General features: G+C 36.2%; 196 protein-coding genes, 1 other RNA gene and 7 pseudogenes. 129 read left to right on the top strand and 75 right to left on the bottom strand.

Annotated elements, in window-relative coordinates:
• Nucleotides 1-117 precede the first annotated feature (117 nt).
• A complete protein-coding gene (locus IPH52_27865) occupies nucleotides 118-666 on the top strand; it encodes an ankyrin repeat domain-containing protein (GenBank protein ID MBK7058798.1) in 549 nt (182 codons plus the stop codon).
• A 227-nt stretch (nucleotides 667-893) separates the two neighbouring features.
• Here the strand turns inward: IPH52_27865 and IPH52_27860 are convergent, their stop codons facing one another.
• From IPH52_27860 to IPH52_27835, 6 genes are all read right to left on the bottom strand, one after another.
• On the bottom strand, nucleotides 894-1,232 hold the full coding sequence (locus tag IPH52_27860) for a glucose-6-phosphate dehydrogenase (GenBank protein MBK7058797.1): 339 nt from the start codon (nucleotides 1,230-1,232) through the stop codon (nucleotides 894-896).
• 13 nt (nucleotides 1,233-1,245) lie between these two features.
• Nucleotides 1,246-1,458 (bottom strand): hypothetical protein, encoded by a 213-nt coding sequence (locus IPH52_27855; GenBank protein ID MBK7058796.1) that lies wholly within the window; start codon nucleotides 1,456-1,458, stop codon nucleotides 1,246-1,248.
• 22 nt (nucleotides 1,459-1,480) lie between these two features.
• Nucleotides 1,481-1,843, bottom strand: coding sequence for a hypothetical protein (locus IPH52_27850; GenBank protein ID MBK7058795.1), 363 nt, complete (start codon nucleotides 1,841-1,843; stop codon nucleotides 1,481-1,483).
• Nucleotides 1,844-1,856: 13 nt separating this feature from the next.
• Entirely contained in the window at nucleotides 1,857-2,207 is a 351-nt protein-coding gene (locus IPH52_27845) for a DUF86 domain-containing protein (protein ID MBK7058794.1), read from the bottom strand.
• The gene (locus IPH52_27840) at nucleotides 2,191-2,616 is read right to left on the bottom strand and encodes a nucleotidyltransferase domain-containing protein (protein ID MBK7058793.1); all 426 of its coding nucleotides are present in this window, start codon (nucleotides 2,614-2,616) and stop codon (nucleotides 2,191-2,193) included. The genes IPH52_27845 and IPH52_27840 overlap by 17 nt, the downstream gene beginning before the upstream one ends.
• Before the next feature lie 595 nt (nucleotides 2,617-3,211).
• Nucleotides 3,212-11,281 (bottom strand): PD40 domain-containing protein, encoded by an 8,070-nt coding sequence (locus tag IPH52_27835; GenBank protein ID MBK7058792.1) that lies wholly within the window; start codon nucleotides 11,279-11,281, stop codon nucleotides 3,212-3,214.
• A gap of 106 nt (nucleotides 11,282-11,387) precedes the next feature.
• On the opposite strand from IPH52_27835, the gene IPH52_27830 reads away from it, so the two are divergent.
• Nucleotides 11,388-12,794: a hypothetical protein gene (locus IPH52_27830; protein MBK7058791.1), complete on the top strand. Its 1,407-nt coding sequence runs from the start codon at nucleotides 11,388-11,390 to the stop codon at nucleotides 12,792-12,794.
• A gap of 384 nt (nucleotides 12,795-13,178) precedes the next feature.
• Nucleotides 13,179-13,523 (top strand): hypothetical protein, encoded by a 345-nt coding sequence (locus tag IPH52_27825; protein MBK7058790.1) that lies wholly within the window; start codon nucleotides 13,179-13,181, stop codon nucleotides 13,521-13,523.
• Between the two features lie 47 nt (nucleotides 13,524-13,570).
• On the opposite strand, the gene IPH52_27820 is transcribed toward IPH52_27825, so the two are convergent.
• Entirely contained in the window at nucleotides 13,571-14,431 is an 861-nt protein-coding gene (locus IPH52_27820) for a metallophosphoesterase (GenBank protein ID MBK7058789.1), read from the bottom strand.
• A gap of 120 nt (nucleotides 14,432-14,551) precedes the next feature.
• Here IPH52_27820 and lpxD point away from each other — a divergent pair, with 120 nt between their 5' ends.
• The gene (lpxD, locus tag IPH52_27815; GenBank protein MBK7058788.1) at nucleotides 14,552-15,610 is read left to right on the top strand and encodes a UDP-3-O-(3-hydroxymyristoyl)glucosamine N-acyltransferase; all 1,059 of its coding nucleotides are present in this window, start codon (nucleotides 14,552-14,554) and stop codon (nucleotides 15,608-15,610) included.
• An 8-nt stretch (nucleotides 15,611-15,618) separates the two neighbouring features.
• Here the strand turns inward: lpxD and IPH52_27810 are convergent, their stop codons facing one another.
• Nucleotides 15,619-16,698, bottom strand: coding sequence for an alpha/beta fold hydrolase (locus IPH52_27810; protein ID MBK7058787.1), 1,080 nt, complete (start codon nucleotides 16,696-16,698; stop codon nucleotides 15,619-15,621).
• 939 nt (nucleotides 16,699-17,637) lie between these two features.
• Between IPH52_27810 and IPH52_27805 the strand changes: the two genes are divergently transcribed.
• Nucleotides 17,638-23,094 (top strand): AAA family ATPase, encoded by a 5,457-nt coding sequence (locus IPH52_27805; GenBank protein MBK7058786.1) that lies wholly within the window; start codon nucleotides 17,638-17,640, stop codon nucleotides 23,092-23,094.
• Between the two features lie 18 nt (nucleotides 23,095-23,112).
• Here the strand turns inward: IPH52_27805 and IPH52_27800 are convergent, their stop codons facing one another.
• Both IPH52_27800 and IPH52_27795 read right to left on the bottom strand, forming a co-directional pair.
• Nucleotides 23,113-25,239: a guanylate cyclase gene (locus IPH52_27800; GenBank protein MBK7058785.1), complete on the bottom strand. Its 2,127-nt coding sequence runs from the start codon at nucleotides 25,237-25,239 to the stop codon at nucleotides 23,113-23,115.
• A pseudogene (locus IPH52_27795) lies at nucleotides 25,236-26,085 on the bottom strand (SDR family oxidoreductase). Before IPH52_27795 ends, IPH52_27800 begins: the two are co-directional and overlap by 4 nt.
• Before the next feature lie 163 nt (nucleotides 26,086-26,248).
• On the opposite strand from IPH52_27795, the gene IPH52_27790 reads away from it, so the two are divergent.
• Complete coding sequence (locus IPH52_27790) at nucleotides 26,249-26,980, top strand: hypothetical protein (protein ID MBK7058784.1); 732 nt, start codon at nucleotides 26,249-26,251, stop codon at nucleotides 26,978-26,980.
• Nucleotides 26,981-27,017: 37 nt separating this feature from the next.
• Here IPH52_27790 and IPH52_27785 read toward each other — a convergent pair whose 3' ends face one another.
• The 6 genes from IPH52_27785 to IPH52_27760 all read right to left on the bottom strand — a co-directional run bounded on the left by IPH52_27785 (nucleotide 27,018) and on the right by IPH52_27760 (nucleotide 34,149).
• Nucleotides 27,018-29,084 (bottom strand): guanylate cyclase, encoded by a 2,067-nt coding sequence (locus IPH52_27785; GenBank protein ID MBK7058783.1) that lies wholly within the window; start codon nucleotides 29,082-29,084, stop codon nucleotides 27,018-27,020.
• A gap of 29 nt (nucleotides 29,085-29,113) precedes the next feature.
• Nucleotides 29,114-29,743 (bottom strand): hypothetical protein, encoded by a 630-nt coding sequence (locus IPH52_27780; GenBank protein MBK7058782.1) that lies wholly within the window; start codon nucleotides 29,741-29,743, stop codon nucleotides 29,114-29,116.
• A gap of 21 nt (nucleotides 29,744-29,764) precedes the next feature.
• On the bottom strand, nucleotides 29,765-30,232 hold the full coding sequence (locus IPH52_27775; GenBank protein MBK7058781.1) for an SDR family NAD(P)-dependent oxidoreductase: 468 nt from the start codon (nucleotides 30,230-30,232) through the stop codon (nucleotides 29,765-29,767).
• On the bottom strand, nucleotides 30,220-30,579 hold the full coding sequence (locus IPH52_27770) for an SDR family oxidoreductase (protein ID MBK7058780.1): 360 nt from the start codon (nucleotides 30,577-30,579) through the stop codon (nucleotides 30,220-30,222). The genes IPH52_27775 and IPH52_27770 overlap by 13 nt, the downstream gene beginning before the upstream one ends.
• A gap of 86 nt (nucleotides 30,580-30,665) precedes the next feature.
• Nucleotides 30,666-32,387, bottom strand: coding sequence for a GMC family oxidoreductase (locus tag IPH52_27765; GenBank protein MBK7058779.1), 1,722 nt, complete (start codon nucleotides 32,385-32,387; stop codon nucleotides 30,666-30,668).
• 292 nt (nucleotides 32,388-32,679) lie between these two features.
• Complete coding sequence (locus IPH52_27760) at nucleotides 32,680-34,149, bottom strand: metallophosphoesterase (protein MBK7058778.1); 1,470 nt, start codon at nucleotides 34,147-34,149, stop codon at nucleotides 32,680-32,682.
• A 181-nt stretch (nucleotides 34,150-34,330) separates the two neighbouring features.
• Between IPH52_27760 and IPH52_27755 the strand changes: the two genes are divergently transcribed.
• Together IPH52_27755 and IPH52_27750 are read left to right on the top strand one after the other, a co-directional pair.
• Nucleotides 34,331-35,785: an FAD-dependent oxidoreductase gene (locus IPH52_27755; protein MBK7058777.1), complete on the top strand. Its 1,455-nt coding sequence runs from the start codon at nucleotides 34,331-34,333 to the stop codon at nucleotides 35,783-35,785.
• A gap of 55 nt (nucleotides 35,786-35,840) precedes the next feature.
• Nucleotides 35,841-37,484 carry an FAD-dependent oxidoreductase gene (locus tag IPH52_27750; GenBank protein MBK7058776.1) on the top strand — a complete coding sequence of 548 codons (1,644 nt, stop codon included), beginning with the start codon at nucleotides 35,841-35,843 and terminating at the stop codon, nucleotides 37,482-37,484.
• A gap of 187 nt (nucleotides 37,485-37,671) precedes the next feature.
• Here IPH52_27750 and IPH52_27745 read toward each other — a convergent pair whose 3' ends face one another.
• The 11 genes from IPH52_27745 to IPH52_27695 all read right to left on the bottom strand — a co-directional run bounded on the left by IPH52_27745 (nucleotide 37,672) and on the right by IPH52_27695 (nucleotide 49,379).
• A complete protein-coding gene (locus tag IPH52_27745) occupies nucleotides 37,672-37,953 on the bottom strand; it encodes a hypothetical protein (GenBank protein MBK7058775.1) in 282 nt (93 codons plus the stop codon).
• Between the two features lie 74 nt (nucleotides 37,954-38,027).
• Complete coding sequence (locus tag IPH52_27740) at nucleotides 38,028-38,633, bottom strand: hypothetical protein (protein MBK7058774.1); 606 nt, start codon at nucleotides 38,631-38,633, stop codon at nucleotides 38,028-38,030.
• Nucleotides 38,630-39,574, bottom strand: coding sequence for an MCE family protein (locus IPH52_27735; GenBank protein MBK7058773.1), 945 nt, complete (start codon nucleotides 39,572-39,574; stop codon nucleotides 38,630-38,632). Before IPH52_27735 ends, IPH52_27740 begins: the two co-directional genes overlap by 4 nt.
• A 13-nt stretch (nucleotides 39,575-39,587) precedes the next feature.
• A complete protein-coding gene (locus IPH52_27730) occupies nucleotides 39,588-40,355 on the bottom strand; it encodes an ATP-binding cassette domain-containing protein (GenBank protein MBK7058772.1) in 768 nt (255 codons plus the stop codon).
• A 47-nt stretch (nucleotides 40,356-40,402) separates the two neighbouring features.
• Nucleotides 40,403-41,533, bottom strand: a complete 1,131-nt coding sequence (locus tag IPH52_27725; GenBank protein ID MBK7058771.1) for an MlaE family lipid ABC transporter permease subunit — start codon at nucleotides 41,531-41,533, stop codon at nucleotides 40,403-40,405.
• Between the two features lies 1 nt (nucleotide 41,534).
• A complete protein-coding gene (locus IPH52_27720) occupies nucleotides 41,535-44,795 on the bottom strand; it encodes an efflux RND transporter permease subunit (GenBank protein MBK7058770.1) in 3,261 nt (1,086 codons plus the stop codon).
• Nucleotides 44,792-45,271, bottom strand: a complete 480-nt coding sequence (locus IPH52_27715; GenBank protein ID MBK7058769.1) for an efflux RND transporter periplasmic adaptor subunit — start codon at nucleotides 45,269-45,271, stop codon at nucleotides 44,792-44,794. The genes IPH52_27720 and IPH52_27715 overlap by 4 nt, the downstream gene beginning before the upstream one ends.
• 22 nt (nucleotides 45,272-45,293) lie before the next feature.
• Nucleotides 45,294-45,986 (bottom strand): efflux RND transporter periplasmic adaptor subunit, encoded by a 693-nt coding sequence (locus IPH52_27710; GenBank protein ID MBK7058768.1) that lies wholly within the window; start codon nucleotides 45,984-45,986, stop codon nucleotides 45,294-45,296.
• Complete coding sequence (locus IPH52_27705; protein ID MBK7058767.1) at nucleotides 45,979-47,430, bottom strand: TolC family protein; 1,452 nt, start codon at nucleotides 47,428-47,430, stop codon at nucleotides 45,979-45,981. Before IPH52_27705 ends, IPH52_27710 begins: the two co-directional genes overlap by 8 nt.
• 1 nt (nucleotide 47,431) lies before the next feature.
• Nucleotides 47,432-48,049, bottom strand: a complete 618-nt coding sequence (locus IPH52_27700) for an inorganic pyrophosphatase (protein ID MBK7058766.1) — start codon at nucleotides 48,047-48,049, stop codon at nucleotides 47,432-47,434.
• Between the two features lie 205 nt (nucleotides 48,050-48,254).
• Entirely contained in the window at nucleotides 48,255-49,379 is a 1,125-nt protein-coding gene (locus tag IPH52_27695; protein ID MBK7058765.1) for an ATP-binding protein, read from the bottom strand.
• Nucleotides 49,380-49,549: 170 nt separating this feature from the next.
• Here IPH52_27695 and IPH52_27690 point away from each other — a divergent pair, with 170 nt between their 5' ends.
• The 10 genes from IPH52_27690 to IPH52_27645 all read left to right on the top strand — a co-directional run bounded on the left by IPH52_27690 (nucleotide 49,550) and on the right by IPH52_27645 (nucleotide 64,886).
• A complete protein-coding gene (locus IPH52_27690) occupies nucleotides 49,550-51,568 on the top strand; it encodes a sulfatase-like hydrolase/transferase (protein MBK7058764.1) in 2,019 nt (672 codons plus the stop codon).
• Nucleotides 51,569-51,760: 192 nt separating this feature from the next.
• Nucleotides 51,761-52,819: a hypothetical protein gene (locus IPH52_27685; GenBank protein ID MBK7058763.1), complete on the top strand. Its 1,059-nt coding sequence runs from the start codon at nucleotides 51,761-51,763 to the stop codon at nucleotides 52,817-52,819.
• An 89-nt stretch (nucleotides 52,820-52,908) separates the two neighbouring features.
• Nucleotides 52,909-53,142, top strand: a complete 234-nt coding sequence (locus tag IPH52_27680; GenBank protein ID MBK7058762.1) for a hypothetical protein — start codon at nucleotides 52,909-52,911, stop codon at nucleotides 53,140-53,142.
• Nucleotides 53,106-53,798 (top strand): hypothetical protein, encoded by a 693-nt coding sequence (locus tag IPH52_27675; GenBank protein MBK7058761.1) that lies wholly within the window; start codon nucleotides 53,106-53,108, stop codon nucleotides 53,796-53,798. The genes IPH52_27680 and IPH52_27675 overlap by 37 nt, the downstream gene beginning before the upstream one ends.
• 110 nt (nucleotides 53,799-53,908) lie before the next feature.
• A complete protein-coding gene (locus tag IPH52_27670; protein MBK7058760.1) occupies nucleotides 53,909-54,862 on the top strand; it encodes a hypothetical protein in 954 nt (317 codons plus the stop codon).
• 361 nt (nucleotides 54,863-55,223) lie between these two features.
• Nucleotides 55,224-57,647: an EAL domain-containing protein gene (locus tag IPH52_27665; protein MBK7058759.1), complete on the top strand. Its 2,424-nt coding sequence runs from the start codon at nucleotides 55,224-55,226 to the stop codon at nucleotides 57,645-57,647.
• 3 nt (nucleotides 57,648-57,650) lie between these two features.
• Complete coding sequence (locus IPH52_27660; GenBank protein MBK7058758.1) at nucleotides 57,651-58,775, top strand: hypothetical protein; 1,125 nt, start codon at nucleotides 57,651-57,653, stop codon at nucleotides 58,773-58,775.
• 69 nt (nucleotides 58,776-58,844) lie between these two features.
• Nucleotides 58,845-59,579: a TIGR00730 family Rossman fold protein gene (locus tag IPH52_27655; GenBank protein ID MBK7058757.1), complete on the top strand. Its 735-nt coding sequence runs from the start codon at nucleotides 58,845-58,847 to the stop codon at nucleotides 59,577-59,579.
• Between the two features lie 31 nt (nucleotides 59,580-59,610).
• Entirely contained in the window at nucleotides 59,611-62,817 is a 3,207-nt protein-coding gene (locus IPH52_27650; GenBank protein ID MBK7058756.1) for a SpoIIE family protein phosphatase, read from the top strand.
• Between the two features lie 197 nt (nucleotides 62,818-63,014).
• Complete coding sequence (locus IPH52_27645; protein ID MBK7058755.1) at nucleotides 63,015-64,886, top strand: CZB domain-containing protein; 1,872 nt, start codon at nucleotides 63,015-63,017, stop codon at nucleotides 64,884-64,886.
• Between the two features lie 21 nt (nucleotides 64,887-64,907).
• Here IPH52_27645 and IPH52_27640 read toward each other — a convergent pair whose 3' ends face one another.
• Complete coding sequence (locus IPH52_27640) at nucleotides 64,908-65,987, bottom strand: NAD(P)-binding protein (GenBank protein MBK7058754.1); 1,080 nt, start codon at nucleotides 65,985-65,987, stop codon at nucleotides 64,908-64,910.
• A gap of 219 nt (nucleotides 65,988-66,206) precedes the next feature.
• Here IPH52_27640 and IPH52_27635 point away from each other — a divergent pair, with 219 nt between their 5' ends.
• The 13 genes and pseudogenes from IPH52_27635 (at nucleotide 66,207) to IPH52_27575 (ending at nucleotide 79,950) form a co-directional block, all read left to right on the top strand.
• On the top strand, nucleotides 66,207-67,463 hold the full coding sequence (locus IPH52_27635; protein MBK7058753.1) for a hypothetical protein: 1,257 nt from the start codon (nucleotides 66,207-66,209) through the stop codon (nucleotides 67,461-67,463).
• A gap of 9 nt (nucleotides 67,464-67,472) precedes the next feature.
• Nucleotides 67,473-68,420 (top strand): ABC transporter ATP-binding protein, encoded by a 948-nt coding sequence (locus tag IPH52_27630; GenBank protein MBK7058752.1) that lies wholly within the window; start codon nucleotides 67,473-67,475, stop codon nucleotides 68,418-68,420.
• The gene (locus IPH52_27625; GenBank protein ID MBK7058751.1) at nucleotides 68,417-69,562 is read left to right on the top strand and encodes an ABC transporter permease; all 1,146 of its coding nucleotides are present in this window, start codon (nucleotides 68,417-68,419) and stop codon (nucleotides 69,560-69,562) included. Before IPH52_27630 ends, IPH52_27625 begins: the two co-directional genes overlap by 4 nt.
• Before the next feature lie 128 nt (nucleotides 69,563-69,690).
• A complete protein-coding gene (locus IPH52_27620) occupies nucleotides 69,691-71,811 on the top strand; it encodes a V-type H(+)-translocating pyrophosphatase (GenBank protein ID MBK7058750.1) in 2,121 nt (706 codons plus the stop codon).
• 1,085 nt (nucleotides 71,812-72,896) lie between these two features.
• A pseudogene (locus IPH52_27615) lies at nucleotides 72,897-73,458 on the top strand (cytochrome c oxidase subunit 3).
• 327 nt (nucleotides 73,459-73,785) lie between these two features.
• Nucleotides 73,786-74,489: pseudogene (ric, locus tag IPH52_27610) on the top strand (iron-sulfur cluster repair di-iron protein).
• A 98-nt stretch (nucleotides 74,490-74,587) separates the two neighbouring features.
• Nucleotides 74,588-74,906 (top strand): annotated as a pseudogene (locus IPH52_27605) (hypothetical protein).
• A gap of 244 nt (nucleotides 74,907-75,150) precedes the next feature.
• Nucleotides 75,151-76,464: pseudogene (gene nirK, locus IPH52_27600) on the top strand (nitrite reductase, copper-containing).
• Nucleotides 76,461-77,264, top strand: coding sequence for a formylglycine-generating enzyme family protein (locus IPH52_27595; protein ID MBK7058749.1), 804 nt, complete (start codon nucleotides 76,461-76,463; stop codon nucleotides 77,262-77,264). The pseudogene nirK and the gene IPH52_27595 overlap by 4 nt, the downstream one beginning before the upstream one ends.
• Before the next feature lie 90 nt (nucleotides 77,265-77,354).
• A complete protein-coding gene (locus IPH52_27590) occupies nucleotides 77,355-77,723 on the top strand; it encodes an SCO family protein (protein ID MBK7058748.1) in 369 nt (122 codons plus the stop codon).
• Nucleotides 77,714-77,923, top strand: coding sequence for a hypothetical protein (locus tag IPH52_27585; GenBank protein ID MBK7058747.1), 210 nt, complete (start codon nucleotides 77,714-77,716; stop codon nucleotides 77,921-77,923). The genes IPH52_27590 and IPH52_27585 overlap by 10 nt, the downstream gene beginning before the upstream one ends.
• A gap of 99 nt (nucleotides 77,924-78,022) precedes the next feature.
• Entirely contained in the window at nucleotides 78,023-78,598 is a 576-nt protein-coding gene (locus IPH52_27580; GenBank protein ID MBK7058746.1) for a hypothetical protein, read from the top strand.
• Between the two features lie 185 nt (nucleotides 78,599-78,783).
• Complete coding sequence (locus IPH52_27575) at nucleotides 78,784-79,950, top strand: hypothetical protein (protein ID MBK7058745.1); 1,167 nt, start codon at nucleotides 78,784-78,786, stop codon at nucleotides 79,948-79,950.
• Between the two features lies 1 nt (nucleotide 79,951).
• Here the strand turns inward: IPH52_27575 and IPH52_27570 are convergent, their stop codons facing one another.
• Nucleotides 79,952-80,122: a hypothetical protein gene (locus tag IPH52_27570; protein ID MBK7058744.1), complete on the bottom strand. Its 171-nt coding sequence runs from the start codon at nucleotides 80,120-80,122 to the stop codon at nucleotides 79,952-79,954.
• Between the two features lie 334 nt (nucleotides 80,123-80,456).
• Here IPH52_27570 and IPH52_27565 point away from each other — a divergent pair, with 334 nt between their 5' ends.
• The 9 genes from IPH52_27565 (at nucleotide 80,457) to IPH52_27525 (ending at nucleotide 86,060) form a co-directional block, all read left to right on the top strand.
• The gene (locus tag IPH52_27565; GenBank protein ID MBK7058743.1) at nucleotides 80,457-80,645 is read left to right on the top strand and encodes a hypothetical protein; all 189 of its coding nucleotides are present in this window, start codon (nucleotides 80,457-80,459) and stop codon (nucleotides 80,643-80,645) included.
• Nucleotides 80,642-80,800, top strand: a complete 159-nt coding sequence (locus IPH52_27560; protein MBK7058742.1) for a type II toxin-antitoxin system VapC family toxin — start codon at nucleotides 80,642-80,644, stop codon at nucleotides 80,798-80,800. Before IPH52_27565 ends, IPH52_27560 begins: the two co-directional genes overlap by 4 nt.
• A gap of 5 nt (nucleotides 80,801-80,805) precedes the next feature.
• Nucleotides 80,806-81,057, top strand: a complete 252-nt coding sequence (locus IPH52_27555) for a type II toxin-antitoxin system VapC family toxin (GenBank protein MBK7058741.1) — start codon at nucleotides 80,806-80,808, stop codon at nucleotides 81,055-81,057.
• A gap of 550 nt (nucleotides 81,058-81,607) precedes the next feature.
• The gene (locus IPH52_27550) at nucleotides 81,608-81,778 is read left to right on the top strand and encodes a hypothetical protein (GenBank protein ID MBK7058740.1); all 171 of its coding nucleotides are present in this window, start codon (nucleotides 81,608-81,610) and stop codon (nucleotides 81,776-81,778) included.
• 102 nt (nucleotides 81,779-81,880) lie between these two features.
• Complete coding sequence (locus tag IPH52_27545; GenBank protein MBK7058739.1) at nucleotides 81,881-82,234, top strand: hypothetical protein; 354 nt, start codon at nucleotides 81,881-81,883, stop codon at nucleotides 82,232-82,234.
• Between the two features lie 49 nt (nucleotides 82,235-82,283).
• Entirely contained in the window at nucleotides 82,284-82,715 is a 432-nt protein-coding gene (locus IPH52_27540) for a hypothetical protein (GenBank protein ID MBK7058738.1), read from the top strand.
• Nucleotides 82,716-83,041: 326 nt separating this feature from the next.
• A complete protein-coding gene (locus tag IPH52_27535; protein ID MBK7058737.1) occupies nucleotides 83,042-83,617 on the top strand; it encodes a hypothetical protein in 576 nt (191 codons plus the stop codon).
• A 63-nt stretch (nucleotides 83,618-83,680) separates the two neighbouring features.
• The gene (locus IPH52_27530) at nucleotides 83,681-84,718 is read left to right on the top strand and encodes a hypothetical protein (protein MBK7058736.1); all 1,038 of its coding nucleotides are present in this window, start codon (nucleotides 83,681-83,683) and stop codon (nucleotides 84,716-84,718) included.
• A 148-nt stretch (nucleotides 84,719-84,866) separates the two neighbouring features.
• The gene (locus IPH52_27525; protein ID MBK7058735.1) at nucleotides 84,867-86,060 is read left to right on the top strand and encodes a cell adhesion protein; all 1,194 of its coding nucleotides are present in this window, start codon (nucleotides 84,867-84,869) and stop codon (nucleotides 86,058-86,060) included.
• Between the two features lie 569 nt (nucleotides 86,061-86,629).
• On the opposite strand, the gene IPH52_27520 is transcribed toward IPH52_27525, so the two are convergent.
• A complete protein-coding gene (locus tag IPH52_27520) occupies nucleotides 86,630-86,821 on the bottom strand; it encodes a hypothetical protein (GenBank protein ID MBK7058734.1) in 192 nt (63 codons plus the stop codon).
• A gap of 15 nt (nucleotides 86,822-86,836) precedes the next feature.
• Nucleotides 86,837-87,127 (bottom strand): BrnT family toxin, encoded by a 291-nt coding sequence (locus tag IPH52_27515; protein MBK7058733.1) that lies wholly within the window; start codon nucleotides 87,125-87,127, stop codon nucleotides 86,837-86,839.
• A gap of 591 nt (nucleotides 87,128-87,718) precedes the next feature.
• Between IPH52_27515 and IPH52_27510 the strand changes: the two genes are divergently transcribed.
• The 3 genes from IPH52_27510 to IPH52_27500 all read left to right on the top strand — a co-directional run bounded on the left by IPH52_27510 (nucleotide 87,719) and on the right by IPH52_27500 (nucleotide 90,105).
• Entirely contained in the window at nucleotides 87,719-89,389 is a 1,671-nt protein-coding gene (locus IPH52_27510) for an acyl-CoA/acyl-ACP dehydrogenase (GenBank protein ID MBK7058732.1), read from the top strand.
• A gap of 158 nt (nucleotides 89,390-89,547) precedes the next feature.
• Nucleotides 89,548-89,877 carry an STAS domain-containing protein gene (locus tag IPH52_27505; GenBank protein ID MBK7058731.1) on the top strand — a complete coding sequence of 110 codons (330 nt, stop codon included), beginning with the start codon at nucleotides 89,548-89,550 and terminating at the stop codon, nucleotides 89,875-89,877.
• A complete protein-coding gene (locus IPH52_27500; protein MBK7058730.1) occupies nucleotides 89,878-90,105 on the top strand; it encodes a hypothetical protein in 228 nt (75 codons plus the stop codon).
• A gap of 210 nt (nucleotides 90,106-90,315) precedes the next feature.
• Here IPH52_27500 and IPH52_27495 read toward each other — a convergent pair whose 3' ends face one another.
• Together IPH52_27495 and IPH52_27490 are read right to left on the bottom strand one after the other, a co-directional pair.
• On the bottom strand, nucleotides 90,316-93,414 hold the full coding sequence (locus IPH52_27495; GenBank protein ID MBK7058729.1) for an efflux RND transporter permease subunit: 3,099 nt from the start codon (nucleotides 93,412-93,414) through the stop codon (nucleotides 90,316-90,318).
• A 9-nt stretch (nucleotides 93,415-93,423) separates the two neighbouring features.
• A complete protein-coding gene (locus IPH52_27490; protein ID MBK7058728.1) occupies nucleotides 93,424-94,929 on the bottom strand; it encodes a TolC family protein in 1,506 nt (501 codons plus the stop codon).
• Between the two features lie 148 nt (nucleotides 94,930-95,077).
• Here IPH52_27490 and IPH52_27485 point away from each other — a divergent pair, with 148 nt between their 5' ends.
• The 5 genes from IPH52_27485 to IPH52_27465 all read left to right on the top strand — a co-directional run bounded on the left by IPH52_27485 (nucleotide 95,078) and on the right by IPH52_27465 (nucleotide 99,382).
• Complete coding sequence (locus IPH52_27485) at nucleotides 95,078-96,166, top strand: 7TM-DISM domain-containing protein (GenBank protein ID MBK7058727.1); 1,089 nt, start codon at nucleotides 95,078-95,080, stop codon at nucleotides 96,164-96,166.
• Entirely contained in the window at nucleotides 96,163-97,203 is a 1,041-nt protein-coding gene (locus IPH52_27480) for an adenylate/guanylate cyclase domain-containing protein (protein ID MBK7058726.1), read from the top strand. Before IPH52_27485 ends, IPH52_27480 begins: the two co-directional genes overlap by 4 nt.
• A gap of 113 nt (nucleotides 97,204-97,316) precedes the next feature.
• Nucleotides 97,317-97,625, top strand: a complete 309-nt coding sequence (locus IPH52_27475) for a hypothetical protein (protein ID MBK7058725.1) — start codon at nucleotides 97,317-97,319, stop codon at nucleotides 97,623-97,625.
• 165 nt (nucleotides 97,626-97,790) lie between these two features.
• Entirely contained in the window at nucleotides 97,791-98,846 is a 1,056-nt protein-coding gene (locus tag IPH52_27470) for a beta-lactamase family protein (GenBank protein ID MBK7058724.1), read from the top strand.
• A gap of 8 nt (nucleotides 98,847-98,854) precedes the next feature.
• Nucleotides 98,855-99,382 carry a nucleoside 2-deoxyribosyltransferase gene (locus IPH52_27465; GenBank protein ID MBK7058723.1) on the top strand — a complete coding sequence of 176 codons (528 nt, stop codon included), beginning with the start codon at nucleotides 98,855-98,857 and terminating at the stop codon, nucleotides 99,380-99,382.
• On the opposite strand, the gene IPH52_27460 is transcribed toward IPH52_27465, so the two are convergent.
• Complete coding sequence (locus IPH52_27460) at nucleotides 99,364-99,522, bottom strand: hypothetical protein (GenBank protein ID MBK7058722.1); 159 nt, start codon at nucleotides 99,520-99,522, stop codon at nucleotides 99,364-99,366. The genes IPH52_27465 and IPH52_27460 overlap by 19 nt on opposite strands.
• Before the next feature lie 65 nt (nucleotides 99,523-99,587).
• On the opposite strand from IPH52_27460, the gene rnpB reads away from it, so the two are divergent.
• Nucleotides 99,588-100,011: RNase P RNA component class A (gene rnpB / locus IPH52_27455), an RNA gene on the top strand.
• On the opposite strand, the gene IPH52_27450 is transcribed toward rnpB, so the two are convergent.
• The 5 genes from IPH52_27450 to IPH52_27430 form a co-directional block, all read right to left on the bottom strand.
• Entirely contained in the window at nucleotides 100,006-101,748 is a 1,743-nt protein-coding gene (locus IPH52_27450; GenBank protein MBK7058721.1) for a tetratricopeptide repeat protein, read from the bottom strand. The two genes, rnpB and IPH52_27450, sit on opposite strands and share 6 nt — an antisense overlap.
• Nucleotides 101,735-102,811, bottom strand: a complete 1,077-nt coding sequence (locus tag IPH52_27445; GenBank protein ID MBK7058720.1) for a hypothetical protein — start codon at nucleotides 102,809-102,811, stop codon at nucleotides 101,735-101,737. Before IPH52_27445 ends, IPH52_27450 begins: the two co-directional genes overlap by 14 nt.
• Before the next feature lie 574 nt (nucleotides 102,812-103,385).
• On the bottom strand, nucleotides 103,386-104,309 hold the full coding sequence (locus IPH52_27440) for a lipase (GenBank protein ID MBK7058719.1): 924 nt from the start codon (nucleotides 104,307-104,309) through the stop codon (nucleotides 103,386-103,388).
• Nucleotides 104,310-104,641: 332 nt separating this feature from the next.
• On the bottom strand, nucleotides 104,642-105,556 hold the full coding sequence (locus IPH52_27435; protein ID MBK7058718.1) for a lipase: 915 nt from the start codon (nucleotides 105,554-105,556) through the stop codon (nucleotides 104,642-104,644).
• 391 nt (nucleotides 105,557-105,947) lie between these two features.
• A complete protein-coding gene (locus IPH52_27430; protein ID MBK7058717.1) occupies nucleotides 105,948-106,859 on the bottom strand; it encodes a lipase in 912 nt (303 codons plus the stop codon).
• Nucleotides 106,860-107,321: 462 nt separating this feature from the next.
• Here IPH52_27430 and IPH52_27425 point away from each other — a divergent pair, with 462 nt between their 5' ends.
• From IPH52_27425 to IPH52_27415, 3 genes are all read left to right on the top strand, one after another.
• Nucleotides 107,322-107,774 carry a hypothetical protein gene (locus IPH52_27425; GenBank protein MBK7058716.1) on the top strand — a complete coding sequence of 151 codons (453 nt, stop codon included), beginning with the start codon at nucleotides 107,322-107,324 and terminating at the stop codon, nucleotides 107,772-107,774.
• A 74-nt stretch (nucleotides 107,775-107,848) separates the two neighbouring features.
• Nucleotides 107,849-108,244: a hypothetical protein gene (locus IPH52_27420; protein ID MBK7058715.1), complete on the top strand. Its 396-nt coding sequence runs from the start codon at nucleotides 107,849-107,851 to the stop codon at nucleotides 108,242-108,244.
• Nucleotides 108,245-108,277: 33 nt separating this feature from the next.
• Nucleotides 108,278-109,186, top strand: coding sequence for a lauroyl acyltransferase (locus tag IPH52_27415; protein MBK7058714.1), 909 nt, complete (start codon nucleotides 108,278-108,280; stop codon nucleotides 109,184-109,186).
• A gap of 92 nt (nucleotides 109,187-109,278) precedes the next feature.
• Here the strand turns inward: IPH52_27415 and IPH52_27410 are convergent, their stop codons facing one another.
• Nucleotides 109,279-109,488, bottom strand: a complete 210-nt coding sequence (locus tag IPH52_27410) for a hypothetical protein (protein MBK7058713.1) — start codon at nucleotides 109,486-109,488, stop codon at nucleotides 109,279-109,281.
• 179 nt (nucleotides 109,489-109,667) lie between these two features.
• Here IPH52_27410 and IPH52_27405 point away from each other — a divergent pair, with 179 nt between their 5' ends.
• Nucleotides 109,668-111,530 (top strand): carbon starvation protein A, encoded by a 1,863-nt coding sequence (locus tag IPH52_27405; protein MBK7058712.1) that lies wholly within the window; start codon nucleotides 109,668-109,670, stop codon nucleotides 111,528-111,530.
• Here IPH52_27405 and IPH52_27400 read toward each other — a convergent pair.
• Nucleotides 111,527-111,931 (bottom strand): STAS domain-containing protein, encoded by a 405-nt coding sequence (locus IPH52_27400; protein MBK7058711.1) that lies wholly within the window; start codon nucleotides 111,929-111,931, stop codon nucleotides 111,527-111,529. The two genes, IPH52_27405 and IPH52_27400, sit on opposite strands and share 4 nt — an antisense overlap.
• A gap of 212 nt (nucleotides 111,932-112,143) precedes the next feature.
• Between IPH52_27400 and IPH52_27395 the strand changes: the two genes are divergently transcribed.
• Nucleotides 112,144-112,287, top strand: coding sequence for a hypothetical protein (locus IPH52_27395; GenBank protein MBK7058710.1), 144 nt, complete (start codon nucleotides 112,144-112,146; stop codon nucleotides 112,285-112,287).
• 230 nt (nucleotides 112,288-112,517) lie between these two features.
• Here IPH52_27395 and IPH52_27390 read toward each other — a convergent pair whose 3' ends face one another.
• From IPH52_27390 to IPH52_27370, 5 genes are all read right to left on the bottom strand, one after another.
• A complete protein-coding gene (locus tag IPH52_27390) occupies nucleotides 112,518-118,181 on the bottom strand; it encodes an AAA family ATPase (GenBank protein MBK7058709.1) in 5,664 nt (1,887 codons plus the stop codon).
• Nucleotides 118,182-118,504: 323 nt separating this feature from the next.
• On the bottom strand, nucleotides 118,505-118,723 hold the full coding sequence (locus tag IPH52_27385) for a PD-(D/E)XK nuclease family transposase (GenBank protein ID MBK7058708.1): 219 nt from the start codon (nucleotides 118,721-118,723) through the stop codon (nucleotides 118,505-118,507).
• A 185-nt stretch (nucleotides 118,724-118,908) separates the two neighbouring features.
• Nucleotides 118,909-119,796, bottom strand: coding sequence for an FkbM family methyltransferase (locus IPH52_27380; GenBank protein MBK7058707.1), 888 nt, complete (start codon nucleotides 119,794-119,796; stop codon nucleotides 118,909-118,911).
• 395 nt (nucleotides 119,797-120,191) lie between these two features.
• Entirely contained in the window at nucleotides 120,192-121,274 is a 1,083-nt protein-coding gene (locus IPH52_27375) for a hybrid sensor histidine kinase/response regulator (protein MBK7058706.1), read from the bottom strand.
• A complete protein-coding gene (locus IPH52_27370) occupies nucleotides 121,271-124,864 on the bottom strand; it encodes a PAS domain S-box protein (protein MBK7058705.1) in 3,594 nt (1,197 codons plus the stop codon). The genes IPH52_27375 and IPH52_27370 overlap by 4 nt, the downstream gene beginning before the upstream one ends.
• Before the next feature lie 328 nt (nucleotides 124,865-125,192).
• On the opposite strand from IPH52_27370, the gene IPH52_27365 reads away from it, so the two are divergent.
• From IPH52_27365 to IPH52_27195, 35 genes are all read left to right on the top strand, one after another.
• Nucleotides 125,193-126,014: a hypothetical protein gene (locus tag IPH52_27365; GenBank protein ID MBK7058704.1), complete on the top strand. Its 822-nt coding sequence runs from the start codon at nucleotides 125,193-125,195 to the stop codon at nucleotides 126,012-126,014.
• 237 nt (nucleotides 126,015-126,251) lie between these two features.
• Nucleotides 126,252-128,780, top strand: a complete 2,529-nt coding sequence (locus IPH52_27360) for a SpoIIE family protein phosphatase (protein MBK7058703.1) — start codon at nucleotides 126,252-126,254, stop codon at nucleotides 128,778-128,780.
• 373 nt (nucleotides 128,781-129,153) lie between these two features.
• Complete coding sequence (locus tag IPH52_27355) at nucleotides 129,154-131,028, top strand: GTP-binding protein (protein ID MBK7058702.1); 1,875 nt, start codon at nucleotides 129,154-129,156, stop codon at nucleotides 131,026-131,028.
• Nucleotides 131,029-131,071: 43 nt separating this feature from the next.
• Complete coding sequence (gene tuf, locus IPH52_27350) at nucleotides 131,072-132,286, top strand: elongation factor Tu (GenBank protein MBK7058701.1); 1,215 nt, start codon at nucleotides 131,072-131,074, stop codon at nucleotides 132,284-132,286.
• Nucleotides 132,287-132,290: 4 nt separating this feature from the next.
• Nucleotides 132,291-132,599 carry a 30S ribosomal protein S10 gene (gene rpsJ, locus IPH52_27345; GenBank protein MBK7058700.1) on the top strand — a complete coding sequence of 103 codons (309 nt, stop codon included), beginning with the start codon at nucleotides 132,291-132,293 and terminating at the stop codon, nucleotides 132,597-132,599.
• Nucleotides 132,600-132,608: 9 nt separating this feature from the next.
• Nucleotides 132,609-133,229: a 50S ribosomal protein L3 gene (rplC, locus tag IPH52_27340; protein ID MBK7058699.1), complete on the top strand. Its 621-nt coding sequence runs from the start codon at nucleotides 132,609-132,611 to the stop codon at nucleotides 133,227-133,229.
• Between the two features lie 17 nt (nucleotides 133,230-133,246).
• Nucleotides 133,247-133,882: a 50S ribosomal protein L4 gene (gene rplD / locus IPH52_27335; GenBank protein MBK7058698.1), complete on the top strand. Its 636-nt coding sequence runs from the start codon at nucleotides 133,247-133,249 to the stop codon at nucleotides 133,880-133,882.
• Nucleotides 133,879-134,187 carry a 50S ribosomal protein L23 gene (gene rplW / locus IPH52_27330; GenBank protein ID MBK7058697.1) on the top strand — a complete coding sequence of 103 codons (309 nt, stop codon included), beginning with the start codon at nucleotides 133,879-133,881 and terminating at the stop codon, nucleotides 134,185-134,187. The genes rplD and rplW overlap by 4 nt, the downstream gene beginning before the upstream one ends.
• Nucleotides 134,188-134,189: 2 nt before the next feature.
• A complete protein-coding gene (gene rplB / locus IPH52_27325; GenBank protein MBK7058696.1) occupies nucleotides 134,190-135,035 on the top strand; it encodes a 50S ribosomal protein L2 in 846 nt (281 codons plus the stop codon).
• Nucleotides 135,036-135,038: 3 nt separating this feature from the next.
• Complete coding sequence (gene rpsS / locus IPH52_27320) at nucleotides 135,039-135,317, top strand: 30S ribosomal protein S19 (protein MBK7058695.1); 279 nt, start codon at nucleotides 135,039-135,041, stop codon at nucleotides 135,315-135,317.
• Between the two features lie 9 nt (nucleotides 135,318-135,326).
• Complete coding sequence (rplV, locus tag IPH52_27315; protein MBK7058694.1) at nucleotides 135,327-135,659, top strand: 50S ribosomal protein L22; 333 nt, start codon at nucleotides 135,327-135,329, stop codon at nucleotides 135,657-135,659.
• 14 nt (nucleotides 135,660-135,673) lie between these two features.
• A complete protein-coding gene (gene rpsC / locus IPH52_27310) occupies nucleotides 135,674-136,351 on the top strand; it encodes a 30S ribosomal protein S3 (protein MBK7058693.1) in 678 nt (225 codons plus the stop codon).
• A 16-nt stretch (nucleotides 136,352-136,367) separates the two neighbouring features.
• Nucleotides 136,368-136,781, top strand: coding sequence for a 50S ribosomal protein L16 (rplP, locus tag IPH52_27305; protein ID MBK7058692.1), 414 nt, complete (start codon nucleotides 136,368-136,370; stop codon nucleotides 136,779-136,781).
• Nucleotides 136,778-136,990: a 50S ribosomal protein L29 gene (gene rpmC / locus IPH52_27300; protein ID MBK7058691.1), complete on the top strand. Its 213-nt coding sequence runs from the start codon at nucleotides 136,778-136,780 to the stop codon at nucleotides 136,988-136,990. The genes rplP and rpmC overlap by 4 nt, the downstream gene beginning before the upstream one ends.
• A gap of 11 nt (nucleotides 136,991-137,001) precedes the next feature.
• Complete coding sequence (gene rpsQ / locus IPH52_27295) at nucleotides 137,002-137,268, top strand: 30S ribosomal protein S17 (protein ID MBK7058690.1); 267 nt, start codon at nucleotides 137,002-137,004, stop codon at nucleotides 137,266-137,268.
• 1 nt (nucleotide 137,269) lies between these two features.
• The gene (gene rplN / locus IPH52_27290) at nucleotides 137,270-137,662 is read left to right on the top strand and encodes a 50S ribosomal protein L14 (GenBank protein MBK7058689.1); all 393 of its coding nucleotides are present in this window, start codon (nucleotides 137,270-137,272) and stop codon (nucleotides 137,660-137,662) included.
• Between the two features lies 1 nt (nucleotide 137,663).
• A complete protein-coding gene (rplX, locus tag IPH52_27285; protein MBK7058688.1) occupies nucleotides 137,664-138,011 on the top strand; it encodes a 50S ribosomal protein L24 in 348 nt (115 codons plus the stop codon).
• A 2-nt stretch (nucleotides 138,012-138,013) separates the two neighbouring features.
• Complete coding sequence (rplE, locus tag IPH52_27280) at nucleotides 138,014-138,562, top strand: 50S ribosomal protein L5 (GenBank protein ID MBK7058687.1); 549 nt, start codon at nucleotides 138,014-138,016, stop codon at nucleotides 138,560-138,562.
• A 15-nt stretch (nucleotides 138,563-138,577) separates the two neighbouring features.
• Nucleotides 138,578-138,763 carry a type Z 30S ribosomal protein S14 gene (locus IPH52_27275; protein ID MBK7058686.1) on the top strand — a complete coding sequence of 62 codons (186 nt, stop codon included), beginning with the start codon at nucleotides 138,578-138,580 and terminating at the stop codon, nucleotides 138,761-138,763.
• A gap of 17 nt (nucleotides 138,764-138,780) precedes the next feature.
• Nucleotides 138,781-139,179, top strand: coding sequence for a 30S ribosomal protein S8 (rpsH, locus tag IPH52_27270; protein MBK7058685.1), 399 nt, complete (start codon nucleotides 138,781-138,783; stop codon nucleotides 139,177-139,179).
• Nucleotides 139,180-139,206: 27 nt separating this feature from the next.
• Nucleotides 139,207-139,746, top strand: coding sequence for a 50S ribosomal protein L6 (gene rplF / locus IPH52_27265; protein MBK7058684.1), 540 nt, complete (start codon nucleotides 139,207-139,209; stop codon nucleotides 139,744-139,746).
• Nucleotides 139,746-140,114: a 50S ribosomal protein L18 gene (locus IPH52_27260; GenBank protein MBK7058683.1), complete on the top strand. Its 369-nt coding sequence runs from the start codon at nucleotides 139,746-139,748 to the stop codon at nucleotides 140,112-140,114. The genes rplF and IPH52_27260 overlap by 1 nt, the downstream gene beginning before the upstream one ends.
• The gene (rpsE, locus tag IPH52_27255; protein MBK7058682.1) at nucleotides 140,115-140,627 is read left to right on the top strand and encodes a 30S ribosomal protein S5; all 513 of its coding nucleotides are present in this window, start codon (nucleotides 140,115-140,117) and stop codon (nucleotides 140,625-140,627) included.
• 1 nt (nucleotide 140,628) lies between these two features.
• Entirely contained in the window at nucleotides 140,629-140,808 is a 180-nt protein-coding gene (gene rpmD, locus IPH52_27250; protein ID MBK7058681.1) for a 50S ribosomal protein L30, read from the top strand.
• Nucleotides 140,809-140,811: 3 nt separating this feature from the next.
• On the top strand, nucleotides 140,812-141,363 hold the full coding sequence (gene rplO / locus IPH52_27245; GenBank protein MBK7058680.1) for a 50S ribosomal protein L15: 552 nt from the start codon (nucleotides 140,812-140,814) through the stop codon (nucleotides 141,361-141,363).
• Between the two features lie 3 nt (nucleotides 141,364-141,366).
• Nucleotides 141,367-142,743 (top strand): preprotein translocase subunit SecY, encoded by a 1,377-nt coding sequence (secY, locus tag IPH52_27240; protein MBK7058679.1) that lies wholly within the window; start codon nucleotides 141,367-141,369, stop codon nucleotides 142,741-142,743.
• Between the two features lie 4 nt (nucleotides 142,744-142,747).
• On the top strand, nucleotides 142,748-143,311 hold the full coding sequence (locus IPH52_27235) for an adenylate kinase (GenBank protein ID MBK7058678.1): 564 nt from the start codon (nucleotides 142,748-142,750) through the stop codon (nucleotides 143,309-143,311).
• A gap of 1 nt (nucleotide 143,312) precedes the next feature.
• Entirely contained in the window at nucleotides 143,313-143,531 is a 219-nt protein-coding gene (infA, locus tag IPH52_27230) for a translation initiation factor IF-1 (protein ID MBK7058677.1), read from the top strand.
• A gap of 7 nt (nucleotides 143,532-143,538) precedes the next feature.
• The gene (gene rpmJ / locus IPH52_27225) at nucleotides 143,539-143,652 is read left to right on the top strand and encodes a 50S ribosomal protein L36 (GenBank protein ID MBK7058676.1); all 114 of its coding nucleotides are present in this window, start codon (nucleotides 143,539-143,541) and stop codon (nucleotides 143,650-143,652) included.
• Nucleotides 143,653-143,655: 3 nt separating this feature from the next.
• Nucleotides 143,656-144,036, top strand: a complete 381-nt coding sequence (gene rpsM, locus IPH52_27220) for a 30S ribosomal protein S13 (protein ID MBK7058675.1) — start codon at nucleotides 143,656-143,658, stop codon at nucleotides 144,034-144,036.
• A 24-nt stretch (nucleotides 144,037-144,060) separates the two neighbouring features.
• Nucleotides 144,061-144,495: a 30S ribosomal protein S11 gene (gene rpsK, locus IPH52_27215; protein ID MBK7058674.1), complete on the top strand. Its 435-nt coding sequence runs from the start codon at nucleotides 144,061-144,063 to the stop codon at nucleotides 144,493-144,495.
• Nucleotides 144,496-144,510: 15 nt separating this feature from the next.
• Nucleotides 144,511-145,143 carry a 30S ribosomal protein S4 gene (rpsD, locus tag IPH52_27210; GenBank protein MBK7058673.1) on the top strand — a complete coding sequence of 211 codons (633 nt, stop codon included), beginning with the start codon at nucleotides 144,511-144,513 and terminating at the stop codon, nucleotides 145,141-145,143.
• 18 nt (nucleotides 145,144-145,161) lie between these two features.
• The gene (locus IPH52_27205; protein ID MBK7058672.1) at nucleotides 145,162-146,139 is read left to right on the top strand and encodes a DNA-directed RNA polymerase subunit alpha; all 978 of its coding nucleotides are present in this window, start codon (nucleotides 145,162-145,164) and stop codon (nucleotides 146,137-146,139) included.
• Nucleotides 146,140-146,676, top strand: a complete 537-nt coding sequence (rplQ, locus tag IPH52_27200) for a 50S ribosomal protein L17 (protein MBK7058671.1) — start codon at nucleotides 146,140-146,142, stop codon at nucleotides 146,674-146,676. It begins immediately after the preceding gene.
• Between the two features lie 94 nt (nucleotides 146,677-146,770).
• Nucleotides 146,771-147,568: a hypothetical protein gene (locus tag IPH52_27195; protein MBK7058670.1), complete on the top strand. Its 798-nt coding sequence runs from the start codon at nucleotides 146,771-146,773 to the stop codon at nucleotides 147,566-147,568.
• 17 nt (nucleotides 147,569-147,585) lie between these two features.
• Here IPH52_27195 and IPH52_27190 read toward each other — a convergent pair whose 3' ends face one another.
• Complete coding sequence (locus tag IPH52_27190; protein ID MBK7058669.1) at nucleotides 147,586-149,445, bottom strand: hypothetical protein; 1,860 nt, start codon at nucleotides 149,443-149,445, stop codon at nucleotides 147,586-147,588.
• A gap of 370 nt (nucleotides 149,446-149,815) precedes the next feature.
• Nucleotides 149,816-151,642: an ATP-binding protein gene (locus IPH52_27185; protein ID MBK7058668.1), complete on the bottom strand. Its 1,827-nt coding sequence runs from the start codon at nucleotides 151,640-151,642 to the stop codon at nucleotides 149,816-149,818.
• 221 nt (nucleotides 151,643-151,863) lie between these two features.
• Here IPH52_27185 and IPH52_27180 point away from each other — a divergent pair, with 221 nt between their 5' ends.
• Nucleotides 151,864-153,276, top strand: a complete 1,413-nt coding sequence (locus IPH52_27180; GenBank protein ID MBK7058667.1) for a FecR domain-containing protein — start codon at nucleotides 151,864-151,866, stop codon at nucleotides 153,274-153,276.
• A gap of 48 nt (nucleotides 153,277-153,324) precedes the next feature.
• Here the strand turns inward: IPH52_27180 and surE are convergent, their stop codons facing one another.
• Entirely contained in the window at nucleotides 153,325-154,002 is a 678-nt protein-coding gene (gene surE, locus IPH52_27175; GenBank protein ID MBK7058666.1) for a 5'/3'-nucleotidase SurE, read from the bottom strand.
• A complete protein-coding gene (gene hflX, locus IPH52_27170) occupies nucleotides 153,993-155,612 on the bottom strand; it encodes a GTPase HflX (GenBank protein MBK7058665.1) in 1,620 nt (539 codons plus the stop codon). Before hflX ends, surE begins: the two co-directional genes overlap by 10 nt.
• Before the next feature lie 103 nt (nucleotides 155,613-155,715).
• Here hflX and IPH52_27165 point away from each other — a divergent pair, with 103 nt between their 5' ends.
• Together IPH52_27165 and IPH52_27160 are read left to right on the top strand one after the other, a co-directional pair.
• Nucleotides 155,716-157,200, top strand: coding sequence for a HEAT repeat domain-containing protein (locus tag IPH52_27165; GenBank protein ID MBK7058664.1), 1,485 nt, complete (start codon nucleotides 155,716-155,718; stop codon nucleotides 157,198-157,200).
• 128 nt (nucleotides 157,201-157,328) lie between these two features.
• Nucleotides 157,329-158,159, top strand: a complete 831-nt coding sequence (locus tag IPH52_27160; protein MBK7058663.1) for an SH3 domain-containing protein — start codon at nucleotides 157,329-157,331, stop codon at nucleotides 158,157-158,159.
• A gap of 18 nt (nucleotides 158,160-158,177) precedes the next feature.
• On the opposite strand, the gene IPH52_27155 is transcribed toward IPH52_27160, so the two are convergent.
• The 4 genes from IPH52_27155 to IPH52_27140 all read right to left on the bottom strand — a co-directional run bounded on the left by IPH52_27155 (nucleotide 158,178) and on the right by IPH52_27140 (nucleotide 162,908).
• Nucleotides 158,178-158,684, bottom strand: a complete 507-nt coding sequence (locus IPH52_27155) for a hypothetical protein (protein ID MBK7058662.1) — start codon at nucleotides 158,682-158,684, stop codon at nucleotides 158,178-158,180.
• A gap of 19 nt (nucleotides 158,685-158,703) precedes the next feature.
• Complete coding sequence (locus IPH52_27150) at nucleotides 158,704-160,116, bottom strand: hypothetical protein (GenBank protein MBK7058661.1); 1,413 nt, start codon at nucleotides 160,114-160,116, stop codon at nucleotides 158,704-158,706.
• 267 nt (nucleotides 160,117-160,383) lie between these two features.
• Nucleotides 160,384-162,138 carry a hypothetical protein gene (locus IPH52_27145; GenBank protein ID MBK7058660.1) on the bottom strand — a complete coding sequence of 585 codons (1,755 nt, stop codon included), beginning with the start codon at nucleotides 162,136-162,138 and terminating at the stop codon, nucleotides 160,384-160,386.
• Between the two features lie 371 nt (nucleotides 162,139-162,509).
• Complete coding sequence (locus IPH52_27140) at nucleotides 162,510-162,908, bottom strand: hypothetical protein (GenBank protein ID MBK7058659.1); 399 nt, start codon at nucleotides 162,906-162,908, stop codon at nucleotides 162,510-162,512.
• Between the two features lie 705 nt (nucleotides 162,909-163,613).
• On the opposite strand from IPH52_27140, the gene recQ reads away from it, so the two are divergent.
• From recQ to IPH52_27115, 5 genes are all read left to right on the top strand, one after another.
• A complete protein-coding gene (recQ, locus tag IPH52_27135; GenBank protein ID MBK7058658.1) occupies nucleotides 163,614-165,788 on the top strand; it encodes a DNA helicase RecQ in 2,175 nt (724 codons plus the stop codon).
• An 89-nt stretch (nucleotides 165,789-165,877) separates the two neighbouring features.
• Nucleotides 165,878-167,551 (top strand): DUF1566 domain-containing protein, encoded by a 1,674-nt coding sequence (locus IPH52_27130; protein MBK7058657.1) that lies wholly within the window; start codon nucleotides 165,878-165,880, stop codon nucleotides 167,549-167,551.
• A gap of 83 nt (nucleotides 167,552-167,634) precedes the next feature.
• The gene (locus tag IPH52_27125) at nucleotides 167,635-168,591 is read left to right on the top strand and encodes a hypothetical protein (protein ID MBK7058656.1); all 957 of its coding nucleotides are present in this window, start codon (nucleotides 167,635-167,637) and stop codon (nucleotides 168,589-168,591) included.
• Nucleotides 168,588-169,496, top strand: a complete 909-nt coding sequence (locus IPH52_27120) for a hypothetical protein (GenBank protein ID MBK7058655.1) — start codon at nucleotides 168,588-168,590, stop codon at nucleotides 169,494-169,496. The genes IPH52_27125 and IPH52_27120 overlap by 4 nt, the downstream gene beginning before the upstream one ends.
• Nucleotides 169,477-170,913, top strand: a complete 1,437-nt coding sequence (locus tag IPH52_27115) for an adenylosuccinate synthetase (protein ID MBK7058654.1) — start codon at nucleotides 169,477-169,479, stop codon at nucleotides 170,911-170,913. Before IPH52_27120 ends, IPH52_27115 begins: the two co-directional genes overlap by 20 nt.
• A 182-nt stretch (nucleotides 170,914-171,095) precedes the next feature.
• On the opposite strand, the gene IPH52_27110 is transcribed toward IPH52_27115, so the two are convergent.
• The 3 genes from IPH52_27110 to IPH52_27100 all read right to left on the bottom strand — a co-directional run bounded on the left by IPH52_27110 (nucleotide 171,096) and on the right by IPH52_27100 (nucleotide 173,149).
• Nucleotides 171,096-171,503, bottom strand: a complete 408-nt coding sequence (locus tag IPH52_27110) for a type II toxin-antitoxin system VapC family toxin (protein ID MBK7058653.1) — start codon at nucleotides 171,501-171,503, stop codon at nucleotides 171,096-171,098.
• A 3-nt stretch (nucleotides 171,504-171,506) separates the two neighbouring features.
• Nucleotides 171,507-171,788 carry a type II toxin-antitoxin system Phd/YefM family antitoxin gene (locus IPH52_27105; GenBank protein ID MBK7058652.1) on the bottom strand — a complete coding sequence of 94 codons (282 nt, stop codon included), beginning with the start codon at nucleotides 171,786-171,788 and terminating at the stop codon, nucleotides 171,507-171,509.
• A gap of 74 nt (nucleotides 171,789-171,862) precedes the next feature.
• Nucleotides 171,863-173,149, bottom strand: coding sequence for a citrate synthase (locus tag IPH52_27100; GenBank protein ID MBK7058651.1), 1,287 nt, complete (start codon nucleotides 173,147-173,149; stop codon nucleotides 171,863-171,865).
• 86 nt (nucleotides 173,150-173,235) lie between these two features.
• Here IPH52_27100 and IPH52_27095 point away from each other — a divergent pair, with 86 nt between their 5' ends.
• Genes IPH52_27095 through IPH52_27080 form a run of 4 tightly spaced genes read left to right on the top strand, consistent with a single transcriptional unit; the run spans nucleotide 173,236 to nucleotide 176,247 of the window.
• Nucleotides 173,236-173,793, top strand: coding sequence for a histidine phosphatase family protein (locus IPH52_27095; GenBank protein MBK7058650.1), 558 nt, complete (start codon nucleotides 173,236-173,238; stop codon nucleotides 173,791-173,793).
• A gap of 54 nt (nucleotides 173,794-173,847) precedes the next feature.
• Nucleotides 173,848-174,303, top strand: coding sequence for a hypoxanthine phosphoribosyltransferase (gene hpt / locus IPH52_27090; GenBank protein ID MBK7058649.1), 456 nt, complete (start codon nucleotides 173,848-173,850; stop codon nucleotides 174,301-174,303).
• A complete protein-coding gene (locus IPH52_27085; protein ID MBK7058648.1) occupies nucleotides 174,303-175,478 on the top strand; it encodes an acyl-CoA dehydrogenase family protein in 1,176 nt (391 codons plus the stop codon). The genes hpt and IPH52_27085 overlap by 1 nt, the downstream gene beginning before the upstream one ends.
• Nucleotides 175,462-176,247, top strand: coding sequence for a glycosyltransferase family 2 protein (locus IPH52_27080; GenBank protein ID MBK7058647.1), 786 nt, complete (start codon nucleotides 175,462-175,464; stop codon nucleotides 176,245-176,247). Before IPH52_27085 ends, IPH52_27080 begins: the two co-directional genes overlap by 17 nt.
• Nucleotide 176,248: 1 nt before the next feature.
• On the opposite strand, the gene IPH52_27075 is transcribed toward IPH52_27080, so the two are convergent.
• Nucleotides 176,249-177,085 (bottom strand): J domain-containing protein, encoded by an 837-nt coding sequence (locus IPH52_27075; protein MBK7058646.1) that lies wholly within the window; start codon nucleotides 177,083-177,085, stop codon nucleotides 176,249-176,251.
• Nucleotides 177,082-177,417 (bottom strand): STAS domain-containing protein, encoded by a 336-nt coding sequence (locus IPH52_27070; protein ID MBK7058645.1) that lies wholly within the window; start codon nucleotides 177,415-177,417, stop codon nucleotides 177,082-177,084. The genes IPH52_27075 and IPH52_27070 overlap by 4 nt, the downstream gene beginning before the upstream one ends.
• Nucleotides 177,418-177,761: 344 nt before the next feature.
• Between IPH52_27070 and IPH52_27065 the strand changes: the two genes are divergently transcribed.
• Nucleotides 177,762-178,430, top strand: a complete 669-nt coding sequence (locus tag IPH52_27065) for a hypothetical protein (protein MBK7058644.1) — start codon at nucleotides 177,762-177,764, stop codon at nucleotides 178,428-178,430.
• On the opposite strand, the gene IPH52_27060 is transcribed toward IPH52_27065, so the two are convergent.
• Nucleotides 178,422-179,285 (bottom strand): hypothetical protein, encoded by an 864-nt coding sequence (locus IPH52_27060; protein MBK7058643.1) that lies wholly within the window; start codon nucleotides 179,283-179,285, stop codon nucleotides 178,422-178,424. The genes IPH52_27065 and IPH52_27060 overlap by 9 nt on opposite strands.
• A gap of 855 nt (nucleotides 179,286-180,140) precedes the next feature.
• Here IPH52_27060 and IPH52_27055 point away from each other — a divergent pair.
• Nucleotides 180,141-181,493: an adenylate/guanylate cyclase domain-containing protein gene (locus tag IPH52_27055; protein MBK7058642.1), complete on the top strand. Its 1,353-nt coding sequence runs from the start codon at nucleotides 180,141-180,143 to the stop codon at nucleotides 181,491-181,493.
• Nucleotides 181,494-181,826: 333 nt separating this feature from the next.
• Here IPH52_27055 and IPH52_27050 read toward each other — a convergent pair whose 3' ends face one another.
• Nucleotides 181,827-183,134: an adenylate/guanylate cyclase domain-containing protein gene (locus tag IPH52_27050; GenBank protein MBK7058641.1), complete on the bottom strand. Its 1,308-nt coding sequence runs from the start codon at nucleotides 183,132-183,134 to the stop codon at nucleotides 181,827-181,829.
• A 363-nt stretch (nucleotides 183,135-183,497) separates the two neighbouring features.
• Between IPH52_27050 and IPH52_27045 the strand changes: the two genes are divergently transcribed.
• The 3 genes from IPH52_27045 (at nucleotide 183,498) to IPH52_27035 (ending at nucleotide 185,288) form a co-directional block, all read left to right on the top strand.
• Nucleotides 183,498-183,983, top strand: coding sequence for a hypothetical protein (locus tag IPH52_27045; protein ID MBK7058640.1), 486 nt, complete (start codon nucleotides 183,498-183,500; stop codon nucleotides 183,981-183,983).
• A 354-nt stretch (nucleotides 183,984-184,337) separates the two neighbouring features.
• Nucleotides 184,338-184,745 (top strand): ester cyclase, encoded by a 408-nt coding sequence (locus IPH52_27040; GenBank protein ID MBK7058639.1) that lies wholly within the window; start codon nucleotides 184,338-184,340, stop codon nucleotides 184,743-184,745.
• Nucleotides 184,746-184,808: 63 nt separating this feature from the next.
• A complete protein-coding gene (locus IPH52_27035; protein MBK7058638.1) occupies nucleotides 184,809-185,288 on the top strand; it encodes a hypothetical protein in 480 nt (159 codons plus the stop codon).
• A gap of 6 nt (nucleotides 185,289-185,294) precedes the next feature.
• Here IPH52_27035 and IPH52_27030 read toward each other — a convergent pair whose 3' ends face one another.
• The 4 genes from IPH52_27030 to IPH52_27015 all read right to left on the bottom strand — a co-directional run bounded on the left by IPH52_27030 (nucleotide 185,295) and on the right by IPH52_27015 (nucleotide 189,080).
• Nucleotides 185,295-186,431: a DUF3137 domain-containing protein gene (locus IPH52_27030; protein ID MBK7058637.1), complete on the bottom strand. Its 1,137-nt coding sequence runs from the start codon at nucleotides 186,429-186,431 to the stop codon at nucleotides 185,295-185,297.
• A 111-nt stretch (nucleotides 186,432-186,542) separates the two neighbouring features.
• Nucleotides 186,543-186,800, bottom strand: a complete 258-nt coding sequence (locus IPH52_27025; protein ID MBK7058636.1) for a hypothetical protein — start codon at nucleotides 186,798-186,800, stop codon at nucleotides 186,543-186,545.
• A 134-nt stretch (nucleotides 186,801-186,934) separates the two neighbouring features.
• The gene (locus IPH52_27020) at nucleotides 186,935-187,585 is read right to left on the bottom strand and encodes a hypothetical protein (GenBank protein ID MBK7058635.1); all 651 of its coding nucleotides are present in this window, start codon (nucleotides 187,583-187,585) and stop codon (nucleotides 186,935-186,937) included.
• 709 nt (nucleotides 187,586-188,294) lie between these two features.
• Nucleotides 188,295-189,080 (bottom strand): hypothetical protein, encoded by a 786-nt coding sequence (locus tag IPH52_27015; GenBank protein ID MBK7058634.1) that lies wholly within the window; start codon nucleotides 189,078-189,080, stop codon nucleotides 188,295-188,297.
• A gap of 184 nt (nucleotides 189,081-189,264) precedes the next feature.
• Here IPH52_27015 and IPH52_27010 point away from each other — a divergent pair, with 184 nt between their 5' ends.
• Nucleotides 189,265-190,290, top strand: coding sequence for a pirin family protein (locus IPH52_27010; GenBank protein MBK7058633.1), 1,026 nt, complete (start codon nucleotides 189,265-189,267; stop codon nucleotides 190,288-190,290).
• Between the two features lie 35 nt (nucleotides 190,291-190,325).
• Here IPH52_27010 and IPH52_27005 read toward each other — a convergent pair whose 3' ends face one another.
• Together IPH52_27005 and IPH52_27000 are read right to left on the bottom strand one after the other, a co-directional pair.
• Nucleotides 190,326-192,392 (bottom strand): thioredoxin domain-containing protein, encoded by a 2,067-nt coding sequence (locus IPH52_27005; protein ID MBK7058632.1) that lies wholly within the window; start codon nucleotides 192,390-192,392, stop codon nucleotides 190,326-190,328.
• 7 nt (nucleotides 192,393-192,399) lie between these two features.
• Nucleotides 192,400-194,418, bottom strand: a complete 2,019-nt coding sequence (locus IPH52_27000) for a 1-acyl-sn-glycerol-3-phosphate acyltransferase (protein ID MBK7058631.1) — start codon at nucleotides 194,416-194,418, stop codon at nucleotides 192,400-192,402.
• Between the two features lie 370 nt (nucleotides 194,419-194,788).
• Between IPH52_27000 and IPH52_26995 the strand changes: the two genes are divergently transcribed.
• The 9 genes from IPH52_26995 (at nucleotide 194,789) to IPH52_26955 (ending at nucleotide 205,724) form a co-directional block, all read left to right on the top strand.
• Entirely contained in the window at nucleotides 194,789-197,548 is a 2,760-nt protein-coding gene (locus IPH52_26995; protein ID MBK7058630.1) for a diguanylate cyclase, read from the top strand.
• A 287-nt stretch (nucleotides 197,549-197,835) separates the two neighbouring features.
• The gene (locus tag IPH52_26990; GenBank protein MBK7058629.1) at nucleotides 197,836-198,015 is read left to right on the top strand and encodes a hypothetical protein; all 180 of its coding nucleotides are present in this window, start codon (nucleotides 197,836-197,838) and stop codon (nucleotides 198,013-198,015) included.
• A gap of 344 nt (nucleotides 198,016-198,359) precedes the next feature.
• Nucleotides 198,360-198,812 (top strand): hypothetical protein, encoded by a 453-nt coding sequence (locus IPH52_26985; protein ID MBK7058628.1) that lies wholly within the window; start codon nucleotides 198,360-198,362, stop codon nucleotides 198,810-198,812.
• A gap of 317 nt (nucleotides 198,813-199,129) precedes the next feature.
• A complete protein-coding gene (locus tag IPH52_26980; GenBank protein ID MBK7058627.1) occupies nucleotides 199,130-201,211 on the top strand; it encodes an RHS repeat-associated core domain-containing protein in 2,082 nt (693 codons plus the stop codon).
• A gap of 1 nt (nucleotide 201,212) precedes the next feature.
• Nucleotides 201,213-201,473: a hypothetical protein gene (locus IPH52_26975; protein MBK7058626.1), complete on the top strand. Its 261-nt coding sequence runs from the start codon at nucleotides 201,213-201,215 to the stop codon at nucleotides 201,471-201,473.
• Nucleotides 201,474-201,498: 25 nt separating this feature from the next.
• Complete coding sequence (locus tag IPH52_26970) at nucleotides 201,499-202,098, top strand: hypothetical protein (GenBank protein ID MBK7058625.1); 600 nt, start codon at nucleotides 201,499-201,501, stop codon at nucleotides 202,096-202,098.
• A 357-nt stretch (nucleotides 202,099-202,455) separates the two neighbouring features.
• A complete protein-coding gene (locus tag IPH52_26965; protein MBK7058624.1) occupies nucleotides 202,456-203,460 on the top strand; it encodes an ATP phosphoribosyltransferase regulatory subunit in 1,005 nt (334 codons plus the stop codon).
• 12 nt (nucleotides 203,461-203,472) lie between these two features.
• Nucleotides 203,473-204,744 (top strand): adenylosuccinate synthase, encoded by a 1,272-nt coding sequence (locus IPH52_26960; GenBank protein ID MBK7058623.1) that lies wholly within the window; start codon nucleotides 203,473-203,475, stop codon nucleotides 204,742-204,744.
• A gap of 296 nt (nucleotides 204,745-205,040) precedes the next feature.
• Nucleotides 205,041-205,724 carry a hypothetical protein gene (locus IPH52_26955; GenBank protein MBK7058622.1) on the top strand — a complete coding sequence of 228 codons (684 nt, stop codon included), beginning with the start codon at nucleotides 205,041-205,043 and terminating at the stop codon, nucleotides 205,722-205,724.
• 170 nt (nucleotides 205,725-205,894) lie between these two features.
• Here the strand turns inward: IPH52_26955 and IPH52_26950 are convergent, their stop codons facing one another.
• Complete coding sequence (locus IPH52_26950; GenBank protein ID MBK7058621.1) at nucleotides 205,895-206,434, bottom strand: TIGR00730 family Rossman fold protein; 540 nt, start codon at nucleotides 206,432-206,434, stop codon at nucleotides 205,895-205,897.
• 113 nt (nucleotides 206,435-206,547) lie between these two features.
• Here IPH52_26950 and IPH52_26945 point away from each other — a divergent pair, with 113 nt between their 5' ends.
• Complete coding sequence (locus IPH52_26945) at nucleotides 206,548-207,312, top strand: alpha/beta fold hydrolase (protein ID MBK7058620.1); 765 nt, start codon at nucleotides 206,548-206,550, stop codon at nucleotides 207,310-207,312.
• On the opposite strand, the gene IPH52_26940 is transcribed toward IPH52_26945, so the two are convergent.
• Entirely contained in the window at nucleotides 207,296-209,026 is a 1,731-nt protein-coding gene (locus tag IPH52_26940; protein ID MBK7058619.1) for a methyl-accepting chemotaxis protein, read from the bottom strand. The two genes, IPH52_26945 and IPH52_26940, sit on opposite strands and share 17 nt — an antisense overlap.
• 155 nt (nucleotides 209,027-209,181) lie before the next feature.
• Between IPH52_26940 and IPH52_26935 the strand changes: the two genes are divergently transcribed.
• Together IPH52_26935 and IPH52_26930 are read left to right on the top strand one after the other, a co-directional pair.
• Nucleotides 209,182-209,502, top strand: coding sequence for a nucleotidyltransferase domain-containing protein (locus IPH52_26935; GenBank protein MBK7058618.1), 321 nt, complete (start codon nucleotides 209,182-209,184; stop codon nucleotides 209,500-209,502).
• Nucleotides 209,492-209,887 carry a HEPN domain-containing protein gene (locus IPH52_26930; protein MBK7058617.1) on the top strand — a complete coding sequence of 132 codons (396 nt, stop codon included), beginning with the start codon at nucleotides 209,492-209,494 and terminating at the stop codon, nucleotides 209,885-209,887. Before IPH52_26935 ends, IPH52_26930 begins: the two co-directional genes overlap by 11 nt.
• A gap of 24 nt (nucleotides 209,888-209,911) precedes the next feature.
• Here IPH52_26930 and IPH52_26925 read toward each other — a convergent pair whose 3' ends face one another.
• From IPH52_26925 to IPH52_26900, 6 genes are all read right to left on the bottom strand, one after another.
• Entirely contained in the window at nucleotides 209,912-212,488 is a 2,577-nt protein-coding gene (locus IPH52_26925; protein ID MBK7058616.1) for a SpoIIE family protein phosphatase, read from the bottom strand.
• 85 nt (nucleotides 212,489-212,573) lie between these two features.
• The gene (locus IPH52_26920) at nucleotides 212,574-212,927 is read right to left on the bottom strand and encodes a CZB domain-containing protein (GenBank protein MBK7058615.1); all 354 of its coding nucleotides are present in this window, start codon (nucleotides 212,925-212,927) and stop codon (nucleotides 212,574-212,576) included.
• 8 nt (nucleotides 212,928-212,935) lie between these two features.
• A complete protein-coding gene (locus IPH52_26915) occupies nucleotides 212,936-214,489 on the bottom strand; it encodes a HEAT repeat domain-containing protein (protein ID MBK7058614.1) in 1,554 nt (517 codons plus the stop codon).
• A 331-nt stretch (nucleotides 214,490-214,820) separates the two neighbouring features.
• On the bottom strand, nucleotides 214,821-215,504 hold the full coding sequence (locus IPH52_26910; GenBank protein MBK7058613.1) for a hypothetical protein: 684 nt from the start codon (nucleotides 215,502-215,504) through the stop codon (nucleotides 214,821-214,823).
• Between the two features lie 199 nt (nucleotides 215,505-215,703).
• The gene (locus IPH52_26905) at nucleotides 215,704-216,975 is read right to left on the bottom strand and encodes a hypothetical protein (GenBank protein ID MBK7058612.1); all 1,272 of its coding nucleotides are present in this window, start codon (nucleotides 216,973-216,975) and stop codon (nucleotides 215,704-215,706) included.
• A 752-nt stretch (nucleotides 216,976-217,727) separates the two neighbouring features.
• Complete coding sequence (locus tag IPH52_26900) at nucleotides 217,728-218,819, bottom strand: tyrosine-type recombinase/integrase (GenBank protein MBK7058611.1); 1,092 nt, start codon at nucleotides 218,817-218,819, stop codon at nucleotides 217,728-217,730.
• Nucleotides 218,820-219,169: 350 nt separating this feature from the next.
• On the opposite strand from IPH52_26900, the gene IPH52_26895 reads away from it, so the two are divergent.
• From IPH52_26895 to IPH52_26850, 10 genes and pseudogenes are all read left to right on the top strand, one after another.
• Nucleotides 219,170-219,481, top strand: a complete 312-nt coding sequence (locus tag IPH52_26895; protein MBK7058610.1) for a PD-(D/E)XK nuclease family protein — start codon at nucleotides 219,170-219,172, stop codon at nucleotides 219,479-219,481.
• 68 nt (nucleotides 219,482-219,549) lie between these two features.
• Nucleotides 219,550-220,149: a hypothetical protein gene (locus tag IPH52_26890; protein ID MBK7058609.1), complete on the top strand. Its 600-nt coding sequence runs from the start codon at nucleotides 219,550-219,552 to the stop codon at nucleotides 220,147-220,149.
• A gap of 361 nt (nucleotides 220,150-220,510) precedes the next feature.
• Nucleotides 220,511-221,278: a tetratricopeptide repeat protein gene (locus IPH52_26885; protein ID MBK7058608.1), complete on the top strand. Its 768-nt coding sequence runs from the start codon at nucleotides 220,511-220,513 to the stop codon at nucleotides 221,276-221,278.
• An 18-nt stretch (nucleotides 221,279-221,296) separates the two neighbouring features.
• Entirely contained in the window at nucleotides 221,297-221,863 is a 567-nt protein-coding gene (locus IPH52_26880; GenBank protein MBK7058607.1) for a TerB family tellurite resistance protein, read from the top strand.
• A 405-nt stretch (nucleotides 221,864-222,268) separates the two neighbouring features.
• Nucleotides 222,269-222,673, top strand: coding sequence for a hypothetical protein (locus tag IPH52_26875; protein MBK7058606.1), 405 nt, complete (start codon nucleotides 222,269-222,271; stop codon nucleotides 222,671-222,673).
• The gene (locus IPH52_26870; protein MBK7058605.1) at nucleotides 222,673-222,963 is read left to right on the top strand and encodes a hypothetical protein; all 291 of its coding nucleotides are present in this window, start codon (nucleotides 222,673-222,675) and stop codon (nucleotides 222,961-222,963) included. Before IPH52_26875 ends, IPH52_26870 begins: the two co-directional genes overlap by 1 nt.
• A 237-nt stretch (nucleotides 222,964-223,200) precedes the next feature.
• Nucleotides 223,201-224,650, top strand: a pseudogene (locus tag IPH52_26865) (site-specific DNA-methyltransferase).
• Nucleotides 224,647-225,600: a restriction endonuclease gene (locus IPH52_26860; protein MBK7058604.1), complete on the top strand. Its 954-nt coding sequence runs from the start codon at nucleotides 224,647-224,649 to the stop codon at nucleotides 225,598-225,600. The pseudogene IPH52_26865 and the gene IPH52_26860 overlap by 4 nt, the downstream one beginning before the upstream one ends.
• Before the next feature lie 1,727 nt (nucleotides 225,601-227,327).
• Nucleotides 227,328-227,468 (top strand): annotated as a pseudogene (locus tag IPH52_26855) (tetratricopeptide repeat protein).
• A complete protein-coding gene (locus IPH52_26850; protein ID MBK7058603.1) occupies nucleotides 227,454-228,404 on the top strand; it encodes a tetratricopeptide repeat protein in 951 nt (316 codons plus the stop codon). The pseudogene IPH52_26855 and the gene IPH52_26850 overlap by 15 nt, the downstream one beginning before the upstream one ends.
• The last annotated feature ends 2,282 nt before the right edge of the window (nucleotides 228,405-230,686 follow it).

Genomic DNA, 230,686 nt, shown 5'->3' with positions numbered 1-230,686 from the left:
TCATTAAAGCCCTGTGATTATCAATTGAACTGGTGCGAGTCAAGAAAACTATAACCCTGCGAAAATTGATCTATGATAAGAACAAGTTTCGGAATTGACACAAAGAGGAATATCCTTATGAAATTTTCAATTATTTTAATCCAAATTCTTATTCTTACTACATCCTTATTCTCTGAGCCGAATGAAGACTTTGTGTTTTCTGCTAGTCAAAATAATTTAGAGGGAATGAAACAAGCACTTGCCGCCGGGGCGGATATCAATGCGACAGATGAGTTGGAGTGCAATGCCTTAATGTTTGCATCTATGTTTGGATACAAAGACATTGTTGACTACCTATTGGCTAATGGTGTTAAGCCGACGACTGTGGATTATTCGAGTAACTCCGCACTTCTGTATGCAGCGCAAAATGGTCATACTGCGATAGTCGAAGCTTTGATTTTAGCCGGAGCCGAAGTCAATAAAAAAGACGATTACGATCGCACCGCTCTTCACTATGCGGCTAGTTATGGTTATCTTGACATGATTAAACTATTAATCAAACACAAAGCAGAATTAGAAGTTAAGAATAAGAACGATAATACTCCACTGGATTTGGCTACTATAAACGGCGAACTAGAAGCAATTCGAATTTTAAAAGAAGAGATTGATAGTAGAAAGTTTCAGTGAAGTTTAGATTAACCCCACTTCTTCTGCAATGTCGCGCGTGAGTTTGGAGGATTAAGCTGCTTTCTCATAGAATTCATCACCATACCAATTTCTTGGATTGTTTGCAATATAATTTCGCACATTGTATAACTCTATTTCGTCTCGAAGGATGTGATCATGGAATCGGGGTTGCCATTGGAAATTACGGGATAAATAATTTGTTTTTAATATGTTTTGCTCTTCTGTTTTTAAGACGCGATGAATCGCGTCTTGTTTGATCGTGATATTTCTGATTCTGTCTTCTTTGATTTTTCATATCCAGATAAATACAGCAATCCATGTATATGATTTGGCATTACAGTGAATTCATCCAATTCAGCGTGAGGAAAATGTTCTGGAATTTCAGACCACATATTCTTTGCAATCAATCCCATTTCCGATAAAATCATTTCCCCATTCTCAATCTCCCCAAAAAAATGCTCCCTATCCTTCGTGCATATGGTCACGAAATAATAACCATTATCCGCATAATCCCAACCGTCTCTTCGTACTGATTCGATTCTGTATTTTTTGTTGAATAATGTCATTTTGCCTCTGTTGTTAGATTAATCCCAACTCTTCTGCAATGTCGCGTGTGATTTTGGAGAGGGGGCGTTTGGATAAATCTAATTCTTTTTGTCCGTCAGCTTTTTCGAATAAATATTCTCCAAATAAATCTTTCTTTACTTGCATAGGAGTTTGACCGGTGAGTTGGGCTAATTCTTGTATTCTGCTGTCGGGGTAACGCTTTCGTTTGTCGATCATTTCTATCACTCGGTAACGGTGGAATGCATACCTATCGTAAATTACTCTTACCTGCACCATTCCTGCCAACGATGGCTGTAACATTGATAATCATGCCGAAATGGTTTGGTTTTCCTGATTTATCTTTTAGATTTTTCCAAGCATTTTTTACTTCTTGTGAAGGGGTAAAGAAATTTTCATAGATCGAATTGTTTTGGTTTGATGTAGAGCTTTCTTTCAAAATCCTATTTCCGTTCCGATCTAATTGAAATAAATCCCCTTCTGTTATATTTTTTTTGTTTGCTTCATCTTGGTATTTTGTTGGAGTAAACTCAAACCTATACTTCGGGCTAAAGTTAAATCCCCGGTGATGTATGTTTTTGTAATCTTCAATCCAAAGGTAGAGTAGTTCCATCGCTTCCTTTTCGTTACAGCAGCAACTTATCGTTAATCACACTTAGTTCTGCATAGAGACCAGATAGCTCTTCTGAAATAACGTTCCAGATAATTTTATAATCAATTCCAAAATAAACATGCACAACTTTGATTCTTAAACCAATATAGCCTTTCCAATCGACGGTGTTAAATTCGTTTTTAGTTGTGGGAGATAAATTAGCAAAGGCATCACCGATTATACTGAATTGGTGCATACAGGCACTTTTTAACATTGAGTCATCTTGGAATTCTTGATATGTCTTTCCGATAGTATAAGAAAATATTTCTTGGATCGCTTGCATTGCATGTTCAATTCTTAACTTATCACTAATTTTTTCTTTCATACACTAACACTCTTTCTTTAAACACAGATTCTTTAATGGCTTCGGTGATTGCCTCGGAGGAAAGTAAATCTACCTTTTTAGCGAATAATACCTCTAAGTCGCTAGTCATACGAAAAAATAAAGTTCCGATTTTGGAAGTGTAGTCTAGTTCGACTAACAAGTCTATATCGCTCTCTACTTTTGCTTCCCCTCTAGCATACGATCCAAAAAGATATGCCTTGTTAACCGGTTTGTCATTGAAATACGTTTGCAGAACCTCTTTGATTTTTGTAATTCCTAAAACATTTGATTTTGTAGCAGGAACAACTTGCAGTTCTTTATTTGCGATTCCTCTTAGCAAGGTTAAAATTTCTTCTGAGGAAGTGTAAATTTTTTCAATCTCTGGGTCATTGATTTTTATTTCTATCATTTCTTTTCCCGATTGTTTTATTACTAATCTTAATTGACTAGTTCTTTCTTTTTCTAGCAACAACTTTATTAAGTATATTCAAATATTTGAAATGCGAGATGCAAAGTTAGCCCATCCGATGCATCAAAGATACTTACAAACGTTTTTGAGTATATTTGATAGTATCTTTGATAGCATTCTTCCTACTAAGATTGATAAATGGACATGCGCTTTTTGGTTTTAGTAAATTGTTATCTTGTTCTTAACAAAGTCAAAGGAAAGGATACATTTTCTTTACTGTATGGATTAGACAGGCTACGAACGTTAGCCTGTCATTCCCGAATTTCCACCCTTTCGCTTCGCTCACAAAACCGCCAAGCGATATCTGGAATCTCAACTTATTGAGACCCCCGATAAAAAAACTCGGGGGTGACAACTTAGTTCGTCATCTTAACAAACGGGTGCTTTGCTATTGTTTTGTTCTCACCATGGCATTTCTTTATTTATGCAACAACTCTAATCTAAGTAATCGTATCTTTTATCGGTGTTCATCGGCGGTAATCTTTAAACATTCTACCTTATCCTCTAAATGCAAAGACTCTTCGGCAAATGCGTATTATTCTTCTAAGAATGTGTTGGTATATAGCCTGTAGCCGTTCCAGTTTACTTCTTGCGGGTAACGGGCTTTAACCGTTTTTAGGGCTTCGATGAATCTTGTTTTGATGCCGGTTTGCAATTCTGTTTTTTGGAAAAGGGATTTCATGAATAGAATATTGGCGGGGCTTCTTTGTTCGCCCAGGGAGAATACGCCGGGACCGTTGTGGATTTTGTCCAAGTAGTTGAGTGAGATATTGATATCATCTTTATAAAAGGATGTTTTGTAAAGGTCTGAATTAGATAAGAACCATACCCCTTTTCGATATTCCGAGCGTAGATTATAGAGTGGATTTTTCCCGAATTGTAGCTCTGTGTTACTCGAAAGATTTAGTTTTTCGCCGGAAATATAAACCGGACTTGTATTTCCTTTTTGCTCTTTGATTTCTAAGTCTTCTAGCTTTGACAACTCTTTGTTATCCACTGAAATGTCTTTGAATTTTTTAAGGGAGTAGTTTTCTTTGAAATACTCAGAGGATTTTTGAATATCTCTTTTTACAAGTAGACTTGGATTTTGCACAATATAGAAATTATCCTCTTCTTTTAATTCAAGTGGAGCCTTTATATAAAAAGAACTGAGATAAAGATACGAGAGTTTATTTTTACTTAGCAGGATTTTATTTCTAAACTTTGGCTCTAGGTAATCTTTTAGCAAAAGTCCCGTTCCTTTTTTTCTGACCTGTTTATGATAGGTATAGATATCATTTTTGACTGCTCTATAATCTTTAAATGCTTCTTCCCCATTTGATTTTCCATTTTCTATCTTGATGGAAAAGGTTTGAAGACCAAAGTTGACTACCGCGATAAATTCCTGTCCCTTTGGAACTTTCTTTAGCAGCAAATCAGCAATAGCCTCCGCTTGTGGTAATTCTGCAAAGGTAGTCATTTCTCCTCGGAGTCGATTTGCATCTTCTACTTTGTCTCGGTAAAATGCCAAATCCAGGAATACTTCCGAGCTATTAGAGCGAAAGGCAAGTAGCTCTAAATAAGTAATTAAATCTAAAAATTCTCTTCGGTTGAGTCCGTCATACGGCTTATCATTCTTAGCCACTAGGATTTGATTGAGCATCGGAACAAACTTTTTAATATCAGTAGCAGCCGCCTCTTTGTAATACGGATACCAGTCTGTATCCGAATCCAGCACTGTCGTATTTGGAGCCTGTAGTTTCTTAGATGATTCTGTATTTAAGGAAATGATTTTAAATTTTGCCAGATGAAATCTTTTTTGTAAATCTCTATCGTAATAGAAATTGGCAAGATCTGGCTCCAAGCGGATAAGATATTTTTCTGCATTTGCATAATCGCCTCGATTAAATAATTCTTCCGCCCATGACATTTGCATATAGTAGTTTTGTAATTTGCGGGATTCTTCTTTTTGTAAATCCAAGAATGCGTCAAACACAGTATTAACCTCTGTTCCTGACTGGTATTGGATAGAGTTGAGTAGTAAATGAAAAAGCAATGATCTATCTGTGTGACTTAGAATGGAGTATAGTGATTTGCCGGTAGATGTAGTTTCTGAAATCAATTGGAGAGGATTAATTTCTGATCCAGAATGAATGTTTTTCCAGATAGAAAAAAGTCTCTGTCTATATTTGATGAGCACATCGTCATAGGATTTTCTATCAAGTAGTTTGATTTTTTTATCTACCGCCACCCAGTCTTTTTGGATCCCATCTTTGTAAATGGCTTCAGATACTTCGGAGAGGTTAATCTCTTTTGTCCGCATTGTGAAGAACGATTGAAGCTCTATTTCATTTTCTAAATCACTTGCAACAAATTTTTCTTCTCTGTCTGTAGCCTGTCTGGATAACTGCTTTGAGTGAAATTCTGCTTTTTCTAAAATAAAGTTTTTTAGAAAGAAACGACTCATGTCTTCATGGAATAAAAATAGATCATCAAACGAAACTGTCTTTAAAAAGTTTTGGTAATTCTTTTCTAAATTTTGAATTGCACCGTTGTTGATTTGAATATAAAAATTTACCAAAATCTTACTGCGCTCAATTGTTTCCGCATCCAACTCGGTCGCGGACTTCAAAACACGATAGAAATTTTTGAAATGGTCTCTGCAATACGCGTTCGAGTAATTGATATAACACTGATGTAGTAAGGCTTCATAGATCATGATCTTTTCTGGTTTCGCATTTTCATATTTTTTAATAAGCCTTTCATAAAAAACAAAACGCTTCGTCTTTGGAATCGCCTTTGATTTAATTCTAGCCAGGTTTAAGTCTGATTCTAATTTTTCTTCTTTGCTTAAACGGCTAACTAGAGTATCCGCTTCTAGAAAATACTGCAAAGCTTCTCTGTATTTCTTTTTTCTTTCCCATTTGAATGCTTCTGCTTTGACAAGGTTGTATTCTTTTGGAATTGATTTTGTAAATAAATCAGAGTGAAAACCTACATGCTTTGCAGTCTGATTCTTGATTGCGTTATAGGAATTTAACTCTTGCGGATTAAGCTTGTTTTCTCCTCCGAGTAGGACTAAGGGAACTCCTGTAGATTGGATTACATCTAGAGCGGCTATCGTTCTAAAAAAGGATTTATCATCAAACTTAGATTGATTCAAGATCACGAGAGAAAGGCTCGCTTCTTTTTCGGCAAATTCTTTTAGGTTGAGAAAGCCTTTTCTGCTCGGGCTAAATATATTTCCATTCGCATAATTGATTTTTGTATTTAAAATATCAGAGTCGTTTAAAAGCGGACCTAGTTTCTTGGTGTTTTTGGTTTCTAACAATCTCCCGTTTTCTAATTTGTCGGCTGTCTCTTTTTCTTCGGTTGTGTTTATGATATGAGTCAATTGTATATTCTTATGAGTTGCCGGATTTACCTGACGCATCGTGAACGCATAATTGAGAGTAACCAGATTGGCTAGTTTTTCGTTGTCTATGTTTAAAGAGCCAAAGTCAAACTCTGCCAGTTGTTTGTCTGGAATGATTGTAATTTCTTTTGTCTGGTTTTTGGAAATTTCTTTTGCGAAATAGGACGTCAAACTGTCTTTTAAATTCGTTGTGATTGGAATGGAGAGAAAGTTTTCTTTTCCATTCTTAATTTCGTTTATCACAAGTGTGTTTTGAATAAGTTTCAGTCGAACGACTACTTGAGCTTGTGTTAGATTTTCTGGTTTAGTAGAATCCTTTATTTCGAAGAATTTCTTTTTCTCAGGAAAGAATTTCTGGATAACGCCCATTACTCTTTCTATTTCTGCATTGATTTCAATTCTAGAGCCTAAGAAGCTAGATACAGGCTTACGAGTATTAACCAGTGTTTTGTATTTGGTATTGTTTTCTAAATCCTTGCGAATCGACTCTCGAAAGGATTGATTGAGACCTTCTAGCTTTGCTTCTTCAAAGATGACTCGCGTATTTTGAAAATGCTTAAAGAGTAGAACGCTATATAGTTTTTCTTCTTTGGCGTGGATTTCTTTTAGGTTTCCTAGTTTTAAATAGACTTCCTGAAAGAGTCCGTATAATTCCTGATAGAATTCATCTTCTAGTTCAATTAAACTCGAATAGCTTTTAAATATGTTTCTTTCTGCTGATTCCAATTCCTGTAGAACTTGTGGATAATCCTGCTTTGCCTTTGCTTTGCTATATAAGAACTTTGCTTTGAGAAGCTTTGCTTTTGCGTAATCTTCCACTGCTTGAAATTCAAAGGCTAGCTCTTCTGTTTCGCCTATCGTTGCTCTAAATTGTTTTTCATCTCCCATTCGCCTGTAGATAGAAGCTAAATTTATTTTTAACCTTAGCCTCTCTGTTTTCAAAAATAAATCTCCCGGCAACCCAACTGTCTCGACAGGAATTCCTGCCGGATCTTTTAGAAGTGGAATGGCAAGCCCGTAATAGTAAAAGGCAGAATCGTATTCTCCTCTTGCATTCAATACTTCTCCGAGATAAAAATAACTTAGCCCTAGGAGTGGATCAAATACATACCATTCTTTGTGAAATCTATCCTCGCATACTTTGACTAAGTCGCTTTCCTGCTTTGTTTGTTTGAGAGATTTGAGGCAGACATTTGTAGCAGCATTTTTCTCCTGATTCAAGTCATTTAAATTATCGCGAAGCACAGGTAGCAGAGTATCATAATTAACCTCACCGGACTCAACTAATTTAAAAAGAACAAAGCTTTTTCTCTTTAAGATTTTTCTCTTTTCTTTTGTGAAGTTGGCTGAATTAATCTTTTTAGACTTTACTAATTCTAAAAACTCATCGTAATGCCTGAGAGCTTTTTCATATTTTCCCTGCACAAAATTATCATAGCCAATTTTATACTTAGAGGATAATATGATTTCTTCGCCGATAATGAGTTTATCAAGTCCTGTTTCCTTTAAAAATTTCTCGCGTGCAATAATTTGTTTTTCTGCTTCGTCAAATTCTCCTTCTTCTGTTAAGTTTTGAATCTTAATGCCTTGGGCTAATAGATAATGCTCTTCCGGGGCAAATTCTCCCGGGAATCTTCCCGATCCAATGACTCGCACTCGATCAGGCAAGATAAGATTCCAAAACCAATTATGAAAAGAAGGAATCTTAAATCTCTCTTTTGCTTTGAATTTTTTGTATTCTACTTCTACTTTCGAAATATAATAATCAGATAGATGATACTTTTCTACCTTTTGATAGCAGAGAGCAAGTGAGCTATAGATATTGATATTATCTACATAGCCAGAATTGTAATTGAGTGCGAGTGCTTTTTTATAGGCATTGATCGCATTCACATAATTACCCGCTTCTCTCTCGGCAAGCCCAATTAGGGAGTAGATTAGCACCAACTTGTTGTTTACCGCGTAGATTACTTTTTCTTTTTTCTTTTTGTTTTGGTTAAGCCCTGTTGGATTCTTTCCTACTTCCTCATAGTATTCATTATCATAGTAAATATCTGCGGTTTTGTTTAAGTATTGGATTGCCTTCTGGTATTCTCCCATTGAGATGAGAGAGCGCGCATAATTGTAATTAAACAAAGCTGTCTGTTTGTAATTTTCAAACTGAATCTGCTCTAATATATTTTGTCCGTATTTCTCTACTTTCGCATAATGCTCTTTAGCCCTAGGAAAATTCTGTAGAAGTAAATAGTTATTAGCCAGATTTAAGTTTAGATCGGATAATACTTTCTTGTTTGGAATATTTCCAAGCATATCTAAGACTTGTTTGTATAGATTGATATTTTCCTCAAAATGCTTTTCGGAGAAATACTTAGCGTATATGTCCGCATAAATTTCTCCATCACTCGGAAGGTCAGGGGCAGGCTTGGTCGATTTAAAAATGTCAATGTATTGATAAAGCCAACCGAGTAGCTGATGAGCGTCTGCATATTGTGGGTCTGCAAATATAATCCATTTTAATTCGTTCTCTGCATTTCTTAAATCGCGTAGGATTGATTCCTTGCGAGCGGCTGTCATTGTGTTAGTCTCTCGGAAATGCGTTTCGTAAATCAAAGATTTGTTGATTAAATAATACGAGTATCCATACAGCGACGCAAGGTATAAGACTGGTCTTGAGCGCGGTCTACCGAGTGTGAAATGTGCATCTAGGATTTTGAGTGCATCGTCTGGCTCTCCCGGCTTACCGAGAATATTCTCTTGTTTCAAATCTCTAAAATCACCTAGAAATTTAAAATTATTCGTGACCCGATTGTCGAGTGCACTCGAAAGAAAAAGAGTCGCGCGACCGAATACGTTTAATTTGCCTTCTCCCAATACATTTAATTTTTCGAGGAGATTATCTTTGTTATCCTGTGCTTGCTTTTGCGCATAATTGAAGATTGAGTCTACCATTTTTCTCTGGTAGTAAACTGCATAGTCTTTGTATAAATCCTCTACGAATAGATTTTTCTCTTTGAGCAAATACATATTTTCCACATTGAAGAAGTAGTGGAAAGCGGCGTCTCTTAGATGAATTCTATTTTCTTTACTGCTATTTCCGCGCGCTTCGTGGTCTCGGGCTTTGTTTTCATAGTAGCGAAATGTTTTTTCAATTTCTGATTTGTTTAATTCTACTCCTAAATCGGGATCGTAGTTTTCGAGAAATACTCTGAGTTCATCAAAAGAACTCGCAACTGTTCCGAGTCCTTCAAAGTTTTTCGATTTTAAGAGATGACTCTTTAGGCAAATTGGATTTTTTGCGCATAATACAAATTTTTGACAGAAAGGATTTACATCACAGTCCGGATTTTTTCGTACTGGTTCGAGATAACTGTCAATAGCCGCATTGCTTTCTTTGAATTTCTTTCCTTCACTCAATGCTTTTGATTGGATATAGGTGACAAGTTCAAATAAGAGTTTGGATTTTTCTTTGAGTTTGTTTTTTTCTAAAAGCTGTGTTGTGTATTCAATTCTTTGGATATAATTTTTGTCTCCCGAAATTTTTGCTTCTAAATCAGATAGAATTAATCTTAAATCTTCTACGCTAGTAGATGGATCGTTTAATAGTTCAAAGTATCTTTCTGGAATGATTTGAGAATTAGCGGCAAATTCCAATTTGGCGAGCTTACGTTTTACTTCTCTTCTTTCAAAATAATCCGGGTAGATTTTAAGGATTGTTTCGTAGTGGTTCTTTGCCTCTGAAAAATCCTTTGCTTTTTCTTTTTCGCCTCCAACTAGTTTTAGGATAGAAGCTAATACTTGTTTGTCTGTATTCTTAGGTAAAAGGGAATTGTAATAATCAAAAAGAATTTTATCTGAAAGTTTGCCTGTCACGCGATTTTGTCTTCTTACTGCCAACGCATAAGAAAGGGCGTTCTTTGGATCATTCTCATGCGAAAGCATTTCGTCTAGAATGACCTTTGCTTCTTTGGTTCTTCCTTTGTCCAAGTGAAATTCGGCTTTTACGTCTTTTACTTTTGCATTATAAATTGGAAAGAGTGGATCTGATTCAAAGAATAGTTTTAAAGAATCGAGCGCCAAAGTATAATTATCCTGTGTCTTTTTAATTCGAAGGGCAAAGTTAAATTGCTCGTCTATATTTGACTTTCTAGGAATCGGACCGGATTCGGGGATAAAGTAGATATTGATTGTATTGTATAAAGCCGCAGAGTATAAAATGCTTCCTTTATTGAAGAAAGAAAACTTTGTATCAAAAATGGAAACAGAATCTGTTGTTAGAATCTTTTCTTCTTTAGTCGTTAAGTCTAGCTTGATGATGAGGCTATTGTCGCTTAGCTCTAAAGAGCCATTTTGATTGGTATCGCGTCTTATGGATGTAAAGTATAGAAATTTACCGTCAGGCGAAAGAGAAGGGGAGAAATTCATAAAGCTATCATTGGTTAGCCGCTCTTCCTTGCCACTATCCAAATGAAGCTGGTAAATTTCTCCTTCTCTGGTATCCTGAAAAGAGAGATAAACAATCGTTTTCCCGTCGAGAGAGAACTGTGGAGAAGCCGCTCCGTTCTTTGTAAGTTGAGTCATCTTAGTTGGATTGGCAATATCTAGTAAAACTAAGTTTTGTAGACCAGGGGAGAATCGATCACTTGCGAATACGACTCGTTTACCGTCGGGTGCCCAGGCGGGATCTGTATCGACTGAGCTGTCTCGTTTCTTTGGATCTGCAAAGTTTGGATTAGTAAGAAATGTTTTTTCTTCGATGATGCTTTTTTCGCCTGCTAAATAATTGTCTATGAAACTTGAAGGATTGATACTGACTAAAACGATGTCGCCTGCGGAATCGTTTTCTTCTGACACGAAGAGAAGTTTTTTTCCGTCAGGGCTAATGGCGGGTTTGTATTCTGCGGCGGGATGAGCGGTTACGGGCACAATAATCGCCGAGCGCAAATCTCTAAACCAGATATCATAATTTCCGGAATGGTCTGTCGTATAAAAAAGATATCTTCCGTCTAGCGTTGTCGAATTATATAGATTATTCCCTTTTTGCACAGTCAGGGGAAAGGGTTTTTCGTCTCCTCTCGCAAAATAATTTTCCGCAATCGATTGGTATTCGAATGCTGCGGGTGTAATCTTTACAGTTTTCTGAAATGCCGCACACTGTAAAAAAAACAAAATGCAAACTAGATTGAGAAACCATCTTCCTATCACAAAGGACATTCTTTTTAAAAATCCCTGCCAATTCAAGAAAGTTTTTCTTTTACCTTTTTTTGTTGTTTGTTGACACCTGATAGATGATTACGACTAAGTTAGTCTAGGCACAAAGATGAATGAAATTAAAGAAGTTATTTGCAACGAAAAAGATTTTCCTAAGCTGACAGAGAGTATCTTAAAACACAAAGAATTGGTCTTCATACCAAAGGGATTTGAAGCGGATGAATTTAAAAAACTAAAAGAAGAAACTAGAAATTTTTTATCAGAAAAATTTCAGATAGATTTCAGTAAGAAACCGATTATCGCCAATGGACATCAACCTGAGTTTCAACATCCCGGAATCCTATTTAAAGACTTACTCATTCATAAAATTGCAGAGTTAACGAAAGGTTTGCCGCTTCATATAGTAGTAGATACCGACCAGTTCGAAATGTCTTATGCCTACCCCGAAAGACTGGAAACTGGTTTTGCTCATTTAAAAACTTTGCACTTGAAAGACAAGGATAATAGAGTGTATTCGCAGACAACTCTCAGTGAAGAAGACAGAAAAGAGTTAACAAGTATTATCCAGAGTCAAATAGAAGAAGCGAAATATTTTATAAGTCCTACTATACAAAAAGAATTCGTAAGTATTTTAAATCGTAAGTTAGAACTTTTAAAAACGCACCAATATCTATTTGAAGTAAATGAAATCATACGAGAAGAATTTTACCAATCTAGAAAGATTCATATCTATAGAATCAATGTAAGTGAGTTGGTCAAATTACATTCTTTTAAAGTTTTGGTTGAAAAAATCAGGAAGCATCTAGATGAGTTTATGCAAGTTTACAATCAATCCCTGATTGATTATCGTAAAGAGCATAAAATTAAAAATCATGCACAGCCGATTCCCAATCTTGTATCGGGAGAAATGCCTTTCTGGATACTAGACCCGATCACAAAAAAAAGAAACGTGATGCGAGTGGAAGATTCAGTGGATAATGCCTGTATACTGCCCAAAGCGGTTACTCTTACTATGTTCATGAGACTTTTTATGACTGACTTTTTTATTCATGGAAAAGGAGGAGGGAGATACGAGGAAGTATCCGAGCATATTATAAAAGAATTTTTTAAGATTGAAGCAGCCCCTTACGAAGTAGCCAGTGCTACGATGCATCTGAATAAGACAGAATGGTTTCCAGTTCCTGATATTGATGAGAAGGAATTAGAATTAAAACTTAGAGATACTGTCTATTCGCCTGAAAAGTTTTTAGATCACACGAATCCCCTTGCCATTCAAAAAAAAGAATTGCAAAGTAAGTTTAAAAATCCTGACTCTGATAAAAAGGAATTACACAAAGAGATTTCTTCTTTGAATGATCAAATGGCAAAATTAATTCTTCCTGAAAAAGAAAAATTAGAACAGACCAAGAGTCAACTCCCGATTATCCAACACACAAATATGATTTTTCAATCCAGAACTCTTCCATTTTATTATTATAATATGAATGAATTGATTGAATATGTTGAGAAATATTAATCTAGAGGCGAGCAGGTCAATGTCATTAAGTGAAGAAAGATAGAAGAAAGATTAATCACGAAGGGCATACTTCGATAAACTCAGTATAAACGTCGAACACGAAGAAAAGAAAAGGAATTTGATTCCATACCTTCGTGAACTTCGTGCTCGGAGTTTATGCTGAGCCTTGCCGAAGTATGGTAAAAAAATTCTTATCTTAATGACATTGAGTATACGCAAAGGACACAAAGGAAGAAAAGTGCCGGCGTTTATAGTGAGCAATAACTTCCTAATTAGCTTGTTGAACCATGGCAAAACACACTGAATAGTTACAAAAAACTCCAACTTAGAGAACAAGTTTTTATTTTAATTGGCAAAATTTCCCTTTGATTTATCAGTATTTTTATGCAGCAAATATTTTTAGCAACAACGTCTGAACCATTAACCATACTAGTAGATATTATTTTTATCGTTGGCATCTCTACTGTAGTTGCCTGGTATTTTTATTTTTATCTCAAAAAAGAAATCATTGGAGGATTTGTAGGAGCGATTGTGATTTCTGGTCTCGGTGCCATTTTAATTCTCGCCTCTTTACAAACTTTCGTGCGTGATATCATCATGTGGCTCATGTCGCCTAAGCTAGGCACGATTCAACTTTCCAATGTGAATCTAATCGTTATTTTCCTCGGCGCTTACTTATCGTTATTTCTTCTAATTAAAATTAATTACAATCGTGGACGAAAAGACTAGTTTGATTGCACATAGGAATTTTTCTTACCTTTGCACCATCTCTGATCCTATTCTACTAAGATTTCTCTTACAGTTGTTTTTAAATCTTCGTTTATGATTAATTCTATATGATGATGCAAAGTCTTATCGTCTCTTTTAAATATCCTTGGAACTTTGGCTGCATTTATATAATTAGTATTTTCGATTTGGGTAAGCCAATTACGTTCCAAGTTTTTGTGTTTAACTCGATGGTGCATATGTCCGGCAATAGCGGCTAATACTTTATTGCCTTTGCTCTTTGCATAGTCGATAGCAAATCGATAGTCGCTATCCCCCCAGTCAAGTGGCTCTTTTGTAAAATCAGAACTCCATAAACTATTAGGTTCACTTCCTAAACCAAAAGGACCATTATGACCGAGAAAGATGATTGCCTCTTCTTTGCCTTCGTCTATGATTTGTATGTATCTGTCCTTTGAGTCTTGCAGGCTTTCTATTCCAAATCTTTTCTTTAGAATTGGTGCATAACTTAAATTTACCCCCATCGCAAAGGGACGCAGAACAATTAGGTTTAATTTGCAATTTTCAGTAGAGAGTGTATGAGTCTCGTAAGCGGATAATTGGATTTTACCCAGGGAATGTTTCATTCGTTCTAGTTTTTTATTTTGATTTAGTTGAAAGCCTTTGATTAGAAAATTATTTTGAAATATCTCTCCTGCTGATTGGAATAGATTGCTTGTGTCCGTATTTCCCGGTATCAGAAAGGATTTTTTCGTGATACTAGAAATCCGCTTCGCAACACTCGATTCACTTTCCGTATAACTTCTAAAATCCCCTGTGAATAAAATATAATCGTAATCGGAGCCATTAAAATACTCTGTATCTCGTTCATTCCAAAATCCATGAACGTCTCCAATGATTGCAATCTTCATCGAATTATCCTTCATTCCACTTTTTATCGTTTGTTATGACAATGTTTTTTGAGATAGGAATTTTTTCTAATGATAAAGATTTTTCTTGTCTGTATAGATTCTATTTAAGAAAAAGTATACATGAAATTAAAAGCCAGTGAAATTATATCTCTATTCCAACCAGCAGGAATTCTGGAATCATTAGATGGAGATACAACGATAACCGTCATATCTCCTGTCGAAGTCGGCAAGACAGGTGCTCTTGTTTTTGTGGACAATAAAAGTTTTCTTCCTTTTCTAAGGGAAAACAAACCCTCAGCCGTTGTAACCAATAAAGAATTTATCGAAGAAATTCGCACCTATGGACTAGAGGCGGTATTCTTAACTAAAAACGTAGCTGTTGCTCATGCTGCATTAAAACAAAAATACGCTGACAGAGATTTATTTACCTCTGAATGGGGCAAACGTCATGTAAGCGCTGTCATTCATGAATCTGCGACCATTCCTGATTCTTGTATGATTGGACCCAATGTAGTAGTTGGGGCAAATGTAGTGTTAGGTGAGAGAACTGTTCTTCTTGCTGGAGCAATTGTCGAATCCGGAGCAAAGCTAGGAGAGGATTGTGTTATTTATCCAAACGCTGTGATTGGTTATGACTGTATCTTGGGCAAACGTGTGTATGTCAAAAGTGGAACTGTCATTGGAAGTGAAGGATTTGGATTTGCATTTGGAAATGATAGACGCTATTACCGTATTCCGCAAACTGGAATTGTAGTATTGGAAGACGATGTGCATGTAGGAGCAAACTGTTGCATCGACAGAGCCGCTTATACAGAGACGCGAATCAAACGTGGAACCAAGTTCGACAATCTCTGTCATGTAGCGCATAACGTTGAAATTGGCGAAGACTGCGCATTAACCGCTGGATTCATTGTAGCAGGATCTACTAAGATTGGAAATAGAGTCATGACAAGTGGACAGTGCGGAATCTTAGATCATCTTACAATCGTTGATGATGTAATCATGGGGATGCGTCCTGGCGTTTCGAATGATGTAAAAAAATCGGGAGTATATGCCGGAACTCCACTGCAACCATTTGGTGAATACACAAAGAGTCTCGCGATTTATCGTAAACTTCCAGACCTCCGTGCCAGAGTAAATGAATTAGAAAAAGCACTGAAAGCGATGAAGGAAAAATAGAATCTCTTCTATTTCTGCTTCTTTAAAAATTCTAGAAATCGGGGAAAAATGTCCTTATCCACATTCTTTCCCATGAGAGTATCCTGATGACCGTATCCTTTGGCGATAAATAATTCATTTTTATTTTCTGGTTTAATTTTCTTTAAGGTGTCGTATGTCACAATATTGGAATCGCTAAAGACTCTGTTTTTATCACCAGTCATAAAAAGTATCGGAGTATCAATAGTAGCCGCATTGTCTAGGTAGTCATTCGGCAAATCGCTGTAACGCGCATTTTCGATTTGGTATTTTACAGCGACTCCTTTACGAACCATTCTACGAATATGCCTATGGTAGTTCATGGAAGTAGCGCCAAATAAATCTCCGACTCTATCGTGGGTAATAGGAGATAGCTGTGAATGCTCATAACAAGCGGGAAATCCAGTTCCCCACATCATACTGAGCATATGACAGGCTTGGTTATTGCATTCTCCATGAAATAGACTGACTGCTTTAGAAAGAACTTTTCCAAGAGCAGGACCGGGATTGTAATAAGACCTTGGATTCACATTCGGAAACCGCAGGATATATTCTATTGCAAAAGGAGCAACGGCTAATTTTATTTTTGACCAAGTAGCAACGCGCGGAGTAAGGGAAACACTGTTTGAAATTACACTTGTGATACCGTCAATTTTCTTTGCGAAAAGGCTCATCATAAAAGTAATCGATCCAACACAGTGCACAATGGCGTGAATTCTTTTCTTAGGACCGATATGCTTTCTGATTTCTGCAATCGCAGCGGGTAAGTCGTATAAGGCGACATCGTCTAGATTAAACCTATGAGGAAAAAGATTATAGCTATGGCGCATACTTCCTCTCCAGTCAAGCGACCATATATCTCCATATCCATTTGCATGTAGAAAATTTACAAGATTATTGTGCTCCGGCATGATATACATATCTGTCGAAGTAGTAAGACCATGTGAGAGTAAGATTACATCGTCTGATTCTTTTTTTAAAAAGCGAGTGAGGCTAATACCTAGTTTGTCTCCCGTTGTTATTGGATGAGTGCTGATAGTTCCTTCTTTTACACCTTCGAGAGTAAACATTGAAATTTCCCTTGCATTCCAAATCTCAGGCTCTGCGTTTTTAATATTTGGCTTGTAAACATCCCAGAGATTTCCTAAAAATAATTTTCCGAATTGGGTAACAGCCCTTTCGCGCTCAGCAAAAGTTTTACCATTTGATTTGATTGTAGTCATTTGCTTGGCAAAATCTTTGATGTAGATTTCTAAAATTCCAGTTGCTACAAGCTTTGCAGTCTTCTCTGCTTTCTCTTCGATATGACCTTCATAGATTCGAGTGTATAAGGTTGTAGTGTCTTTCCAGATATCAATGCCACTATCATTTTTCACAATCTTATGACCAGACATTGTAAGGAGTTTTCCATTATTATCCTTAAAGAAGAGTCGATAGAACATATTCTTTGTATTCTGAATGGGAGCATCCACATCTACAAAACAATTGAAGACACCTTTCTCCACATTGAATTTCCCGCCCCATTTGGGACATTCTACATATCCTTCCGCCATTCCTGTTTCTTTTGGATCGTTTACAAAAAAATCGACGTCGGGAATAATAATAGTTAGGTGAAACATAAAGTAATTGTCTTCTTTTTTTCCTGCATCAAAGCACTCCTTATAATCTAATGCTTTGTCCGAAAAACTAAGATAGCCTTTCATTTCTTCAGTAAATTGTATGTTGACGGGTTCTTTTGTTGCTGGCATAAATAATTTCCTTAAATGTTTTTGTATTATCGAGAAAGGAATACGCGGATATTTCACTTGTAGTCAATTCGTTGTCAAGTGAAAAAGAATTATTGTTCACAAAGTAAAAAATTGAGAAAAAACTCTTAGATGGCTATATATTTCTTGACTGATATTAAAACTATATGCTAATGATAGAGCTATAGAAATCTCATTGATTTAAAAATGGTCAATGGGTAAATACGGATTTTTCTCGAAAATTTTTTTTAAAAAGGGAATTCTATGATTCAAATTGGTGGATTTAAGATTGAAGAACAGATTTATGAAAGTGTAAACTCCAGAATTTTTAGGGGCAAACGGATAACAGACCAAGCCCCTGTCATCATAAAGAAAATTTCACAGGAATATCCTAGTCCAGACGAAATAAAGCAATTCAAACAAGAATACGAAGTTCTATCTAAACTCACAACCGATGGAGTGGTCAAAGCTTATGCATTAGAAAGAGATGGAAACTCAGTTGTGCTAGTCTTAGAAGATAGAGGAGCCGAATCTCTTCGGAAAATGTATTCGGGAACCAATCTCGAATTGATTGAATTTCTAGAAATTGCAATTCAATGCGCACGTATCTTAGGACAAATTCACGCAGCAAGAATTATTCACAAAGATATAAATCCTTCCAATATAACGTTTAACGTTTCTGACAAAAAAATACAAATCATTGACTTTGGTATCGCTACATATCTAAACAAAGAAAATCCTGTTATCAAAAATCCTAGCTCTCTAGAAGGGACTTTGCCGTATATATCTCCCGAACAGACAGGAAGAATGAATCGCTCTTTAGACTATCGCACCGACTACTACTCGTTAGGCGTTAGTTTCTTTGAACTACTTACCAATGAAATGCCTTTCTACTCAGAAGATCCTCTTGAGTTCATTCACTCGATTATTACCCAAGAGCCAAGATTAGTATCTAGTATCAACAAAAAGATTCCAGAACAAGTTGCGGCTATTATAAGTAAGCTGCTTGCGAAGAATGCAGAAGATCGTTATCAGAGTTCTGTTGGTTTAATCAAAGACTTAGAAGAATGTCTAGATCAAATGAAGAAAAAATCGAAGATTGATTTTTTCCCATTGGGTAAATTTGATGTTAGCCAAGAATTTAATATTCCACAAAAACTCTACGGTAGGGAAAAAGAAGTAGAGTGGTTATTAGGTCATTTTGATCAATACATAGATAATTTCCGTCGTAGGTCAATAGCTGTTACCCGTCAAATTCCAATTATGCTAGTAAGTGGCTATTCCGGTATAGGCAAATCGGTATTAGTCCAAGAACTATTTAAGTCGATTACCAAAAGACGTGGCTATTATATCTCCGGAAAATTCGATCAATTACAAAAGAATATTCCTTATTTTGCAATTCTAAAAGCATTTCAAGAACTTGTCCGTCAACTGCTAAGTGAGCCGGAAGAGGAACTCAAGTCGTGGAAGAATAAGATTTTGCGCGAGCTAGGAAACAATGGTGCTGTTATCACAGATGTAATCAAAGAGCTTGAATTGGTCATCGGAGAACAACCAGCATTACCCGAACTCGGTCCGAGTGAAACACAGAATCGTTTCTTTGAGGGTTTTCAGAGATTCATCAGTGTATTTGCTAAACCAGAGCACCCTCTAGCGCTATTTCTCGATGATTTACAGTGGGCTGATTCTGCTTCTTTGAAATTGATAGAAACATTGAGTCAGGGAGATCAATCCTGTATTTTTATCATAGGCGCTTACAGGGACAATGAGGTGAATGACGCTCATCCGCTCAAACTTTCCATGAAAGAAGTCCGAGAAAGTTTTAAGAGTGAAGATTCTGATATTATTCCCGAAATTCCTGAAATAAAATTAAATCCACTTTCTAAAGAAAACACAGAGGAGCTAATAGCAGATACCCTCCGAATGGAAAAAGCAAATGTGCGAGAGTTGGCGGCTCTGATCCAAGATAAGACTGGTGGAAATCCATTTTTTACAAATGAGTTTTTGAAGTCACTTTATAACGAGGAGTATTTAGTTTTCGATCCAGAATTTAATTCTAAAGAAGGCTATAAACCCTGGAAATGGGATTTAGAGAAAATAAAAGATCTTAACATTTCGGATAACGTTGTTGAGTTAATGACTTCAAAAATTCAAAAATTATCCGAGCAAGTGCAATATTATTTAAGAATCGCATCTTGTATTGGAAATCGCTTTTCATTAGAGGGTGTAGCTCTTATTGCTCACGAAGAGAAGGAGAACATTCTAAAGAAAATTCATGAAGCCATTCAGTCAGGACTTGTTCAGCCAACCAATGAGAATTATAAATTCTTAGAGTTAGATATTAAGTATGAAGGAGTAACCGAATTCAAATTTTTACATGACCGAATTCAACAAGCGGCTTATACACTTATACCGTTAGAAGAGAAATCTAAGGTCCATTTCGAGATTGGAAGTTTTCTTTTAGAGAATGCAACAGAGGAAGGATTGGAAGACAATCTATTTGATATAGTAAATCATATCAACCAGGGAATCGTTCATTCAAAGAAAGAGGATCAGATCAAGTTGGCGAATCTAAACTTGAGAGCTTGTAGCAAAGCCAAAGCCTCCGCGGCTTATGAAACCGCTATAGGCTATGCAAGATTAGCCTTAGAACTCTTAGACCAGCCTATCAAGAAAGAAGATGTTCTAGACGCAAATAACGAACAGTGGAAAGAAAATTATGATTTATTGTTCCAACTTTATTTTGAAATGGCAGAAGCATCCTATATTGACACACGATACGAAGATTGTGAAGCGTTAGTTGAAATATCATTGCCTCATTGTAAGGATGTCTTAGATAAAACAAGAATTTATACAGTCAAGATAAGATCCCTCATTGCTCAAAACAAATTAAGAGAAGCAATCCAATCTTCCTTTCCTATGCTCGATGAACTAGGTCTTAAGTTTCCGCGTAATCCAAATAAGCTGCTAGTTGGACTCGGTCTTGTTAAATCCATTCTAAAATATTCAGATAAGAAAATCATGAATATGGATAAGCTTCCTACAATGACGGATAAGGCATATTATGCGGGATTTGAATTGATGCTAATTATCGGTGGATCTGCGTATTTAACTATGCCCGATCTAAATCCTATGTTGCTTTTTAAGGGACTTGATATTACTTTTAAAAAAGGAATTTCCGATCTTACTTCGCCACTTCTCGGTGCATATATTATCATTCTATGTGGAATTTTAAATAAAATTGATGTAGGCTATCGTATGTGCCAAGCTTGCCTTGAGATATATGAGAAGTATCCGAACCCTAAGCAGTATGGTAGCATTCTTACTATAATGAATATATTTGGAATTCATTGGAAAGAAAGTTTGCACGTTAATACAAAAAACTTTCTAGAGGCTTACAAGGTTTGTCTTCAAAATGGAGATTTGACTTATGGCGGTTTCTCCATTAACAATTACTTGCGCAATTCGTTTTATAGTGGTAAAGAGCTTTCTCAGTTAAACAAAGAGTTTGCGGTCTATTTAAAAAAAGTAAAAAGTATGCGCCAAGAGTCCGCCTACTATTTAATAGCTTCCCTGTATCAGATGAATGAAAATCTACTCGGAAAAGTAGATGATCCTTCGATTTTAAGCGGAGAAGTCTTTGATCCGAAAAGAGATTTACCAAAGTTAGAAGCACAACACGACAACGCATCGATTGGATATTTTTATTTAATGGAAGTGATGCTCTCTTTTCTTTTTGGTAAATACCAATATGGATTAGAGCAAGCGGCAAAATTTAGAAAATTCATTGATAACGATTTATCAACGATAAATGTTCCTTTGTTCTATTTTTACGAAGCACTTCTCATTTCTAGTTTCATTAAAAAATCGTCCGGAAGTTTATATCGAAAATTCAAATCTAATCTCAAGAAAATGAAATTCTATTGTGACAATGCGCCCGTCAACCATGAGCATCGATACTACTTACTTTTAGCCGAACAAGGAAGATTGGAAAATGATTCCGATAAGGCAGAGGTTAATTACGATAAGGCGGTAGAGCTTTCGAAAGCAAAAGGATTTCCAAACGATGAAGCGATTTGCTCTGAGCTAGCAGGAAAGTTTTATCTTGGGAAAGGAAGAAAGATGTTGGCTGCCCCTTATTTTATGAATTCCTACAATGCTTACAATATATGGGGAGCGGTAGCAAAGATGCGGCAAATGGAAGTTACCTACATAGGAGTTCAACTAAAACGACCTGAAACTAAAGTAGGTGGTGCGACTACATTTGCTCATACAACGATTAGCAGTTCTCCAACTACGAACATAGCATCAACCTCAGTAACAAAGAATTCGAATGAGGCATTTGATTTAGCTTCTGTGATGAAGGCTTCTCAATCTATTTCGGGAGAAATCGTATTAGATAAATTGCTTCGAAGTCTAATGAGCACACTTTTACAAAACGCTGGAGCAGATAGAGGAATTCTGATTTTAGAATCTAAAAAGAAATTCTATGCAGAGGCGATTGCTGAATCAGGTCGTGATTCTCAAATATTGCAATCCATTTCCATTGATGGAACAACACTGATTTGCCCCACAAGCATGATCTTTTTTGTGATTCGTTCGAAGGAGAATGTGGTTCTAGATGATGCGATTTCTGATTCTAAGTATGGAGGAGATGCATACATCCAAACAGCAAAGCCAAGGTCGGTCATATGCACACCACTCATGACACAGGGTAAAGTAGTCGGAGTATTGTATTTAGAAAATAAAGTTTCTACAGGTGCTTTTACAAAAGAGCGGCTAAGAATACTTAACCTACTGTCCTCGCAAGCAGCCATTTCGATTGAAAATGCTAGGCTCTACTCCAATATGTCCGAACTCAATGCGGCTTATCAGCGTTTTGTGCCAGAGGAATTTTTACGCTTCTTAAACAGAGAAAGCATTGTAGATGTAAAACTTGGCGATCAGATTCGAAAAGAGATGTCTGTTTTGTTTAGCGACATACGCTCATTTACCGAGCTATCTGAGAAGATGACACCCGAAGAGAATTTTAATTTTATTAATTCTTATTTGAAAAGAATGGGACCGAATATTCGAGAGAATAATGGCTTCATCGACAAATACATTGGAGATGCTATCATGGCACTGTTCCCTCGCAATGCAGATGACGCGATAAAAGCTTCGATTCAAATGATGGAAGGAATTAAGAAATACAACGGGCACAGAGCTAATCAAGGTTATCCACCAATTTCTATTGGGATTGGGATTCACACGGGCGAGTTGATGCTAGGAACTGTGGGAGAAGACAAGAGAATGGATACCACTGTGATTTCGGATGCGGTAAATCTTTCTTCTAGACTCGAAAGTATGACCAAGCAATATGGAGTTGGAATTATTATCAGTGAGGATACTCTGAATAAGACGCATGAAAAGAACAAATACAAGTATCGACTACTTGATAATGTAATTGTAAAGGGTAAGACTACTCCTGTTGTTGTGTATGAGATTTTAGATTATTATCCAGAAGAGATTTTAAAAGATAAGCTTGCTACTAGAGGCGATTACGAGAAAGGGGTTACTCTATTTTATGCGGGAAACTTTTCTGAGGCAAAGACTTTATTTGAAAAAGTCCTCACAATCACTAAGGAAGACAAAGCAGCCAAGTTATTTTTAGAACGAGTAGAGAATCTTTTGAAAAATCTAGACGATTGGAAAGGTGTTTCTACTCTGAGTGAAAAATAACTTAGCTGTCTGTTGGATTTACTTTTCGGTTAATACTGATATGCCATCCCAGTTATCTTCAATATCATGGACAAGATAATAATCTGCACGCTGCAGATAAATATTTGAAACCTTATCGCTTGGATTCGTTTTGAGTACTTCCAGAAAACATTCTTTGGCTTCTTTGAATTGTTTTCTGTAATAAAACTCGATTCCTATTTCATAGGTTGACATAGTTTTAAATTTTAATTCGAAGCTAGTTTCTGTGTCACCGTCAAATGCTTCGTATATGGAGATTGCTTGTTTCTTGCCTTTTACTTGCACCCGATCTAGAAAGCGAAAGTGAAAATTATTCGGATTATTCAGGTTTAAAAATGTTTTTTCACTTATTGCTATTTTGATTCCATAGATTTTTGTGAGACCCTCAATTCTTGATCCAAGATTTACTGAATCAGAAATTACAGTTCCTTCCATTCTTTCTATTCCACCGATTGCGCCTAACATGAGTCTGCCGGTGTGCATTCCTATACCAATTTTAATTTGTTCATACCCCTGTTTGTTTCTATGAAGATTGTAAACTAGAATATGCTTTTGCATTTGTATTGCCGCATTCAATGCATTGTCTGGGGTTCCATCGAATAACGCCATTATGCCGTCACCCATGAATTTATCAATGTAACCATGATTATTCTGAATGATCGGACTCATCCTTCCTAAGTAGGAATTGATAAAATTAAAATTTTGCTCAGGAGTCATTTTTTCGGATAAGTCTGTGAAGGAACGAATGTCCGCAAACATCACAGTCATTTCTTTTGAAATTTGATCTCCTAGTTTTACATCTAGAATGGAATCTTTTCCAAGATTCGATAAAAATTGCTTTGGAACAAAGCGAGCGTAGGAATTTGCAAGCAGGGTTTGCATTTCAATTGCATACTTCTGTGCATCTTCTTTTTCTTTCTTCATCATGTTGATTCTTGCTGCGAGTGCAATTGAGAGGAGGATAACTTCCATTGCCCCACCGATTTGTATTCCGTATGTCGTTATAAAAATATTTGGAAGTATACCGAGGGATTTAAAACTATAGAGAAGACCACCAATAAAAAAAGCAGACCAAGAAATTAAGTAATAGGCGGCAGGTTTATATCCTTTTCTCCAGACGTAGATTGCAGTTCCAATCATGAATGGAAGTCCGAAAAGAATGTAGGCAACTATTATCCACAATATAGAGGATATGCTTACTACCATTGCATTCACCGTCAAAATCATCCCTAACCAAACCCAGACGTTGAAAAATTTATCCATGCGCGGTGAGTTCTTGGCGGATAATATAAAGTATCTTGTGAACTGAATGATGAAGGAAACAGAAAACGGGATTAAAAAAGTGGGGGCGTAACTTGCAAGCCAAGTAGAATTTGGCCAGACATATTGAAATGCTAATCCATTTAAACTCATTTGCAAAAGTCCAAACGAAACAATATACATGACGTAAAAGAAATAACTTAAATCTTTCACATAGATGAATAAGAATAAGTTATACAAAGCCATTGCTAGAATTAATCCATAGTAAAGGCCAAATAGAATTTGCTCATCGGATTTGTGCTCGGTCATTGCTTTTTCATTCCAAATTTTCATAGGAATGGAAATAGTGCTTTCCGAGCTTACTCTTAAATAAAAAGTTTTAGGGTCATTTGTTTTTAAGGGGAGTTCGAATAAAAAAGTTCTATGTTTAAAATGACGATCGTAAAAGGGTAGAGTATCTCCGTAAAATGTTGTTGTATAGGTTCCATCAACTTGTGGTGTGAATAAATCTACATGATCTAGAACAGGGTGGGCAACTTCGAGTAACCAATCTTGGTCTACACTTAGGGATTGAATTTGCATTTTTATCCAATAAGTTTTCTTAGACAATCCAAAATTAAAATTCTTATGTGGTTGAAAACTTGATTCAGGAAGAGATTTAATTTGTTCAAAGGAATACGAACCCTTATCATCTACAAAGACTCGCGCTTGCTTTGCTATATCATATGATTGATTTTCTTCTTTTAGAGAAATAACTTCTAACTCATCGGAGGCAAACATGGGTAATGCGCAGATTAAAAATAAATTCACGTAAATGAATCGGAGAAAAGTAGTCTTTGTAAAAAGCATTGTGTTAATCATTCTCATTTTAGTATTCCTAATTTTTTTGCTATAATTCTATCAAATAATCTTGTAGGAAGTAAGGCGGGAAAAAGAAAATCCAATAAAAAAGCTAGTTCTGAGAAAGTATTTTGTTTTTGGATTTGGATTTTCAATGGCGTTGATGATTGTATTGACTACTTTTGAAATGGGAACACCCTCTTTGACCTTAGCCTCATTTAATTCTTTAAACCTTTTAAGCATTGGCGCATAATCAGAATTTTTAGAAGCCTCGTCAATTCCTGATTCCAATTTCGCAATCAGAGATGTATTGACTGAACCAGGAAGAATTCCAATTACATCAATTCCGTATAACATCAATTCTCTCCTAAGACCGTCTGTAAATGCTTCCATTCCATGTTTGGATATTGAGTAGGCGGCAAGAAAGGGCACTGTTCGTATACCGCTTAAAGAGCTAATATTGATTATCCGCCCAGGCTTGAATGATGTATTTTTATCTGCACCGAGTAGCGGCAGAAATGCCTTTGTCACTGCAAACGTTCCAACTAGATTTACATCTAACTGTTTTTTGAATTCAGATATGGATAAATCTTTGAGTGCTCCTGAGACTACGATGCCCGCGTTATTTACTAAAGCAGCTAATCCATCACTGCCAAGCTTAGATTTTACAACAAAGACAGCTTTTTCAATACCAGCTTCATCTGTAATATCAAATAGGAGTGGAGTAAAATTTGTGCCTAATTTTTCTTTGAGTGAATCTGCGTTTTTTTTATCGCGAACTGATCCGAATACATGATAGCCTTTTTGAAGCAAGGCTTCGCAGGTTGCTTCTCCGATTCCTGAATTGATTCCAGTGATTAGAATATATTTCATAATATCCTTTAAGCTATATGGATTTTTTTAAAACAAGATTAAAATTCCTGTTTCTAAAAAAACATATCTATTTATTAATTGTTTGAAAAAACAGATAAATAATATTATACCTTGTATACTAGTAAAGTATAAATTTTTTTTAGTTTTCACTGAGGAATTTTTTATGACAGCAGCCGGGCATCTATCAAGTGCATTTATAATCAAATCGAAGTTTAAAGAAATTCCTTTTTGGATATTACTCTTAGCTAGTGAAGCCGTTGAAATAGTATGGGTGATTTTGAATTTGAATCTAATCTCACTATCAGAGCCAATTGAGGCTATGAAGATAAATTCTCCGTTTCAATACATTGGCGATATGATTTTATTTCAGCAGATTGTCTCTCATTCTTTTTTGGGCGCACTCCTAATCGCACTTATTTTCGCTTTGTTTTTTAAGGTATGGAAGCGAATCAATGGAATTTTCCTAGCTGTTTTTTTAGGAGTTTTTGGTCATTGGTGTTTGGATTTAATTGTTCATGATGCTGACCTTCCTGTTTTCATTTCTTTGGCTTCTCTGAAGTTAGGACCGCTTTTAAATTTTGATTCTTCTCATCCAGAACAAGGCTTTTATTCGACGGCTCCTATTTTTGGATTTTTCTTTCAGACTCTATTTTCTTTTTTTTCAGCATTCACTTACTTGAAATCTTTTCCCTTAGTAGATACTAAAAAGAAAAAAAAATTTTGGATTTTGATTTCCCTTGTAAATCTTTCTATTCTAGGAATTTTTTTGAAAGGCGCAATGACCTGGCTTATTACTAGTTCGAAGATGATGGTCATCATGGTTTTTGTTGATATTCTTATTAGCGGCATAATGCTATATGCCGCTGTAAAAATTGTTGAGCCAGAGAATACTTAACGATTCCCTGGGGACTGCAATGACTTTTTAAACTTTCTTATTTTTCCAGCATTCTCTCGGATCCATCCCAATCCGAGCTGCGATTACTATAATGAGATCTTTGAATATACATCTCAGCTACTTTATCGTTTGAATTTGTCTGCAAAACATTTTGAAAATAGGGACGACATTCTTCAAATTTTTTATCGTAATAAAGTTTGATTCCCTGATTATAATCCTGCATGGTTTTTGCTTTCAAGTCAATGCTCTCAGGGGTGTCTCCATCAAATATTTCATAGATAATGACGGGCTCATTTTTACCTTTTACTTTCACTCTATCTAGGAATCTATGTAAGTATTGATCTTTATTTGCAAGAGAATTAAATGTCCACTCACTAGTTGCAATTTTGACACCATAGGTTTTTGTTAGACTCTCAATACGAGAAGCAAGATTTACAGTATCAGATATGACAGTTCCTTCCATTCTATTTTCTCCGCCGATTGCACCGAGCATAAGCATACCAGTATTAACCCCAATACCTACGTCTATTGCTTTATAACCTCTATATTCTCTATCTATATTGTAATGGATTAAATATTTTTGCATATCCACTGCCGCCTTAATGGCGTTATCCGCAGATCCACTGAATAACGCCATTATGCCGTCACCCATGAATTTATCAATATAACCACCGTTATCCTTAATGATCGGACTCATGCGTTTCAGGTAGGAGTTTATAAAATTAAAATTTTCCTTGGGCGCCATTTTCTCGGAGAGAGTTGTAAAGGAGCGGATATCGGCAAACATGATAGACATATTCTTTAATACTTGGTCTCCTAGTTTAACATCTAGAATCGAATCTTTACTGAGTATCACTAAAAACTCTTTTGGCACAAAACGCGCGTAAGACTCTGTTAATTGAGTTTGTAATATTAAAGCCTCTTTTTGTGCTGCTTCTTTTTCCCTCTTCAAAATGTTAATTCTATCGGCTAACGCAAAAGAAAGTAGAACGACTTCAATTGCTGATCCAATATACATTCCATATTCCGTAATGAAATTAGTAGGTAAAAGATTGATTGATCTAAATAAAATAATTAGCACTGCAGCAATTAAAACCGAGAATGCAACCAAGAAATATCTAGCAGGCGAAAAGCCTTGTCTTAAAGCACTGATAGCGATTACAAAGCTTCCAATAATAGGAAGCAATACCAAGGACACAGCAAGTTGAATGCTTAAATAGGTTGGCAGTGTAACAGTCGATAGCATTAACACAATTCCAATTCCAATAGAAATGTTTAAGAATATATTGCTCTTTCGAAATTTTTCTTTTGTCTTTAAAAAGTATTTATTAAACAAGCTTACGCCTGCAATGGAAACACCTGTGAATAGCGGATAATAGTGCAAAGTCATCCAAGAAAAATTAGGCCATACATACTCAGCCCCGAGTCCACTTAAACCCAATTGAATAAAGATAAAACTTAGAATATAGGTAACATAATACAAATAGCTTAAATCCTTCACTGCAAGAAAAAGGAAAAAGTTATAAACAGCAATGACGCACATCATACCGAAATAAAATCCGAAGAGAAACTTTTGATTTGTATCTTCTTTTATAAAAGCATCTTTCTTAATAATGGATGAGGGTAATTGTAAATTTCCGCTTGTCTTTGCGTAGATAAATATTTCTTTGGATTCCCCTTTCTCTAAATGAAGGTTAAACACATAGTTTCGATTATCCACATCACGCTCTGAAAAAGGAACATAGGCGCCTGATTTTTTTTCTATATAATTCCCTGAAGAGTCGGGACTGAAAAAAGAGAAGTAATCCATTACAGGAAATCTCATTTGATAAAACCAATCTGTTTCATTGGAATGATTCGTTACTTTGAATTTGAACCAATACGCAGAGAGTGTATGTCCAAAGTTAGGAGTTTCAATTTCTGATTTTTTAAAACGTGTGAGATTCTCTGGGAGTCTCACCGCTTCAAAATTTAGATTATCTTCTTTGACTTCTAGATATTCTATCTCTTTGCCAATAGAGATTTCATTTTGCGCATCATTCAGATTAGCCTCTGGATACAACTGCGTAAAGGCAAGAACTAGGAGAAGTAGAATTCGATTCATTTTTTTACCTCGGAGAAATATTTCAATTTTTATTCTGTAACTGATAATTTTGGAGAATACACATCATACAGTGTTCCCAGAAACATTTTGTTGAAATCTACAAATGCTTCCAAGTTTGTGACAGGATCAGCACCTTTTACTCTAAACGTTGTTAGCTGCTTTAAAAAATCTAGCATATAAATTTTAACAATTCCTTTTGCTATTACGTCTATATCATCCTCTCTATCGGTAATACCTTTATAAATTCTTGTAAATAGAGTTGTTGTGTCTTCCCAAATATCAAATATAGGATCATCTTTTATGTCTTTGAACCCAAAGAGTGTAAGATCTTCACCGGAGATTATATTTTTAAAGTAGATTCTGTATTTCATAAATTTATGTTTCGGATTATCAGTATTGACATACAAATTAAAATTTGCATTTTCATACGGAACTTTTCCACCGAATAAGTCAGACTCTATCCATCCCTTCATCGGAGATGCGAGTGATGGAGTTTTATCAAATTTAAAAACATCGTTAATTGTAATTTCCGAATGAAACATAAAAAAGCGATTTGCTTCTTTGCCATCTTTAAATCCAGTTTCAAAATTCTCTGCGCCTAACGTAAGGAAACCTTTCATTTCTTCTGTGAATGTTAATTCTACTACTGGTTTATTCATTTTCAATTTCTCCTATTTTGATTAATCTAGAATTCCTAATTTTTTTAATTTCTCTTTATTTTCTAATCCTTTTTTCTCGAAGGTAGGCCAGATAATTGGTATTAGACCCACAAAAAATTGTGCGAGTCTTGCTAATATACCTTGCGAATAAGGGACGTATATCTCAATTTTTCCTGTTTGTATACCTTTCCATACTGCATTTGCTACATCCTCTGGAGGTAACGGATAATTCGCATATGCCATTGGCGATGCGTCTTGTGTTGCCGTATATTTTAGCATCGGTGTGAGGATTGCATCTGGCATAACGTTTGTTACCTGTATGTTGAATTTTTTTAATTCTAAAAATAGCGTTTGTAGTAAACCTCTTAGTGCAAATTTGGATGCGACATACATATTGTGCTTGGGTGCAGGGACAATGCCCGCGAGTGAAGAGACTACTACAATTTTGCCGCTACCATTCTTTTTGAAATGGGGAATTAAATTGTGAATGAAATAGACTGCACCGAAGAAATTACTTCCATTTGCAGTCTAATATTCTGCATTGGGACTTCTTCAAATAAACCAGGGCGAATCACGCCGGCTAAACAAACCAGGACATCAATTTTCTCGAATTTTGAAATAGCTTGTTTGATCGCGTCTTGCACCTTTTCTTCCTTGCTCACATCACAAACTATTAGTAAGCTTTCCACTTTCAAAATCTCTACAAGAGATTTTAGTTTTTCTTCGTCGTTGTCTATGATTGCTAATTTATATCCGTTTTTAAGAAGGAGCTTGCAGGTTTCGATTCCGATTCCACCTGCTGCTCCTGTTACTATCGCAGTCTTTTGTATTTGCATCCTTTTCCTTCCTAGATTGGAATACAATATTTAGGCATTCCAATTTTGCAAACACTATTACTCTATTTATACTAAGATAAACCTCTTTACTTCAAACTAGAGTCAGGTTTAATGCCTGTTATCCCCTCGGCGACCATTTCGGATAGGGCACTGATAGTGGCGATTGGATTTGCACCTACTGCTGTGGGAACAATGCTTCCATCTGCAACGAAAAGATTTTCATATCCAAACACTTGTCCGAAAGTTTTGCGGTTGGCACTAGTAACACCTTTATCGGGAGTATCGGCTAACACGCATCCACCTAAGGCGTGGACTGTGACATTGTCTTTTGTGATTGCATTCCAATTAAACAGTGGAAACCAAAATTTTGCCTTTGTGATTTCATAAAATCTTTTTGATACTTCTAGAATTTTTTCATATAGAGGCATGCTTTCTTCTTGGGTCCAATCTATTTCTAATTCTCCGTCTTTTAAAAACATTTTTCCATTGGAATTATCCACTCCCATAAAAAGAAGAACGCTTGAGTTTTGGGACATATCGTTTGCTAATAAGTCATTAAAAATATATCCAGATCGACCATAGGCACTTCCTTCTTTTGTAATCTTTAACCAAATGTCTTTTACTACTGACTTGATAGATTTCCAAAGTGATGGAGTAGGAATGGAATTAGCCGCCCAAGAGGCAAATGCCGGGTAGCTCGCATCTTCTAAAACAAAGGCTCGCTTTTTATCTGGATCCTTAAATAGATTAAAATCAGTGGCTTGCGTAATGACAGGTCCATAGTTTGGATTGGATTCTTCTTTGCCTTTGATTACAAAAGACAGGAAATCTCCGTTTCCAGAAAAATGCTCACCGAGTTTAGAAGAAATGTTAGGAAGAGTTTTAAATTCGTTTTTGCATTTTAAAAGTAACTCTGTTGAGCCTAATGCTCCAGCGGATAATACGATTCTTCTCGTATCAACAAACCCGTCCCTGCTAGAATTTACCTGTTTTGTTAAATCTGAAAAGTAAATTCTATATCCATTTTTTCCATCAGCAGTTATATCTTCTTTGCCGCTTGCATCCAGAGGAATAATTTTCTTTACTAAATGCTCGGTGCGAATCTCCGCCTTATGAACATTTTCCGCAACATAGAGGTAGTTTAAGTCGAGTGTATTTTTAGAATGAGTATTGCAGCCTACATCGCATTCTCCGCAGTAGGTGCAAGAAGTCTGTAAAGCTCCATAACGATTTTTTTCTTGCACTCCAATATCGGTAGGTTTTTGAAAATCATTTCCAAAGAAGACATTCAAGTCGAGCAACTGAGAATTGTGCCCCATTTCTTTTGCGACTTGTTGAAATCTTTCTGTGCGTTTTATTTTTCTTCTAGGATCATCGTTAGTCGGAATGGGTCTTGCGCCTAATACCTCTTTTGCAACTTTGTAATAAGGTTGTAGCTTTTCTTTTTTACAAGTCTCAGGCCAGCGTTCATTGAAAACCCAATCCGGAGGCTCTAAGAAAACGTTTGCGTAAATCAGAGAACCTCCGCCAAGTCCAGCGGAAATCACAGCATCCATCCGTTTGAAATTGCGAATATCGAATAATCCTTTTGTTTCTTCATCCTGCGGATTACCGCCCTTAGTCTCGGATGGAATATTCCAAAAGTTCTTAGACATTTCATGCGGAGTTCTTGCAAAAGAATACATCGGGTAACGCTTCCCTCGCTCGAATACTAACACTTTGCCGCCAGGCCATTTTTTACTCAAACGACAGGCATTAATCCCGCCTCCAAAGCCACTACCAATAATCACCGCTTCATACATAAACACTCTCTCCATTTTTACTTTGTCATCCCCGAAATTCCACCCGATGCGATACTTCTGCATCCACTATCGCCAAGCGATATCGGGCAATGTCATTAAGTTAAGGAAAACTAAGAAAAATTTCACCACGAAGGGCACGAAGAACACGAAGAAAAGACAGGATTTCTTCATAAACCCCTTCGTGAACTTCGTGCTCTTCGTGGTGAAAAACTCTTATCTTAATGACATTGAGCGATATCGGGGATCTCAATACCTTGAGATTCCCGATAAAAAATTTCGGGAATGACAGCCGTTATCCTTACTTCTCTATTTTCGCTTTTAAATTTATAATGCGTAAATCTATTTCTTTATCTACAGTTTCAGAAAATGATTGAAGCGATTTTTGATTTTCTGAAATCAATTTAGAGATTCGAATCGAGAATTCGTTTTCAACTGTATTAGGAAGTATACAGACCTTAGCCGCCCTTAGTTGATAGCATTCTCTATACATTTGAACAGGAGCAATATTTAGATTCTCATCAATTAAAATAACTGCTCCACCGTAGGTTTCTTTTCGATCAACGGTATCAACAACCCAACCGCCTGTATTTACTACTTGAACCGGCTTTGCATAATGGGGATTAGCCATAGGTTCTACGAAAGGCTTATGAGTATGCCCGAACACAAATTGGATTTCCTTCGGAGCTTTGTCCTTTCGTTCTCTACTGATTTGTCTAAATAAAACTTTGTCCAGATAGTGGTTAAGTTTGTCTCTCATTTCTTGCGAAAGACTTCCACTATTATCTGTGCGCTCATGCTTTGCAATTGTTCCCAGTGTAACTCGTAAAAAGGCATAAACAATTTTTTCTATTTTACGTCCGGGAATGAATCGAATAAAGAAACGGGAGAGTTTGCGGAATAATGTAGTTGCCGCTTCGTTCTCACTCTTTTTTATGTTTTGAGTAATCTTCACTGCGATGTTGTGCAACAATTCCGAAAATTTGTCTTCGTCTGTCATTTTATCATAGATTAATTCTACTCCCTTACCTACTTGCCCTGATCTGCCCATAGTTGACCAAAAAAAATCAATCCATGCAAAGTTTTCTTTTTCGATATCCCAAATATCTTCGGGAATGGATTGATTGGGAAATATATAAGTTTTGACAGTGCTCATTAGAGTATAGATGTCTTCTAAGAAATGTCCATGGTGGAATAAGACTGATTTGCCGCTAGATTCATTTAGCAATCCAAAATTAGGATAGGCTACTTGCACATGAAAATTTTTTAAATGTTCGTTATTTTGTATGATCCCATTCATGAAGTCGCATCGAGTGGGATGTTGTGTGTTCTCGATGAATATATTCGTTGTATGCCACATTGGTGGGAGGTTATTCTTATCATCCATTCTTTCTATATATCGCACATATTGAGACTCGCGAGCTATTTCCCATAAATGATGATCGTGATTGCCTGGTATATAGTATACATTGGCAAACAGCTCTTTGCCTTTCGGAAGAATTAAATCTACAAATCTGTCAAATACCATTCCGGCTTCGTTGGTTTCGCATAACGCTAATTCCAGAATATCCCCTAGGAGGATTAAATTTGGTTTTTGCGATTTATCTTGATTTTGCTCAATTAGAAGTCTGAGGTTTTCTACGAGCGAAATCAGGACAGGACTTGGCTCTAAAAAATTTGGCTTTAATCCATCTGAAGTGAGCTTAGTTAAAAGACTATTTTGTGCACCAAAGTGCAAATCGGAAAGACAAACATACTTGATATCTGGCATAATTTCTCCTGAGCAAATGGAATCGTATTTATCCATTTTGTAAAAGCAAGATTTTTTTTTAAGAGTCTTAGGCTGAGAGGAAAAAAGAAAATCCATACTCTTGCGAACAAAAAAAAATTGCTTGAAGTAATAGGCTTTATTCTTTAATAATCCATTCTGACAATCGTCATCGGAGTATTACATGCAAGATTATATAGTGATTGGTGCAGGATACGGTGGAATAGCCGCTGCGTCGCTTTTGCAAAAGCGTGGAATGAAGGTAACTATACTCGAAGCGCATCATCTGATTGGCGGTTGTGCGTCTTATTTTCGCAGGAAAAACTTTTTGTTTGATGTGGGGGCTACTACTTTTAGTGGAGTTAGTTCTCATCAACCTGTCGGAAAGCTATTTCACGAATTAGAAATTAAGCCTGATTTGATACGAATTGATCCCGGTATGATTGTTAAAATGGGCAATGCAGTTATTACACGCTATTCAAATTCTGAAAAATGGCTAGAAGAGGTAAATTACCATTTTCCGGAAAATAAAATGAATCAGTTCTGGGAAAAAATATTTACACTAGAGAAACTTGCGTGGGAATTCATTGATCAAAATAAAAAAATTCCGCCTCGAAGTGTTTTTGATCTTGTTTCTTTAATGAAATGGAATAATTTGAATAAGGTTCAAATGATACCCGAACTCTTTAAATCTGTATCAAAAGAAATGGGAAATTTTAGAATAAATAGTCTTCCTTTTCGTAAATTTATTGATGAGCAATTGTTAATTACTACTCAGAGTCGATCCGATATGGCGCCAATGCTTACTGCGGCAATGGGACTTGCTTATCCGGCTGAAACTTATTATCCGCTAGGTGGAATGTATAAGCCTGCTGAATTAGTTTTAAATAAATTCAAAGAGTTGAATGGAGACATTGTTTTAAAAGAAAAGGTAATATCTATTACCCGTAAGAAAAATTACTATGAAGTAATTTCAGAAAAAGGAAATGTCTATAAATCTAAAGGAATTGTTTCCAATTTAACGATTTGGAATATGGCAGAAATTACGGAAGGAGAAATACAAAAGTATTTTCTTTCGCAATCAAAAAAATACAAAGTTGCTCCAGGTGCGTTTACTATTTATTTTGCGATAGAATCTTCTATAGAATTACCTTCACTCTATTATCAGATTCACAGTCGAAATAAAATCCCTAATTGTGACGCACAGGCTTTTTTTGTATCTTTCTCTCATGCACAAGATCGAGAGAGAGCGCCGGAAGGATTTAGAACTGTGACAATTTCTACACACACAAATCCAAATGAATGGCGAGCTTTGAGTAAAGATGCTTATAAAAAAAAGAAAGAACTTACAACCAGTTTTATACTAGAAGAGTTTGACTTCGCATTTCCTGAGTTTAGAGCGGCAAATAAACTTTATCCACTAGACGGCACTCCTAATACGTTTGAATTTTATACGAAACGTAAAAATGGTTTTGTTGGAGGAATTTCACATTCGGTTCGGTCGAATTTGCTCTTTATGACACCAAATAATCCACCTTTTGCTAATTTATACCTCGTAGGAGACACAGTATTTCCGGGGCAAGGAATTCCTGCTGTCGTTTTAGGCTCACTCAACGCAGTAAATAGAATTTTCGAATAATTTTTTAGTTGCAATATACCCTGTGGGGTATGGTATGTAATAAAAGAGGGATTTTATGAACAGGAAGATTTTAATTATTGGTGGTGTTGCTGGTGGTGCTACGGCAGCAGCAAGAGCAAGACGGTCTGATGAATTGGCTGAGATTACAATCTTAGAGAGAGGTGGCTATATATCATTTGCCAATTGCGGTCTGCCTTATTATATTTCAGGAGAGATTAAATCTAGGAGTAACCTAATTTTACAAACTCCTGACAGTTTTTATTCACGCTATCGGATTTTAGTTCGTCTCGGAACAGAAGCAATTCAAATCAATCGACAAGAGAAATTTGTCCTAGTAAAATCCGCCAATGGTGAGGAAAAGGTTTTCTATGATAAGCTAATTCTTTCACAAGGGGCTAATCCTATTTTGCCGTCAATTCCTAATATATCGAATGAGAATGCTTTTACGCTTAGAGATATTGATGATATGGATCGGATTCATAATTTCATTGACGCAAATTCTCCTAAGAACGCTGTCGTCGTTGGTGCTGGTTTCATTGGTCTCGAAATGGCAGAAGCTCTCGTAGAGCGCGGACTCAAAGTTAGCCTCGTAGAAAAGTATGAGCATGTAATGCCAATTGCAGATCCTGAATTTGCTGAATCGATAAAAAGAACCTTAGTTGAAAAAGGAATCAATGTTATTACCTCAGATTCTGCGGTAGGATATGAACCTGCTACAAAAAATCTAATTTTAGAAACTGGTGCAAAAGTTCCTGCTGAGATGATTTTATTTTCTATCGGTGTTCGTCCAGAGTTAGAACTAGCTAAACAGTCCGGCTTAGAAATTGGTAAAACAGGTGGTGTCGTTGTAAATGAATTTATGGAATCCTCCGATCCTTCTATTCTTGTAGTCGGCGATATGGCTGAAATTACGAATCGAATCACAGGGGATAAGACGCGTATACCGCTTGCAGGTCCTGCGAATCGCCAAGGACGTGTTGCGGGAGCCAATGCCTGTGGAGAACGAAAAAAATACTCCGGCTCTATCGGTTCTTCCGTAGTTAAGATATTTAATAAAGTGTATGCGATGACTGGACTCACAGAAAAACAAACACAAAATATTTCAGCCTCTTCTGTAACAGTTCATCCTAATCATCATGCTGGTTATTATCCGGGATCGAAGCAGTTGAGTTTGAAATTAACTTATTCAAATGAGACTGGTAAAGTTCTAGGAGCGCAAGCCTTTGGAGAAGAAGGTGTTGAGAAAAGAGTCGATGTGATTGCAACTGCAATTCTTGGTGGTCTTCACATTGAGGACTTAGAAGAGTTAGATCTTTGTTATGCGCCTCCTTTTTCTTCTGCAAATGATCCTGTGAACATGGCAGCTTTTGTTTCTTCCAATGATCGACAAGGTTTTAGTCCTACTGTGACTGTAAAAGAATTTTTAAACTCGTATGCCAAAGACAAATCACTGTATGTCTTAGATGTGCGCAATCCAAACGAATTCTCCGCTGGCAAATTTCCAACTGCGGTTAATATTCCTTTGCCGGATTTGCGTAAAAGACTTTCTGAGGTTCCAAAGGATAAGGAAATTTTTGTCCATTGTCAAGTAGGTTTTCGTGGACATCTGGCCGCCAGAATTTTGTTGCAGTCCGGTTTCTCTAAAGTCTATAATATTTCTGGTGGATTTAAAAGCATTGAGCTACTCTTTAAGGGGTAACTTTTAATTACCGCAAAGTGCACAGAGAGTTGAAATAGGAATAAAAAAATGTGAAGCAAAAAACGGTAGGATAGGCATCGTTGTCTGTCCAAGAACACAAAGGGTGTGCGTTTTATCTCATAGCATTGAGTATTCTGAAAAACAAATGCTATGAGACATTTTAAAAGGGGTTAATTGTCATTAGTTGTTAATAGCCAGAAAGAGAATTACTTTGCTTACCGGACTCATCATAGCATTCATTGTTACTGCAAGAACTAGAAAAAGAACTAGCTGTGCTACAAGATGAACCCTTTATCTTTGAGCATGTTGCTCTTGCCTTGTCTCTGTCACTAAAGCTATCACCATTTACACAGACGATGATTCGCTTACCATCTGATTTTTTCCAATCAGAGTTGTATTGACATTTTGCCGAAATGGATTGGATTCCAAGCATTGAAATCACTACAAGAAAGAATATACTTTGTTTCATATTTTACCTCTTCTCTATTTTATTTACAAGAGTTGGATTTTTCAAAAAAAGAGTCAATAATTTTTCTACTAGTCTTACTGATAAGTAATAGCTCTTAAATCGTTTTCTAGTGTGATTAAAATTTCAGTAAGTCCTTGGTTCCAGGCGCGGATAATGGATACAGGTTCTTTGTCTGGAGAAAGTATTTTTTTTGAATAAAGTTTCTTGAATACGACCTGGTCTTTGATATTGTCAGAAAGATAAAATTCAATTTCTACTACTGAATATATTTTACCACCGGAAAAATCAGCGTAAAGCAAATTAATATTACCCTCTAGCAATAAATTGGAATCAGAGCTACTAATTCTATTTGTGATTACCTCTGATAGTTTACTTTCGTTTAGCCACGTAATTACTTGCTCGGTAATGTTGGTAGGAGGAGATGTTAAAAATTGGTTGTAGTAGTCACTTTCAAAATCAAGGTCTTTTCTATATATAAATTCCTTTCCTTCATAATTGGAATTGATTTTTAATTTATTGATACGAAGTTTTGGGAATTTGACTGTTGGGCTTTTTTTAATTTTAGAGAGGTCGGCTTCAATCGCAAAAAATCTTTTCTTTGGTGCTTCCTTTGAAATGCTTACACATCCGATGAGGCTAATGACTAATGCAAAGCAAAAAATGCTGATTATTTTTTTCATTTTTTCCCCATCTCCGAAGATTTTGGAGCTTCTCCGAAAAGTAACATGGATGGATACTTTTTTGCATTGTTGCTCACTTCTCTTAAATCTTCTGTTACGATTCTAAAATTTTCTACTGCTACTGAAATATCCTTATTATTATTGCTCAACATATTGTTTAGTTTGTTCATACTCTGGGACATGAGTGTTAGAGATTCATTTAATTTTGTTGGGAGATCTTGCATTTTAGGGTTAGCAACAATTTTTTTAAGTTCTTTATTAGTTTCTCTAATCTCTGCAAGGAGTGCATTTCCATTTGTAGACATCTCGCCTATATTTGCCGCCTTTAACGATTCATCGAGCGTGACAACTAATGTATTCAAATTTTTCGCCATATTCTCAATATCCGCTGCATCCAATTTTTTTAGAAACTCGTCCATAGAGGCACCGATCTTTGTAATCGTGCTCTTAGTGGATGGAACATACACATCATTAGGCGCCCAGCTAATTCCGAGTGGTTCATTAGATTCTTTATTCAAATAATCTATTTCTAGATAAGAAGTTCCGGTGAGACCTTGTGAGGTAAGCTTTATTCGAAGTCCATTTTCTACCATTTGCTTTACAACGGTATCTATCTCACTTCTAGAATTTAGATTAAAGAAATTCTTTACAGCCATTTTTACAAGCACATACCTTCCCTGTGAAAAGCTTGGGCTGTCAGCGTCTAATTTGTATTTGTCTTGCACAAATGTAATTTCCTTTACTGTGCCAATTTTAACACCGCGAAATTTTACGATCGAGCCTACATCTAGACCTTGAATGGATTCATCGAAGTAGGTTTCTAGAATTAAATTTTTTTGAAAAAGATTCCCTGCTCCAAGTATAATGATGAACACAGAAACGATGAATATACTCGAAATTACAAATAATCCAATTTTATAATAATTCATTCTTTGTCTCATATATTTTCCTCTTTTATATTATATTAATTTCTCTTCTGAAAAATTGACGCACCCATGGATTATCACTATTATCCCTTAGATAGGATGGTTTGCCTGTAGCTACAATTTTTTTTACTCGCTTATCTAGCATGATAACTCTGTCGGCAATTGAGTATATGCTTTCTAGCTCATGAGTCACTACAACAAAAGTAATATTAAAGTTGCGAGATAGACGTTTGATTAGATGATCTAGCTCAGCTGAGGTAATTGGGTCTAAACCGGCAGAAGGTTCGTCCAAGAAAAGAATTTTCGGATCAAGTGCCATTGCTCTTGCGATTGCAGCTCTCTTCTTCATTCCTCCACTAATTTCAGATGGCATATGTCTTGCGTATTTATCAAGTCCGACCATTTGTAATTTCATATGTGCAATGAGTTGAATTGCTTCGGGGCTAAACGTTGTAAACTCCTGTAGTGGTAAACTCACATTTTCAATTAGACTCATAGATCCAAAGAGTGCTCCTTGCTGATACATTACTCCGATTCTATTTTGAATTTTCTTTTTTATTTCTTCGGAAGCAGTAGCAATGTTTTCACCTTCAATTTCAATGTCACCGGCGGCAGGTTCAATGAGTCCAATCATATGTTTTAGAAGTGTGCTCTTCCCGCAACCTGATCCACCAAGAATTACAAAGATTTCTCCAGAGTTTACTTCAAAACTAATATTATCTATGATCATCTCACCACCCATGACTGCGGTAAAATTTTTCACTTCAATGATTGGTTTGTTTATGTCTGCCTTCATATAGTTACTTCAAACAAGAAACGACTTATGCAATTTAGTCAATAAATTTACACTCCTAGGTAGTAAAATAATACGGAAAAAACTCCATCCAATACTGCTATAGATATAATTCCATTCACGACCGCTTTAGTTGTAGACTCTCCAACGGAGCTTGCCCCAGTGCTCGTGTTTAAACCGTGAAAACAACCGATAGCCGATATAACTGCTCCAAAGACTGTTGCTTTAAATAGTCCACCGAACATATCAGGGTTTTTGACAGCGGATAACACTTGATTAACGAAAGTAATCAAAGGATACTGAAAAGACATCATCACTACGGCGCTTCCAATTAAACCAGCGAGATTAAAAAAAATTGTAAGCATTGGACTAATAATAATTCCGGCGATTAATCGTGGTATAACCAAGAATTGCAAAGGGCTAAGTCCCATCGTTGTAATTGCATCAATTTCTTCACTGACTTTCATGGTTCCTAATTCAGCGGCAAACGAGGATGCCGTTCGCCCTGCAATGATTACAGCAGTCATAAGAGGACCTAGTTCTCGAAAGAGTGACATGGAAACCAAATTGGCTACAAAAATCTCAGCGCCGAATCTTTGCATTGGTATCGCGGATTGAAAAGACATGATGAGTCCGAGCAAAAATCCAATTAACACAATAATTGGTAGAGCGTTTACTCCTGCGTATTCTGCTATTTTAATTACTTCGAACCATTTAATTTTGCTGGGATTTTTAAAAGAAGTAAAGAGTAATAAAGAACATTCACCGATAAAATTTATGATGAATTTCATTTCTTCCCAGAGCTGAACAGTTTGGTATCCAATTTTTTCCGGAGCATTCCAATTATCTTGGTAATTTATAAGTTCCTTCACTTCATGTTCATGGGTAAAAAAGTCTAATAAATCTTCAAATTTTTTTTCTAATCCAAGAATTTCAATTTCAATATTTAAATTTTTTGCTATTTTCTTATAATGAAATAAAAGAGCGATTCCAACGCCTTCACAGTCATGGATGCCAGAAGCTTGAACTATTATTTTTTTAAACTTACTACCTTGGATAAATATATTTGTTTCCTCCCAAATACTTGGTGTGGAGGTAACATCAAGTATACCGCTGATCTCCAACACCAAGTTATCACCATCTATAAAAGTCTTATAATTTGCTTGCGTTGTATTTTCCATTTTATTCAATGTCTAGCTGTGTTGGTTTTTCTTTTTTCTTTGGATGAGATTTTTTATGAGTCTCAGGGAGATCGACTGTTTTTTCTTTGAGAGTAATATTTTCTTCTTTTTCTAAGACGGCTACATTGATTCCATCTGATTCAACGCCTGGAACTGGAATTTCAATAGCAACATCTTTTAGTAAATATTCCATAGCAATTGGTAGAAGTAGTCTAGAAAGAAGTGTTGCAACTAAAACACCTCCGATTACAACTGTGGCTAATGGTCTTTGCACTTCAGCTCCTGCGTTAGACGAAATAGCCATCGGTATAAAACCAATAGCTGCAATAGTTTCGGTTGTCATAATAGGTCGGAGGGAAAGAATCGAAGCTTTGATTACTGCTTGAGAAAGCTTGATTCCTTCTTCTAACTGTTCTCTTAAAACCGATGCATACACGACACCGTTTAATACTGCTATACCGCTAACGGCAATGAATCCTACTCCAGCGGGGATACTAAATGGTAGCCCTCGTAAGACTAAACTTAAGATTCCGCCTGCTACGGCAAGTGGAACAACCATGAATACACCGATCGCATAGCGAACACTTCCGAAAGCAGCAATGAGCATCGAAAAGATAATTACCATTGCGATTGGCACAACAAGGGCTAATCTGTTTTTGGCGCGGGTGAAATTTTCGAATTGACCACCCCATTGAACGTAGTATCCTTCCGGCAAATCGTTAGTAATCTTTGCCGTTTTTTCCTTTGCTTCGTTGATATAGCTTACAAGGTCTCTTCCTCGAATATTTACTTCTACGAAAAGTCTTCTCTTAAGAGCTTCACGTGTAATGGAAGCGGGACCTTCTTCTATTTTTATATCGGCAATTTGTCCGAGTGGAACGGTTGTGCCGAAGGAAGTCATGACAGGAATATTTTCTATAAATTCAATTTCACTGAAATCCACATCAAGTCTTACAACTAAATCAAATCGCTTGAGTCCTTCGAAAACTTTTCCAGCATTGCGACCAATTCGAAGAGTCTCCACAATGTCTAACATCTCGTTAGCCGATACTCCATATCTTGACATCTTGGCTCTATTTGCTTTGATTTCTAAAAGTGGAAGACCTAATACGCGTTGGACTCGAAGATCTCCAGTTCCCTGAATTTCTTTTAAAATTTCGGCAATGTCCTCCCCAATTTTTTTTAATTGAACTAGGTCATCTCCATATACTTTTATTACTATGTCTGCTTTGGAACCGGCTAATAATGCGTTCACCCTATTTTCAATTGGTTGTGACATGCTTATATAACTAGAAGGCACGGTAGAAAGAATTTTATCTTTCATAATGGTCATGAGTTCTTCTCGGTCCTTAGCAGTTGTCCATTCCTTTTTGTCTTTGAGTTTAACCATGAGTTCGCCCTCGTCGGTTCCAACAGGTTCTGCGGCAGATTCTCCTCTTCCTGTTTTAGAAATTGCACTGGTAACTTCTGGAAAACTCATTAAGACTTTTTCGATCTCACTATTCAAGTCTCTTGAATGGTTGATGGATGTGGATGGAAGACGCTTAACGTCTATATTTAATTCCCCTTCATCAATACGTGGCAAAAATTCTGCACCTAGACTCATTCCTACAACGAGGGAAAAAACAACAACTCCAATGGAGATTAGAATTACTTCTTTTCTTTTGGAGAGTCCAAAGTTTAGAAAGATTTTATATTTCTCTTCTAATACATCCCAGTAATGACTGTGATGAAATTCTGGATTTTCAAATAGATAAGAGACTCCAGCAGGAAAAGTAGTTAAAGAAAAAAGAAGTGCAGCGGCGAGCGCCAAAGCAACAGTAATCGCCATCGGACGAAACATTCTTCCCTCAACACCTTCTAATACCATGAGTGGTAAATAAACGAGCATGATAATGGCGACTGAAAAAGCCGCTGCCCGTGCCACTCGAATGCAGCTACTCTGAATTAGCTCCACAGATCGAATTCTTTTTTCTGCATCGTCGATCGTATCAGGAAACATAGATCGTTTTGCGATAAACCCTGCCATTACTGATTCTAACATTACAATTGGACCGTCCACTAATAATCCAAAGTCAAGTGCTCCCAAACTCATTAAGTTACCTACAACACCGATTTGCCGCATGAATATGACTGCTACTAACATAGAAATCGGAATGGCTGAGGCGACTAACGCACCTCCCTTAACTGTGCCAAGGGATATGATAAGAGCGACAAACACCAAGATGGCGCCTTCGGCTAAGTTGATGAATACAGTTTTTAAAGCTCGATTGATAAATTCAGATCGGTCGTAGAATGGTTCGATTTTCATTCCTTCAGGGAGATCTTTTTTTAATTCTTCTACTCTTTTTTTAATTACCTCTACTACTTCACGGGAATTTTCTCCTATTAGCATCATCACGGTTCCACCAACTACTTCCCCTTGACCGCCTTTAGTTATAAGTCCAAATCGAATCGATGGACCAATTTTTACAGTAGCAATATTTCCGAGTAGTAGGGGAATACCGTCCTTATCCGTATTGATTGCAGTATTTGCAAGCTCTTCTATGGATTTGAATTGACCTTCTCCTCGAATGACTATTTGCTCATTGCCTTTCATTACATAGCCACCACCTGCGTTGCGATTTACTTCTTGAAGTCTGTCAAGTAAATCAGAAAAGGTAATATTATGCGCTGCAAGTCTTCGTGGATCAATTAGAATTTGGTATTGCTTTACTTCTCCACCAATTGTATTTACATCAATGACTCCGGGTAGAGACTTAATTTTTTTAGATAATTCCCAGTCCATGTAGGTTCTTAGTTCCATTGGACTATGGCGATCGGATGTTAGCACAAACTCATAAATATCCCCTAGACCTGTGGCTACTGGTGATAAGCCGGGAGTTCCATAGCCAGGAGGAATATCGTTTTCTACATCTTTTAATCTTTCGTTTACAAGCTGTCTTGCAAACCAAATGTTTACATGGTCTTTAAATACAATCGTTACACTGCTTACCCCTGTTCTCGAGATCGAACGAATTTCTTCTACATTCGGAAGACCTGTCATTGCAATCTCTACAGGATAGGTGATGAATTGCTCTACCTCGATAGGAGATAGACCGGGAGAAGGGGTAACAACGGATACCTGCACATTAGTTACATCGGGCACGGCATCAACAGAAAGATGGATTGCGTTGTAAAGTCCAACGAGAGAAATAAGGGCAGTCACAACAATAACTGCGAATCTTTTTTTTATGGAAAATGCAATCAGTGATTCAATCATTTTAAGAACTCACTTTTTAGGACAAAGGAACCCTCGCTTACTATGTTTTTATCTTGTGGGATACCGGACTTAATTTCTATATCATCGTCAATTGCTTCTCCCGTAACTATTTCTAAAGCTTCAAAAGATCCATCTGGGTTTGCAGAGAATACGATTGATTTGCCTTCTATCTTATGAACTGCTTCGGCGGGGACAACCATGATTTTGCGTGACTTGCTACCAGAGATGAGACCCTGCACTTTCGCACTGATGGTCTGTCCGGGTTTTAGCATTGATTCGGCATTATTCACTTCCAAGCGGATTTCCGCTGTATGCTTCACTTGATCGATTACTTCACTTACATGGGCAACGTATGCTTTCACTGTTTCCGGTCTATCGCCCAGTGTGGTTACTGTTGCTTCGGCGCCGATTTTTACTGAGTATAAATCTTTTTCATAGACATCGAGTAAAATCCAGAGTCTACGTAAGTCGGCAATGACAAAAGATTTTCTTCGATGTTTACAGCTTCTCCATTACAGCTTTTCTATTCGTAACTGTTCCATGGATGGGGCTACGAATTGTTAGGTTCTGTTGTTTTTGGCTGCCGGATTCGAGTCCTTGAATTTCTGATTTTGTGAGACCAAAAATTTCTAGCGTATTATAGCTAGTATCCATTTCAGTCTTTACAGTTTTATATTCCATGTTCGCAATTTCAAATTCTCTAGAGGAAATGATTTTTTTTTCGTAAAGCTCATTAGCCCGCTGTGCTTGAATCTTGAGTGCCTCTAGTCTCACTTTTGATTTTAAGTAATTGGACTGAGCATTGCTTAACTCAACAGAAGAAATAGTCGCAAGTCTGCTTCCCTGTCTTACTTGGTCCCCCTCTTTTACGAAAACTTCGGTTATGCGCCCTGTTACCCTCGAGCCTACGTTAGCAAGATTTTCTAAGTCATAAGAAACTTTTCCCGGTAGAATAATTTCTTCATAAAATCCTCGTTCTCTTAATTTTACATAAGAGAGAGGATGTGATTTTAGAATATCTTCAGAAATTACGATGCGTTTATCTTTTGGACTCGCTGCATTTTCCGATTTTGTTGGTTTTGAAATTACTTTTTGATATACAAAATATCCACCGATCAATACACACAAGATAGCAATATACCAATATTTATTTATACTTTTTGCTAATTCGATTATTCTTTCTTTAGTCATTTACATTCCCCAATTTGCCAATAGCCGCTCTAAATACTTCGATAGAATTGTAATAAAGATACAATTGTTCGAAATATCCTCGAAGGACGGTAAGATAGTTTTTCTCTGCTTCCAAAAATGTTACCAGGTTGGAAGCTCCTCTTATGTAAGCGAGTCTATATTTTTCTTGAACATCTTTATTTTTATCTAAGAGTTTGATTTCGCGGTAATTGGAGAGTAACTCCTCTCTAGCGGTTACTTCTCGTAATGCGGCACGGATTTCAGAGTAGATTTGTTTTCTTTTTGATTCTACTTCTAATTGGCTTTTTTTGTAACCTTCTTCTGCTTTAAGAATTTCACCTTGATTACGGTCGAATAATTTCAAAGGTACGCTTGCAAATATTCCAGCATACTGCTCGTTACTTTTTAATCCGACTTCTCCACCAAAATTGATATAGGAGGAATAGCCCTCTTTTTTCTTGAGATCAATGTTTAATTTGCTTTGAACCGATCTTGATTTTAGAGCTTGTAAATCAGGTCTATCTTCGATGTTAAAATCATTTAGGTTAAGTCCCAGTTCTTCGGTTGTAAAGTATTTGAGATTCCCTTTGAAATTTAAAATTTGATTGCTCGGAGCAATTCCAATTAGAAATCGAAGCTCTTTTGCAATTTGTGCTCGAAGAATATCTGCGTCTTTATAGTCTTTTTCGATGCGAATTCTTTCAAGTTGTAAGCGATCATACTCTAATACCGCAATATCACCCTTATCCGCACGAAATTTATTTAGTTCAAGTAGGTCTTTGTAGTTTTCATAGAATTCTTTTTGAAAATCAATTAGCTCTGTTATATAAAGATGAAGCCAATAGTTTTGTCTAAGTCGCAATCGAAAGAGTCTATCAAAATCAGCAAATTGAGCAATTTGTGCTTGAAAGCCTTGTGTAGCTACTTTGATTTTTTGATTGCGAATAATTCCGAAATCATATTCCCAAGAAACAGAAGGTGCAAATTCGGGATGTCCGCCTGCACCACCTGGAATATTTTGCTGAAATGCTTGGAAACCTGCTCCATTAGTTCCTAGAGTGGCACCTGAATTGTTTACAGTTTCAGTTACACTTAATGGAATAAATTGTTGTTGGTATGCGATGACTGGATTTCTATAAAGGGAAGCGGTAATTAAATCTCCACGAGCCATTCCTATATTTTGCTTCTCTGCGAGATAAAGAGGATTATTCGCTACCGCATAGCTTTCAATTTCTTCCAGACTCCAGTTTTGTATTTTCTTTTCTATATCCGTGTAATTTTCAGCAGAATAAATATTTTTGGGAACAGGAATTTCTTTCGGAGACTCTTTACTTATTTCCTTTGGACTCACAATCGGATTAGGCTTTGACGGATAATTGGTCTTAGCCGATTGTGAGAATAGTGAGATTGGTAAGAGGAGTGTAAGAATAAATAAATATTTCATTCTAATGGGGAAATTTATCCTTATAATCCGAAAGAGCTGTTTGAATAATTTGTTTGGCTTCTTGTGCACCGTAGACTCCTGTAATTTCGACTGAAGGTGGATCACTTTGATCAGGCATTACTTTGTATGTTAAAAAATAATGTTTTAATTTGTTAATTAAATCTGCTGGACAATGATGAATATCCTGCATATGACCAAAAATAGAATCTCCCTTTAGTATCGCAATGATTTTGTCGTCTGCTTCATTTTTATCTATCATCCTCATTCCACCAATTGGAACTACACTCATCAGAATATTACCGTGTGTAATCGCACTTGAGGTTAACACGCATATATCTAAGGGGTCTCCATCACCTTCAATATCTTTCTTTCCAGTTTTATCCATACAAAACTTTGCAACTTTGGGACCGCAAAGAGTTTGTGGAATAAAACCATACAGAGAAGGACAGTGGTTTGAATATTTTTGTGGTCGATCTAGGCGAATATAGCCAGATTGTTTATCCACTTCATATTTCACTGTATCAGTCGGGAGCATTTCAATGAATGCATCGACTTCATCAGGAATTTTTTTTCCGGGAGAAATCCCGTGCCATGGGTGTAGAACGTAGTCGGATTTTATATTACTCATAAACGCAAACTAAAACTTTGGACGTATTTGTAAATTGAATTTCTCTAATTTTTCGTTGGATTGCGGAAACTACCCAAAGAATTAATGCGTAATTGTCAATTTTGAATGATGAATTGGGAAGGTTATAGGTGAAAGTAACTAAGTAAAAATTGTATTTCCCATGAAGGTGAGAATCGGGGGTGAATTTACACGTTTTTTAACTCAAGTTCGCTAGAAAATCTTTTGCCGAGAGAACTTCTGTTTTATTCTTTTTATATTCGCGTTTGAGATTTGCAACTAGTTGGATGCTTCGCATTGGATTTAATTTTTCGGAATAATAGGTTAGATTTTTAGAAACCTCTTCTTCGCTCCATTTTGCTTCAATTAAAAATTCTAACTTTTTATCTTTAGTAATAGCAAAGTCAACTTCTCGTCCTTCTTTGTCTCGAATAAAATATAATTGTTGCCTATATCCTTCGCTGTCTTCCGTGAATTGAATTTTTTTCAATAGATGTGTCGCTACAAGGTTTTCAAAAATAGCACCTTCATCTCCTTCTACATCTGCGTTATCATAAAAATAAATTTTGAATGGTTTAGAAATGGCTCGGCTTAATTTGTCCGTATAAGGTCTTACTACAAAAATAAGATACATCCGTTCTAAAATCTCAATCCAGCGTTTAACTGTATTAGACGCTACTTGTAAATCGTTTGCAAGATTTGAAACAACTATTAGAGACCCGACTCTCGTTTTCAAAAGATCAACGAGTAAAGAAATATTTTGAATTTCATTGACTCTTTCTAAGTCTCGAATGTCTTCTCTAAGAATTAAATCAAATCGCTCTTTTCTCCATCTGCGTGCAGTTTGTTCTGATGCATCTAGAAATGGTTCAGGAAAACCCCCGACTTTCATCAATCTTTTAAATGCTTCCTCAACAGAAATTTTTTGAGGTAGTTCACTGAGGGTAAATGGGTGTAGTCGCCAGTAATGATAGCGACCAAACATAGAGTCTCCACCTCGTTTGTATAAATCTAATCGCGCTGATCCTGTGATAAGGAAATTATGATTTTCTCTTTGTGTATCATAAATTCCTTTCACGAAGTTTTTCCATTTGGGATATTTGTGAATTTCATCTAGAGCGATTAATCTTTCCTTTCCCCATTTTTGTGCTAGAATTATTTTCCTGTCATCAGGAGAGTCCCAGTTGAAATAATTTTTCTCAGAGTGAAATGCTTTTAATACTTCCTTGGCTAAGAATGTTTTGCCGCATTGACGTGGTCCCCCGATAAAGACCATTTTGCTTTTTAAATCTTCTAGAATTGGTTGAAATATCAGTCTATCCATGATTGGCTAATATAACATGCATGGTAAATTGGTCAAGTCTATATTAATGTATATGTTAAATTGGCCATAATGCAAGGTTTTTACAAAGCATTGAGTGAAAACTCCTGTTGGATTTAATTGGAAATAAGAATTGACAGTTTTGTCTTAGAATACTGAAATTTTTTTAGATTATGAAAAACAAAGCCATAGACTTTTTAAAGCAAATTTTCCTCTCTTATAATTTCAAGTTCTTCGGAATTCTATTTTTGATTGGAGTTCCGCTTTTTACCATTTATAGAATTGCATTTTTCTTAAAATATGCCTATCGAATTGACTTTAAAGAAATTTCTTCTTCTACCATTCTCTGGGCATTTGCAGAGGGAATTCGATTTGATATAGCCGCGCTTTGTATTGTTTTTGGTTTTCTCTTTATTTTGTCCTGCATTGATTTTTTAAACAGAAAGAAGCTTTATGTATTTCTCTGGTCGTTTACTCCTATTTTACTCGTTGTATTTGTTGTGGCAATTTTGATCGCCGATGTTTTATACTTTGAACATGCAAATAAACATATTGGCTATGAAGCCTACGTGTTCTTAGGAAAGGATTTAATCTTAATTGTTGGCTCCTTACTCGAAGAAAATAAATTTGTTTTTATTGGTGGTTTAGTAGGATTAGCCGCTTTAACATTTTCTTCGTTTCGTATTTACAAACGATACCATAATTATTCGCACTTAGAAATTTCTTTTCAAAACTCATTAGCCAAGATATTGATTGCGGTAATCGCTGTCATTATTGGAATTAGAGGCGGTCTTCAAGAAAATCCTATTCGGACAAGTAATGCCATTATCTCTGATAATACAATGGTCAATAACTTAGCGTTAAACGGAGTGTATACCGCTATCATTGATCTAAAGAGTCATTCTATTCCTAGAAGTGATAAAATGGACTTCAAGGAAGCGGTTGATGTAGTAAGAAAAGAAATTGTATATGAAGGTGCTAATTTTGTAAGCGACGAATATCCACTTCTTCGTAAGACAATTCCCAAAAACAAAGAGGCTAAGAGTCCGAATATTGTGCTTGTGATGCTAGAGAATTGGACTGGAAAATTCATAAGCCCAATCACAGACGGAAAAGTAAATGGAAAAGAAGTAGCGCCTAATTTTAATAAGCTCCTAAAAGAAGGAATCTTTTTTCAGCGATTCTTTGCGGCAGGTGGACGCACTCCTAACGGAATGATGTCAGTCCTTACAGGAATTCCAGATAGACCTGGACTTACTGTTGTGCGCACTCCGCAAGCAATGGGTCATTTTTCGGGGATAGGCAGTATTATGCGCCAGGCAAATTATAAAACAATCTTTGTTACAGGCGGAGATTTAAGTTTTGATAACAAACACAAGATGATGCCTCATTGGGGATTTGATGAAAGCATTGGCAAACAAGATTTAGACGATATGAAGCGATATCAAATAGGTGCCTGGGGATATGATGATGCAGATGTGTTTGACGTTCTTCATAACAAATTAAAAAGCCATGAAGGGGAAAGACCTTTCTTTGCAACGGTTTTAACGCTTACTACGCATTATCCTTATAGGACTCCACGAGAGGAATTTAATATTTTTGGAAAGGAAACAGACGATAACGAATTTCTAAATGTATACCATTATGCAGATTGGGCAGTGCAAAACTTTTTAGAGAAAGCAAGACAGGCGCCTTATTTTGATAACACTATTTTCTTTTTTGTTGCCGATCATACCCACCATCGTTTTTTAAATTATTATGAAGATAGAAATATTCCTTTCTTAATCTATGCTCCTTCTCGATTTAAACCTGAAATTAGAAACGACATCGCTTCCCAGTTAGATGTAATTCCTACGATTTTAGGAAATCTGAACAAGGAAGTGTATTTTTCTGCCATGGGTAGAGATTTACTTTCTACAAAAACGAATTCTGCTTACTTCGCTTACGGAACAGTGTTTGGTTGGGTGGAAGACAAATTATTTTTGTTTCGCACTTCCGATGGAGAAGGTGGGGTTAACTTCACAGTAGACCCTCCCCATATTCAATTTGATATTTGCAAAAAAGCACCTCAGTTTTGCGCGTCACATCATCGAAAAGCAAAAGCGTTTTTGAATACAAGCATTGAGCTTATGAATCGGAATGCAATTTTTCCGCCATCGATTGAAGAATTTGATAAGAAAAATATACGTTAATTGTATTTGCTTCGACATAAATTGATTCGGTAGATTGCGTTTGTGACAATTGTAACCCAAGGTATAATTAGAGTTTTCTAAAATTGAAACTCAAAAATTATGGACATTAAAATCTTTTAGGAGAAAAAAATTCTTTGGAAATGATGAGAAATACCTTTCTTAGAAGAATAATTAATTTTTATGAGGAAGAAAATGAATCTGGAGAATAAAAAAAGTCTTTGGAAGATTGTCGCGTTATTGCTATTAGCCGGTCAATCGCACTGCACTCTAATAGACATGGCAACGGGAAATAAGGATGAGGATAAATCCAGCAACTCGGTAATCGTGGGATTAGTGACATTAGCCTCTTCTTCTCAGACTAACTTCACTTCCAGTGGAATCATAAATGGAATAGTATTTGTCATGCCAGAATGCGGTAAAGGGTATTATACCGGTGAGACGTATGCAGATTTTACACGTCAATACATCATGGGTTCTGGTGGTTTGAGTTGGAGGGTTGGTTTGCCAGGATGCAATCCAAAGTCCACTTCGTCAGGAGATAGGTTTACATATAATTCGAATCGGCAGTTTACATCGAATACCTTTCTTGGTTACTCTGGTTACGCATCAAGTTACAATACGAAACTAACAGTTAGTTATAATTCGCTTAATTATATAACCCAAATAACAATTTCCTGTGGGATTACGAGCGCAGGAAACATTGCAAATAATTATAGTTATGATATCTTAGGACGACTGAGTAAAATTACTTCTGCGTGGCCAACGGGTTGTTATGCTTCAGGATCTCCCAGTTCATCGTTTGTCTCAGATTATATTTATACTGACAATGAATTATACCCCTCTACAAATGTATCATCGTATAATTCTGATTCAGGAATTTGTAAAGTTATAACTAATTTTAGTATCGCAAAAAATTCTCAGGGTTGGATAACAAAACTTGTTACAAGCAGTTCTAGTTCAGGTACAGCGAGTAATACAAGATATGGTTGTATAATTGGACAAAGTTCTCAACAAACAGATTCCTACACCTATGATGGAAGTGGGAATATTAGCACGTGGAATTCAACATTAAATCCAACATCACCGTACATTTTTAAATACGACTCTTCAGGCAGAGTGTCAACTGCTCCAGCAATTAATATGGGATGCTTTGGAGTAATCAATTATATCTATAATTCTTCTGGTCAATTAACATTGTCAGAACTGGTATGTAGTGGTATTACTCATTCTATGACAACATTTTTATATTAGAGATAAATTTCAGGAGATTGTCAATAATATACGTTGTTTACGATAACACAATAGTTTAATGACAAAATAAAACGAGAGTGAATTTTAAAATGAAAAGACCAATAATCCTAATCTTATGCTCACATATGCTAATATTTCCAATGTATGTATTTACACAATCAGAAGATAATACACAAAATCCTGCAATCAATGAGACTAAACCAGAAGAAAGACCAGTGGCAGAAGACAAAAAAACTGAACCAACGTCAATAGAGGAAAAAGAGCCCAGAAGATACTACAGAAAAAAATGCCCAAAGGATTTTCTAAAGGAAAAATCAGTTTAGAATTCAAAGGCGGACAGGGAACTAATTCGAGTCTAAACAGTGCGATTGGAAAAACTAGATCGGAAATTGATGAATTACTATTTGAATACGGGATTTCTAATAGTATAGGTATTGGTTTTACTATACACCATCAGAAATATATTCACAAGTCGGAGACTCTCGAAACTAATAAAAATAATAGCATCATTGAAAATCTCTATGCGATTTCCCTTTTAAGTTCGAGCCATAATAGTTTATATAACTATATACTGCTTTCTAGTTTGAACAATGCTATAAATCAAAAAAATACTTTAATTTTTCATTCTACCTCACTAGACCTTTCGGGGTCTTATCATTTTCTAACCGGCAATACTTTTGACCCATTCGTGCGCGGTTATTTGGGATTAGGCACTCTTGGTGGGGATGGTTTTGGCGGACCTATCTCCTATATACATTTAGGTTTTGGTGGGGGGATCCGTTATTATTTTACATCTATGTGGTTTGCAATCGCTGAAATTAATACAAATATTTATAATATTGTAGATGGTGGTTTTCATGAATTCAATGAAGCATGGGCAAATTGGTGTGGGATTGAGTTTCTAAAAATCCACTGTATAAACTTTAATTATTATAATTTAGGAGAAAAATATACGTTAATTGTATTCGCTTCGACATAAATTGATTCGGTAGATTGCGTCTGTGACAATTGTAACCCAAGGTATAAATGGAGTTTTCTTAAATTGAAACTCAAAAATTATGGACATTAAAATCTTTTAGGAGAAAAAATTTGAATAAAAAAATTTCATTACTCATTTTAAGTTTACTCATCCTCTTTAGCGTTTCCGTTTTAGCCCAAGAAGAAGAATCTAGCGGCTCGAGCAGTGGCGGAACACAATCTGGATTTACAGTGAAAGGTGGGATCTGGGGACTTGGCGGAAAAGTTAAAACAGAATTGGAAGATAAATATTTTACGGACGACTTGCTAAATGGTTTCGGATTTGGTCAATACAATTTGGGATGGAGTTCTCCGAGTAAATTATATCCACTCAATCCAATTGGATTGGATTATTATATGAGTGGAATAGGTCCTGGCTCATTGCTGTTAGGCGCTGAGATGAGAGGCATACCGGGATTAGCCTTTACAGGTTATACACCGAAATACGATTTCATAAGTGTGAATCCAGGTGGATCTGGAATAGTAGGAATTCACAATGCGGATTTAAATTTTAAAAACCTAGATTTGAACGTGGGATACCAATTAGCTTTTGGAAGTTTTCTAGTTACTCCAAAGTTTCAATTCCGTAATTTTGTTAGTGATTTTAAAGAGTCTGGAACATACCTTTACAATGGTGGAATTGGAATTCGAAATACAACGAACAACCAAAACACTTGGTCGGGGTTTATCGGTGCTAACCTCCTATACAATATCAACGCGGCTTCTGCTGTATATTTAGAGTATGCGATGGATTCACCAATTCTTGGACAAATTTCAAGTAGCGGGGACTTTAATAAAACTTCATTCAGAAGAGCAGATTACGGTTTGGCTTCCGGTTCGACTACAATCTTGAAAAAGACAAACCAAGAAATCAGAGGCTCGATAATTGATTTAGGATACCAGCATAGTTTTGGAGCTTTAGGCTTACGAGTTGGGTATAGAGGAGAGGAGCTTAGAACATCATATTCTACATACACTGATGTTCCATTAGCATTCTCAAATCTCGACCAATGGCGCGGCATTTAATGTTCAAGAAACAATCTTAAACTCAATCTTTTACAAAGGCTCTACATCAACAACTTTACAAAGCCTTTACATTACCTTTTCTTATAAACTATAGTTAATAATTAATATGAATCAAATCAGGGCTAACTTATCGTAGCCCTGTCATTTAAAATGATTTAAATCATTGCAAATTGCGCCAAGGAAAATATGTATTTTTAATTGATTTATGACTGAAATTCTATTGTTATGTAAAAATGAGTTCTAGGAAACATTTATCTATTTTTTTTCAAGATTTTTTCCTGCAATTTCAAAGGTTCTTTACTCGACAGAGTAAAAAATTTTATACAATCCTCCATTCTGAAAGCGAAAGTTCTTCTTTGTCATGATAAAAAAGAATATCCTACTCGTAGAAGATGAAATTATAATTGCGATGGCTGAAATGGCTGTCCTAAAGAAAAATAATTTTGAAGTCTTGCATGTAGAAAGCGGAGAGGACGCAATTCAGATAATGAGGGATGATTCATCGGTCAACCTCATTCTGATGGATTTTAATTTAGGGGAAGGAATTTCAGGAGCCGAGGCAGCGGAGGAAATTCTTAAGTTTAAGAATATTCCAATTATTTTTCTCACCTCCCATTTTGAAAAGGAAATTGTTGAGCGAGTAAGAAATGTTAACCGCTATGGATACATTATCAAAAACTCAGGGGAAACTTTCCTTATCTCATCGATTGAAATGGCTCTTAGTTTATTTGAAGCTCAGCTTAGCACGCGGGAAAGTGAAAAGCGCTTTCGTTCTATGGCAGATTCTGCGCCCGTTTTGATTTGGGTTTCTGATGAAGACAAACTCTTTACTTATTTTAATAAACAATGGCTTATGTTTCGTGGAAGAACCATGGAAGAGGAGTTGGGAATGGGATGGCTTGTTGGAGTTCATCCGGATGATTACGAAACATTTCTGAATATGTATACAGATGCATTTCATAAGAGGCAATCTTTTGAGATGGAATATAGACTTCTTCGTCATGATGGTGTATACAGGTGGGTATTGGATCGAGGGATTCCCCGATTAGCGGAAAATGACCATTTTGCGGGATACATAGGCTCTGTTGTTGACATCACTGATATGAAAGAGCAAGAGGATAATCTGCGTCAGGCGGCAGCCGTATTTGATAATACGACAGAAGGTTTGTTGATTACAGATGCAAATGCGATTATAAAAGCAGTGAACCCATCCTTTACGACTGTGACAGGTTATACAATGGAAGATCTAAAAGATAAAACTCCTCGTATTCTAAATTCAGGCAAACAGGACAAAGCTTTCTATGATGAAATGTGGCAGAGTCTACTCAAAGAAGGTAAATGGCGGGGGGAAATATGGAATAGACGCAAGAATGGCGAAATCTATCCCGAACTTCTTGGAATCAGTGCAGTTAAGGATAATAACGGTAACACGCTAAGCTATGTTGCAGTGTTTTCTGATATTACAAAAATAAAAGCCGCACAGGATGATTTGGATTATCTAGCTCATCATGATTGGTTGACTAATCTTCCGAATCGTTTAATGTTTCAATCTAGACTCAGACATGCTATGAGTAGATTAGATTCAGGTAAGCGTTTAGCAATTCTACTAATTGACTTGGATCGGTTTAAGGATGTAAATGATAGCTATGGACATCCGTTAGGCGACGAAGTATTACAATTATCCGCTATTCGAATGTTTCAGCGATTATCTGAAAGAGATACACTTGCTAGACTCGGTGGGGATGAGTTTATTGTTTTAATTGAAGATTTAGAAGCTTTAGAGAAGGCAGGAAGGATCGCGCAAGAATTGCTGGATTCTATTGCAGATCCATTCTATCTGACAAATGGAGTAGAAATTTTTCTAGGTGCGAGTATTGGAATTAGTATATATCCCGATCAGGGGCAATCAGTAGATGAATTATTTCAACATGCAGATGTGGCATTGTATCAAGCAAAGAAAGAAGGAAAAGGAATTTTTCGCTATTACAATTCTAGTATAACTTCTTCGATTCGAAGTCGTCTGTCGATTGAAACTAGATTACGCAAAGCCGTTGACAGAGAAGAATTACGAGTATACTTTCAGCCACAAGTAGATATTCGAACTGGAAAAGTTGTAGGAGCAGAAGCTCTTGTAAGATGGAAAGATCCCGTAGAGGGATTTATATCACCAGCAGATTTTATACCTATTGCAGAAGAAAGTGGAATCATTAGCCAAGTAGGTGAATGGGTATTACACCAAGTATGCGATCTTGGAAATAAATGGTTTCAATCTGGAATCAAACCAATTCCACTCGCTGTTAATTTATCCCCACGACAATTCATTCATGGAAATATTGTATCTGTAGTAGAAAGAATTTTAAAGGAAACGAAATTTCCAGCAGAATATTTAGAATTTGAAATTACGGAAAGTGCGCTGATGGATAGAGAAGAAGAAGCAATAAAGATATTAAACCAATTTAGATCTATGAAAATTAAATTGGCTATTGATGATTTTGGAACGGGTTACTCTTCATTAGCCCATTTAAAAAGATTTCCACTCGATACTCTTAAGATAGATAAAAGTTTTGTAGATGAGATTCCCCAAAATCAAGACGATAGCGAAATCGCTGCCACTATTATCGCTATGGGTCATACACTTCGATTGAAGGTCCTAGCCGAGGGAGTAGAAACAAAAGAACAACTTGATTTTTTGAAATCTTGTGGCTGTGATTTATATCAAGGGTTTTATAAGAGTAAGCCGCTACCAGAAACAGAATTCATACAATTCCTTGCGAGTAATAATTAAGAAATGAAACTGATTGTAAATAAAGACAGATTGTTAGAACTAATAGACGATCCAGATGCAGGATTAAAGGCACATAAGCTTTTGGCTTATACATTTTCTGAAGATGTAAATGTTTTTAAGAAAGTCCTTTCTCTCTTATACAAAGAAGTCCAACAAGGAGACCTTGCTTCTGTAGAAGTTTTAATCATTACCAATCTACTTAGAAATTATATTCCGACTACTAGCGATATACCGCTACTTCTCGATATTTTACGGGAAGTTCAGAAACACTCAGATGAACCAAAGCTATATTTTGCAGGAATATTTTCAGTTATCAGTCTAGCATTGAAGCTTGATTTTAATGAACTTAAAGAAAACAAATCTCTTTTTGGAGACGATGAAGTTGGTATCAATGTATTGCAATACATTGAGTGGATCGAAGAAAATAGAAATGGAAACTCAGAAGAATTAGGAGAAGAGTTAATCTCTGTTACCCGTAAGTTGACAGAAGAAGTTGCTAAAGAAGAGCAAAATGTAGATCAGGAAGTTTTTGAAGAGCTGCAAGAGCAAATTATGGATTTTAAACATCTTCTGATTACTAAAAAAGATTCTTATTCTTCCATTGTTGAATCTTCTCTAAAAGAATTAATGGATACAGATAATTATATTCTACAAGATTTTTCTATAGAGATGGCAGGCATCTGGAAGTCGGCTAATACTATTATTCCACTTGTTGAGATTGCACGAATTGCTGAACCAGAGCTAAGCGTATATCAAAAGACAATCGATGCACTTTCCTTTCTGCAAAGCGAAGAAATTTTTTCCCATGCAGAAGAGATGTTTCGTTTTCAAGAAGATGCAAGAGTTTCTTTTGCTGAGATTCTCGGACATTACCCTTATGATAAATCAGAAGAAATACTAATCAAATATCTCTACAAAGAAAAAGACCGTGATATAGTGACTCTTTGCGCTTGGGGATTGTCGAATATATTCTCCCTAAAAGCCGCTGATGCGATTAAAGAAGTAGCGGATAAAGGTAAAATCAATTCAGAAATGATTACTCTTAATGAAATTCTTTTGCCAATTTATATTTACCACCGGCTACCTGTTCCTGATTGGATGAGAGTAGAAAGTCATCACCATCATTAAATAAATTATTGTAGCATTACAAAACAAGTGACACATTGATAAAAAAACTTAAAGAATTGGAGATAGCAAATGACATGGCGTAACAAAAATCATCCGAGCAGTATTATTGAAGATTTAAAAGGTGATCAGTCTTGGCGAATTTTTAGGATTATCAGTGAGTTTACGGAAGGTTTTGAAAAACTTTCAGAAGTTACCGATGCCATTTCCATTTTTGGATCAGCAAGACTAAAACCAGATGATCCTTATTATATAAAAACTATTGAGCTTTCTACTCTACTCAGTCAAAATGGTTTTGCCATTATTACAGGCGGCGGACCGGGTGTAATGGAAGCTGCCAATAGAGGTGCTTATCAACAAGACCAACTTTCCATTGGGTTAAACATTGAATTGCCGATGGAACAGAGACCGAATCCTTACCAAGATATTTCTTTGGACTTTAGATATTTTTTTGTTCGCAAAGTAATGTTTGTTCGCTATTCAATGGGTTATGTTTGTATGCCCGGAGGATTTGGAACCTTAGACGAATTCTTTGAAGCGCTGACTTTAATGCAAACCAATAAGATTTACCCTTTGCCTCTGGTGTTGTTTGGAAAGCATTTTTGGGGTGGTCTTATGGATTGGATCAAATCTACTTTAGTAGAATATGAAACAATCTCGAAAGACGATATGAATCTAATTAAAATAACCGATGACCCGCAGGAAGTTTTGGAAATCATGCAAGCACATAGAAAATGGAGAAATGAACAACCTGAAACTTCTCCTGAAAAAAATCGCTCTGCCTTTACTGATAAGCCTAAGAGTTGAATGCTGATTAGCCGCAATAGACTTTTGTAAAATGAAGAGTTATGTTAACTATGCAATTCTGATTTGTTTCTTTCTTTTGATCTCTTGCGGTGTATCTAATTATAATTATCCTAAGGCAATAGATGGAAAAATTGATCTGAGTTCGTGGAATGACATGTCAATTTATTCGGTTAAATTGGATGGGGAATGGGAGTTTTATCCAGATAGATATATTTTAGGAGAAGAGTTTGAAAAACCAGAAAATAGTTCAGAAAAAATTTTAATTACAGTTCCTAGCCATTGGGGGTCTTACTTAAAGGAGAAATTTCCACATAGAGAAAATGTAGGAGAGGCTTACGGAACTTTCAGATTAAAAATCATCTATCCGCAAAATTCTAGATTTGCAATCAGTTCTAGTTGGGTAGCGAATGCATTTCGGTTATACTGCGGAAAAAAATTACTCCTTACACAGGGGACACCGGGGACGAGTAGAGAAGATACAATTCCCTATAATGATTATTTTTCTGTTAATCTTACCGATTGTAATTCGGACGAAATAGTTTTTCATATCGCAAACTTCAATCATAGACTTGGCGGGCTTAGACAACCGGTGACCCTTGTTCGTGATACATTTCAATTTAAACATTTAATGAAAGAGGAAGCGATTTTATATGTTCTAGTTTCTATTAATCTTGCTTTTTTCCTTTATCATTTTCTTTTATGGGTTTTAAGACGAAACGACAAAGCAAGTTTATTTTTTTCCTTTCTTTGTATTGGAACTTGTGTATTGATTTTTACATCTGAGAAATTCTTTCAAAGACTAGTGAATCAAAATATATTTGATTTGCAATACCGACTTGAATTTATTTCGATTCCACTTCTAATCATGGCAAATCTTGCATTCATGAAAAATCTTTTTCCGCAAGAAATTTCTTATAAACTTAGCTTTACGATTTATTCTATTGGTTTTTTTATTTCCATTCCTTTTGCGATTCTTCCATCTGTGGCAAGTTCCTATTTTGTGCCCTATATGCAGTTCTTTGTTTTTGTTGCACTGCTGACTGTGATTGCAATAGCGATACTGGCACGAATTAGAAAGAGGCGACTCTCTAGGGCAATTATTTTTGCCTACAGCCTTGCCTTCCTTTGTGTTTTATACGATATACTAATGTTGAATGGGTTTATTCCTGTCGGAATGAGGTTAATGCCTTTTGGTTTTCTTGGGGTAATATTTGTTCAAGCGGGAGCAATTGCTGGTTTATTTACGGAAGCTTATCATACAGCGGAGCATCTTTCAAATAATCTAAAAGAAGAAGTGGCATTAAAGACGAAAGAATTGGCGGATGCAAATATTTCTATTCAAACTGCATATGAACAAAAAACCGCATTCTTTCAAAATATCTCTCATGAATTAAGAACTCCTCTTACTTTAATTAAAGGTCCTATCCAAGCTGCCATTAGAAACCAAAGTCCACTAGACAAGGAAGAGATTGAAATGATTGGGAGAAATTCCAATAGACTTCTTCAACTTGTAAATCAACTTCTCGATCTTCAAAAAATTACATCGGGACAAATGAAAGCGGATATCAAACCTATAAACTTATATCTTTTTTTGAAAATGATTACGGAATCGTTTTCTCCTTATCTTAAATCAAAAGAAATATCAATTACATTTACTCCACATTCTGACGCATTATATGTATTAGCCGATCTCGATAAGCTAGAGAAGTGTATCGACAATTATATTTCTAATGCATATAAGTTTACTCCTGCAAAAGGAAAGATTGAAATTATCACTTCGGAATTTAGTAACGACAAAAATCAAATTCAAGTTTTGGTTAAAGACAATGGAGTTGGAATTCCTTATGAGAAGCAAAAATTTTTATTTAGTCGTTTCGGATATAGTGAAATTTCTCTTTCTAAAGATCAAGAAGGAACAGGACTTGGACTTTCTCTTGTAAAACAATTAGTTGAGTTAATGAATGGTTCCGTAGGCTATTCAAGTGTTGCCGGCGAGGGATCTTCATTCTGGTTTACTCTTCTTGTTTCAGAAGAGCACATTGATTCTAACCCTTTGGACTTTTCCCTAAGGCAAGATATTCTCGAATTCTCTAGTCAGAAAAAATCTAAAAAAGAAGAATTGAATTATGAAAATCCAAAATCAAATGAAAAAATTTTAATCGTAGATGATAATTCTGATTTAAGAAGATATATTGAAAAGCTTCTCGGAAGCGAAGGATATATGATTATTACTGCTTTCGATGGATTGGATGGAAAACAAAAAGCCGAAAATTATAATCCCGACTTAATCATTACAGATCTTATGATGCCCAGACTTTCTGGTATTGATATGATTAAAAAACTTAGAGAAAATATACTGTTTAAAACAACTCCCATTTTGCTTCTCACAGCTAAAGCGGAAGAAGAAACTAGAAAAGAAGTTGTAAGAGCTGGCGCTGATGGGTATCTTTCAAAACCTTTCGATGATTCAGAACTTGTGGTTACAGTAAGAAATCTTCTCAATCTAAAATCAAAAGAAAAGCTAATTCTAAAAGATTTAGAATTAGCAAGAAGTGTTCAACAAAATCTATTGCCCAGAAATGATCCAAGTGTTCATGGTCTTTCTTTTTCTAGCAAATACATTCCAATGGTTGAAGTCGGAGGGGATTATTATGATTATGCGATATATCCAGATGATCGAGTTGGAATCTTCATTGCAGATGTCTCCGGTCATGGAGTTTCCGCAGCAATGATTGGTGCTATGTTAAAACTTATTTTTTCAAACAAGGCAACCTCAATGGAGCCAGCAGAATTTTTATCTTATTGCAATGAAAAACTTTTTAATAATATAGCAGCACAATTTATTACTGCTTCCTATTCCGTCATTTCCTCTAATCGTAAGACTTTAAAAATTGCCTATGCAGGACATCCTCCGGCAAGATTAATCCGAAATGGACAAATACAACATCTTGGCAAGAAAGGAAAGCCTTTGGGAATTCTGGAAAGTATAAAATATGAAGAAGAAATATATAATTTGCAATCTGAGGACTTATTGTTTTTTCTTACTGATGGTCTTATTGAAATTACAGATTCGGAATTCAATACATGGGATGAAGATGCATTGGACAGTGAGTTATTGAAAAATAAAAATCTTCCCGTATCCGATATTCTTGATGAAGTGATTCGTTCCGGTTTAGAATTTCGAGGCAAGGAATTGTCCTCGGATGACATTACTCTGATTGGAATGAAAGTTTTATAGACTCGTCTTGTGAAAGGTGAGCTAATTAGAAATAATGAGGTTTTTGAAAATATCATGAGAACAAAAATTTTTATAAGTTAGTAATTCCACTCTTACTCTTTCTATTTATCATTCTAAGTATTTTTATTTCAACAGTCTACATCGTATCTTTACAAAAGAGGGATGCGCTTATTGTAAACTTAGCTGGTAGAGAGCGAATGTTATCCCAAAAAATGTTCAAAGAACTATTGCTATTTGAAAAAACAAATGATAAAAAGTTTAATGAATCATTAGCCAATACAAGAAAAGTTTTTGAAACAACTCTACACGCACTTGCCAATGGAGGTAAAGTCCCATTAGACTTAAAATGGGAGAAGATCGATATATTGCCAGTAGCCGATGAAGAAGAGGTTGTCGCACAATTAAGAAAGGTTATCGACATTTGGACTGAGTTTAAAGAAAAGTCTGACAGTTATCTTCAAACTAAGGACAATTCTAAATTAGAACGCATAATAGATATTAACTCTAATTTACTTATTGAAATGGATAAAGCAGTTGTTTTATTTCAAAAGAATGCTGAAAGAAAAGTTGAATACTTAGAGGGGATTCAAATTTTCTTTCTTATATTTGGATTGGCTATTTTTATTTTTTCTTCTTTTATTGATCACTTTGGATTACTTAAACCTATCTTACATATAACGCATGTTGTAACTGAATTGTCTAAGGCAAAAGGAGATTTGACTTATAAAATTCCAACGCAAACAAAAGACGAAATTGCTACACTTGCCAATTCTTTTAATCATTTTACAGATTCCCTAAAAGTTAGTCTGATGAAAATATTCTCTAGCTTTAGAATGAATATTGTCAGCATTAGCCGCATTGGAAGAAAACTAAAACAGTTTACAACCAATATACACCATATCGAAAGTCAATTGACGAAAAGTAAATCGGATATCGAAAGTATATCCTTAGCAACCGAGGAACAATCTAAAGCTCTGAAACATATTACTGATGTAAGCCAGAATCTCTCTGATATTGTAGAAAGCTTAAATTCAATTTCTACTTCTTTAAGCAATCGAGCCGTCGATAGTAGGCAAGAGATAATAGATGTTTCTGGAATCATCAATGAAATCAAAGAAAGATTTGATTTTTTTTCACGGAAGAGTCAAGAGCTTTCAGAAAAAGCTCTAATAATCAACAAAGTTACGGAAACGATCAATGGCATATCTAAAAGAACCAATCTGCTTGCACTAAATGCTTCTATTGAAGCAGCAAGAGCGGGAGAATATGGTAAAGGCTTTTCTGTAGTAGCCTCTGAAGTCGGAAAATTAGCAGAAGAAAGCAATCGAACGATTGGCGAAATTGATATTAATCTTAAGATAATTATAGAAGAAATTGAAAATAATTCAAAAGAGTCCAGCAAAATTGCGGATAAGATTAATTATGTGTATTCCAGAAATCAGGAAACAATTGATAAACTCTCAGAGATTTTTAAAAGTATAGGTGGCATTAATACAAATTCAGAATTGATTTCTACTAAGACTAATGTTCTAGGAGCAGGAATAGAAGAATTGGCTGCAACAGCTCGGATGATTCACGAAAATGCACAAACGGTTTATGGAAAGTTCAATCAAATATGCGATTTGGAAATTTCAATGGTAGAAGAAATTCACCAAATCCAAGACAATATGGAAGAAATCATAAATGATACGACGATCAGTGTAAATAATCTATCCACCATTTCGCTTTTCGAGCACACTGAATTTAATCAAGAATTGGATAACGCGCGTAATGCTCATTTGGAGTGGGTAAAGAAATTAGAAAATACATTTCAAAATGGAAGCAGAGATTTAGAGCTAAATCATAACCGTTGTAATTTTGGAATCTTCTATCATTCTACAGCATCTCCGATTGGACATGAGAAAGAATGGAATGAAATAGACTCAGTTCATAAACTAGTTCATAGTTCAGCTTTGCCAATCTTTGGAGATATTGATCGAGGGGATATTTCTACTGCGCGCTCCAAATTAAGCGAAGTAGAGAAGGCAAGCCAAAAGCTAATTGGCTTGCTCGCAAAAGTAAAGTATTAAATAAAACTCAGAAGGTTAATGCTAGTGATTGTCTTTTAATATTTCTTTTGCGATAACTGTAGCGCCTAATGCACAGCGGACGATGCGAGAGCCCCATATCCAATCTCCCGTCATCCAGAGATTGTGTTTTTTACTCAGTGCTATGTATTCTAAAAGTTTGGGATGATCTAGATTTATATCGGTGTCTTTAAATAAAGAAAAATCAGCTTGCGAATAACGCCATTTATGCGTATCTATTTGATCTGGATTTTTACTTATCATTTCTGGAATGTCCAATACGTGAAATACTCGGTTGAAGAAATATTGGTTGCTGTTAAGAATATAATACATTGGTTTTTTTTCTGCATCACACCATCTCTCTAAATTTTTAGAGCTAAAGGCAGAGGAAAATTGAATCGTAATAATAAGAGAATGATCTGAATCATTTTTTCTATACTTTTCACTTTCGATGGAAATATACTCTGCATCTTCATCTTTAAATAAGAATGTAAAATTTTTTTGTGCTTTAACTTTTTGTATAACCTCAGAAGGTAGATTGCGCCAGATTCCAGTAAGAACTAAGGATGATCGGTATTCGCCTCTAAATCGAATTGCCTCATCCCAGTGAGTCATATGACCTGAATTTTTTAGAAGAGAAATTATTTGTGGCACTGGGGCGGTTAGGATTATCTTATCGAATAATTCTGTTTTGCCGCTATTAAATTTTAATATCCATTGGCTCTGGTCTGGGCTCTTAGTAATGGACTCTGCATGATGCAAAAGCTCTACTGTGTTTTTGGAAAGTAGGCTAGCTGATAAGTCTTGCATACAACTAATAGGATGGAAGGAACCGGGATGCGTTTTGTGAGGTTCTACTTTTAAATCAGGAACGCGGGTTCTTAAGAAATCTAGAAAATCAAATTCCTTTTGTATTCCCTTTTCAATGTATCCGATTTTTTCTTTGAAAACAGTTGCTCCAATATCAAATCGTTCGGTATCCTTTAGAAATCTTGTCGTCGTTCTTCCGCCTACATGAGTAGCTCGCTCGTATACAATTGCTTCCGGTAATAGATTTCCTAGAACTGCACCCGTGATTCCGCTTCCAATGATTCCAATTTTCACAATATGGTTTAATACTTTATCTACAAGTATTCGTCAACAAGAATAGCCTAACGCACGAAGTAATAAATTTTTATCTTGCATTATTTAATTGATATAAGCTATCATAATATATAGAATATTTTTAGGTTAGGCTTGGACTTGCGTAAGGACATTTAAAACCATTATGTTGCACTGTTTTTACACGGTCTCACAAGAAAGCAAAGGGAAAAAAGAAGAGTTATGATAATCAGTTCAGAAGGTATTGAGTTCAATGCATTAAAGGAATTTTCAAAGTTTATCACTGATTTAGAATTATTAGGAATAGTGCAACTGAGAGAGGCATTAACGGACAAGAAAGGAAATATTCTAATCAAGGACTTAGTTTATGTTCGTGAGTCCAGTATTAAAAAATTAGAATCCATTGCTGATCAATACACACCTTCTTTCAAAATTAAAACCACTCCAGAACTTACTGCCAAAATCAGAAAAGCACTGGCTAATTCCATTATTCCGATAGTAAATGAAACGGAAAAAAGTTTTATTTCTATCCTGTTTGCGAAAAATCCTTCCGGAATGCAAAATGTAGAAAGCTTGATTAACAATGCGTTTTATACTGATTTGCTAGTTCTGGCTCTCTATGAAATTATGATCGAAGACAATGATTTTTTTCATCATATTGTGCGAATGGGATTAATCTGCCTGGGCACAGTGATTCAGAAAAGCTATGCAATCAAACTAATTCACCGTAATGCATTTCTCACAGGACTTTGTGCAGACTTGATTTTGTTTAGAACAAATTATTGGAAGAATTCAAACTTAGATGATATGCTGATGATTGAACTTACAAAGCTCAATGTTCAAATAGCGGGTAATCTTGGTATGTCGGAAGAAATCATTACAGCTATTCAAGATCATGTGATCAGAGGAGTCTATGTGGTTGACATGCCGGAGCCTGTTGACTTCGAACTACTCAAACAAAATCCAATGCTCGGGCATTCTTCTAATGAAAAAGAAAAAAATGTTATTCCTTCAGAGAATGAACACTACGAGGAAACAGTTAAAATTTTAACTGAGGCTCTTAAAATTACTAGATTCATTTCGGAGGCTAATAAGAAGTTGACTGATTCAGACGATATTGTGCAAAGATTGATTACCATGTTTGCGTATAATGTTGAGAAAAAGAACTTCGACGCAGAGTTAGCAGATCCGATGATAGATTGTTTTCGTCAATATGAAAAGATAATCAAGAGAATGCGTAAAATTGCTAGATTAGAAAATCTTTGCATGCATCCTCCCTCTGCCTGGGCTTATCCAAAGCCAAAAGCAGTTCAAATACTTTGCAAGAATAGTCATCATACTTGTCTTCACTATGTTTCTGGTTGGAATATAAATGTAATCACGGCACAAGAAGCGATAGGGTATATAGGCACTAGCCTCAGACCCGGTAGTTATCCGAAGTGTAGGCTCGAACAGCAGTTGGCTGAATTAGACGAGTAGAGTTAGAAAATGAATCAATCGAAGACTGTAGTTTTAAAGATTGAAAATCTAAACAAAAGCTTTGGTGATTTAAAAGCTGTTCAAAGCATAAACTTAGAAATTTATTCTGGCGAATTATTCGGATTACTCGGTCCGAATGGAGCAGGAAAAAGCACGCTCATATCTATGATAGCTGGAAGTCTCAGAGCGGATAAGGGCAAAATCTTTTTTCATGGAAAAGAAGTTGCGACAGAAGACAAAAAAACAAGGCAACGGGTTGGAATTTGTCCACAGAGTCTTGTCTACTGGAAACTTCTTACTTGTAAAGAACAATTGGTTTTTATGGGAAATGTTTATGGTCTGGATAAAAAAACTTCCGAGACTAGAAGCCTTGCCCTTCTTGAACAATTAGGGCTTGAAGGAAAGAAGAATGAAATTGCTTCTAACTTATCTGGAGGAATGCAAAGAAGACTCAATATTTTGCTCGCTCTTATGCATGACCCGGAAATTCTAATTTTAGATGAGCCAGAAGCAGGGCTTGATCCACAGAGTAGAGTTTTAGTTCGTGACTTTGTAAAATCTCTCGCTAGAAAAAAAACAGTTATTTTTACAACGCATAATATGGATGAGGCAGATCGTATCTGTGATAGGATTGCAATCATAGATAGAGGAACTTTGATTGCAGAAGGGGAAACAGAATATCTAAAGAGCAAATATGGAAAGGGAGAAATTCTAGAACTGGAAATTCAAGCTGCGGTTAATGAGAATAAGCTACAAGTGAGTCTCGCAACTCTCGAACAAACTGTAAAAGTAACCGGAGATAGAATTTTTATTTCTGGAAAAAATATCAAAGAAAAACTATCAGAAATTTTAAATCGATTGGAAAGAGAAGGAATTCACCCGAAAGAATTTAAAATCAGGCAAGATACACTAGAAGATATTTTTATTAGCCTGACAGGAAGGAGTCTTAGAGAATGAATATCTGGATTTTATTTAAAAAAAATATCTTAGAGCAATTTAGAGACTTCTGGCCTTTAGTTATTACGCTTATCGCATCTCCTTTTTTTGTATTCTTATACTGGATGATGTTTTCCGGCGGGATGAATTCTTTAAGCATTGGAATTGTAAATTTAGACCGAGGCTTTCGGGAAAAATCTTACAGCAAAGAATGGATTGAAATTTTAAAAACACAAAAGAAGAATGAATTCAATGTATTTCAAATCACAGATGTAAAGGATAGAGAAGTATTAAAAAGTTTACTGAAAGAAAAAAAGATTCATGCTGGTTTTGTTCTTCCAGAAGACTTCTCTGAAATCTTAGAAAAAAGTAAATCAGGAAAATTGGAAAATACAATCCAAGCCGAAATGACAGGAGACATGACAAACCCAATGTATCTTGTCGGGGTAACGCTTGTTATTCTCGAACTAGAATCCTTCGCTTATAAGATTGCAAAAGTAAAAAAATTCATTCAATACAACGAAACATTTTCCGGAAGCTCGGGAACAAAGAACGATTTTGAAATGTCCGTTCCCGGATTAATTGTATTTTCTATTATAATGCTTTTATTTACTTCTACAATTGCGTTTATTAGAGAAATTGAAGAGCGCACTATTTTAAGAATTCAACTTGCTCCTATTTCTACTTTCGAATATTTTATTGGTATTGGACTGGCGCAATTTTTAATTGGAGTTGTCTCTGTTGGATTTACAATGGGAGCAGCGATTCTATTTGGATTTAAGTTTCAGGGAAGCAATCTAAGTATTTTTCTTCCGATAGTTCTATGTATTCTTTCGATTCAAGGAACAAGTTTGATCGTTGCTAGTTTTTGTAGAAACGGAAAAGATGTATTGACGATTGGAAATATTCCCCTTTTTATTTTGATGTGGTTCTCCGGTTCCATGTATCCGTTTCCGAAAAATGAATTATTTAGAATTGGAGATTTCCCTGTTTCGTGGAATGATTTTTTGCCACCGACGCACGCTGTGAATGCAATGAATAAGGTTTTTAATTTTGGCGCTAACTTAAATGAGATTGGGTTTGAAATAATTGCCCTAATTATACTCACACTCATTTATAGTGGAATTGGAATTATTCTATTTCAGAAGAGACAAATGAGGTAAAGAGGAATTCCTACTAATTTTTAATCTTTAAGTCTTTTTTTTTCTCTTGACCTATACCTTTTTAGAAAATTCTAATCGGATAGTCACAAAATTCAATTTTAAAATCAATCAATCAAGTAGAGGTTTGAATGGAACTATCTGTAATAATCATCATAGCCATGTCTATACTCTCGCTTTTAACTGCAGCCGTTTTCACTAGTAAAGTGATTACGATCAAAGTTGGCGGAGTAAATGGGAAGGACACCCCGGAAGATGTAAAGTTAAAGACCATCTCGGCTGCAATCGCAGAAGGGGCAATGGCATTTCTAATGAGAGAATACAAAGTAATTAGTATTTTCATTGCTGTAATGACTGTCGTTATATTTTTTCTCTTAGACAATCCAAAGACTCCAGATTTCAATGAAGGACTTTTCACAGCGATTGCTTTCATTTCAGGAGCAATCATTTCTTGTGTGTCTGGATTTATCGGAATGAGAATCGCAACCATGGGTAACGTTCGCACTGCACAAGCTGCGAAAGAATCCATCTCTAAAGCATTTAGAGTTGCCTTCGATTCTGGTGCTGTAATGGGATTTGGTCTCATCGGTATGGCAATCCTCGGACTCATTGCACTCTTTTTAATCTTCACAGGCGCATATCCTGGAATGGAAAAACATATTTTGATGGAAGCTCTCGCTGGATTTGGTCTTGGTGGATCTTCTGTTGCTTTGTTTGCCCGTGTTGGTGGTGGTATATACACTAAAGCCGCTGACGTTGGTGCTGACTTAGTTGGTAAAGTAGAAAAAGGAATTCCAGAAGATGATCCCCGTAACCCTGCTACTATTGCGGATAACGTTGGTGATAACGTCGGCGATATCGCTGGTATGGGTGCTGACCTTTTTGGTTCTGCTGCTGAAGCAACTTGTGCTGCTCTCGTAATTGGTGCAACTGCAACTGCTCTTAGTGGAAATACAAATGCACTTTTATATCCTGTTTTAATTTCTGCATTTGGAATTCCTGCTTGTTTACTCACAACTTTTTTTGCGCGAGTAAAAGAAGGCGGAAGTGTAGAAGGAACTCTTAAAAAACAACTTTGGATTTCTACTATCATCGTAGCTGCTGTTATGTATTTTGTAACAGATAGATTCATGGTAGATTTTGAATTAGCTGGTAAGACAATCACTAAAATGAATGTTTATTATTCCCTAATCCTCGGACTTTTTTCTGGAATGCTAATTGGTATGATTACTGAGTTTTATACTTCTCATTCTTACAAACCAGTAAGAGAAGTAGCTGATGCTTGTAACACAGGCGCTGCAACTAACATCATTTACGGTTTAGCTCTTGGTTATAAAAGTTCTGTATTGCCAGTTGTATTACTTGTAATCACAATCGTTGGTTCAAGCACAATGGCTGGTATGTATGGAATCGCAATCGCCGCTCTCGGTATGATTTCTACTATCGCAATCGGTCTTACCATTGACGCATACGGACCAGTATCCGACAACGCAGGTGGTATTGCTGAAATGGCTGGTCTTGGAAAAGAAGTAAGAGATAGAACAGATACGTTAGACGCTGCAGGTAACACTACTGCTGCTGTTGGAAAAGGTTTTGCTATCGGTTCCGCTGCATTAACCTCACTTGCTTTATTTGTTGCTTTTATCACTCGTTCTCGTCTACAAGATTCTACAATTGGAAATATCGAACTACTAGATCCACTCGTATTCGGTGGATTATTATTTGGTGCAATGCTTCCATTTATCTTCTCTGCTTTCACTATGAAATCTGTTGGGGATGCAGCAAAAGACATGGTAGAAGAAGTTCGTCGTCAGTTCAAAGAAATTCCTGGTCTTATGGAAGGAACTGGTAAACCTGATTACAAAAAATGCGTAGACATTTCTACAACTGCTGCTCTTCGCGAGATGATAGCTCCGGGACTCCTTGTAATTCTTTCTCCACTCTTAGTTGGTTGGCTATTCGGTATTAAGTGCTTGGCAGGTATGCTTGCTGGTGCGTTAGTCTCTGGAGTGGTTCTTGCAATTTCAAGTGCAAACTCAGGCGGTGCTTGGGACAATGCTAAGAAATACATAGAAGCTGCTGGCAAAAAAGGAACTGATTTACACAAAGCTGCTGTAGTAGGGGATACTGTTGGTGATCCGTTCAAAGACACATCCGGTCCTGCTATCAACATTCTAATCAAACTCATGGCTATTATCAGCTTAGTGTTTGTGGAATTCTTTGTAACACATGGTGGACTTTTGACTAAGTAATACATTATCCTTCTTGACGACCTATCCCCAACTTTGTAGGGGTTGACAGGCTAATACATGTAAGCCCTTCTCCTTTGCGGAACTAAACCGCAAAGGAGAAGGGCTTTTTTATTTATTAATCACAGATAAAATGAACTCTATATCCTTTGTATACGTTGACTATAACTCATCTTCGGTCTAGCTCCGCTTATCGAACCGGTATACGTCCGCTCTAAAGTGTCCCTTTGACCGGTGCTAGACCGGCTGTATAAGCGTAGCTAGACCGGATGTGAGTAAAGGACAGCTTATCGGATGTGATACTGGTAGTTATTTTCTTTGAAATGAATTTGCTTTTCTGAAATCATGTAGGAATTTTTCTATGAATCTTTACATAGATTTTTACATGGGCTGAGAGGACACCCATGCGGAGGATATTTCGCCCCGTTGGGGCTATCGTAGATTTGCATGACTTTATTGGTTATGTTCAAAAGAGATTGACATGTTTTAAAGTCAGGTTTTTCCTCCATACCAGAGGTATATATTACATAACCGCGACTCTTCTGATGAATAAGGAGCAATCCGATTTTGCTATACCAATTGCCAAAAGTATTTTCTAATCTACAACTGGCGCACCGTGTTCTTGGCAATTGGGAATACCCCTTTTGTGTAAAATAGTGGACTTATTTTTGAGTAGTGGTATTTAAGCTTTAATTTGTGGAATTAGAATGGGAGAGAATTATGGGATAAGTGGAATGCAATTTACTAGAAAGAAATTTAATATTGAAAGAGAAGCATTAAAAGAGTTATCAATAATCTAAAAATCTATACGTATACCATTTTACGATGGAAGAAGAACTCATGCTAATGGCATCCTACACTGATTTTTCAAATCATAAAAGAGCATAAAAAGTTCATTGATAGAATTGAAAGTGTAGAAGAAGAACTAAAGACAGGCACATCAAATGTAGGAAAGAAAACACTTGAGTTTCTTTTTGTTTGGTTAAGATCGCATATACTAAAATCGGATAAGGGCGGTTATGCGCCACTTGTAAAAGAAATGCTAACCAATCAGAGAAAAGTTTAATTATTCAAAATTGAGGAACTTTATGAGTGATATTGAAAAAGAAAAATCCATCTTCTATCCGCCCGGCGGTATTTTGATTTGGATCATTATTTTAGTAGAGATTGCTACTTTTTTTTATGGGGATAGAGCGCTATTACATGAGAAAAGAAAAGCATTGGAAGAGTTTTACAAAATGCAATCCAGTTTACATTTGGATTATGGCTTATGGAATACAATTTTTCTTATTACCAGTGGATTTTTTATGGCGTTAGCCGTTAATTTTCATAAAGACAATCAAACAAGTGCATTAGGTTACTCATTAGTAGCCGCTATTCTATTTGGACTTTGTTTTCTTTTTAAAGGATTCGAATACAATGAAAAATTAAACATAGGACAAACCATTCACCCGGTGATTTTTTTCCTTTTATTGGTTGCTCACTGGATTTCATTTTGTTCATGTGATTGCGGGCACTGCAATTTTATCTTTTATTTTTCTATACCGAAGAAACAATTTCACTAGAAAATTTAGAAGCAGGAGCATCCTTCTGGCATATGTGTGACTTGATCTGCTTGTATTATTTCCAGTCCTTTATTTAATTAGGTGATTAGTTTGAAAATAAAAAAAACTCCGTTTATCGTATTTGGTTTATTGTTACTCTCCATTTATCTAAGTTTTTTTCTGTCTGGAAATTCTTTTGAGCAATCAAAAGATTTTATCATTGGAATTAGCTTTTAAAATTCATTTTAATTTCCTACTTTTTTATGGATTTGAGAAATGCCCATTTTATTTGGAAAGCAATTATCTTTATTTTAATATTTGGTTTTTCTTTATTCATAAAATTCTCTAGTTCTATTTAACAGGTTGATATATATCAATTACATATTTCCTTTCTAGTGAGAAACTTTCTAAAGAATTTTGAGAGTGAGGGAAAATGATACTAGAAGAAAAGAAAGTGGGAGAATTTGTTACAGAGGATTATAGAACAGCGCATTTATTTAGCAAGCATGGAATTGATTTTTGCTGCGGTGGAAAACAAACTCTAAAAGATGCCTGTCAAAATGCTGCCGTCGATAGTAGTTTGGTGATTTCCGAATTAGAAAGCTTATCTACAAAAGGTGAACCCGATACTCTTGCAGAAAATCTGACGATGGTAGAACTAATTGATTACATTGTATCTACTCACCATGTATACACACGCGAAAAAGGAGAATTGCTTTTGCGCTATAGCAGCAAAATGGTATTTGCCCATGGCGATAGACATCCAGAGGTTAATAAGCTATATGCGTTAATCAAAGCTCTGACAGATGAATTAATGCCTCATCTAATGAAAGAAGAAAATATACTTTTCCCGCCATGGTCTCTATCGCTAATGGAACTCCTTCCAATTTTCCCAAAGATCAGATAAGTTCCCCAATTCAAGCAATGGAATTAGAGCACGAAGAAGTTGGAATTCTTATTAAAGAATTAACAGCGCTAACAAATTACTTTACTCCGCCAACTTATGCCTGCACAACTTGGAAAATATGTTATTCTACTTTAGCAGAATATATAGCTGATCTCCAAACACATATTCATCTAGAAAATAATGTTTTGTTTCCTAGAATTTTGCATTCTAAAAAATTTTACCCCGTTTAGTTCATAACACCTTATTATGAAAGAAACGAAAGTCCGATTTTGCTTTAAGCCTTTTAGTTTTGTGGGATAGAAGGAGATAGAATTATGGGAGAAGTTGGATGCAAATTACTAGAAAGATAAATAAATTAAAAGCTTATGCAGATTCAAGATACTGGACTTGATACTGTTGAGGCTAACGAGAAGTTAGGTTTTGCGCCTGACTTACGTGATTATGGAATTGGTGCTCAGATTTTAAGAGATATAGGTGTCGAGAAAATGCGGATAATGACAAATAACCCACGTAAGCTAGTTGGTCTCGAAGGATATGGATTAGAAATAACAGGACGCGTGCCTCTTGAAATTGAGTCCGTTGAGGAAAATCACCAGTATCTGCTAACTAAAAAAAATAAGCTAGGTCATATTCTGGGGATTCATTAATTGAAATTTGAATTTTTTATAAACTGTTCTCTAAAGCTCTATAAAGAAGGTTATCATAAAGGTTTGAGTCGATAAAAAAATATATCCTTTTGATCTAAATCAATTCCATTATATTTGAAAGATGCTAGGTGTTTTATTAATGGAGAATTATGAATGAAACCTATTGCACTGAAAATTTGGGCATATTATCATTGTATTGATATTTTCAATAGTTTGGTTTTCTGCCTGTAACAAAGAACCTGTTATGGAAGAGGCTAAGCTTACGTATGCCCCTTGAAGTTCCTCCCCCAATCACTCGAAAAAATCCAGCCAAAGTAGTCATCAATCTGGAAACAAAAGAAGTGGTCGGTCGATTGGCTGATGGAGTAGAATACACTTTTTGGACATTTGGTGGAACAGTGCCTGGTCCTTTTATTCGGATTAGAGAAGGGGATGATGTAGAGTTTAATTTACACAATCACCCAAGTAGCAAAATGCCTCACAACATCGACTTACACGCAGTAACCGGTCAAGGCGGTGGAGCAGGAGCTTCTCTAACTGTTCCGGGAAGATCTTCTAAGTTTTCGTTTAAAGCGATTAACGCGGGACTTTATATTTACCATTGTGCAACTTCTCCAGTGGGAATGCATATTGCAAATGGAATGTATGGACTCATTTTGTAGAGCCAAAAGAAGGTTTGCTAAAGTAGATAAAAGAATACTACATTGTGCAAAGTGAATTTTATACAAATGGAAAACATGGAGCTCCAGGCTACAGGGTTTAATATGGAAAAAGCTCTAACGGAAACTCCTGATTATGTTGTGTTTAATGGTTCGGTTGGATCGCTTACTGACAATAAAGCACTCAAAGCAAAAGTAGGGGAAACTGTGCGTTTGTTTGTGGGAAATGGTGGACCTAATTTACTTTCTTCCTTTCACGTCATTGGAGAAATTTTTGACAGTGTTTACACAGAAGGTGGAACTGTGGCTAATCAGAAGAATGTGCCAAACAACTCTTGTGCCTGCAGGTGGATCTGCTATTGTAGATTTTTAAAGTAGAAGTTCCTTCAACACTCATTTTAGTAGACCATTCTATCTTTAGAACGTTTAATAAAGGTTCTCTCGAAATGCTCAAAGTAGAAGGCGAAGAGAATAAAACCATCTATTCAGGCAAGCAAGAGGATACTGTGTATTTGCCGGAAGGAAGTGCAATTCAGAGAATGAAAACGGAATCAGTAGAAGCGCCGAAAGCAAAAACAAAAGCGGAAAAATTGAAATCGGAGAAAGAAGTATTTAATACTAACTGTTCCGCTTGCCACGAAAGAAGGACAGGTAAAAGCATGTATTTCCGCCTCTTGCGAAGTCTTGATTATCTCAATGCTAACAAAGAAAGAGCAATCGGTATTTTGTTAAAGGCTAACAGGAGAAATCACTGTTAATGGTCAGAAGTATAACAACGTTATGCCGCCTTAGAACTCTCAGACGACGATATTGCCAATGTCCTAACCTATGTTTATAGCAAATGGGAAAATAAAGGATTGGAAGTGTCAGCAGAAGAAGTGAAGAAGAACAAAAAATGAAAGATTACCACGGATGCACACGGATAAACACGGATAAAAGATTTAGGATTTTTGTATATATCAGTTTATATCTGTACATCTGTGGTATAACATTTCCTCTACTAAGTTCTGAATTGGTAAAAGTTCCAGCCGGTGTTTACAAGCCATTTATCAAAGTAGATGCTGAGTCTGCGACTAAACCAATTCCGGTAAAATCTTTTTACTTGGATAAATACCTTGTTACCAAAAAAGATTATTCTGAGTTTATTAGTAAAAACCCAAAGTGGAAAAAAGAAAATACTCCTCAGATCTTTGCTGATGAAGGATACTTAGATGACTGGAAAACTAAGAAGGAAAATTTTATACTAGATTCTCCTGTTACCTACATCTCTTGGTTTTCTGCGAAAGCATACTGTGAGTCACAAGGAAAAAGATTACCTAATGCATATGAATGGGAATACGCAGCGTTTATCCCTCCGATTGGAGGAAACAGTAAGACTGTGGATAAAGAGATTATGCGCTGGTATGGTGAAAAAAAACCAGACCATTTACCTTCTATCGGAAGATATAAAAATGCGTTAGGTATATATGATTTGCATGGACTCATCTGGGAATGGGTTTATGATTTTAATTCTGCTTCGGTTACGGGTGACTCGCGTGCTGATTCGGATTTAGAATCTTCTTTGTTTTGTGGGGCAGGCGCACTCAAAGCAAATGATTTTAGTAATTATGCGGCTTATATGCGATTTGGCTACAGAGCCGGATTAAAAGGATGGTACACTGGAAAGTATTTGGGATTTCGCTGTGCCAAGGATTTATAAGAATACCACGGATGAACACTGATGAATTTAATATTTCAATCTTATCCGTGTTCATCTGGTTCATCCGTGGTAAAAAAATTGGAGGATAGTATGAGAACTATCGTATTTATTTTACTCACGATTCTGATATCGTGTAAAGAAGGACATCACGATCACAAACACCATGCGTTACCCGCAAGTGCTGCTGCGGAAGGCTCTCTGTTTGACTTGGAAGATATGTGGACAACGCAGGACAACAAAATGTTTCATTGGAAAGACCAAAAGGGAGAGGCAATGATTGTAAGTATGTTTTATGCTTCTTGCCAGAGTGTATGTCCTAGGATTGTTTCTGATATGCAACTAATCGCAAAAAAAATAGCACAAAACACTGGTAAGCCTCCTAAGATGGTTTTAGTTAGTTTTGACCCTGAAAAGATTCTCCGGAAGCACTTAAATCCTACGCTAAGAAAATGGAACTAGGGGATAATTGGAATTTGCTTCATGGAAAGGAAGATTCGGTGCGAACAATTTCTGTTCTGCTAGGAATTTCTTATAAAAAGACATCAGGAAATGATTTCAATCACTCTACTGTAATATCCCTTGTCTCCAAAGAAGGTAAAATTATTTCTCGAATCGAAGGCGTTGGAGCAGATTCAAGTTCGATTATAGAGAAATATTAACCTATGGAATCAAAGTCGAAAAAGCTAATCACAATTTTGCGGAACAAATTTACAATTCCTATTTTGATATTATTTTTAGTTTTTGTTTTTTACTATAAAATGATATTTTTTTTGTTTGGTGGATCAATGATTAGCTTTGGAATTTTATTGCAAGCATTTCAGAGAAGCTATAATCTTTCCCATGTTACAGTAGAGATTAGTCCGGAGGAAGTTTATAAAGAAATCCAGTTGTTTAATAAATTTTCTTCTTATGTAAAGGACGTTTTACCGAGTTATGAGCATCATCCGCTTGTAATAATCATCCTTTGTATGGATTCTAGAATTAGCACAGAAGAACTACTTGGCGATTCGAGAGATTTCTATTACGTTATCCGCACTGCAGGCTCTGTGATTCGAGAAAAAGAAATGGAAATGATAGAACTTGCCCTTGTCGAAAAAAGTGTAAAGTTAGTGATTTTTACTGAGCATTCCGATTGTGCAGCTAGAAAGGTTGCCAATAATGCAGAGAAAAGAAATCTATATCCAAGTATTTCGAGAGCACTTGCAGATAGAGAAAGAGAGATTGTGAAATTTTTAGAGCGTCCAGTAGTTTTCCAAAAAATAAAAAATGGACAACTACTCGTGAAACATGCAATGATAAATACAAAGTCTGTCAGAATGTTTTTTGAAGATTAGCGTTGCTATGCAATCATAGGTTAATTAATATTATCCGCTGTATCCTGGATTTTTTACAATTTTATAGTTTTTCTTACTTATTGATAGGGGAGGTGAACGTGAAAGATTTTGATAAAAAACAATTTTGGATTTGGGCTTTGAATTCAGTCTTTTGGTTCTGTATAATTCTTTTCCTAGGTATAAGTATGCGGTTATCGTTTGCCATCCAAATAAAATTACCTACACCTTTTGAGTATACTAGACATGCACATAGTCACACAGCATTTTGGGCTTGGGCTGCCCCAGCTTTTATTGGATTTATTTTAAATTACTCACTAGATACAACTAAGAGATCCAAAGTTTTTGAGAAATTGCTTTTTTGTGGCATACAAATATTATCCTTTTTTGCTTTGATTTCTTTTCTAATGAGTGGATACTCCAAATTATCCATAGTGTTCTCTACATTGATGGTATTTTTATGGCTTGGCTTTATAATTTATTTCCTACGAACAGTAAAGCAAATGAGGGAAAATCAAATAGTGACTTTAATGATTCAATTAGCAGTGACTATGCTTTTTATTTCTACACTCCCCAGTTTTCTTATTCCTCTTTCCATAGCTTTTGGCTTTGGTGGAGATTCGATAAAAACTATTTTGATTCACTTTTTTTTAGACGCCTACAGCGAAGGCTGGCTTTATACAATGGGATTTGCATTGTTTCTTTCTTCTTCGAAAGATTTTTTAATTACTAAACCTAATACTTATTGTAAAGCTTTGTTTTATTTGAGCATTCCTATTCTTATTTTGGTTTGTCTACGCTCGAGTATTTTTCTTTTTCCTAAAATCTTTCAGATATTAATTTTAGCTGCATCTTTTTTGTGGGGAGTTTTACAGATAATAGTTATTCTAGATTTTTTTTCAAAAGGGATAGAGAGTAAAATTCATTTCTTTGTTCTCTTTCTAGTTCTTTGTAAAGCGAGTGTGGATATCGCCGTTAGTTTTCCTATTACCACTTTTTTCCTTCAATCCAAACTATTTGGCATATTGTATTTACATATAAAACTTTTAGGGATAATGAGCGTTGTAATTTTGTTGTTTATATTCAGAATGTATTTTACAATTTCCAAATATTCTTTGTATTCTAGGATATTTCTAATGATTGGGGTTATTCTAAGTTTAATGGGAATGCTGTTGGTTGCGATTTCTAGTCTGGTAAATGGGTATAATATGAATTATGTGAATAACCAACAAATATGGCAAATTGGACAAAGTTTTGCATTATTGGGAGGATTATCCGTATTATTCTCAGGCGGGTTAAATATTTACTATCTATTTATTAAAAGATCGTTACTCGTGTTAGCCAATGAAAATTAATTCATTGAGAAGAAATTTTAGACTCTTCTTTTTCAAGTGCAGCCATAGCAGATTTCATTTTTTCTTGGGTGTGCACTAGATCGATTAGAAAGGTAGAGAGGCTCTGCTGGTCAACATAGTCCAACTTGGCTATTTCAATCAGAATTACATCGAGAGTCATGATATTGTCCATAGGGAAAGTTTGTGAAATGGAAAAATAAATTTCCCCCGTTTAGTTCCAAACATTTCTTTATAAATAAGGAGCAATCCGATTTTGCTATACCAATTGCCAAAAGTATTTTCTAATCTACAACTGGCACCGTGTTCTTGGCAATTGGGAACCCCTTTTGTGCAAAATAGTGGAACTTATTTTTGAGTAGTGGTATTTAAGCTTTAAATTTGTGGAATTAGAATGGGAGAGAATTATCGAGAAGTTGAATGCAATTTACTAGAAAGACAATTGACATTTTCAGATAAGGATTCATTCTACTGTTGTGAATGATATTTTTTAAAAATTGAGGTTTGCTATGATTGTATTACATGGACTTTATGATAATGGGAAAGTGACAATTACAGATAAAGACTTACCTGATATAAAAGCCGAAGTCGAAATCATAATCCGCAAGAAATCCTGGCAGCGGAAAGTTGTAAGAGTGAAAATGACAGGAAAAAACCTTGCTTCGGAGACTATCGTGAAAATGAGGAGTGAGAATTGAAATCTTTTTTTGATACGTCTTCCCTTGTTAAAAAATATATTGATGAAAGTGGTTCCGATACTGTTACTGAACTCTTTCAGAATTCAGACGAAGTTGTTTTATCACCTATAACAAGAATTGAATTTCAATCAGCTTTGCAAAGATTAGTAAATTGAATATTTTGACTCAGGAATCTTATGAAATTGCACTGGCTGAATTTACACAGGATTCAGTAGAGTATGAATTTATAAAATTTGATTTAACATTGGAGGAACTGGTGCTTACAGTTATAAAGAAGTATGGGTTGCGTTCACTCGATGGAATTCAGCTTGCTTCGGCTAAAATGAGTAATGCGGATCAATTCGTAACCTCAGACACAAAACTTTTTGAAGCTGCAGAAAAAGAACTTACTAAGAAGAATATTTTTGTATAGGAATAGAAATTCTATTTTGCTAAGGCTATAGGTGTAACTTTTAAGCAAAGAATATTTACTCCTTTTGGCTCAAACCTCTTTATAAATAAAGGCAATCCACTTTTGCTGTACTCATTCTCAAAAGTAAATTTAGAATTAAAATTTGATACTCTGCTTTCGCTAGAGCTGAGAATGTGGAATACCCCTTTGTAGAAAAATAGTGGAACTTATATGCGAGAAGTGGTATTTAAGCTTTTAATTTGTGGAATTAGAATGGGAGAGAATTATCGAGAAGTTGAATGCAATTTACTAGAAAGATGAGAATAGGACAAACGACGAAAGCGAATCACACGAGAATGTGGCGCGTGAAGCGAAAGAATGTTATTTAAATCGAGTCATGCGCACGAATCATGGTAATCGAGCAGCAGCAAGGAGATCAGCTGTGAGAAAATTCTTATGCACGACTCCATTAGCCGCATCCTGTTCGTATTTCTGTCGAATAGTGTCCATCGCGCTCTGCTCTTCCTGTCTCTGCTGTGGCGTGAGCGTGTGATCCTCCTCTTCACCAGGAGTGAACTCAGCGGAATCAGGTTTCACTGGGTTGGGAATGCGTGCGATGATGGAATCGAGGTCATCTGACGGAATGGCAGTGCCAGCGTCGTGCACTCCAACTGCTGAGATTGGCTCGGAGAGAGGATTCGATGACAACGCAGATGCGATTGCACTAAGACGACTCAAGTAGGCAGGAGAAGGGGAATTTGAAGAAGAGGAGGAGGAATCTGCTGCGGCACTACTGCTGCTTCCACTGCGGCGCGATTCGAGAATCTTCACCCATTCAGTCAAGATGAAACCGAGTGCACTCACGATTTCACCTTCTTTCGATGCGGGTTTCTTGCGTTTACTCTTCGTTTTGCCTTTGGAGCCCTCGCTCACACTCGCACTTGACGATGTGCTTGGAAGACGCATTCTCCATTTCAACTTATCTTCCGCCAACACTTGCATGCCGAGTGAAGTTGCATGGGCAGGGTGGAATGCAGAGAGCGCGGCGATCTTTGCAGCGGTGGATGACGCTGCTTCTGCTGAGGAGGATGCTTTTGCTTTTTTAGGTGGCATGATGAATATGAGAAAATTTTACTCGTTTAGTTCAAAACATCTCTTTATGAATGAAACGCAATCCATTTTTGCTTTATACTTTTAATTTGTTGGATAGAAAGTAATAGATTTATCGAGAAGTTGGATGCAGATTAATGGAAAGACAATATTTTACCTATTATCAAAATAGGTTTCATTTGAACCGCTTGCTCATTTTTAGCAAGTCTGATTTATTAATTGATAGAAACCTAAATTCCATGAGAGTAAAATTCGCCTTAATTGTTTTTGCTATATTAACGAACATTCCGAATCAAGCACAATCGGATTTAAAAAAATGGAGCGAGCCACAAGGTGAGCATAACTGGATGAATGCGAAGGCAAAATGTTCCACCATTAAAATGCGATTGCCTACAAGATTGGAAATAGAAGACGCTTACAATACAAAGCTAGCCGAAAGTTGGCGAAAGGATTGGTATTGGACATCAGAAGAATCTAATACTGGTTATGCGTATATTTTTTCAAGGAACTTGGGGCTAATCTTCGATAGCTTTAAAGAAAATTCCTTTCCAGTTCGTTGCATTCGTTAGATTTGAATTTGTAATTTGACTTAAGCCGTAACCGATTGAATCGAGTCGGACGACTCCTTCTTTTAGTTCGAGAGTTTTTTTATAAATATAAAATTCCCTCCATTTAATTCATAACACCGTTTTATAAATAAGTAGCAACCTGATTTTGCGTTAAGCTTTTAACTTGTAAAAATTCAAGCTAGAGGAATTGAATCTAAAAAAAATGACTAAGTGTAAAAGATACATAGATTAATTTCTGAATCTAATAAAATGAATTTGAGAAAAATTTTTGTTGTGGTCTTAAATCATTTTTAATCTAAATTCAAGATACAAAGGATGGTGAAAGTATGGGTAATGAAATTGAATTAGAACAAGAAGAACGAAAAAAATATCGGTCTCCAGATATTGCTAGAATTATCTTTAGTGTGATAGTGTTGATTCTTAGCCGGGAGATAGAAGTTGTGAATATTCTAATGAGTTTTCACTTATTCATTTCCCTGCTATGGATAATTGTAAGTGAAAAAAAACCTCTCTTTCAAAGTAAGTATCCTCTATTCTGGTTAATTCCAGCTAGCTTAGATGTTTTAAATTGTCAGATGATTATTTATGTAACTGGCTCTGCTTATTCTACCTGGATACTATCACTTCCATTTATAACTGCGATTTCTTCTTCCGATCCTTTGCGATGGAGAGGAGCATACACTTTGACTGCGAGTTCCATTGGTTTGGCTGCTATGCTAATCTTAGTGCAATTGGGAATATTACCTTTTGCTGATATTTGGAAAATTAATTATAGACCCCATTCGTGGAGTTTGGTCGTGCAAGCAATTGTATTGAATACCGGTGTTTCTATTTTTGTCAGATCAGCCATTTACAGAGTGAATGTTTTCTCTATACAAAATTCAGAGAATTGGAAAAATTAAATAGGGTGGAACAATTATGAATAAAAAGGAAGCTCTTTTTCTGCCTGCAACTTTGATTTTAATTTGTATTGTATTTATCGTTACAATGGAAGGAGGGACAAAAAGAAAAAAAAGCATAAGAAAGAAATTCAAGAAGTATCGGAAACTAAAAACTCAAGTCAAAATGTTTCTCTAACTGCTTTTTATAATGCGATACAAACGGATAATGAACATTTTCCTCAAACAGAAATTCAAAATTTTATTTCAATGCTTCAAGAAGAAGAATTAAATACAATTAATACTCATATGGGAATTCACTCTGTCACATCGCGAATAGAAAATTTCTGTAAACAATTAGTGAATCAAAATAATCCAGACTATTTTAATAATACGCTATTCAATACTTGTTTTGAAGAACTGGTAAAGGCAAGCTTTCCCGAAAAACAAGAAATGATAAACGTATATTATAGAAATCTAATACAATATAGATTAGTATTGGAAACAGAAACTAATTCGAGTGAAATTAAAACAAAATCAGAAAGAGAAGAAATGATTTGGAGAAAACGTTATGAGTTATTTGGATATGATGCTGCCGAAGAATTATATGCGAGCGAGCGATATTTATTAAACATAAAACAAAAAATTATCACAAATACTTCGAGTAAAAAAAACTTTGATGAAAAAATAAATTCCCTCCAAAATGAAATTGCAATTCTTAAAATGCAAAGACAACAGGATTCCATTGGAGAAGAGTTTATTGAATTTGGAGAATACTTCTTATCATCCCCTGAAGTCCAAAAGAGCTTGAAATCCATGTCCGAAGAAGCCAGGGCACAAAAACTTAGAAGCCTAAGACTTGCAGTAGGAATTCCTGAAAGCAGAGTAAACCAGTTAGAAGAATGGGATAAAAATCGAATACAAATGCAAGCGAAAGGAAATAATTATTTAAAAGAAATGAAAGCATTGCAAGAAAAAACAGAATTGAACCCTGATGAATATAGTCTTGAATTAAAAAAACTAAAGGAATCTTACTTCGGAAAAGAATTAGCAGAAGAAATTGAAGAGGAAGAAAAAAAAGAAATCAATCGTTTTACTGTTGCACAAGAATTTTTACTTCAATAAGCAATTAAAAATTGACGTTTCTCAAATAGAATTAAATAAAAGTAATCCGTGAGGTTCTTTAAAAAAACAAAATGCGATATGTTCAAAGCAAATATTAAATCTTGTTTATAAAAGAGGAATCCAGAAATTTTTAAACAAAGGAAAAAATATGAGAAAAAAAATGAAATATGCTATTCTATTAGTAGCAGTTTTTGGGGCGTTAGCGGCTAATATAGGATTAAGCGCAAACGATACACATGATTATGGGTTTTATTGGTTTGATGCAAATAACAACCCAACCGATGCAGTCAATGCAAGTGGTGTTCCCAATACTGTGAGCACAGCTTTTTATGATCCAGCAAAACCAACTGTATTTTATTTTCATGGATGGCAAAAGGGAACTTCTGTAAAAGGTTATTCTAGAGAAACATTTTTATACGCAGATCCAACAACCAAAGCAAATGTGAATACTGTTTCGAAATGGAAAGCGGACGGTTGGAACGTTGCCATTTTTTATTGGAATCAAATGGCAGACGAAGATGAAGTCAAAGATGCAGAAGCAAAAATATGGAGCACTAGTGGACCAAAAGGAATGCGTTATAGAATTAGCACTGGATCTTATGGAACTGCATTTACTCCAACCAAAAGTGTAGGGGCTCTTGCTCTCGCCGAATACACCGCACTCATGGCAAACTACAAAGGAACTGAAATCAGATTTGCAGGACACTCTTTAGGAAGCCAACTAGCTACAAATTTAGCGAAATTAGTAAGTGACTACATAGCGGCTAACACAACGAAAGCTTTCTTAATGCCAAAGCGTCTTGAATTATTAGATCCATATTGGAGTAAAGATGGAAAGTCTTATTTTGGTGATGTGTATGGAAGCACATACGCTAGCTGTAATCCTGGTACTAAAGATGGAAAATTAGATTGGAACGCAGAAGTTGTAAGATGTCATATTTATAATATGATTAATAAGAATGGTCTTCTTGTTACCTGGTATAAAACCTCTGCAATTTTTGACGTATGGGTTGGAGATCAGAATACACCTCTTGAGTCAATTGTAGCATTGCAAAATCCAGCATCTTATTGGTTAAATGCAACCGATCAAACAAATAAACATGTTTGGGCGCGTCATCTGTATTTCTATTCTAAAATTGTTTCGCCTACTAGTGTAATGCCGAAAGAATGCACTATCAGTGGAACTGGAACAAGAACTGCTACTGGAAAAATTACCATTTATGCAAATACTCCATCTACAAGAGTAAAAGAAATGATGGGCAATACATACTACTGGACTCAAGTAGAAGGTAGAAATACTCCTAATCCAAATGATGATTGGTACGAAAGAAAAACCCGTTAAGCCTTTTCTTCGAATGTAAGAAAATTGTTTATCTTCTAAATTTTATCCTCATCTCATTATCTTTTTGAGATGAGGATACACTCCGTTAGCCTTAAAAATAATTCTTAAGAAAATATTTACATAACACTTTTTTATGAATAAGGTGCAATGCGATTTTGCTTTAAGCAATTAATTTGTGAGATAGAAAGAAAAGAATTATGCGAGAAGTTAGATTCAGATTACTGAAAAGAAAAAGATTTCACTTCTTTAAATTTCTTTTCTTCGCAATCGAACGTAAATTTGGCAAATTTATTTGTGTCCCAAGAAATTCCTTGCATTTGAAATCTATTGCATCTTCCATACTGTATTTTAAATTTATATTCATCAAAAGTTGGGCTTACTTTATTTCCCCTTTTATAATGTTCGCTACTCAATATAACCTCTAAACCAATGTTTCCGCAGCAAATATTGGAACCTATCAAATCAGGTAGATTATCCTTATCTATGTAAAAGAAAAAAGGTTGCGGTAATAATTGTTAAGTGAGTGTATTTACGTTTCAAAAATATTTCCGAATAATTGATATTAACCCCTACTTCACGACTTTCTTTTCTAAAGACATTTGCTTTTTTAAAGCTTGATTAATTAAGGTTTGCAAATCTATTTTCTTTCCATGCGTTAATTTTAAATAATGCGATTGCACTTTCTTATCAATTTTTATTTTATCTATCGGAACATAAAATTTTCCTTTCTCTGCTTTGCTGAAATCATATTCTTTTTTCATTGTAACTTTCCCTCCTTACTTTAAGGACTTATTATATTGAGCCATTTCTTTCTTCGTTGCTTTTCTTGCTGAAATAATTCTAATTGTCTTTTCCAAATTTCTTATTCTGTGAGTATGAATAACAAGGATTATCTGTCCTTTCGGAATAAATCCAAGCGTAACCCAACGATCTTCAAAATCAGAATGATTTACATCTGGAATAGTTAAAGCATTCTGATCAGAGAATACGAATATTGCTTCTTTAAATGAGATTTTGTGCTTTCTGATATTTGCTTTTTCTTTTTGTATATCCCACTCAAATTCCATCATCCTTTATCTTAGATTTGAGAATGAATTTTTACAAGTAAAAATTTGGATTCGGCAGATGATTTTTTAAGTCGATTCGCTAGATTTTCGATTCTTAAAAGTAAATACATTTTTCACTCGACAGAAAGGCTACTCCGTTTAAAATTTTATTTCACTCATACTAGGTTCAACTCTTTCGAAAATTTCCAAAAGGGTAATACGCGTATGCCCAACTCTTTGTCTCCAAAGTCTTCGAAGCCTAAATGAACTTGGTAGCATTTAGAAATTTTTAAGCGATCTCTAAAATAGGAGAGATGTTTAGAAGGCGTTGTATTTTACCCCGTTTAGTTCAAAACATCTCTTTATAAATAAGGATCAATCCGATTTGCTTTAAGCTTTTAATTTGTGGGATAAAGTGGGAGAAGCTGGATGCATATTGGTAGAAAGAAAAATGGGTAAGTGAGGTCTATTGCTTAAAAATTGTCATGACAAGTTTCTAGTGAACTCAAATATTGCCATATTCCTAATTTAAACCAACCTAATTTCGAAGTGACAAGAAAGCCAAATCCTAAGTTATTGTAAGTATATATTAAAAACAACGAGGATATCTCAATGGCTACTGCAACAAACGCTTTAGATAAAGAATCAGCCCTTAAATCACTTGCCGCATCTGGCAATCTTCTCGAAGAAATTACCAAAGGACTAGCTGTGCAATGCACTGTTAAGGGTGGAATTTCTGTTGGTAAGATGGATGAAAACCAATACGTATTCTATCAACTTTCCTGGATGACTGCACAACAAAAAATTGCAGAGCATTTTATTTCTTATGCTTGGGATTCTTCTTTCGGAACTGGTGAACTCGAACAAGAAATGGCAGTCGTGTTTGCAGCAGAAGTTGTTTCCCTTATCCGCTCTGAATTAATTTCTAAACCAGCAGAATATACTTTGAATCATGAAAAAGTAACAACTGCTCTTTTTAATTCTTCTGTAAATGAATTTGTTCAAAATTCTACTAAGATAGAACATTACTCAAAGATTATTGATACAATTAATAAAGTTGGTCATGCAGGTGCTTATGGTCTTAGTGATGACCATGAATCCTTCCGCGAGACATTTCATAAGTTTGCGGAAGATGTCGTTAAGCCGCACGCAGAGCATGTGCATCGTAGCGATGATATTATCCCACAAGATATTATTGATGGACTCAATGATATGGGTTGCTTTGGTCTTTGCATTCCTGAAACTTATGGTGGAATTCAACCAGCAGACAAGCCGGATAATATCAGTATGCTTGTGGTTACGGAAGAGTTGTCGCGTGGTGGTTTAGGGATTGCAGGAAGTTTAATTACAAGACCTGAAATCGTATCCAAAGCAATTCTAAAAGGTGGAACGGAAGCACAAAAAGAAAAATGGTTAGGTAAACTCGCAAGTGGAGAAGTAATGGCAGCCGTTGCTGTAACTGAGCCTAATTACGGATCTGACGTTGCCGGTGTGATTGTTACTGGAACAAAAGTAGAAGGCGGATGGAAAATCAACGGCGTCAAAACTTGGTGCACTTTTGCAGGTTACGCGAACGTGTTGTTAGTTCTTTGCCGCACAGAAGCAGATTTAGAATTAAAACACAAAGGTTTATCCATATTACTCGCTGAGAAGCCTCGTTTCCTAGGACATAGCTTTGATCATAAGCAAGAAGGTGGCGGTCGTATGGAAGGGAAAGCGATTGGAACTATCGGTTATCGTGGTATGCATTCGTTTGAAGTTTCCTTTGAAGACTACTTTGTTCCCGATGAAAACTTAGTTGGTGGAGAAGCCGCAAGAGGAAAAGGATTCTATTTACAAATGGAAGGCTTTGCCGGTGGACGTATTCAAACAGCAGCCCGTGCAAATGGTGTAATGCAAGCCGCTTTCGAAGCAGGGCTACGTTATGCGACAGAGAGACAAGTATTTAAAAAACCAATTTACGAATACAACCTTACCAAATACAAGCTTGCTAGAATGGCGATGATTATACAAGCATCCAGACAATTCACAAACTTTGTAGCTCGTCTCATGGACGACCACAAGGGGCAAATGGAAGCTACCCTCATCAAGTTCTATGCATCTAAAATTTCAGAATGGGTTTGTCGCGAAGCAATGCAGATTCATGGTGGAATGGGTTATGCAGAAGAATATGCAGTGTCTCGTTACTTCGTAGACTCCCGTGTATTCTCTATATTCGAAGGAGCCGAAGAGGTAATGGCGTTACGCGTTATAGCTAAAGGACTCCTCGAAGCAAAATTATAGTATAGTGTTAACCTGTAGGTGTGCATATCGTAGGTGACGCATATATGCGTCACCTACGAATGCAATTCAATCAGGCAATCTATATGGGTTTGAAATATTTTTCTGCTTGACTTTTTGATTTTTTCCCGTTAAGCTTTTCTTTCCTTTTAAAAACTGCCATGAATATTGAATTAGATTTGAAACCTCCGCATGCAATCTTTCGTTTTACTGGAAAGTTAGGTTTTGCTGAACTGGCGTCTATTCGAGCTAAGCTAAACCCAATATTACGAGAAGCTAGACATAAAATTGTATTCAACTTAAAAGACTTGGAATCCATTGATTCATCCGGAGTGGCACTTCTATTTCATGTTGCCCAGGAAACATCTACCTATAAAGGCGGCTCGCTCGTATTAACCGCTCCCGGTGAATTCGTAAAAGAAGTAATGGTTTTATCCGGTATCTACAATAAATTTGTAATTCACGAATCTTTAGAAGACGCGCTCAAATAAATGAAACGCTATGTTGGAATGGGAGAATACGAAAAAATCGAAGTTGAGATTCTTGTAAATGGTTGGGTGGAATGTGCTTATGATTGGGACGGAGGAGCGCATAATCCCAATCGTTCTAGAATGACTGCAAGAGAATTTCTGGATAATATTCCTTATGATGTCCAAAGACTTCTCAGTTCAAGCGACTTACAAGAATTAACCGCTGAGTTGGAAAAGTATTGTCTTTGAGTATTTTTTTCAAGACTCGTGTGTTGTCTGCCGGTCACCTCGAACTGCTTCCACCCTTTCGCTTCGCTCACACAACCGCCAAGCGATGTGAGAGGTCTATCTTTCTTAAAACAATCGTAATGAGGTCAATAGACCTCTCATGATAAAGCAATTCGAGGTGACTGGAGTAACGCAATATTCCTTTAACTTGGTTTTAATAAATACTTCCTCTTACTCTCCGCGCCTCTGTGTCTCTGTGGCAGTCTTCAAATGTTCCCCTCTGGCAAATACCATGTAGGCGCAAGGCACGACTACAAGTGTAAGTAAAGTAGAAACTACAATCCCGCCAATAATTGCAATTGCCATAGGAACTCTCGTCTCCCCGCCCGGACCGATTGATAGAGCAGGAGGAATAGCTGCTGCAATTGTAGAAATTGAAGTCATTAGAATTGGTCTTAGCCGCACAGGTCCTGCTTTTAGAAGTGCATCTTTTACGGCAAGTCCGCTATCACGCAGTTGGTTTGTGAAGTCTACGAGGATAATTGAGTTTTTCTTCACAAGCCCCATGAGAAGTATTAACGCGATGAAGCTATATACATTGAGGGAATTACCTGTTATCCACAAGGAGAATACTGCACCCGTAAAGCTAAACGGGAGTGCAAGTAAGACTGTTATTGGATGAATATAACTATTGAATTGACTGGCTAATATCATGTAGGCGATAACGATACCAAGTAGTAGTGCATAGCCAAGACTATTAAACGAGTCTCCCATTGTCTTGGCAGAGCCACTAAATCCAACCGAGTATCCTTCCGGTAAAACTTTACGCGCAATTTCTTCTGCTTTCTTTAATGCGATTTCCTGACTTGCTCCGGGTGCAGGGTTTGCGAATATTGTAATGGCTCTTTCGCGGCTCATCCTTGTTATACTCTGGAGAGATTTTGTTTCTTCGATTTTTACAACATCGGATACTCTTACCAGTTCGCCTTTGTTGTTTCGGACATAAAGGTCTTTTATATCTTCAATTTTTTCTCTTTCTCTTGCGGCTACTCGTAAGTTAACGTAGTAGCGATGTCCCCCTTCTGTGAATTGTCCTGATTTGACTCCTCCAATCATGGCACCAATGACTGTTCCAATGCTAGAGACACTTACACCATAACGCATCGCTGCTTCTCTATTGGGAACGATATGCAATTCTGGTTGTCCGACCTGGTAGTTTGTGTCCACATCCACAAACTTCCCACTTTCTTTCATTTGCTTGATAATTTCATCCGAGCTTTCGGCTAACTTCTCCCAACTCTTTCCCTGGATGTAAAACTCAACAGGAAAACCTCGCGAGCTAGAGAAGCCACGCATAGATAAATCTTGGACTACGATTTTCAATTCTTTAGAGATTTTACCTAGTTCTTTTCTAAAAAGAACAGAAATTTCATTTTGCGTGTAACGTCTCTTAGTCTCTGGATTTAGAGTTCTTTCCTGTGGACTTTTTAAAGTAATAAAAAACATCACTGAATTAGAACCGCCTCCTCCAATATTTGCATAGACTCTTAAAATATCTTTATTGGCTAATAGGTATTCTTCGCACTTAGCCGCCATTGTATCGGTGTAAGAAAAGGAAGAACCCACTGGTGTTTGGAGGCGAATGAGGAGTTGACTCTGATCTTGTGATGGAACGAATTCTTTTTTAATTGGTTTAATAATAAATATGGATGCACCAAAGATGATAGCTGATATAGACAATACAATTAGCTTGTGAGATAGACAGAATTTTAAAATGGCTTCATACCATACTTCCATCTTAGACATTCCTGCATCTACCATTTTCATAAACCGGTTTTCACTTCTAGTCTGTAAAAATTGAGAGCATCGCATTGGAGTTAGAGTAAGCGCTTCGAGTAGAGATAATAATACTGCCGCTGTAATTGTGATTGCAAATTGGTAAAAGTATTTTCCTATAATGCCTGACATAAAGGCTACGGGAAGAAATATCGCGACTATCGCAAGAGTTGCCGCTATTGCAGCAAATGTAATTTCTCTAGCTCCATCAATTGCTGCGGTTAATAGGCTTTTGCCCATTTCTCTATGACGGACAATGTTTTCTAAAACCATAATCGCATCATCAACTACAATCCCAATGGCTAAAGACAAACCTAAGAGTGTAAAAGTATTTAACGTAAAACCAAATGCATTTAGAATGATAAAACTTCCCATAATAGAAGTAGGAATGGCAAGTAAAATGTTGATAGTAGAAGAAAGACTTCCCAGAAAAAACCAGGTAACTAAACTTGTAAGTATTGCGGATAATATAAGAGTAAACTCTAATTCTTCAATAGACTCTTTGATAAACCGAGTAGAGTCAGAATTGACTCCTATTTCAAATCCAGGCGGCAAATCCTTCTTAACCAGTTCAATTTGTTTTTTTACATCCTCTGCTACTTTAACTGCATTTACTCCGCGTTGTTTGATGATTCCCATTCCGACCGCTTGCTTTCCATTGAAGCGGGAAACACGCATTACATCGTCAAGTCCATCTTCTAACAATGCGATGTCTTTGATTCGGATGTTCGAATCAAAGATTGGAGTGCCACCTCGAAATGATATGGGAAGATTGCCGAACATAGTTACAGAGGGAGCTTCTCCCATAGAGCGGATATTCATCTGTTGTGTTTTTGTTTCTAATAATCCGGCTGGAACTTCTACATGCTCTTTTTGAATTGTGCTAAGTATATCGTCTATCGTTAGTTCTCTCTGGCTTAATTTCTTTCCATCTACCCAGAGTCGTAAATTTCTATCTGTATATCCGCCGAGCATGATTTGACCAACACCAGGAACAGTAGAGAATTTATTTTTTAAATGGTCTTTGATATATACCATTAAGTCTCTTTTATTTCCAGTATAAGAAACACCTACCCACATGATTGGTTGCTCTTCCGGATTATACTTAGTAACCACTGGAGGGTCAAGTTCTTTGGGTAAAAGTTTTTGTGCCTGGATTACTTTGGTTTGTATGTCTTGCAGTGCTGCATCAACGTCTTGATTTAAGTCAAATTCTACTGTGATATTTGCAGAGCCATACTTGGATGTAGAGGTTAACGAAACTATGCCTTCGACACTCATTACACTTTCTTCTATGATGTCTACAACGTTAGTCTCCATAATCTCCGGGGCTGCTCCATTTAGGTTTACAGAAATATTTACCACAGGAAAGTCTACGTCGGGCATTTGGGATAATCCCATTTTTCGAAATGAAATAAAGCCAAAGAGGATAAGACCAAACATTAACATCCATGCAAATACTGGATTTTTAATTGAAATATCTGATAGAGTCATTTATATTTCCTATTCTGATTTATTTTCCAAATCTTCCGGATACTTGCCAATAGCCACTTTAAGCCAAACAAGGTTCAATTGTTTTTGAAGTAGTGTTCTAGATAAATCTTCTTTTGCATTTTTTAAAGCAATTTGTGCATTTAAAAGATCTAGACTTGTTGCTGATTTTCGAAAGTAATCGCGTTTTACAACCTCGTAATTATTCTCCATAGCATTTAAGGCTGCAAGATAACTTTCTTCTGCCATCTTTGAATTCGCATAACTGTTGTAAGCCTTTCTGACTTCTTCTCTAGCAAATCGAACGGACTGCGTTAGTTGCAATTCCGCCTGACGCTTTAAAGACTCAGCTTGTTTTACTGCTGCTGTAATTGTTCCCATAGAGATGAGTGGAACTTGCACGATAAACTGATTCACTAAATCTTTCTTTGCTGTATTTGCAGAGTGTCCACTCGGAAATGTATAAAATGTATCTACTGAGGCAGTAGGCATATGACCGCCATAGGCTTTTATAACTTCTGACTTTGCGATTTCTAGATTTAATTTAGCTGCATTTACATCAAAGCGGTTCTCTACTGTTTTTTCTGCCTGTTCGATTTCAAAGTTTAGTGGCAATTCGTTAATAGCCTCCACTTTAAAATCCGAGTCAAGTCCTGTTAAAAAAGAAAGTGTATCTCTCATCTGCGATAAAGTATCAGTGATACCTAAAATTTCTGCTTCTAGCTTTGCGATTTGTGCAGTGATATTTGTTAGTTCTGATGGTTTATTTCTTCCAAGACCAACACGTCTTGTAATTTCTTTTTTGGATTCTTTTGTAAATTCTAAAATATCTTTTTTGGTTTGTAGATTGCTTTCAAGTTGGAGCAAATTAAAATAAGCCTGTGCAATTTCTAAAAACATTCTACCAGAATCGTGTTTCAGTTCCAGTAGCCTTAATTTTACTTCATGCTTGGAGCTTTTGTAATTTGCCCATTCATTTAATCCTGTCATGATTGGAATATGCAAAACGAGTCTCGCACCGGGACGAACTAAAGGAGAGGTTACTGTTGAACTGCCGCTACCACCAAAAGAAGAATTTCCAATATCATACGGAGTGGATATATTTGTATTGTAAGCTTCATTGCTATAGGCATTTACAATATTATTTCGATTCCGAATCTCTCTATCATGCTCAGCATGATTGGGAGTTGTAACAAACTGCTGATAGCGAAAAGCCAGGGAAGGGAAAAAATTTGCAAAGAAAGAATCTCTTCTTGCCTCAGCTTGCACGATTGCCTCTTTTTTAATCGCAATGCGCTCCGTTTTAGCAAGGGCAGAATGGTATAGGTCATTTAGGCTGAAGGATTCTTTGGAAGAATTGACTTTTTTAATTTTTGTATCGGATATTTCTACTAGCGGTAAATTCTTATTAGACTCTGGAGGACCTTCTCTGATTTGTTCCTCATGATTGCAATGAAAAAAACCTGAAGTTACAAGAAGTAATGTAAGAATTTTAAAATAAATACATCGAATATTCAAATGATTTATTGCCTCCAATTTGAATGAGTAGTAAATTCCATTTCTGGGGAATGAATTTAAACTGATACATTTTATTTTCGTTTATAGTGAGTGAGGATTTGTTACATTTATCCTTGACAAATAGCACTAAAGGCTGTATTGATTAGGAATGTTTTTTCGTTTTGCCTCACTTATTGTATTCATTGTTGCTATTATTTTATTGGCTAATTCATGTTTGAAGAAAGAAGGGCGTGTAGAACCAAGGGCAGTCGAAGGCGTTTTAGATTTATCAGAATGGAATTTTGATCGAGATGGAAAAGTAGACTTATATGGTCAGTGGGAATTTTATTATGGAGAATTTCTAGATTCAGCATCGTTAGCAACCCCTAAAAAAAATAAGCCAAAATACATTGAACTGCCTTCCCTTTGGAATGGATATGACTGGAACGGAAAGGAATTAACCGGGTCTGGTTTTGCTACTTATCGACTTATTGTAAAAAGTAAAAATCTAAACAAGGTTATGGGGCTTCGCGTTGGAGATATGTATTCCTCCTATCGACTTTTTATCAATGGAAAGCAAGTTGCGGCTAATGGTATACCGGGAAAGACAAAAGAAGAGACCGTTGCGCAGTGGCTACCGCTTGTTAGGTTCATTGATTTGAACTCAGAAGAGACAGAGTTTATTTTACATATTGCTAATTTTAATCATAGAAAAGGAGGCACCTGGGCATTTTTTGAAATTGGAAATCCAGAAGAAATTATCAGTGCCCGCGAAAAGTCTATGGCGTTCGAGTTATTTCTATTTGGAACGCTTTTAGTTATGGCTTTTTACCATTTCGGTTTATTTGCTCTTAGACGAAATGACAAATCTGTTTTGTATTTTGGAATATTTTGTTTCTTAACTGGATTTAGAGTTGTGGTTACAGGCGAACGCAGTCTTGTTCATTTTTTTCCACTTTCCTTTGAAGCGCAATTGAAAATCGAATATATTTCTCTTTCTCTTGGAATTCCTGCCTTTACTCATTTTTTGATTCATTCCTTTCCTGCGGTTGTGAAAAGAAATAGATTTTATTTTTCTGATGCGTTATTATTTATTTTTAGTTTCATTCCTCTTATTACGACAGGGGATATTTACAGTTATACCGCGATTCCTGTGCAGGTAGCTATGCTTATTGGGGCGCTTATTGCTTTTTATTATGTAATTAAAGCAATTCGCCTACAGGAACAGACGGTGCAATATCGGCATTGCTTGGAATGAGTTTATTTTTTATTTGTGGTATCAATGATGCACTGTATAATAATGAATTAATTCATACAGGGAATCTTTATCCATTTGGATTATTCATCTTTATATTTTCCCAATCCTTTATTCTATCTCTGCTTTTTGCAAAATCCTTTTTGAGTGTAGAACATCTTTCTGAAGAATTGAAATTAACCAACAAGGCATATACTCGCTTTGTTCCGAAGGAGTTCTTAAATTTTCTAAGCAGGAAGAGTATAATCGATATTAAACTCGGGGATCAGGTGCAAAAAGAAATGACCGTGTTGTTCTCCGATATACGATCATTTACCACTCTTTCTGAGCAAATGACTCCGGAGGAAAATTTCAACTTTATCAATTCTTATTTAAAAATAATGAACCCAATCATCGAATATCATAATGGATTTATTGATAAATACATCGGAGATGCTATCATGGCTTTGTTTGCCCGTAGCCCCGAAGATGCAATTCGTTCTGCTATCCAGATGCAGAAAGCAATTTTAGCCTACAATCAAGATCGTGTAGAGAAGAATTTCGAAATCATTAAAATAGGCGTAGGTCTTCATACGGGAGTGCTTATGCTCGGAGTGATTGGTGGAGAAGAGAGAATGGAGAGCACAGTGATTTCAGATGCGGTAAATTTAGCTTCTCGTTTAGAAGGGTTAACGAAGGTTTATGGTGCTCTTATTCTTACAAGTGAAGCAACTTTTTTAAAAGCGAATGGTCCTGAAAAATTTAAATATCGTCGATTAGGAAAAGTGAAGGTTAAGGGCAAACAGGAGCCCGTAGTCGTCATTGATATTCTAGATGGTCAATCTGATTTTTGGTTGGACGTTTATTTACAAACAAAAGCTGATTTTGAAAAAGCGCTTACTCATTATGAAGCAAGGGAATTTACAAAAGCTGCCATTTTGTTTGAGAACATACTCGATATTAACCTCTCTGATGTTGCGGCTCGTTTTTATTTACAAAAATCTTTGTATTATCAAACACATGGTCTTCCCGAAGACTGGGACGGAAGTGAATCTGTGTAAGATGAAAAATGATTTTTTGCGGAAGAACATAAGTGGGTGAAAGTAAAATTGTATTGCCTCTTAGCATATGCATGTAATTCTAACATTATCAAAAAATTTCATGTGGAGAATATATGAATAAAAGCATTTTAACATTAATCGCTATGGTGGCTATTTGCCTATTTTCTTTTACGTCTGTTGTAGCTAAAGACAAGTCCGAAGACGAAAACAAGAAAGAAGATAAAAAAGAACACAAAGACCATAAGAAAGATAAAAAAGAAAGCAAGAATGAAGACAAAGGCTGCAAGAAAGAGTGCGGAATTGCCCTCAATAAATGTAACAATGAAACAGGCAAGATAGATGACGCTAAGAAAGATGAAAGAAAAGCAAGTCATGAAAAATGCCAAAAAACATTTACAGATTGTAAAGCAGCTTGCAAATAATACTCGGTCACTGGTAAAGGATTGGTAGCTGCTTTTTCCTAAATGAGAGCTAACAATGTAAAAATTACCGCGGATGCAAACGGATAAACACGGATGGGAATTATTTTCATCTGTGTTTGTCATTGTGAAAATCCGATTTAACTATTTAAAAAATAAGGAAAAACAATGGCGGATTTTATTGAAGAAAGTGTAGAATCAAATGAAATTACAGGGCTTGTTTGTGGCGTTGTCAAAGACGGTAAACTAGCATGGAAAAAAGCTTATGGCTATACTGATTTAGAAAACGAAAAAGAAATGAAAACAGATACCATTTTTTTATTGGCATCTGTATCCAAGACAGTTACGGCAACTGCTGCTATGATTTTATATGATAGGGGAGATTTGGATATTGATGCGGATATTAATGATTATCTACCATTTCCCGTTACACATCCAAAATATTCAGATACACCGATTACCGCCAAAATGCTATTAACCCACACTTCGAGTATCAGTGATGAGTCTTATAATGAAATAGATGATTCTATTCTTTATTTTAGAGAAGGGGATGAACGAGAATATGATTTGGGTTCTTTACTCGAAGAATATTTTAAAGAAGACGGTGAGTTCTATGACCCTGAACTTTGTTTTCTAAAAGATAAACCCGGAACAACTTCTGATTATTCCAATGTAGGTAGTGCTCTTCTTGGTTATCTTGTAGAAGTAATTGCAAAGCAATCTTTTGATGAGTTCTGTGATGAGAATATTTTTAAGCCTTTAGGTATGGAAAATACTTCTTGGAATTTGTCTGACCTAGATGTGGATAATGTTGCTTTGCCTTATTATGATTCTGAAAATACAAAAGGTCATTACGAATGTCCCGATTATCCAAACGGAATGTTACGCTCTAACCTTGACGACATGGCGAAATTCTTAATCATGTTCATTCAAAATGGAGAATACAATGGAACACGTATTCTAGAAGAAGACACTGCAAAGCTAATGAAAGAAGTTCATTTCGAATCCAAAGACGGAGGAGAAAAATCTAGAATAGGTCTGACTTGGAATTATTTAGATTATCCGCAAGGAGAAAGCTACTTAGGACATGATGGCGTCGAAGAAGGTGTCACTACAAAAATGTTTTATAATGTTGAATCCGAAGTAGGAGTATTACTCTTTTCTAATATGAGCGAAGCAGAATTAGACGACATAGAGGATTATTTATACCAACAAGAGGAGTGAGTTTAAGTATGAATAAAATTTATCTTGCAGGACCAGAAGTATTTTTACCGGAAGCAAAGAGAGTATTGGAGCATCATAAATCAATTTGCAGAAAATACGGTTACGAAGGATTATCCCCGTTTGATGGAGAAGTAACAAACGAGATAGGATTAGAGCGAGCTAGGAAAATATTTCTAGAAAATTGTAAGCTCATTCGTGCTTGTGATATAGTGGTGGTTAATTGCAATTCGTTTCGCGGTGCGTTGGTGGATGACGGAAGTGCATTTGAAATTGGATTTGCGAAGGCATTGGGCAAAGTAATCTTTGGTTACTTAGATCACCGCAAGCCTCTACTTGAACTCGTAGAAAGTAAAATTCCAACGAGTAGTCATAGTTCGGGCTTTCGTATAGATAATGACGGTTATCTGCTAAGTGAAGACTTTGGAAATTCTATTAACTTAATGCTAGAATTTGCAATACTAGAATCCGGCGGTCAATTGATACAAGGAAACTTTGAAGAAACAATTCAGGTGATTAGTCAGAGTCTAGTTTCATAAGTCTTACCAATACAATCCTTTCCGTCGAACGCAAACTTGGTATTAGGCGGTAATTTCTTGAGCGTGATTGTAATGTTATGAAAGGAAGTCTGAATAGTATTGTCTAGCTCTCTGACACGATTTTGTAAACAAAATTCCAAACAATGTCTAAAGTAAATAAATTTCTTGCAATGTAACAGCGTGATTTTAATCTCAACTCTGAAATGAATTCTGTCGGATAATCGCGCGAACCTTTGGGGAGTGAGGAAAGTCCGGACACCGTGGAATGAATGAACCGGATAACGTCCGGAGTAAGTTTTTCGAAAGAGAAGCTTGCATGGAAAGTGCCACAGAAAATATACCGCCTCCTAAAAGTGGCAAAAGTTGCTTTAGTAGCCAAGCTGCAGTGGAGGTAAGGGTGAAATGGTGGGGTAAGAGCCCACCGCCTCTTTCGTAAGAAAGAGGGCAGGGTAAACCCTTCATGGTGCAATCTCAAGTATGCAACCGTTATGAGCTCATTCCGCCAGGTTGCGGGTAGAGAGCAAAGAGCTTTAGAGTAATCTAAAGCCAAGATAAATGATTATCTACTGCCTGTGAGGTTAATACTCATTAGGCAGAGACAGAATCCGGCTTATAGACAGAATTCATTTCTTCTTTTTTTTCTTTTCGGGAGTTTCGTTACAGGCTTTTGCTTCTCCTAATTCACATGCCTTCTTAAAACTTTCTACGGATTCTTCTTTTCTATTTTCAAGACGATAGATTTTCCCTAATTCAAAATGATACTTTCCATTTTGTGGCTCCGATTCAATGCTTCCTTTTAGAATTATAATGGCTTCCTGGTTGTTTTCTTTTTTGGAATAGGTATTTGCCATTCCTATCTTTGCATCCTGGTTGGTGCTGAATAGTTCGATTGCTTTTTTGTAGAGTTCAATTGCTTCGTCATACTTTCTTTGCTTGCGTTTGAGATCGGCTAATCCCTTGTAGCCGTAAGACTTGACTTCCTTATTGCCTACTTCGATGGCACGATTGTATTTTTCTTTGCCTTGCTCGTATTCTTTTTTTAATACAAGACAAGTTCCTAACTCATTGTAAATCATATGCTCATTTGGGTCTGCTTCCTGTGCTTTGTTGTAAGTTGCAATCGCTGAGTCATAGTCTTTCTTTTCGATATACACTTCTGCTAAGCTTCGCAGATAATAGCTATTAGTCGGCTCTAGCTCAATGCATTTTTCATAGGACTTGATTGCTAAGTCTAACTTTTTAGATTCTAGATATAAATTGGCTAAGTTCTCATAGCTTATTGTTAATTTTGGTTCGACTTTGGTTGCTTTTTGGAAATTAGTTAAGGCTAATTGTGATTCTCCCTTTACTTTATAAATAGTTCCAAGTTGATTGAGGAAACTTCCTTTCTTTGGGTCTAACTCAATGCACTTCTGTAGATTCGAAATTGCTTCTTCAAAATTCTTTTCTCTGAGTGCAATGTTTGCAAATGCTTCATAGGGAATTGTGCTCTTGGGTTGCAATTTCTTGGCTATGTTTAAGTATTCTGTTGCTTTCTTGTATTCCTTTTTTCGGATGAAGAAATTGGCATAGTGAATTTGAACCTGAAATCCATTGGGTTGAATTTCATCTGCTTTATCTAAATACGTGAGTGCTTCTTCCCATTTCTCTTGCTCGGCGTAGGCGTTACTGATTTCTGCATAAATAGAAATACTCTTAGGAGAAATTTCCAAAATCTTTTGGTATTGCTCTATCGCCTTAGCGTAATTACCCGCTAGTTTATAAGAAAGAGCCAAATAAAAGTTAGTCGATATTAAGTTTGGATTTAAAGTATAGATAGAAAGCAAATCCTTATTATCCGGTGAGAGCATTTTTTTATTTTCGCGTGCTTTGATGATGAAAAGTCGCATCGCTGCTTCGGCGTCTTTTGGGTCTAGAGTAACTGCTTTTTGTGCATAGAGTTTGCTTTTTTCAAAATCGGGATCCATATAATAATAGTAAAATGAATTTACTCTGTTTGCGGTAGAAGATTCAGGAGAAAGCTCAATTGCTTTAGAGGCAGCTTCTAATCCGAAAATTTTCATCTTCTCTGCACCGATTCTATCCCCTGTGAAATTTCTATAATCATAAAGCCTTTGGTAGGTTTCGGCTAACGTGGCGTAGGCGTCAGAATAATTTGGGTCAAGTTCGATTGCTTTTTTTAGTAAAGGAATTGCTGCTTCTAAACTCTCCTCATCTAAAAGAATAAAATTTTCTCTTCCCCTTCTATAAAAATCATAGGCGTCGCCAACGTTAGTTCCTAGAATGGAAAGAGAATTGGCTTCTCTTTTTGCTAGTTTTACTCCAAAGGATTCTAGAATTTTTGCTTCCCATTCATCCGCAATCATGGGGAGTGTTTTTTCCTTTTAGGCTTACATCTAGTTTAATAGTTCCATTGGCTAATAGAGCGTTAGTCTCTACATCTATCATTGTGCAAGTGATTCGAGCATCCAGTCCTTCTCTAGAGAACTTTCCGAGCAAAATGGTATTAGCCGTCATGAGCTTTCCAATCTGAACTGCATTTTTTTGATCGTAGTTTTCGGATTTGGCTAATTGTTGCTCTTCTAAGATTTTTTGATAACTATTTCTATCCAATACAAATATATTGTCTACCATGTTCAGAGATCTTGCGGTAGCTTCTGCCAGGGCTGATCTAAGTTTTTCGTCTTTTGTTTTTGCACCTTCCACTTCAAAAGGGAGGACAACAACCTTTATCCGCTTGTCTTCCTCGACGATTAGAGTTTCTGGATTGGTGGGAGGGTCAAATAGCTTGTAGCCGACGTATGCATTTTCAGCGAAGAAGACTGAATTCTCCGTTGAGCCATGCTTGAAATTATTTCCAAGCTTGATATTATTTACTTTGAAATCTGCTTCGGTCTTAACGGTAAATCCGTCTTTGTTTTTAAATTCGATTTTTATTTTATCTACTTTTAGAACTGCACCAATATAGGGGCGAGTGAAGAGTTCTTTTTTCGTCTGATAGGTAGAGTCTAGGGCAATGTCTTCTAATATATACTGAACTGGATTTTCTAAAATCAAATCCATCGACTGAATGGTTTCATATCCTGCTTCTGCGGAAAGAATTTCAGAGAAGCCTCCCTTTATTTCTTTTAAATCTTCTTTCGTATAACTGATTATTATGCTCTGTTGAATCGGGTCCTTCTTGGTTTTGCCGCGCCAGAGTTTTTTATCGAACGTTTTTTCTTGTCCTTCTGCTTGTATGTAGCCGAGAAAATCTCTTCCCGTATAAATCGGAAATTGTTTGAAGCCTCTAATTTCTAATTTGTCGATTTGGCCATTGCCTTCAATGGTTTTCTCGCCCGTCGATTGGCAACCAAGGAATGAGAATAAGAATCCAACTAAAAAGAACGGAAGCTGTTTTCTGAAAAAGTAAAATGGATGTCGTATCATAAGTTTGGAGTGTGATGTTATTTGCCTTATGTTCCATTGCAATGATTTTTCGAAAGGAAAAGAGGGAATTTTGCATCTCACTAAATCGCAGAGTTTAGTATAAAGACGGATTTCGCTTTTAACTCAAGACAAATGCCTTTGTATTTTAAGATGAATTTCTAACTAAAAGCGATCTTCAACGGACATAGAAGCCACATAGAAGCCAAACTCTGCTTCTATGTGGCTTCTATGTCCGTTCTATATTACTTTGAGGTTGGGTTTGTATAGGGCGACTCCTGATTTGAATAACTTAGAAAAACAGGGAAAAGAATTTAATCGGAGAGTGGATGTGATTCTCTTGGAGTGATCGAGTGGAGTAAGAAGGAAGCGACTTATGCGTGTTTGTCGGAATGATACCTATCCCCAAATCTTTCTGTAGTGTAGGATACAAACAAGTAGCCCCTTTCCTAATTCGCTTCGCAGGGCAGGGGACTTTTTAGTATAGATACTTCAAGGTAGACTTTTATAATAAAATCCCCTGCCCGGTACTTCAGAGTATTCGGCAATTAGTTAAAGTATGAGGTTAGGTCACAATCTACTTAATCTTAGCCGCGTCTTCTTCGAATTGCTTTGCACGTGTATAAGATTCTGCATCTTCTTCACCAAGCATTTTTACTCTGAGCTCTTTCAATTTTTGTGCTTTGTCTTTATCGGAGATTCCATTATTGGAAGAAAGGAATTCTTGTTCTGCTTTTTCGTAGTCAGATATTTTCTTGTTTTGTGCGGCTAGTTCTTTGTTTGCCGCTGCTATACGCTCTGCTCCGTCTTTACCGAAGTATTTGGTTTGTAGCGATGCCATTTTCTTTTCTTTCTCTTCTGGGCTTAAACCTGCGAGTTCTTTTTCTCTGAGGCTAATCTCTGTTTGGTAGTGGTCGAAAGAATCCTCTCTTTTTGTTACCGAGTCTAAATAAGAACCATAAGTTTTTTTACGAAGGTCTTCGTATTTCTGCACTCTTTCGGGACCGCTCATATTTTTGGAAGAGTCAATGAAATTTTTTGAAGTTTGCATGAATGTAACTTGTGCTTCTTCCATTCCGAAAAATAAGTCAGCCTTTTCATCACCAACTAAGTCTCTACGTCTTTTTTTTAATATCTCATATTTTTCCTGAAATGTTATGTCTGCAGGGAATTCCATTTTTCTTGCTTCGCTTTCAAACTGAAAGTATGCTTTGAAAAGTTCTTTCATCTTTTCTTTATCAGGGCTCGTAAACTTTGTATCCAGGAATTTATAAATAGTTTCATCGCACTGGGTTGCGGTGTAATCTTCTGGACATTTTCTTCTTAGCGCCCATACTTCCCAATTAAAGTTTACTTTTCCTGATTTCAAATCTTCGACTAATTCTAAATAGCCTTTTTTCTCAGTTCCCTGAAAAGGAGAAAGTGCTTCATCCCAAAGACCTGTAGTATCTCCCATTGGGGAAAGAGCTTCGTTTTGTGAATGAGATTTTCCGTCTTGCATTTCTTCACTTGAGTTAGAAGAGGATTTCTTTTTACTTGAACCACTTCCTCCAAAAACGAGGTAGGAGATAACTAGTACAAGTGCTACAATAATAATTCCGATAGATATTCTTTTATCAATATTTTTATCCTGATAGAAAATTTAGTAAGTTTTGAGAGTTTGATTTAAGCTTGGTAGATTTATAAGAATCTAAAAATTATAAATTCTATTAATCTAGTTTAGAAGATGCCAACTGAGAGATAATCGTGGATTACCGCTCAGTTGGTTTTTTTACTCGACGCCCGTCGTCTTTTTAGAAGTAGAGACAAGTCTTGACCTGTCTCTACTATTCATTACAGACCTGCTTTTGCAGTTTGTGCAATACCTAAATACCATCCAGTTACATCAAAGAAGTTTTGACCACTCCATTCCAAATTAGTAGCTTGCAGGTGATCGATACCTGTAGCAAACCATTTTTGTCCAGAAGCCTCGCCTTTATAAGCTCCCCATTTTTGAGACTCGAAAGGAACCACTCCATCGTTTGCACCACCAAGACCATACCATAGACCGCCTGCCCAAGTAATTGGATGAGTAGGTGCCATAAGTATATGTTGAATTGGATCTGCCCAAGCCATTTTGTTTGCATAAGAATAGTATTTCATTCCAGAAACGTTAGGAGTAGCAGCATTGAACGAATTCACAGTACTAACAGCGAGTGATTTTCCCATTGCAATAACGTCCATAGGTTTTTTTCCATAAAATAGTTGAGAGAACAGACCCAATGCAGAATTAGCAAAAGGTTGTAACCAACTAGGAATAATACCAAGAACGATATCAGCTAACGGAGCCCCTTTATGAACAGCATCAACAGTACTAACTGTTGCAACTTTGGTTTTGAAGCCTAAAGCAGTATTAGAAGCCATGTAACGAACTACAAGTCCGCCTTGTGAGTGACCAATTAAATGCACTTTTGTGCAACTGTTAGCCGCCATCCATGGAACTAACGCATCTCTTGTTAGCGTTGATCTAACTGCGATACTGTTAAGTGGAGAACTTCCAGGTGTAGTTACTTTAGCCCCTTGTGAACGGAGGTAGCCATCAAGACCGCCCCAATACTTTACTAGACCACCAGCGAGACCTTGTCTATCATCAAATCCAAGTATACCATGGACAAGTGCAATACAAGTTCCGTCAAGAGGACCAGCAAAGAGACCGACTGGAAGAGAGAAGAAGAGGGTGAAGATTAGTGTGAGAAATTTAGCTTTCATAGTTTTTTTCCTTTTCAATTTGTTATTTTACAACTCTTACTTTTCTAAATATCATTTTTTCTAGCGTCAACAAAATTTTTTTTTAAAGAATATTTTTTTTAAAATTAACTTTGTTCATTGAGTAAACCGTAGTTGATTTCGATGAGCAATTTATTGATTGAAAATGAATTTCAGGAAACATCGGAGAACAACTGTTATCCGTTCACCTAACAGTGAGTAACTCTTGTAAATTTTACTCATGCCTTGCAATAAGGCTCTCAGATTTTAAATAGGAGATTGGGAAGATTACCACCGAAGCACTTAGACAAAGCGGGCGGAACTCTTTAACCCTCTTTGTCTAGGTGCCAGCGGTTACGCTATAAGCAGCGTCGAAGCATGGCAAAAAATCTTTTTAAAGTCCTGCTTTTGCGGTTTGTGCGATACCTAGATACCAGCCAGTTACATCAAAAAAGTTTTGACCACTCCATTCTAGATTAGTTGCTTGCAAATGATCAATACCAGTTGCATACCATTTTGCAGACGCTTCGCCTTTGTATGTTCCCCATTTTTGAGATTCCAAAGGAACTACTCCATCGTTTGCACTACCTAATCCATAATAGAGTCCACCTGCCCAAGTAATTGGATAAGTAGGCGCCATTAGTAGATGCTGAACTGGATCTGCCCAAGCCATGTGGTTTGCATACGAGTAATATTTCATTCCTGAAACGTTAGGCGTTGCAGCATTGAATGCATTCACTGTGCTTACTGCGAGTGATTGTCCCATTGCAATTACATCCATTGGTTTTGCTCCATAAAAAAGTTGAGCAAGTAATCCAAGGGCAGTATTAGCAAAAGGCTGTAACCAACTGGGGATAATAGCTAACACGATGTCTGCAAGCGGTGCACCTTTATGAACTGCGTCTACAGTGCTAACAGTTGCCACTTTAGAGGTAAAACCAAGTACAGTGTTAGAAGTAAGATAACGCACAACTAATCCGCCTTGTGAGTGTCCAATCAAATGAACCTTTGCGCAATTATTGGCAGCCATCCATGGAACTAACGCATCTCTTGTGAGTTGCGATCTAGTTGCGATGCTATTGATCGGAGAACTTCCAGGTGTAAGAACTTTTGCTCCTTGGGAACGAAGGTAAGTGTCCATACCTCCCCAGTATTTGACAAGTCCACCGGCTAATCCCTGTGTGTCGTCAAATCCAAGTATACCATGGACAAGTGCGATACAAGTTCCGTCAAGTGGACCAGCAAAGATTCCGACTGGAAGGGAGAAGAATAGCGTGAAGATGATTGTTAGAAATTTTGTTTTCATAGTTTTATTTTCCTTTTCAAATTGTAATTTAAAATCCTTACTTTTCTAATTTTATTTTTTACAAACGTCAACAAAATTTTATTTTAAAGAACATTTCTTGAAATAAAAATTCTGTTCATTGAGTAAACCGTAGCTGTTTTTAATCAGTAATTTATTGACTGAAATTGAATTACGAGAAAATAACGGAGAATAGCTATTATCCTCTCACCTAACATGGGTTAGCTTGTAGGTTTCTTGGGCTGGGATTCGCATTGTTTGTAATTTAAGTATCATTGCGAGATTAACTTGTAGAATAAAAATATAACTATTCTTGTATTTTGCAATGGATAAGATAAACTGTAACCCAATGAATTTTCCCGCGCTTCTCAGTGACTCACTGGCAATCCATTTTTCATTGAAAAAAAAGCTTGAAGGAATTTGGAATCAGAGAGTTAGACTATTAAATTACTTAGGAGATTGAAGTTGAAGAAATACTTTTTAGTTGGTTTAATTTTGTTAGCCGTAAACTGCGCTAAGACTGAATATTATTTAAAGAATGTAAATCATAAAGTTCGCCTAACATCATATACAGAAGAGGAAGGATATAAATTAAAACGAAGATTTGATTTATCCCATACAAGGGTGAACATGTTTTGGGGTATTTTTCGCGTATACAATAAAGATTTAGAAAGAATTCTTATTGAAGAATTCAAAAACCCAGAGACGGAAGCTGTTGGAAATTTGACTATTACAGAAACTTACGATCTAGTTGATAGTCTGGCAGATTTATTTACGTTGGGAATTGTGCGATTGTATTCTGTGAAAATAAACGGGGACTTATACGAAAAGGTTTCCCTGCCAATGCCAAAACCTACCGGATGCTTTGGAAAATCCGAATCAAGAGAAGGTAGAAGTAAAAGAAGAGCCAATGAATGAGGATACTCCTAAAACAGAAAGCAAAGAAGAAACTACCGAAAAGAAACAAAATAAAAAAGAGAAAGGTAAAACCAATGCAAAAAAGAAATAATGTATTTATACTTGTCTTAAGCTTATTTTTCGCTCTCAACTGTGCGACTTATAAGTATTCTCTTTCTGGCTATAATGTGCCTGTTTCTTTTTCAAATGAAGATAGCTCTGGTCAAAGAGTTCGAAGTTTTAAGATTGAAAAAAAAATTACTTGGGTTGCATTTGATTTAATTACAGTAGAAAAATTCGAACTCAAAGATGTATTGGGAGCAGAATTACCAAATGCAAAGAAAATCTATAATTTGAAAATCGAATCGGAAGAAGATTTTTTTGATTCAGCGATTCGTGCTGTGACTACTGGACTTCGAAATTGGGTTTTTTGGTTTAAGCCTATCATTTCACGTCGGACAGTTGTAATCACTGGAACCGTAGTTGAGTGATTTTAAATATCGAAGTAAAAGGAAAATAGATTCATGAAAAAAATTAGTTATTTTATTTCGTTCTTATTTGCGTATTTTTTATATTTACCATTTAAGTTCTTGCCTTATAAAGTCTGTCTTGCCTATGGAGTCGGGATCACGAGAGTATTATTCCCATTAGCCCGTAAACATAGAAAGATAGCTTACGACAATATTTCTTATGCATTTCCAAATCTAAACGAGAAAGAAAAATTATCCCTTGTAAAAAAACACTTTGATCATCTCGGGCGGCTACTCGCAGGAACCCTCTACGCATCTAGATTGAATCAAGAATGGATGGATAAATATCTTTCGTATGAGCCAGAATTTTTAAAAATAGAGCAAGATACCAATAAAGAAGGTATCGGAGTAGTCTTAGTATCCGGTCATTTGGGAACATGGGAAATACTCGTTCAATTCATGGGACTTAGAATGAAGGGGGCGGGCATTTACAAAAAGATTCGAAATCCCTTTGTGGATAAATGGGTGAAATCGCTACGTGAGAATAACGGCATTTTGCTTGTAACGACAGATGAATCCAGTCGAGTGATGAAACTTCTCAAAGATGGATACTGGATTGGGTTTGGCTCGGATCAAAACGCGGGCAAGGCTGGAATCTTTGTCAATTTCTTCAATCGTCCTGCTTCTACCTATCAAGGTCCTGCGCTCATGGCTTATCTTACTGGCGCAAAATTGCTATTATACTCTGTTGTCTGTGGCGAAGATGGAAAAGTAATTGTCCGAGTAAAAGACATGGGAGTCATCGACAAAAAGAAATTTCCTTCCAGGGATGTGGCTGTTCGTCATTACACAGAAATGTGGACTAGACTACTCGAAGAAGAAGTAAAACTATTTCCAGAGCAATACTTTTGGGTGCATAGAAGATGGCGCACAAAGCCAGGCGACTTTCCGGGTCAGGTATAAAGCATCATAAAGAGAGTATTTGAAGATTACCACAGATGAACACGGACAAAGGATACGATAACTTTTATGTCTATTTTCTTTGTTTAAATGAATTAAAAATTAATATTACGCAAGGTGAGCCGAGTGTTAATTCTATCAATAGAAAGTTTTTCGAAATGTTTGTGATTTAAAGTGATAAGCTTTTTAGTGCCACACTTTATTGCTGCTTCAATATGTAGAGCATCATATAAAATTCCGCCAGAAAGATGAAGTTCAGTCACACCACTGACGGCATTTTTGTAGTCTTTGGGGGTAAGCGCCATTATCTCAAACTTAGAATAAATGTTTTTTTGTAAAATATTTTCAACTTCTATAAGAGAAAGCTTTGGCTTTATAGGAAGAACGGATAATACTGCATATGCCGAAACAAGAACGGATGTATCAAAAAAAGTCTTAAAAAAACTACTTGCTTGGAATCAAATCGAAATAGTCTTAGTATTTCATGATACCTGCAATCGTCGTCACACTATGCCTTTTATTCTATTTCTTAGGATTCAAATTTTATTCCCGCTATCTTGCTGACAAAGTATTTGGACTTCGAGGAAAAGAATTCGTCACACCTGCGCATACACATAACGATGGAATAGACTATGTGCCAACCAAGCCGAGTGTTTTATTTGGTCATCACTTTGCATCCATTGCAGGACTTGCTCCCATTCTAGGTCCTGCTGTTGCGGTGATTTGGGGTTGGCTTCCTGCTATGATATGGGTTGTGCTAGGTGGAATCTTCATGGGTTGTGTGCATGATTTTGGTTCGCTTGTCGTATCCATTCGACACGATGGAAAATCAGTGGGTCAAGTCGCAGAAGACTTACTCGGTCATCGTGCCAGATCTTTATTTCATGTAATCATTTTCTTTTTAGTTTCTCTTGCTATGGGAGTATTTGTATTAGTCATCGCAGGACTTTATTCTGCTCCACCAAAACCAGTCGCAGTCAAATCACCAACCGTAATCGAGCAACCTGTCACTGTCAAAGAAGTCAAAGACGGACACGACAATGGAGAATTACAAAAAAAAGAACCAGCTAAGATTCATCTACGAAGTAATTTTCCAGAATCGGTCACTCCTACTCTCATGCTCATGATCTTAGCGTTAATTGTAGGTTTTTTGCACTACAAAAAGAATTACTCACTCGGTCCGCTCACAGTGGTTAGCTTTTTTGTCACTCTAGCGACGATCTATTTTAGTATGGATGATAAATTTCTAGACTTAATCGGGCTAAGCGATATTGACCGCGCTCCCTCTACAGACAGTTGGAAACTCATTCTACTCGCCTACGCCTTCTTAGCCTCAGTCACACCTGTATGGCTACTACTCCAGAGCCGAGACTATATTAATTCCTTCTTACTCTACTTGGGAATAATCCTAATTTACCTCGGATACTTTGTGGGAAGTATAAGTGGAAACTTTCCTTCCTTCAATGCAGCAGCCTTTAGAACAGAAGAAATTGGAATGGATATACTTCCCTTTGTATTCATTACCATTGCCTGTGGAGCCATCTCAGGCTTTCACTCACTGGTTAGTTCAGGCACAACTGCAAAGCAAATCGCAGTCGAAACAGATGCAAGAGTCATCGGCTATGGTGGAATGATAGGAGAGTCACTTCTTGGGCTAACGGCTGTTATCGCCTGCACGATTGGATTTAGTTCGAGTGAAGAATGGAATTCTTATTACAAATCCTGGGCGGGCTTACAGGGATTAAACGTTCAAGTCGGCGCTTATATCTATGGAACGAGTCGCTTCCTCGGTCAATTAGGTATTCCTGAAAAATTCGGACAGGGATTTATTGCACTCATTGTGATTAGCTTTGCCCTTACGTCCCTCGACTCCGCGACTAGACTTCTCAGATATAATATTGAAGAAATTGTTCACTCGTTTCGCTCTAAGACTTTAAATTTACTCTTTGCCAATCGTTATACATCTAGCCTACTAGCAGTAGCTTCGATTGCATTCTTTGCATTTTTAAAGATAAATGTAAATGGTCAAATGAAACCGGCGGGGCTTGCTCTCTGGAAAGTATTTGGCACAACCAATCAACTCCTTGCCGGCTTATCTCTATTAGTCGTATTCATTTACTTATTAAAATCAAAGCGACCTACACTCAGCATTTTACTTCCGATGAGTTTTGTATTGTGCGTTACTCTATGGGCAATGGTTGGAAATTTCTTAGAATTTATAAACGGGGCTACTCCTAATTATCTACTCGCAGGAGTAGGTGGAATACTCATCATCCTTACACTCTGGCTACTCGTGGAAGGATTTTTAGTCTGGAGAAAAATTAAACGAGATATGGATGCTATTTAGTAACGACTAATTGCATCTTCCTCTGTTTCATAAATTGGAATAGATTGTTCTAGCTTGGTTAGCACAAACAGTCTCTTAGCCTCTGCACTGAGTCTGGCTAACTTTAAAGGAATTCCTTTTTGTTGGCACTCAAAATATAAATTGGTCAGCATTCCAAGACCCGAAGAGTCCAAGAAATGAACTTTCTCTAGCGTAAGTAAAATCTTTACACCCTCTTTGTGTGTAAGATTCTTACAGAATTTTTTTAATTCAGGAACGGAATATAAATCCATCGAATCACTAATGTCTACTACATCAATTCCGGAAACAAGTCTATGTGAATACGCCATTGCCTTTGTCCTTTTTAATAGGGGCTTTGCCTTGTAATAAATGGATACTCCAAGTAAGTCGATTCTAAGCACAAAAAAGTCCTTTAACCAACTCAGAATAGCATTTTTTTATACACCCCATAGTCTCATTCTCAAAATAAAATAAAGAAGGAAAAGTTTCAACTAAAAGAAAAATCGCTTAGCCATTTCCTTTTCGTTTTAGAAAAGCTATAAATTATTCTTATTTATGCTTTGCAAAAAAAACTTTAACCACTAATACTTGAATAATAAGGAAAAGTAATAGAATGCAACCAATTCGGATTGTTTATAAACACTTACCAGATACTTTAAAAATTCCAGATGAACTAAAAAATAAAAAAGGGGAAACTATTATTTGGTCTTTAGAGTCTTCCTCTGATAAAAAAACAAAACGCGCCCCTTTGGTTTAGCAAAGAATGACTTTCAAGTTCCTGACTCTTTCTTTGATGAATTATCAAATGACGTTCTAATGGGCTTTGGGGTAATATGAATTGTCTCTTAGACACTCATTTTTTTCTGTGGTATATTACAGACGATGAAAATATACTCAATTACTCGCAATACAATGACTCCTTTTTGTTTAAATAAAGAAAGAAAAGATTGACTCAGCTTTTAAAAGTGAATCACTCCTGTTATTCATTCATTTACGCGCAAGACTAACTAAGGCAAGTAAGCGCTCATCATTCGGCTTTAGACTCAAGCAGGTATCGATTGTTATGCGCACCTTCTCTGTTTTTCCAACGTGAATATAAGACTCCAACAATACCAATAGATTATTAAAATTCTTAGGATATCTAAGTCTGGCTCTCTCGGCTACTGTTATAGCTTTATCATATTGCTTTATTTCTTTGTATACATTCGAAATTTCATACAGGTAATTCGTAAGATGCGGATAATCAGCAATTAGCCTGTGCGCAAGTTCTAAAAATTTAGCATAATTGCAATCAATCTTATATTGAGAAAGTGACTTTAGAGTTGCTTCTAAACTAACCTTGGCTTCATTTAGAGGATACCCTTTAAAATAAACCTTACAAAGAGAAATATCATCCATCAGTTTGCCTGTAGCCGCAATCATCTCATAGATTTTATGTAAATCTCCTTCCGCGTGCTCTACATGATGAAGAAATAAATCATGGTCTTCGTTAATAATATCATACTCAGAATTTTCTTCCTTTCCTATGATAATATCATCTCTACCATCCGAGCCTGATATAACAATATCACCGGGTAATAAGGAAAAGACCTGAATGGAGATACTCCCTGCTTGCCCCTGCGTGCCTAGTTTAGTATAAGGAGTTGTATTTTCTATGAAGCTTGCCTTCCCATCTCGATAAAGAGCCATATCAGGGTGCTCAGCATTTAAAAAATACATCACGCCTGTTCTCTCATCAATAAGTCCAAACACAAGAGACATGAGCATAGACCCATCAAAACTTACAAAAGCCTTATGCATTTCAATGAATGCATCTTTGAGCCATTTCTCAGGATAAACAGTCTTTCCATAATCAGTCGATTGCGTGCGCTGGATAATAGATTTGAATACTGTGCCTAATACCAATACTCCGCCTGCACCTTGTATCGACTTACCCATTGCATCTCCATTTAGAAATACGATGTATTTATTTTTCTGAAGTTCTAGGTTTTCGGAAATATTAATATCTCCGCCTAATTCATAGTAACCGTTACGAAATATAAATTGCTTTTTTTGTTTGATAAAAAATTCTATTTCAACATTTGAACTCTGTGCATTGTTTTGAGCGAGTGGCTCAATTAAAAGTGTATTCAAGAAATAATCTCCATCTTGTTGTTCTTTCAATGAGCGCACTTCAACAAGTGCTTCATTTAGATCACGGGTTCTTTCCATTACTTTTGCTTCAAGGCTTGTGTATAAGAGTGAGTTTTCTACACTCACCGCTATTTGGGAAGATAACACTTTTAATATTTCTACACGATCCGGTGTAAATGCATCTGTAGTAAGATTGTTTTCTAAATAAACAATTCCTACTAGATGTCCTTGATTGAGTATAGGATAACAAAGAATAGACTTTGGTGTATTGGCTTTTACATACGAGTCATTCGTAAACATTCCTGATTTAGTAGCATCATTGAGTAAGACTAAATTCTTTGTGCGGGCTACATAATTTACAATGCTCACAGAAATTTCAGTAGCTACTTGCACTGACTTTGCTTTTAAGACTTCGATATAATTCGAATCAGCCTTTCCTTCTGCTTCGATAAAAAGATTATCTGTCTCTTTTAAAATAAAAAATCCTCTCTCTGCACCTGCATTTTCAAATAGAATCTTCATCATCTTCTCTAGCAATCTACCAAATTGAATTTCTCCGGATAGAGTCTGAGAAGCTTTGACTACTGTGTTTAAATCTAAGAAATTTCCTGTGCTTAGAGTTTTACTATGAGTAACCATTAATTCTGATTGAGCAGTATTGTATTTTCGTTTGAGAAAAGGAAACTGATCTTCTAATTTCTTTACCATTGGTTCTGATCCCCACCTTCGGTAGCAATAATGAGCTTCGATTAGATGAATTTGTTCATACTGTTCATCTTGGGTCTTACGCCAAATAGCCGCAGATAGTTCATTGGCAATTGCTTCTTCCAAAATATACTCATGCTTTTTAGCTAAATAAATTGCAGTCTTATACTCTTTAAGCGCTAAAGAGTCATTACCCTCTATCTCGCGGATTAACCCCTGTAGAATATTAAATTTATGTCCGTAATTTGCTTCACAACTAACCGCCCAGGCTTTCATCTTCTTAGCATTTTTTGCGATACGCTTTTTATATTCTTTCTTTTTAGATTTAATTGTAGCGGCGTTATACAATCGACTTAGATTGAGTGAATCGAAAAACAGAATCTCAGGACCAAACATTGTTCCTAGATTACTCTTCTCATGTTTCACCGCCTTACGGGAGTATGCCTCTACAACTTCGGGCTCTTCGAAAAAATATCCGATGACACATTTCATTGTATAATAGCAATGAAGCGCACTCGAATTATTTGTTTCTATCCAGATATGAACATAGGTATCCTCGTCAAATGCTACTCCTTTTAATTGATGAATCTTCTGAGATACTTCTTTGAGGTTAATGGCTGTTTGCTCTACAATAGCTGCCGTGAAATAGGCATGGTCTTGTTTGATTTTAAGAAATGTCGGTCTCATCTTCTCAAAGATTTCCAATACTTCTTTCAGAGGTTTGCGCATGGCAAGTGCCTGAAAGGAAATATGAATGAGCGAATAACTAGTATACTCCAAGTCTCCATTTTCAATACCACTTTGAATCGATCTCAAGAGAAACTCGTTTCCAGTCCTTGCATGGTTTGTCCAATGATGCACGGCACAGGCATATACCATAAGAGTTCTGCACTGAACTGATTTAAAATTATACTTATCAACGAGGTTAATAGCTAGTTTACCCCATTCATATCCGGTTTTAAAATCTCCTAACGCAGAGCCTTGTATCATTCCAAATACAATAAAGGCAAAAGGGGATATTGGCGATATGCCTCTTCGTAAACTCAAGTTCACCATTTTCATGACTAGAACGGGAAATAGTAAAGGCTTGGAAAGATAAGAAGGGGCAATGCTAATATTGAGTAAACGCATAATGGCTGAATCCGTCTCATTTACCATAAGCGGCAAATCAAGAAAGTCACTCGCGTTTTTTCTACCAATTTGAATCTTTGCTTTTATGATTTCTGGAATGGCAGACAACTCACTTGGATGCTTGGGAATACTAACTTTCAATAGCTTCAAGGCATCGGTAGCAAGAGTCAAAGCCTCTCTCATTCTAAGTTGCTTTGTATACAGAGAAGATTTTAATTCATAGACACTTATCTTATCTAGATTCCTCTCTGCATGGTGCATGATTAATTCAAAGGTTTTCTCTGCCATTTCGAAATTAGTTGAAAGATATTCAGCCTGTGCTTTTGCAATATATAGATCGAGAGTTTTTTTATAGTCCGTCTTCCACGAATTCTCTGATAATAAGGAAACCGCCATAGTATAAAAACTCAAAGCCGCATCATAAGCAGAAGAGGCTAATGACTTATTACCCGCCAAAACATTTAGTTCTAAAAGTTGTTTTCTTTCTAAATCCTCGGTTATATAAACGATGCCCTGATTCAATTGGCTGACAATTGTAAAAACTAAATCGTCAATGTCTTCTGCTTTTGTCAGACTCAAATAAGTCTTTCCGATTAGAAAATGATTCTTTGCTCTTTCCTCATTGTTGATTAATGTATAAGTAGCCTCACGAATTTTATCATGCACAAAGGTGATTATATTCTTTGTGACAATTAAAAAACCTTCATTCGAAATGCTTGTTAGTTCATTTGCAATACTCTCTTGTTGTTTGCCGGAGACGAGAAAGAAAACTTCTATACTGAAAGAATCCCCAATGCAAGCGGCTAACTTCAATATCTCCGCTTGTAAAAAATTTAAGTCTTTTACTTTTTCTATAAGTAAATCAATTACATTCTCGGTAATTTTTCCCTGCTCAATTTTGCTTATATCCCAAGCCCAGATTCCTTCTTTGTAATAAATTAAATCTTTGTCGTATAGACTTTTAAACATTGCATTTACAAAGAAAGGATTTCCTTTTGTCTTCGTATGTAGAATTTGAGCGAGTTCTTTTGTATGTTTTTTTTCTAGATGCAAGGTATCAGAGACTAAATGATTTACATCGTTTAAGGAAAGCGGCTCCAGGTTAATATTCTTAGAGTCAATTCCTTTCTTCTTTAAGTCTTCTAACATAAGAGAAAATGCATCTGTCGGCAACACTTCATTATCCCTAAAGGAAAGTATCAATAATAGAAACTTCATTTCTGGATTGGTAAGAATAGATTCTACCAGATAAATACTAGGAGTATCTGCCCACTGCAAATCATCTAAGAAAATCGCAATCGCATGTTCTTCTTGACAGAATGCTTTGATAAAATTTTGAAAGACAAGATTAAATCTATTCTTGGATTCAGCAAGACCTAGCTCCGATACTGGCGGTTGTCTACCAATCAAAGTTTCTAGTTCAGGGATTACTTCTACAATAATTTGCCCGTTAGCCCCTACTGCCTCTTGCAAATCATGTTTCCATATTAAAATAGATTCTTCTTTTTCTGTTAATATTTGTTTGAGTAGATTTTGAAAGGCTCTAGTGATTGCATAATACGGAATCGTGCGTTTGAATTGATCAAACTTTCCCGAAGCGAAATATCCTTTGTATTCGAGAATAGGTTTATTCAATTCATTGATTAATACTGATTTGCCGATGCCGGATCTTCCTGAAATCAATACTAACTCAACTTCTCCTTCTGTTACATGCTTAAATGATTTTAGAATTTGAATAATCTCTTTGGCTCTACCATATAATTTTTCTGGTATTTGAAATTTTGTAGAAAAATCTTTTTGTCCAATCTGCAATCCATTATTTATATTCTCAATACGATCCTCAATGTTTTCAGGATTGGATAGCAATGCATCTAGATTCGAAATGCATAACTCCAAGTCATAGATGAGTCCATTCGCGCTCTGGTATCTATCTTCTGGATTTTTTTCTAGAAGCTTCATGATTATATCAGATAGAATTTTAGGAGTTCCATTTTTATTAAAGGGGGATACTGGTGTTTTGGCGATATGGGCATGAACCAATTCCATTGGATCTGTATAGACAAAGGGAAGTTCGCCTGTGAGGATTTGATAAAATGTTACGCCTAATGAATAGTAGTCGGTGCGATAGTCTACAGTGCGATTCATTCTTCCCGTCTGCTCGGGAGATATATAAGATAGCGTTCCTTCGAGAGAACTATTCATTGGAATAAAAGAATTTTGCTTGATTAGAAAACTGGCAGAGCCAAAATCAATGATTTGTAAATCTCTTGTTTTTTCGTTTAACACGATATTATGCGCTTTAATATCACGATGCACAATATTTGCGGAATGAATTTTACCCAATGCCTTAGTTGTAGCAAGCATTATCTCCAAGCATTCGACCAACGAAAATTTTTTATAAGCAAGTAGCTTACTCAAATCCTCTCCGCCAATGTCTTCAAATATAATCGCCAGACTTGACTTGAATTTCTCTAGACTAATCGCACGAATTAAACCCTGCCCCTGTAGCTTTTGTAAGATTTCATATTCCTGCTTGAACTCACTAATCAGGGCTGGATCGGGGTATTCACTTCGCAGAGTCTTAATAATCACGGGCTGACCAAATCTATTTCCGCGAAAGACTGCACTTTTTTCGCTGAGATAAATCTCTTTATCCGTTTCTCGTTCATCTAGTCGATACATAGAAATCAACCCTCGTTATTAATCATGATTTAACCACTTTTCCATAGCAAAGCCAAGTTGTCTAGCATTTTGCAATATATTACTGTAGAAATCGTAAAAAGGGGTTATTGGATTAGGTTTAAAACTGTCAAATTAAGGAAATTGAACTAGATGATGGGCATCCTGGGGCTAGAGGGCATAGTAGAATCCATGCCTTTTCTACCATTTATTGAAGGATATCTATACGCTTCTTTGATGTAGAGATTTGACTTATAACTTTTCAATGTCCTCTATACTAAGACCTGTATATTTTACAATTTTAGTAATCGCGAACCCATCTTTTTTCATTTCTGTTGCAGTCTCAATTGCATTTCTACTATATATGTCGTCCCTGATTGGTCTTTTACATTAACATCAATGGTAGATGATTTGAGTCCAGCTACTCTCGGAAGTTGAAAAGTATTACAAAAATACAATTCGATAATTTTTCTGTCTCCTTCCAAACCCAACACTGAATTCAAAAATGAGATGAGAATAACTTTCTTTGCTTCATTTCCAAATATCTTTCAGAAAGCAACATCGTTTTTAGGGTCAGCGAATTTCATAGTTTTACTGTTTACGCTTGTTTATAAATTGTCTAGTAGAAACTAATGCACTGAGGAAGATGTAGTGGACAGATTCCAAACATAGTCCATTCTCTTAGCGGATACTCTTTATTAGGTTCTGTGCAGGTATTGTAATTTATTTTTCATTTTATAATAACATTTTTTAGCTTTGGAACGATAAATAAATTAGTTTCGATTCCTTGAAAATCATAGCGTTTCAATATAGATTCAATTGACAATTTATCAATTGATTGATTCTTATCATCTATATTGTAGAAGACAAATCCCATTTTTGATAACTCATCTAAATATTCTTTAGGGTCTGTGTTCATTTTTCTAAAATTCATTGTGGAGAATTCACTGACTATCAAAATATTGGGATTATTAGACATTATTCCTTTAGCACCTTGGATAACTAGAACATCAGCACCTTGAACATCTATTTTTATAAAATTTATTTTCTTATCTTTAAAATAATCATCCAAACTTATTACATCTACTTCTTGATAATCACGATTCATTTTATCGTCACGTAAGCTATGGTCTCCCTTATTTGTAGGATTCAAATAAAGCTTCATCCGCCCTGGTTTATTTGCTACAGCTTTCTTCTCAACGGTAACATTTTGTAAATTATTTAAAATAATATTCTGCTTTAGTAGTTCATAATTTTCAGTCTCTGGCTCAAATGAATAGACATGTCCAGTAATACCAACCTTTTTCGAAGCCAATAGTGTGTAATAACCGATGTTTGCCCCAACATCTATAAATACATCTCCTTCCTTTAAATTATGAAATATAATAGAAGTTTCATTCGGCTCCCAATGACGATAAGCATACATAAAAGGAGTAATAACTTCATCTTTTGGATTCAAAAACATTTTGTAGTCCAAAATTTCAGTCGCAACAAAATTTTTTGATAAATATCGGAATATACTATATTTCTTTTTTATAATGTAGGGGGAATTCCAATTAGAGACAAATAGGCAAATAAATAAAACTATAAAAAAAGAGCTAATCATAAATTTTTTCATTAAATAATCCTTTGATACCTGCGGCACCTAAACCAATCCAATATTTCCCACACTCGATCAATTCGGTCAATAGTAAAAATAAACAAATATTGAAATAGTGCAAAGGTAAGCCTATAAAAATTTTGGATATACCCAGAATAGAACCACTTTAGTTTTTAATATTTAAAAGAGAAAAGCTTTCGCCATTACAAATCGAATTACCACCGTTTACACCTAAGACCAATCTAGTTCTAGATTAAAAGGGACATAGAAGCCGAAGAAGGGCAATTTGATGGCTTTTACGTCCCTTCTATGTGGCTCTTAGGTAAGAAGTATTCTTAACGCATTCCTTCTTCGTGTCCTTCGTGCTCTTCGTGGTTAAGAATCCTCCTTGTCTCTGTGGCAATGACTTCGTCTTAGGATTCTTTTAGATAAAGGCTAACCACTGTTCCCCGCCGTGGATGAGGTTTTTCAAAGGATTCGATAGTTAGTTTACCACGGAACATTTCTACAAATTTTTTCACAAGAGGCATTCCGTAGCCGGTTCCCGTTTCCCCTTGCGTTCCTTCGCGGCTAGTGGGCTTACTTATATCAAAGATATTATTTAAAATACTTTGTGGCATTCCAATTCCTTCGTCTCTGATAGAAAGTAGGACGGAGTCTTTTTCCCGGCATCCTTTGATATAAATGTTTGAACCTGAATAAGAAAATTTCATCGCGTTGGTCAGTAGATTATTAAAGACAGAATAGACAAAAGAACTAGCATCGACTAACGCATTCAAGTCTTCCGGAATGTCTAAGTGCACAGTAACTTTTTTTTCAGCAAGACGATGCTCGAAGATAATAAGAGAAGATTGAATTGCCTCTTTGAGATTAACTGATGTTAGCTGCGGAGAATACATTGCCTCATCGATCGCATACATTTTTTTTACACTGTCTAGAATACTAAGACAATTATCCACTGCCTTACCAACTAAACCATTCATAGTATCAGTTAAGCTTTTATCTTCTTGTGCCATTTCATTGGCAGACTTAATTGCACTGATTGGATTACGAAGATCATGCAAAAGCACACGAACCAATTGTTTGTTTTTTTCATTCGTTTCATTTAGTTCTCTCGTTTTTTCTTTGAGTGAAATTTGAAAATGAACTCTTGCCAATAACTCTACTGGATTAAATGGCTTTGTGATATAATCACTTCCCCCAATTTGAAATGCGTTAGCGATATCCTCTGCGTCTGTTCTTGCTGTCAAAAACAGAATTGGAATTTCAGCAAAAGACTTCTGAGATTTCAAAACTTTACAGGTTTCAAACCCATCCATTTCTGGCATGTTAATATCAAGAAGAATTAAATCAGGAATTTGCTGCTCTACAGCTTTTAGCGCCTGTTTCCCATTTGCCGCAATTACTATTTGGTATCCTTTCGTGGAAAGAATTTGTCCTAATACTTGCACATTGGCAGAGGTATCATCTACAATTAATATTTGGTGTTCTTTCATTTGAATCCTTTTAACGCGTTTACTAATTCAGGAAATTGTTCCAAGCAAATACTAATTCTATTTGAATCAAACTGACTTGCATAGTCTCCTAATTTCTTCGCCCACAAAATTATGGGCTTACAATTGTATTCTTCTCCGATTTCAGCTATCTGATTTGAAAAATCCTTGATTTCAGAAATATTCATTACATTTTTTATTTTTTCCCATTTATGCAATTCATCTTTTATAATTCTATCATGCATTGCGTGACTATCCTCTTTATTGAAAGCTGCAAATTCACTCAATGAGAGCAAAGGATAATGAGTATTACCTTCTTCCATAGAAGTCTTATTGTTCTTGAGAAATTGAGAAATGTAAGAAATAAACCTACTGTGATTGACTGGTTTTTGCAAAACTCCATCGCAAATAGAATTGATTTCATCCATTGTCTGCTTAAATACAGAAGCTGTAATCACTAAAATCGGAATAGAACAAGTAAACTCCGTTGATTTTATAATTCTACTTGCTTCCATTCCATCCATAACAGGCATTTTTATATCCATCAGAATTAAGTCCGGCTTATATAGATTAGCCATCTCTATGGCAACTTTCCCATTTTCGGCTTCCATAATTTTTAGTTCTGGATATTGTTCCAAAAATCTTATCAGTAACTGGCGATTTAACAAAACATCGTCTACCACTAGAATCGTGGCAGGCTCAAACTGAATCGTGTTTTCTTTCTGTGAATGATTTGACTCTTCTTCCTTCTGTGTTCGATGCGTTCCCGGAATCAAAATATTTCTAAAAGTCATTGTAAACATTGCACCGAATCCTTCCCGGCTATGAACAGAAATTTCTCCATTCATGAGTTGAATCATTTTTTTTACAATGGTTAAACCGAGACCCGTGCCACCATATATATTGTGATCTTGTCCTTCTCTTTGAGAAAATGCTTCAAAGATTTTACCATGATCTTTCTCTGGAATTCCGATTCCCGTATCTTCAATTCTTATTGTTAAATCAATATTATCCTCTGTGGAATTTTCATAATCTTTAGCAACAGATACTTTAATGTGTCCTTTATGTGTAAATTTTACAGCGTTGCCTATTAAGTTTAGTAGAATCTGTCTGAGACGCATTTCATCAAGCAAAAGTAAACTCGGTATACTCTCTTCCATTTCTAATAGGAACTCAATTTTTTTCTCTGTCATCTTCTGAGAGAAAATGACTTTCATCTCGTCAAAGATTTTTTCCAATCGAATCGGAATGAGATTCAATTCAATTTTTCCTGATTCGATTTTAGATAAATCTAAAACGTCATTGATTAATCTAAGTAAAACTCTTCCGCTCATCGTGATCGAATTGGCAATATGTTTTAATTTTTCATCTTGCATTCTTTCACTGAGAATATCTCCGAATCCTAAGATTGCATTCATCGGAGTTCTAATTTCATGACTCATATTTGCCAGAAACTCACTCTTTGCTTTATTTGCTCTGTCTGCCATCTCCCTTGCATTCTCAGCATCTTCCTTTGCTTTGATAATCATATTCTGAAAATTTTGTCTTTCGGTAATGTCTCTAAAACTTGCAACAGCGCCATACATATTATTATCCTTATTAAATAAAGGAACTGAATGAACAGAAAGCCATTTCTTTTTTCCATCTCTATCAATGATTCCATGCTCAATAGGACCAACTTCTCTTTGTTCCCGCATAGCTACGGCTAATGGCAAGTTCTCTTCTGGAAATGGCTTACCCTCAGAATCAATTTGAAACCATTCTTTTGAATTAAAATAACGACCGGTGATTGAATCTTCTTTGATATCTAGGATTTTTGCTGCACCTTGATTTGCATAAATGATTTCCCCTCGGAGGTTAACTTCAACTAGCCCCTCAGGAATTGATTCTAAAATTTCAGTTAGCTTATTTCTTGTTTCTTTTAGAGAAATTTCTGTAAGTTTCAACTCCGTAATATCACTAACTAAAACAAGAAATCCTTTTACTTTATTGTCTACAATATCCGGGATGTATTGAATCCAAGTATAACCAATCTTATCCGTTGGTGCTCTCTCAAATTGTTGTTTTTCGCCCTTTAAAACATTGTCTATAAATGGCTTGTTCTTGTGAAAAATTTCTTTACCTAGCAATTCTTCCATTGTATGCCCGATGATTTTCTCTGATGATTTCCCAAACCATTCTTGGTATGCTTGATTTGCAAAGGCACATCTGAGATCTGTAGTCCAGTATCCAACCATTCCGGGAATGGTATCTGTGACTTTCTGAATAAAGGAACTTTGCTCGATTAGCCGCTGCTCCATTTCTTTCAAAGGAGTTATATCTTTTCCGAGAGATATATACTCATATGCCATTCCCTTTGCGTCTTGAAAGGGAACGATTGTCGCACTTAACCAGTAATATGAACCATCACTTGCTTTGTTTTTAATTTCACCCTTCCATACATTTCCGGATAAAATTGTATTCCACATTTCTTGAAAAAATTCAGGAGAATGATTTTTTGAATCAACAATGCGATGTGTCTTTCCTACTAACTCTTCCTGAGAATACTTTGATATACGACAAAAATTTTCATTGGCAAATTTTATTATACCGCTCTCGTCTGTAATTGCGACAATAGCATGTTCATTTATAGCCAATTCCAGATTATTTACTTTGGCAAGAGATTCTTCTAACTCGATATAGGCATGTCTTTTCTTTGTTACGTCAATTCCTATACATTGAATTTCGATGAGATTTCCACTCATGTCTTTAATTGCATTAAACTCCCATTCAGAATATAAAATTCCTCCACCCGGTAAAGGCTTCTTCAAAGAAACATAAAAAGATTTCTCCGGTGATTCTATACAATTTCGAACTGTATTAAAGCATTTACCATGATCTTCTTCGATGATATGTGTAAGAGCGTCTGTTTCAATAATACTTGATTGAGTAGAGCCAAATATATCGCAAAAGTATTTGTTGGCAAATGTGTATTTGCCTTGTAAATCAGTTCTAACAATAAATACAGACTGACTACTGAGTAATGCTTCATATTTGTAAGATGCCTGAAAAAGTTTATCCTCCGATTGAGCGAGTAAGGCAACTTGCTCTTCTTTTTCTTTTAGCTTAATCCTAATCTCCAGGAGGTTAATAACGCTTTTGCTCAAAATGGCTAGAGCGTCTAATTGCTGTTTGCTTAACTCCCGTGGTTTATGATCTATTACACAAAGCGTTCCAATTGGCAGTCCCTCCGGACTCAAAAGAGGTGAGCCTGCATAGAAACGAACATGTGGATCATTTATAGATAATGGATTATCCCGAAAACGTTCATCTTGAAGTGAATCGGTTACGACAAACACATCTTTACCAAGAATTGCATGCGCACAAAAAGCAATGTCCCTACTTGTCTCAATTGCATCGAGTCCAACTTTTGATTTAAACCATTGCCTATCACGATCGACCAAACTGATGAGCGCAATAGGAGTATCGCAAATAAAAGCCGCAAGACGCGTTAGTTCATCGTATTCCTTTTCTTCAAGTGTGTCTAAAATATTGTAGTCAAATAATTTGGTTAATCGCTCTATTTCATTGTCAGGAATCTCAGCCGATTTCATAATTCTATTTTCTTATATCGAACAAGCTGTGACAATAAAATAAAAGTTTATAAATATTGATAAGAACTTTTTATCATTGCATTTTAGAAATGCAGTTCGGTAAAGTTGAGCCCTGTCAAGTTTACATGAACTCTTTTTCGTAATAAATTGAGACTAATATTTATTAGCTGTAAGCTTCAAGACCACACAAAGATATTTCCTTTGAATGAAGAATAGCAATACCGAATTGGATTTGAAAAGGCTCTAAAGCTGCAAGAAAGTCTGGTGAAAGATAATTTCTCTTGACAAACCTGAAAGAAAAAAGAAATTTATTAGGAAAGGTATAGCAATGAATCAAACCATAATTGAAAGTCCTAAAATATCCTATTTTGAAACAATGTTAAAACGTTATGTGGCAAATACTCCCTGTCTACAAGCAGTATTTGCGGTAAATGATGATATACTTTTAGAACATGGAAAGGAAATTCATCCACGTTCCATTCTTTTGCAAATGATAGAAGACTTAAAAAAATTTGACTTATTAGCTAGTCTTCTTGCCGGTCAAATCCGATTTAGCAAAGTAAAGACAATAGAAAAGGACAATCAAAAATACGATATATACACTTACTCTATCGAGAAAAATAAAAATGTTTTCCGCTCTATCTTTCTAATCTCTTCCGATCAAGTTCCGCTTGAATCTAATTTTAAATCCCTAAATGACTTAGTTCAAAATTATTATATGAACCTGCCAAAGAAAAAAGATTATCAGGTCATTGATACCTATTCCGATTTTTTAGAAAAAATCATTGGAGACATCGATCATCTCTTTACTTCAAAGGAAGAAGTGGGCGTAGTCTCTCATTTTCATATTCAGGACTTACGCAATTATTATAAAAACATGAGTCAGCAGTATACGGAAGAAATCCACTCGCAGATCAAGACAGGAATTCTACGTCACCTTAAAAAAGGTGACCAACTCTATCGAGTCAATCAGATATCCTATATTACCTATTCTCATCATTGCGATGTGGATAAAGTCAAATCCCGTTTCAGTGATATTTTCTTTCAATTGAATACTCTCATTATCCGCTATCAACTATCGTTTCATCAAGTAGATTCGACCATTTTTAAAAAGCGAGATTTTTGGGATAAAATTATTTCAGGTTCCTGAAGATTGGATTGCCACAGAGGCACTGAGACACAGAGAGAATTCAAGAGATTCATGGATTCGAGAGCCTCACCATGACAGCGTTATTAATCTTTCAACAACTCAATTCTTTACATGAATAAAATTTCAAAAATCCCACAACCCTCCGTGCCTCCGTGGCAAAACATACTGACTTGTTACAAATATTTCCTTATTTAAAAATATTCTTGCAGAATCGAAATTTGAAATCATATTTGAGAAATGCGTTATTTTAAATTATTCATCATCTTCTTTATTTTCATTCATTGTAAAAACACAAACAACTCTACCGTTTACCCTCTCAATGGAGAATGGCAGTATAGGATTGGCTTTGATATTGAATGGCTTTCTGATTCGGGACAAGAATCCGACTGGAAGAAAATTTCTCTTCCAGCAAACTTAACTGCCGAACTAAAACTAAATTCTTATACAGGGTATATAACGGTTAGACGCGAACTTCCTAGCGCACTCAATCTTTTCTTAAAACAGGGAAAACCTCTTGCTATCAATGCAGGTAGAGTATTGGATGTATCCTATTTTTATTTTAATAAGACTCTTATTGGACAATTGGGCTCTTCTGATCCATATATCTCCGGTGCAATGCGTCCTTTTTTAAAAGACATACCTTTTACTGATTTGAATTACGAAAAAAATTATCTCACAATAGTTCTCTATACGAATAATGGGAATTATCCACTCCAATTCATGGATACGATCGAGATCGGAGAATCAGATAGTATCTATGTATCTTATACAAAAAAAGAAAATCTTGCCTTCTTCTTTATCGCAATCTATGTAGCCGTTGGTCTCTATCATATTCTACTCGCAAATAAAAGACGAAAAGACTTACACAATTTGTATTTTGGTTTATTTTGCTTTTGTGTTTGCATTCATTTTTTCATTGCCAATACATTTTCGAGAGACGCAATTTTCCAGGATTCAGTTACTTTACACAGAAAGTTAGAACATATTTTTATGTTTCCACTCACACCCGGTCTTCTTTTATTTCTAACTCAATTCTTCGATAAAAAGAATACTAAAATTGCAAAAGGTTTCGCATTATTCTCAACACTTCTAATTGTGGTTACTCTTATTTTTCCTCTGACTGCTATGCGAATTTGCTCTTTACTCTGGCAAATCGGAAATATATTTCTCGTCCCTTATATGATTTATTATCTCATTCAACAAATCAGAAAAGGAAACCGGGAAGCAATTTATTTAATCTCAGGATTAATCATTTTAGGAATTGGAATGGTCTTAGACATTGCTACCTCTCGCGGATTAATCCACACTCCGCATGTTTCGAGCTTTGCATTCTTACTATTCATAATGGGCATTGCGGGGATAATGGCAAATAGGTTCATGCATGTAACCAATGAAGTAGAGATTTTAAACGAGGAACTCGAAAAGAAAGTAGAAGATAGAACAAAAGAATTACGAGAGAGCTTAACCGAAACACAAAAACTAAAAGAACAACAAGACGGAGATTATTACTTAACTTCTCTTCTAGTGCAACCACTCTCTCGAAATTTTATAAAAGAAAAAAAATCTGACTTCAAAATAGAAACATTCATTCAACAAAAAAAACAATTCCAATTCAAGAACAAAAAAAGCGAAATCGGCGGTGATATTTGCATTATCGATGAAATTATATTAGATGGGATTACATTTACAGTTTTTCTCAATGGTGATGCAATGGGTAAATCCATTCAGGGTGCTGGTGGATGTCTTGTGCTCGGAACAGTTTTAAAATCCATCTTAGAAAGAAACCATACAAAACCGGATACTCGCAATATACCACCCGAAATTTGGATGAGAGAATCTTTTAGAGAACTACAAAATGTATTTGTTTCATTTGATGGTTCCATGCTCATCTCTGCTATGTATGGGCTAATAGATAACAGAAATGGAACTGTCTATTATATCAATGCAGAGCATCCCTACTCGGTTTTATATAGAGATGGTAGAGCTACGTTTATTGATCCAGAGACCGATAAACGTAAAATTGGTATCGAAGTTTTCAACTCTAGTCTAAAGATTCATATTTTCCAATTGAAACCGGGCGATAGTCTTATTTGTGGGTCGGATGGGCGAGATGATATTCTTATTGGAGAAGATAAATCAGGAAGTAGAATCATCAACGAAGATGAGACAGTTTTCCTAAAACTCACAGAAGAGGCAAATGCAGATTTGACCAAGTTAACTGCTATCTTAAAAACACGGGGTGAATTAACAGATGACCTCTCACTTTTGAAAATCACTTACGAGAAAAACCAGATGGAAGAGACTTCGCCGATTGACTTAAAAGAAAGTGAGAAAGGATTAAAAGAGGCATATCAATATTATCTACATGGATTGAAGGAAAAAACAATCTCTACTTATGAAAAAGTATTCCTTATAAAAAAGGATCCAGAATTGATAATGGAAATCGTTCATCTATTCATTGAAAAAAAAGATTTCTTCATGGCAAGTAGGCTTTTAGATATCTATTGTAAAGAAAATCCATTTAACTCGAATGCGTTCTATCTCAACTCATTTGCTAAGAAAAAGAATCGAGAGTATGAACGCGCTGTCTATTTTGGGGAACGGTTTAGACTAAGAGAGCCACTCCATGTAAAAAATCTAATCAATCTTTCGGATTGCTACCGTATGCTCGATCAGCTAGACAATGCACGAAAATATCTATCCCGTGCTTTAAAACTAGAACCAACAAACAAGAATGCATTAAAGCTTCAGGATAATATTTTGTGAACTATAACAAAAGAAAGGGATTTAAATAAAATATCTAACATTAAATGGGAAAAAAATTGGGTTCACTCTTTTGGATTATCTGTATTTAATATATCATTAGCTGATTCAAGTTCATTCATGAGAATTGATTTTGATACTCCATAAAATTGTTCTGCACAATTGAGTTCTATTCCAGAATAAATAAATCGACTGCCACCATTGACTTAAGAACTTTTAGAAAGAAAATAGGGACACTGACCAACAACGATAATCTTATCCGTGTCCAGTCCCCTTCGCTCCAAGAATTAGCGACCAACGCATGGAAATCTTTTAAAATACCTTCTTCTTTCCAAACTAAGCCTTTCCATAAAATTGACATTGGACTAGCTTGGTTATGAAACGAAACATTCGAAATATAGGAATCTTTGCCCATGTGGATTCAGGAAAGACTACGCTTACGGAGAGAATTTTATTCGAAGCAGGTGAGATATATAGTCCTGGTTCAGTCAATGAAGGAACAACAGAGAGTGACAGGCTAAAAGAAGAAATAGAGCGGGGAATTTCGATTACGGCAAGTTCGATTCAGGTCAGGTATAAACTAAAAGGCAAAAAGTATTTTTTAAATTTAATCGATACACCCGGTCACTTGGACTTTTATGCACAGGTGCAGAATTCTCTATTAGCCGTAGACATTGCAGTCTTGCTCTTGGACATAACAACGGGTATCCGCTCACAGACAGAAATGCTCCTCGAAGAGATTACACAGCAGAAGATTCCACTGATTGTATTTATAAATAAGATTGATAAAGCAGAAGACTTGAAAGTTTTCTTAGAAGAACTAAAAACAAATATCAATCGCAAACTCCATCCTGTATTTTCGATTCGAGATGAATACAAAAATCAAATCGAATACATCCTGCAAAAAAAAGAAATCGAAGAAGAAATTGAGCTGCAATTCATTGAGTGGAATGATAAATTAATCGATTCTTATTTTAAAAAGCCTTCTAAAAAAATCATTCTAGATGGTTTAAATCAAGGATTTCAGTCCTGTCATTTGACTCCTCTCTTTGCTGGGAGTGCTCTCCATGGTTCGAGCGTCAAAGAGCTATTAGACTTTATTTGCTTACAAGATTTTCATCGTCGTCATTCGTTAGAAGAAGGAGTAAAAGGAGTTTTATTCAAGAGATCTCTACATCCCGATTTAGGTAGGGTTTATTTTATTAAATCGTATGAGCCAGTTCGCACAGGAGATTCTTTTTATTCTCTTGATAAAAAGTTTAAAATAGAAACTATGTATGAACTCACTCCAAATGAAATATTGAAATTGGATATCGTTGACGACTATTCGATATTTGCCGCTACTATTGCCGAGCACTCTTCTCTAGATACAGGCTCGCTTTATGCAAAAGAACAGAATGTGCATATCAATCCAGTTGTGCCTAATAATGAGTATGTGCTCACTCTTGAGCCAAATACTTCGGAAGGAAAAGAAATTTTGAGATCAGGGCTTGAAAAATTAGTCTGGGAAGATTTTGGATTAAGTTTTAGAGAAAAAACAGAAACAGGGCAGTTCGAACTAAAAGGAGCAGGGGAGCTTCATTTAGAAGTAGCCATCAATCGATTGAAAGAATTTGTTTCAGAAATTTTTACTTTCGGCAATTTAAAGGTTGCCAGATACGAAAAATTTAAAAACATGGCTATAACGGTAATTTTCGAACACTCTGCTTTTAATCAAAAGTTGAAGAGTGGGACTCTAATTAGTTCCCTTGAGAAAAGTCCTGATTTTTCAAGTTCTGTCCTTTGGGAATGTGAACTTGAGGAGGATGTTAAGTCCTCTGTAGAATCGGCGTTTTACGAAATATTATCTAATGGAATTCGTGGCAATTCAGTGCTTGGGTTAAATCTCCGAGCTACTTCTTTTAAGAAACCTGAAGATCCAAGTGAATTCGCGTCCAACCTGCTTAAGGTGGCCATCATTAGTGGTATTAAGTCTTGCTTACCTGGAAAAACAATCGAAATCGGACCTCTGTGTCAGTTTGAAATTGTGATTCCTGAATCATTTTATGGTTCGGTTTTAGTAGTTCTCGGTAAGAGAAATGCTAAGATTGTAAAGACAGATATTGTTCATGGCAATAAATCTTTACTAATTTGCGAAGCTGCTGCTGAAAACATGCTTGGCTTTACAAGTGCTTTACGAAACATGACAAAAGGAAAAGGTTTTTTGTCTCAAAAAACTATATTCACCTCGTTGTCACATTTCGAATTTTGAATGTTATATTTTTTGAGAAATATTTTTAGGAGTTTATTTAGAGATGGCTAAGGAAAAATTTGATAGAAGCAAACCACACTTAAACGTTGGAACAATTGGTCACGTTGACCACGGTAAAACAACTCTAACTGCAGCAATCACATCTACGCTTGCTAAATCAGTTGGTGGAAAAAATAAAGCTATTAAGTACGATGAAATTGACAATGCACCTGAAGAAAGAGAAAGAGGGATTACAATCGCTACTTCTCACCAGGAATATGAGACAGCAAATCGTCATTATGCGCACGTTGATTGTCCAGGTCACGCGGATTATGTTAAGAACATGATTACCGGTGCTGCCCAAATGGACGCGGCTATTTTAGTAGTATCCGCTACTGACGGCGCAATGCCACAAACAAAAGAACACATTCTTCTTGCTCGTCAAGTAGGTGTTCCTTATATCATTGTATACCTCAACAAAGCTGATCAGTTAAAAGACGATGAAAGAGCTGAGATGGTCGAAATGGTAGAAGAAGAAATTCGTGACCTTTTGAAAAAATACAGCTTCCCTAAAGAAGGACAAGGACCGATCCCAATCATTCATGGTTCTGCTCTAAAAGCTCTTGAAGGCGAAGATTCTGAACTCGGAATGAAATCTGTTCTGAAATTAATGGAAGCTCTTGATACATACGTTCCAAATCCAAAACGTGTTACTGACAAGCCTTTCTTAATGCCAGTAGAAGACGTATTCTCTATTACTGGTCGTGGAACTGTTGCTACTGGTAGAGTAGAAACTGGTGTTCTTAAAATCAACGAAGAAGTTGAAATCGTTGGAATTAGAGATACTACCAAGACTGTTGTAACTGGTATCGAAATGTTCCGTAAATTATTAGACCAAGCAGAAGCAGGGGACAACATCGGTGCTCTTCTTCGCGGTACTAAAAAAGAAGACATCGAAAGAGGACAAGTTCTTGCTAAACCAGGAACCATTACTCCACACAAAAAGTTTACTGCTGAAGTTTACGTATTAACGAAAGATGAAGGTGGTCGTCATAAACCTTTCTTCAACAACTATCGTCCACAGTTCTATTTTAGAACCACAGACATTACCGGCGTATGTGCATTACCTGCTGGAATGGAAATGGTTATGCCTGGGGATAACGTATCGGTAACTATCGAATTGATTCACCCGATTGCGATGGACAAAGGATTAAACTTTGCTATCCGCGAAGGTGGGAAGACTATCGGCTCAGGCGTTGTGGCTGATATAATTGAGTAAAAGTATGACCGGACAAAGAATTAGAGTTAAACTAAGAGCGTTTGATCACAAGTTAGTAGATCAATCTACTTATGAAATCGTTGCGACTGCAAAAAGAACAGGCGCAACTGTTTCGGGTCCAATCCCGCTCCCAACTAAAATTGAGAAGTTTACAGTACTAAGATCGCCTCACGTGAACAAAAAGTCACGTGAGCAATTCGAAATGAGAACACATAAAAGACTTATCGATATCTTAAACACAAATGAAGATACAGTAGAAGCATTGATGAAACTTCAACTCCCTGCAGGTGTATCGGTAGATATTAAGTCTTAAGGAATAATTATGACTAAGGGTTTAATTGGTAAAAAATTAGGCATGTCGCATATATATGCGGATAACGGGAATATGATTCCTGTAACTGTAATAGAAGTGGGTCCTTGTTTTGTTTCTCAGGTAAAAACTGTAGAAACAGACGGATACTCCGCTGTTCAGTTAGCATTTGGCAACACTAGAGAGACACAACTCACTAAGCCAGAAGTATCTCATCTTGCCAAAAACAATATCTCTCCAAAGAGATATTTAAAAGAATTCGAGCTAACCGGGGATGCTCCCTCTGCTGGCTCTGAAATCAAAATAGCAGATATTTTCAAAGACAATGACATTGTAAAAGTAACTGGAATTAGTAAAGGAAAAGGATTTCAAGGGGTCGTGAAAAGATATGGTCACAGAGGTGGTCCTGCTGCTCACGGTTCTAGATTTCACCGTCATCCCGGATCTATGGGTGCGAACTCAACTCCTTCAAGAGTATTCAAAGGTGTGAAACTTCCAGGTAGAACGGGAAGTCTCAAAACCTCTATCAAGAATTTGAAAATTGTAAAAGTGTATGAGGATAAGAACATACTTTTAGTATCAGGCTCTGTTCCAGGTCCTGAGAAGTCAATCATTACGATTGAGAAGTTGTAAAAGGGAAAGGAATTTATATGAAAGCCAGGAAATATTCTAAAAACGGACAATCTCTTGCTGAAGTAGAATTACCAAGCGAAATCTTTACAAACAAGATTAGCAAAGGTGCTATCTATGATGCAATCAAAGCAGAGAATGCAAATTTAAGATCCGGAAATCATTCTACAAAAGATAGAGGCGAAGTGAGCGGTGGTGGTAAAAAACCTTGGTCACAAAAAGGAACTGGTCGTGCTAGACAAGGTTCTTCTCGTGCTCCTCATTGGGTTGGCGGTGGTGTGATTCATGGTCCTAAGCCAAGAGATTATTCCATTCCACTTTCTCGTAATGTTAAGAAGGTTGCTGTTGTTTCTATCTTAAACAAAAAAGCTTCTGAGAGCAAAATCAATATCTTAGAAGATGTTTCTATGACGAAGTTTAGCACTAAAGAAGTTTTCAACTTATTCAAGACAATGGGCGTTACAAATGGTAATTTCAGTCTAGTAGTTTCTGGCGAAGATAAATTTTTAAAAGCTTCTACTCGAAACATTCCAACACTGAAATACGTAAACGCTAAGAGAATCGTATGTAGAGACATTCTTTACAATAACAATTTAGTTATTACAGAGAGTGCCTTGAAAGAAATCGTAAATCAATACAAGGATGCAAGTAAATGAATCTAGATAGCATAATCATTGCTCCTATCATCACTGAAAAATCCCAAGCTTCTCAAGAGATTGGAAAAGAAATCGGAAAAAGAACTGTGAAGTATACTTTCAAAGTTCATCCAGATGCTAATAAAGTAATGATAAAAGAAGCAGTTAAAAAAATCTTTCAGGTTACACCAAGCTCTGTGAATGTAATCATGTATCATGGCAAAATGAAAAAATTTAGAAATTTTCCTTCTAGAAGACCACATTGGAAAAAAGCAATCGTTACATTTGAAAACGGTGCCGTTCTAGAATTTGGTAAGGGAGTTTAAGTATGGGTATCAGAAAATTTAAACCGACTACTGCGGCTACTCGTTATAAATCCGTTCTGGATTTTGCTGAGATAACTGTAGATAGACCACACAAGCCACTCACAACAACTGTTAAATACTTTGCAGGTCGTGGGGACGGTGGTAAAATATCCGTTAGACGCAAAGGTGGACGCGTTAAACGTAAATATAGAATTATTGATTTTAAAAGAGTTAAATACGGAGTTCCTGCTGTTGTAAAAACATTGGAATACGATCCATACAGAACTTCTTTCATTGCTCTCATTTCTTACAAAGACGGGGAATTCGCATATATCCTCGCTCCTGAAGGATTGAAAGTAGGTGATGTAATTGTTTCTGGTGAGAATGCTGAGATTAAAATTGGAAATTCTCTTCCACTCGATAAGATTCCTCCTGGAACAGATGTTCATAATATCGAACTCAATCGTGGAAAAGGAGCTCAAATGGCTCGCACTGCTGGATCTTTTGCAACTGTTGCAGCTAAAGACGGCGACTATGTTACTCTTAAACTTCCTTCTTCTGAAGTTCGTAAGATTCGTAAAGAATGCTACGCAACAATCGGAATCGTTGGAAATAAAGACCATAACTTAGTTTCGATTGGTAAAGCAGGAAGAAACAGATGGTTAGGAAAGAGACCAAAAGTGAGAGGGGTTGTAATGAACCCGGTCGATCACCCACATGGTGGTGGGGAAGGTAAAACTTCCGGTGGTAGACATCCTGTTAGCCCTTGGGGTCAACCTACAAAAGGTTATAAGACCAGAAGAAAAGCAAGACCTAGCGATAAGTTTATCGTGCAAGGTAGAAAAAGAAATAGGAATAGAGGAAATTAATTTATGTCCAGAAGTCTTAAAAAAGGTCCTTTTATTGATGACCATTTAATGCGCAAGATTACCAAAATGAATTCGGAAGGAAATAAAAAACCTTTCAAAACTTGGTCAAGAAGAAGCACGGTATTCCCTGATATGATTGGGCATACAGTGATGATTCACAATGGGAATAAATTTATTCCAGTTTATATCAATGACAACATGGTTGGACATAAGTTAGGCGAATTTGCTCCAACTAGAACTTATCGTGGTCACTCCGGTGCCGATAAGAAGGTTAAAAAATAGGAGTCTCTAATGGAAGCTAAAGCTGTAGCAAAATATGTAAGAGTTTCTGCTAGAAAAGCAAGACTAGTGGCTAATGAAGTAAGAGGCTATGATTATACAGAAGCTGTGGATATTCTTAAGTTTACTCAAAAAAGAGTAGCGGATGAAATTCTAAACGTAGTTAATTCTGCGGCGGCTAATGCAGTAGTAGCCGATGCAAAGATTGATTTAACCAAGGTCTACATCAAGAAGATCTATGTAGAAGATGGACCAATCATGAAACGTTTTAAAGCAAGAGCTAGAGGCCGTGCTTCTAGAATCAGAAAGCGTTTGAGCCACATCACTGTAGTATTATCAAATTAATAGGAAGATATTGAATGGGACAGAAAGTTAATCCAGTCGGCTTAAGGGTCGGTATTACAAGAACCTGGGATTCAATTTGGTTTGCGAAAGAAGACTATACCAAGAATCTACATGAAGATATTAAAATTAGAGAATTTCTACAAACTAAATTTAAGAATTCTTCGCTTGTGAAAGTTGTTATCGAAAGATTTCCAGAAAAAATCAACGTTAACCTACATACTGCAAAACCAGGCGTTGTAATTGGTCAAAAAGGACAAAACATTGAGAACGTGAAAACTCTTCTCAAGCCTATGTCTGACAAACCAATAAATATCAACATCATTGAAGTAAAAAAACCAGAGACTGTTGCGCAAGCAATCGCTGAGACAATCGCAACTCAAATTGAGCAACGTATGCCTTTCAGAAGAGTAATGAAAGCGGAACTCAGAAGAGCAATGAGAGGTGGAGTAGAAGGAATCAAGATTTCTATTTCTGGACGACTCAACGGTGCTGATATGGCAAGAACTGAAAGTTACAAAGATGGTCGTATCCCTCTTCATACTCTCCGTGCAAAGATTGATCTTGGCATGAAAGAAGCTCTTACAACTTTTGGTCAAATCGGTATTAAAGTTTGGACTTATGCAGGAGATCATATCTCCAGTTCCAATGAAGAAGTAGAAGATAAATACGCTGTTAAACGTAGAACTAATTAATAGGATCCGGTAACGTATGTTAGCACCTAAAAGAGTAAAATATAGAAAGTGGCACATCGGTAGACTGAAAGGTAAAGATGAAGTAGCCAATAAAGTTTCCTTCGGAGAGTTTGGTCTTATGGCTATTACCTCTGGAAGAATTACAGCAAGACAAATAGAAGCTGCCCGTGTATCTATCAATAGAAGAGTAAAAAGAGGCGGAAAATTATGGATTAGGATTTTCCCTCATACTCCGGTTACCAAAAAACCAGCTGAGACTAGAATGGGTAAGGGAAAAGGAAATCCAGAATTCTGGGTATCTGAAGTTCGCCCAGGAAGAGTTTTATTTGAAATGAGTGGTATTGATGAAGCAGCGGCTAAGAAGGCTTTAACTCTTGCTTCTTACAAACTTCCCATTCATACTGAATTTGTGAAGAGGACTTTGATATGAAGTTAAAATTAAAAGACATTAAAGATGCTGATATAACTACACAGCTTGCGGAAGCTAGAAAGGAACTAAGAACTCATCGTTTTCAATATGTAGTGGCTCGTTCCCTTGAGAACCCAATGGTAATTAGAAATTTGCGTAAGAAAGTTGCAAGACTTCTGACTGTGAAAAGAGAAAGAGAAATAGCTGCTGCGAAGGCAGCTAAGAAATAAGGATAAAACTTATGGAAGAAAAAGTAGAAGTAAAAAAACGCAAAACAGTTACCGGCAAAGTAGTTAGCACTAAAATGGCTAAAACTGTTGTTATGGAAATTGAGTTTAGACAAAATCATCCTATGTTCAAGAAAATCACTAGAAAAACATCTCGTTTGAAAGTGCATGATGAAAAAGGGGAATGTAAAGAAGGCGATGTAATTGTAGCAATGGAAACTCGTCCATTATCTAAACAAAAAAGACACACACTTTTAAAAGTTGTAGAGAGAGCGAAATAAAATGATTCAAATGCAAACATTTTTACAGGTAGCTGATAACTCTGGAGTAAAGAGAGTTCAGTGCGTTAAGGTTCTTGGTGGATCTAAGAAACGTTATGCGACAATCGGTGATGAGATTATTGTAGCAGTAAAAGACTCTCAGCCTGCATACGGTTTAAGAGATTCTATAGGAAAGAAAGTTCATACAAAGGCTGTGCAAAGAGCTGTAGTTGTGAGAACCAGAAAAGAAATTAGAAGACCGGACGGAAGTTATATTCGTTTCGATGATAATGCAGTTGCTATTATCGACGAAAAAGGAAATCCAAAAGGAACTCGTATTTTTGGACCGGTAGCTCGTGAACTTAGAGACAAGAAGTTTATGAAAATTATTTCTCTAGCACCAGAGGTATTATAAAATGGCGAACAAATTACCTTATCGTGGCTCTGAGCCAACGAAGTTTAAGAAGATTAAACTAAAAAAAGACGATGAAGTTATCTGCATCGGTGGCGCAGATAAAGGCAAAAAAGGGAAAATCCTTTCTATTGATAAAAGAAAAGATCGTATCTTTGTAAGTGGTATTAATAAAAGAAAAAAATACGTTAGACCAACACAAGAAAACCCTCAAGGTGGAATCATTGAAATCGAAAATTCGATTCATATTTCCAACGTTATGCTCTATGATTCTAAAAAGAAAAAAGGGGCAAGAGTAGGTTTTGAAGTAAAGAATGGTTCTAAAGAAAGAACTCTTAAATCGAAAGGTTAATCATGGAACAATCAAGATTAAAAAAGAAATACAACGAAGAAATTAAGCCTAATTTACTGAAAAAGTTTAATTTCAAATCTCCTTCTCAGGTTCCTAAGATCGAAAAGATCGTATTGAACGTGGGAATGGGAGAAGGGCACTCTAATCCTAAGGCATTAGAATCAGCACTAGATACTTTGGCTGCGATAAGTGGTCAAAGAGCAGTTAAGACTGTTGCTAAAAAGTCAATCGCTGGGTTCAAACTCAGAGAGAAGATGAATATTGGTTGCATGCTTACTCTTCGTGGGGAAAAAATGTTTGAATTTTTGGACAGGTTTATAAATGTGGCTTTACCGAGGGTTCGGGACTTCAAGGGTGTTAATCCGAAAGGTTTTGATGGTCGTGGGAACTACAATCTGAGCATTAAAGAGCAAATCATCTTTCCAGAGATTCAATTCGATAAGGTTCACAGTATGCATGGTATGAACATCACCATGGTAACAAGTACAAAATCTGATGAAGAGGCATACGAACTACTCGCTGGTTTCGGAATGCCTTATAGAAAAAAGTAGGAGACTTAAAATTTTATGGCTAAAACTTCCATTATAGCTCGGCAAAATAAAAAGCCAAAGTTTAAAGTTAGAACATACAATCGTTGTGCTCTATGCGGTAGACCTCGTGCTTTTATAAGAAGATTCGGAATGTGTAGAATTTGTTTTCGTGAGTTAGCTAGTACTGCTCAAATTCCAGGTGTGACTAAGTCATCTTGGTAGAATAAGGAAAAATATATATGAGTTTATCAGATCCAATAGCAGATATGCTTACTAGAATCAGAAATGCAGGCAGTGCAAAACACCCTGTTTGCAAAGTTTCTGGCAGTAAGATTAAGAATTCAATCCTTGCCATCATGAAGGAAGAAGGTTTTATCACAGACTTTCAGGAAACAAAAGTCAATAACATTCCTGAATATACTGTTACCTTGAAATATGACGATACTCGCCGTCCAGTTATACGTGAAATCGAAAGAGTTTCTAAGCCTGGTAGACGTGTATATATCCAATCGGAAGATATTAAGCCTGTAAAGAGTAATCTTGGTATTTCGATTATTTCTACTTCCAAAGGGATTATGAGCAATAAGAAAGCTATGAAATTAAAAATTGGAGGAGAGGTTATTTGCAAGGTATCCTAATCGGATCCAGCAAATGTCTTTAAGAGTATGTCTAGAGTAGGTAAAGATATAGTAACCCTCCCGGTTAAAACGGAAGTTAAGCAAGCGGGAGATAAGATCGAAGTAAAAGGTCCACTCGGAACTTTAAGCACTCCTTTATACAAAGGTATAACAATGAGTGTAGATGGAAATGTTGTTAAGTTTGCTCGTGCGAACGAAGAAAAACAAACAATAGCACTCCATGGACTGGTAAGAGCCTTATTTAATAATTGTGTAAAAGGTGTTTCTACTGGTTGGGAGAAAAACCTTGAAATCTTCGGAGTTGGTTTTAGAGCACAAAAGAAAGGTTCTAATTTAGTAATGAATCTAGGATTTTCTCATGAAGTTGTGTTTCCTGAGCCACAAGGAATTAAGATTGATGTAGTTGATCAGTTGAAAATTAAAATCACTGGTGTAGATAGACAACTCGTTGGTCAAGTTGCTGCAAATATTCGTGGATTTAAAGAGCCTGAGCCTTATAAGGGCAAAGGAATTAAATACGCTAACGAGTATATCAAGCGTAAAGCTGGAAAAACTGGTAAGAAATAATGATTAATAAACAAAAACATAGACCTGGTCAAGAAAGAAGAATCGAAAGAGCAAGATTTAAGTTAAAACAAAACGGGGACAGACCTCGTTTAGTTTTTAACAAAACAAATCGTTATTTAATTGCTCAAGTCATTGATGATACCGCAGGCAAAACAATTGCCTATGCTGTATCTTCTGAAAAGAGTTTTCCGGTGCAAGGCTATTCAAAAAAGAACAAGCAAGCAGCAACTGAGCTTGGAAAGTTAATAGCTGAAAGAGCAAAGAGCAAAGGTGTAAGCAAAGTAATGTTAGATAGATCTGGTATCATCTACCATGGTAAATTGGCTGCATTCGCGGATTCAGCAAGAAAAGAAGGATTGGAGTTTTAAATGGCATACATGGACGAAGAAGCAAAAGAGTTTAGCGAGAAAGTTGTTAAAATTGATCGCGTAGCAAAAGTTGTAAAGGGTGGTCGTAGATTTTCTTTCAACGCTTTAACTGTTGTAGGTGATTCAAAGAATAGAATTGGAATTGGATTCGGAAAAGCAAATGAAGTTCCGGATGCAATTCGTAAATCAATTGAATCTGCAAAAAAGAACCTTTTTAAAATCAATATTATCGGTCACACTATTCCTCACGAAGTAGTTGGAAAATTTAAATCTGCAAGGGTCTATCTTAAGCCTTCTTCTCCTGGAACTGGAATTATAGCCGGAGAATCTGTTCGTTCTGTAGTAGAAAAAGCAGGAGTGCAAGATATTCTTACAAAGTCTTATGGCTCTGGTAACCCTTTAAACATTGTGAAAGCAACATTTGAAGCGCTTAAAAAATTAGAAACTCCTGTTATTGCTGCTAAGAAGCGTGGAATACCTTTAAAGAAACTCTTTGGTCAAGGAGAGATCTAAAATGGATAAAATTAAAATTACTCAAGTTAAAAGTTCCATAGGAACTATACCAGTGCATCGCAAGACTTTAAAAGCACTTGGCTTAAGAAAAATTGGTAGCTCTAAAGTGCATAGCAAATCTCCTGCAATATTGGGAATGCTACGCTCTGTAAACTATTTAGTAAATGTGGAAAAGGCGTAATCTATGTCTAATCAAAGTAAAAAAAGCAATCGTGTAAAACCTTCTACTGCCTTTGGTGCAGCTAGAAAAACTAAAAAAGCAGATGCAAATACTGCCAATTTAATTCCTTTACCAAAGGGAGCTAAGAAAGAACGCAAGAGAATTGGACAAGGTCCTGGTTCTGGAATGGGAAAAACTTCTACTCGTGGACAAAAGGGGCAAAAAGCTAGAGCTTCCAGCATGAGAAGAGGATTTGAAGGCGGTCAAATGCCTTTGCACAGACGTATGCCTAAAAGAGGTTTTACTAATATTTTTCATGTTGTATTCCAACCTGTAAATCTTGGTGATTTAACTAGATATAATCTATCTGGGTCTGTAACACCTGAAATTTTAGAGCAGAAAGGTCTTATTAAGGATGCTGCGGGATTGATTAAAGTATTAGGCACTGGAGATTTAAAGTCTTCTGTTTCTATTGTAGCTGATGCTTGTTCTAAATCGGCACTTGAGAAATTACAAAAGCAAGGTGGTACTTTCACTGCAAGAGTGAAGGCTAAACCGGAGACTGCTAAGAACTAAAATATGCTAAGTGTAATAACAAATATATTTAAAATCCCTGAGTTAAGAGCAAAGATTCTTTTTACGGTCTTTATGCTCCTACTCTTCCGTATGGGAACTCATGTTACTATTCCTGGAATTAATAGCTTGGTAGTTTCAGGAATTACTTCTGACTCCACTGATGGACTTTTGGGAATGGTAGATTTATTTGCAGGTGGGGCTTTGCTTAAGTTCTCCATTTTTGCTTTGGGAATTATGCCTTATATCTCTTCTTCCATTATTATGCAACTTGTTATGGTGCTTATTCCTCAATTGCAAAAGTTACAGAAAGAAGGGGAAGAAGGTCGCAAAAAGATTAACCAATATACAAAATTTGGAACTATTATTCTTTGCGTCGTTCAAAGCTTAGCAGTTATTTATATGGCAAAAAACTGGTCTACAGGAACAGGTGTGAATCCAGCCCGTTATCCTGGTTTGATTAATCCTTATGTTCAAAGTTTCTTTGTCCCCCTGGGAATTCTAACGATTACTACAGGAACGATTCTCTTAATGTGGATGGGTGAGCAAATCACTGAAAAAGGGATTGGAAATGGTATTTCCTTGATTATCTTTGCAGGTATCATTGGACGTATGCCAGAAGCATTCTTACAACTCTTTACTACTGACAAAGCTGATCCTTTACCAATCTTGATCTTATTTGTTATTTTCATATTCCTGATTTACTTTACTATTTATCTAACGCAAGGAACTAGAAAAGTTCCATTGCAGTATGGAAAGCAAATGGTTGGAAGAAGAATGGTTCAGGCAAAGAGCCAAAGTATCCCTTTCAAAGTAAATGGCGCTAACGTAATGCCAATCATCTTTGCATCTAGTTTGATTTTATTTCCTCAGACAATTGTTCAGTGGCTTTCCTCAAATAGTGGTCAATGGGCAGGATGGGCAGTTATTCTGGATTTCTTTAATCCGTTTTCAACTATCTGGTACCGCTCAATATTTTATTATTTCTGTTACACTGGCTTAATTATTTTCTTTGCATACTTCTATACAGCTATTCAATTCAACCCGCAAGAATTGGCTGAGAACTTAAAAAAATACGGTGGATTTGTTCCAGGTATTCGTCCAGGAACTGATACAAAAGTATACATTGAAAAAGTTTTAAATAGAATTACTCTACCTGGTTCCATTTTTCTAGCAATGCTAGCCTTGTCTCCTTACATTATCATTAGATTTTTGGACTTAGGAAACAACACTGGTGGCGGTGCTTTAGTATATACATTTGGTGGAACATCTTTGTTAATCATGGTTGGGGTAACCCTTGAGACTCTAAAGCAAATTGAAGCACAGTTGCTTATGAGAAATTACGATGGCTTTATGAAAAAAACTAAGGTTAAAGGTAGATAATACGATGAAACGACTAATTTTTATGGGTCCGCCGGGTGCAGGAAAAGGAACACAGGCTAAGATTGTGTGTAAAGAATACAATATTCCTCAAGTATCGACAGGTGATATTTTGAGAGATTCCATAAAAAATTCTACCGAAGCAGGTCTGCGTGCTAAAAAATTTATGGATGCAGGCGATTTAGTTCCAGATGAAGTCGTAATTCAAATTATTAAAGATAGATTAAAAGACCCCGATTGTAAACATGGTTTTTTATTGGATGGATTTCCTCGAACAATTGAGCAAGCGAAAGCATTGGATATTTTACTCAAGGAATTGGGTCTTAAATTGGATGCTGTAGTAAACTTAGCGGTTCCGGATTCCGAGTTATTAGCTCGTTTATTAGAGCGCGCCAAAATTGAAGGTCGTGCAGATGATAACGAAGAGACGATTAAAAATCGTCTGACAAATTACAATAACAAAACGTTTCCACTTTTAGATTATTATAAAGATCATAATCTTCTAAAAGAAATCAATGGATCTGGTAAGTTAGATGAGATTACTCAGATGATTAAAAAGGAATTAGGTTAAATTGCCAAAAGAAGAAGCAATAACAGTCGATGGAACAGTAATGGAACCACTTCCCAATGCTATGTTCCGAGTTGAGCTTGAAAACGGGCATAAAATATTGGCTCATATATCAGGAAAGATGAGAATGCATTATATTAGAATTCTGCCAGGGGATAAAGTTACGGTTGAGCTTTCGCCGTATGATTTAACCAAGGGCAGAATAACATATCGTAAAAAGTAGGAAATTTATGAAAGTTAGAACATCAGTAAAAAAAATTTGTGAGCATTGCAAGATTATTCGTAGAAAAAACATCATTCGCGTAATTTGCACCAACCCTAAACATAAACAGAGGCAGAGATAGAGTATGGCAAGATTTGCTGGGATTGATATTCCTAAAGATAAAAGAATAGTAGTTGGATTAACTTACGTATATGGCATTGGCCAGTCCTCTTCTAGAAAAATTTTAGCGAAAGCTAAAATCAGTGAAGATATTAAAGTTAAAGACCTCAATGATGACCAAGAAAATTTAATCAGAAGAGTGATTGAAGAAGAAGGTTATTTAGTAGAAGGGGATCTTCGCTCTGATATTAACTTGAACATCAAGCGGTTAATGGATATCGGATGTTATCGTGGTCTTCGTCATAGAAAGGGTCTTCCTGTTCGCGGACAAAGAACAAAAACAAATGCAAGAACTCGTAAAGGTGGAAAGAAAACCGTTGCGAATAAAAAGAAAGTAACTAAATAGCAGCGGGAGCCGGGATTAATTTTTATGGAAAAAGAAACTAAAGAAAGTAAAGATAAAAAAGATAAGAAAGAGAAGAAAGTAAAAAAAGTAAAAAAGAAAGAAAAGAAAAACGTCCCTCGCGGGAAGGTTTATATTCAAGCTTCTTTCAATAATACGATTGTTACAATTACTGACATGGCAGGAAACGTATTATCCTGGTCATCTTCTGGACTTATGAGTTTTAGAGGATCTAAAAAATCTACTCCTTATGCGGCTCAAATTGCTGCGGGAAATGCTGCTGATAAAGCAATCGATGCAGCAGGATTAAAAGAAGTAGACGTATTAGTATCGGGACCTGGAATCGGAAGAGAATCTGCAATTCGTTCTCTCGCTTCTAAAGGACTCGCAATAAAAATCATAAAAGATATTACTCCTCTTCCGCATAACGGTTGCAGACCGCGCAAAAGAAGAAGAGTTTGATAAGGATATTATAAAATGGCAAGATATACAGGACCAGTTTGCAAACTTTGTAGAAGAGAAGGTTTAAAGCTTTTTTTAAAAGGCTCTAGATGCTTAAATAAAGATAAATGTAGCTTTGAAGACAGAAAAAATCCACCCGAACCTCCACCACAGAAGAAAGGAAAGATTTCAGAGTATTCTACTCAGCTTCGTGAAAAACAAAAAGTAAAAAGAATTTATGGAGTTCTTGAAAAACAATTCCGCGATTACTTTGAAAAAGCCAACCACCAAGAAGGTATTACAGGCGAGAATCTCTTACAGCTTCTTGAAAGAAGATTAGATAATGCTCTTTATAGAATGGGATTTGCATCTTCTCGAGCTCAGTCTAGAAATTTCATTGGTCATGGTCATGTATTAGTAAATGATCACAAGGTTGACATTGTGTCTTACCAAGTTAAAGTTGGAGATAAGATTTCTTTCAAAGAGAAATTATCTAAGACAGATTTAATGGATCAAAATATTAAATTAGCTCAGTCTTTAAACAGACATCCAGCATGGGTTTCTCCAGATTACACTAAGTTCACTGGCGAAATTGCAAGTCTGCCTGCTAGAGAGCATGTTGATATGCCAATTAAAGAGCAAGTGATTGTTGAGTTATACTCTAAATAAGAACGGAAGGATACAGCTTTGTCTCATAAAAATTTACTAAAAGGCTTTAAAAGACCAAAGAAGATAGAGTATTACACAGAAGTAAATACTCCTAATTACGGTAAGTTTATTGCAGAACCTTTCGAAAGAGGTTTTGCAACTACGCTTGGAAATTCTTTACGAAGAACTTTGATGTCGTCTATCGAAGGCTCTGCGATCTCTGCGATTCGAATCGAAGGGGTTACTCATGAGTTTTCTTATATAGAAGGCATTAGTGAGGACGTATCAAGAATCATACTGAACTTAAAACAAGTTCGTATTAAGTATGAGCCTGAAGACAAAGATATGAACAAAATTATTCATATCGAGCTTAAAGGTGCTGGATATTTTAAAGCTGGTGATTTGGCTGTTGATTCTTCAATTGAAATTATGAATCCAGATTTACTGATTGCGACTCTCAATGAAGACGCAAATTTAGTAATGGATATCGAAATTCAAAGGGGTAAGGGCTATTATCCAGCGGAAGAAAAAAAGAAAGATATCGAAGTTTTAGGAACTATTCCTATTGATTCCCTTTTTTCTCCTATTCAAAAAGTTTTATTTGAGATTTCTGAAACACGAGTTGCTCAGAGATCAGACTATGAAAAGTTAACCCTTGAAATATGGACAGACGGATCTATTTCTCCTGAAGATGCATTGGCACAGGCTGCTAAGATTCTAAAAGAGCACTTGACTATCTTCATTAATTTCGAAGAAGAAGTGGAAGAAGAAGTAGATGAGCTAGATGAAGCTGACCAGAAATTAAAGGTTGCATTATCTAAACATGTAGAAGAATTGGAATTATCCGTTCGTTCTCTAAACATACTAAGAAGTTTAGAGATTGATTTTGTTGGTGATTTAGTAAAAAGAAATGAAGATGAAATGACCAAATCAAGACATTACAGCGATGAGTGTCTTAATGAGTTAAAGGCAAAACTTGCTACTCTAGGATTGTCATTTGGTATGAGGGATTTTTAAATGAACAAAGGTAATAAAGTTAAACAATTAAATAGAAATCATGAACATAGACATGCTATGTTAAACAACATGGTTACTAGTTTATTCAAGCATGAGAGAATTGAATCTACTGTTGCTAAAATCAAAGTAGTTCGTTCCTTTGCGGAGAAATTAATTTCTAAAGCAAAGAAAAATATTGGCGATGTAAAACCAGAAATCGCACTACACAATAAACGGGAAGTCATGAAAAAAATCAAAGACCGTGATGTTGTTGTAAAGTTATTTGAAGATATCGCTCCAAGATTTTCTGGTAGAGCTGGTGGATATACAAGAATTGTCCGCTTAGTGAATAGACCTTCTGATAATTCCGAAATGGGAATTCTCGAACTAGTTGAGAGAAAGTCTAGAGAAGAATTAAAAGAAGCAAAAATGGCAAAAAGCGAAGCTCTTGCAGCTAAGAAGTCTGCAGCTAAGGCAGCAAGAAAATCTGCTCCTAAAGCTACAAAAGATGCAAAAGTAGTAGCAGCACCTAAAAAAGAAAAAGCAAAAAAGAAATAACTGATTCGCTTTTCTAATTAGTTTATTCATGAGAAAGCCCGGCTTTGAGTCGGGCTTTTTTATTTTTATGGGCTGGACTCTAAAAGGAATAAAAATGATAACAAAGAAAGATAAGAAACCGCTTTCCAATTTGGCAGTGAAATACGGAAGTTTCATACGCAATAAAATTTCTACAAGGATTCATATGAGTATAATTCTTATCAGTGTTTCTTTAACTGGAACTCTATTTTCCAAATTACTCCTCGAATTAGGAATGTATTCTCTTTCGGTTCGATATTTCTTTACGGCTATTGCTTGCTATATTTTCTTTCTTATTTATATAAAGCTTTGGCTTATGTATATAAATCCGGGTAAGAACACTGCTGGATCTACGGGTAATATAGATTTGCCTGATATTGATCTGCTTGATGGAGATTTACCAAGCGGAAAGTCTGCAACAGAGATAATTGGACAGGGCGGAAATTTTGGGGGAGCTGGAGCTTCTAGTTCTTTTGCGGGTAATATTGGTATGCCAGTCCAAGCAATTTCGACTAATTCTGAATCAAGTTTTTCTGATTTGGGTGGTGCATTTGATGTCGATGGAGATGCATTGGCTCCGGTGCTAATTGTAGTCGCAGTTGGTGCAATTGTGCTCGTAATTTTAGGAGGAGGGATGTTCATTATTTATCAAGCACCTTCCATTCTGTCGGATGCTGCATTTGAAGCACTCCTTGCAAGTGGATTTTTAAGGAGCACGAGGGATATTAGTTCAGGAAATTGGATTGGTAGTATAATAAAAAGAACTTGGATACCGTTTGGTATTATTACTTTAGTGGCAACAATGTCCGGTTGGATAATCGGGTATTTCTGCCCGGTAGCATTAAAACTCTTAGATATTCAATATTGTTTGTAAATCAATAGATTTGAAATTTAGCTAGCTGCTTTTAGTTTTGGAGCACTATTGCCATCAATTAAATTGAGAAGCTTTTGTGCCTTTTCGATCTTAGTTTTATCAGTGTTAGCCACAACAAGATGAGGATTTCGCTCATTTATTATTGAATCAAGTGTTTTGATTAGGATGCTTTTTTTATCCTGCCACTCTTCATTTTCTGGGTATAGCAAAATTTCTGATTCATCTGTATTCTTGATCGGAAGATTTATAACCCTAAAATTTCGTGAATTGATAATGTTGGAAAATGCTTCATAGTCAGGAAAGTAATTCTTTACTTCATTGACAGATGGAATTTTTTTCATACTTAGATAAAATAAGTCTAGTGTTTCAATTACTGCTTCGTATAAAGCCTGTTCCTTAATCCGCAGCGATCTCTCTGCTTTTTTAGTCTGCAATTCGGAGATATACTTAAGATTATGTGCATCGTTCTTGCTTGAATAAACTTCTTGCTCGACTGATATCTTTTTCTTGGCATTTACGAGGATTACATCTTGAAATAAGGAAAGTGGAAAATAGAGAAAAATTCGATAATACCATGGCATGTATTGCATATAAATTCTTTTTTCCAGATTTTGGTAAACTGAATAAAAACTGGGATCCATGAGCAGATTACGAAGATGCTTCTCGTTCTTTTCTATTAATGCCTTGAGAGCGGATGCCTTCCAAATATCGTTTGGAGATAAATTGACCATACCAGTTACTAGAACTTTAAAGAAGTTTGGATCTTTACCTGTAAATACATGGATTGTATTTTTAGGCATTTGCCATTTGATATAAAATAATTCCTTGTCATTTGTTAAATCTTTCCATACTTCAGGATGAATCTCAAGAGAGTCAGAATGATTTACGAATAATATCAATTTACCCCATTTATTAGATGGAACAGTAATATTCTTCTTAAATTCTTGCTTCATCTTATTGCATTCATCTTTCCATGCAATCTGATATCTTTCTTCGGTAATATCCTCTAGGCTAATAATTGTCTGAACGCATAGGGAGCCAGGATAATTTAGATTTGCTCGACCGGGACCTGCTGTTTTGTATTGGTGAATTTCTTTTGCTTTTTCTGCATTGAATTTGCTCGTCTTCATCGGAAAATTTTCGATTTGACTGTATACTTTCTCGTCAAGGACGACTCTATCAACTCGACTTTTAAGAACGGGATCGTTTGCAATTACGGGAATTAATTTTTCGCTCATTGCATTTGCTGCCACTTCAAAGTGATCTAGAATTTCATTCGTCTTCAACATGAGAAGTCCATGTCCTGGTACTTCGCGTGCAATCTGCGATTCTACCAAACGTTTCGTTAGTTCACGGTTAATATACTCAAGCATGTCGTCAGGAATAGCGATTCCATTTTTTGCTTCGATAAACTTTCGAAGCGGATTAAAGAGAGTGCTAATTCCTTTATAGGAATTAGGGTCTGCATTCTTAGAACTCATTTGCCATAGTAGCTCTTTTCTGAAGTTTTCGGCAATGAGCTGCTCTCTTGTGTCAAACCAAGACTTGATCGCATTATAGGAGTAACTGAGCAATTCGTCGAATAAATTGAAAATTGAATAACTTTTTTCTTCCGATGGATGAGTGATAAAAAAACCAGTGACTTTTAAGTCTCGATTGTGTGCATCATATTCAAAGCAGAATACTTGTGCAGCGAGCTGATTATTTATAAGAGAACTCAGATTTGTCGTAGCCGTTTTTAAATCGAGCTGTAATTGCTCTAATATCGTATTGTTTAGAGTGAACAGCATGCCCTTTGTTGCGTGTTGAATGGTATTCAGAGTTTTTATTGCTTTAAGAAGTTCGTGCTGATATTTATTTGTGGGATTAATTCCCATCAAAATCGAATCCTTTTCCTTTCGGACTTTCAGGAAGGAATATTTGAATTCTAATTCGGCCTGTGTGGACATAGTTTATACTTTTTGAATAATTCCAAATCAAACAATTAACAAGATTAAAATGATGTCAACTGAATTTGTTCTAGGGATTTTATTTGAGTAATTTCCTTTGTCAATCACAAAAGAAATCTATTTGCTTAATTTTTAAGCCATTATGACAGAGTTATCTTTAAATCTGTAGAAAGGGTTCCAAATTTATGAAAGTAATTATAATTTTAGCCAATGATTGTAAGGTTTCTTGATCCAGATGGAATTTGGCTTTATAATGCAGAATTGGGGAAATAATGCCCATAGAAAAGTAGAATTATTTTTATTTCTTGAAGAATTTTATAAGGAGAACTTTATTACCTGGATTATTGTATTTGATTTTATCAAATGTATTCTTAGTCATAAAAATTCCGCGACCGTGATCTAGAAAATGGATATTCGCATTATCAGCATTATCCCTCAACATCTTTTTATGATCAAATCCTTTTCCTTCATCTTTAATCAAGAATGAAACTCTGTCTGATTTTAGGGAATAATGAACAGTAACCTTTCTGTTTTTATACTTCGGATCGTTTTGTCTTTCTTGTAAAAATCGAAAATACTCCCCTCGAATGGTGCGTAATTTAGTTTTCATTTCATAATCAATGTCTAGGTTTCCATGTTCAATAGAGTTAATGATGATTTCTCGCACACAAATTCTTACATTGAATACTTCTTGTATATCCATGTATTTTACTAGGTTAGAAGTAATTCTTTGCGAAATCTGTTCAGCGAGTGTGATATAATTGTTAAAAACATATCTTCGGTTTTCTGCCTCGAAATATCTAAGCATAGAATCTTCAGAAACAGTATAAGCCTTACCAAAGACTACAAAATCATCAGCTAGTTTTACATATTCCCATTTCACTCCCAGTTGTAGTGGCTCATTGTTCTTAGTCCCAAATGTCATATCAAAGGATACGCTTGTATGGTTCTCTTTCAATTCCTCAAATTTTTCCATCATGAGTTTTTTTTCTAGAGATTCAATTTTCTTTTCAGGATTGTAAGCCATGTCTAAAAAGAATTTTCCAATTAAGTCTTCCTTCTTGAATCCAAGAAATTCAACAAGTGCATTATTCGCAGTAAGGATAAAGCCGTTCTTATCGAAAGAAAAAATGATATCCTTAGAGCTTTCAACTAAGTGCTCATACTTTGCTTCCGATTTTTTCGAGTCTATCTGAGCAATTTTTAGTTCTTTGATTTTCTGTGTCAATTCAATGTTTAATTGCTCAGTGGCTTTGATTATTTCTTCTAATTTGGCTGTTTTCTTTTGGGTGTAATGAGGAGCGATAAGAATGAAAAGAGACAAACTCAATAATGTTTGAGCTGTGATGAATAATGCCAATGCTTCAAATATAATTGTTTGAATTTCGTATTCTGGCTTTATCGCAATATAATATTTTTCTTTTAATTGAAGATCGTTTGGAATTGTAAAGCTATGATAAATATCCGTTGGAGGATTTCCACTTTTAACCTCCATTGAAACTGGAATTACTTCTTCTGCTAATCTTAAAAACTTATTCAGATCATAAGCGAAAATTGCAATGCCAGGATAAATAGGATTACCCGCATCATCGCAGAGTGCAGATACAGAAATTAGAAATAGTCTATTGTCTTTCAGCTCAGCGATTGTTTGAGTTCTGCCGTGTTTATAACTTTGTTGATTGTAAAGCTTTTGAATGAGTTTTGTATCCGGGGTAATGGACTCAATATTGTGAGCTCCTTGAATTGAATAGACTGGATCAGAATTTGGTTCGAGGTAAATTGTGAAGAGGTCATAATTTTCTCTAATACTTGAGTCAGTGTTAAATGCAATTTCTAATTGTTTTGTATTGCCTACTTTTAGATTTTTCCAAACACTAGTCCACCAGATATTCCCTGTAATTTGCCCGAAGTCAAATTTTAACTTTTGCGAAATGTAATTATTCCAGGCATTCGTGTAGGCTAGTTTTCTTTTTTGCTCCATTATCTCAGAAAAAAAAGTATTGAAACAAAATCCTAAAATTACTTCAGAACATAGTAAAAGAATTACTGAGATGGAAACATATTTTTTAAATTCATGCTTTGATTTGAATTCTTGTAAATTCTGACTTAAATTATCTTCTTCCATTGAAATTGCTGCTATTTCTGCATTTGTTTTTGCAATGCCATTTATACATAGAAACGAAATACATTCATTTTTGAAAATGAAAAATAATTTATTTTCCTGAGTTATCTTTTTCTCATAGGTGAAACGCTGTTGACAATAGGAAATATGTTATGCTTTCATGCTATATTATACCTCGAACGAATAGTTCTATTAAATCGTTGAGCCAGACAAGAAGGAAACCCATGAAAAAAAGAATAGGATTTTTGATTTTAATGCATTCGGTTATTTATTTTGCCGTAGGATGTAAGAATAGTGAGCCCAAAGCGCCGGAGGCATTGGTTGTTTCTGTGATCGGCGACGTAACAATGGGAGATAAAAAAGTAAAGAATGGAGATATTCTTCGAAACAAAGATTCATTGAGAACTGGCGCTAAGTCCATTTGTGATTTGCAAGTTACTGGAATGGATAGTGATGTGACAATACGAGTTAAGGAAAATTCCGAGTTTGCGCTCGGTGCTACTGTAAAGAATGAAGTAAAAAATGTGCAAATGAAAATTATGACAGGAAAGGTTCTAGTAAACTCGGAAAGATTAAATAGCAAGAATAATCTTGAGACAATCACTCCGACTGTCGTGATGGGTGTTCGAGGAACGAAGTATGAAGTTGAAATTGGAAAAGACTCAAATGGTTCTGTAGCAGTTCTGGATGGAAAAGTTGCCTCTAGAGTTGTAATTCCGGAAATCGAAAATCTTCCACCTGAAGTAAGAGCTAAGAGTGCGACTTTAAGAAAATTGGATTCTTTTTTAAAAGAAAAGGAACTTGTGTTGCAAACTGGAAATTCTACAACAGTTAGTAAAAAACAATCAGAAACAATTCTAAAAGAAACAGGACTTGGTGAGGTTCTAAAGAATGCAGATCCTTCAAAACTCGCTGATGATATTGATACGAAGCTTTCTCCTGAAAAACTTTCAGAGAAGACTGCAAATATTTCTGATAAAGACCTTAAGCCAGAAGTTGTGCAAGTATCTCCAGAGGAATTAGAAAAAAGATTAAAAGAATACGATGAATTTAAACCTGTAAGTAAAACTGCACCAGCAGAGCCTGTTGTTCCTGAAAAAGAAAAGGAAGTAGAAAAACCAAAGCCTGAGCCTATACAGAAGAAAGTGGAACCAAAGCCTCAAACGAATAATATTACTCCCGTTACTCCACCGGAAAAGAAAGTAGAAGAAGTTAAAGTGGAACCTAAAAAGATAGAAGAACCAAAAGTAGAAGAGCCTAAAGCTGTAGAGAAGCCAGAGAACGAAATGACAGCAGCAGAAAAAAAAGCTGAAGAAGAGAAAGCTAAAGTCAATTTGGATTCAAAGTCATGGGGACCGGAAGAGAAGAAAATGCTTTGGAGTGAAGCAAAACAAAAATGTGAATCTAAAAATATGCGACTCCCAACCAAGAAAGAACTACTACAAATTTATCAATCGCAGGGTGTATTTAAGGATTGGCAATACATCAATTATTGGACAAGCGAAGAGTTTGTTACGGAAAGTGTTTTCTCTGGAAAGAAATCAAAAGTTTGGACGATAGATATGAGCAATGGCGAAGATACAGAAGTCGATAAAACCGAAAATCAGCAGTTAATTTCGCGTTGCCGCAAGAAGTAATTTTATCAGGCTATCGTTATCAAAAAACAATTCTGAATACGATCCTTTTTATACCCTAACGAGGCTAATGGCTATATTTCCATCAAAGCAAACATCGACATCGGTGTTTGCTTTTCTTTTACGTTTGGGATACTCTCCGGTATAATAGAACGTATCCCCCTCTCTCCTAAATTCTACAGGAAGCGGGTCTGTAGAAGGCTCACAAAAGATTAGCTCAGGATTTTTTTCTCCTGAGAAAATATGAGGCAAATTGACATTCCAGAAATATCTTTCGGGAAGATGTTTTGCGAATAATTCCTTAAATACGATACGCGCAAGAGAGGTTGCCAGTTCCCAGTCAATTGGCTTGGCTTCTCTTATCCAATGAGAAATGGCAATTGCCTTCTTTCCTAGTATGGCTGCTTCTCTAGCTGCTGCGGCTGTTCCTGAGATATAAAGGTCTACTCCTAAGTTGCCGCCCGCATTGATTCCAGATACAATCCATTCTGCATCTGGTTCTAAGTGGGTAATACCGATTCTGCTACAATCTGCTGGAGTTCCATGAACTGCGATTTCTTCAACACTTCTTCTTGTAATCAAAAGCGGCTTATGCGTAGTAACCTGATGACCACAACCGGAGTGATGTTCCATTGGTGCAATGATAGTTTTCTTTCCATCGAGGGCAGCGTATAATGCGCGTATGCCAGGAGCATCAATCCCGTCGTCATTCGTAATGATTATTCCCATAACGCGTTCTCGATTTCGTCTAGTAATTCTTCTAATCCATTTTTATTGATTGTAGAAATTCCGATTCCATCATCAGGAACTTTAAATCCTTCTTCCAAAGCATCCATTTTATTGTATACATTGATCCTTTTCACATTTTGTAAATCCAAAGAGGAAAGAATATTTTCTACCGATTGCACTTGCTCAGAATGGATTGGATTGGAAATATCAATTACGTGAAGAAGTAAATCAGCGTCTCCTAACTCTTCTAGCGTAGCTTTAAAAGCATTGGTAAGATCTGGCGGCAAATCATGAATAAACCCAACTGTGTCAGAAAGAATGATTTCTCTCTCTTCGGGAAATCGAATTCTTCTTGTGGTTGGATCAAGTGTGGCAAATAGTTTGTTTTCTGCTATGACATCGGAATTAGTGAGAACATTTAGCAAAGTAGATTTTCCTGCGTTTGTATAACCTACAATCGCTACTACAGGAACTTCATTTCTTTTGCGCTGCTTTCTGTTTAATTCTCGTCTTTGACGAAGAGCTTTCAGTTCCTTTTCTAAACGAGAAATTTTCTCCTCTACTCTTCTCTTTCCAATTTCTAGTTTCGTTTCTCCCGGACCTCTACCACCAATTCCACCGGTGAGTCTTGACATATTATCATCTAGCTCAGATAATCTACCTTTTAAGTATTTAAGCTGAGCAAGCTCTACTTGAAGTTTTCCATCTCGACTTTTGGCGTTACGCGCAAAGATGTCTAAAATCAATTGAGTTCTATCAATTACTTTGAGATCACAGTAATCAGAAATTTTCTTAGCCTGGGATGGGCTTAAGTCTAGATCGAATACTAAAAGCTCCACTTCTTTCTGGACAGCCTTGAGTAGGATTTCTTTGATTTTTCCTGTTCCTATGACAGTGGCTGCGTCAAGGGAGTTCTTTCGTTGGTAGAAACTATCCACTACATGAATTTCTGCGGTTCTACAAAGCTCTTTTAGTTCTAGGATGGAGCTTTCGATGCTGCGATGGTGTTTTTTGTGATTTAAGTGAACGCCAATTAGAAAGGCGCGATTTCTTCCAGTAGCTTCTTTGAGATTGCTTTTATATTTACCAAGGTTAAATTCTAAGGATTGAACCTCTTCCAGGAATCCTGATTTAAGTTGTCCCGGATATTCTTTCTCTTGGATGACCCAGAGCATTTCACTTTCAGGCTCTGTGTTTGCATGAGCAGAGTAAAAATAGCGGGGAAGTCCAGATTCATCGGGAATTACGGCTGTGATGTAATCTAGGCGCAATAGAACTAAATCCGCCAAGTCTTCTTCGCTTAGCTTCTCCTCGTTTAAATGAGTATGAATGAGTCGAAGACCCCGTAGGCGATTCCCTGTAGAGCGGAGTCTGTCTAAGTGTGGAATTTCAATGGAGCTGTGGTCACCCACCATTACGTGCGTTATATGTCCCGTGCGATCAATTAGAATTCCAATTTGTCTATTGATATCTCTCGAAATCTCACCCATAATGCGTGCGATATCCATGCTTATCAATAAATTATCCTTAAGCCTTCGATCTCCAAGATTTTTTAATTTTTGTAGTTGACTGCTTTTGAGTCCACCGATATTACCGCTGATTTTATTGATAGTAGCTCCTTAAAAAAAATTAATTTCCAAAAAATAATGGTATGAAAAAAATTGATAATATATTTACTTATATAAAAATAGCTATTATCAGGGGTGTAATTCTATGAATTTCAAATCAATCATTTTAATTTTATGTTTATCTTTTTTTTCTCTGTTAGCTGACGATGGGAGAAAAATAGCAGCCCCCGTTGAAAGCACTGATATAGAACAGCTTTCAGATACTTATGAAAATCTTTTAGTAAAAAGTCTTGAAGAAGTCGATAACGCAGAGGATGATTTGGACATTGATGACATTTCTGCTAACTCCGGTATCAATCCAAAGAACAATCCAAAATTTCCAAAGAAAACGAATAGCACTTATAAGCCAAGCATCCCAGCGAATAACAATCAATTTGCTGCTCCCTCTTATGAGGACATGGATCCAGAAAAGCAAAAAATTCTTACTAAAGAAGGCTTAAAAGCAATTGAGCAAAGCGAAGCTAAGAACAACAAAAACTCAGTTAAACAAATTGCTAGAATCTTATTAACGAACCCCATTCCTGAAGTAAGATCAGAAGCTGCTCGTGCCTTAGGTCGTATGGGACGTGGAGCGAAAGCTCTTCATCGTGCTATTGATACTGACGCATACGAAGTAAGGCAACATGCTTACAAGGCGCTTGAAAAGATAGGTTCTCGTTCTTCCTTGAAATATTTTATCAAAGGAACAAAGTCTTCTGATGTAGATATTAAAATTGCTTCTTTTAAAGGCTTAGGTAAAACTAAGAGCAGTCTTGGAAGAGATATCATCATTCGTCAAGGATTGAATTCACGTGATCCAAACGTTGTGGCTGCTGCCTTAGACGGTCTTGGTAACTTTTCTCGTAAGGATGATCTCGAAACTCTCAGAAGGTTTCTAAAATCGGATGTGCAAGAGCATCAATCCGGTGCAGTTCGTGGACTTGGTAACTCTAAGATTCCGGAAAGCCTTGATATTCTAAGCACAGCAATCGGTGAGAATCCAGGACTTGAGCCAGAAGTCATTTTTGCAATCAGCAAAAAGAAAACGTTAAACGCTACTCTTCTTTTAATGAAGATGATGCAAACCAACAAGAACGAAAACTACCAAGCGATCATTCAAAGAGAGTTAAATTTGCGTAAGGCATATGGTAAGTATGCAGTTGTTAAGACTAATTCTGCTACGATCCGTAAACTACCAAGAGCAAGTTCTGAGAAAGTGTTAGTTCTTGCAAATACTGATGTTGCTAAGATTAGAAAAGTAACTGAGAAACGGTTTAAAGTAAAGATGAACAACGCTGTAGTGGAAGACAGATATTATCTACTACAAGCAGTAACAAACAAAGAAGGATCTAAGAAGGGTATAGTAGAAGGATGGGTATTTGGGGCTAAGATTAACATTGTAAACATAGCTAATCCTGCTAAGAAGGGCATGGAAGATGATTATGCTGATGAAGACAATGAAGATGAAAAGGATATGGCTAAAGACAATACAGTCAATCCTGAGCCAAAGAAAAACGTAAAGCCAACTCCTGCTAAGAAAGATCCTAAAGATAGCGATTATTACGAAGAAGATGAGGATGAAGACGATTAATCTTTTTCTTCGAAACTATCGAATCAGAAAAGCCAGCTTCATGCTGGCTTTTTTTGTTTTCAGGGTATCCATAACAGAAATAAAATTATTTGGCAAAACATTTCATTTTTCAGTTTAGACTAAATCTTATGAAATATCAAATTCATAGAGTCCTATTCTTCTTTCTTTTGGTTCATTGCTTGAGTGCTCCCAAAAAGATAGAGCAGCCAATTGAAAAGCCAGTAGAAAGTGACAGACAAGAATTTACTCCATTGCCAGCAAGGGTTATTGCAAAACCAATTTTAAATCTATGGGAGAAGCCTGAAATTTATAGTAAGGTAATTGATTCTATTCCTGAAAATTACATTGTATTTGTGACAGAGAAAACAGATGAAAAGGAAATGATTGGTAGTTATGAAAACTATTGGTATAAAGCACAGTTTAAAAGTAAGACCGGTTGGTTGTTTGGAAAATACCTAGATTTTGCAGAGCAAGAAATTTCTGTTAGCAAAGCAATTCAGGCTAGTTCTAAATTGCCGCAATACCACGCATTCTTTAAGAAGGTTCGCAAATACTTTGATGCAAATATGCTACAAAAAAACTATAAACAAGTTCTTCTTGAATATGGAAAACCAAGCAACGAAGTAAGATTTAAAGGTTCGAATCCACATGGAGGATTTAATAGCTTCATTGAGACTACTTATCCTGATTTTAGATTGATTTTTATTGATGAGTTTTTGTTTGATATGACTTTTTTTAATTCGGAGCAATTAAAGAATAGGACAATCCAAATTGGCACTGAACTGAAAGATTTAGAATTAGAGTTTGAAACTCCTTTCTATATGTCCAAGGATCAATTCTCTTATCTCACTTGTATTCCGCGCTCAGATGAGTGTCCGACTGGATATCCGAATACAATTCATTTTCAATTAGAAAACCAAAAAGTAAAAGCGATTCGACTCACCATGTATTTGGATTAGTCTTTTGAAAAAACTAAATTACTTTTCTATTCTTTGCATATAATGGATAGTATTCGTATTAAGCATAATCATTGCCTCTGTCTTTTTTAGATTATTTAATGTTCGATATTGTTTTAAGATCGGATCTACTTTCATAAAACCAAATACAAAAGAATAAGAATTACGCCAGGGGAAACTCGTTGTTAGGCAGTTAGTCTCTGGAATTTGTTTAAATTTTAATCCAGTAATCTCAGAAACCTTTTCCTCTACGATAAATCCTACTTCTGCTTGTCTTAGGTCTTCTTCCGGATAAAAGATTTGAAACGGTTTTTTATTAGAAAGGTTTAATTGTTTTAATAAATCAGATATTTCGGCTATCGTCTTTCCTATAAGTGAATAATCCTTTGCATTGATTTCTCTATAGAGGAAATTGAATGAACCGACTTTTTTTTCTTCGATAGGAATAGGAAGAAATGCTCCCATATATACAAGATAAGCTATGAGTGCAAAGATAACCAGTATAGGTAGAAAAGCTAATAGGAACATGAAATATCCTTCCAGAAATTTATTTTGCTAGTTCAATTGCTTGCAATTCAGAAGTAGGAGACACTGCCACATGGGGCGCAGTCTCTTCCTGGGTTGTATTCTTTTCCATTGTTTTTACTTCATTCTTAAAATACTGAATAAGCTTTCTATCTAAATGAATTTCAAATAAATAAAACGAAAGTCGAATGAGGTAGAGTAATCCAATTCCAAATGCGGAAATTAAAATATATTCAGGAATTAAATAAAATACAGCGGATAATAATACAATAGCCACCGGAACGAAAATCATAGAAAGCTCAGTGATCTTATTGATGATTTCTACATTTCGATTTTTCAGGTTATTGATGGAGTTCTCGGTATGCTCTTTGATTTTTTCTTCAACACTGGATTGGACTTTTAATATTGTTTTTGATTGTTTGATAAAGTTCTCTTTGAGTGTTTCTACCTTACCTGTCATAGTTGAGAGTTCGGTTTGTAGATTGGCAAATCCAGCTTTTAAAGATTCATTTTCTGCTTTGACTGAATCTAAAATACTTGAAGATTCTTCCCGCAGATTTTTCTTGAAAAACTCATTTTGTTTATTTGCAATATCTGTAAAATGAAGATTACGTGAAAAGGAATCTTCGAATAGTAAAGAAGCAATAGAAGCAGTAGATGATTTTAATCTATCTTCAATTGAATACATGGTGAGCATTATTTCCATGAAATAAATCATATTTCGCTCAAGGAACAAATCAAGATTATCCGGATGTTCAAGTAATTTCAAAATAGAATCATATTCTTTAATGTCTCCATTCACTGACTCAAAGAAGATACAAGCGATTAAATGCTTTTTGAAAAAAGAAGAACTGTTCTTAAGTAAAAATTTGGTAACAACTTCATGAATCTCTTCTTTGTTTTGAGGAAATTTTCCCATGAAAGTCTTATAGGATTGTAGAAGCTCTTTCTCTGTTTTATAGTTAGGATTCGTGAGTCGAATATAAAAATGATAAACTAATGGAAGGAATAAATCATTATAGAAAGACCTCCATACAAGTCCTTCTGTATCAATGGTCGCGTATGCTTTTAGGCTCTCTTCATACTCTGATTGAATTTGTCCGTCTTCTTGGTCGTCAATGCCTAAGACTTTTACGTAGAAATCTTCTACTTCTGCAACCTTGCTCGGATTCATCGTATACTTGTCAGACTGAAAAATGAGCGTCTCATCCTCTTTCGAAAGGATTTGTAGAATTTCCCCAAACTCAGGAACATTTTCCACTTTTAACGAGTAGTTTTTATATAAAAAGTTAATAAGCTCATCGGAATTAAATGACCGACCGGGATTTTCTAAGAATATAGATAAGAGTAAGTTTTTATAAAGAGTAGCAAACCATGAGTTTCCCTCTAAGTTCAACGGATACAGTAAGGGAATGAGAGAAGTATATTTATTCATATTACTTCTATTCTCGCTATTTAAAGCCGTTTCCTCAAGCAAAATCCTTTTCGATGTTTAGGTCGGAAATGCTTATTGCCACCGAGACACAGAGAGATTTCAAGAAAGTCATCTCACTAAATAATGGGAAAAACTGATTACCACCGATGAACACCGAGATCACCGATAAAAGATACGATACTATTTCTGAATATTTGTAATCTGATTTAATTTTTTTTTATCTTTTATCGTTTTTTTATCGGTGTCCATCGGTGGTATTCTTATAAACTAGCGCTCGTATTGTTTTGCGAAGAAGTCCCATTCCAAGGGTTTACACTTATTATGCTCATGTTTGGGAATATTGTTGTCTTCCCATGTGTGGGCTTTGGCTTCTTGCTCTTGCGGAAAGTTGACGTTTGAATCTCCAGAGCTTGTTCCATCGGGCTTGCATTTATTGGTCCATCTATCATGGCGTAAGCATTTACGTTTTGCGTCTACGCAATTTAAATTAGGTGTTCCATTTTCTCCGAAAAAACTTGGCTGTTTGCCCGGCGGATATTCATTGTTATTTGCAAGGCGTAGAGCTGACTGAGCAGAAGAATCTTTTTTGATATAAACCGGACCATAAGCACTATGAGTATCTTGATATTCATAGCCTTCTGATTGAACACAATGTTTTGGATTAGGAGCTTGCCCATGATTGCTATATTTTATAAGTGGTGGACAGGGGTCAACATGTCTCACTTCTAGTTCAAAGGGTCGGGCAACTTCTAAAATACAATTGAATTCGTATCCATAGAGGTTACTCGAAGGTAGACTCGCACGATAATGGAAAAATGTATTGCTATGCTTAATTTTAAAACGGTGATCGAATTGCTCTTTCGTTTTTGTATCTACACCGAAAGTTTCATATCTTTCTGCCCATTCGTTCCATCTAGTGTGACGACCTTTTTTGTCTTTAAATAATCCGTTAGGCGACATGTGTGGCACGGGCGGAAGTTTGTTATAACAATAATCATCTGCTAGAGCATAGGCAACATGAATATCGGAAGAATACACTCGTCTGCCGGCAACGTCTTTTGTATCATAGGGGCGGACGCAAGTATCAAAGGGAGTGCGGGGATTTGGTGACCAGTTAGGACTACCATTTGGAGTATCGTTGGGAAGAAGAGCTTTGAAATCTTTTCCGAGTGGGTCGCTTGGATTTGGGATAAGACTTTTTCTTGGATTGTCTTCATCCATTCCTTCTTGTGGAGGTAAACCAACATTACCCTTACAATAAGAAATTAAGTTTTTTAATCCTTCTGGTTGCTCTGAGTTAGGATCAAAATTTTCATTCATTACATAACGCCATTGTAAATAATTCGGAAGAAATTTAATAGCATTCTGAAAAATAGTGGAATTAAAATCTACATCCTTATTAAGAGAACGATTTTTATTTTGTGTGTTGGGGATAGTCGTGCGAAACCAACGTGTATCAATGACGGCTCTTACATAACCGGGGAGTTGACCTCGTTTTCCATTTTCGTCAACAGGAAGAGCCTGGAATCCAAAGGATAATCGTGCTAAGCCCTGGCAGCTTTCTGTTGCATAGGCACAGCAACAATTAAATCCATCATAGTTCATTGTGAATACACCATTTAAGCAATTTCCGAAGTGAGCCTCTCCGGCAAGCATCGCAAGGTCATCTTCAAAGCCTTGGTTTAGAAAATCTTTTTCTAAACGAGCACGGGGAGATTTAATATTATCAATGTCAGTCTGACCATCACTATCGGGAGATGCATAAATCCCACGAGCGATCATAGGGATGCGTCTATGGGGATATAAGGGATCATGGAATTCTTGCTCGGTAATTAAATTGTCGCCAACAGAATCGCGAGCGGGCAGTTCTGTTACTAGTTCCAGTCCAGAAGAATGAGTGCGGTTAGGTTCGCGATGATTGGAAAATAAAGAAAGGACATTTGTCCAAAAAAGCAAGCCAGCAATGGCAAGCCAACTCAAACCAATGATTTTATTTTTAATTTTGTCTCGTTTTAATATCACAGCGCATTTTTTCCTATTAGATAACTATTCGGTTACAATGTATTTTAATATGACTCAGATTTCCAGTAGAAAAGGTAGTATGGGATTTAAACAAAGACTAAATTTTGCAAAACTTCTGCGTAGCCACAACATTGCCAACATCTTTTTATCCTATGTGAAATATTTAAAGATTACCACCGATGGACACCGAGAGCACCGATAAAGGATACGATAGGTATTAAATACTTATAATTTGGTTGAATCTATATCATTTTTCATTCCACCCTTCGCTCCATGTATTCGCGACTAACGCCTTCGCCTGGTAATCAGTTTCTTATTATTTGGCGTCAACGTGGGTAACGTTATGATAGAGCGCAGAGAGGTTTTTAGAATCAGTCTGATTTTTCAAGAAGATAGATGCTAATAGAGTCGGATTCTTTTTTTAAATACTTGGCAATTGACCAATAGGGGATACGGATGATTATGCTGTCACCGGGTTTGAATTGTCTAAATTCGTTTAATTTTTCGATGAGAGGGCTGTCTTTTTTAAAGGGCAATTCGCTGAATTTCTCCTTTTGATAAATGGAATTTAATTCAGGAATATCGGCAATTCTTTTCTTCGACGAATCTTCGTAGGCGGTTAGATGACTTCCTGTATTCAAGCTAATCTTAAGAGTATAATAATGATTTAATTTGGTGTTCTTTCCCTTCTCGTATTCTTCTGTGATAATTTCAATCTTAGAGATTACACCCTGTATGCCAATGACCCTTTCTTCTTGTGACTCGTCCATAGTTCTATTGTAAATAGCATTTTCTTTTTTGCAAGCCTGAAAAAGAGGTAAGATTAGGATTAAGAAAAAAGGGAGTATTTTCATTTTGAGGCTCTGGGTCTATTCTATTTACTTCGTTAGCGGCTAATGGAAACTGAATTGAATTAAATTTGGAACGAATATTTTTTTCCAATTAATCCACCCATCGCTTAACGCTCACCAACAGCCAAGCTATGCAGTTCGACAACTGCGCGGCTCTAATGCGTAATTAAGGTATATATGACTGTCACCTCGAACAGCATTACCGTGAGAGGTCTATCTACCTTAGAACTATCGTATCATTGCCAGATAGATTTCTCACTGCGCAAACTCGGATGTTGCTAGTTCGAAATGACCGCAATGAGGCTAATGCTGTGTATATGCTTTCGATAAGAAGACGTTATACCAAATAGGGGTTAACAAGGACTTCCCCTATACTCGCAGTATAACTTCAAGTTGCCCCTCGAAGCCCTAGGTAGAGTATAAGGGAAGCCCTTGCTAGGTGGTAGTGTGTGTATTGTTAACTTATACGATGATTGTGGGAAGTGGCTCCTTCTCTACACGAAAAATCAAGCCTTTATACAAATTCTTCCCCCCAAAAAAACTTCCTAGAATTACGTAGTTCAACAAATAAAAGGATTTGTTGTAGAGCGGAATTTAGCGATTGGTAAGAAAGGGAGATTTGGAATGGAAGAAATTCTTGCGATTGTAAAAAAATATTGGGGTTATCATTCTCTTAGACCATTGCAGGCTGAGTCGATGCAAGCGGTTCTTGACAAAAAGGATTCTTTGACAGTGTTACCAACTGGTGCGGGAAAATCACTTTGTTACCAGGCGCCTGCGGTATTGCAAGAAGGAACGACTGTAGTCATATCACCGTTAATCGCACTCATGAAAGATCAAGTGGATAGTCTACGTCAATGTGGAATTTCTGCCGCCCAGTTGGATTCTACTCTCGATGCCGAAGAAAAGTCAGAGCTTCAATACAAACTATTGAGTGGCGGCATAACGTTATTATTCGTTTCTCCCGAGCGCGTTATGATGCCGGAATTTTTAAATCTTTTAAAACAAATCAAGCTAAATTCCATTGCCATTGATGAGGCGCATTGTGTGAGTCAATGGGGACATGATTTTCGTCCTGACTATCGCTCTTTAGGAAAACTAAAAAAACTATTTCCTACTCTTCCTATTCATGCATATACCGCGACTGCTTCCGAGAGAGTGAGAGAAGATATTATCGAGCAGCTTACACTGAGTAACCCGCTTGTATTGGTTGGGGATTTTGATCGACCCAATTTGACTTATCGAATTATTCCTAGGACAAATATCGCAGACCAACTCATAACAGTTATCGAAAAGCATAAGAACGAAGCGGGGATAATTTACTGTATCCGTCGCAAAGACGTGGATGAGTTAAATACTCTTTTGACGAAGAGAGGCATATCTTGCTTACCCTACCATGCGGGGATGTCGGGTGAAGAAAGAACAAAGAATCAAGAAACCTTCATGTCGGAGAAAGTTGATATTATCCTCGCCACGGTTGCTTTTGGGATGGGAATTGATCGAAGTAATATTCGTTATATAGTTCACACCGGAATGCCTAAGTCAATCGAGCATTACCAGCAGGAGACAGGACGTGCGGGAAGAGACGGGTTAGAAGCAGAATGTATTTTACTTTATTCGGGGAGTGACGCCATTATTTGGAAAAAGCTTTTAGGTGAGCCAGATGAGAATGCGGCTAATCTAGATTATCTTAGCACGAGTTATACTCATATTGAAGAAATGGGAAAATACTGTCGAATGAGTGTTTGCCGCCATCGATTTTTAAAAAACTATTTCGGTCAGGAATACGAAAAAGAAAACTGCAAAGCCTGTGATGTTTGTCTAGATGAAAAGACAGTTGTAGAAGACTCGCAAACACTTGCCCGTAAAATTATTTCAGGAGTCGTTAGAGTAGGCGAGAGATTTGGAGTTGGTCATGTTGCCAGTGTGCTTCGAGGGGAAAATCTATCTAAGATTCGTCAACTAGGACATGAACAGTTGTCTACTTATGGACTTTTAAAAGAGCATTCCAAAGAACAAGTTCAAGATTGGATATACCAACTCGTTTCTCAAAATCTATTAGTCCAAGAAGGAAATCCTTATCCTGTTTTAAAATTAAACGCGAATTCCAAAGCTGTCCTTCGTAGTGAAATGGCTGTTAGCCTCACTGTCTTACCTCCTAAAGAAGAAGCCCCTACTAAAAAAGCAAATCAAGAATCTTGGGAAGGAGTGGATACCAAACTATTTGAATTGCTTCGCGTGTTTAGAAAAGATTTGGCAGCAAGTAGGGAAGTCCCTGCCTTTGTTATTTTGGGAGATGTTACCTTAAGAGAGCTTTCTCGTGTTCGTCCTTCGAATGAAAATGCACTTCGTCTTATCTATGGAATCGGAGAACAAAAACTAAAAGACTTTGGTCGTGAGATACTCGATATTATCCGCAAGTATTGTGAAGAGAATCAAGTTGGATTAGATGTAGTAGTTGCGATTCAGAAAACGATTGAAAAAAAACCTGCTGTCCTAAATGAATCCCGCTCTAGAGCCTTCGAACTCTTTCGAAACAAAACAAGCGTGGAAGAAGTTGCGAAGGAATTAGATAGAGCAAGAGCCACTGTTTTAGAATATTTAGCTGATTATATCGAGCGAGAAAATCCAGCGGATATTTATTCTTATGTGCCAAAAGAAAACTATTCTAGAATTGAAAAAGCTATTCAAGAAGTCGGACTAGACAGGCTAAAACCGATTTACCTCCACTTGCAAGAATCAATTTCGTATGAAGAAATTAGGCTTGTAGTCGCACATTTGAAAGTGGAAAAGAAGTAGACTCTGTAAAAACTTCAGGTTTATTAGTTTTTTAAAATAGTTTCATGAAATTATTTAAAAAACTAGTATATATATGATAAAGAGGAAAAATGAAAGGTAAGTGGATTTATTTATTGATAGGGATACTTGTTGTAATTGGATGCAACGATGAAAAGAAATTAAGCGAAACCAGTAATAAAGAAAGAATTCTAATGAACGCAATGACTCTTCGCGATATACAAGGACATAGCGGTGCTGGCACAACGGGATTAACTGTAGCAACGGTAGCAACTTCCCTTACCCCGACCTTTAGCCCTGAAGCTGGAGTTTATAATTCAGATCAATCCATTTCGATAATCTCTGCGACGCAGGGGGATACTATCTATTATACGCTCGACGGTTCTATTCCCTCTACAACTTCTACTTCCTACACGGGAAGTATTTCTATCGCAGGTCAGGGAACAACAAAAACGATAAAGGCGATTTCTGTAAAAGCGGGGATGACTAATAGTTCAGTAGCCACTGCTCTCTATACAATTAATTACAATGCTGTGTCTATGCCAACATTTAGTCCAGCGGCAGGTAGTTATAACACAGCGCAAAATATTAGTATGACTACAACGACAACGGGGGCTACTATCTATTATACCACAGATGGCACAACCCCAACTACTAGCTCAACTCTCTACACTGCTCCAATTCATATTTGGAGTCTCGCTGGTAAAACCATAAAGGCGTATGCAGTCAAGACTGGTTCGACGGACAGTTCAGTCTTGAGTAAGGTATATAGTTATTTGCCGCTAAAGACAGGACAGACACTTTGTTATGATGAAAATGGCGCATTAATCTCTTGTGTAGGCACAGGACAGGATGGAGATATACAATCTGGAGTTGCGAAAAGCTACACCGGACCAACTGCCCATGCAACATACACTTCAGATTACACAACAAAAGACAATGCAACAGGGCTTGTATGGAAAAGTTGCTCACAGGGGAAAAGTGGAGCGACATGCACCACGGGTTCAGCTCAAACTCTTTCAAACGACGGCACTGCAACCGATGCAAGCAATCATGCGACTTATGGTTGTCTTGCGCTCAATGGAGCCAACAGTGGTAACGGGTATGCAGGAATAAAAACATGGCGACTACCAACTGCAAAAGAATTATCCTCTCTGAGTAGTTTTGGGGCATTAGCAATCGACACAACTGCCTTTCCTAATCCGGCAGGAGGTAATCATTGGAGTTCTACTCCTTATCTAATCACTGCCGGCAATGCTTATCTAGTTAAATCGGATGCTACTTTAATAAGTTTTGTGAACACAACTGCTGCTTATGTGCGCTGTGTTTCAGGTGATCAAAATCTTACTGTAAAAAATTTTACAGATAACGCGGATGGCACGATTAAGGACAATACTACAGGATTAACCTGGCAGAAGTGCGCCATGGGACAAACCAATAACTCTACTTGTTCGGGGGGAGCAAATGTGACGACATGGGAAAATGCACTTATCTATTGTAATAGCACTTTAAATAACTTACCTGCCTCAACTCCAAGAACTTGGCGTTTGCCAAATATAAATGAACTTCAGTCGATTGAAGACTATACAAAGGCTACTAGTTTTGGACCGGATGCAACCTATTTTCCAAATGCAGTTGGTGGAGGTTGGGTTTCCACTACACACACTGGAATTTTAGCTCGTTCCTGGTGCGTAAACTATTCTACAAATTGGTGGTCCTGTCCTAAGATCAATAACAGCTATGTTCGTTGTGTGAGTGGACAGTAATTGATTTTTTAATCAAAAAAGATTTTTTTAAGTTTACTTATTTTTTTTACCAGTAGATACTCTACCCATAAAGGAGGCAGATTATGGGTGGAGGAAGTTACGATAGAGACGTCGGATCTACTTCGAGTAGCTCTGATTATGATTATAGCGATTATACAGACACAGCGAAGACTGCATTTAAAAATGGGAAGGTGAATACTGACGTTTTGCCGCTGGATAGAAATTTAATTTGTAAAAATAAATCCCCCATTGTAGTTGCCATTGATGGAACTGGCTCTATGGGAAATGACGCTTATATCATCTACGATAAGATGCCGATGTTTTATGGTCAAATTTTAATGCAAGGATACTTGGATGATCCTGCGATTAGCTTTGCCGTTGTAGGAGATGCTTATTCTGACAAAGCTCCAATTCAAGTCTGTGACTTTGAACAGGGAACAGAGCTTGATAGTTGGTTAGGAAAATTATGGATTGAGCACAATGGTGGAGGACAATCGAGAGAGTCTTATGATCTAATGGCTTACTATTATGCAAATCACTGCACGCTAACAGATGCAACACTGCCTTTCTTTTTCTTCATTGGGGATGAAGGCTATTATCCGCAGACAGAAGGTCATTTCATTTCGGAACATATCGGTAGAAATAAACTAGCAGTCGATGCAAGAGAATCTTTCAAGAGATTAAACAATAAGTTCAATGTTTTTCTGATTCATAAACCCTACGGAGTGGATGATGACAAAATTATAAATCAGTGGGCAAGCGTTATTAACCGAGAGAGAATTCTAGTAATGGAAGATTCGAAAGCCATTGTAGATGTAATGCTTGGCGCAATAGCGATATTATCCGAATCACGCAACCTCGATGATTACTTGGTTGATATGAAGGACAGAGAGCAAACGAGTGAGCGAATTAAACTAGTTGAAAAAACTCTTTCTTCTTTAAGTGAAGCGAATTCTCTTGCAAAGGTAGATATGAAAAAGAAACTACCTGCTAAAAAGCCAACTACTAAGAAGAGAGAAACAAAAACAAAAAGAACATGAAAATCTTTGCTACTCTCCCAGCCGTGCATAGAGACAAACAACTAAAAACAGTTGCAGAGCATCCACTTGTAGATGCTCTGCGATTTAATACAGGTATGAAATCCCATTTGACTCCAATCGAAACATTGGATTCCTACTTAACTGCGGCTAAAGGCAAAGAGTTCTGGGTTGATCTAAAAGGAAGGCAACTCCGTATTACCCAGTGGGCTGTTCCTGGCTTTGGCGATATCATCTTAAACCATGAGATTGAAGTGAACCTTCCTACAGAGATTTATTTTCGTCGTGAGGAAAAGTCTATTATCCGCAAGATTCAAAAAAACAAAATCTATGTAGACCCACCACCGCCGAAAGCTGTCGGAGCAGGGCAGGCAATCAATATACCGGATGATTCTCTTCGAATTAAAGGATATTTCACGGAAGAAGATTTAGAATATATAGAAGCTGCTTCTAAACTTGGTATTAAGAATTTTCTACTCTCTTTTGTGGAAGAAGAGCAAGATATTTTACGGCTAACCGATTTAATCCCCGATGCAAGAATAATTGCAAAGATAGAATCTAGAAAGGGGATGCAATTAATTCAAAATTCCTATTCTAATTTTAAAATAAAGCCAACGCTTATGGCGGCAAGAGATGATCTCTATATCAATATAGGAGAGGATAAGACGAATATACTTCCTGCACTTAAATTGATTCTAGAAAAAGACCCTTCTGCCATTGTTGCCTCTCGTTTATTCACTTCCTTAGAAGAGCATTCTGAAGTTTCTCTTTCTGATCTGTCTGATTTTTATCTTATGAAGACTTTGGGGTATAATGCCTGTTTACTCAGTGATGGACTTTGTTCAGGAGAAAAGTCTTTTCTAAATACCATGTCTGTGTTAAAACAATTTGAAGCTAAGAAGTATTGATTTTATTGTCTTAGGTCTTGGCTTTGGCGATGAAGGCAAAGGGGCTATTACCGATTATCTTGTAGAGAAGTTCGGGATAAATTCGGTTATTCGCTTTAATGGAGGCTCACAGGCAGCACATACTGTTGTTGCTTCCGATGGAATCTCTCATACATTTAGCCAGTTTGGTTCTGGAATGCTTATAAAGAGAACACGAAGCTTCTTGTCCTCTCAAATGTTAATCGATCCCTATTCCTTATTAGAAGAAGAATTTGTCTTAAAACGAAAAGAAATTTCCGATGCATTCAAGCGTCTTACTATTGATTCAAATTGTAGAGTCATTACTCCCTTTCATAAGATGATTGGAAGGATGAATGAATTAATAAGAGGTAAATCAAGATTTGGCTCTACAGGCAAAGGAGTAGGAGAGGCTGTATTGGAATATTCTTTGGATAAAGAAAATACAATCTACCTAAAAGATTTTTTTCATGCGAAAAATTTACAACGTAAACTAGAAATTCACTATTTAAAGCAAATGAATCGAGCATTCGAGATTTTATCTCACACAGATGCAAAAGAAGTAAGCAAAGTATTTCTTTACTTTAAAAACAAATACATGCCAAGTAAGATGATTCAGTTCTACCAGGGATTTGCAAAGTCCTATTCTAAATCTATTGATAGAAAAGGAAACTACTTGCAAAGACTATTAGATTCAAGGTCGTCTATTTTATTAGAAGGCGCACAGGGAGCTTTGCTTGATCCCGAGTATGGCTTTGCTCCTTATATTACTAAGACAAAGACAACTCTTGATTATGCGCAAACGTTGCTGAACAAAAAAAGAAAGCCAGTTTGCATTGGAGTATTGCGAGCGTATTCTCATCGTCATGGAATGGGACCACTTCCAACAGAAAGCATTTCTCTTTCTAAAAAGATACAAGAAGAGCATAATACTGATAATCCCTGGCAAGGAGTATTTCGATTTGGATGGTTGGATTTGATTCTATGTCGTTATGCGATTCAGATGAATTCCGGTTTGGATACCATTGCGCTTACTTGTATAGATCAATTGAGTGGACTTGCTAAAATAAAAGTTTGCACAGAGTATCAATACAAAGGAATCATCTCAAAAGAAATGGCAAAGTTCTTTCAGTATAAAAGAGAAAAGGGAGTAAGTAGGATAACAGGCATTAACCCTATTTTAAATTCTACAGACGAAGAGAAAAAGAAATTGACTGAAATTCTATTTGAGTGCAAGCCCTATGAGTATTTAGAATTCAAGGGGTGGAGAGAAGATATTGCAAAGATAGAATCAGAAAAAGAACTTCCAGAAAATCTAAAGACTTACTTGGACTTTTTGGAAACAAAAGAAGGGTTTGGTTTACCTATTTCCATTTTGTCTTATGGCAAAACTAGAAAAGAGAAAATTATTTTGACTTGAACTTGAGGTAAGGAATATCCTGCTCCTGTCACCTCGAACAGTTTCATCGTGAGCGGTCTATCTAGCTTAATAATATCGATATATTGCCAGATAGATTTCTCACAAACTCAATGTTTCTCCCTAAGGGTCGAAACATAATGTTCGAAATGACTTTGTAATTTTCACATCGAAATGATTTCCGATCAGAACCCAACTAATTCTATCTTGAATGGTTTGAAGTCTTTAGAGTTCTTTGTTACAAGCTTTAAGTTTTGAGTTTGTGCGATAGACGCAATCTGTCCGTCCACAAAGGAAGGAGTCTTACCTACTTTAGTCAGACGTGCTTTTTCTTTTGCGTGCCAAATAGATGCGGCAGTATCGTATTCAAAGATTGGTAAAGTTTCTAAAACGGACTTGATGTATGAATCTAGAATCTTTTTCTTTCTACCTTCGTCTAGAATTTCCATTCCGTATATTAATTCGTGTATTACTAGACTACAAGTAGCAATCGTTGTTTCATTTTTTTCTAGAAATTCTAGAACAGCTTCATCCGGAGTTTTTTTGAGTGGCTCAGAGAGAATATTGGTATCGAGTAGGTAAATGGAGTCCATAGATTAGAGAGAAAAATCTCTACCGGTAGAAGAATCTCTCCAACTAGAAACTTCCTTATCGGATAGGGTATACTTTTTGAAATCATCTGAATCACGCAAGGTCTTCCATGAATCGGTGAATTTCCTACGTTTGCCTTTTAACGCTTCGTATTCTTTTGTAGAAACTAAATAAGCAACTACTTTTCCGCGTCTGGTAATGGGTATACTGGGATTAGATTCGAGGGAATGCACTAAAACAGGAAGGTGGTTCTTCGTGTGCGCAATGCTGTAGCTTTTTTCTGTCATCCTTACCATATAGCTATCAAGATGGCTATATGGTAAGATAGTCAAGTATTTTTTTTTTAAAAATGAAATGATAATTAACCTCGTTTCTCGACTGGAATATGCGTTTTATTCAGATTTCCAATATAGATTTGTCTTGGTCTAGCCTTCTTAAAATTACTACGTATACGCAATTCTCTCCAGTGTGCAAGCCAGCCCGGAAGCTTTCCGATTGCTTGCATGAGAGTAAACATATTCTTAGGAATTCCAATGCTATTAAATAAAATTCCGCTGTAAAATTCTAAGTTCGGATAAAGGCTCTTATTCGCAAAAAAACTTTCATTGGAAATATATTCATCTACTTCAAATGCTAAATCAACTAATGGACTATGGTGTGTTTTGAAAAACTCTCTAAAAATTTCTCTTGCGACTATCGCTCTTGGACTCTTTACATTGTATGCTTCATGTCCTAAGAAATTTGCCTTTGTTAAATCTTCTCGCACAGATGCATCACTCAAATAAGTTTTATAGTACTTACCTGATTTTAGAATGTTCTCTAAGAATTCAACTGCGGCTACACTCTGTCCGCCTTCACGCGATCCCCAAAGAGCAGAAATGCCGGCACTAATAGATGCGAATAAGTTTGCTTTTGTGCTACCGATAAGCTGAACGGTAGTAGCCGCTACATTTTGTTCGTGATCTCCGTATAAAATCCAAAGTTGATTTAGAAGTCTGTCTTGATCTTTCGGAACAAGGTAAGGCTCACTTGGAACAGAAAAAAGCATATGCAAAAAATTTGTGCAGAACGGAAGTTTGTCGATGGGGTAAACAAAGGGTTGCCCGATCATTCTCTTATATGAGAAAGCGGCTATCGTTCTTATTTTGCTTAGTAGGCGAGTGACTTGATCTACTCCTCTGTCTCTTGACTCTTCGTATTCATCGGTATAATAACTAGAAAGAGACATTACCATAGTAGACAAAACAGCGAGTGGATGTGCTTTCCCAGGAAATCCATCAAATAGATTGATCATATCTTCGTGAATCATGGAATGCTTGGAAAGTCTGCGCGAATAATCTTTTAGTTCCGCTTCCTTTGGAAGTTCACCGTAAATTAAAAGATAGGATGTTTCGACGAAAGTCGAATTCTTAACCAAATCATCAATTTGAAATCCTCGATAGCTCAATTGACCTTTATCGGGATCTCGCCTAGAAACACTACTTTCACTAATAGCTGTATTGAAACAGCCGGGATCCACGGTAACCATGCCTGTAGAATTGTAGAGATTCTTAATATCAAGCCCCTGCTTTCCGTCTGTGCCGGTAACTATATTGAGAGGAAATGATTTGCCATCCAAGTTTAATTCTGCTTTGTTGTAGCCGCTCATACTTTTTTACACCTTTTTGTTTTCTTTATGACTCCATAGAACATGGTTCTAGTTATGAGTCAATAACCAAATTGACCTAATTCTGCTTGACCCGAATCATTTCAAATGAACTCAATCGTTATATGGATTCTCTAAAAACAATTTATCTTCTGAGACATGCAAAATCAGACTGGGCTGCTGAATTCCGAATCGATCATGAAAGACCTATTTCAGAAAGGGGACGCAAGAATGCAAAGGCAGTGCGCTCTTTTTTAAAGGATAGAAGTCTCCGTGTAGATATTGCCTATGTCTCTGATGCAAAGCGTGCCGTGGAAACTTTAGAGATTGTAAATAAAAACAATGACTTGTTTAAGAATGTAGAAGTAACCCCACTTTTATATGAAGCAAATATTGGAGTTTTTTATAATCTCATTACAAATACAGACGACTCGCATAATTCAATTTTATTTTTAGGGCATAATCCAGAACTAGAGGAATTAGCAAACCAATTGATTCTAAGACAGAATGCATACAAAGACTTTTCTTTTTTTCAAAAATTTAGCACGTCTGCCTTGATTGGTTTATCTTTTCCGATTTCCTCCTGGAAGCATATATCTACGTTTCCAGGCAAATTGATATTATTCTGGACTCCGGTAAAACAATGAAAAAATTAATAACAACGGCAAAATTAAAAAAGAGTAAAAGAACTAGGAGAAGAAATTTCTGCTTACTATAAGAAGGAAGAAATAGTTCTTCTGTGTATATTGAAAGGTGGATTCATGTTTGCCGCTGATCTGATGCGCGAAATAAAATCCACTTCTGTAATTGATTTTCTAGAAGCATCTTCTTATGGAGATGGAAAAGAATCTTCCGGTGCAGTATTGATTAAACGCGATGTAGGTCTTGATATCAAAGGCAAAAAAGTTTTAATCGTGGAAGATATTATAGACAGCGGATTTAGTTTAAATTATTTAATTGCATATTTAAAAAAGAAAAAACCAAATTCGATTGAAGTTTGTTCTCTTCTAGTAAAACACAAAAAGCATAAATCGAAAACGAATATACGATTTGTTGGATTTGATATTGAAGATGAATTTGTAGTAGGATATGGAATGGACTACCGCGGCAAGTTTAGAAATTTAGATTATATTGGAATATATGAGGAAATAGTGTAATGAAACGACAAGATATTTTGTTTAATCCCAGTGATGCACATGCAGAGCTTAGAGACAATGTTGCGAAATTCGCAAAACAAGAATTAGACCTGCAAGCCAAAGAATACGATGAAACAGAGACTTTTAACAAAGAAGTATTTCAAAAATTGGCTTCTGAGTTGGGACTACTCGGTGTTACCGTTCCTGAAAAAGACGGGGGATTGGGCTTAGACGCAGTAGCAGCTGTTATCATTCATGAAGAAATGTCCAAGTATGATCCGGGGTTTACACTCTCTTATTTAGCGCATGAAGTTTTATTTGTAAATAATTTTTATTATAGCGGGAATGCAGAGCAAAAGTCTCGTTATCTGCAAAAGGTTATATCCGGCGAGTGGATTGCTGGTATGGGAATGACAGAGCCCGGAGCAGGAACAGATGTATTAGGTATGGCGACTGTCGCTACTAAGTCTAACGGCAAATACATATTAAACGGAACCAAGCAATACATCACAAATGGAAGCATTGGAAATGTATTTTTAGTCTATGCAAAATTACACAAGAGAGACATTAAGAAGACGACAGCATTCATCGTTGAATCCAATTTCAAAGGATTTAGCGTTGGAAAGAAAGAAGAAAAGATGGGAATGAGATCTTCGCCAACTACTCAGCTAGTCTTTGAAGACTTAGAAGTGCCAGAAGCGAATTTAATTGGTGAAGAGAATGGTGCTATTTCTCATATGATGCGCAACTTGGAAATTGAGCGTATTACATTAGCCGCTCAATCTCTTGGAATTGCGAAACGTTGTCTCGATATTATGAGTGAATATTCTATTCTACACAGAGAAGCATTTGGAAAGAAACTTTCCGAGTTTGGTCAAATCCAAAGAATGATTGCAGAGTCTTACGCTGAGTATTCGGCTGCGAGAGCACTCGTATACCAAGTCGCTTCTAATATGAATCCTGAATCTAGAAACTCTTTAGGTGCTGCTTCTGCAAAATTATTTACGACTCAAATGGCTGAGCGTGTTTCTAGAAATGCGATTCAGGCACTAGGAGGATATGGATATTGTAGAGAGTATCCGGTTGAGAGACTACATCGGGATTCAATTTTACTTTCGATTGGTGGTGGAACGAATGAAGCAATGCAGAAAAACATTGTAAGCGATTTAAAGAAGCAGTATGAATCCAGTCTATGATTGCATTGCGAGTGTAGTGGTTTACGATACTTCTCCGCAAGTTGTGCAGGAGTGCGTAAATTCTTTTCTGGATACTAAACTCAAAGTAAAAATCTACATTGTAGACAATAGTCCTGTTCAGGGTAATTACTCTTTTGCGCAGGACTCTAGGATTTTCTATCATTTCAATCATGGGAGAAATGTAGGCTATGGAAAAGGAAATAATATTGCGATAGAGAATGCTGAGCCGTCCAAATTCTTTCTTATCCTAAATCCTGATGTATTTATCAAAGAGGATGCTCTTGAAAAAATGATTCATTATATGGATATGAATCCAGAAATAGGAATAGGAATTCCCAAAGTATTAAACTTAGATGGAACCCAGCAATTTTTAAACAAGAGATACCCTTCATTAGCCTCTCTTTTTGTTAGAAGGTTTGTTCCGAAGTTTTTGCATTTCTTATTCAAGACGATTTTAGAGAACTATGAAATGAGAGACTTGAATCAGGAGGAGAATTACGAAGTTCCATTTATTAGTGGAGCTTTTATGTTATTTAGAAGGGATGTTCTGAATCGTGTAAAAGGATTTGACCCGAGATACTTTTTATATTTTGAGGATGCAGATATTTGTAGAGAAGTGCAGAGCATTGGATTTAGAACTTCTTATTATGCTAAGGCGCATATCGTTCATCTCTGGAAGAGAGCTGCACATAGAGACTGGAAGATTACCTTTGTATTTATAGCTAATATGGCACGTTACTTTAATAAATGGGGTTGGAGTTTTTTTTAGATTAGCGGATAAGCTCAAATAGCTTATTGTAATTTTCTATAATCTCTTGTGTCTTTGCATGTCCGTCTTTGTTTACATCCGGGTGGTAAACTAGGAGTAGCTCCTTAAAACGTTTTTTTAAATCCTTTAGAGTTGCATTATCTTCTAATTGAAAGAATTCTAAAAGTTTTCTAGTATCTGAATCCATTTTCCCCTCACGTTTAATTTTTCCGAATAATTCGTAATAAAACCTTTGTCTATATTCCTGTGTTATCTTCTTTAACGAAATTTTATTGTATTTAATTAAGTCCTGTAAATGCTTTTTGAGAAAAATATCTGCCCCGAAAGAAGTGTCGATATTTCTTGAGTTTGTAAAGATGCTAATACTTCTTTCGTATAATATTTCTAAATCAAATTTGTCCTCGAAATAAGAATCAAATGCATCATCAAATTGCTTGGTAGAGCTTACAAGAAGATGAAAGAGTTCTTTGTCGAGTTTGTGTTTTTTGAGTGTTGATTGTATTAGCTCTACCAAAATTTGTCCAAGCTCTATGAGAGAAGCTTCGGGGAAGTAAACGCCTGATTTAAGAAATTCTTCTTCAATATCTGCTCTACGTAGAATTTGTTGTAATAGAAGACAGAGAAGATCGCCTTCTTTTTCGCTGAAAGAGCGAAGGTTTAGATTTTGGGAGTGATTTCTGCGAAGAGAATAGAGGCTACGGTAAAAATCCTCTTTACGAATTCCCATTACTTCGATTAATTTCTCATTTGAAATATTCCAAGTGCAGTCAAAGGATTGAATTTGAATTTCGGAAAGAACTTCTCCGAGCGCCTGCTCTGTCAAATGCGTCGAGTTCATGCCAAATATTTTTCTTTGAATTCTTTTTCTGTGATAAATTGAAAGTAGGCTGTTAAGCCAGCTACTTTAAAAATTTTCTGTAGAGATTCTTTTAGATTGGCTAGTTGGAGTTGTCCGTCTAATTCTTTCATATAATTCAAACTCTTGATCAGCATTCCTATTCCCGAAGAGTCGATATAATTGAGTTTTTCCATGTTTACAACGACTTTAGAGTGATCGGTATTTACATTTGCCTGTAAATATGTCTTAAAGTCAGTAGCCGTATAAATATCGAGACTCCCAGAAAGCTCTATCACTATTGTTTCGCCAGATTTTCTTTTCGTTATTTCCATACGTATGTCTCAAAGCTTAATTGACCTTGCCTTTTTTACAATCAATAAATGGAAAACACTATTAGAAAAGAAGATATTTTTGATAGACGGACCTTTCAAGAATACCACCGATAACAGAACGATAAAAAATGATTCGGATTGAAACCAAACTCAGAATTTTATACTAATATCCTATCTTTTATCAGTGTTAATCGGTGTCCATCGGTGGTAATCTTTGAAATGCATTCTTACCTTCTCTCTGTGTCTTTGTGCCTAGTTGCAATCCTTTTCAAAAATTAAATAGCTTGAAAAAAACTTTTGTGCGTTTACTGTATGCAAATACTAATTTACCTAGGAAATACATTATGCCTATTCTACTTGTTCTTTTTTTTAGTTTGCTGTTTACTGTGTCAGCAGATGATTTTGAATATCCAACTTTAATCAATCCAGATGGAACCATACAGACTAGAGAGTTTACAAATGAACAAAGGGCAACGTTTGAGATTGTAAAGAAAGATGTAAAATTCTTTCAAGGTGAGCTTTCTAAGTTCATCCCGTATTTAGTTCGTCAGGGTAGCATAAAGAATAATTCTTATACAAGAGAGATTCGAAATTTCACAGAGACACAGCCCGGTAGACGACTCCAGCATTTTGTAATTGAAACCTTTGTTTTGAAAATGGCAGAGGGAAAACTAGATAGTATTTCTTTTCACAAGAGAAGAACAAGACTTAGCTCCAAGATGGATTCGGAAACAGTCATTAAGTCTATTTCCAATGAACCAAGCAATGAAGAAATGACAGGTGTAAAAGTCCAAGTGGATAAACATACAAACTATACAGAGTCTAACGCACCGATTCGAAAAATGGTGAGTATGTCAGAGATCCCTTCCCCTGTTGATAGAATTAGACTTTTAAGAACGTATAGAACTAAATTGGAAGAGGCAGTGCGAGAGCTTGATAAACTTGTAGATCACAAGGCTCTAAACGATCGCATTAACCTCTCCAATACATTAAACGATGTGGAATTAGAGTAAATCTTTTACTTCGTTTGGAAGTTTTACTAGGATATAATAAACCCAGTAAATCATTCCAACATGTAAAATATCATTCTCTGTAAACCAGATTCCTTTTTGCCAGAGTGGTTGGGTGATTCCTGCAATCAAATAAAGCGCATACGTAAAAATAACCGCTATGAGGATAATCCATGTATTGCGCAAGTAGAGATTCATTTTGTCTTTTGTTTTATTGTATGCCTTCCCATAAATCCAAACAAAGAAGATCACACTAGGTGTAGAAGAGAGACTTAGGAATTCAAAGGATACAAGAAACTGAATGGGAACAAATGCACCATAAAGTAAAAGGACAGAGTAGAGACTTGCATTGATTACCGCATAATAGATAATAGTCTTTCGAAAGCTTCCCGTTGCATTGGAGTGAGCACAGGCAACTAAGAATGCATTCATTCCAAGTCCTGATAATAACGCGTAGATGATTTCCCACCAGCTAGTCCATGTGCAAAATTCTCTTCCGCCACATTTGATTTCATAGCCAAAAGCCTGGTAGCTAGTTCCAGCTAATAATGCTCCCGCCCCTGTAAGAAATAGACCAACTCCCCACCATAGTTTGGACTTTTGATTTTGTAGATTGGTAAAGAATTTATAAGCGACAAAAATATCAAACAGGCTCACAAAGTATACGATTAAGGAAGAAGACGGCTGACTTAATACAAAATTCAATGATCCTAACTGAAGTCGCATCCAGTGTTGTGTGCTTAAAAAAGCGTCAGGCGTAAGTTTGGGCGAATACTCGATAGTATCCAACCGATTGCAGCCAGTCAAAATAAAAGCCGCCAGGGTATAAAAAAAGAAATATAAGGCATTTTTGTTCATCTATTTGTTCCTCTTGTTTAAAATAACCTTTTAAAATGGGAGAAAATTCGTCTATTCAAAAAGTAAAAGCAATAGGTAGATTCAGACAAGGATGTCTAGTCTAGCATAGACTTGGATAATATATCTATTTGAAAGGTTTGCATATTCTATTTGAAAGGTTGCATATCTATTTGAAAGGTTTGCATATCCATTGGAATGGTTGCATATCTATTTGAAAGGTTTGCATATCCATTGGAATGGTTGCATATCTATTTGAATGGTTGCATATCCATTGGAATGGTTGCATATCTATTTGAATGGTTGCATATTCATTGGAATGGTTGCATATCTATTTGAAAGGTTTGCATATTCATTGGAATGATTACATATCCAAAGACTTTGTTTTGTATTACTTATCCCCCTTGTTGAAGTTCATCTTTAATGTTTGCATGGGTTGAACTGACGCCCATGTGAAGAGTATTGCGCCCGCAGGGGCTTTCGTTAAATTGCATGACTTTATTGCTAATGTTGAATCACATTGACATTTTTTAAAGCCAGGTTTTTCTTGGATACCAGAGGTATATCTTTACAATAGTCAGGCTTTTAAATTGATGCGAAAATTTCCCCCGCTTACTTCATAACATCTTATTATGAAAGAGACGAAAGTCCACTTTTGTTATACCCATTCTCAAAAGTAAATTCTGGATTAAAATTGGATACTCTGCTTTTGAGAATGGGGAATACCCCTTTGTAGAAAAATAGTGGAACCTATTTGCGAGAAGTGGTATTTAAGCTTTTAACTTTGTGGGATAGAAGGATATAAAATTATGAGAGAAGTTGGATGCAGATTACTAGAAAGAAAATGGAGAAAGATTTATGAATGAAGTTCTATTAAAAGAAAGATTGGTTAAAATCCGGGACAAAGAATCTGTTTCTCTACAAGCATTAGACTATGTAGAAGAATGGATTTTAAAATCACAGCCTATAGAGAGATTTCAAATCAATCCATATTCTCTGGTTAATGAGCATTATTCGCTTAATTCAATCCTTCCAATTTTTCTTTACGGTATTTCTCTTGAAGCATTTACTTTAAATTGGCAAATGCATTGTCCGCATTGCAATATGGTTACTGATTCTTTTCATTCCCTGCGGGAAGCAAAGTCAATTTCAAGTTGTAAAATGTGCGAAAAAGATTATACTCCCGATTTTAAAGATAGAGTAGAGGTTACTTTTTCCCTGACAAAAGATATTGAAGATTTAGACTTACCGCCATTTTGCGCTCCACCTCCAAGTCTAAATCCACTTTTGGAATTTGCTTTGCCCAAAGGAAATTCAATGGAGAGCACAATTGAATTAGAGGCAGGTGAATACCGCTATTTTTGTCCGATTACTCTTGCAAAAGGAATCCTTTTTGTCGAGAGCACAAAAGCTTCCAATATGCAAGAAATTGAAATTACCCAATTGGAAAAAGACTACGATAAAAAAGAAATTCGAATACAATCCGGACCTGTTCATATAATCGGGAGAAATTTAGGAGCTCCCATTGCTGGATTATTTTTGCATAAGAATAAACTATTAGAAGAAATTCCTATTGCTTTAATGAAACCACGGCTAAGTGGTATTACTCTACAACATTTTCCTTTGTTTTCCAAATTATTTGGTGCCGAGGTATTGAGTGGGCGGGAACGTCTTGTAATCTCTTCTGTTACTTTACTCTTTACAGATATTACCGCATCGACTAGAATGTATGAAACGTTAGGCGATGTAAGGGCATATAATATTGTGCGCGATCACTTCGACATTTTACTTTCAGAAATTCAAAACAAAGAAGGCATTATCGTGAAGACTATCGGAGATGCTGTGATGGCTTCTTTTCAAAAAAATGTAAATTCTTTTGAGGCAATATTTTCGGCAATGAAGAGAATGAAAGAGTATAACTTGAATAAAGATATTTCAGAAAAAGTTTATTTAAAAATAGGAGTGCACCGTGGTCCTGCGATTTTAGTAAACTTGAATGAAAGACTAGATTATTTTGGTTCCACTGTTAATAAGGCTGCTAGAATTCAGTCCATTTCTAAGAGTGAACAAATTTCATTTTCAGAAGAAGTTTTCACTGATAAAGAAGTTCGCTCCCTTTTTCTTAAAAATGGATTTAATAGAGTGGCAAAGTCATCCCATAACCTAAAAGGAATTGAAGGCAAACACTCTATTTACCAAATCAATATTTAAAAAAATATTTCTCAGGAATTAAGAACTCATAAGTCTTTCCAGTTGGAACGTCAAAGTTATACTTGCCAGTTCGAATCCAGGGGTTATGCAGTATTAACTCCTTATACGTCGTTCCATTTGTAATAGCAAATTCAGAAAATTTTACCCCGTTTAGTTTGTAACACCATGACCAACTATAAATAAAGTTTTAAACTTTAAACTTGCTAGAATTTTTTTCTCGGCGAGTATTTTACCAGTAAATTGGGCTTGCTCGGTGCTCAGTTAATCTAAATCTATCTGCATTTGCCTGCGAATGTTCATCACAGAATAAATGTATTTCTTTCATTGTTTTCCCTAAGCTAATTTGTAAATTTGAACTGGTTTTTCGCGACCTTTAACTAGAACCTCTCCAAGGGATTCTCCTGAATATCCGCTCAATCCTTTCCATACATCCTCAGAAACTAATAGCATTGAAGAATAACTTTTATTTAACTGTTCAATGCGAGACGCTAAATTTACAACATCTCCAATGATTGTATATTCTTTGCGTTTGCTTGAACCAACATTCCCTGTTACAGCATCCCCAGAATGAAGTCCAATACCTACATTTGTATGAGGTATATTCTTATTATCCACTTCTAGTTGAACTCGTTCTATTATTTCAAGAGAAGCTTTCACTGCATTCTTAATATCATCTCCGCTCGAAATAGGTGCACCGAACACAGCCATAAAACCATCACCTAAAAATTTATTTATAATTCCCCCGTTGCGATTAATAATATCAATCGAAAAATCAAAGATCGTATTTAGATAACTCACAACTTCTTCTGGCTTTTTAGTTTCCGAAAATTGAGTAAAATTTCGAATATCAAAAAAAAGCATACAAACATGCCTCATCTCACTTGTAAATTCAGTTTGGCTTAAAAGCTTTTCCACAACGGCAGGCGAAACATGCTGACCAAAAATATTCGTAACTCGATTGCGTTCCTCTAACAATTTAAATGAATTGAGTAGCCTTCGCTCAATTTGCAAAGTCACATAACCTACGATAATACCTGATACCAGCATGAAAACAGTCTTAGCAATATGTGATTGAATAGAGCTAATCGCAAAATCCGTTTGCATTCCCATGGATTTATAATGAAAGTAAAGCGTTATAGAAAAATATTCTGTAGCTGCGACTAATCCAGTGAAAACGCTCAGTTTGAAATTTAATTGCAGCGCAGAAATAATAATAAAAATAAAGTAAACAAATACGGGTGGAGTCAACATTACATAAATCGCAGGCTCTCGAATTGATCCTAAATATAGAATAGGAATGGATGGCAGACTTGTTTGGATCAATGCATCCAAATAACGTGGAGCAATAGGAACCGGTTTATTTAGGCGAGACCATCGTTGGAAGAGTTGGCTATTAATAAAAAAATAAGTAGAAGCAGAAATAAAAAAAATAGGCGGATAATATGGATTTAACTTGTCTGTAAAAACTTTGAGATAATCCTCTGGTCTGAAAAATGGGAAAGCAGAAAAGAAAAAAGTTATTATTAAAAAAATAATGGATAAAAACTTAGCACGGGTAATTTCCCCTTTGAGTATTTCTTTTTCTATGTCCGCCTGAAAAATTTTATAAATTTCACTATCTACTGTTTTTTGATTTATCATAATTTAATTTCAGCCTGGTCTAAGTTTCTCTTTTGGTCAACCTAAATTAAAATTGATTTTCTATTCTAGACTTTGAAATTACTATTCATGAAATTATTTTTAATAATCCTATGCCTTCTTCAGTTTATCTTGATTCTAGCTTGTAAAAAGAAAGTTAATATTGCCGAACATCTGTTTATCTTTAAGCTCGATGTCTTTGATTGTGTTTTTGCTAATCCCTATTGGTTCCTCTTTCTAAAAAATTATTTACGATGAAATTTTGAAAGATCCTGTTACAAAGGAAAGTAATTTTTTAATGCAATTTATAAATACAAAGCATTTCTTGGTAAAAGTTTAATTTAATTGATAGCGAGAATTAAAAAGATGAATAAATTAAAATTAATAACTGCAATTTCTGCACTTCTTTTCCTAATGAATTGTGGGAAAAAAGAAGAACCAAAAGTAGAAGAAAAACCTGTAGAGCCAACTGCGATAGCAAAAGAATCAGTGTTTCCCTATTTCAAAGTCGATGTCCAACTAACACCGGCTGCCTTAAAAAAAATAAAAGCAACGAAGAGCAAAATCGTTGTAAGCTTCGAGTTCGGAAAGGATCTAGGACCAGATTCTACAAATATGATTTCTGATACAGTGGAACTCACTAAGCCCGATATGTTTGCAACGGATACTCTTAATATAACCCCAGAGGATGTTGATAAACTCGGAACAGAGTATGATGCGAATGTAAATGTTTTTTCAAAAGGAAAAAAGGATGATTTGAATTTCCTAGATTGTAAATCTTTGCATGATAAGATTGCTAATCTTCTCGGTGCCAATCATGTGATCGAGTGCGATTTGTTGAAGTTAAAATAATCGGATAACTCAATGAATTATACTCGAGTGCGCTAAGTCGCGAAGAAAAAAAGAAAGTCTTAGCGTGAAATATTTCCTGTCCTTAGCGTAAAAAGCGCACTAAAGAGTTTAACATAGATTAGCCGTAAGATGTTTATCTTCTAGGTTTTTGCTGTTGACGTAGAAAAATAGTGGAACTTATTTGCGAGAAGTGGTATTTAGGCTTTTAACTTTGTGGGATAGAAGGAGATAGAATTATCGAGAAGTTGAATACAAATTCCTAGAAAGACAAAGGAACCAATTTGACAATAGAGATGTTGGAAAATATATTGGAGAAGAGTTTAATAGAGAGCCAATAAGTAAAAGGGTATTATTATGAACAAAGAACAAATGATTAAGCTAGCAGTTAGCCAACTCTTTGAAGATGGTAAATTGGATGTTGTAGAGAAAGTATTTGCAGTGAATTATGTTGCCCATGCAGGGGCGAGAGAATACAAAGGACATGTTTTCATTAAAACATTTTTTAAACAGCTTCGTTCTGCATTTTCAGATATTAAAGTTGTTAAAATTGAATTTTTAAATGAATCTTCTAATACAATAACTTGGCAAAGAACTTTAAGCGGTAAGAACAGCAAAAATATGAAAAGAATTCCAGCAAGCGGAAAAAAGGTAAAGTGGACTGAAATGATAGTTAGTCATTTCGAAAACGAAAAGATTTCTGAAGAATGGATTGTATCAGAACTTATGGGAGAATTATTATTAAAAGCTCCTACAATGAAATAAAAAACGAATTTATAAATTTAATTACTTCGCTAAAATTTTTTTACATAAAAAATTAGGTAAAACATGAAAGACTTAGATGAACTCATAGAAGAAAGAACCGGACTCACGATGGAAGAAGCAATGCGAATTGATGAGGTGAACCTCTACGAAAGACTTGGAGAAGAAACCTTTTGGAAATTAAGTAGAACTTTTTATACAAAGGTTTATAACGACAAAGAGAAATGGTTTCAGAATATTTTTAAGAATAAAAGTATGGAAGAGGCAATAGAGAATCAGGCTGAGTTCTTTATGCAGAGAATGGGTGGACCTATGTATTTTTCTAAAAGAAAAGGTCATCCCGCTCTCATTGGTAGGCATATGCCATTTAATATGTCTGAGAAAGCGGCTAATCGATGGTTGCTTCATATGAAGGCTGCTGTAGAAGAGACTAAAGAGATTGATCCCGATTCAGCCGAGAGGATGATGAAGTATTTTATGCATACAGCTCATTTTCTTTCGATTGGTGTTACCAGTCAACAAAAGTCGCAAAGGGACAAAGAGTAATTAGCCTTAAATAGTAGATTTCAACGTCACGATTATATCCCGAAATCCCCGCATGAGATCATAGGATTCTTGAATCACCTTTGGGTCAGTATTTTTTCTAAACCATTTTGGTTCAAAAATATTGAAACCGTTAGGGATAAAGATATAAACCATTTCGTTTCTGATATGAATGGTTGCAGAGGTTAAGGTTTTTTTCTGGAATGAAACTAAGGCAGATTGCACTTCCTTAGTTAAAATACGATCAACATCACTTGGAGAATCAGCATAAACTCTATAATTTTCTTTTAGATATAGACTTCCTTTGTTTAATTGGGTTAATCTACTGTTAGGTGTTATCGTTTTATATTTTCTTGCGACAGAAAGAAATAGAAAAATCAATAGAGGGAATATGAAAAAAAATAATAAGAAGCGCTTCTTAAGAAAACTAATAATAGTTTCAGGAGGAATTACATTTAGAAAAAAAATAACTCCCAAAATAAAAGCACAGAGTATTACTACTGGGCTGAATAGACCAGAACTTATTGGCTTTAGAATATGACTCTTACCGCTAATGTTAATAGTAGAAGCGATTGCTTTCGGAAATGTTCCTATAAAAAAAACTCCATCCAATAAAGTTTCCTCACTCGTCTTACCGTTCGATGTTTTGGTATTTTTAACTGCGTAAATTTCGGAGAAAGCAAATTTAATTCCCTCTATATTTCCTTCTACTAAATCCTCTCCATCAATCCTACTTGGTCTTTCGGATATAAATTCGCTATCCTCAAGTTCATCCTTAGATTTGAATTTATCATCTGGCCTATAGTTTACATTATCCGCAATGGATGAAAGAATCGGCTTAATGATATTGGTCTTAAATCGTTTTTCGTATTCACCCATATATTCCTTCAATTTTGAGTAAAGCCAAGCACAGCCTATCAAGGGTATATAATAGATTATCTGAATAAATAGCATGAAAAAGAAATTATCTGGTCTTAATGATTCGTCTCCAAATATGAATATGTCAACGAAACCGATCGCGCACAAATAGAGAAACAGGCACACTATAGAAATAGGAATTACAAAGAATAATTTTCTCTCTCTTTCTTTGTCTAACCTTTGGAGAACAGGTCTTAGTCTTTTATATAAATCGAGGTATGTTTCCATTTTCTATTCTTCCTTATTAAACGTGGCGTTGAGAGAGTTGTCATTTTTCAAGATGAAAGGAACAGAAAAAAAGTATAGTAAAAATTTCATAAACAAGAATTAAAGAATAAGTTATCTGTATCTAAGGAGTTGTTCCTCAATTACTCTTTCGAATTGTATAGGCATTTCCTTTTCATCGGATAATTCGGTTTTGCCGTAACTGAGAATTTCTCCTGTTTCTAAATCTACGATTAATAGCTTTAAGACTCCATGGGAAAATTTGGATTGAATAGCAAAATTGGTCGATGGAATTGGTTTGTTTTGACTAATAAATTCAGCCTTTATTTTATCATCCAATACAATTGCAGTGTAGTCCGAATGCTTTGCCAAGGTAACATTTCGTTTATACTTCTCAGTTTTAGTAATACGGTTATTCTAGCAAGAAAAAGGAGGCTTGTCTATAGGGAGAATCCGCATATAGGGAAACTACCTATATGTTTCGATTTGCTTAGCGTTGATAGGGATTAATACCCGTTTGTCTCAAACTTATAAAGCTTTACATTTGAAATTGTGCCTGTGGTTAGATCGTTACATTTATTAGTAGAGCTTGTGACCTGTGACGCGGGGATAATACTACCATGCCCCTGGTAGGCTCCGATGTTTGGTGTGTAGATGCAGGATTCATTGGATTCACAAAGACCATCTTCGTCGCCAATAAAATCTCCTAAGATTTCATAAGCGCCTCTTAAAAAAGTAATGGAATTATGTGTGATTGTAGAAGAGCTAGTGGGGCAAGAATTGACGTTACGCGCAATAGTGTCAGATTGTTTTAAAGATGCATCCCAGATTTGGCAAGTGTCCCCTGTGATGCAATGTCCTCTTTGTGTGTTAGTTAAATCAGGAAATGCGCCGCCTGCTTTTCCTATGAAGCGAAAGTTATTTTCAAAGCTATTCCAATTTAAAGTAGTAGAATAAGTTGCAGTTCCAGTAGCGAAACTAGAATTGGCGGAATCGGATGAAGACTTACCACCGTTACCCGCTAGAATTCCTGTTAATACATCTATACTAAAACTTGAAACGAAATCAGACGCACCTTCTTGAGCACAGGTATTTGTAAAACCAATTCCAGCCGGAGTGCCTAACGCATTACAGGCGATATTGTTTAAGCCCGACACTTTAAATAATCCAGTAAAGACATTGCCCGAATAGGACGCAGTCGTTGAAACAAGTTGCGGTGAAATAGCTGAAGTATTGTTATTGGAACTGATTTGATTGTATATGGTATTGTTATTTGAACCTGAATTTTCTAATCCAAAGTTAGCATTGTTTAATGAAAGAATGATTGATTATAAAATTTTTATTGAAGTTAGTAAAAAACATAAGACCACCTTCTTTATTAATGTATGATGATAGTTAAATTCATTGAAGTGATTGTCATTTGATCCTGAGTGATATGCAAAGATTCCTCTCGGAACCATTACGATACAGGAACTGTATTCAGAAAAAATTACTTGTTCCTGAACTATTTAAGTAAATTCCGTTGAAGGCGTTATTTGCGGAAGTAGAATTAATAATTAGATTATTTGTAGCAGTCGTATTCAATGCAATGCCCTGATGTTTCCCATTCATGACCTTGACATCTTCGATTAAATTCTTTTGCCCAGATAATGCAATAGCTGGATTATTAAGTTTAAAATGTCTAACGCTTGATAGTAGCTCATCCAGCTAAGATAGTCGGATAGATGTGTGTATGCGGCGAGGAAAAGCAAGCGAAGGTTGTGATATGTATAATTCCTGGCTGTAGTTCCAGTCAGTTTGAGGTTGTCGATTCAAATCAAGTGGTTGCTCTCTCTGTTAAGACTTAATTTCAATAAAGTTTTGTTTTCATGGGATAGAAAGTGACCAGTCGATTAGGTCTGATAAATATTTCCCTTTTCGCAAGTTAGTAGAGTAAATTACGAGCTGGTTATTTGCACTGTCTTCTTTGCATATCCAATTGAGTGCTCCACCAGAGGAAGCGTTATCCGCTATAGTGAGACCTGTGCAAGAAGATTTATTTGGAATTTCAATTTTGCGAATCTCGCCAGCATGAATACAAGACTGGTAGTAATTTCCAGTTTCAGTTCCATCGCATGTGGAACTACTTGCTGTTAGCCTATCTGTCCCATCATTTTTTACATAGTCATTCCAGTTGCCCGGACTATAAACTAATTTGGGTGTTGTTATTTGTAAGCAGGTTATATTTGCATTGGTTACGTTTGCAGTAGCGATACCAGAGGCATTTATAATAGAGCAGACAAAGCCAGAGGGGTTTGATTTTATAATTATATTGAATGAACTATCTTTTTGAACTTTAAATGAATAGGTGTTTGTAGGGTTTAGATTGGATTCATCTTTCCCGTTATTAGATAAAGTCATAGAGCCTTGTGTAAATCCGCTAATGCTACCAGAAACAGTAAAGCTAGGAACTTCTGTATTCTGTTCGTTGGTATTAGACCCACTACCATTGCTTTTGTTAATTCCATTTCCACTAGTAAGGATACCTACTCCGAAAAGACCACTAGGGCTTGAGATATCGAAGGGAGATTTTTTTGCTTTCAAACAATTGATTGTGAAAAATAAGAAAATTAATATGGGAGCAAGTTTTTTCATGTCATATTTATTCAACATTCGAAAGCATGAAATTTTGCAATAAAAATTATTGAGTTTCGAGAGACTAAAGATAATGAAAACCAGAAAAGAATTCTTAAAAAAAATGATTGGACTCGCATCACTCTCTTTACCTGTTTTATTATTTAAGCTATTTGGAAAGAAGGGTAAATCCGATAAAGAAATTACAGGGCAGGGGATAAGTATGAGTAAACAGATGATTAAAAGTGTTAAGCGAATGGGATTTCAATGGGAGACTATAGATCCATTTTTGTTTTGTGTCCACCATGAAGACTTTTATCCAAAGGGAAATTCTTCTATGGGACCCGAAAAATCTACATTAGCAGGACGTAATATAGGACAGGACTTTCAAGTAAAGGATGGATGGAGAATGTATCATGGAGAAAAGATTCCAGGATTTCCGAATCACCCTCATCGCGGTTTCGAGACAGTAACCGTTGTGCAGTCTGGCTTTGTAGATCATTCTGATTCTATGGGAGCAGTGGGACGTTATTCGGCAGGAGATGTGCAGTGGATGACAGCAGGAGCGGGAGTTCAACATGCAGAAATGTTTCCCCTGGTAAATGAGGATAAGCCTAATAAGCTTGAACTCTTTCAAATCTGGTTGAATCTACCGAAAGCGAATAAGTTTGTGAAGCCTCATTTTACAATGCTCTGGAATGAGTCGATTCCCAAGTATAAGTCGAAAGATGAAAATGGAAAATACACAGAAGTAGATATCATCGCCGGAAAATTAGGCGGCTTACAACCTCCACCCCCTCCACCTGATTCATGGGGGTCAGACCCGAAGAACTCTCTTGCGATATGGGTGATAAAAATGGAAGCTGGCGCCAAATGGATATTACCTGCTTCTAATGCTGGAGTCAATAGAAGTCTTTACTTCTATCGAGGACAAACAGTTGTAATCGATGAAAAAGAAATTCCTTCTTATCATAGTCTTGAATTGGTTTCTGAGGAAGACATACTCATCCAAAATGGAGAAGCAGAATCGCGCTTTTTACTTCTACAGGCTAAGCCTATTGAAGAACCGGTCGTTCAATATGGTCCTTTTGTAATGAATACAACACAAGAAATTCAAGAAGCATTTAGAGACTTTCAATCGACTCAATTCGGTGGTTGGTCTTGGCAATCTTCCGAGCCAGTCCATCCTAGAGGCAAAGGACGATTTGCCATTCACTCGGACGGGCGAGAAGACCTGCCAAAGGTGTAGAGAAGAATAGACCTTCGGAAAATGTCACCCCCGAGTTATATTAGCTTCTCTTTTAAAGCTTCAAGGGTAAATATTGGTAAGTCGCAGGTTTGGTTTTGACAGACAAAGATGGCTAGCGGTTTATCAGAAGTTTTCCCTTTGAGGACAGGAAGTATCCTTTCTAGCTCGGAGATATTTTCCTTTGTGGCAAATACTATGAATGCGTCGGGTAGATATTCTGTTTCTAGAAATTTTAAAATCTCTTTTGCCTCCGAGTTATCTTTATCCGCAAGGACTACAATTTGTTTGGGAGAACTTTTTGTATACAAATAGGCAGAAAGCATAGAAGGATAACTTATCGCTCGTGTATTTAAGTCTTCTGAAAAATACCTATAGATTGAATTTGCAATATCTTCATAGCGAGAAGTTTCAATTCCGAGAGAGGCTAATTGGTTTAGAACATGCGCCATAGAGCTATTACCCGATGGCTCTACTCCGTCGTATCCGTCTATAGATCTACGAATTAATTCTTCTCCATCACTTCCCGTATCATAGAAAGGTCCGTTTGGAGAGCGAAAGAGCCGAATGGTTTCTTCTGTCATCGCATGAGCAGATTTTATATACTTGGAATCGTAAGTGGCTTTGTATAAATAAATACAAGCAAGCGCCAACTCTGCATAATCCGTAAGATAGGCAAAGAATCTAGATTCTCCATTTCGATAACGTCTTAAAAGCCTACAATTTTCGTTGAATAGTTTATTCTGTATGAATTCGTATATACGAATAGCATCGTCTAATAGCGATTTGTCTTGAAATGCAATAGAGGAATAGGCTAGGGCGCGCAAGTATAGACAATTCCAGGAGGTTAATACTTTATCATCTCTCAAAGGACGAATTCGTTTCGATCTAATTTCTAAAAGCTTTTTCTTATTTTTATCTATTAGTAATTGAAACTCTTTTGGGTTAAGGTTATTTTCTTTTTCAAATTCCAAATGAAAGGATTCATTTAAAATAGAATGTCCTTCAAAGTTTCCCTCTTCGGTAACGTCCCAGAACTTTTCTAATATAGATGAATCTTTTCTACAGATAGAACGAAATTCATCTAGACTCCAGATATAGAATTTTCCTTCTTCCCCTTCACTGTCTGCATCCTCTGCACAGGCAATTCCGCCATCGTCTAAACTCATATCACGACGAATGTAACCTACAATATCATAGACTGCATCTTTGTAGAAATTCTTGTCAGTAACCAGATAACACTCAGTAAGCGCTTGGATAAAAAGAGAATTGTCATAGAGCATCTTTTCAAAATGAGGGACGAGCCATCTCTGGTCTGTCGCATAACGGCTAATTCCTCCACCGATTTGATCGTAGATACCTCCTTTCTTCATAGCGAGAAGAGTTGTCTCAACCATCATAAGAGCCTTTTGATTCTTTGCTCTTTTGTAATAGCCAAGAAGATAAGAAAGACCCATACTAGGGGGAAACTTATTTACCATGTTTGTCTTGAAGCCATAGTAAGTCTCGTCGAAGAATTTATCATACATACTAAACCCTGCTTCAAAAGCAGAATCGTCTGGTAGCGTTAAATCTGCTTTAGCCGCAAAGTCTTCTTTCTGGAGAAAATCAGAAATAGCCTCTGAGGATTGAATCAATTCTTCTTTTCTAGTTTCCCAAACATTTTTGATGACAGCTAAAATTTCTGTAAAACTCTTACGTCCATATTTCTGAACAGGTGGAAAATACGTTCCTCCTGCGATTGGTTTTTTAGCGGGAGTGAGAAATAAATTAAGAGGCCAGCCTCCCTGTTGATCCATTGCATGAAGCGCGTCCATATAGATTTTATCAATATCAGGTCTTTCTTCTCTATCTACTTTGATACAAACAAAATCTCGATTCATGATCTCAGCAGTCTTCTCATCTTCAAACGATTCGCGCTCCATCACATGACACCAATGACAAGTTGCATACCCAATGGAAAGCAAAACGATCTTATCCTCTCGCTTTGCTTTTTCAAATGCCTCTTCGCCCCAGGGATACCAGTCTACTGGATTGTAAGCGTGCTGCAATAGATAAGGGCTTTTTTCCTGGATGAGACGATTGGGCTTGCGATCTTGATTCATATTAAGATTACACTCTTGACAGTCTGCTTTCTAGAAGTTGGATAGCTTGATTGATGTCTTTATTGCCAATGACTACTTCGTATGCACTTGTTAATACAGGGTATTTTTCAATATCCATTTGAACAAGGTTTGGAATAGCGGTTAAGCCATGATAGCCGTTAGACATTTTAATCGGTATGTTACCGGTCACAAGCTCATAGCCATAACGTCTATCTCTTGAATCAGAACCAAAACAAGCCAGCATAAAGTCGGTTAATCCTGATAAGCCGTTAAAGGTTGGCTCCTGTCCACCAAGTCTTACTCCGATAGAAACCATTTCCTTGAAGAAGCGATTGGATAAATGAAATAGAGTATTATCCACATTACCCCCTAGAACTTCTTTGAAGTATCCTTCTACTAGACCCATGCAAAGCGCATAGATATTTTTTAATGCTCCTCCAAGTTGAACACCGGAAACGTCAGTTGGTATAATGGCTTGACGGGAGAATATATATCCTGTTGTAAAAAGTTTTACTAGTCTTGGAATGATTTCTGGGTTGCGGGCAGCGATTTCTAAACCGGAAATCTTTCTTTCAATGATTTGTTCGGGGTAACTCGCACCGGAGGCAACAGCAAGTCTATCTCTTTCGATGCCATACACTTCTTCGAAATCACGTAAGATTAATCCTCTCGGTGAATCGGTTAAGCCTTTGATTACGTTGACGATTGGGGATTTGTTCTTTCTAAGTTTATCTATGATATGAGGATACACTTTGTCGAAGTCCCATGGATTGGTTCCTTGAATGAATAGGGTTGCTTTTTTGATTACGCTTTCATCAGCGGAGAACTCGATATTAGGCGGTAGCTTGTAGAGCGGATAATGCTCTAAATCCCGTCTTTCTTCGTTGTAAGTTTTACATACATCTTTATCGGGATGGTATATAGTTACTAATACATTCTTGTTTGAAACGATAGTCGCAAAAGCTACAGAAGAATTGCTTGAACCAATTACAACGATATGCTCGTCTGGATGTTTTGGAATTTGAATGAGATCATTTTTATGTTTTCCAATTCCGTCACCGTTGTAAAGGTTACGATAGGTTCCATGTTTGTGACGACTTAGATTAGAGCCGACGAGTAGGGCGAGGTTATCAATTAGGAATTGTTTTTTGTCGCCTACAACCGGGAATTTAATCTCTTCTATATCAACGGGAAGTTTGTGTTTAGAATGAAGGTGACCGACTATGACTGGTTTGCCGATGACTAGTTTGCCATTAGCCGGATTAAATAAGAATCCGGATGTAGGTAGAATCTTGTCTGTTCCCTCTAAAGAGATAGGCAAAACAATCTTATTCGCAACGTAATGATAGACTGTATCCACGAATGGCATTAGTCTTCCATCTCTAGATCTAGTTCCTTCCGGGAATATGGAAATGATTTTTCCTTCTCCCTGCAATTTTTGAGACTGACGGAACGCGCGCATGTTGATCTTAGTCATAAGATCCGACAAACTAGGATTATCCGCCATATCTTTCTGAGAGCAAACAAGAAGTGTCCCAAACATATAAAGTCCGAGTCTTGTGAAGTCAGGCTCGAAGGCAAGTCTTCCTGCGATAAATACCATTTGTTCGGCAACGTGCTTTCCTAATGGACCGGAAGCATAGAGCATTTGAAAAATGGCGGGTGCATCTAAATGACTTAAGTGATTTGAAATAAGAGTGATTGGAAATTTTCCAATGAGTTTTTCTACGGTCTCTAAATTTTCTAAACCTTCTACTTTGAAGTTTTTCATGATTGGAGTAAGAAATTGCATCATGAAGTCACGCGCCTTTTCTCCTCTCTCAGTATAAACTCCAACAGTTTCTAACTCTTCTGGATTCTTAAAGCTATTCATCACAGGTGGCATTGGCGTTGTGCTTGAAAGGTAAAGAAACTTTTCAAGTAAATGTCTTGCCTCGTCTTCTGTTAAACCTGATTTTACAAAATTGTGAATGTTCTCAAAAAATTCTTTGTGCCATCTACCTACACTTGCTTCTTTTTCTGTCATACAATCCTCTTACTCACTCAAATATTTCCAAATTACAATTAGTAATTGCAATCCAGTCAACTAGAAAAAAAAGGAAATGGATTTTTTGGATTTTAGCTTTATTTTTTTTATTCGCTTTTATATAATTTTAATTTTGCCTCCTTAACATCGTTTCATCGGAACTATAATCGGAATAAAAGATTAAAGTTGACAAAGCAAGAAAGACTAAATATTTTATGACTCTTATTGTCCTTGTAAGGCGCGAACATTTTACCAAATGAAGGTAAAATTTAAAATCCCAAATTTTTTTCATATACAGTCAAATAAATAATAAATATTTACGGTAGAATGGAAATTGTCTATGGGCAATAAATAGATTCAAGCAGGAAACATGAAATCAGGACACAAACCCGATAATGAACCAGAACGCCAAGGCGAATTAGATTCTTTTAAAATCATAGATAGTGAAGAGAAGGCAGACTTTGACTTTCTGACCCAAATGGCTGCAGAGATATGCGGTACCCCTATTGCTCTTATTAGCTTCATCACTAAAGAGCGACAATGGTTTCTTTCTCATAGGGGGTTAACTGCACACGAAACACCAAGGGATGTAGCTTTTTGTGCACATGCTATACTGAAACCAGATGAAATTTTTGAGATTGAAGATGCCCGAAAGGATGACCGTTTTTTTGATAACCCTTTAGTGTCAGGGGAACCCAATGTAGTTTTTTATGCCGGAGTCCCTCTGGTAAGTAATAATGGCTTTCCTTTAGGCACCCTTTGCGCCATTGACAGGGAGCCTAAAAAACTTTCTGAGCAACAAAGAAATGCCTTAAAAGGATTAGCCAGGCAAACAATACAGCTTTTAGAGTTGCGCAGACAGACAATCAATCTTGGGGAAGTAAACAAATCATTACAGAAAGTAGAGTTCCTGTTAAATGAGAGTCATAAGTCCAATAAGACTGGTGCATGGGAATTGGATATCGAAACCGGCAAAACACTCTGGACCGAAGGAGTTTATCAAATTCATGAAGTTTCTACTGATTTTCCGCGTGAAAAAAGTAACGGTCTTGATTTTTATCACCCCGATGACCTTGTAATCATTGTTTCCGCACTTGAGAGCACCATTCAGACGGGTGATCCGTTTGATGTCACTTGCAGGATTAAAACTGCCAAGCAAAACGATCGCTGGGTTCGAGTGCAGGGTAAAGTTTTCGAGGGAAACGAAAATAAAAAAACTATTGTAGGCACTTTCCAAGATGTCACAGAACACCTTCTTTCTGAAAAGATTAAAGCGAGACAGAATTTTATTTTAAGCATAGTAAATAAACTTCAGCAAACATTTATTTCAGAAAGCAATATTGCTGAGGTATTTGACAGTGCTCTAAGTATATTACTTGACCTTACGGGAAGTGAATATGGATTCATTGGTCAGGTTCTTTATGACAGTAGCGGTAATCCCTATTTGAAAACCCATGCCATAACTAACATTGCATGGAATGAGGAGACGAGAAATTTCTTTAAGGAGAATGCCCCTAACGGACTGGAGTTTAGAAATCTAAAGACTCTTTTTGGTGTCGTTTTGAAAGAAGGTCGAGCGGTTATTGCTAACCACCCTGCTTCTGATCCACGTAGTGGCGGGTTACCAGCAGGGCATCCTCCATTAAATGCATTTCTGGGGATACCAATTTATGTTAATAATAAAATGATTGGAATGGCTGGGGTTTCAAACCGAGTAGGTGGTTATGACACTGAATTAATCACAGAAATTGAATTGGTTACAGGCACAATTGGTAGGTTAATTGAAGCACAGCAGGCTAGGTTACTTATTAATCATATACAAATGCGACACCAATACACATTAGAAGGTACAAATGTTGGCACTTGGGAGTGGAATGTTCAAACTGGGGAGACTGTTTTTAATGAACGCTGGGCAGAAATAGTAGGCTATAGCCTTGCTGAGCTTGGGCAAGTCAATGTAGAAACCTGGCAAAAATTGGTACATCCTGAAGATTTGGCGGAATCCAAGAAAAGATTAAATCTGGTTTTTGAAAAAAAAGCAGACTACTATAGTATAGAAACAAGAATCCGACACAAAGAGGGACATTACGTTTGGGTGTATGATAGAGGCAAGGTCTTTAGTTGGACAAAAGAAGGTAAACCTTTGATGATGTACGGCACGCATCAGGACATTACTGAAAATAAAGAAAGAGAGGCAAAGCTAGCCGCAGTCAGCAGGGAAATACGAAATATTACAAATGCTGTAAACGAAAGCTCCTTAATTTCGATAACGGATAGAGCTGGGATCATAACTCACGCGAATAAACTTTTTTCTGAACTATCTGGTTATTCGGAGCAGGAGCTTGTAGGAAATACCCATAAAATTATAAATTCCGGTTTTCATGATAAAGCTTTTTGGGAAAATCTATGGCAAACAATAAAGAACGGAAACGTATGGAAAGGGGAAGTAAAAAATCGAGCAAAAGATGGCAGTGAATATTGGGTTTCATCGGTTATTAGTCCAATATTTGATGAAAATGGACAAATTTTCCAATACCTTTCAATCAGACAGGATATTACTACTAGAAAAAGATTTGAAGAAGAGTTGAAGACACTTAGTTTGACTGATCCTTTGACCGGGGTAGGAAATAGGCGATTCTTTATGAATCTTTTAGATCGGGAATGGCAGAGATTTCGCCGCTTTAAGCAACCGACGAGTATTCTTATGCTGGACATCGATTTCTTTAAAAAGATCAACGATACTTATGGGCATGCAACCGGAGATGAAGTTTTGAGTCATACAGGAGAATTGTTAAATAAACTTCGGGCGACAGATGTCGTCGGTGTATATAGTCAATCCGAGGTCGTTGGACGTATTGGCGGGGAAGAATTTGCAATCATAGCGACAAATACCGCTCTGCCTGAAGCTAAGATACTCGCTGAGCGACTTCGAAAGGATATAGCAAGCCTACATATAGAAAAGGCTGGGGTTCTTATTCCTGTTACCGCGAGTTTTGGTGCAGCCGCTTTTAGCGAAAACGATTCAGGTCCGGAGTCAGCCATGCAGTACGCCGATCAGGCTCTCTATAAAGCAAAACAGAATGGTCGTAATCGTGTAGTAATATACTCGAAAAATAGCTTTTTAGAATAGGAATTTCTATACAACTTCTAAATACTCCAATGCCGTCAATGAAAAGCTTAAAAGTCTTTCTTTGTCCTGGCTCTATCTGTATAGAGATTCTAAACTTCTTTTGTGCCCTTTTCGTATAAGTAATGAAGCAAAAGTATTTGAAATAGCATTATAAAAGAAATTTTTGACAGGATTTACAAGATTAACAGGATTTTACGTTTTATCATGTAAATCCTGTTAATCTTGTCTAGGAAAATTTACAATTAAATTTGATTGAGGACTTACTGTTTGAAAATATAGGGGATATCTTGATAGAAGACAAGATTTACACTTCCGATAAGATGTCTATATACTATATAGGAACTCTAAAGGGGGGCGCATTGGGGGATACAGGCGCTTATCCGGCGGGTGGTTGCGCAATGAACCCGCTAAGAGGTGCGCCTTCTAGCCGCCAGCAAGTATATAGTCTTCTGAAACAAAGTGTATAGGAATCATAATTTTGTCATTAGCCGCTAAAAAAATCTTGATTTGGTAAAATCATTTTGCGACTCTGACCGAATACCTATGAAGGCTAATAGCAATTTTGCGGGGCGAAATTTCCCCCGTTTAGTTCATAACACCTTATTATGAAAGAAAGATAGCACTTACTTAAATTGCGTCCGATAGCTTTAGTTTTGACCTGCGGTAAACTAGCTCTAGTTTAAAATAATTATATAATAGTAAAATTTAGCAAATAGGATTGAAAGAATAAATGTATTTTATTCCTATGGATAAATGTATGTAAACGATAAATTTTGGAGTTGTTACTCGTGCTAGCACTTTATAGAAAGAAATGAAACGCAAACTCTGCCTAACACTCATTATCCTCTTCTGTTTGCCATTATCCGCATTCGAGATTATTCTCGAAAACGGAGATGCGTTTATCTGTGACCTTATCACAGAAACAGATAAGAGTTACAAGATTTTGTATAAGAGTAAAGAATATTTTATTCCAAAGGCAGATGTTAAATCAACAGATCCAACAAAAAAAGGTGCTTATAGTGCATTTCGCTATTCAGTGTTTACTTTAAAAGATGGGAGTAAAATAAACGGTGTGATCGCTGAGGAAAAGGTGGATAGTTTTACTTTGAAGACTGAGATTGGATTTTTAGTAGTAGAGAAATCTCGTATCATTGCTATTCCGGCTAATGCTAAGATTCCTCCTGATCTTTCTTCTACCTACCTTGCGTCTAATGTTCGTTTGCCTTTAGGCGAATGGATGCAAAAGAAAGTCATTGGGTCTTAAATAATTTAATAGAAAATCAAAGAGGGTAAAAAAATGAATATCGTAAAATTAATTTTAGTTTCGGTTTGCATTCTGTTATTGGCAGATTGCATAAATATAAATGGCAAAGAAACGAAGCAGTGTAAGAATACATGTTCGACTACTTCGATTCTTTTGTATACAACAGTTCAATCGCAACAGAGTAATAGTTGTAGTGCAAATTCTATTCCGGGTTCTACTTCTTCAACGAACTCGCAATTATACCAATCTTGTTTGACATCAGCGAATTTAACTGCATCTAGAATTGTATCTAGTTATAGAGAAAGTTGCAATAAAAAATGCAAGTAAAGCACGGGACTTTAATGAATCGTTGCTTTACAGATTTTAACTCCACCGGAAACCGTATCAGACGCAAGATGAAAGCTAGCGGAGTCGTAGTCTACAGCTTTGATGGGCTAAACCAAACGCTTAATACCATTGCATTTCACTTAAACAACAAACCATCCATTTGGTTCATAGCAAATGCAACATCGAAAAACTTCTTTCTACAAAACCTAGTTTCATTTGGTATATACGAGATTACCCGCACACCGGGTCAAGCGGAATCGCATACGTTATATTTCAAGGGACTTTATGGCGATGTGTTTAGTCAGATGACTCGGAGTGATGCGGCTTTAATAACAGATGCTTTTAGTGGTAGTAAATCCTCTAACTCTTTCGATGTTGCAACATCTACAGAATTACTCTCCTTTGCGAAAGGAGATGACTTTCCCCCCAACTCTTTCGTAAAAGGTTTCTTTTGTGAAGATGTTGCTGGTTCTTGTTCGGCGTATTATGTAAATACGGCTAAGTATTATTATGTGCAAAGTGCTTTTAAAGTTGCGAGGATTGTTTCTTCGGTGGAGTATGATGTGTTTGTGTGGGTGATGTTGGTTGTAGTGTTGTATTTGGTATATATACAATCTCGTCGTCATCGTAGAGACGTAGCGCGCTACGTCTCTACGATGATATACGCAAAACGCACATTATCTGTAACACCATTGTTAATCGTCTCCATCTTATTTACATTCACGCAATGCGGTTTAGCGAGTGGTGGTGGTAAGAAAGGCGAAGCTCCGTGGATATTGCTTGCAAGTGGGATTAACAATGATACAGCAAGCGTAGATGAAGTGACAACGGGTAATACTGTTACTCCGTCAAGTCCGAATGCACCGATTGGTTCGATACCTCCTACTGGGTCAGGTAATAATACAAATGGCTCTGGCGGCTATCGTCCGTCTGGGTCTGGTGGTTATAACGGAGGAAGTGGTGGATCGGCGTTAGTTCCTGTTACGGGGATGTATTTTTTACATCCGGATCATCTTGGGTCTATTACGATGATTACCGATGGACGTGGGAATGTGATTGCTGGTGGGAATAATGGGGGTAAGTCGCATATTTCTTACAAGCCTTATGGTGAGATTCATAGGACTGATTCATCGGGTCCGGATATTACTCGTTTTAAATACACCGGGCAGGAAGAGGATAAGGAATCGGGTTTGATGTATTATAAAGCTAGGTATTATGATCCGATGGTGGGTAGGTTTTTACAGGCGGATAATGAGTATAATCCTGATGATACGCAAGGAATGAATCATTATATGTATGTGAATGGTAGCCCAATGAATTTTAGGGATAGATCAGGGAATTCTTGTGATAAACATTTATTTGGACAGATTGGTGGTGCGATTGGTGCATTCTATGGTGGCATGTATGGGGGACCTGCTGGGGCAAGAGCTGGTTATTCGGTCGGTGCAGCGGCTACTGGAGTTGCACCTGGGCATAATTGGACAGGTGGTGGTGGTGATTGTGGTCGGAATAAGCCAACGGAATTTTTGGCACTCCAGTGGCTGTTTCGGGACGAAATAGCGAAAAATCCAATGCTATACTTTTTACTTGATAAATATTACGAAGACCACCAAGCAAGCGGTAAGGAGACGATTCTAGATGGATTGAATACGAATAGAAGAGCCTACACAGGACTCTTGATTGGCTTGGTGGTTTCAGGGGTGGTGAAAGGAGAAACAGCCGCTTTCGTTTTTTATCTTATGACTCATGGAGTTGCAAAACCAGCAAGGGGAAACGGAATTGATAGAGGTTCATATAACCATGATATGTCCAATGGTAGCACTATCGTTTGGATCGGCGGTGCTAAAAAAGAAGACCCGAGAAAGTCTAATCGACAATGGATAAAAAACGCATGGGCAAGTGCAGATGATCCGTATGATGTCTATGTTGCTACCGTCGGAACTGTATTATTCTCCACTGCAAATGTGATTAACGATTTAACTCACATTAAAGAAAATAAACATCATATTAAACCAGGTAGATTTCCCAAGTTGTGTGGACGAACTGGGTCTTGTAATATAGGGGGTTATTAACATGAAAAAAGTATTTCTAGTTTTTTTAGTGATTGCGGTTACATTTATTGCATGTGGAGACGGAAACACGGAGCGTACGCGCTGTGCTCGCGATGCCAGGGACAGCGGGGCATTGGATACTGAGGCTTGTGTTGTTGCATTGGGTCTATATCAAGGCAAACCAGAATATAAATTAGATTTTGATTTAATTCTCTTAGGATGTCTTAATTATAATGCAGCAATGTATAAATGCGAAAAGAAATCAAATATATTACCTCCATGATTAGTTAAGGCTAAAGACAAATACAGTGAATAATTCAAACACACAATCAAGCCCCGCGTTAAGGATGGAAGCGGGGTCAATAAATTGCATACTCGTTTATGCCTTACTGTATGCGGTTAATCGCAATTTATTGACCGTAGCTGAGAGCCTGCCGGCGGTAGACGTTGAGTATCTGCTCTTAATGCGTTTAATCTTGCTTATCCACTTGACTCGCCGAACGCCCAAAGACTCAACCGGAAATGGCGTGAAGATGGAAATCCAATATGATCCAATCAAAAGAAGACCAGTAGGACTAGTAACGAAGCTAGCGAGTGGGAATATAGAGAGTGCAACATCTTACACGTATGACCAGAAGAGCAATATAACGCAGATAGCGGATACGATAGTCAATGGAAGAACACAAGACTTTGTATACGATGCCCAGAATCGTTTAACGCAAGCCAGTGGAAAGTATGGAGTTGAGAATTACACATACACGGATAATGGAAACTTAACGAAGCGTGGACAATTCACATTAGCCTATGGAGATGCAAATCATAAACATGCAGTGACTGCTGTAACAAGTCCGAATACAGGAACGTTCAATTATGCGTATGATGAAGCGGGTAATATGATAAGCCATTAGTCGTGCCCCAAGGAAACGACATTGAGTTAAGTCTTGAAGTTGCTCGGCACCATAAACGCCGACACGGAGACTTTTAAAAGATTACCACATGCATGGAGTTTAATACTGAGCCTTGCCGAAGTATGGTTAAAAATCCTTGTCTTAAACATTGGAAGTCGCTTACTCCCTTGAGCCTAGCTGATAACATTACCTTCCTCTTTTATCATTTCTTATCGGTGTTCATCCCCCTTCGCTCCAAGCATTCGCGACCAACACCTGTGCATCGGTGGTAATCTTTTAAATGTGCCTCTGTGGCAGAAACTTTTGAGTTGTCTTTTATTGTGTTTTTATTTTATTGGAAGGGGGATACCAACTAGATTGAGAAATGAACGCAATACAAGCTCTGAGGTCAAATGGATTCCAGATGGATTTCATTTTCTTGACCATGAAGACAGTCTTAGAAGAAAAAAAATCTTAGATAAGGTCTATCAGTTTTTTGATCAACGGGGATATCTCGAAGTTACACCTCCTAGTTTTGATTTCACCTCTTCTTTTCTGCGTTATGTATCTTCGTCGGAAGAGGCTAAGATTTTAAAATCACGCGATCTATCCGGAAAAGAAATTTCACCTAGCATTGATTTGACGCTCCAAGTTGTAAAAGGATTGGCGGGCTTTTCTGTGAAGAAAGGAAACCAAAAGATATTTTATACAGGACGAGTGGTAAAAGACAATTACAAAAAAAATGCTGACCGAAGAGAAATTTTACAAGCAGGGGCTGAGGTAATCGGACATTCCCATGCGGCTACTTTTAAAATGCTGCTTACTCATATCAGTGAACTAGCCCAGGCTCTTGGGCTAAAACAAAAAATTACTTTAGTTCTAGGAAATACAAAGATTTATTCTCGTATTGTGGAAAGCCTTAATTTTTCCATTGAGGATAAGAATGCTTTGTCGCGTCTGCTTTATTCAAAAGAAGAAAAAAGCATTCGAGAATTTTTAGAGACTAAGGGTGTAGAAAAAGACATTGAAGATATTTTACTTAAGATCATGCTTTGCTTTCAATTAAAAGAAATAAAAACCGAACTCTTTGAGATTGCCGAAAAATATCAAGTCAACCTATACCATATCATGGAAGAGACAGAGGATATTTTTAAGTCTGCCTCTCATTATAAAAACTTAGATCTTTGTTTGGATTATTCTTTAATCAGAGACTTAGATTATTATACAGGCTTTGTATTTCATGGTTATTATGATCGTATTTCTTATCCGTTAGTCACGGGTGGGGCGTATGATAATTTGTTTGAGAAATTTTCCGGTGAATCCAAAAAAGCCTGTGGGTTTGCCGTGAATATTGATATCATAGAAGAAATAAATAGAAGATAAAAAGAGGATACTATGCCAGCAGATTTAGTGATTGGTGCCCAATGGGGTGATGAAGGAAAGGCGAAGGTAATTGATTATTTAAGTAAAGAAATAGACATTATCGTTCGTTATCAAGGTGGGGCTAATGCCGGTCATACGGTAGTCGTGCATGGAAAAAAATATATTTTTCACTTAGTTCCTTCTGGTGTCATTTATCCAAATACGACATGCGTAATAGGTAACGGTGTTGTGCTCGACACGGATTATTTAATGAAAGAATGCGACGAGCTTTGTAAAGAAGACTTTGACGTTTACAATAAACTCTATATCAGCGATGCCTGTCATATCATCTTGCCTCTACATGGAATCATTGACGCTCATAGAGAAAAGAATTCTTCTCCTGGAACTAAAATCGGAACTACTGGAAAAGGAATTGGAATTTGCTATGCTGACAAGATGATGCGTATTGGAATTCGCACCGGAGACGTGCTCGACGAAGAAACACTTCGCGACAAATTGAAATTATTCCTTGCTCGTAAAAATGAAGAGTTGATAAAACTCTATGGTGTAGAGCCTGTTGGATTTGATGCAATCTTTGATAGTCTAAAGAAATTTGCAGATAAGTTCAAAGGCAAGATTATAAATACTTCCTATTTCTTAAATGAAGAATTGCGTAAAGGCAAACGCGTATTACTCGAAGGAGCACAGGGCGTTGGTCTAGATATTGATTTTGGAACCTATCCGTTTGTAACTAGCTCTAATCCAACTACAGGTGGAGCACTCACCGGCTCTGGAATCGGATTTCAACACCTGGGAAGAATCTACGGAATCAGTAAAGCCTATGCTACTCGTGTGGGAGAAGGTCCTTTTCCTACAGAGCTATTCGGCGAAGAAGCGGATAATATGCGTAAGCTTGGACATGAATACGGCTCTACGACTGGCAGACCAAGACGATGTGGTTGGTTTGATTTAGAGATGATTAAGCACTCTATTCGTATCTGTGGAATCAATAATCTAGTCATCACAAAGATCGATGTTCTTTCTACCTATCCTACTATTCCTGTAGGTATTGGCTATGAGTTAAACGGCAAGCGTTTAGACTACATGCCTTCTTGCGGAATGGAAAAAGTTAAAGTCATCTACGAAAATCTCCCCGGCTGGAATACGGACATAACAGGTATTAACCGCTTTGAAGATTTACCGGCGAACTGTCAGTCTTATCTAAAATATCTAAACGAAAAGATCGGTGTTCCTATTTCCATTATCTCAACAGGACCTGATAGAAAAGATACAATTGTGAGATAAGCCCCCTACTCTATACCAGTTGCTGGATAATAACGAATAGTCCCCTTTTATTTAATCGAAAGGGGGCTTTCAAAGATTACCACCGATCGAAGAAAGTTCGGTCACTCAGTGCGTCTTTACGAAGAAGATTAAGTCTACAATAAAACCGTGCATCGAATAGCACGAAGATTAGGAAGGTTGATAATTATTTCTTTTTCTTTTCTTCGTGTTCCTCTGTGGATGACAACTACTTTAAGATAGAAATATGTTGACTAGTTTGTTTGATATAGATTTAGTAAGTTATTAAAAGGAAACAGATGAAAAATTATTTAAGTATTATTGTTGCAATATCATTTATGATAACTTGTCAATCCAAGAAAGATTCAGAGAATCTAGCACCCGGAGTCCATAAAGTCATTTGTCAGGAAGTGATTCAAACAAGTGCCTATACATATTTGGGTGTTATGGAAGAGGACAAAGAAATCTGGTTAGCAATTCCTTCCATGGATGCCAAAGAAGGAAATACATATTATTATCAGAGAAGCAATGCTGCTGAAATGATTGATTTCAAAAGCAAAGAACTGAATCGAACATTTCCAAAAGTATTATTCTTAGAGGGAGTAAGTTCAGAGCCAATTATCACTCAAACTAAATTACCGCATCCAAAGCCTACCTTAGAGAAGAAGGAGGTTACAATAGAAGCTGTAAAAGACGGGATTACCATTTCTGAACTTTTTAAAAATAAAAAGAACTATGCGGGAAAGACTGTCAAAGTAAAAGGAGAAGTTACAAAATTCAGTAAAGGAATTATGAATAAAAATTGGATTCATCTTCAAGATGGAACCAAGGATAATGATGATTATGATTTAATTATTACTTCCAATGCAGAGACTAAAGTGGGCGACGTCATTACGATTAAAGGAAAAGTTTTTTTAGATAAAGACTTTGGACATGGATATTTTTACAAACTAATAATAGAAGAAGGAACAATCGAGAAGTAGTCAATCCTTGAAAGTTTCTAGCATTATATCCTTTATAGAATTTGTAATGCTAAAGACGCAAGAAAAAGACAAGCAGGGTTGCATAATGGATGTAGGTTTTGGAGGATTTTTTTCCTATTCTGTGTCTTTCCACTAATTAACAGAATGAATTGTCTCTTATTGGTGATAAACTAAAATCTTTCTTTGAATCCCTTTATCAGCTTATCGGGAGTATCCGCTACGAAGAATAAATCTAATTGATCTCGACGCATAAACTCTTCATCTGCTATATGATGTAGGAAGTGTATTAATTTATTGAAATAGTTTGCTATGTTCAAAATTCCAATTGGTTTGTGATGAAATTTAAGTTGCGCCCAGGTCAGGACTTCGAAGAATTCTTCTAAGGATCCAATTCCACCGGGTAACATTACGAATGCGTCAGAGAGTTCATACATCATCGTTTTTCTTTCGTGCATGGTCTTAACGATTCTCAAATCTCTTAGACCGGTATGACCTTCTATTGCCATTAGGTGTTCAGTGATGACTCCGGTTACTTCTCCACCGGACTCCAAAACTGAATCAGCTACTCTTCCCATGATTCCAATATTCGCACCTCCGTAAACGAGACCGAAATTTTCTTTTGCAATCAATTCTCCTAAACTCTTTGCACTCTCATAATAGGTTTGTCTACTACCCGGATGTGCTCCACAATATACACAGATTTTTTTCATACTGTATGATTTGGAGAAACTAGGAAAAAAGAAAAGTGAAATTTTAAAAGAGGAAGGATATTTTTGAATTCAGGAAATCTTGCCTAACTTGAAACTAATATTATTATGGCACAATGAAATTATTTTATAGAGAATTTGCAGGAGAGGGTAGACCTATTGTCATCATTCATGGACTCTTTGGGTCTTCTAAAAATTGGATTACAAATGCAAAAGAATTAAGCAAAGTCGGTCAAGTATATGCGATAGACGTCAGAAACCATGGAGAATCTCCTCATTCAGATTCGCATTTGATTACTGATTTAGTAGAAGATCTAAAGGAATTCATTCTAGCGCATAATCTAGATAAACCAATATTAATAGGTCATTCTATGGGAGGGTTAAATGCGCTCTTTTTTGCCCTTCAATATCCTGATATGATTCATGGATTGATCGTTCTAGACATTGCTCCTAAATCGTATGCAATTAATTATGAGGCGGAGTTTAGCGCACTTTCAATGGATGTTAGTCATTTTGATTCCCGCCAGGCGATTGATGAAAAAATGAAAGAAGTTTTACCGGATAATTTCATCCGTCAATTCTTACAGATGAATTTGGACAGGACAGATACAGGTTATAAATGGAAATTAAACATAGAGACTCTCAAGAAGGCAAGAGATGCACTTCATCTTGATTTAGTGGATACTATGCATTTTGCGAAGAGGACGCTTTTTATTTTAGGAAGTGAATCTGAGTATATTGCACCAGCAGATAAAGAATTGATAAAAAGATTTTTTCCTAATTCTAGAATTGAGTCAATTGCGGGAGCAGGGCATTATTTACATTATACACATGCAAAAGAATTCTTACAAATAGCAATTGATTTTATCCGCGAATTTTAAAGAAGTCTACACTCTTCTCTAAGGCATTGGTTTTACTTGTAAATGCATCAGAGAGTTCACGTAGATTAGAAGATTCTGCCGATACAGTTTGAGCAGTAGCGGATACACTTAGGATGCTCTGGTTGATCTCTGCAACGCCATTCTTCTGCTCGATAGAAGCAGTTTCAATTTCTCTAGAAAGGCTAGTGACTTTTTCAGCGTTAGCCGCAATCCGTTTTGCATTTTCTACTTGCTTGTTTACAGCTACAATTACGCCACTCACCGAATTATTGATATTATTCACGCTACCGATAATTCCTTTTAGAATACCGGCTACTTCTCCTACTTTGTTATAGCCATCTGTGATTGCTTTTTCTGTAGAGTAGATGAGAGTCTGGATTTGTTTTACTCCAGAGACTGTTCTGTCTGCGAGCTTTGTAATGCTATCGGCTACTACTGCGAAACCTTTTCCTGCTTCTCCAGCTCTTGCGGCTTCGATGGCTGCGTTTAAGGCGAGTAGGTTTGTCTGAGACGAAATTTCGGAAATGAGTTTAATGATTTCTGTGATTTTGGAAGAACTCTCTTTGATCTTGTCCATGGCTAGGATTGTATCGTTTGCGATTGCCTCTCCACTCGTTGCTTTCTTGGCGGAATCATTTGAAATTTGAGAAAGTTTATCGGCTGCACTTTTAATCTCGAAAATAGAAGTGTTCATGGATTTAATATTGGAATCTATCTCTTGCATATTACGAGCTTGAATTCCAATGCTACTTGCTACATTGTCAAGAGAAGAGGTTAACTCTTCAATAGCCGCTGAAGACTGCTCAGAAGAAGATGCCATATCCTGCGACGAATTATTTAGATTAGCTGACACATTACCGAGTTCAGAGGAAGACTTTCCAATTTCTAAAGAGAGTCTGCGAATTTGCAAGATAGAAGCGCTTAGATGATCTACCATATCATGAATACTTAAAAGCATTTTACCAAGCTCATCGTTTTTATTGATGTCTATTTCAACTGTAAAATCTCCTTCGGATAATTTTGATACTACGTTCATAGCAGTTTGGAGTGGATTTACAATATTTCGTATTGTAGAAAAGCTTAAGAATAAAATGATTCCTGTGATAATGAGAGTCGCGAATGTGATAACAGAAAGAGTAGAGGCAAACTCGACGTTACTTGAAGAGCTTGCATCTTTTGCGACGGTATTCGTTAATTCATTTAGTTTGTTTAAGGTGTCCTTTGCTAGATTGAATTTTGTAAGAGAAGCACCTTTTATTTTCTCTGCAGATTCTTTTAAAAGTTTCTTGCGAGAGAGAGACATGATTTCGAAATTTTCTCTTTGGTATTCTTTCCACTGAGTCTTAAATTGTCTGTAGAGAGTGAGAGCCTCTTCATTTTTTACAATTTCATCTATGACAGAGAAATTCTTTTCAATCTTAGTTTTAATTGCTTCCAATTTTGCTTCTTCTGATCGCATTTCTTTGTCGGAATCAGTTGCGATATGCGAAAACTCGGTAAGTCTATAATCAGAAATATTTCCATTTAAAAAACTAATCTCTATCACAGCCGGCAATAGTTCATTAGCCGCTTTGACCGTTTTATCGTGCATACTAGTCATTTGGTAAATGGTAAATCCTGCAAATAAAATGGTAAGTGCGTTTATGATTATGAAAGAAACAATGAGAGTTCTTTTAATGCTGGATTTATTTTGTAATAGTATGTCGGTCATCATGCTCCTTTAAATATCGGTAATTCGCACGATTTTTCGGCTTTTTTTTGAATTAAAGATTACCACGGATGGATTTGGATTGTTTTCATAATAACCGACTCCTTCTGGAATTTTTTCTTGCAACTCATGACTAGAGTTGAATGATAGATTAAATACTTATGGAATTGATATCAGAAAAAAAAATACAGGAGATTGTTAATAAAATTTCCAAACATTACTTTCCTGAAAAAATCATTCTCTTTGGTTCTTATGCAAAGGGAAATCCAGAATTAAGTAGTGATTTAGATTTATTTATAATTAAAGACTCAGCTTTACCCAGATACAAGCGAAGTATAGAAGTTAGGCGTTTACTTTTTGGTTCCATGATTCCGATAGACTTGTTAATATATACACCCAAAGAAATTGAAAACCAAAAAGATAGAAAGTATTCTTTTGTTCGTGAAGTCTTAAATACCGGTAGGGTAGTTTATGAACGATAGCGAAATTCAATCATGGATAGAAAAAGCCAATCATGACATTGGCACAGCGGAACTAACTTTTCACCATAAGCCTGAATACTATGATACAATATGTTTTCATTGTCAGCAAGCCGTTGAAAAATACTTGAAAGCATATTTGGTTCATTTGAATTTGGAGTTTAAACCGAAACATAGCTTGGTCTATCTTTTGGATTTAATTAGTCAGCAAGATCAGTTTTCATTAGATTATTATGAAAAGGCTTCAAAATTAGAAAGCTATGCGGTAGATATCCGTTATCCTGATAGTAATGATGAGATTCCAACTATTGAAGAACTAAAGGAAGCAATTGGAATAGTAAATGATTTTCAAAAAGCTATCATTGAAAAGCTAAGCAAGATTTTATAGACAGAAAATGTCTGCCAATTGTAACTACCCCTTCCTCTTCTTCTCCATAACTTTTTCAATTTGCATTCTGAGGCGTAATACTTTTATATTATCTGGCTCAAGACCGGCAGCGGAGTTTAATATCTCTTTTGCTCGGATGAGATTGCCAAAGGATGCATAGCTACGAACCAGGTTGATTAGGTTTTTGAAGTGGAGTGGGTTACGTAGTCTTACCCGCTCGCCTTGTTCGATTGCTTCGTTGTAACTTTTGTCTTTACGATAAGCGTAGGCTAAGTAGTATATCATAGTTGTGTCGGACGGAATTAAGTCTAAGTATTCATGTGCAAGTGCAATTGCTTTATGAAATTGTTTTAGACGAATGAAGCCAACGATGATAAACTTGAGGGCTCGTAGATTTTGAGTTGTGTCGTTGTAGTATTCATGGAGTTGCTCTTCTAATGCATCACGGGTTTCATCGTTGATTCTATCAAATGCAATTTCTATATCAGGCATCTCCTGATCTTCGTAGGCTTCGAAGGCAAGATGAGGACTTGTAAATTCTATTCTAAGTAGAGACAAATCATCCGTAAACTCTCCCGTCAATTGTAATTGTTTATAGATTTCGTTTATCTCTCCTTTAGCATTTAGAACGATGGAAAGAAAAATCTTTTCATCATAATTGAGTGCTTTCGTATGCTCGGTATTATCCGTAATCATAAGGTCATCTCTTCCATCTGAGCCATTTATAATTACGTCTCCATCGTGCATTTGAAAGGTTTGAATGGAAACAAAATTATCTACCATACCCGATCCTAATTTGCGATACACCTTATCATTTCCAATGAAGGAAGTCTTTCCATCGCGAAATAGGACAGTATAGGGATGCTCTGCGTTGATGAAATACAAAAGTCCAGAACTATTGTCTAAAATTCCCATTACCACAGAAATCAACATACTTCCGTCAAAGCTTTCAAATACTTTATGCATTTCTACAAATGAGTTCTTTAACCATCTTTCCGGATATTGATTTTGGACAGTGGGGCTAAGCATGGTTCTCTCTATGATAGAATTAAACACTGCTCCGGCGACTAACGCACCACCGGCACCCTGCATGGATTTACCCATTGCATCTGCATTTAAAAACACAGTCATCGGCTTGCCTTTGAAATGAATTGTTTGAGAGCGACAGAGATCACCGCCTATTTCTGATTCCCATTGCTTGAATTTAAATCTCTTCTTTTGTTTAATTAGAAATTCTACTTTTACTTCTGCCGCCTTCGCTTGATTAGCCCCTAGAGGTTGTAGAAGTAGAGAGGTTAAGAAATAATCTCCGTCCTGTTGGTCTTTTAGTTTTTGGATTTCACCGAGGCTAGTGGATAAGGCTTTCGTTCTATCTTCTACTTTTTTTTCTAGATTTTCATTTAATTCTTCAATTTCATTGTGAATCGAAAGGAAGTGATTGGCTAGCACTCCCGCAAAGCCTAAGATATACATCATAAAAGTATATTTTACAAATGCAATCCCTGTATTAAAAAAGAGAGATTCAAGTATATCGTAAATAGATGCCGCCATGAAAAAAATAAATCCGGTTAATAGTATTTTTGCGTTGCTTGCTTTTTTGGAAATCGCCTGATAAAAAGTATAGAGTATAAGTGGGAGCACGCAAGTTAAGACTGATATTTGCCAGAGACGTAGAATATGTTCCGCCATATACATTTCAGGGCTGAGTAAAGTCAGAACACAAATGGTATAGGAGAAGTAGGCGTAATACTTAGACCATCTATTTGGTTTGTTATTAAAGAGAGCACTTAAAGATTCAATTAAAAATGTGACTCCCGGATAAAGAATTGCAAATTCAAATTTCTGGATAATCGCTGTATCCCAATTGTTTTCAAAGATAACAGAGCTTCGTGTGTAAATATATAAGCTTACAATAAAAGCAAATGCACCGTAATAAAAATTATATTTCTCTTCTCTTCTTCTAAAAAATAAAAACAAATGATAAAGCCCGACTACTGCGTATATACCTACGAGCATAAGAGAGATTCTATCTTGCTCATCGTATTTTAGTGCATCAGCTAACCCAAAGTCATAATGCTTGGTAAGATAAAAACCGGTGTGATCAAACTTGGGATTTCCCGATAACTTCACAAGCAGATAATTGTTCTTAGCCTGCATATAACTCTTTGGGACTTGCCATACTTTGCCGCGCACGGTTCTATGAAATGATACTTTGTTTTCCGATACTTCGCCTTCTTTGGCGATTAGATGTCCGTTTAAATAAATTTCAAATACTTCGCCTATTTCCCCAAAACGAATTCCTGCTTGTTCGGGGTGATTTAAAATTTCATCTGGAATATCAAAGTAAGTAACTAAGGTATAAGTAGAAAGGCTACCTTCTTTTGGAAAATGCTTATTCATCCAAATAGGAAATTGAGTTACTTCTTTCCAAGTCTTGTCTGGCTCTGTCAATTGTAAATAGGAAGGATCAAAAGAATCAATCATATACCAGCTTCTAGGCTTGCACGGGGGCAAATCACAATTTTCCGTGAGGTCAATATGTAAGTTATCTGCGACGAGATTGGTTAGAAAAAATAAGAATAGTAATAAGTATTTCATCATAAAGTCCAAGAAGTTCTTGAATTCTTTTATCTTGAGGATTTAAGGAATACAAGTCAATGAGAAAAAGGAATATTCTCTTTCTTGCCTATTTTTCTATTTCACCGCGCAATTTTCGAATCTTTGTCACTACATCCATCGAAATCTCTGAGTATTCGCTATTTGCACCAATCATAGCTTCTGCTTCTTTTTTATTGCCTGCATCAATATGCCTTACAATGTCCGCCGCGCATTTATGAAATTTTGCATGGTCTTGGACAAGCTCGATATAAAAATCATTGGCTTGGTATTTTAAGCCTTCACTGTAAATCCATTTTCCAAGTGTGCATAGATTGTCTTTTTCTATGACACTTGGATTGAGTGATTTGTCTGCATGCGTAATATAGCTTCTTAGTTTTGCTTTCCATCCGACATGGGCGGCGATTGCTTTATCAAAGTCCATGAATCCCTTTACCTCTTTTTGGTATACCAATTTAGCCACTCATTTTTGCTAGAGAAATTTTCCCCTGTAATTGCTTTTAATGCGAGACTGGCAGAACTTATCGTCTCTGAATTCTGGTTGGTTTCGATTACTTTTATAAGTGTAGGAATATTTGCCTTATCCTTTCTTTGTAGGATTGCTTGCAGGGCTGCTTTTTGAATAATGCTTTCAGTGGATAATGCGAATTTGTCTAAGGTCTTAGCTGCTTCTTCTGTAGGAATAGATGCAATCGAGCTTAGCAATACAGAGGATAGCTCTTTATTCGATTCTACCTTAGCAGCTAGAAATCCTAAACTCTTAGGAGAATGAATTTGTCCTAGACTTTCAATTGCAATGCGAGAAAGTTTATTGTCACTGCTATTAGCCGCTTCTTGTAATAGATCAACTGCTTCTTCTGCATTTAACATTCCAAGTGACCAGGCTGCACCATATCGTCCTTCGCCGCTTTTCTCCTTTAGAATTTCTATTAATGCAGGAATGCTTTCTTTGTTTTGAAGCCAGCCAAGAGACTCGGCTAAAATTTCTCTATCTGGATTCGATTTGTCGATTGCTAATGCTTCTAGTTTTTTACGGGAAGGTTCGTGTTTGTATCTTCCGAGTATATAGGCAGAAGGAGCAAATAGAGATTTGTCGCTTGTTTCTAAAAACTTTGCGACTGATTCTGCTGTTTTTGAATCGTATAAAGCAGACATTGCATCTGCTGCTGCAAATTGGATATCTTTATTTTTATTCTTAATATAATCAATTAAATACGGGTTCGCAGAAGGATCACCGATTTCTTTTAGGGAGAGAATGGAATTTTCTCTTCCTTTCTCAAAGTCTTTGCCGATTGCTTTTGCTAAAACAGGAATTGATTTTTTACTTTTAATTCTGCCTAAGGCAAGATAGGTAGCGGCAAGAGTAGGGGAAGGCTCGGCTGTATCGGCTAATTGCAATAATACGCTTTCTCCCTTTGTGAGTTTTAATTTTCCAATTACCATGGCATAGGTCTTTGCTTTCTCGAAGTCTTTATTGGAACTCGCCATAGAAATAATCTTATCGCCACCGGAAGTAGAGCCAATCTGGGAAAGTGCGTCTACGGCTAATAGTCTGTAGCTGTGGTCGTTTGAATCTAAATAAGGAATAATGGAATTAACCGCTGTAGGGTCTTTCATTCTTGTCAGTGCATCTAGGACTGTATCAGTGGAAATGTCTTTGTCTTTGAATAGATTTACTATATCGGGAGTAGAGACTGTATCCCCAAAATCTCCAAGTGCTAACGCCGCGCTTCCTTTTACTGCTGGATTTGGGTCTTTCTTTAAGAGAATGCGAATTTCAGGAAGAAAGCTTTTGTCTTTTGTCTTTGCTATTTCGACTAACGCCTGTGATCTCTCATAGAAATTCGGAGACTTTAGATTCTGTGAGAGTTCTTCTTTTGTCTTCATAGGCTCCTCTTTGATGACGGGAAGGCTATCCGGCTTATCCGGACCTTTGCAATAGGAAATGAAAGCTAAAAGAACGAGAAAAATATATTTTGTTGTCATGATATACCATTTGAGTGAATAGAGTATTGAATGAGAATCATAATTTTTTTTGTGGCATGATTTTAAAATTTCACAGTCATTTCGAACATCTCTTGGAGATTTGGTTTATCAAAATACAAAAGGCGATGTGAGAAATCTATCTGGCAAAAATAGTAATAGGTTAATCCATAACTATGTTTGTAAGATAGACCTCTCACGATGTTTCCTTCTTGTGCTAGTCGCGCCCTTCGCATTCGCCTGTTCGAGGTGACTGTGGAAGGCACTCTCTTAATTCTCTGTGCCTTTGTGCCTCTGTGGCAGAATGTTTTTACGCAACCCCTACAGGTTTTGTTTAACTATTAGGTATCTTTCTTTCTACTTCTTGTAATTCGGTTAACTCTCTTTTCCATGCAGAGATGTCTTTTCTTGCAATGGTCAATTGGTCCCCGTTGATTCCTGAGCTTTCGATTGAATATTCAATCAGTTGAATTCTAGATTCTAACTCTTTGGTTTTAAATCCAATGTAGATTCTTTGTTCTTCTGGAGTTATATCAGCCTTAGCCGGTGCTTTAGGAACTGCACTTCCTGGTTCTGATTTTCTAGCATTGATTTCAAATACAGCAAGCTTGGAATCAATCTTAGAAACGATATCAATTTCTTTTCTCTTTTCAGCCGCTTCTGCTTCTGTCATCGGAGCTTTTAATTCTGCCGGGATGTAGAAATTCTTTGGATACTTGGAAGCGAATGCATTCCACTCTTCTCTAACTTTTTCTTTTTTCTTGGCAGAAGTATCTTGTTTAGCAAGATGAGGCCAGAGTTTTTCTGCTTCTGCTTCGAGCGAAGAATCTTCATTACCCGGATTTGGGGCATCTGAAAAATTAGAGAATCCACTGGATGTGCGAGTAGAAGTATCATTCACATCTGAACTATTATTGGTTTGAGCAGTCTTTTTCTTATCCTTAGCTGGAAAGAAAAGAAATGCCAATGCGATTAAAGCAAATGCGATACCGCAAGTAACTAAAAATTTTTTATTCATAATATTCTCCTATTGGTAAACGGGGATTATCCCCGCTACTGATTGTAAGTCCTAAAGCAAATTTAATTGTGTAATTTTTTAGACAGGATTAACAAGATTAACAGGATGATATGTTTTATCATGTAAATCCTGTTAATCCTGTCAGAAATTTCTGTCAGTATTTATATCCTCACAAATAATTATGCTTCACTAATTATTCTTAAGCAAAGATTCCTATGATCCAGGAAATTGCTTGTCCGATGATGTTGTTGGTTAAGAAGTTTTTCAAGTCTACAGGGTTTCTGTTCAATTCATCATAATACCATGCATTGTATTCAGAAACTTGTGGAATGGCTACTCCGTATTTTGCGTTGATGGCTTTGATTAATTCATTTGCCATAACAGCGTGACCATACATATTTGGGTGAACTCCATCAAGACCAAAAAGACCTGGTTGATTAGGAAGAGGCCAGTTTGCTTTTGCAGAGCCCGGGCTATATCCACTTGGGCTTTTGATTGGACGACCATTTTCTTTGATGTCGTCAAATAGTAATTTTGCGTCTGCGACAGCAAATCCCATTGCAGTAGCTTGTGCTTTTACTTCATTGTTTAAGACGGTGAGAAAGTTTGTGATGGTTGTAATTTCAGTATCGTCTAATACCTGGTCTGTGCTAGAAACAGAACTTCTGTAAAATGCTTTGCGTCCAGAAAATCCAGGTCTATTTTGTGGGTCGGTGTATTTTTCTAAGTAACCAATTGCAGTAACGTTAGGAACAGTAAATAAAACTCCGCCTTTTAAGCTTCCCATTGCAGCGAGTCTTCTCATAGATTCGCGGATGTCTTTTGTAAATCTAGCTTGGTCAAGACAAGCAAGGTTAGTCGCAAGAGCAGTGCATAATACGTGATTAGCCGCAACAGTTCCAAATAGGAAAGTAGGTTTTACTTTTTCCATTACTTGAATTTGTGTTCCAGCATCGCGTAGTCCGTATTGGTGAAATTTATCAGAGTCAACACAATCAGGAACAGTCACCCAACGATAAGTATACCAATACCAAGTTTCCCAATACCACTGCTTTGCTTGTTTGGTTGCGCGGATATCTTCGCATTTGCCGCTAGTATAAAGTGCATTTGTATAATCAGCACCTGTGATACCTGCGTGAGTAGGAAGGGCAACAGTGCTTTCGTTTCCACCAATGATTCCACTTGCTAGACAAATAGGACCACAATTTAATTTTAAAATGTCTTCCAAGTTTGCGTAAGGACCTTTTAGCGTATTGTAACTAACGCTTGATCCTGCTTGTTTTGAAACAAGAACAGGGTAAGCCCAGTCCTGTGTTTTTTTCTCAACAGTTACTCCGTAGAAGCCTTGGCTGAGTGAGTCTCCGATGACTCCTGGTTTTTGAAAGAGTTGCTGAACTGTCACTTGTGCAGAAAGCGAAGCAGTGCATAAACTCAATGCAATGATAAGTAATTTGATCGATTTTAGTTTCATGTGTTCCTCTTATTTTCGTTTTGATTGGGATTTTTACGATTTTAGGAAGGCATATGTTTTTTTTACAATTTCTATTTTGTTTTTTTATAAAAAAAAATCTCCTCACTCTTCCTAAATGAAATTTACCACAGAGTCATAGAGAGAAAGTGGGTGAGTCAGGTGCTAGTGCAAAATTATTGGAAACGGATTCCCACCGATAATGGAACGATAACAAAACGAAGACTAACCACAAAGGGCACAAGGGTTTTCAGAAAGTTCACAAAGGTTAGTGTTTTCTTAGTGATCCTTGTGTGCTTTTCTCTTTGTGTTCCTTGTGGTTTGTTTTTTTTGTCCACTTGTCTGTATTGAATGTGCATAACTTTAAGTTGCGGATACATGAATTATACTGTCTGCAATAATCTCTAGGATACTATTAAAGATACTTAAAAATCGTTTTTAGTATCTTTGATAGTATCCATGACAGTATCTTTAATAGTATCTTTGATACAAAGGATAGTAAAAGGAAGCTTATCCGAGACTGGGACTTTTATAAGTAGGAGGAGCTTTCAAAAGATTACCACCGATGGACATGCGAAGGCGCTGGTCACGAATACTTGGAGTGAAGGGAGGACTGGACACCGATATGTTAGGAGTTATTACCTCGGTCATTTCGAACCTCGCGTCTGCTATTGGTCTTTTCGTAGGAAATAACGCCGAGTGTGAGAAATCTATCTGGCAAAGAAACTAAGAAGCAAGTCAGTTTGATTTGTTTATCACAAAGGACTCTTGACTCCTGCGATTTTGGGATTGGCGAGTCTTGTATAGATTGTAGTAGTAGAAAGATTTTGATGCCCTAAAAGCTTCTGAATGAAATGTATATCCGTTCCAGTTTCCAAAAGATGTGTAGCAAAGGAATGCCTCAGATCATGCGGAGTGCCGTGCTTACGAATGCCAGACTTTACGAGCGCATTGGAAAGTATCTTCTGAACGGTGCGAGCGGATAATGGCTTTTCTTTCCCTGAATCCGATTTTTGATTGGACGGAAACAAAATATCTTTGTCCAATCGATTGTCCATAAATACAGAAAGATCCGAAATCAACTTTTCCGAAAGAACGGATATTCTATCTTTGCCGCCCTTTCCTTCTCGAACAAATATTGTCTTTCTCTGTAAATCAATATCCTTTACCTTTAAGTGGATTACTTCATTTAGCCGCAACCCCGCCGAATACAAAAGAGACAAGACCAACTTATGCTTTAAATTATTGGTAGCATTTAGAATTTTAGCAATTTCCCATTTGGAAAAAATAGTCGGCAAATGCTCTTTCTTTCTCAGCCCATACGCAAAATCAAGTGTAACCGGCTCGCAAACAACTTCACTTCGATAGTATTCAATCGCAAACCGCGCAATCCTAACCGTCGAAACAGAAACCTTTCTCTCCTCTGTCAAATGCATAAAGTATTTATGTAACTGCTCCTTACTCGCCTGTGAAATCAATATCTTCTCCGTTGCTTTCATATACTCATTCACACTTCGAATCGCCATCGTATATGCCTTAATCGTTTTTCGCGAATACTGCCGAATAGCCAGTAAATCCCTAAATTCTCTCTCCTGCGGAAACTCTCTATTTGCCTTCTTCAACTGCTCCTTATGATCTAAAAGCTGCTTGTTTTCTACTTCCCATTGGCTAAATATAAATTTTCTTGTCTGCGCATGTTTTGCATAGAAATCCCTTAACTCCCGAAAATTCTCCCATTCTATTTCTTCCCGATTCTCATTTAAGAATTTCGTTAATTCCGTATTCCTCAAATACACCGGAAACCACTTCGGATATTTACTTCGCAATAACTCTATCAAGCTCACCATATCCGTCATTTTATTGCATATACTTAATTTATGTAAAGTATTTTTTGTCTCAAAACTAACCTAACCCAAGTGTCGCCTCCTCTCAGCATACCCGCACTTTTTATACGCTTACCTCTTACACTATTTCTGCTTTCGCGCCTTTTTGCTATTGACTATATAAACGCAATATGGACAAGATTAGTTAGCCCATATGCAATGAAAATGCTCATAGCCGAATTTTAACAAAACTATTTCAATATCAAAAAATAATAAATATATTCTTTTAAGTGAGTTCTTAAAATATATTAAAATTCCATTCGAAGATACAGATATTGAATCACCAAATATTACAGCGGAAGAGAATAGGATTGATGCAAGAATTGATTAAAAAAGCTACGATTATCATTGAAAATAAAATATACGGAGCTGTTGACCAAGAAAAGCAAATAGATAGATATATTCAGAATGAGATTAATTATAGATATAAAATTGATCAGATATATGTATTATATCTAACTAGATATGGAGGTTATCCTTCTAATTATAGTTTATCAAACGACAATAGAAATCTCTTAAAGAATAGGTTTAAAGAAGTTAATTTTCAAAAAGATATTTTAGGTTGGTTGAATTCCTTGAGAGAAAAAATACTACCAAGTATTAAAAGTGATAAACAGTATTATTAGAAAGTTCACTAATTCAATATCAAGATTATTTGAAAGGGTTATTCTTTGAAAGACAAGGAGAGAGTGCTATGAAGGAAGAAATAATAAATTTAATTGAAGAAAATTTTAAGATTAATGAATTGAATAATTTTCAAAATAAAATAGATAGATTAAAAGAAATAAAAAATATTTCGATAGAATTAACAAATTATATATCAGAATTTGAAGATAATCTTTTATTTGAAAAATTATCAGTATTCAAACAACAGGTTAAAGATACATATACATCATTTGAAGGAATAGAAAATGTTGAATATCACAATAAATTTGGAGAAAAGTATTCACAAATTTTATTAAAACCGAAAAATTGGAAAAATCAATTTTTCATAGGTATTTCATTTGATTCTCAATTATCAAAAATATTTTATGGAATACTCAATAAAAATAATAATTCATCAACTGATTTGCAAGATATTTTTACTGAGCTTATTGATAGTAGTAATGATCCTAACACCCGTTGGCCGTTCGGAGTTTGGATTACAAAAGAAAGAATTGATTCTGAATTTATTTCAAGTATTGTAAATGGTAGTTTTCTTGAAAAATTTAAAAAAATAATAAATGATATCCTAACTAAAACAACTGATGTGAAAGAATTGTATCAAATACTTTTTATAAACTGTAACATTTAGAAGAGGAAACGGCATCTAACAAAGAGTATCCACTGCGAAGCCACGAGAAGATGTGGCTTCTTGCTCCGATCCGGCTTAGTTGTGAAAGTGAAAACTTTTAGTATTTTTGTCAGACTCATGCAAGTCCAGTGCCTTCACTACTGTCACGAAACTTGCAGAAAAGAGCAAGTTTGCGTGCCATCCGTTCAGTCACAGGACTTGCTAGTAGTTGTTGGCTCGGAGACATTGAGAAAATGGAAAGAAAAATGCTTGGGGCATTTTCTTCCCATTTTCTCAACGTCGGATACTCTAAACGTTAGGCGGTATTATTTGACAAATTCATAATACCCCGAATAACTTAAAACTAACGAGAAGAGGGAAAATGAATAAAATAATTACAATTATGGCACTTGTCGTCATATCATTTCAAAATTGTGGTATTTCCAAAGGGGAATATGATAAACTTAAAAGAGATTATGAATCGGTAAAAATAGAGAATGAGAAACTGAAAAATGAAATCAAAGAATTCCAAGAAACACCTAGTTCTTTGCTTGCCAGAGCGGAAAGTGAAAAAACTTCAAAACATTATGATGAAGCAATTAGTTTACTAAATAAGGTTTTATCTAAAGCACCTGAAACACCTTTTGCAAAAAAAGCTAATGAAGAAATAAAAAATATTGAAACTATAAAAATTGACGATTCAGTAACTGTTTTGATTAATTCTGGCGATGGAATGTATGAAAAAAATCAATTTGATAGTGCTATCGCAGAATATGGAAAGATAATTGAAAATTTTCCTAAATCGAAGTATGAAATAATTGCTAAAGCTAGAATTTTAAAAGCACAAAAAGAAAAAGCAAATGCATGGATTGATTTAGGAAAAGGATTAGCATATCGAAAGGTCGGATTTAGAAACCAAATGGGTATGTTTACTGAGGTATATGGCGAACTAAAAAATTCATCTGGCTCTGATATGTCTGTGGCTATCTTAACAGTTAGTGTGTATGATGCAGATGATAATTTACTTGGGAATGGACCTATTCCGGTTAATAATTTTCCAAATAATCGTATAACAAATTTTACTGGAATGGTTCAAGTCCAAACGAATAAGATTTCAAGTTTTAAAATTCAATTTGATAGTGGAATGTAAATTCTAGGAGAAAAAGTTATGGCATTTTTTGGAGTATTAATGACAGTTTTAGCAGATAAGGATTTAAGAAAAGGTGCAGCAAAAGCGTTACAAACGGGAGCAAACTTTATCGCTGACGTATTTGACGATGATGGCGATGGAAATATTGAGAGCGATGATTTCAATGAAGCCGTAGAATTGCAAAAGCATTTTGTTAGTATCATGGCATTGTTGTCTGGTATAGATGGAACAATCTCCGATGAAGAAGAAGCTCAAACTTATGAGATCATTGAAGATTTGTTTTTGGATTCTGAAGATGAAGATGCATTTTTTACACAAGAATTATTAGAATCGGTAGGTGTAAAAAAAAGGGATTTAATTAATCAGTTGATGAAAGTCTTTGAAAAGCCATATGGCTTACCAGAAATAATTAACATTGCAAAAAAATATGAGTTAGAATCAACTATGTATATCTATGCTTGTATTCTTGCATATTCTGATAAAGAAGTTAACCAGAAAGAGCGAGAATTTCTCGATCTTCTTTCAGAAAAACTTGATTTGAATAGAATTGAAAAAAAGAAAATAGAAAAGGAAACTTTTGTGTAAAAGGTCAAATAACACCGCCTAACTGCGAGTATCCGCTAAGAGAGTGAACTATGTTCGGAAGCTGTTCACTCTCTTGCTCCGAGCCGGCTGGTTGTTTAAGTGAAATTTTTTAGTTTATTTGGAAAGCTAACGCAAGTCCAGTGCCTTCACTACTGTCACGAAACTTGCAAAAAAGAGCAAGTTTGCGTGCCATCCGTTCAGTCACAGGACTTGCTAGTTATACGGTGGCTCGGAGACATGACTTTAAAATTCAAAAGGTGCTACCGCACTTTCGAATTTTAAAGTCACGTCGGATACTCTTAACGTTAGGCGAAAAACCGTGCCAAATTTTTTTTATATAATAAATTGTTTGAAGATGTTTTCTGAATTTAGAAATAAATACACTGGCTATATATTTGCAAGTTAATGAAATTGAGGAGAAAGAAAATGAAAAGAGTTTTTATTAGTTTTGATTACGATCACGATTTAGGTATTAAGGAAATGTTAGTCGGACAAGCAAAAAATCCGGATACTCCATTTAGTATTGCAGACTTTTCAATTAAAGAAGCAATTTCATCTAATTGGCAAGCAAAAGCAAGAACCCGGATTAAAGGTTGTGATCTCGTAATAGTCCTTTGTGGTGAATACACGCATACTGCAAGCGGAGTCTCTGTAGAGTTATCGATTGCACAGGAAGAAAGCATTCCATATTTTCTATTAGCTGGTTATTCAAATAAAAATTGCACAAAACCGAATAAAGCAAAAAATAATGACAAAGTTTATAACTGGACATGGGATAATTTAAAAACACTTATTAATGGTTCTAGGTAATGGCAAGGAAAAAGACAGAGAGGAATATTTCGCAATTAAAAAACTCATTTCAAACAAATGATATACTTGAACTTTATAAAATATATCACGATTCCATAGAAAAGGTCGCAGAGAATAGACAAAAGGCAAATTCTTTTTTTTTGACACTTAATACGAGTATTTTGGCAGTTATTGGCTTTTTATTTCAAAAAGATGTCTCCACTGAATTAAGACCTTTGCATTTACTACTTCCTCTTGCTGGAATTTTATCTGGTATTTTTTGGTTAAAGCTAGTAATCTCGTATCCTTAGTTAAATCGTGGAAAATTTGTCGTTCTAAATATGATAGAAGAGTTTTACCATTTGCGCCTTATAGGGGAAGAATGGAAGAGACTTGAAGAAGGTAAAAAAAAAAAAAAAAGTATCATCCTTTAACTAATATTGAAAAATGGATACCTATATTATTTATTATTGTGCATGGCTATTGGGATTTTATTTTATATGTTTGTTTCTTAAAGCCATACATGTATTTTAACTTAGGAGGGATTAATGGAATTAGTTTCAGAAACGGTAATCGCAGATTTCAATACTTTAGAGAAAGATAAACCTTTTATCGAGCGTATAGCAGATTTAGACCAGAAACTTGAAAATAGATTTCACGGTATAATGCATGTAGATAATTCTTTGAATCGTCAAATTGTAAGTTTTCAAGCTAATAAAAAAATTCCTTTTATAGATGGTATAAATATAAAGAAGAGATTTTCTGCTGATTTAGTTATACATTATTTGAATAAGTATAACATGAAAGAGGCAAATACTGTGTTAGACCCATTTGCTGGTAGCGGTGCTGCTTTATTTGCTGCTAGTGATTTGGGAATCAATTCAGTCGGTATCGAATTACTACATATTGGACAAGAACTCATAAAATCTAGAAATTTATTATTGAATGACTATTCTGAAACTGATTTTAGCAGATTATTTTTTTGGAAAGAGAAAAAACCATGGATAAACCAAGAAAATTATATTGAATATAATGTTTTGAAAATTACCAACGGGGCTTACTCAGATGAGAATGATAGCTTGATTAAAAAATATCTTGCTTGTATGAAAAATGAAAATACCAAAGTTCAACAAGTCTTACTATTTGCCTTAATTTGTATCCTTGAAAATATTAGTTTTACACGGAAAGATGGTCAATACCTGCGATGGGATCAACGATCAGGTCGTTGCATAGGTGCACGCCCCTTCAATAAAGGTGAAATCAAACAATTTAATCATGCCATTTCAGAAAAACTTGAAGAAATAATTTCAGATTCGAAGGGACTAACAATGAATAGTCTCTTTGATTTTAAAAAATCTATTGAACAGAAAGGAGCTATTCAAATTATTGGTGGCTCTTGGTTGTTTGAACTGCCAAATATTAAAGGGGGATACTATTGATTTTGTGATGACATCACCTCCTTATTGTAATCGCTATGACTATACAAGAACCTATGCTCTTGAATTAGCCATGCTTGGCATAGATGAAAAAAAACTTTTAGCATTAAGGCAAGAAATGCTAAGCTGTACGGTCGAAAATAGAGAAAAGGATTTACTTGGCATCAATCCAAATTGGATAATCCCTTTGAACATAGCGCAAAATCACGATTTACTACAAGAAATAATTAATTTTCTAGAATTTAAAAAAACATCTAAGACACTGAATAATAATGGTCTACCAAGAATGATAAAAGGTTACTTTTATGAAATGTCTTGTGTAGTGTACGAGCTCTATAGAGTCCTTAAAACAGGTGGTCGGGTTATAATGGTCAATGATAATGTTCGATACGCTGGAGCAAGTATCTCAGTAGATTTAATTTTATCAGATATTGCCAATCAAATTGGATTCACTGTGGATGAAATTTCAATACTTCCAATTGGAAAAGGAAATAGCAGTCAACAAATGGGCGAACACGGAGAATCATTGAGAAAGTGTGTTTATATTTGGAGAAAGGAATGATAAATTACTCTAGTCACATCGCAAAGTATGAAGACTTAATTACTTCGTATAATGAAACTCGTGCGGGTTTTATTTCAATAGCATTAGAAAAAAATAGAAGAGCAACTCCATATATTGAAGAAGCAAGAGTTTTACAAAATCGCATTAAAACTTTGTTGAAACCAGAACAGTTAATTTCTTTATCTGAAATAAAAAATGGTTTAATCGCAGCTTCAGGCATATCGGATAAAGCCGCTGTTCATCTTGGCGAAGAAGGATGCAAAACCGCTATTCAGGAGTTCATTAAAAATTTCTTAATACCGGCTGGCGATAAGTTCAAAGAAGAATTAATTTTTCGCTTTTTGCTTACCAAAGGTGATTCTCTCGGTGGCTCAATGCGAAATGTTGTTGGAGCTTTAGCACAAAAAAAATTATGCCTTTCCATTGTATCTTCATTGCGATTAACCGGCATAAACTTCCATGTATTGAATGATAGTGCTAAAAAATGGATTTCTTCAAAAGATATAACAGACGATGTTGAAATTGAAAATGCAAAAGGATTATCTTGGAAGACAACAAAAGGAATAAGAACTCTGTATTTTAATGTTACCGTTCCAATAGTGAAAAATAACATTGATATAATACTTCTTAAAACACCCTTTGAGCAAACTCTTAAAGAAGCAATTAGCATTCCTGAAAACTATTTAGCGTTAGGTGAATTGAAAGGTGGAATAGATCCTGCTGGAGCTGATGAACATTGGAAAACGGCTAAGACAGCAATTGATCGAATCAGTAGTGCATTTAAGAAAAATAATTGTAAGCCGCATATTTTTTATATTGGAGCAGCCATAGAAAACAAGATGGCATCAGAAATATATGCTAATTTAAAAACGAAATACATAAGCAATGCAGCTAATCTTACGAATCCGGATCATATAGTATCTTTAGTGGAGTGGTTAATAGGTATTTGAAATATCTGAACGGATGAAGAAAAGAAAGGGCATATTCTATTAATGGCACGGTTTCTTCGCCTAACTGCGAGTATCCACTGCGGCGACTCACTAAGCTCGGATGATGCCCGTCCCTTGCTCCAAGCCGGCATAGTCGTGTTAGTCACACTTTGTAGTATTTTTGTTGAACTTACGCAAGTCCAGTGCCATCGTTCCGGTCACAAAACTTGCAAGAGAATAATGCAAGTTTTGCGCCCTACACTCAGTCACGGGACTTGCTAGTAGTTGGTCGGCTTGGAGACATGACTTTGAAACTCAAAAGGTGCTACCGCACTTTCGAGTTTCAAAGTCACGTCGGATACTCTTAACGTTATGCGCAATGCCTCGCTATATTTCATTTAGTTAATCCAACAGATTGTAGAAGAATGGAAAAAGATTGTTTTTTATGGCTGGATTCGAAAAATAATGTGAAACGCAGGATTTACGATTGTTCTAAATAAAATTGAAAGGAGTTCTGATTTTGGACTTTTATTATGAGAAATACAGATTAGAAATTTGAAAGACGTAGTAATTACTTTTAAGATGACGGAAATAGATTTTGCAATATTGAAAAGGATTAGCTTTTAAACTTAAGCTGGATAATAAGAATTATCCGAGACTCTTTTGGTATTTTAAGAACTGCTTTGTATCTTTAAGTTTAAAAATTAAATAAAAATATAAGAATAAAAATATTAAATATAAGCTGGATAATAAGAATTATCCGAAACTTTATTGATATTTTAAGAATTACTATTAGAATCAAACAAGTTGCACTTTGGGTTTAAGTATGACTGAATAGAATTCTTCAATTGACTTTCTATTTATAAGTTTGCCCGCATAGAATTATGAAACATTTTTTTGATTCTAAGCCTTCCTATTTATTTGTAGAAAGAAATTTTCAAGAATCGCATTAACTTAAAGTTTTTTTAGTTGAAGTTTTTTATCATAGGTAAACATATAGTAAACGCGTGGACGGAAATTACTTGCTAGATTTTATCGAGTTACGAGTTTAGTTCTTGTCAGATTTTATCGGAGTCGTACGAGGCAAAGCGCATAACTGCGAGTATCCACTGCGGTAACGGACTATATCGGAAGCTGTCCGTCACCTTGCTCCAAGCCGGCAAAGTCGTGTTAGTCAAACTTTGTAGTATTTTTGTTGAACTTACGCAAGTCCAGTGCCTTCGTTCCGGTCACAAAACTTGCAAGAGAATAATGCAAGTTTTGCGCCCTACACTCAGTCACGGGACTTGCTAGTAATAGTTCGGCTTGGAGACATGACTTTGAAACTCAAAAGGTGCTATCGCACTTTCGAGTTTCAAAGTCACGTCGGATACTCTTAACGTTAGACGGCATTTTAGGTTCGACCACGCTCTGAAAAGGAACTGACGCTAGAATATTTAGTAATAGGTTTCCTCGACATCGTGTCTCGGAAAGACTTTCCGTCAAACTTTAAAGAGGACGGTAAATAAGTAAGATGGGAATTAAGAGGGCGATAAATTGGTTTTTATAGTAATGATTTTATTTCTGTCGTTTTGTGGGACGGAAGAAATACGAGAACACCGCAGCAAAAGATTCCAAAGCGATCGGGAAGGATGATAGATTAAAAAAGTTGAAGATTTAACTAAAAAATTGAAAATGAAAAAAATAATGCTGACTTTTATCACGAAAGAGGAAATTTAAAATCTGATAATCAAGACTTCAAAGGAGCAATAGAAGATATTACAAAGGCAATATCCATAAATCCTAAAAATGCAAATGCTTACTATAATCGTGCTTTAGCCAAGAGAAGCTTAGAAAATCGTAAGGAAGCGATAGATGATTTGAATAAGGCGATAATGATAAATTCGGAAGACAGTGACTTTTATGTTCTGAGAGGTGATGTAGAAGGAGATTTAGAAGACCACAAAGGTGCTATTGAAGATTATTCAAAAGCTATCAAACTGAATCCAAACAATGCAGACACATATAATAGTCGAGGTAATGCTAAATATAACTTAAAAAAATACAAAGAGGCTACTGAGGACTATTCACAATGTATCTCTTTGAATCCTAAAGATGAAAATGCATTTGAAAATAGAGGCAATTCAAAAGTTCTCTCAGGAGACTTTAAAGGGGCTAAAGAAGATTTTGAAATTGCTTTGAAAAATGGAAGTATTAAACAAGAAGAATTTGATGAAAAAATAAACTGGGTAAATTCAACGCAAGATATAGACAGCATTGCAAAAGCTGCTAAAATAAAAGTAGATGAAATTATAGATTTAAGAGATAGCAGTCGCAAAAAATATTTTGACCTATCTTGGTTTAATTTCAAAGAAAATCCAGATATTGCAAATTATAAGGATTATTCCGAGAATGAATTCAAATACCAAGAGGACAAGAAAAATTTTCAGGACTATCGCAAGTATAAATACGCAATTACATCCGATTTTCACATCGGAGAATATGATTTTCAGAGAAAAGCATTTCCTATTCGTTCACATTTCACTTATTTAGAAACAAACGGACCTAATGGAATATTAGCAATTTTAGAAGTGAAAGACCCTATAGAAAATTCTGATACTATTAATTCAAAGTCTTTGTTTTCGATTTCCCCGAATAAAGCTGAAAAATTCAAGAATACAGAAAACCGTGATAAAAAAATAATTAACTTAGTAAAAATTTCCCCGGCTTATTATACTACTACTGGCAGATGCAAAAATCCTCCTTACGGTGGTGGTTGGGAAGGTGTAATCAATTACTGCAAAAGAAATTTGAATATAAACAATTCAAATACAAATACATTTTAAATGAAACCGTAAAGTATCGAATTATTTATGATGGTGAAGTTTATAAAAATTATTAGAAGGGATAATAAATAATATTTTATTACGCGCCTAACATTGGATTTGCGGAAATTGCTACAGAATAGAATTGACAAGCAACTTCGCAAACCCAACATATAAAAGGAATCGTATTGGAAAACGGAGTAAGTATTACACCCGACATCGTGTCGGGACTGGTTTTAGTAAAGCGTCAGTTGAGGCTTATTAGTATTACGCGAACCTAAAACACCGTCTAACTTCGCGTGATCTGCTTCAAAGCCTCACAATGTTCGGAAGCTGTGAGGCTTCTCGCTCCGAGCCGGCTTAGTTGTATTAGCCACACTTTGTAGTATATTTGTTGAACTCATGCAAGTCCAGTGCCTTCACTACTGTCACAAAACTTGCAAGAGAGGATAAGCAAGTTTATGTGCCATCCGTTCAGTCACAGGACTTGCTAGTAGTTGTTGGCTCGGAGACATTGAAATAAAACGAAAAAAGTGCTACCGCATTTTTCCGTTTTATTTCAACGTCAGATACGCTTAACGTTATGCGAAATGACTCGGCTATATTTCATTTGTTCAATCAAAACAGATTGAAAGGTAAGGAATTTTGAGGCTGGTTTAAAATTAAATGATGAACGGGCGAACGAGAGCAGATTTAGAATTGTTTTAAGTATCACTGGTCAGCAAGTGTGTTTTGACTTTTTCGTTTTAAATTAAGGCTGACTTGTTTTCTTAAATAGAATTAGATTCATTCGATAGTAAAGAAGTTAAGCTGAGTTAGTTTTTGCTTTTAGTATTCAAACAAAAATAGATAAACCCTGAGACTTGGTTCTTCTAAAAAAGGTTTTGACTTCTTTGTGATTAGGTTTAAAAATCGAAGTAAGAAAACTGTCTATTGTTTCTTAAAATAAAATATTCACTTTGCCAGACTTATTATCGGGGTAAATAAGGGTTATCCCGTTCTAAGTAATTAATTTATCGTGTTCATAATTTGGCTTTCTTGTTTCTTTGTTGTCCAAAATTTTTGTTGGAAAATATTTTAAGAATCGTAATTGCATAAATTATTTTTAGTTGATATTATTTGTCCTATTTGCATTCATAGGAATCGCACGGGATAAAAGGGTGTGTTGCATTCGAACGGTTGAAGAATTAAGTCTACTATTTGTCTGACTTTATTCGTGAAGTTCGAGTCATCCCGCATAACTGAGCATTGCCACTGCGAGAGTGAACTAGGTTCGGATGCTGTTCACTCTCTTGCTCCGAGCCTGGCGATATTGTTGTTGTCGGACTTTTTTGTTTTAAGAAGGATAACGCATATTACGCGCCACGAACTGAAGTGTCACGCAATATGCACAGTATACTTTTGGCTCGGAGTCATGCTAGGAAGCACGACGGCAACGCTTAACGTTATGCGAAATGACTCGGCTATATTTCATTTGTTCAATCAAAACAGATTGAAAGGCAAGGAATTTTGAGGTTGGTTTAAAAATAAATGATGAACGGGCGAACGAGAGCATATTTTAAATTGTTTTAAGTATCACGGGTCAGCAAGTGTGTTTTGACTTTTTTTTTAAATTAAGGCTGATTTGTTTTCTTAAATAGAATTAGATTCATTCGATAGTTAAGAAGTTAAGTTGGAAGGTTTTTCTTTCGGTATTGGAAACAAAAATAGATAAACCCTGAGACTTGGTTCTTCTAAAAAAGGTTTGGGCTTCTTTGTGCTTAGGTGTAAAAATCGAAGTAAGAAAACTGTCTATTGTTTCTTAAAATAAAATATTCACTTTGCCAGACTTATTTTCGGGGTAAATAAGGGTTATCCCGTTCTAAGTAAATAATTTATCGTGTTCATAATTTGGCTTTCTTGTTTCTTTGTTATCCAAAACTTTTGTTGGAAAATATTTTAAGAATCGTAATTGCATCAATTATTTTTAGTTGATATTATTTGTCCTATTTGCATTCATAGGAATCGCACGGAATAAATGGGTGTGTTGCATTCGAACGGTTGAAGAATTAAGTCTACTATTTGTCTGACTTTATTCGTGAAGTTCGAGTCATCCCGCATAACTGAGCATTGCCACTGCGAGAGTGAACGTGGGTTCGATGCTGGTTCACTCTCTTGCTCCGAGCCTGGCAATATTGTTGTTCGGACTTTTTGCTTAAGAAGGATAACGCATATTACGCGCCACGGACGATGTGTCACGCAATATGCACAGTATACTGTTGGCTCGGAGTCAAGGTGGAGCACGACGGCAACGCTTAACGTTA

It is taken from the genome of Leptospiraceae bacterium (assembly GCA_016708435.1).
In the GTDB taxonomy this organism is placed as follows: Bacteria; Spirochaetota; Leptospiria; order Leptospirales; family Leptospiraceae; genus UBA2033.
Note: the sequence above shows the minus strand (reverse complement) of the source record. Positions and strands in the feature narration are given on the sequence as shown.

Bases quoted from the DNA above. Each gene is read 5' to 3' on its own strand.
- IPH52_27645 (MBK7058755.1), top strand. From the start codon at position 63,015: ATGTTATCCCAAAAAATGTTCAAAGAACTATTGCTATTTGAAAAAACA.
- rpmC (MBK7058691.1), top strand. From the start codon at position 136,778: ATGAAGTTAAAATTAAAAGACATTAAAGATGCTGATATAACTACACAG.
- rpsS (MBK7058695.1), top strand. From the start codon at position 135,039: ATGTCCAGAAGTCTTAAAAAAGGTCCTTTTATTGATGACCATTTAATG.
- IPH52_27465 (MBK7058723.1), top strand. From the start codon at position 98,855: ATGAATAAAATTTATCTTGCAGGACCAGAAGTATTTTTACCGGAAGCA.
- rplP (MBK7058692.1), top strand. From the start codon at position 136,368: ATGTTAGCACCTAAAAGAGTAAAATATAGAAAGTGGCACATCGGTAGA.
- rplQ (MBK7058671.1), top strand. From the start codon at position 146,140: ATGAACAAAGGTAATAAAGTTAAACAATTAAATAGAAATCATGAACAT.
- IPH52_27045 (MBK7058640.1), top strand. From the start codon at position 183,498: ATGAATAAATTAAAATTAATAACTGCAATTTCTGCACTTCTTTTCCTA.
- IPH52_26910 (MBK7058613.1), bottom strand. From the start codon at position 215,504: ATGAATAAAAAATTTTTAGTTACTTGCGGTATCGCATTTGCTTTAATC.
- rpsD (MBK7058673.1), top strand. From the start codon at position 144,511: ATGGCAAGATATACAGGACCAGTTTGCAAACTTTGTAGAAGAGAAGGT.
- IPH52_27440 (MBK7058719.1), bottom strand. From the start codon at position 104,309: ATGCAAGACGGAAAATCTCATTCACAAAACGAAGCTCTTTCCCCAATG.
- IPH52_26920 (MBK7058615.1), bottom strand. From the start codon at position 212,927: ATGGACTTTGATAAAGCAATCGCCGCCCATGTCGGATGGAAAGCAAAA.
- IPH52_27105 (MBK7058652.1), bottom strand. From the start codon at position 171,788: ATGACAGAAAAAAGCTACAGCATTGCGCACACGAAGAACCACCTTCCT.
- IPH52_27805 (MBK7058786.1), top strand. From the start codon at position 17,638: ATGATTCAAATTGGTGGATTTAAGATTGAAGAACAGATTTATGAAAGT.
- IPH52_27360 (MBK7058703.1), top strand. From the start codon at position 126,252: ATGCGTTATTTTAAATTATTCATCATCTTCTTTATTTTCATTCATTGT.
- IPH52_27015 (MBK7058634.1), bottom strand. From the start codon at position 189,080: ATGTTGAATAAATATGACATGAAAAAACTTGCTCCCATATTAATTTTC.
- IPH52_27780 (MBK7058782.1), bottom strand. From the start codon at position 29,743: ATGAATAAACCAGTAGTAGAATTAACATTCACAGAAGAAATGAAAGGT.
- IPH52_27420 (MBK7058715.1), top strand. From the start codon at position 107,849: ATGCAAAAAAGAAATAATGTATTTATACTTGTCTTAAGCTTATTTTTC.
- IPH52_27655 (MBK7058757.1), top strand. From the start codon at position 58,845: ATGACATGGCGTAACAAAAATCATCCGAGCAGTATTATTGAAGATTTA.
- rplD (MBK7058698.1), top strand. From the start codon at position 133,247: ATGAAAGCCAGGAAATATTCTAAAAACGGACAATCTCTTGCTGAAGTA.
- rpmJ (MBK7058676.1), top strand. From the start codon at position 143,539: ATGAAAGTTAGAACATCAGTAAAAAAAATTTGTGAGCATTGCAAGATT.
- IPH52_27120 (MBK7058655.1), top strand. From the start codon at position 168,588: ATGAAAATCTTTGCTACTCTCCCAGCCGTGCATAGAGACAAACAACTA.
- IPH52_27365 (MBK7058704.1), top strand. From the start codon at position 125,193: ATGAATCAAACCATAATTGAAAGTCCTAAAATATCCTATTTTGAAACA.
- IPH52_27540 (MBK7058738.1), top strand. From the start codon at position 82,284: ATGGAAAGACAATATTTTACCTATTATCAAAATAGGTTTCATTTGAAC.
- rplN (MBK7058689.1), top strand. From the start codon at position 137,270: ATGATTCAAATGCAAACATTTTTACAGGTAGCTGATAACTCTGGAGTA.
- IPH52_27650 (MBK7058756.1), top strand. From the start codon at position 59,611: ATGAAGAGTTATGTTAACTATGCAATTCTGATTTGTTTCTTTCTTTTG.
- IPH52_27625 (MBK7058751.1), top strand. From the start codon at position 68,417: ATGAATATCTGGATTTTATTTAAAAAAAATATCTTAGAGCAATTTAGA.
- recQ (MBK7058658.1), top strand. From the start codon at position 163,614: ATGGAAGAAATTCTTGCGATTGTAAAAAAATATTGGGGTTATCATTCT.
- IPH52_27355 (MBK7058702.1), top strand. From the start codon at position 129,154: ATGAAACGAAACATTCGAAATATAGGAATCTTTGCCCATGTGGATTCA.
- IPH52_27770 (MBK7058780.1), bottom strand. From the start codon at position 30,579: ATGCAAATACAAAAGACTGCGATAGTAACAGGAGCAGCAGGTGGAATC.
- IPH52_27475 (MBK7058725.1), top strand. From the start codon at position 97,317: ATGAATAAAAGCATTTTAACATTAATCGCTATGGTGGCTATTTGCCTA.
- IPH52_27275 (MBK7058686.1), top strand. From the start codon at position 138,578: ATGGCTAAAACTTCCATTATAGCTCGGCAAAATAAAAAGCCAAAGTTT.
- IPH52_26885 (MBK7058608.1), top strand. From the start codon at position 220,511: ATGAATAAAATAATTACAATTATGGCACTTGTCGTCATATCATTTCAA.
- IPH52_26955 (MBK7058622.1), top strand. From the start codon at position 205,041: ATGAAAAATTATTTAAGTATTATTGTTGCAATATCATTTATGATAACT.
- IPH52_27130 (MBK7058657.1), top strand. From the start codon at position 165,878: ATGAAAGGTAAGTGGATTTATTTATTGATAGGGATACTTGTTGTAATT.
- IPH52_26995 (MBK7058630.1), top strand. From the start codon at position 194,789: ATGAAATCAGGACACAAACCCGATAATGAACCAGAACGCCAAGGCGAA.
- IPH52_27505 (MBK7058731.1), top strand. From the start codon at position 89,548: ATGAATATTGAATTAGATTTGAAACCTCCGCATGCAATCTTTCGTTTT.
- IPH52_27410 (MBK7058713.1), bottom strand. From the start codon at position 109,488: ATGGCGCTTACCCCCAAAGACTACAAAAATGCCGTCAGTGGTGTGACT.
- IPH52_26975 (MBK7058626.1), top strand. From the start codon at position 201,213: ATGAAAAAAGTATTTCTAGTTTTTTTAGTGATTGCGGTTACATTTATT.
- IPH52_27630 (MBK7058752.1), top strand. From the start codon at position 67,473: ATGAATCAATCGAAGACTGTAGTTTTAAAGATTGAAAATCTAAACAAA.
- IPH52_27435 (MBK7058718.1), bottom strand. From the start codon at position 105,556: ATGAAAGCTAAATTTCTCACACTAATCTTCACCCTCTTCTTCTCTCTT.
- rpsK (MBK7058674.1), top strand. From the start codon at position 144,061: ATGGAAAAAGAAACTAAAGAAAGTAAAGATAAAAAAGATAAGAAAGAG.
- IPH52_27695 (MBK7058765.1), bottom strand. From the start codon at position 49,379: ATGGATAGACTGATATTTCAACCAATTCTAGAAGATTTAAAAAGCAAA.
- IPH52_26980 (MBK7058627.1), top strand. From the start codon at position 199,130: ATGCAAGTAAAGCACGGGACTTTAATGAATCGTTGCTTTACAGATTTT.
- rpsC (MBK7058693.1), top strand. From the start codon at position 135,674: ATGGGACAGAAAGTTAATCCAGTCGGCTTAAGGGTCGGTATTACAAGA.
- IPH52_27850 (MBK7058795.1), bottom strand. From the start codon at position 1,843: ATGGAACTACTCTACCTTTGGATTGAAGATTACAAAAACATACATCAC.
- IPH52_27590 (MBK7058748.1), top strand. From the start codon at position 77,355: ATGAGAACTATCGTATTTATTTTACTCACGATTCTGATATCGTGTAAA.
- IPH52_27845 (MBK7058794.1), bottom strand. From the start codon at position 2,207: ATGAAAGAAAAAATTAGTGATAAGTTAAGAATTGAACATGCAATGCAA.
- IPH52_27740 (MBK7058774.1), bottom strand. From the start codon at position 38,633: ATGAAAAAAATAATCAGCATTTTTTGCTTTGCATTAGTCATTAGCCTC.
- IPH52_27085 (MBK7058648.1), top strand. From the start codon at position 174,303: ATGAAACGACAAGATATTTTGTTTAATCCCAGTGATGCACATGCAGAG.
- IPH52_27565 (MBK7058743.1), top strand. From the start codon at position 80,457: ATGATTGTATTACATGGACTTTATGATAATGGGAAAGTGACAATTACA.
- IPH52_27785 (MBK7058783.1), bottom strand. From the start codon at position 29,084: ATGAATCGAATTCTACTTCTCCTAGTTCTTGCCTTTACGCAGTTGTAT.
- IPH52_27185 (MBK7058668.1), bottom strand. From the start codon at position 151,642: ATGGAAGAAGATAATTTAAGTCAGAATTTACAAGAATTCAAATCAAAG.
- IPH52_27620 (MBK7058750.1), top strand. From the start codon at position 69,691: ATGGAACTATCTGTAATAATCATCATAGCCATGTCTATACTCTCGCTT.
- IPH52_27155 (MBK7058662.1), bottom strand. From the start codon at position 158,684: ATGTTCCTATTAGCTTTTCTACCTATACTGGTTATCTTTGCACTCATA.
- IPH52_27450 (MBK7058721.1), bottom strand. From the start codon at position 101,748: ATGATTGCGGATGAATGGGAAGCAAAAATTCTAGAATCCTTTGGAGTA.
- IPH52_26870 (MBK7058605.1), top strand. From the start codon at position 222,673: ATGGCAAGGAAAAAGACAGAGAGGAATATTTCGCAATTAAAAAACTCA.
- IPH52_27040 (MBK7058639.1), top strand. From the start codon at position 184,338: ATGAACAAAGAACAAATGATTAAGCTAGCAGTTAGCCAACTCTTTGAA.
- IPH52_27235 (MBK7058678.1), top strand. From the start codon at position 142,748: ATGAAACGACTAATTTTTATGGGTCCGCCGGGTGCAGGAAAAGGAACA.
- IPH52_26935 (MBK7058618.1), top strand. From the start codon at position 209,182: ATGGAATTGATATCAGAAAAAAAAATACAGGAGATTGTTAATAAAATT.
- IPH52_26850 (MBK7058603.1), top strand. From the start codon at position 227,454: ATGATAAATTCGGAAGACAGTGACTTTTATGTTCTGAGAGGTGATGTA.
- IPH52_26875 (MBK7058606.1), top strand. From the start codon at position 222,269: ATGAAATTGAGGAGAAAGAAAATGAAAAGAGTTTTTATTAGTTTTGAT.
- rpsJ (MBK7058700.1), top strand. From the start codon at position 132,291: ATGACCGGACAAAGAATTAGAGTTAAACTAAGAGCGTTTGATCACAAG.
- IPH52_27840 (MBK7058793.1), bottom strand. From the start codon at position 2,616: ATGATAGAAATAAAAATCAATGACCCAGAGATTGAAAAAATTTACACT.
- IPH52_27485 (MBK7058727.1), top strand. From the start codon at position 95,078: ATGTTTTTTCGTTTTGCCTCACTTATTGTATTCATTGTTGCTATTATT.
- IPH52_27480 (MBK7058726.1), top strand. From the start codon at position 96,163: ATGAGTTTATTTTTTATTTGTGGTATCAATGATGCACTGTATAATAAT.
- secY (MBK7058679.1), top strand. From the start codon at position 141,367: ATGCTAAGTGTAATAACAAATATATTTAAAATCCCTGAGTTAAGAGCA.
- IPH52_26880 (MBK7058607.1), top strand. From the start codon at position 221,297: ATGGCATTTTTTGGAGTATTAATGACAGTTTTAGCAGATAAGGATTTA.
- IPH52_27180 (MBK7058667.1), top strand. From the start codon at position 151,864: ATGAAAAAAAGAATAGGATTTTTGATTTTAATGCATTCGGTTATTTAT.
- IPH52_27370 (MBK7058705.1), bottom strand. From the start codon at position 124,864: ATGAAATCGGCTGAGATTCCTGACAATGAAATAGAGCGATTAACCAAA.
- rplB (MBK7058696.1), top strand. From the start codon at position 134,190: ATGGGTATCAGAAAATTTAAACCGACTACTGCGGCTACTCGTTATAAA.
- IPH52_26930 (MBK7058617.1), top strand. From the start codon at position 209,492: ATGAACGATAGCGAAATTCAATCATGGATAGAAAAAGCCAATCATGAC.
- IPH52_27745 (MBK7058775.1), bottom strand. From the start codon at position 37,953: ATGAAACAAAGTATATTCTTTCTTGTAGTGATTTCAATGCTTGGAATC.
- rplF (MBK7058684.1), top strand. From the start codon at position 139,207: ATGTCTAGAGTAGGTAAAGATATAGTAACCCTCCCGGTTAAAACGGAA.
- IPH52_27260 (MBK7058683.1), top strand. From the start codon at position 139,746: ATGATTAATAAACAAAAACATAGACCTGGTCAAGAAAGAAGAATCGAA.
- IPH52_27710 (MBK7058768.1), bottom strand. From the start codon at position 45,986: ATGACTAAAGAAAGAATAATCGAATTAGCAAAAAGTATAAATAAATAT.
- IPH52_26890 (MBK7058609.1), top strand. From the start codon at position 219,550: ATGAAGGAAGAAATAATAAATTTAATTGAAGAAAATTTTAAGATTAAT.
- IPH52_27405 (MBK7058712.1), top strand. From the start codon at position 109,668: ATGATACCTGCAATCGTCGTCACACTATGCCTTTTATTCTATTTCTTA.
- IPH52_27140 (MBK7058659.1), bottom strand. From the start codon at position 162,908: ATGGACGAGTCACAAGAAGAAAGGGTCATTGGCATACAGGGTGTAATC.
- IPH52_27495 (MBK7058729.1), bottom strand. From the start codon at position 93,414: ATGACTCTATCAGATATTTCAATTAAAAATCCAGTATTTGCATGGATG.
- IPH52_27730 (MBK7058772.1), bottom strand. From the start codon at position 40,355: ATGAAGGCAGACATAAACAAACCAATCATTGAAGTGAAAAATTTTACC.
- IPH52_27010 (MBK7058633.1), top strand. From the start codon at position 189,265: ATGAGTAAACAGATGATTAAAAGTGTTAAGCGAATGGGATTTCAATGG.
- rpsM (MBK7058675.1), top strand. From the start codon at position 143,656: ATGGCAAGATTTGCTGGGATTGATATTCCTAAAGATAAAAGAATAGTA.
- rplC (MBK7058699.1), top strand. From the start codon at position 132,609: ATGACTAAGGGTTTAATTGGTAAAAAATTAGGCATGTCGCATATATAT.
- IPH52_27060 (MBK7058643.1), bottom strand. From the start codon at position 179,285: ATGAACAAAAATGCCTTATATTTCTTTTTTTATACCCTGGCGGCTTTT.
- IPH52_27065 (MBK7058644.1), top strand. From the start codon at position 177,762: ATGCCTATTCTACTTGTTCTTTTTTTTAGTTTGCTGTTTACTGTGTCA.
- IPH52_27820 (MBK7058789.1), bottom strand. From the start codon at position 14,431: ATGAAGATTGCAATCATTGGAGACGTTCATGGATTTTGGAATGAACGA.
- IPH52_27075 (MBK7058646.1), bottom strand. From the start codon at position 177,085: ATGAACTCGACGCATTTGACAGAGCAGGCGCTCGGAGAAGTTCTTTCC.
- IPH52_27000 (MBK7058631.1), bottom strand. From the start codon at position 194,418: ATGACAGAAAAAGAAGCAAGTGTAGGTAGATGGCACAAAGAATTTTTT.
- IPH52_26945 (MBK7058620.1), top strand. From the start codon at position 206,548: ATGAAATTATTTTATAGAGAATTTGCAGGAGAGGGTAGACCTATTGTC.
- IPH52_27100 (MBK7058651.1), bottom strand. From the start codon at position 173,149: ATGAGCGGCTACAACAAAGCAGAATTAAACTTGGATGGCAAATCATTT.
- rpmD (MBK7058681.1), top strand. From the start codon at position 140,629: ATGGATAAAATTAAAATTACTCAAGTTAAAAGTTCCATAGGAACTATA.
- IPH52_27860 (MBK7058797.1), bottom strand. From the start codon at position 1,232: ATGACATTATTCAACAAAAAATACAGAATCGAATCAGTACGAAGAGAC.
- IPH52_27445 (MBK7058720.1), bottom strand. From the start codon at position 102,811: ATGATACGACATCCATTTTACTTTTTCAGAAAACAGCTTCCGTTCTTT.
- IPH52_27570 (MBK7058744.1), bottom strand. From the start codon at position 80,122: ATGGACAATATCATGACTCTCGATGTAATTCTGATTGAAATAGCCAAG.
- IPH52_26925 (MBK7058616.1), bottom strand. From the start codon at position 212,488: ATGATGAAATACTTATTACTATTCTTATTTTTTCTAACCAATCTCGTC.
- rplW (MBK7058697.1), top strand. From the start codon at position 133,879: ATGAATCTAGATAGCATAATCATTGCTCCTATCATCACTGAAAAATCC.
- IPH52_27830 (MBK7058791.1), top strand. From the start codon at position 11,388: ATGAATGAAATTAAAGAAGTTATTTGCAACGAAAAAGATTTTCCTAAG.
- IPH52_26860 (MBK7058604.1), top strand. From the start codon at position 224,647: ATGATAAATTACTCTAGTCACATCGCAAAGTATGAAGACTTAATTACT.
- IPH52_27585 (MBK7058747.1), top strand. From the start codon at position 77,714: ATGGAACTAGGGGATAATTGGAATTTGCTTCATGGAAAGGAAGATTCG.
- IPH52_27195 (MBK7058670.1), top strand. From the start codon at position 146,771: ATGATAACAAAGAAAGATAAGAAACCGCTTTCCAATTTGGCAGTGAAA.
- IPH52_27190 (MBK7058669.1), bottom strand. From the start codon at position 149,445: ATGGGAATTAATCCCACAAATAAATATCAGCACGAACTTCTTAAAGCA.
- IPH52_26940 (MBK7058619.1), bottom strand. From the start codon at position 209,026: ATGATGACCGACATACTATTACAAAATAAATCCAGCATTAAAAGAACT.
- IPH52_27150 (MBK7058661.1), bottom strand. From the start codon at position 160,116: ATGAATAAATATACTTCTCTCATTCCCTTACTGTATCCGTTGAACTTA.
- IPH52_27790 (MBK7058784.1), top strand. From the start codon at position 26,249: ATGACAGCAGCCGGGCATCTATCAAGTGCATTTATAATCAAATCGAAG.
- rplX (MBK7058688.1), top strand. From the start codon at position 137,664: ATGGCGAACAAATTACCTTATCGTGGCTCTGAGCCAACGAAGTTTAAG.
- IPH52_27665 (MBK7058759.1), top strand. From the start codon at position 55,224: ATGATAAAAAAGAATATCCTACTCGTAGAAGATGAAATTATAATTGCG.
- rplE (MBK7058687.1), top strand. From the start codon at position 138,014: ATGGAACAATCAAGATTAAAAAAGAAATACAACGAAGAAATTAAGCCT.
- IPH52_27070 (MBK7058645.1), bottom strand. From the start codon at position 177,417: ATGGAAATAACGAAAAGAAAATCTGGCGAAACAATAGTGATAGAGCTT.
- IPH52_26905 (MBK7058612.1), bottom strand. From the start codon at position 216,975: ATGAAACTAAAATCGATCAAATTACTTATCATTGCATTGAGTTTATGC.
- IPH52_26950 (MBK7058621.1), bottom strand. From the start codon at position 206,434: ATGAAAAAAATCTGTGTATATTGTGGAGCACATCCGGGTAGTAGACAA.
- IPH52_27690 (MBK7058764.1), top strand. From the start codon at position 49,550: ATGAAAAACAAAGCCATAGACTTTTTAAAGCAAATTTTCCTCTCTTAT.
- IPH52_27520 (MBK7058734.1), bottom strand. From the start codon at position 86,821: ATGAAAAAAGAATATGATTTCAGCAAAGCAGAGAAAGGAAAATTTTAT.
- IPH52_27865 (MBK7058798.1), top strand. From the start codon at position 118: ATGAAATTTTCAATTATTTTAATCCAAATTCTTATTCTTACTACATCC.
- IPH52_27525 (MBK7058735.1), top strand. From the start codon at position 84,867: ATGAGAAAAAAAATGAAATATGCTATTCTATTAGTAGCAGTTTTTGGG.
- IPH52_27375 (MBK7058706.1), bottom strand. From the start codon at position 121,274: ATGAAAGAACACCAAATATTAATTGTAGATGATACCTCTGCCAATGTG.
- IPH52_27575 (MBK7058745.1), top strand. From the start codon at position 78,784: ATGCGGTTATCGTTTGCCATCCAAATAAAATTACCTACACCTTTTGAG.
- lpxD (MBK7058788.1), top strand. From the start codon at position 14,552: ATGAAATTAAAAGCCAGTGAAATTATATCTCTATTCCAACCAGCAGGA.
- IPH52_27125 (MBK7058656.1), top strand. From the start codon at position 167,635: ATGGGTGGAGGAAGTTACGATAGAGACGTCGGATCTACTTCGAGTAGC.
- IPH52_27800 (MBK7058785.1), bottom strand. From the start codon at position 25,239: ATGAGAATGATTAACACAATGCTTTTTACAAAGACTACTTTTCTCCGA.
- IPH52_27580 (MBK7058746.1), top strand. From the start codon at position 78,023: ATGATATTTTTTTTGTTTGGTGGATCAATGATTAGCTTTGGAATTTTA.
- IPH52_27825 (MBK7058790.1), top strand. From the start codon at position 13,179: ATGCAGCAAATATTTTTAGCAACAACGTCTGAACCATTAACCATACTA.
- IPH52_27535 (MBK7058737.1), top strand. From the start codon at position 83,042: ATGGGTAATGAAATTGAATTAGAACAAGAAGAACGAAAAAAATATCGG.
- IPH52_27035 (MBK7058638.1), top strand. From the start codon at position 184,809: ATGAAAGACTTAGATGAACTCATAGAAGAAAGAACCGGACTCACGATG.
- IPH52_27685 (MBK7058763.1), top strand. From the start codon at position 51,761: ATGAATCTGGAGAATAAAAAAAGTCTTTGGAAGATTGTCGCGTTATTG.
- IPH52_27415 (MBK7058714.1), top strand. From the start codon at position 108,278: ATGAAAAAAATTAGTTATTTTATTTCGTTCTTATTTGCGTATTTTTTA.
- rplV (MBK7058694.1), top strand. From the start codon at position 135,327: ATGGAAGCTAAAGCTGTAGCAAAATATGTAAGAGTTTCTGCTAGAAAA.
- IPH52_27810 (MBK7058787.1), bottom strand. From the start codon at position 16,698: ATGTTTACTCTCGAAGGTGTAAAAGAAGGAACTATCAGCACTCATCCA.
- IPH52_27160 (MBK7058663.1), top strand. From the start codon at position 157,329: ATGAAATATCAAATTCATAGAGTCCTATTCTTCTTTCTTTTGGTTCAT.
- IPH52_27165 (MBK7058664.1), top strand. From the start codon at position 155,716: ATGAATTTCAAATCAATCATTTTAATTTTATGTTTATCTTTTTTTTCT.
- IPH52_26900 (MBK7058611.1), bottom strand. From the start codon at position 218,819: ATGGTGAGCTTGATAGAGTTATTGCGAAGTAAATATCCGAAGTGGTTT.
- IPH52_26985 (MBK7058628.1), top strand. From the start codon at position 198,360: ATGAAACGCAAACTCTGCCTAACACTCATTATCCTCTTCTGTTTGCCA.
- IPH52_27080 (MBK7058647.1), top strand. From the start codon at position 175,462: ATGAATCCAGTCTATGATTGCATTGCGAGTGTAGTGGTTTACGATACT.
- IPH52_27395 (MBK7058710.1), top strand. From the start codon at position 112,144: ATGCAACCAATTCGGATTGTTTATAAACACTTACCAGATACTTTAAAA.
- IPH52_27430 (MBK7058717.1), bottom strand. From the start codon at position 106,859: ATGAAAACAAAATTTCTAACAATCATCTTCACGCTATTCTTCTCCCTT.
- IPH52_27750 (MBK7058776.1), top strand. From the start codon at position 35,841: ATGAACAGGAAGATTTTAATTATTGGTGGTGTTGCTGGTGGTGCTACG.
- IPH52_27725 (MBK7058771.1), bottom strand. From the start codon at position 41,533: ATGGAAAATACAACGCAAGCAAATTATAAGACTTTTATAGATGGTGAT.
- IPH52_27675 (MBK7058761.1), top strand. From the start codon at position 53,106: ATGCCCAAAGGATTTTCTAAAGGAAAAATCAGTTTAGAATTCAAAGGC.
- rpsE (MBK7058682.1), top strand. From the start codon at position 140,115: ATGGCATACATGGACGAAGAAGCAAAAGAGTTTAGCGAGAAAGTTGTT.
- IPH52_27680 (MBK7058762.1), top strand. From the start codon at position 52,909: ATGAAAAGACCAATAATCCTAATCTTATGCTCACATATGCTAATATTT.
- IPH52_27390 (MBK7058709.1), bottom strand. From the start codon at position 118,181: ATGTATCGACTAGATGAACGAGAAACGGATAAAGAGATTTATCTCAGC.
- IPH52_27720 (MBK7058770.1), bottom strand. From the start codon at position 44,795: ATGATTGAATCACTGATTGCATTTTCCATAAAAAAAAGATTCGCAGTT.
- rpsH (MBK7058685.1), top strand. From the start codon at position 138,781: ATGAGTTTATCAGATCCAATAGCAGATATGCTTACTAGAATCAGAAAT.
- IPH52_27055 (MBK7058642.1), top strand. From the start codon at position 180,141: ATGAATGAAGTTCTATTAAAAGAAAGATTGGTTAAAATCCGGGACAAA.
- IPH52_27110 (MBK7058653.1), bottom strand. From the start codon at position 171,503: ATGGACTCCATTTACCTACTCGATACCAATATTCTCTCTGAGCCACTC.
- IPH52_26895 (MBK7058610.1), top strand. From the start codon at position 219,170: ATGCAAGAATTGATTAAAAAAGCTACGATTATCATTGAAAATAAAATA.
- IPH52_27005 (MBK7058632.1), bottom strand. From the start codon at position 192,392: ATGAATCAAGATCGCAAGCCCAATCGTCTCATCCAGGAAAAAAGCCCT.
- rplO (MBK7058680.1), top strand. From the start codon at position 140,812: ATGTCTAATCAAAGTAAAAAAAGCAATCGTGTAAAACCTTCTACTGCC.
- IPH52_26915 (MBK7058614.1), bottom strand. From the start codon at position 214,489: ATGACAACAAAATATATTTTTCTCGTTCTTTTAGCTTTCATTTCCTAT.
- IPH52_26960 (MBK7058623.1), top strand. From the start codon at position 203,473: ATGCCAGCAGATTTAGTGATTGGTGCCCAATGGGGTGATGAAGGAAAG.
- IPH52_27755 (MBK7058777.1), top strand. From the start codon at position 34,331: ATGCAAGATTATATAGTGATTGGTGCAGGATACGGTGGAATAGCCGCT.
- tuf (MBK7058701.1), top strand. From the start codon at position 131,072: ATGGCTAAGGAAAAATTTGATAGAAGCAAACCACACTTAAACGTTGGA.
- IPH52_27735 (MBK7058773.1), bottom strand. From the start codon at position 39,574: ATGAGACAAAGAATGAATTATTATAAAATTGGATTATTTGTAATTTCG.
- IPH52_27500 (MBK7058730.1), top strand. From the start codon at position 89,878: ATGAAACGCTATGTTGGAATGGGAGAATACGAAAAAATCGAAGTTGAG.
- IPH52_27660 (MBK7058758.1), top strand. From the start codon at position 57,651: ATGAAACTGATTGTAAATAAAGACAGATTGTTAGAACTAATAGACGAT.
- IPH52_27380 (MBK7058707.1), bottom strand. From the start codon at position 119,796: ATGAAAAAATTTATGATTAGCTCTTTTTTTATAGTTTTATTTATTTGC.
- rpsQ (MBK7058690.1), top strand. From the start codon at position 137,002: ATGGAAGAAAAAGTAGAAGTAAAAAAACGCAAAACAGTTACCGGCAAA.
- IPH52_27515 (MBK7058733.1), bottom strand. From the start codon at position 87,127: ATGGAATTTGAGTGGGATATACAAAAAGAAAAAGCAAATATCAGAAAG.
- surE (MBK7058666.1), bottom strand. From the start codon at position 154,002: ATGGGAATAATCATTACGAATGACGACGGGATTGATGCTCCTGGCATA.
- IPH52_27595 (MBK7058749.1), top strand. From the start codon at position 76,461: ATGAAAGATTACCACGGATGCACACGGATAAACACGGATAAAAGATTT.
- IPH52_27545 (MBK7058739.1), top strand. From the start codon at position 81,881: ATGAAACCGAGTGCACTCACGATTTCACCTTCTTTCGATGCGGGTTTC.
- IPH52_27510 (MBK7058732.1), top strand. From the start codon at position 87,719: ATGGCTACTGCAACAAACGCTTTAGATAAAGAATCAGCCCTTAAATCA.
- IPH52_27705 (MBK7058767.1), bottom strand. From the start codon at position 47,430: ATGAAATATTTATTTATTCTTACACTCCTCTTACCAATCTCACTATTC.
- IPH52_27835 (MBK7058792.1), bottom strand. From the start codon at position 11,281: ATGTCCTTTGTGATAGGAAGATGGTTTCTCAATCTAGTTTGCATTTTG.
- IPH52_27470 (MBK7058724.1), top strand. From the start codon at position 97,791: ATGGCGGATTTTATTGAAGAAAGTGTAGAATCAAATGAAATTACAGGG.
- IPH52_27760 (MBK7058778.1), bottom strand. From the start codon at position 34,149: ATGCCAGATATCAAGTATGTTTGTCTTTCCGATTTGCACTTTGGTGCA.
- IPH52_27050 (MBK7058641.1), bottom strand. From the start codon at position 183,134: ATGATAAATCAAAAAACAGTAGATAGTGAAATTTATAAAATTTTTCAG.
- IPH52_27030 (MBK7058637.1), bottom strand. From the start codon at position 186,431: ATGGAAACATACCTCGATTTATATAAAAGACTAAGACCTGTTCTCCAA.
- IPH52_27635 (MBK7058753.1), top strand. From the start codon at position 66,207: ATGATAATCAGTTCAGAAGGTATTGAGTTCAATGCATTAAAGGAATTT.